Below are 230,686 nucleotides of genomic sequence, written 5' to 3'. Positions count from 1 at the left end.
ACCTAACTTAATATGAGCAATTCGTTCACAGAAAGTCTTTGCTCCATCAGGGAAATTTCCTCACCGGGCAGGTATCGTTGTATACTGGCATTGCTTCCTTTTTTCGGATTCGTATGAACTTCAATCCAATTGTTATCCAGATCGATAATCCAGTATTCCGGAATGCCGCCTAAAGCATAGAGGGGTGCCTTTACTTCTGTATCAAACCTAATAGAAGCATCGGACACTTCGATGATGGCCAGCACATCGGCAGGAACCGGATGTGCGGAAGCATAAAAAAAGTCAGGGCGGTATTTTAACAGGCAAATGTCCGGTTCATGTTCATTCCTATCATCGAATTGAACCGGATTTTGAACACCGGTAACTGCTTTACCTTTAAACAACTCATTCGACAAGCCGGCCAATTTATTGACTATACCTGCATGCATACTTCCAATGGGGTTCCTCTCATATAGCTCACCGTGTATCAGTTCCAAACGGTCATCCGGCTTTAGAATGCCCATCTCCGCCATTTTGTGGTATTCGGCTACATTGATCAACCCCTTTACTACTTCAGTTGCCATACTAATCCGCTTTTTCTGGTTTTAAAGATAGTCAATTTCGGTTTTAAATGCGAATAGGCAATTCTATTGGTGAGTCTCACTTTTCTGACTATTCCTTTAACTTTACCCATACGATGATGGGATTCAGTTCGAACCCTGTTTCATCAGTCTCCTTCCTGATATAAAAATAGTCACCGTCCCCAAAAGCATGTAACAGTTGCTTCGTTCCATCTGCTACCGTGAATCCTTTCTTTAAATCATAGCCAACATTCTTTTCCTTATTGTATACAAATTGGGAAATCGGATGCTTATCGCTACGATAGGTCATGAAAAAATAATCACCCTGCCCGGTGATTTCTAATATATTAAATTCTTCCCTCTTGTCAGTAAAAGCAAAATCTAACCTACTATGCGGCTTGAGGTGATTCCCTTCTATAGTATATAAAGTATCCCTTTGCAAATCCTCATTCATGATCACTGCGAGGAATATCCCAGGCTCACGATCAAAAGAACTGATATATTGTTGCAAAATATATCTTCCCATTGTTTCCTTTCCGGAGAGGGGTACATTTTTGACAAGGATGGAGTCCGTTACTACAAGATGCTTATCCAGGCGGTAACCCATGATCTTTAGCACATTACCATTATTTCCAGACTGAATGAACCCCCCATGGGAAAGCACCCATACTCCGTTATCAGTGGCGTTTACATAAAATGGAAAAGGGAAATGAGCAGAACCGATAATTCCCCTTCTTCAATGTACTTCAACAGGGCATGGTTAAAATGGGCGGCCACCAATAAACTTTTGCTTTCGGAATCATATCTGATTGCCTGAGCCCCCAGGTACTCCCCCGGTGCCTCTCCTTTTTTTGCGATTTCACCCACATAGGAGCCGTCCAACCGAAATTTAATGATCCTATCCAGATCCAAGATATATAAATGTTCATCGGATTTGGTAATGCTGGAAAGAGATTTAACCTATATCTCATCTCCTGTTTCCAATGGAATTTCTTTGATAGAAGAAGCGATATCGGAAAGCATTAATTCTTCACCCTCTACATTGGTTCCTTTAATAACAGGAATTCCCTCCGGGTCCTTAGAACAGGAAATATGGAAAACCAACACAGCAAGCAAAAGAAAATTGTATTGAAATAGCTTCATTCAAAATCTGTTTGTTGATTGATTGTCCTGCGTAAGATAAGTTCTGACCCTGGTAATTCCTAGTTAGTTTTTTTTCCTGAAAATTCCGAACCGTGAATGCGAGACTTCAAACCTGAACCTGAAAACAGCAAAAGAAAATACCAATCAGGAATCGAGCTCCGTCAACCAGGAGAATTTCAGTTTGTGCAAAGAACCACTCAATCCGCCAACGTCACCCTAAATGGCGCCAACGGCAAACCTTCCTGGTTAAAAACGCCTGCCTGCGGATAATCTCCCCAGGCGTATCGAATGGCAGTGGGTTGGGTGACTTCTCCGTAATGCACCCGAATGGTATTTCCCTGCAAGACGGCATTCGCTGGATGAAATACTCCATCAGCGTCGGCAAGCTCAAAACCGCAGGATTCACCGGTACAATCCAAAACCAATTGCTGCCCCGGATCCTTCATATGGACAATTACCGTATCCGCCTTGACTTGATGAGAGCCATAATAGGGGCCATCGGCCTCCACGCTCAGTCCATACACTTTCTCGAGTGCCTGTAATGCCAGTCGCCTGCCAAATTCCTGCTTGTTTTTGGGGTGGACATCAAAGGGATCCCCAATATCGATGGAAACTACCATCCCGGTATGAGGAAGTTCCAATGCGGTTTCCTGCGCTTCACGGAGCGGACTTCTTACGAACGTCCTTTTTCCAAATTCATGGCTGGAATAGGTTCCGGTGTTTTGTACAAAAAGAAAAGGCAGCTTTTCATTCTTCCAGTAGGCTCTCCAGTCCCGAATCAGTCGCTTAAATAGCTGCGCATACAATTCAGGCCTTCTGGCATCGGCACCACCCTGGTCCCAAATAAAGCCTTTGATTCCGTAGGGAATGAGCGGACTGATCATACCGTTAAATAAAAACGAAGGCTCGTTTACATAAAAGGGCCTTGCAGGAGGAATGGGTTCCTGATTTTCGATTCCTTTCCAGCCGGAAACAAGTGATAATTGAAAATTACCGGAAGTTTCGTTTAAGGCATATTTTTCCGGGGCACCATGAAAGCTAGCTCCTCCCCATGGGTTGGAGAGACGCACGGTGATTTCGTTGATGCCACCCGCTATCCAGGCTGCAGGCACCCTGATGCTTATCGGTGCTGGGTATTGGAAATATCCCAATTCCTGTCCATTCCAATACACATGACTTTGCCTGTCCAGGAATCCGAGCTGCAAGGTCAGGTCTGCGGTTGCCAACTCCTGCTCCAGGTTTACCTGCTGCTTTATCCACAGCACCTGGCCATGTGCCGCTGTATCATCAAAAAGATCCAAATCTTTCCAACCAGTTGCGGAATACCCGGGCTCAAGCATCTGGCGCTTAACTTCAGGGTCTGGATGACTCAACTTGTTTCTCCGGATACGGTGATGTTCATTTGCGGCCTGAACCTGATTACCCCAGGTTTGAGGAAAATACCGCAGATCGGTTTCCCGTTGTCGTGGCAGGGAGTCCACAAAATCCTGCAGCGTCTGTTCATTGGTCCAGGTCAATATACTGGTCCCACCCCAGGAACTGTGGATGATTCCAATCGGAATGTCCAATTCCCCGTGGAGCTTTTTCGAAAAGAACCAGGCAGGTGCAGAAAAATTAGCCAATGATTCCGGGCCAGCCATTTCCCAGCTACCAGCAGAAAGATCCTTCACCGGAACTGGTGAGGGGAATAGGGGCACATCGAAAAGCCGTATTTCCGGGTAATCGCTGTCCGCTAATTCTTCAGCAGCATTCCTGATTTCAGAATGGGGGATCCATTCCCAACCTCCAATGGGATGCTGCATATTGGATTGTCCTGAAGCCAGCCAGACATCTCCTATCAGAACGTTGTTGAATTCGACTTTTTTTTTGCCCCCTCGATGTTCATGGAATAGGGTCCGCCGGCTGGGAAGGCCGGTAGAGCTACCTCCCAGTTTCCGTTGGATGACACCCTTGCCCTGGCTGTTTTGTTTCCCATACGGACGGCCACTTCATCACCCGCTGTCCCGACACCCCAAACGGGGATCGGCTGATCCCTTTGGAGCACCATATTATCGGAGAATACCCTTGCGGTCTGTAGCGATTGGGGTAAACTGACCGGGACAACCGTACGGAGCATAACCGGTCCAAACAATCCCGAAGGTATCAATGGCACTTCCTCCCAGGGCACCCGGATATGGCTGATCCCTTTGATATTGGTTTCCTCGATATGCGTTTGGGTAAAGTTTCCTCCAGTAATGGCGTCTCCGGTAATCCGGTTGGACCAGGTATTGGCTACCTCGACGCGTAGCGTATTGATCCCCGGGCGAAGTAGATCGGTCACATCAAAACGATAAGGTTTGGCCCAGGTAATGCCCAAACGCTCATCATTCAGCCAGACCTCCGCCACATGTGAAAGATCTCCCAAATCCAGATAAGTCTTGGCACCGGCCTGGTCCGTAGGATGAAGGGCATGTACAAATTGCTTTTCATAACGGGCTGTTCCCGAAAAATATTTGATCCCCTCCACATCAGATGAAGTCCAGGATGTCAGCTCCGGAAACACAGCTTTTTCGGGAGCACCCCAGCCTTCCGGAAAAAACACCTCCCAGGCTCCATCAATATTACTTTCATGAATACTGCTATGTATTTCCTGAGAACCGGCTTCTTCACTCAATACAAAGATCCCCTCTTCCCATATCTCTATGCCGTCCGCCGAATAGGTTATTTTTGGCGGATGCAAACCAGCACCTGCAATTTGTGAATAATGCGCTTCAGCCTTTCCCGGCCCAAATACGACAAACTTGCTTTCGTAGGGAGCCAATGTAAGGGGAAGGCTGATTTGGGTTTCTTTTTGTTCATACACAGCCACCGGCACAATTTGGCCGCTAACCGGATCCCATATCTCCGGCACCTTATCCTGCTGCCGGAAATGCACATTTCTGGAAAGCCAATCCCCTGTGGTATTGACGATAAAATAGAAATCCATCTCCCCTTTTTGGTAATGGGTATAGTCCAGTGTATAGAATGACTTGTCGGCATAATCGAAATCAGGCACAATTCCCATTGCCTGCATCAGCCCTGTAGGGTCGCGATCCTGGTAGATCATTGATGCTCCCTCCGTAAATTCTTTTGGCCCATCCGCCTGCCAAAGTTCTTCCAGCCATCCATTCATATCAGGCATTCCTGGCTTCAATTTTCTGCGAGCAATCTCTTTTGGTCGGGGCCCGATGATTACCGCCCCCTTTTCTACCATATCTCTCAGCTTAAGCAAAACTTCCGGATGGATTTTATGCTCCTCCGTCAATGCCAGCACGCTGAATTTCGCTCCATTTATGGGATTAATGATCTTGCCTTCCTGCACTTCCAGCCCAAGGAGTATCTCCGTATTGACCAGTTCGTAGTCATAACCCGCCCCCGGGGAGAACCTGCCACGTTTATGCCCGCCATAATTGGGAATGGTATCCCCATAATAGTAAAGGAAATCAGCTTTAAAATCAGCCTCCTGAAGAATATAGGAAACCCTGGCCAGGTATTCGTTAAAAGGCCTGATCTTCGGCCACCATACCCTCTTGTCATTGTAATGGGTTCCTGCATGGTAGACGATACCGGGCACACCTGTTCCGTCCGGATTGTGGGTAGATCCATGCACCACCACTTTATTCATACCTTCAGCAAAAGCCCGGTCTCCGATCGGCTTCATCTCAAAAGGGCCTTCCTGCCAGTGTTGGAATGAAGTGAAGGCTTCCATTTCAACAATTCCCAGCCCATATATGTGAGAGGCCGAGGAGACTTCCTTCACCACCCGTAAAATATCCATCCCGTCTTCGTTGTACCGGCCGTGATTGATCCAGAATTCACCTCTGGGGATGTCGAGCCCTTTTCCCAAAGCTTTTAACGGTTCCACGGGAACATTGTGCAGGGGAAGACCGGGTCCTCCGGCCTCACTGTTGTTTTTGAGGCCATGGGCATTGCAGACTTCTTTGGATTTCATGTAAAAATTTTGGATCATCAGTTCGGACAAGGTCCGCTGAAAATCAGCCTGGAAATTGGCTGTTGTTTCGGCTGAAAATTCCGCTTCTTCAAATAAGATTGGCAGGAGTTTTTTGACATCATATCCATTGATCGACTTGAATTTCTCCGGTAGCGTGGGGGTCCAGGTAAAACCCCTGGCTTCATAACTGGCCATGTAAAGGCTTTTGAGGGCAGTTTGTCTCAGGTCCCCCAACACCGATTGCAATCTGTCGATGATATAATTAAAATGGAAGGCTGTGGCTTCGGCATCGTAATGGTCCACAATGGGGCCTGCGGAATATTTACTGGGCAGAATCAGGTTTTCACCGGAATTAGAACTCACATATCGTACAATTTTCCATTCTCCTTCCGGAGCCTCCCAGTCCAGAATCTCCGTTTTAGGATTGAAAAATTCTGAAATATCCCTGATTTGGCTGGTATCTGCCAGACTTTCTCCGGGAAATTCGGGAATCGCCAGCAGGGCGATTTCGGCTGCATAAACCGGTTTACCATCCGCTCCGAATTCTATCATCCGCTTTCTTCCTCTTGGATCCCTTTCCGGTATTTCGGGAAAGGGAATGGTAATTTTCTGTCTTTTGCCACCGGAAAGATTGACCTTAGATTGATAAATGGATTTGGCGGCATGCTCTGGGGTCAGCCAGTTCCCTCCCGCATTCCAACTACTGGCCGTATTTAAGCCTACTTCCAACTCCAACTTTCCGGCTTCCTCCACCGCAAATTGGATAGTTTTCAAGGATTCTTCTCCCAAAAATTCCGGACCTGTGCCGACCAGAATTGTATCTCTGGATCCGATTTCAAATATGGTAAACCCAGATACTCCGGCTTCCTTGAATGCACGTATTTCTTCCTTTAACCGCAGGCTATCTACATGCCCACCCAGCCACCAATGGTAAACGATGGGGTGGGCATCGGGAGGCGGGGTTTGAAACCCTCTGTGAAACTTTTCATATTCCGGGCTATTTTGTCCAAAACCAGGCAAAATAAGCCCGGCAAAAAAACCGGAAAGGAAAAGGATGTATTTGATTTTTGTATTCATGGTCTGGAGATTTTGGGATTTAAGATTCGTTACTATTGGGTAAGCGAGCTGTGTTCCGGCAAGGGATGCCATTCCAGAAACGGATCGCCGATTTCCCTGATCCATGCTGATAATGCTGCCTTCATGGTGTTTTTGACAGACAGATAATTTTCTTCATAGGCCAGATTGGTTGTTTCTCCCGGATCCTTCCACAAATCGAACAATTGCTCGTTTCTTTCTCCCTGATTATACAGGTTATATTTAAAGCGCTTATTCCGAATCATTCTTGCATGCCTGGTGGAATCCAGTTTATCATCGGCCAACTGCACGACCAAATAGTCCCTTAAATTCTCCCGGGGATCTTCCAACACCGGCCTCAGGCTTTTGCCGGTAAATTGGGCATTATTTCCGACACCGGCATAATCCAATAAGGTTGGCGCCAGGTCTACTCCCGAGACCAACTGATCCCGGTTTATACTTCGGGAGGGGACATGCCCCTTCCAGCGAATAATAAAGGGAACCGTAGCTGCCTCCTCATATAAACTCAATTTGGCTGCCCAGCGGTGCGCAGCGGCACCATCTCCATGTTCGCTGGTAAGGACTACAATTGTATTGTCATCCAGCCCTGCGGATTTAAGTGCCTCCATTATTTTTCCTATCTCTTTGTCTACCATCTCCGTAAACCGGTAATAATGGTACAGGTAGGCCCGCCAGTCTTCGGGGCTGTAGTCTTTGGTTAACAACAGCTCATCCCCATAATGGTCCATCAACCGTTTTTCGTCAAGGAATTCCGGCTCATCTTCGGCAATTCCAAAATTCGGAGGCAAAGGAGGGAGCGTATCCAACTCGTCAGCTTTGGCATACTCATCAGGCCTTCTCGGCACATGGCAAATGTCATGCGGATTGTGAAGGGAAACGGCCAGAAGAAAGGGATTTTCACTGTTATACTCCCGAATATAATTTACCGCTGCATCTGCAATAGGTCCGTCAGTGTCCTCACCCAGGTCCCAGGCCTCATCCAGAGACTGAAAGGGAATCACTTTAAACCCCGACACGGAATCCATATTGTCTTTGGCAGGGTAGGATTGCGGCAGGTGCCACTTTCCTGCCCAGGCTGTTTGATATCCTGCATCTTGAAAAAGATGGCCAATCGTGGGCACGGAGGAATCAATATGTGTGGAATTCCAGACCACACCTGTTTTATGAGGCATCATTCCTGTAATCAGGCTGCTCCTGGCAGGCCCGCACACCGGACTGGTACAATAAGACGCTGTAAAATAGGTACCTTCAGCTGCCAACTGATCCATTGCAGGCGTATGTAAATTTGGATTGCCCAAATAACTGATGGCATCATTGGTTTGCTGATCGGTAAGTATGATCAGGATATTTGGCTTTGCTTTCTCTTCGCCTTTTTCGGAACATCCAGGTAAGAATACCCCGATTATAAGGATTGAGAACAGATAGGATAAGTTATCGAAACGCATAGAAAATAGGATTTATTGGTAGTGCCTAAGCAGTATTAAGCATTGATTTGAGCGACATCGTTTTTTAGATTTTATTACCAGGCAAACACCACTGTTCCGGTAACATTACTTACTTCTACATAGGATCCTCTTTCGTCATTAATTACAGTAAACTGGACCTGTCCGCTTTTCCAGGGATAGCCGGAATTAAGAAAAACCTGCAAATCATCCTTCGTGACAGCGTCCTGGGGATAAAACCTTAGGGTGCCGTTCTTTAATCCGCTCACCTGGTACCGCTTTTCAATTCCTTTTTGACCTGAATGTAGCTCCTTAAAGGAGAGCATACCAGACTCCTGCTCCACAAAAGCCCGACACTCCCTGTGCCATGCGGTAGGCATGGTATATGTGGAATGGCCCTCTTCAAGTATCGTTTCCAGACCCAACAGCAATGGTGCCCCCTGTTCAAATTTAAAATATTGCTTAACGGTAGAATTCGGATTATACCCGGAGAAAATAAAGGCATTGTCCGATCGGTTGATGGTCAGCACCGGATCTTTAATCGAAATATTCTGTTTTTCAACCTTGAGGTTCATTCCAAATGCCGACAACATCTTTCGAAGTAATCCTGGAACAATTACATATTCTTCCGGATCATCCGGGGTCAATAGCCTGCCTCCCGTAAAATCACTGGAGTTGGTCCCTCTAAAATACAAAACTTTACCTCCCTTCCAATCCGGATGGGCCCGAACCCAGGCCATGTCTCTTAACTGGCCCGATTGCTCCACATGAAGCAGTTTTCTTGAATATTCATCTTCGGGATCACTCATTTTCGAACGGAACCCTCCGCCGGAAAATAAAGACCTATGGTTAATCAAACCAGGAGCATTCTTCTCCACCAGATCTTCATTTACCCTGGAAACCAATCGCATTTCACCTTTTAAAGGAGCTAAGTTAGTAAGATTGATAAAATCCATAAATTCGGGGCCCGAATGATCCATCGGCCCGAATACAATGAGTTTGCCTCCATTTTTCACAAACTCCATTAAGGCCTTCTCATAGCGCGAATCTTTTGCCGGGGCAATGGTAACCAGCACCGATTCTTTAAATATCCCGGACTTTTTTACGTTTACTTCCTGAAAAGATGTCGTAGAAATAACCGTATTCAATGGCAGACCGGAATTGATGGCCTGCCGGATAAACCAATCACCATAATATACCTCTGGTAACCTTCCGTCCTCATTTTTTGCCCAATCATGGTACTCGTCAAATGGGTACACCCAAACCAACGGACCTGGGGATGTAGGCAGGTCATACCTGGCCTTTAGAATATGAGGGATCACTTCATCAGGTACCTGCGTAGGCATATTCCCATAAGTATCATCAATGGTCAGGAAATTCAGATGGCTGGGAACACCCATTTCTCCATTTTCATCAATTCTTCCTACTGACATCGGCAGGTAAATGTCATGCGGTTCCCGCCCATACCTGTCGAGCCAAGGGCTATTGATCCACCATGGGTCATGCGTGTAGTACCTAAAAGGAAACCTGGAATCAGGCAATTCAGCCATTCTGGACATGTATCCGGCCAACTCTAACCCAAAATCGCCATCCAGAGCAGCCCATGGAGAATTAGGCGGAGGCAACATGTTAAATCCTCCCTCATAGATTCCTTTCAAATCGACCGCATCCCTGGCCAGGTCAGTGCCTACGGAAAGATTTGTTCCGCGGGTTTGAATGGGAAAATCCGGACATTCCTGACGAAAAAGCTTCCAGAATTCCAATACTTTTCCTGCGGCAGGGTTGAGCTTTTCTTCCTGAAAATCTTTCCCGGAAAAAATGGCCCCTGTGGCAGACCATCCTTCTGCTCCAAACCCAAACCCGTTGCTGAACCAGATATAATCAAAGCCTAAATCGGTAAGAAAATGTTGGCTCTGCCGGCCAAAGAAAGTACCAAACGGTGTCTCGTCGGGAATACCGTCAGGAAAGCCAGCATAGGTTTCGGAATCACCTTCCAATACAGCATAACTGCTCACAAAGGTTTTGTGCCCCATGGCATTGCCACCCAATATTTCCGGGTGTTTTTCATATTTAAAAGGGGATTTGGCGAATTCCGGCCCTGGATCAAAAGTGGCTCCTACCAGAATCGGTTTACCCGTAATTCTTCTACCTGCTTCTTTGAGGGATTTAACGATAAAAGCCAGGTCCCCATAATTGAATTCCGGAGGATTTTCCCGATACAAAAGGGCTCTTTCATGAAGGGAGAGGGATTCTGGCCCTGATCCCACTTCATGTTCCGTATTCGGGTTTCCCATGTACATCGCCCATTCCAAAGGTTGAAACTTATTGCCCTTATAATCCAGTATTTCTGACCCGTCGCCGGTCCATAACATGACGGAAACGGTATCAGCATGCCGGAGTAAGGATTGCCACTGGGTAAACATTTCATGGGCGACCGCCCGAATATACGCCTTCTCGTTAACCTTAAAAGGCTTTAGGGAAGCCTCCAACGTAATGTTGTTGAACGGCTTTCCCTTAAGATTATCCTGTGCGTTCGTGTGCCATGCAATAAGCAGGCACACGAAAAGTAACCCGTACCTCATGAATGTGGTCATCAGTACCCGGTGTTTTGTCCTAGGTCAGGATTGATGTCGATTTCCCTCAGGGGTATCGGCATCACCAAATTATGCTCCTCCACTGTAAAATTCATGTTATTCTGCTGAAAATACCCGTTCATAACCGGTAAAAGCCTGCCTGTTCTTACCAGATCAAACCAACGGTGTCCCTCCAGGAAAAATTCTACCCGCCTTTCCTGTTCCAATGCCAATGACAGCTCATCTGAAGACAAGCCTGATAAATCTTCCAAATCGGCACGATTTCGCACCCTATTCAGGTATTCCAATGATTCCCCGGTATTTCCTGTCTGGTTAATCGCCTCTGCGTACATCAATAATACGTCTGCATACCTAAGCGCAGTAAAATTCACTCCTCCATCTCCCTGGACACCTGTCGTAAAATCTACAAATTTAAGTCCATACAATTCATCTTCGTATTCTCCGGTAACCAAAAGCACCGAGTCACCAATCGAAGCCTCTCTCCTTAGATCGCCGGTTTCATAGGCATTTGCCATATCAGGAGTAGGAAGCACCCTTCCGGAACCTTGCATCTGATTCGGGAAAATATCCATATCAAACCGGGCAGGCGTAAAAATACTGGAGAAACCGTTGCCCACGCCCAGGTTACCAGACATGAATTTAATTTCAAATATAGATTCATCCAGATCATCATTTCCCGGACTAAATAAGCTTTTGTAATCCTCGTTGAGGGTGTAGGCGTTGCTATCTATCACTTCCTTCAGAATGCTGGCGGCCAGGTCATATTCCTGAGTAGTCAGGTAGACCTTCCCTAGCAAGGTTTTTGCCGCAGCGGTTGAAGCCCTGGATTTTCCCAAACCATTTACCCCTTCCAATAGCATGGCAGCCTGGGTGAGGTCCTGCTCAATCAGGGCATATACTTCCTCAATAGGTTTTCTTGACATGTCGTACGAATTTATCGCTGCGGGACTTCTGAAAGCAACATCCACTATAGGAACCTGTCCAAATGTCCTTACCAGGTGAAAGTAGCCGTATGCCCTTAAAAACAGTGCCTCTCCCCGGATCTGATCCTTTGCCGATGCACTCATTTCCACATCGTCCAACCGGTTGAGAATATTATTGGATCTGGACACGGTAGTAAAACACAGCGACCAAACGGTATTCAGAAAGCCGTTGGCAGGGGTAAAATTCACTTCGTCCAACTCCACTTCCGAAACAGTGGGCGATGTCCATTGAATTTCCGCATTATCAGTAGTGAGTTCACCCAAATATACCAACGCGGTGCTGTGAAGGTTTTGTAACCCGGAATAACTCCCAATTAAAGCAGTTTCGAAATCGTTGACATTTTGATAAAACGAGCCTTCACTGATCTGATGCTCAGGCTCCAATTCCAGAAAATCAGAGCAAGCCGACATTAATATGCAGCAAACTATATATATGTAATATCTTTTCATGACGTTCTTTCTAAGGTTATAGGGTTATTTTAAGACCAAGTGTATAGGTACGTGGAAGCGGGTAGTTCAAATAGTCCAATCCTGCATTGACCACATTATTTCCCGTAGTAGTAGATTCCGGGTCGTATCCCGGATAGTCGGTCCAGGTGTAAAGATTGGCAATATTGCCATACACATTTAATCTGGTTAGCTTGAACCTGCTCACCAGCTCCTGCGGCATTTCATATCCCAACATGACGTTTCTTAACCTCACAAATGAGGCATCAAATAGGAATTGGGAAGAAGTACCAAAACCGTTGGCATAGTTACTTCGGATGGCCCTGGGGATAATCCCATCCCCGGGATTTTCCTCTGATCGCCACCTCCGGTCCTGAATCGCCAACCCATTTTGCACACTATTAGAACCCATCAAGGAGCCACCAGACATCAAATAAGTTTGAGCACCTTGTGATCCCACAAGTGAAACATTGAGGCTAAATGCCCCCAACCTGAAATTATTATCCATTCCCCATACAAAATCTGGCCAGGGATCTCCTACTATTTTCCGGTCGTTTTGATTGATGACACCATTTCCGTCCACATCTTCAAACCTAAGATCGCCAGCCTGGGTCCTTGGGTGAAACAACGCCGCACCATCCAACTCCTCACTTGTCATGAATACGCCTAATTTGTTGATTAGGAAAAAACTGGAAACAGGATATCCTACCTGAGTGACCTGAAAGGAGGAGGTAGCTATTCTTCCACCCTCAGTGGCCAATTTCAATACTTTGTTTCTATTGGCCGTAAATGTAAAGTTACTGTTCCAACCAAAATTGGTTTGGTTGACATTAATGGTATTCAACCCCAACTCAAGCCCTTTGTTCTCAATATCGCCAATGTTTTGGGTGGAACTTGTAAATCCTGAAGCCGCTGGCAACTGAACGGCCAAGAGCAGGTCTGTTTTGAGGTCACGGTACACGTCTGCCGTGAGGTTTATCCTGTCCTGAAACAAGCCCAAATCCAAACCAAAATTGGTTTGTCTCGATATTTCCCATGTAAGGTCGTCATTGGCCAAACTGCTCGGCACCAAACCCGGAATCAATCCGCTATTATTAATATAGCGTGTGGTAGACAATAACCCAATATGGGTATAGTTACCGATTTGATTATTACCCGAAATACCATAACTGGCCCTCAGTTTTAAATTACTGAGAAAATCTGCATTGCTAAGAAACTCCTCTTCGGATATATTGTATCCTACTGAAAACGAAGGAAACGATCCCCATTTGTAATTGCTGCCAAACCGGGAACTGCCATCCCGTCTAATGGTGGCGGTAAACAAATATTTGCCGTCATGAGCATAATTAACCCTTGCCATCAGTGACATCAGTGACCATTCATTCAAGGTTTGGGTACCTGCATTCACAATTCCTCCCGACAGGTAAGTCACATAATTAGTAGGGAAATCAGAAGCTCCTGCAGATAGCCTGTCACTGCTATTTTTCTGAGCGGTAAAACCAACTACTGCATTGAGAGAATGCTTGTTATCAAAAATCCGATTATAGTTAAGTGTGTTTTCATTTAGCCAATTCAAACTCTCGATTTTGGTAGCACCTGCGGTCGCAGGGTAATTCAGAGAGGTATACAATGGAACAGCATTTGACCGCCATAAACGCGTATTATTGGAGGTGAAATTTACTCCGGCAGAAGTCCTGAACATCAGGTTTTCTGTTAAATCTACTTCCAGGTAGTTATTGGTAAAAACATCCATCACTTTCCTTCTGTCCTGTGTCCCTTCACTTACTGCCAGCACATTGGCCAGAAAGCCCAAGCCGTCAGTAACATCCGCCTGGTCAAAATAATAATTCCCTTCATCATCATAAACAGGAATAGTGGGTGATGCGGCCAGTGCATTTGAAAGAAGCCCTCCTTGTCCGTAATGAGATTCGGTATTGGCAAAACGCCCATAACCATAAGAACCGTACGTAGATGTTCCGACGCGGATATTATCGGTGATCTGGGCATCAAAATTCACCCGCAAGTTAAATCGGTTGTAATCAGAATTAACGACGATTCCTTCCTGAGAAAAATAGCCGGCTGAGATAAAAAAATTGGTATTGTCTGTCCCCCCTCTGGAAGAAAGCTGAATATTACTGACAGGAGCTGTCCTGAAAATGACATCCTGCCAGTCGGTGTCAGTAGTAATGGATGAAGGGTTTCTGAACTCCGGCCTTACCCGTGTTGCCACACTTCGCACCGAATTGGGGTCATCAATGTTTCCTCCTGCAAATACCCAGGCGTTGTCTCTGCCATCTGCTACAAATTCTGCGTACTGCTGCGCATTCATCATATCCAATTTGTTAGCCACTTCCTGGTAACCATGTGATATATCCAGGTTTATTTGTGCCTTTTCATAAGATCCTCTTTTGGTGGTAATAATGACCACTCCGTTGGAGCCCCTTGAACCATAAATTGCCGTAGCAGAAGCATCCTTTAATATTTCGATGGACTCAATATCCGATGGATTGATGGAAGTGAGAGGGTTGATCCTGTTGGATGTGTTGGAAGCCATGTTTTCCGAAGAAAAGCTGGATCCGCCATAACCACTCATATCCGTATTGCCTCCACCATCGACCGGGTACCCGTCAATTACATATAGTGGCTGGTTGCCTCCTGTAATGGAACTTACGCCCCTTACCAGAATATTCACATTCCCACCTGGAGCACCTGAAGTTTGGTTGATCTGTACTCCGGGAACCTTTCCCTGCAACATCTGGTCAAAACTAACTGAGGAGGGCTGTAAAAACTCCTCAGATGTGATCCGGGAAATGGACCCACTCAAATCCTTTCTTCGTTGGGTACCATAACCTACTACCACTACTTCATCCAGTTGTTTTTGATCAGTCCGCAATCGAATATTCACTACATTCTGGCTGCCAACCGGAACCTCCTCAGTAATGTACCCTACGTAAGAGAAGATCAAAACGGAGCTGGTACTGCTTACGTCGATCTGAAATTCTCCATCAATGTCCGTCACGGTGCCGTTGGAGGTGCCTTTCTCCAATACGGTTACTCCCGGAATAGTGCTACCGTCTTCTGCGGCCGTCACTGTTCCGCTGATGTTCAACCGATCAGCGACTTGCGCAAACAGGTTATAATGGCCGGGAAAGATCCCCAGGATCATTAGAACCACCGAAATTTTGAAAGCTGTTTTCATGGTATTTTGGTTTTGGTTATTAACTTGGTTTATGAGACAATCACCGATTCGATTTGCAGGTAATTGGCGATTTTTTGGATGCTGCCGGCATGATGACCAATACCCAGGGCAAAATGGTGGGTGGGTCCTTCCTTGACCCATTTGGTAAGAAAGGTCCGCACATCGGGTTTAAAGAAGCCCCTGGTATTGGTATTCCCAGTAGGAGGAATGGGGCCTTCCACCGATTCTCCTTCGGCCATTACAAATTTGAATTTTCCCTGGTAAGTTGAACTGATGCTCAGCATGGTAATGGGCCCCTCCTTGATCTTGAATTCTACCCCTGCACCAAAGCCAGGCTTACCGTGGTATTTCTTTAAACTCCGCAAGACTGGCTTCCCCTGAGCGATGGAGATATTGTGCGGACCATCATGCCCTACCAGTACAAAGTTTTCTTTAAAATCTACGGGATGAAACTCTGCAAAACTTCCACCGATCCCCAGGCGGTCCATGATAAACATGGCCAGGCAAGTTTTAAGGTCAGATTCCCCACACATCGGAAAACCAGAACTAGTCAGCAGGGAGTTGCCCACGATCAGGTTGGACATGACCAATTGGGTAGGGCTGTTGTCCTCTCCATTATAGTAGTAGGCCAAACCATCTAGCTCTTCACTCTCAATGAATTTCTTCAGGGCCAGAGATGCCTTTGCAGCCACACTTAAATCGGCTGGCTTTAATTTTTCGGAAATGGGGTCAGATACCGGGTCCGGCGTATCAAAGAATGAAAGTATGCGCTTTTCTTCCCGGGTTACTTCCGCATCGCTTACCTGGTTGACATACTGGTGAACGATTTGATTGGCCTCACACTGCACCACATGTACACCAAAATGAGCAGTAAGCATGGTCGCATCCGTATGCATGTCCAGCATGGCTTCTATGGGATGCCCTATATGGCCGATCCTGGCTGTTTTCAGCCCATGCAAAACTTTCGCAATCCGACAATATTCCCCAATCAAAGCCTCTGCCTCCGGATCATCATGAAGTGTACCTATGATGACCTCGGGCACCTGTTTCCCAAACCTTACTGCCACCCCGGCAAATTCCGGAAGGGAACAGATATCGTCATTATACAATTGCATGTAGGTTGAGGCACGGGAATAGTCCATGGCTTTGTCCGGCTGCAGGGCAACCAGAACAATGGGAACCTCCATATTTTTGATAATGGCCCCAAAAGTACTGGAAGTAGCATAGGTGAGCATGTCACAAAAAATCAAATCAAGATTAGCAGCTTTAAGTTTAGGCACCAAAGCATAGGCGGATTGGGCATCATCTACCAGTCCAAAATCAACGATTTCTACCTGGTGCTTTTTTAATTTCTCCAGGAATACCCCTTGCTTTTTCAAAAGATCTTCCAATAATCCGTCAAACTGAGACCAATATTTGAAATACCCAACGCCAAACACCCCTATTCTGGGTTTTGATTCCATGCGCCTTTCAAGCTGGTAGGTATCAGACCCGGACTTTACATCTTTTATCGGCTTTTTCATTTTTCTATGTTTAAAAATTTGAAATTTCAACGGCTATTCATTCAATACATGGCCCATTTTCCCATTTGCTGCAAATTCCATTGAGGTAATCTTCGGAACAAAAACCAGCAGTATTACAAACGCCAATGGGTACATGATCCCCGCCACCAGCCATAAAGGCCCGTAAGAGTGATTTTGGGCAACCCAGCCTATCACCGGATTCAGGATCATGCCGGAAACCGCTCCCGCCGTTCCCGAAAGTCCCACCACCGTGGAAGTGGCATATTTACCGAATATGTCTGTTATGGCTGTGATGTAGTTGGTAATCCAGAAACCATGGGCAAGCATCATCAGGGACATGAGCAAAATGGCCACTTCTACAGAGGATACAGTGGAGATAAATGGAGCCACCAGCGTGAGTGCCGCAGCAAAACCCATGACCCATTTCCTGGCAGCATTTATCGTCAGGTTTCGGGATACCAGCTTGTCCGAGAACCATCCACCCATGATATTTGACAGTCCGAGGGCCAGGAAAGGAATCCAAAAGAGTTCTCCTATCCTTTCAAAAGACAGGTCACGTTCCTGGTTGAGGTATTTGGGTACCCAAAACATCAAAAAATAAAATACCGGGTCCAATAAAAATCGGATCAGAATGAACGCTAGTACGGTTCGGTTCTTTAGTAATTGGAGCAAGGGAACTTGAAATGGGCTTGCTTCTCTTTTTGTTTCCCTTTGTGAAACCGCGTGCAGGCTTTTTTTCCAGGATGGGGCAAACCAGGCAATGACCCATACCACTCCTACAATTCCTGGAATGATAAAGGCCCAGCGCCATCCATATTGTCCGGATATCACTATGGTCAGGGGAGGAGCTACGACCGCTCCTATAGCCGCTCCTCCAATGGCAACTCCATTGGCCAGTGCCCGTTCTTTTTTATCAAACCATTCGTACACCGTCTTGGCAGCCCCTGGGAAACAGCCCCCCTCTCCCATGCCCAGAAGAAACCTAAATCCCAGCAAATGGTAAAAATTGCTCATGACACCGTGAAGCGCACTGGCGATTGACCAAATGCCTACCGACAAGCCCAGGCCCAACTTTCCGCCTACCTTGTCTATCAGACGACCTCCTACTGTAAACATTAGCGCATAACTGATCAAAAAACCAGTATTGACCCAGCCATATTCCACATCAGAAATTTGCAACTCCTCCTGAATTTTAATGATTGTCATAGACAACACCTGCCTGTCAAGAAAATTCAGGCCGGTGGCTATAAACACCAGGATCAATATGTACCAGCGGATTTTTGGGCTCATATACTTAACGCTCTAAGTTGCAAAAGCAATAATATAACCTTTGAAGCTAAAAAACAAGAGTTAAGCACCCATTTGCAATATTATTTTGTCAAAAAGATATTTTTCCTAATATAAATCTATTAATTTTTATAAATAAAAATCCAACCTAACGCACTATGTAAAAAATTGATAAGGTAAAGAAGGTACTGGAAATGATCAAAGCTATAATATAATCAATTGAAAGAGAGAGCTTTTAATCCTAAAATCCAAATATGATTCTGAAATAGGAAAAGAAAAAATTCAAGGTGGTCAGAAAAAATATTTGAGGAAAATCATACCTTTTTTGTTCCTGAATGGACAATCTCATTGTACTCCGGATGGGCAATAATGGCAAATTTGTATTTGTCACCGCGGTACAATGATTTTTCCAGCTCCAGCACGTCTCCGGGTTGGCACATTACCACACTATCCAATATGAAAACCGGCAGGGCTTCCGGGGCTTCAAAATAATTGGTACTGTCATCAGGAGGAAGGATGATGGTACTTAGATTTTGCTTGATATCAGAGATTTTGTGATTGTATTTGTCCTCATACACCTTAAAATAAGACAGATCGGTAGAAAGCATGTTTATCCTGGGACATAGCCTGATAGAAATGTATTTGGTTTCATCCTTGAGCAACAGGTCATCTGCATACCTCAACTGATGCACCTTGAGTACCGGTCCCTTCATGATGTAGTGTTTTCCGCTAATCTCAGTAGAGATTCCGTGGTCCAGAATGGTCTTTTCCAATACCACCGTCTTTGGCTGAAATCCTTCCACTTTGAGCCCTTCATCAAACCCTCGTCTCGTTGCGTCTATAGAACCCAATACCCGCAGCAGGTGGTGGTCTTCCGTTTTGTTCAATACAAAAGTACCCTTACCCTTGATGCGTTGGGCATAACCCTTGGATTCGATCTGCTGGAGACTTTTACGGGCGGTCGTATTGCTGACGCCAAAAGTTTGGATCAGTTCGTTTTCTGATGGAACTTTATCGCCGGGGAGGAGCTCCCCTGACCTGATTTTATCAATTATCCAATCGCTGATCTTGACGAATTTAGGTTTCATCTGTTGTGGTTTTAAAAAAGGTATTAATTTATAGTTTGTTAATGTGCTTGTTAGCAATAGGCCGCTGTTGCCCAATGTCCGTTAGTATTGCATGCAGTATGTGTTAGGTTTGCAAAAGTAAATTAAAAAGGTTCAAACACCACGTCAGGAATTAAAAACATGACTTTGTGCCCCACGACCCACCTTCAAATATTTCAATTGGGCTTGTTTACGATAAAACAATTTCAATTAACATGAAGATGATTATTTCTTCACCAATAGAAGTTTATAAAAGGTGATGTATTCTTGCTCCTCTCCGACAAAGTCATCATCCCTGAGGGCGTAGAAGGGCTTGTCTAGCCCTTCGATATTCATAATTCTCCCGATTCGGTATGGAACGATGATTTCATTGGAAAGAATGGTATCTGGCGAAATGATTTTCAGCACCTGGTTCTGAAAATCCTTGTATTTGGGGAAGTTTTTTGGAAGGTTCAATTCGTTTTGAACGAATATTTCTTCGTCAATTCCTTCTTCATAGTAAACTACTGTCCCTTTTTCTGTCACAAAAAGCTGTCTTATCGCCCCATCAAGCATTCTGCTTCCAGAGATGTATTGATATTTCTCTTGGTGTTCACCATTATCCAAAAACTTTGAAGGTTTAAAGTTTACCGTGTGTAGGAAAGAACCTCCATCATTAAGGTCGAAGACATGAATCATCGGCTCATTGCTTAATGCCAGGTGAAGTCTAGTACTCGAAATGCCAAATTGGATCCAAGGTCTTTCAAAGAATTTATCAGACGAATATCTCGAGGTACTCGGAATCTTAATTAGTGGCACCGAACCTCCTGTTTTCGGGTCAATTTTTTCTAACAAAAAATGGTCTCGGATGAAATGTGGATCGTAAGGGTTTGCCCCATCTCTGCCGGGATAGTAACTGACCAAGGAATCATTCCAAAAATCCAAACTTCGAAAAAAGCCCCCTCCGTCGTTTGCTTGGCTTGGAAATGGAAGGGTGATCTCTTGCTTCAACGTTAAATCCCTATTTAGCTCGTACAACCATCCCACGAAACTCGCTGCAAAAAGCCTTCCGTCATCCGTGTACCGTAGTTGGGTTGGGTATTGAACTTTTCCGGGGCCATCCGTTGGGTAAGACCTTTCATAATGAATCTTTCCAGTGGAGTCAAACTCAATCAATTTATTTTCCTGAAAATTAAAAAACACCCCTTTCCCATTTCTAAAATCTCCACCACCAACACTCCCCAGGTAATCTACCTGAATAGAGTCCAAAATCACAAGTTCCCATTCGTTTGACGCTGAACTTTTGCTTGAGAGGTTCGTCCGGTCGGTACACCCATAGACCGATACCATCATTGATAATAAAAAAATACGAAAATTGACCATTTGAAATTTAGTTTAGCATATAAACGCTTAAATCACCCACCTCCTGGACGCTATCTGGTAGTAGCAATATAATGGTTTTTAGGCTGTATACCTTGGCTTTGTTCGCATCTTTTTGGATAAACTGGTTATTACATTTCTTCGCCCTCGCTAAGCATTCCGCAATAGCTGAACCTTCTGTTAGTTTTCGGTATTCTTTTCTTTTAGAAGGCACGAATCCTCACCAATAGATCCGTATGCCGCCGAAATGTGCGAAATTAACTCCTAAAAGGGACCTTAAGCGTAGTAGCTTAACCCGTTTAAAAAAACATCAACTGTTTAGCTGGTTTCCCTTCGGCCCGGAATGCGCATGATTGTTACCGACCCAACAATAGCTTTTTACCATACTTTCCGCCATTTCGGTTGGCATGGATTGTGGGTCGGTGCCGGTTTGGATCGGAACCACCCACCAGGCATCTTCTCCATCAGTAGTGGAATTCCAATATACCAAAGTTGCGAAGGTGTAAATTCTTACCGGAGGGGAGAAGGATACCAGGTAATAACCGAAATCCCGGTAAAGGGTAAAAATTGACTCAGTCTTTTGAACTGACCATTGAATACTTTTCCAGGTATTCCTTCGGGGGAGTATGCCACTCGGAAAGCCGGCTTACATCGGTCCGAATACAGTGGTAAATAAAGCTATAAAGCAGTTCGCTTATTTCATCAGGCAACTTCCTTTTTGCCCCTGAATCCAAAATTTCCCACTGCTCAGCCTCATTTTCTTTTTCTATCTCCAGCATGGCATAGCTTACCGGCAATCGTGCAGTTCTGACACGTTCCAGCTGTTCCGGATTATCTTTTACCGCCCATTCGGCCTTATCAAAAATACCATTGTAGGCTACGATAAGGTCCGGTGTCAGGTAGGACTCTTGTTCCTGCGAAGGTCCCCCAAAAATAGAGAGTTTCCTTCCTGTGCCCCCCTGGTTGTGCTCATGCATCAGGTTGATATATGCCCTGATATGGCCAGCTGCCTGCCCATAATAAGCCAGTAGAAATTCGGTCATTTCTTTTTCCAGATCTATCTCCGGATCATTGACCAATTTGGTCAATAAGTAAGCCCTCAGAGCAGCAAATTCCCCTCCCGATTGGATATTTCCCTGAGCAAAAACAGCACTTACCCGATTCTCCTTTAAGAACCTGATATTGGGCTGAAGGGTGCGCAGGTTTGGAAAGGGGGAAAGCAGGTTTGAAAACTGAATGTTATAATCCCAGACCAAGATATTATCTGTCAACTTACCCCAGCCTTTCAGGTCTTCACTGAATGCGGGATCTCCCGACTCAAGGGGTTCATTTCTGGTGCTCTCTATGCTACAAAGCATGATATTCACATTATCTGCAGGAACCAGATCCTTGGGGGGTACACGGGTGTATTGGTAGGCCAGGGTAGAAATAATTTTATCCGGAAATCTTTCAGCCACTTTATTGACAAAGGTTAGCATGGAACCCATTCCCAGGGCAGGATATTCGCTACCATGGGTTTCGTAGAGCTTTTCCTCCGGGGAAAAAGCTGCATGCTGTGCGTCTAAGGCAGCACAGTGCTCACAACGGCAGTAATTGACATTATCGTTTTGACTCACCGACCAGTATTTCGCACCGGGATTCTGGTCAATTGCCTTTTGCAGGTTTTCGCAGACGATCTCCAATACCTCAGGATTGGTAAGACAAAGCTGTGCCTCGGGCTGTTCACTTTTTCCATCCCAGGATGGCACCAGCCCGGCATGTCGTTTTCCCTCATAATAACTGAAATATTCCGGATTGGATTCTCCGTATTCTTTTGGGTCCAAAAGTTGGTGAAAGGTATGCACCCAATATCCCCAGGCTGTGGGAGAAGAACCTTTGCCGGAAAAGGAATGAAGTCTGTGCCAATCCATGAATTCAGGATCATAAACATCCTGATAAAACACCTCCCTGAAAGAAAATACCGGAACCTCCAGCTCATCTATCTGTCCCAGGTGGATGGTAGATTGCCGCGGAATATGATCCACTTTGGAGGTATACTTCCTACAGCCCAGATAATTTCCCAGAAAGGCATAAACCCCATATATAACCCCTTTCTCCGGCCCGCCAAGGATAATCAGTTTCTTGCCCCGGGTCCCTATATAATGACCTTCCGGACCCAGGTCTTCAAGGGAAATACCTTTTACCTCTGGTCTGTTTACATTTCCAATGAGGATTTCTAAGTCGGAAATACCTTCATCATCGTGATTTACCGGAATAATAGCATCCGAAATGCGTTGCAAATAATCCTGCAAAACCATGGCCGCCTGAATCTCCTGGACAGCTGCATCCTCGGGAAGCACGATTTGGTATTCGCTATTTCCCTTCTCCACCAAATTCAAATCCTGAGCCAGGGACAAAGGTCCGGAATAAACAGCCACAAGCAGATAGCTGATTGCAAAATGAGTTACTTTGGCGTACATTACAAATTGGGTTTAATGTTTATTGAAAAGAAATCACGGACCTTGCCTCAAGGACTTAGACTGTCAAAAAAGGTTACCGCATGCCTTACATCCTTCAGGTTATCCTCCATATTATGTTCGCACTCCACATAGACTTCCCCATCAAATCCCTGCCTACCGAGTTCTGCAACCACCGCTTCGAAATCAACGATCCCTTCGCCCACCATCCTGTCTTTGGCAGATTGGCCGTAAGCATCCAGATCCTTGAGATGAAGACTCATCAGGTGACCGTCGAGCTTTTTTAAACTTTCCACGGGATCAAGTCCGCTTCTGACCCAGTGCCCCAAATCTCCACAAGCACCGAAATTGGGGTGGTTTTTGATCGCCGACAATACCGAATCGGGATGCCAGTAAATGCTTCCGGCCTCTCTGGAATGCTGGTGAAGCGCAACTTTAATTCTGAACTCTCCGGCAAGCTCATCCACCAGATCCCAATGTTCTCTTTTGGGTTCTGTGACCAGGTATTGGACCTTCAGGGATTTGGCAAGTTCAAAGGCTTTGCGCCAGTCGGCTTCAGTCTGAGCTGTTCCTACGTACATGGATTTCATTTTTAATTCCTTATCCCGCAATAGCATTTTTACTGTTTTTGCCTCTGAGGGGCTAAGATCGGTCATGGCTTTGTCGCCAAAATCGCTACCCATTTTATGAAAATCAAATCCTTCAACGTATTTTACCCCAGCAGCTTTCGCTTTTTCTAAGGAGATGGAAAAAGGAAAACGGTTAAAGGAGTACAAAGCTACGCCCATGCGCCAGGCGCTTTTTTTCAGCGACAGTTCGCGAACAGGGCTTTTTACCATGCTTCCCATAACCAACAAAAGTACCGGTACGGCTACAAATAGCCACATTTTCTTTTTCATAGTAAGTTTATTTTGTTAATGAAGTATTTTTTCCTTCGATTACCTGAATGGATTTGTACCCCATTCGTACCTTTTTACCGGGTCAAAATCTGGATTAGGAACCGGGTTTTGGGCATTGGTTTCCGTTTGCCATTTTTTTAATGCGGACTTCATTTCAGCCAACTTTTCGGGATAACTAAATTTAAGGTCAGTCATTTCGTTGACATCGTATCGCAGATTATACAGGTCAAAATCTCCGGAAACCAGGTTTTCTATGATTTTCCAGGAGCCTTTTCTCAAAGCCGACATTGGCTGTTCGTGATGATATACGGGATAATGGGTGAAAACTTCCCGCTCCGGGTCAAACCTGTTTTCTGTCAGAGACGGCACCATTGAATATCCGTCAAGCACCTGATCTGGCGGTCTTGCTCCCTTTCCCAGGTCCAAAAAAGTAGGGTAAAAGTCTACACTGGAAACAATTGCCTCAGAAGTACTCCCAGCTTCTACCTTTTCCGGCCAGCGAACAATCAACGGAACACGGACCCCTCCTTCATATAGCGTTCCTTTTCCTGCACGCAGCGGCGCATTGCTTGTGGCAATATAGCGGAGGGGATGACCTTCCGGATAAACGTCTTTGCTATCCCCTCCCAATAGTGGGACATTGTCAAACCGGTTATCCACTCCTCCGTTATCGGAATAGAAAATAAATACTGTATTCTCCGCCAGGCCCATTTCATCAATCGCTTTCATGACAGCACCTACACTTTGGTCCACATGGGAAATCATCGCCGCATACACGGCATTACTTGCATAATCCGGATCTTTCGGTTTGTTGAGGAATTTTTCAATCAGGTCTTTGTCTGCGTCCAGCTGCACGTGCACATCGTAATGAGAGATGAAGAGAAAAAATGGATTTTCTTTATTCTCAGCGATGAAATCAACCCCCATGCTGGTGAGGGTTTCACTCAGTCGGGCCCCTTCAGCAGACGTATATTCCGGAACAAATCGGGGCTGGTAGAAGCCTCCACCTGCATACATATGGGCTTTATCGTATCCCCTGTTGTGGGGCAGGTGCTCGGGGTTATTTCCCAAATGCCACTTGCCAAAATAACCGGTGGTATAGCCTGCCGATTGCATGGCATTGCCGATAGTAACAATCTTATCTGGCAGGTGCTGAACCTGGTGGTGAGGAACGGTAGCCTCTTCGTAAGGGCGCCAATGACCGGGAATAAAGTCGAATATGCCTACTCTGGCGGGATATTGACCAGCTTGTATACTGGCCCGGGTTGGCGAACAAACCGGAGCAGCATAAGCGTTGTGAAACAGCATTCCCTGACTGACCAATTTGTCAATATTGGGCGTCTCGTTGAATCGATTTCCATAGGCCGGCAAGTCTCTACCGCCGAGGTCATCAGCCATAATCAGCACGATATTTGGCCGTTTTTGTGCCATTGATGAAAAGGAAAGCAAAATAAAACAAATGGATAGAAAGGTTATTATCAGGTTTTTCATGGGAAATAGTATATAATTCTGGAAAATTATCATTATACAAAATAAATTCACTACATCGCTAGTTATATTGGTTTGCCAGGTTAAAGAGATATACATGAAGCTGTAAAAAGCAGGCATGGGGTAAAAGGTCGTGTCGATTACCCTAGTACAAAACCCGCCAGTAATTTCTGTACTTCATAGACATCCACGGATTTATTAAACTTCTTACTTACCGCAGGCTGCGGGTCACTGGAAATCCATATTTTTAATTCTGCATCCAAATCAAAAGTCCCGGACGTCTCTATACTAAAGCGGGAAATGCTCTTGTAAGGCAAGGAAAGGTATTCGGATTTTCTTCCCGTAAGTCCTTGCTTGTCCACAAGGACCAGTCGTTTATTGGTGAAAATGAACGTATCCCTGAAAAGCTTAAATCCCGTTTCTATTTGCTCTTCTGCAGTCAGTATTCTTCCGAAATCCCTTTGGAGGCTTTCTTTATTGACAGCACCTGCATTGCCTAATATTGAATTGAATATTCCCATAACCTTGGTTATCAGCGTATCTGTTTAGGTTTAATTTACAAGAATAAATCTACTCATTTTTATGTGGAAAACTGTTTTCTCAAGTTATAATACTGAGTTTACCCCTTGCTATTCTTTAGAAGTTGGAAATACCGGGAAAATCGTAAAGATTTGAGACAGGAAAAATCTCAAAAAATTTGGGGAATTCGGAGGGTAGTATCTGGTTAGCCCCTCTGAAAAGAATCAGCCATGGATGGAAAGGTAAAACTTATGCTCTTTTTCGTATGATTCCTTTCAACTTGCCCAGCTTACTTCCAAGAAAAATAGCCCAAAAGAACTAAATTATGGCTTAAATATTTTCCTATCGGGCCCTACATTAAACAAGGAGGAAAGTAAAAAGAGATCAATTACGATTAACCTCATTTGGTTAAATTTTTCTCTAATCGTCTGGTCATTTTATTAAAAAAGTCACGTACAAATTTTGGAGAAACCATAAATACAGAGGGAATGCAAATTAGAAATAATATAAAATGTTGGTGGAATTGAAATAGTTTGGGATAGTAGTCGGTGATAATCACGAATGCTAAAATAAAAAAGATCGGTAAAAATATTTTTTTATTCCGGCTAAAAAAAAGTTGGAAATTTTCTGACAATTGGTTTGTATTGTCGAAATAAAAATAAACGATATAAGGCAAAAATACCAGGACGTGTAGTGAAAAAGGTATATTTACTGTCAATAATACCCCTAGATGAAACATGGCTGCCATTCCAATGGCTCTCAAAAATAAGGCAGACCAAAATATTGTAATTATAAACCCCAATTCGAACAATAAAGTACCGTAGTCTAACACTTTGTAAATAAATAAATTGTTTATTTTCACAAACATTTCATTTAAGTACAAGGGGTCTGCACCTGAATAATACCTTCTTAACATAAAACCGGCTGTAGTTGAGTAGGAAAGATCCAACCATCCTCCGATTAGTTTTGGCAAACCTGCCGTAAAATAACCCCATCCCAACAAAAAAGAAAAAAAGGTTAATGGCCATCCCCTGGGTTCGATTTTTGTTGTCCTATTCATTATCGAATCGATCGAGAGTGCCCCTCCCCAATTGGTGAAGGCCATAATTATTGGAAAAATAACGGGAAAAATGTTATGATTAATTTTTCCATAACTGTAGACATAAGTAAAACCAAAAAGTAAGAGTAATCCAAAAATTATAGAGGATTCCTTCGTTCGAAACCCGACTAATAAAGAGGCAAAAACGATTCTTAACATCAAATCAAAAGTCCACCAAAAATCACTTGATGTAATTGGCCCAATCAATAAAGAGAGCCCTACAGGTGGGTCAAAAAACACCAATTCAAAACCTGATATTTCAATAAATTGCGGAAGGTCAAAAATAAAAAACCCAAGACAAAATAAAATCCTGGTTAGCCCTAGCTGAAAAAAAGTAGGCTTCCAGGTATTTTCAAGCCAACGGGTAATTTTCTCATTAATTTGTAATATCATCATCAAATGAAAATTCTTTTTGTCTAACAATCTCCCTATATTGAAACCCATCCACCAGGTGATAATATTCTTTGTACTCATTGACAATAAAACCAGTAACCTCGTTAGATTCAAAAGGTCTCCTTTTAAACATTAGTTTAGGTATTTCTTCCTCTGCTCCTCCAATCACATTATTTGTTGTCCATTTTTTTAAAGTTTCATGGATTTTAACTCCACCGGGAATTAACGATATAATTCTTCGCTTTTGTTTTTTAGATTCTTCCAGATTTGTACCTGCCTGATTAAAAAAAATAAAATGCATATTATTCCTATACCTTACCAAATTTTGTGAATTAAAAAGGTCCTGTAAATTTCCTTTCCAAACCTCTTCATCGTTGTTCAAATAAATAATTTCAAAATAACTGGCTGGTAAAAGGCCATCATTTATTCCACTTCTCGTAAAGGCAGGCATGTTTAAACTTGGATATGGCTCTCTTACCAACCTTGCAAATACCATCGATACTAAAAGAAAAATAACAGATCCATAGAAGACCAGAGTAATTTTATATTTCTTTAAGAAGCTTTTCATCTCGTTCGTCTTTTCCGAAAACTTAAAATAAATCTTTAATTGCTCTCTTTGCGGCATAATAACCACCCATTCCATGAACCCCACCTCCTGGTGGAGTGGATGCGGAGCAAATATAAAAGTTTTTGAAGGAGGTTCTATAAGGAGAAATCCTCAGGGCTGGTCTGGTAAATATTTGAGACCAGTCCTGAACCCCTGCATTGATATCTCCTCCTATATAATTGGGGTTATAATTTTCGATCTCCCTGCTGTTGAAAGTATGCTTCCCAATTATGGATTCTTTAAAGCCAGGTGCATATTTTTCAATTTGGCTCAAAATACTGCTTGACATGTCAACCTCAGATCCTGCAGGCACATGGCAATAGGCCCATGCCGTATGATACCCATCTGGTGAACGGGTTTTATCGAACAGGCTTTGTTGGGATAAAAGTACATAGGGATTCTGGCTATATTTACCCTCCCAGATCAGTTTCTCTGATTTTTTTATATCCTCCAACGTCCCTCCTAAATGAACTGTTCCTGCGTCCCTAAGCATTTCGGACTTCCAGGGTATGGGCTGGGAAAGCGCAAAATCCATTTTAAAAACACCCATTCCATACCTAAACCTATTCAGTTGCCAGCAATACAATTTAGAGAACTTTTCTCCGGCAATTTTTAGTAAGTTTTTTGGACTAAGGTCAAACATCACCAATTTTGAATCAGGAATTTGGCTTAGGTGAGATATCATATTCCCTGTTTCAATCTTGCCTCCGATAGCTTTAAAATAATTGGCTAAAGCATCGGCCAGGCTTTGAGATCCTCCCTTTATCATTGGCCAACCACCATAATGCCCAGCTGCCATCAACACCATTCCAATAGCCGATGTAGCGATATTGGTGAGTGGTTGTATTCCATGAGCTGCCATCCCTGCCCAAAGTGCCCGGGTTCTGGTTTCTTTGAATTTTTGGGCGAGATAGGTGGAAGGTTTAAGCGCATTAATCCCAAAAGAACCAAGTTTTATTGGATTATTTGGGATTTTTAACGGTGATAAAATATCGGTGGACAAAGCATCCCAATGATCTACAAGTGGTTTAAATAATTCGATATAGGATTTCCTGTCCCTGCCCAATTGATCAGCGGTTTCGAACAAGGAACGGTGTAAGGAAACTACTGTCCCATCCGGTAGCGGATGTCCTGCCAGCGTTTTGGGGTGGATAAATTCAAGTCCATATTGAGCGAGCGGTAAGGTCTTAAAAAATGGACCTGCCGCTGCCATGGGATGGATTGCTGAACAAACATCATGTTTAAATCCGGGAAGCGTAAGCTCCATTGTTCGCATTCCCCCACCAATTGTATCCTTTCCCTCAATTAAAAGAACATTTAATCCATGCTTTTGTAAAACAATCGCCGCTGAAAGTCCGTTTGGACCTGATCCAACAACTACGGCATCATATGTAGGGTTCATATTTAAGTATTTATTGTAAAGTTACTATGTTATTTTAGTTCAAAAAAAGAATATTAAATTCAATCCCATAGATACTTGATTTCTTTATTCAATAATTATTTTTGAAAGTGTGAAGCTTTGAATTTTTAACTAGGAATTGCAAATAGGTCATCATAAAAATTTGAATAAGTCTGGGCGCTATAACTAGACAGTACCGAATTGCAGTACCATTGAGAACTATTCAAGAGTGCGAAATCAAGCCTTCACCTCTGGCTAATGTGGTTCGTCTGTTGAGTTATCTTATCGTTACAAAAAGCCTCACAAAACCACTGCCATGATGTTATTTTGTGCATCGACCTATCTCAAAACCCAATCCCCCTCACTCAAGGTTTGACAAAGACACCAGGCAAAGAATAAAAAAAGCCAGACCCAAGGATCTGGCTTTCTATAAAGTTGATTTATAACCCAATTATTTAAGACTTACGAAGAAACACCTCATTGGTAGATCAGGTCAAATCGATCAAGCTTCATCACCTTGTCCCAGGCCGAAACGAAGTCTGTAATAAATTTTTCTTTGGATGTTTCGCTTGCATATACTTCTGCCAAAGCCCTCAATTCAGAATTGGAACCAAATATCAGATCCGCACGTGTAGCTGTCCACTTCATTTCACCTGTCTTTCTATCCCTTCCCTCAAAGGTTTCTTTGGTATCCGAATTGGCTTTCCATTCGGTACTCATGTCCAGCAGGTGCACAAAAAATTCGTTGGAAAGCGTCTCATTTTTATCTGAAAAAATCCCATGTCCGGACCCGTCAAAGTTGGCATTTAGCGCACGCATCCCACCCACCAGCACTGTCATTTCGGGAGCTGTAAGAGTCAGTAGCTGTGCCTTGTCCAACAGCAACTCTTCTGTAGAAATGGTGTATTGGGTTTTTAAATAATTCCGAAAACCATCCGCCATGGGCTCAAGTAGGGCAAAAGATTCCACATCGGTTTGTTCCTGTGTAGCATCCATGCGACCAGGAATAAAAGGTACATTCACGGAATAACCTGAATTCGCCGCTGCTTTTTCCACAGCTGCATTGCCTGCAAGGACAATCAAATCTGCCAGGGATACTTTTTTATTTGTCGATTTTTCATTGAAATCACCCTGAATTTCTTCAAGCACACCCAACACCTGCTGCAATTGTTTCGGATTGTTTACTTCCCAGTCTCTTTGAGGAGCCAGCCGAATACGGGCACCATTGGCTCCTCCCCTTCTGTCCGAACCCCGGTAGGTAGAGGCGGATGCCCAGGCCGTACTCACCATCTCACTTATCGACAAACCGGAATTCAAAAGGCTGGTTTTCAAAGCCACAATGTCCTGTTCATTGATAAGTGTATGGTTTACTGCCGGAATGGGATCCTGCCAGATTAAATCTTCTGAGGGTGCCTCAGGGCCTAAATAGGTGGTCTTTGGTCCCATATCTCTATGAGTAAGTTTAAACCATGCACGGGCAAAGGCATCGTTAAATTTTTCAGGATTTTCATAAAAGCTCCTGGAGATCTTTTCATATACCGGATCAAACCGCAGTGACAAATCGGTGGTCAACATGGTTGGTTTGTGTTCTTTTTCCGGATCAAAGGCATCCGGAACCATCATTTTTGGATCTTTGGCCACCCACTGATGTGCTCCCGCAGGACTTTTTGTCAACTCCCATTCGTTTTCAAACAAATTGAAAAAGAATAAATGACTCCATTTTGCAGGAGTGGAGGTCCAGATTACTTCCAAACCAGAGGTAATGGCATCAGGACCTTTGCCCGATTTATAGGTGCTTTTCCATCCCAAACCCTGTGCTTCAATACTTTCCGCTTCAGGCTCAGGTCCTACATTGGATGCATCCCCTGCCCCGTGGGTTTTTCCCAGGGTATGCCCTCCTGCGATCAAAGCGACTGTTTCTTCATCGTTCATGCCCATCCTTCCGAAAGTTTCACGAATGTCATGTGCAGCAAGTTCCGGATCCGGATTTCCATTGGGCCCTTCCGGATTGACATAGATCAAGCCCATTTGTACAGCAGCTAGTGGATTTTCCAACTCCCTGTCTCCTGAATAACGTTTTTCATCACCCAGCCATTTGTTCTCAGCCCCCCAATACACATCCAGTTCCGGTTCGTAAACGTCTTCCCTACCCCCGGCAAAGCCAAAGGTCTTAAATCCCATGGATTCCAGAGCGACATTACCCGTAAGGACCATTAAATCTGCCCAGGAAATTTTGTCCCCATATTTTTGTTTTATAGGCCACAGCAAGCGTCTTGCTTTATCCAGATTGGCATTATCAGGCCAGCTATTAAGGGGTGCAAAGCGCTGTTGCCCGGAACGGGAACCACCGCGACCATCACCGGTCCTGTATGTGCCGGCGCTATGCCAGGCCATTCGGATAAACAAACCCCCATAATGACCGTAATCTGCCGGCCACCAGTCCTGTGATTCAGTCATCACCCCTTCAATGTCCTTTTTCAGGGCTTCATAATCCAGACTGTTAAACGCTTCTACATAATTAAAATCCTCTCCCATTGGGTTGGATAGTGAAGAGTTATGTCGAAGAATACTCAGATTCAACTGATTGGGCCACCAATCACTGTTGCTGGTAGCAATTCGATTGGAATTGCTTTTCTGGGTAGCACCGGAATACCCATCCGCCTGATTATCTTGTTCTTTACTATTCTGGCATCCTGAAAATAGGGCTCCTATTAACAGAAGTAAACTAAATACCATTGGTTTCTTCATACTTATAGTCTGTTTGTCGCTTATTCATATTCAAAGCATAAAGATAATATCTATCATTTAATTATTATCATTGATTTTTTCAATGGGTGTTTGAAAAAAACAATAACACTTCAAAATAATTTTTTGAAATGAGGGGTTATACCAAATTTTTTATCCAGAATTAAATCATATTTACCAAATATTCAGACTACAATGAACCAATAAACTAAAGACGACCCTTTCCCATGAATCCCCCAAAAAGAATCAGATCCAAAATAATATTAAATACAACCCATCGCTTTATTCCATAACAAAATTTATTCTGTCTACCCAGAAAATGGAAACTTAGTTACCAGCAGTAACAAGACATAAAGAAAAAGTGATTTTGATCCGAAAGACGGCCTTCGAAAGGTCTAGGGCTTCCTGGCATCAGGAATAATAATTGGGGCACCGCTATCATTCAAACCCTCTTGAAACATTTCCGAAATCGGCGCTATCCCAGGTATTTTGATGGGCATTCTGGATGGGAAATCATCTGGAAACTTTTTAATGGGCAAATTGGAAGAAAATCCTTTAGAAAGGTCAATGATAGGCATATTGTCTTGTTCCGAAAAAGTTCTCGCCAATGCCTTGCCCTTACCAGACAGCTTAATTTTATTGACAAGTGCCAATGGATGGTGTTTTTCTAGGAATGACAAATCCCCCTCAATAATCCCCGAATAATTTGGGAACCAAGTAGAACCTGGCATACTCCGATCAGAAATAGATGGAAACGTCTTGAGCTTATTCAGTTTATGGGGAAAGGCCTTGAACCCCAACAAATTTTGCCCAAAAGCGAACCCTGAGCAAAAAAAGATTCCTGTTAAAAGCAAAAATATATTTTTCATGGCCGAATGTTCTAATCTGAAAATCAAAATCCTCTAAATTTAACGGAGTTCTAAACAAAAGGTTAAATAATAATCGAAAACAATAGACGGAATTTCTCCAATTATTATTTGTTTGATAAATTAAACCCTGCTGCAAAACGTGCATATGCCTATTTGGATCTTCTCCAGATTACCCACTTTAATCCCTCGTTTCTTTCTTCATTGAATATTGATGTTTGGCCGGATTATGAAGACGGCCTGCAATACTGCTGTGCACAAAGCGGGGCATGTGAGATTTTTCTAACCACTAATAACGCTGATTTCTTTGCCTTAGACATTCCTGTCATTGATCCTCTCAATTTCGTATTGCAGCATCAATAGTTTGCAGCAAACAAAACCATTTCTGCCATTATTCACGACCAATTTTCTAAGGCTACTCTAAAAAGAATTCACCTGTAACTCAATTTCATTCCGTCCCGGAGACAGCCGTATGGAGTCAAACTGGGTATTGACTTTTTCTCCATTGAGCGAAACCGCATCATTGGGTCCAAATTCCAAAAACAAATCGGCCGAGACATTTGCCGGTAGCTCAAAGACATAGCGCTGTAAGCGGTTGTTTACCTTTTGATAGGAGGCCAGCACCTTCCCTGGCAGAAAAGGCACGATAATATCCGATTCCGTCAGCCTGCTTAGCTGAGGCCGGATCTCCAGCAGGCTGCCCCCTGGTATTTTGGGCAGAATACCCCACATTTTCCGGGCCACGATATTCCCTGGCACGGCTCCCCAGGCGTGATTCCAATCTGCATTGGGCTTGTACTTCATGTCCCAGGCTTCCAGGGTCATGGTGGAGCCAATAGCGATCATGTTCCACCAGCTGCGGTCATGGGTGGCTGTCATCAATTCCAGGGCATAGTCGGCCTCCCCGGCATTGTACAATCCATCCATCAGGTATTGGGATCCATAGACGCTGCAGGCCATGCCTCTGGATTTAATAAATTCCACTACGGCCGGAATGTTTTCGTCGGGAACCATATTAAAGGCTAGCGGCATCATATTGGCGTGCAGGGAGGAATGACCGGCCCCTTCACCATCCAGGTAAATGCCTTTCTCAGGATCCATCAATTTTTCGGTCACTGCTTTCTTTACCTTTGCAGCCATCAGTTCGTATTCCATGGCTTCCCCGGTTTTGCCCAGGATCCGGGCAAATTCTCCCATGATTTCCAGGTTACGAAAATACAAAGCATTGATTACGGTATTGATAGGAGTGAAAACAAATCCGTCCCGTTCGCCTTCTTCCGTGGCCAACTCCCAACCGGTGTCCTTTTGGGCCGGTGGCCAGTCCACGATATCCCTCATTTTCACATCCGGATCTTTAAAACCCAGCTTTTTCATGAATTCGGGTGTAGCCCTCTCCGAACTGATCAGCCCATCTTCACGGGCCAGCTCCATCAGGGTTTTGTGCTTGAGTTCATCGTAATAGTATTCAATCAGCTCGGTATTGCCGGTGTACAGGTAATCCTCATAAAACATCAGCGCCACATGCAACTGCCATTCGGTGGGCCAGGTGGGATTTTCCATAAAGTATTCGATACTCCTGCGGGCAATGGGGTATTCCCAATCCACTGCATAATGACTGAGCTGGTTGATATAGGCATCGGCCTCGTAGGGAATTCGCTCTCTGTCCCCATCCACATATATTCCTGCAAAGGAAGTGCCTTTCATGGAATACTTACACAGGTCCCATACCTGATTCAGTATGGTATCCGAACTGCTGAACTGACTTTGATCTTCTTCAAAATAACCAAAATAAGCTTGCTGGGTAAGTGCTTCGGGCTGTTTTTGGGCTACAATTTCGGCATACCTGAAAGGCAGCAGTACCGGAAAAGAATCCGGAAGAGCCACTGCCGCCGGGCCTGTGTGCCGTTCATCTGGCGGCAACTGCAGCACATATAGGTCTTTTTCAGGATTGACCGCTACCTCCACTTCCTGAAAGCGGATATGCCCCTGCGGGTCCCGGTTGATCCTCCCCCCTTCCAATTGCTCTCCCAAACGTACGGTCAGGGTTTCCGGCTTATCCGTGGAATAAGAGAAGGCCAAATTGGCAAAAGCCGCCTTACCGAAATCAGCCAGCCAGGTATCTCCTCCTACTTTTTCAAGCGATTGAGGTAGGATGTCCTCCTGCATAAAACCATTGGCAGTGGTCAGGTAACCCCCATCTCCCCCTACACGGAATGCCTGATTTTGGGCGTAACGACCCGTGCGGTTGTCTCCATCCCACAGCCTCACCTTCCAGAAGTAGTCCGTATTCTCCTTCAGGTCCGGACCTTCATAGGCAATATTGAAGGATTTTGATCCCTGTACTTTACCGCTATCCCAGACATCACCAATATTCTGCTCGCTTTTTTCCACTGTGCTGCTGACCAAAACCTGGTAGGCCGACTGAAAAACCAGGCCTTCAGGCACTTGCCAGCCAAATTCAGGCGTTCTGTCTTTTAGGACCAGACCGGAAGGTTTCCTGATCATTTCTACATGAAGGCTTACCGGAGCAGCCGTGCTTTCATCGGATAAGGCCTCCCCCATGGCGTCCAGCTTTATGCGGAAGGCTTGCAAAGTCGCTGCATGGGCAGGATCAGCAGCCAGGTTGTTGATTTCTTTTGGATCTTCTCCCAGATGATACAATTCTTCAATGGATTTGTCATTGACATAGCGGAAATACTTCCATTCTGCCGTGCGAAGACCTTCACTTGGCGGGATATTTTCAAAATCCCAAAGGTGTTCGATCAGGACGGTATCCCTGTTGAGCCGCTCTCCCTTCACCACCGGCATCAGACTTTTGCCCTGGTAGGCATCGGGTATCTGAACACCGGCCAAATCCAAAATGGTGGCGGGTACATCCACATTGGCAGCTATCTCCTCTGAATCCACATGGCTGGAAAGTCTTGGATCGTAAACCATCAATGGCACCCGGATAGAATTGTCATACATCAGCCACTTGCCGGCCAGTTGCCTTTCTCCCAGGAAATAGCCATTGTCTCCCATAAGGATAATGACTGTGTTCTGGTCCAGACCTTTGGCTTTAAGTTGCTGTCTGATTTTGGCGATTTCCAGGTCTATGCCTGAGAGCATGCGGTAATAACCTTTGACGCTGTGCTGGTACTTCTCCGGCGTATCGTATCGCCAGGTCCAGCGCAGCCGGTTAAAGCCGGACTTGACGATCTCCGGTTGGGCTTCAAAATAGCGGTCTTCAGAGATGTCGGCATCGGGGATGGTAATGCCCTGCAAGAGGGGATCCGTCTCATCCTGCCAGAAATACTGATCCTCCGCCGGATCATGGGCATGGGGGGCACTGAAAGACAGGGAAAGGCAAAAGGGTTCATCGGGACTGGCCTTTTCGATAAAGTCCAGGGCCTGTTGTCCGGTATAGCGGGTCAGGTGGACGGTATCGCTGCCAATGGTTTTGTAAAAATAACCTCTTCGGTCCTTAAATTGTCCATTCCTGTCGTAGGATTCGTATTCGTCGAATTGCCCGGCAAGGTCCTTGTGATTGACGCCGTATTTTCCGTAAAACCCCAGCCGGTATCCTGCTTCTTTCAGCAGTTTGGGATAGGCCGTTTCCATGTATTCGGCTTTGATGGGGCCGGTCTGAAAGGTATAGGCATGGGTCCTTTCATACAAGCCTGTAAAAATGGTGGCCCTGCTGGCCGCACAAATAGGGGTGGTCACCAGGGCATTTTTAAAGTAGGCCCCTTCTTCGGCAAGTCGGTCCATTTCCGGGGTATGGATCAATTCGTTGCCGGCATGTCCGAGCGCATCCCAGCGCTGGTCATCGGTAAGGATAAAGATGATATTGGGTTTTTTGTCCGGATCATTTTGGGATTGGGCCTGGCAAAACAGTTGGTTTGTGGCCATCAATACCAAAAGGGTACAAATCGTTTTAAGCATGTAACAGGTTATTTTCTTTCAATAATAAGAAAAAGGAATACTAAAAGTACTCCTTTTTCCTAAAAATCCCATTATCATCTGGGATTATGAGAAATACTGATTTATTTAAGGGACTATTATTCCTCAGCATACCTTTCAATGGTATTCAGCTCCGGGCTTCCTCCCCTGTTGCCACTTCCGGCGGCAATGTAAATCGCCCCATTATACACGATGGCCTGGGAACCGTGCCTGCCTCTGACCAATGGATCCAGGCTTTCCCAGGTTTGGTTACCGGTATGATAGGCCTCCACTTCACTATGCGCCGCTTCCTGACTGGCACTCTCTCCTCCGATAATCAGCAGCTGCTGCCCCAAAAATGCACTTGAAGTACCTGCCCTTTCAGTAGGCAAATGCTGCCCTTCCGGCAGGGAAGTCCAGGAATTATCAGCAATATCATAAATATCCACCTCCGGAATGGTCAGCTCAAATGTATCACCGGTTTTGGCCGAGGAATTTCTTCCTCCAGCACAATAAATCTTTCCTTCATTCATGGCTGCATGGAAATGATCTCTTGGGCGAGGAGCATCAGCCAGCACTGTCCATTCTCCGGTACTAAAATCATATTGATCTGTCCAGGGTACATGCCCTTCCCAGTGCCCATCGATGATACCACTCAGGACGATGGCCTTGTCGCCTGTGACAATCACTCCTGCCGAACCCCTGCGCCTTTCTTCCGGAATGGTATCACCCATTTCCCATGCATCATTGGCCGGATCATAAATCATGATGCGTTCTACTGGAGTTTCACGGGGGTATTTGCCCGTCATGGCCCCAATGATATAAATCTTACCGGCATAAGCCACAGCCTGAAAATGGTGTACTTCCATTGGTGGCTCAGCCCCGGATGTCCAACTGTTGGATGCGGGATCAAAGATATCCACGGGTTTGATGCCCCGGCCCCCCAGCAGGTAAAATTTATCATTTACCTCCACAAAGCTGTTCTCATGTCTGGCGTTCGGGCTGCCCTCGCATTCCAGAATTTCCCAGCTTTTTTCCTTTGGAATTTCCTGATCCTGTTCACTTTCTTCAGGTTTGTTTTCCGCACAAAACTGCAGTGTGAAAACTCCTGAAATCAATGCGGCACGAATTAAGTATTGCTTCATTCTCATCGGTTATATTATTTAGGTTTGCTTCGAAAATCCTTTCCCATTTTTGAAAGCTCATACACGTTAAATTCGTCAATGATAAGGTGATTATTCACCGTTCGAACGGCAAAATAGCCGGAATCATACGGTGATGCATCATATACATTAAAAATAAGTTGTTCATTTCTCCAGTATTGGACCGTACCATTGTACACAATAATGCGTATCCGATTCGGTAAGTTCGGTACGATCAGGTAAGCTTCATCTGAAAGATCGTGTGCCGGGAGTAAGGGCTTTTGTCCGTTTCCTGTATATCTGCGAAACCTCGTCTTGGTGTTATTATGGCCGCCAAGCCCTACATAATAGAGTTTTAAGCTATCATACTGACTAAATTTACCGGCTCTACGAGGGATCGTATCCCCAAAAAAATCCATGTGCCAGGGATCGGTAGCCAACCAAAAACAGTTTAAGTCTGACACCCGGTCCTGCGGCCCTCCTTCATCAATCACAGTAGCGGTAAACTCGATCATAACAGGTTGATGCAACTGCTGATCGAACCATACAGTGCAACCTGCTTTGTCTTCAATTTCCATCCCACCCCTGTTTAAAACAACCTTTCCTCCGGGTTGCTGCTCTGCTATCCAATGGCTCAAGTCATTAAATGCTTCCGAATAAACCAAAGAAGGCTTCAAAACCAGGGAGTCATTCAATGTGACATAGCCAGAATCCTGAGCGACCAGACTGAATGTTAAGCTGATGAGCAGGGGTAATAAAAGTACAATCAGTTTCATTGCGTATTTTTGTTATAGCTGCTGTTCCTGTTTGGCAATGGCAATATCTGCTGCCACCCAGTCGGTGGTTTTCACAAAATCCACATAGCCCCCATAGGTCTAAAGGGAATGGAGGTTTAGGGCACAGGGGTTTTCTTTACACCGACTAAAATACCAAATATTTTGTCATCCACAGGATGAAGCACTGATAATTTTTCCGAAAGGAAGAAAAGCAAGAACTTCGAAGCCTCTTCAGTTCAATGGCAGGAATAGGGCACTAATTTTTTACGTTAACTTGGAAACTGCCATTAAAAAAAATTCCTACTACAAAACCTCCTTTTAAATGGTATCCCAGGGGCTATTTTCTCTTTTTCTTCATAAGGTCCTTTGCCCTGTCTATGGCCAGACAACAAATATTTCCGTAGGACTCTTCTCCCTTTTCAAACATTTGATAAGCATTAACGAAATTATAATAAGCAGTAATTGCCTTCGGATGATTTTTTGCTGCTACCAGAATACGGTACGATGAGGCTTGGAGGTCTTCCCGGATAATGTCATCCACATAACGTTTAAGTTCTTCATCAGAAACCAGGGTTTCTTTATCCATCTTTTCTCTATAAGCCTTTTTCCTGGCTTTTGCTCCCTTAGGGTCAATGAGATTTCTGACTATCCCATTTTTTAGTGCCAAATAATCCTCCTGAGACTTGGTCGGCATGGCCATCAAGGAATTTCCCCTCTCATCAGCCGGATACAACCAAAGGTTCCCTTTTAGTGATTTTTTGACTTTTCTTGGTAACCGAAAATGCTTCTTGTTTTTATTCATTCCCAATGGCTCGTCAAAGCTTATTTGGCTTTATATATACTCATTCCCAGTAGTTTTAATCAAAATTATACCTGATAAAAATAAACAAATTATTGGGTTTTTACACTGAATTTTAGGGTTTGGTAACTTTAAACCGACCTTTAAATTTATTTCTTACAACTTAAAAATAAATAATAGCTTGCCCAATCACTTATTTTTTAAAAAATGTTTATTATACACACTATAATTTTATTCATTTTTGTTTGTTGTAACCACCATTTTTAAGTATTATTGTTTACTATAACAAACAAAATGGAAACACTCGTTGAATTGCATATCAAATTAATTGCTACCCTAAAAAGCACTTTCACACGTAGTATCTATTATCAGATCGATTGGGGTAACCGATTGATCGGCATTATCGGTGCCAGGGGAACAGGTAAAACCACCCTATTGCTCCAGAGGATTAAAAAAAAATACCCCCGAAGTACTGAAATCCTTTATGTGAGTTTGGACCATATATGGTTTTCCAACCATTCGCTGGTTGATTTGGTGGATGGGTTTGCCAAGGCAGGAGGGAAAATCCTTTTTATAGACGAGGTGCACAAGTACTCCAATTGGTCTGTTGAGATCAAAAACATTTATGATTTTTACCCGGAATTAAAAGTGGTATTCACAGGGTCTTCCCTGTTGGAAATTCTCAATGCAAGGGCAGATTTAAGCAGAAGGGCATTGGTATATGAGATTCAGGGATTATCGTTTAGGGAATACCTGAATTTGGTCACAGGCAAAAATCTTCCCGTAATTACCCTGGAAACTATTTTACAGGAACACGTGGAATATGCCAGTGATATTTCTCAATCGGTAAGACCATTGAAATATTTCCCCGAATACCTCAAAACTGGGTATTATCCTTTTTTTAAGGACTTCAAAGATCTCTATGGGGTACAGGTTCTCGCCATCATTAATTTGATTATTGAAATAGAACTCCCCTTGATGCGCAAAGTGGACATCGCCTATGCCAGCAAAATAAAACAGTTGCTATCGATTATCGCAGATGCGGTTCCATTTGTTCCTAATGTCAGTAAACTGAGCCGAAAAATAGGTATCAACCGGCAAACCTTACTTGCCTATCTCCACTACCTGGAAGAAAGCCGGCTGACCAAAAGTATTTACAGGAAAACGGAAGGAGTCTCCCTGTTGCAAAAACCTGAAAAACTGTTCCTGGAAAACACCAATCTTTCTTTTGCCTTGGGGAAAAATGTGGATTTGGGTAACCTGAGAGAAACATTTTTTCTGAATCAGCTATCTTATATCCATACAGTCAATTACCCGGAAACATCAGATTTTCTAGTAAATCAAAGCAACCTTTTTGAAATTGGAGGGAAAGACAAAAAAATCAATCCATCTGAAAATAAGGCGAATTACGTCGCAGCTGATGGTTTAGAAGTTGGTTTTGGCAACAAAATTCCCTTATGGCTGTTTGGCTTTTTATACTGATAACCGTTGAGGTCTTCGGGCCTCGATGGTTTTTTCGTCAACACTTCGGTCAGACGGGGTTCGGGAAACCCCAAAGGTCTGAACGCACCCTAACCTTTGAGGTTAAAACCAGCAGGTCCAAGGACATTTCAAACCAGGAATGTAAACGTAAATCACCCCGTAAACAAAATCCCCCTTTTTAAGGGGGTTGGGGGATTTTTCCGATAATATTCAGTAACACTGCACTTTACATTTTTAAACTCACTTCTAAATCCCTACCGACTTTAGGAGGGAAAGTCTCTTCCCCATTAATATGGGGATTCGTTAAGCTTTTGAAATTGATGTCGGAAAAAAATTAGCACATCACCACATCATCAAATTATCACATAATCAGCACATGAATTTAACTGTGTATTTTTCCATGAATCACTTGCCTATCAACCTGTAATTCTGAAATATTATTTGTAAATTCCTGGTATGGATTCCAAGGAAAAACCAAACCAATCGGAAGAGCCATTCACTTCTTATGGTCATTATACCTATTTGGACTACCTCCATTGGCAGATGGATGAAATGGTGGAATTGATCAAGGGCAAAGTTTTCCGGGCAGCTGCTGCACCCCGAAGGATCCATCAGGAAATTTTGCTGGAAATGGCCAGGATATTTGCTGACCATCTGGATCAACATCCCTGCAAGGTGTTTATTGCCCCATTTGATGTTCGTCTTCCTAAGGACTCCAACTTGCCTGAAAAAATTGATACCGTGGTACAACCGGATATTTGCGTGGTTTGCGACCGCAGCAAATTGGACGACAGGGGTTGCTTGGGTGCACCCGATCTGGTGGTGGAAATCCTTTCTCCCGGCAATAACCAAAAGGAGCTCAAGCAAAAATACGACATTTATGAAGAGAGCGGGGTTAAAGAATACTGGATCATTCACCCGGATGAACAGACCTTATTGGTTTATCGGTTGATTAATGGTGCCTATCAGCCCACCCGCTTATTTACCCATGGAGATTTGGTCCATTCTCAGGTAATTACAGGTTTCAAATTAAATATTTCGGACTTATTTAAAAGTTCGGAGGACAAATAACCTTTGAGGTCTTCAGGACCTCGAGGTTTTTTTCGTCTATGCTCTGGGAAAAGACCTTCGGGGTTATCGGAAACCCCAAAGGTCATAACCTTTGAGGTCTTCGAGACCTCGAAGGTTTTTTTCGTGAACGCTCCGACTCAGACCTTCGGGGTTGGGAAAACCCCAAGGGTCTACGTACATCGGAAAGGATTTCTCCGGGTCCCGAAGGGCCAGCGCTTCGATTAAATGGCTATTTCGATCCTTCTTTGAGCAACTTCATTTGGTAAAAAGTCACCGTATCCTCCTCCACCCCTAAATAATCCTGGTCCTTCAGACCAAAAATAGCTCCCTTTTCATCCACCGCACTGCTGAGCGTGATACCCTGTGGAACTGGAATATCCTTTTGCAGTATCCGATTTTCCCGGTCCAGAACCGCCAGGTAATTTTTGATTTGGTATAAAAAAGCCCTGCTTTCTTCCATGGTATTCCTGGGAAGGGTTTTGGCTTTTTCCTCCTCCATACCCTTGGTGTAATGGATGAGGATCTGGCTGTCCAATACAAACAGGTTTTGGATCCTGCCAAAGACATTGTAAAGACTCGCTTCGTAGTAATTGTCTATGTTGGCCATGGGAACGCCTTTTATTGCAACGGCATCTTTCAGGTCCAGGTCGATGGTTTCTTGGTAATCCAATTCTCCCCCTGCCTGTGTGTACACGTGATAGGCCAATTCGCCCCTGAAATAGACCAACCACTCCTCTCCTGCAGGAATCACGGTAGGAAAGGTCCAGTGGTAAAAATTGCCGTCCTCGTATATCGTTCCGGGTGGAAAAGGCATGGTCTGCCTGTTTGCACCTGTTTCCGGATCAACCAGCTCCAGAATGGGACTGCGGTAAATGCTTTCGAACATTTCGGATGGCTCGTTCCAGTCCATCTCCCCCCTTTCCGGCCGGATATAGGCCAGTTCCTTTCCGAAGGCATGAACGGGACTTTTGAGCCCATTGATAAAGGTGTACGGTGGATTTAAATCCATGCGCTTGACGATTTCTCCCTCCCTGGAAAAAAACAGCAAGCCCTTTGCGGCATCCATTACCGTGAACTGCCCCTTAAAAAAGCCCCATCCCACGGCCCAGGAGATGGCATTGGGGCCGTCCTTTGCCAGGTGAAACCGGGAACTGACGGTTCCTTGCCTGTCAAACAGCAGTACTTCATCCGTCCTGTTGTCCATGCCCAGAAAAAGGTGGGTTGACGAGTCATAGTCATAAAGAAACAGATTCCCCTGATAATCCACTTGAATGGAATCCGTTACCATCAATTGATAAGCAAAATCATCCTCGCTTTTTTACCGTTATTGCTACACCCATAAAGGAACAAAGCCGAAAAGGAGAAACATAGCCATTTTTTCATGTGTCCAAGTTCCACAAAAGGAGAAAATATCCCTACCTAAAAAACGTTAAATTTTTCGGACCTGGCGCAGTTTTAAAATTGAATGCAGGTTTCTATTTCTGCAAATGATGAAAAAGTTTGATCCTTACCGGATGTTTATTCGATGTCAATAGATAAGACTTTTGATAACCCAATCCTGATTTGTTCCCTGATGCTTTCCGAAACAAGCCCTACCTTTTTTACAAATCTCTCCTTTGAAACTGAGCGGATTTGAAAAGTGTCGGCTGCGGACACTTTTGTTAATCCATTTTCGCTGTCTGGTATTAATTTTATCATCCAGGGGGCTATTTGGTACCTGTCTTTCCAGTCAGTAACCGAAACAATGATTTTCAATGGTAATTTTCCCAATGTATCGTCATTCACAATTATTGCCGGTCTTGTCTTTTTTATTTCAGCCCCAACAGTTGGGTCAAGGTTTAATAACCATATTTCACCTTGTTTCATAAAAATTCTCAAAATCAAGGTCAGTAAATGCAGTCAACTCTTCGTCTGCCACATAGTCTTCATACAATAAATCAACGGCTTTTTTCATCTGACTTTCGTTCTCCTGTTTTCGAATCAGTTGCATGGATCGCTCTATGATATAAAACCGCTCGCTGACAGGCAATTTCTGGATTTCTTTTATTAGGTCCCTGGTCTTCATTCTGGTAAGGTTTTACTTTATAAAGGTACAAATTTTGACGCAAACAATTTACTCTTGTCCAAAATCCAAGCTGTATTGAAACAAGGTATGAAAATCCTCTTCCACACCTGCCTGTTCCTGGTCTTTAAGTGCCACGATTTGGCCTTCTTTGTCCACCAGGGCTGTAAAAGGAACCATGTTTTTCGGAATGGACAGGTCCACTGCGCACAGGCCAAACTCCGAATCAAAAACGGCAAATTCCATGGGAAAGGAGTAGACCAATTCCCGCCGCTGCGCAGGATCCGACACATCATAGGCCGCTTTCGTTTCGGGAGAAACACCCTTGCTGTAAAAGGCGATAAAATGATCCTTCAGGGGTAAAAACCGGTGGATCTGTGGGATACGGTAAACCAGTCCGTTTTTTTCAAAGAAGGTATCCATTTGCTCCAATGGCACCGGCTGGTCCATGTAGGCGTTCTTCGCCGGAATTTTTACCGTCCGCTCAAAGAGCAATTGTTGTTCCCTTTCGCTGTAAACATGAAACTCCAGGGCATTGGTGACCGAAAGGAACCATTGGGAGCCGCTATTTTGAATAAGTGGCGTAGGATACCCGTAAAAGAACCCCTCTTCAAAGGCATCCGTCTCTGGAAAATTCATGGTCGGATCGTATTCACCACTGATCGTATCCAGCACCTCCATCATCGGTCCTCCGTCCAGCATGCGTTGGTAGGCTGCCTGCCGGTCCTGCCCTTCTTCTGCCGGTTCCGGTTTGTAGTACAGCAATTTATCCCCCAGCGAAGAGGCTGCTATATGCGCGCCCCCCACAATCCAGAAATAGGGATAGGGTATCTCCGTCCGGTTCAACACCTTCCCCTGCCGGCTCAGGGTGTAGATTTTATCCCCAAAGATGCAGATGTTTCCTGCCGAGAATCTGGGGTTCAGCCCATAGCCGCTGATGGCCTCCGGGCCGTCGTCTTGCAGGATAAAAGTATGTTGGATAGCTCCTGAGGTATCAAAAATCAAGACTTCCTTTTTTTGTTGGTTATAAGCCAGGAAGAGGTTGGTTTCCGGGTCGTAATCTTTTAGCTCCAGGCTGCCCATATAGTCAATGCGAACGGAGTCCACCAATTGAAGGGAATAGCTGGGGGAATCTGTAGTTTCCTTTTGGGAGCGGGAGCAGGACAGCAGGCAAGTTGCCAGTAGTGGTATTAGGGTTAGGCGAAGATTCGACATGTTTAAAAGTAAAACTAATGGTTTAAAAAAGCAAGCCTTTTTAATTGCTATTGTTGGGGGTAATTTGAGTGGTTGTTTACTTAGTTGTGAGTAAATAAATCCCCCGCCCCCTTGATAAGGGGGATTTGGACAGATGCCTATTTGCGGCCACGGTATTACCGCTGAAATTTTTCAGGCCGTTTCAATGATACCAATTCACCATAAATTGGGTAAACGTCAATTCAATTTACAAGCAATAATGAATCTCCAGACCTTTCGGGTATTTGTAACTACCCCCCCTTTGAGAAAGGGGGATTTTATTTTTTCAAAATTTGCAAGTACATTCCTGGATTTCGATATGCTCAGCACTTTTTAATGCCCCTTAGGTATCTTTTCCAGGTGGGATCACCTGGATGGCGGGGTTGATGGTGAGCAGGTCGGCAATCAGGGATTCGCTGTCTTCCGGGGCAATGTACACATCGTCATACCGCTTGTATTTTACGATCAAGCCTCCGGTAGCCAGTGCAGGCTTCACCCCCACCCAGCGGGTTTTGCCTTTAAGGATGGTCCGGATGCTACCTATGTCAATTTCTCCCTTGATATAGCCTGACTTGTAGTAAAAGGTATGACCCAGGACCCAATACCGGGTGTCAAGATAGGGCCAGATAATCAATAAGGCCGGAGCGGTCAGGGGGATGATCCTTCGCAACTTTTCCTTCCACGGTTTGGTACCCAAAAACCCGTATGCCAGTGGCAATACCAACATGGCGAGCAGTATACCCTGCATCAGGCGTCCTTTTTTGGCCTTGTATGTTTTCATTGTAAGTGGCTGCATCCCGTTATTTTTACTACTAAAAATAGGGAAGATTTGAGATTATTTAAAAATATCAAGGTAATTTTCAATGGAATCCAACAGGTTAAGAGTTAAGGGGCCTGGACCATTTAGGTTTGACCAGAACTAAATTTCTGTGATTGGACTTATTATCGGTAGCCAGGGAGATGGTTAAGGGTTTATAGGTTTAATTGGTTAATCGGTTAATTGTTTAATTGTAAGAAGTGGCTTTGAGCCTTAGAAAAAATCATCCCCAAATTTTTTATGTCGATTACTACTTAAAATTAGGATCAAAGCCGGAAATAAGAAAAAATGATTCAAATACCGATATGCTTCTCGATACGGCTGAGTCGCTGCTCATGATCTGTAACGTGACTTGCTACAAAATGCATCAACTCACCCATCTCTTCCTGGAATTCGCCAAAAGAATCTTTGAGTTGACCCGTAGAATCATGTAAAAAGGAAATTTTGGCATCCATATTATTCAAAGCCCGTTTTATACGTTGTTCAAATTCTTCAAACTTTTCCATACATGCTGAAAGATTAAGCCCCCATAAAGATAGTAATTTATTTTTATGATCGTTTAAACGAGCGTTTTAAACCAGCCTTACAAGCCAATCAGACCAACAAAACCATTTTTATTACCTACCACAATTCCTAAAAAGTAAATTCAACCACTATCTAAAAGTCGCTAATTTTTTAACACCCTACAGGTGATAAAAAGCCAAAGGAATGCACAGCATCAAACTATCACATCATGGAACCATCACACCATTCCGGACAATCATTTCCTTCACAGGATAAAACTGCCCGTTCACGGGAAAAACAGGTCAGTTCACGGGAAATACTATTATTCACTTATATTTTTTGATTTTATCCATTAGATTGGGAAGTAATAAGAGCAAAAACATATATAGATTCCTACATTCCTGTTAATCTACCTACGAATAAACTGTTTGAACCGCATGAATAATTGTTTCCACAGCTCCGGTAAAATCCTTGAATTGCTGAAGATTCGCTTTACCAAAGGAATACCGCATTGCAGACCTCAAGGAAATAAATGTCTATAAGTAGGTATATAGAGAAATTCTATCGCGATCAATGGGCATAATTCCCGGGTGTCCTTAGCTGGTCCGGGAAAACAATAAAATTCATTAATCAAAAGAAAAATGAAAAAATTAAATTTAGAAAAACTAAAGCTGGCAGCAGAGGATGTGCTGCAACGTAGCCAATTGGCGGGCATTTATGGGGGTTCTGGAGGTAGCGGAACTTGTGGATATACTTACAACGATGGAACTGGATGGTATGGCGAATGTAACGTCTCACGAAGTGAAGCCGAATTTCAGACACAAGGTTACCCCCCTGAAATGGCATATTGGTGTTGTGATAGTTGTAGCACCACCTTCTATTGTGGTTGAAAAAATTTGACTAACTTCAATTGGCTGCCTCTGTTGGGGTAGCTAATTTTCTATTTTAAATCTCAATTGACCTGATGAAATACATTATTCTGTTAACCTTTTTTTTGATTTCCTGTAATTTACGGAAGAAAAATAGGGAGTTTATTGAACCCACTCGGCTCAAGGAGAACATTATCTTTGAAAAACTAGATAGTGTTAAGATTAAATATTTAGGCGTCCCAACCGTCCATGATATTGATCCATCATCAAAAAAAATTATTTTTATGGAGCATAGCGAGACATCCCAAAAAATTACAATAGCTGATTTTGATGGGGCTATCCTGAACTCTTTTTCTAAATGGGGGGATGTACCCGATAGTTATGGAAATCTTCTAGCCGCTCTTAAATTTAATGGAAGCAATTCATTTCTTGCCTATGGAACAAAAGGTTTTTTGACTTACGATTTTGACGGAAGGCTGCAACAGTTGGTGAAACATAGTGAAAGCCCCAATCAAAGTTTCTCCCGAATCGGATTGGGTCGGGGAATGGAAGAATCCCAAGGTCAGTATTTGTACGTTAATCCATCACCTCGATCTGCTTCTAATAGCAAGGACCGTTTTTACGAAGAGCATTGTCCGCTAATATGGCTGGATCCGAAAACCGGAGAGAATGAACCGATTATTTATTTTCCTGAAACGAGCATTTTTCGGAGTGGAAAATATTTTTTCAGCAATGCCTGGGACCCCGTCTTTACTGTAACCGATAACTTGATCTATGTCGTGTTTGGATTGGAACCAACCATTTACGTTTTCGAAATCGATGCCTCCCATTCTTTAGTTTCCAGCATTCCACTTGATTTGCCTGATTTCAGGTTTTTTGAAGGTGCTGAAAATTTTTCCGACGATGTGAGATTTTTTGGCCAAGCAAGAACTTCAGGAAGGATACGTAACATAAAAAAGTTCTCTAAATACTTTATTGTCAACTATTTTCCTGGTTATGAAAGAATGGACATAGAGGAGGCTTTTGTCAATAAGTCACCATACGAAGCAAAGGTGTTTTGGGGGAGGATGCGAGAAAAATATCCAAATCGAATTGCCATTTTTGATTCGTCAGGAACCAGGTTAAATGATTTTGAATCAAAAGGATTAATAGCCAGTTCCATGGTTCTTCGCAATGGAGAACTATGGTTGATGGAAGAACCAGATGATGAAGTAGAAAAGGATTATTTCCGGTTATTTCGGGTGGGGCTGAAAATCGAAGATTGATAAATTGGTGAATTGGACAATCCCTCTTTAAAATAATTGAATTTAACCTATTATTTAAAAATTTTTGAAAACCACTTTCCCTTTCTTCAAACAACTCGATGCCAAAAACTGCGGCCCCACCTGCCTGCGCATCATTGCCAAACACTACGGCAAATTGATCTCCCTGCAGGAAATTCGGGAAAATTCGGAAACCACCCGCTCCGGAAGCAACCTGCTCAAACTTAGCGAGGCGGCAGAGGCCATTGGATTTAAGACCAAATGTGCCAGGCCTGGTATTAAATTTTTAATAAACAAATTTGTGCTATATTTGATACAGGTCGCACTGCAGGACCAAAAAATTAGGAAGCCCTGGATTCAAACCCGAAATTAATTTAATGGGCAGATTTTTATCACAAAAAGTTAATTTTCTATGATCCTGGCGTCAATCAGACTTGCACGCGGGAAATTTCTGTTAAAAACATGCATTCGCTAAGATGAAAATTTTATCTCTGTCCATTTTTTTTGCCTGCCTTTATGGAATCGTGTATTCCCAAACCAATTCACCAACCGGACAACTGAGTGGCAGCGTACTAGACGAAGGAAACAAGCCCTTGGACCATGTCTACTTTTTCTTAAAAAACTATCCGGAATTTAATGGACTTTCCAATTCTTCCGGGCACTTCTCCCGTCGATTTCCTGAGGTACTAAAGGAAGATACCCTGGTGGTGAACCACCCTGGATACCAACGGCTACAAGTTCCCCTGGCCCGGTTAAAATCAACCGGAAACAGCATCAGATTAGCGCAAGCAGTCATTGGCCTGGAAGAAGTCATCGTAAAGCCTGAAGATACCTCCCTGGAAGAAATGATTTCCAAAGCCATAGACAATATTCCCCAAAATTATCCCAATAAACGCCACCAACTGAGCGGTCTTTACCGCAAAGTTTCCACCAATTATGATGACTTTACCCATTTGGTGGAAGCCGTTGTAACGGTGGAAGACCTGGGATATGAAAAAGATGTACAGAGCACTAAAATAAAAATGGAATCTCTGAGACAGAGCGATGAACATGCCGAAGTTGACCCCTATATCTCAGCCATGAAAGCAAAGATTAGAAATCAGATCGAATCCATGGGTGAACCTGTAGGGGCTTTGAATCCAATTATCGGGACTTATCCCTCCAATTACATCAGAACTGCCTATGTTCCTGAAAGCCACTTTGGCAGGGACGGATACCGGTTTATGGGGATCCCTGAATTGCCCGTTTATCATCAATTTCTGGGCATGGAGTTTATCGGCACGGATACCATCTACCACATAGCCTTTGGCTCAGATGATCCCCCTGATGGCAGGAATTTCCTAAAAATAAATGGCCGAAACCATGCAATTGTCGAATACCAACTGGGCTATAGAAGTGGGGAGCACCAGGTCTATGTAAAGTTCAGGGAAGTGGATGACCGCTACTATCCGGAAATCATCCGGCTGAAGTCACTTAGGCTGATCAACCGGGATGTAGGTGTTCACCAGATGGATATCCATACCCTTTGGTTTGATAAGGTGAACACAGATCATTTAAAAAAAATCAGGCCCAGAGAGCTGCTCAAAAGAGAGCAGGAAATTGAACCAAACGAATTCCCCTTGGATGAAGGATTTTGGAAAGATAACGAATTCCTAAAGAACCACCCATTGGATAGCGCGATCATCAATAGCCTGGAAAGAAATGGAAAGCTGTTGGAACAATTTGAACAAAATGCGAAGGATTAATTCAATACTATGGGTACTCATTGTGCTGCTGGTCCTGTTTTTCTCCGCTTGTGGTAGAAACCAGGAAGTGAAGGATCAAGACGAGCAGGAAAATAGTGCAGAGATTGTCCTGGTACTTAAAGATAGCCTGGTTCGGGATTTTCTCAGGGAGCGAAAAGCCACTTTAAAATACCTGGATGACGCCAATATGCCTGTAACAATTGATTTCTCCGGAAATGAAAATAATTTGGTATTATCCATCGACACCGAAAGAAAAGCTGTAGACCTGATGTATACTGACAACAGCCAGACCCGATACAGCTACCTGCTGGCGAAAGGAGACAGTATATTTATTAGCCTGGACGAACGGAGGCCATGGCTAAAAACCTTAAACAGCGAACGATCTGTATACGATGACAATCTGGAACTGCTTCGCAATCGTGAATTGTACCATTCCACCTATACCCCACTTCAGGATTTCCATTTCCTGTGGCAGGCAAATTTTAACTCCCCAACACCGGTTGACCTCAGTGAAGAACGAATAAAAAGCAGAAAAAAGGCCCTAGAAAGTGGGGAAAAAGAATTATCCTGGCTGGACTCCCTGAAGAACACAGGCCTGATTGCTGAAAGAACCGCTTCTTTTTACAAAGCAAAGCTCCGGTTTGAATTGGACCACCTTCATTTTTTTTCCGGTGAGAAGGGGATTTTTGACCCAAGGGGAGCCTTAGATCACTTTACGGCATCTATCACCGACAGTTCCGAATACCTTCAGACGGTCTATTTTGATGAGTTTTCGGATTTTTTGCTGGCACAAATCAAAGCGAAAGATCCAAATGAGCTCCTTCTTCCGGACAGTTTGGTTTCAGGTCCAAGCCCATTCAGCAAGCGTATGCGTTTTAAACTCCTTGAGGAATCCCTCCCCCGCCTATCTTTTCAGGAAGCCGATAAATGGCTGAACAGCTATGGAAATCAGTTGGAAAATAAAGTTCAGGCTGATTTTTTAAAGGCCCGAATCAATACCTTGAAAAAAGAAAGGCCGGACATGGAATTGATGGGGCTCGGAAACCACCTGATGTCTTTTGAAGAATTGCTGCATCAGAAAAGGGGCAGTTACCTGTATGTCGACCTTTGGGCGGCCTGGTGCATCCCCTGCATCAAAGCATTCCCTGCTTTGCGGAACCTGCATGAACAAAACGAAGACCGGAGCCTCGAGGTCATTCACCTCTCTGTAGATAAAAACCATAAGTTTTGGGAGCAGGTGGTTCGGAAACATGGCATAGCCTTCCCAAACCGTTCATTTATCGTGCTGAATCTGGGTGAATCAAGCTTTTTGTATCAATTGGATGTCGCGTTTATCCCCCGGTACCTTCTCTTTGATCCTAAAGGCAAACTCATTCACCAAAATGCTCCGGGACCGGATCAGGATGACATCGAGCAAATTTTAGACGGATTTCTTAGATAGGGATTTGATTCGTTTTAAAATTCTTCTGCCTAGTCAACGAATAGGCAACCGAAATCCGCATATTTCATTTACTGGATACTATTGGGCAAAAATTAAAATCCAGATCTTCCATAATCTGCCTTACTAAGGTGGTCTTACCTACCTGTCGAGGTCCGTAGATGACCTGTATAAATCTCCTGGGTTCATCTTTCAGCCGTTTCAGCAATCCTGCTTTTTCTGTTCTTTGGTACGCCATAATATTTTACTTAATATATTGAGTAAATGCAAAATTCTAAATTATTTATTTTCAGCGGATTTAAAATTATAGTCTGGGACTGCGATCAGTGCCTTTACCGGGGATGAAGCCAATAAAAGTATATTATACTGGATCAACTGGGCCTGGCGTTTATCCCCGGATACTTGCTCTTTGAAAAGGATGGAAGAGCATTTGCCGGATGACTCCATCAGAATAAACCGGAACTGCCTTGCCAATGTTAATTTAATCCAATCTTTTTTACCTAAGGAAAGAGAGATGATGTTACAAAATGATCTTTGTCTGCGGGTATCCAAATCCAAATGGACCAGCATCAAAAAGGAACTCATTCAACGTACCTCACCCAAAAAGGCCATTCAGAAAACATCCTAATCCCATTTCCGGAAATTTAGAGAAATTTTTGGATGACAAAAGGCCGGGTAAAAAACGTGGAATGCTATCAGGGTAGGCTTCTTGACACCTTTGAGAAATGCATTTTGAAGGACAGCGAGGTGGTTGCGAAGTTGACAGCCATTATGAGAGAACGGTTAGGTTATTGGCTTTAACCAGGTAGTTATCGCCAAGTTTTTACCTGCAGGTAATTGCGGAAAATTGATTAGATTTGAATAAAAACAATAAAATGCACGCATTAATTGAGCAACGAAAAGAAGAGCTTAAGAATATCTGCGAAAGACTAAAAATCAAAAGACTTTATGCCTTTGGCTCTGCCGTGGCTTCAGATAAGTTGAGAGGGAATAGTGATATTGACTTCTTGATATCATTTGACGACAAAATATCACCTGAAGAATATTCTGAGAATTATTTCCAATTGCAATATGCATTGAGAAATCTTTTCAATCGGGAAATAGATATAATTACCGAACGTTCCTTATCAAATCCCTACTTTATTGAAAGTGTAAACAAGAATAAAGTCCTGATTTATGAAGCATGAAATAAAAAAAAATCTTTATGACGTGAATGTTTCCATAAACTCAATTTTTGACTATTTGGGCAATGACCTTGACTTTACAGAATATTTGAACAACAAGCTTTTACGTAGAGCTATAGAAAGAGAAATAGAAATTATTGGTGAAGCAATAAACAGAGCATTGAAGCAAGACCCAGACTTGCAAATTGAGAATGCAAAAAGAATAGTCGATACTAGGAATTGGGTAATACATGGATATGATTAAAGTTGACGATGTGATAATCTGGGGAATTGTGGTGAACCACCTACCAAAACTGCAAGAAGAAATTCAAAAATATTTACAGGATTGAGTTAATTGTAAATGAAATTTATTGATAGGCCAATTTGACCGGATTATTCCTGATACTAACCAACTTTTACCTTTTTCCCCCTGTTCTGACGGAAACCCTATCCGTGCCCCTGGACCACCGGGAGCCCCGCGGCAAGCAAATAACCATCAGCTACACCCTTTCCCAACCCTATCAGGACCAAAAGGAAACCATTCTGCTTCTGGATGATCCACTGGACAACTATTTTCAGCAAAGTATGGATCTCCGGGATCTGGCGGATGAATTTAACCTGGTGCAAATCAAAGGGCGCCATCAGTCCGAAGTCCTGCTGACAACCATCCATATCAGCGGGCAAACGGACTGGTCCAAAGCCTACCAGCTACCGAACGTGGACCAGCATGTCCGGGACCTGGAAAGGGTCCGGAAAGCCTTACCCGGAGATCAGCCGGTGCATTTGGTGGGCTTTTCCGGTGCTGCCGCCTACCTGCATTATTACCTGAGCCTGTATCCCGAAAAAGTCAGTTCCCTGATTTCCTTTAACCCCCTACTTCTTGACCTTCAAAAAAACCTGAACTTCCGGGACCCGGCCCCCTGCCCGGAAGCGCAGGCCAACCGGTTTTGGTTCGGCTATTTATGGCATGCATATGCCGAAAGGCTTTGTCCGGATACGGGTGATACCGATGATTTTCCTTTCTATGCCTTTTTACAATGGGGATTTTTGGTGCCGGGCCTATGGGAAAATAGGGAAGATGATGTGGCACTAAAAGTACGGCTGTTTGAGCACAGTTATAATTTGGTGGCAAACCGGCTGAACGATCAGCCTCCTTCCATTGCGGCAGCCTGGATGAAACAGGAAAGCCAGCCCATCTGGAAGGAATTGGAGCAAGCTTCTTTTTCGGTGCATGGAGTGGATTACGACAAAGGCAGGCTGTACGAAGGAAAGGTACTGATCGTGGGCGCTGTCCATGACAAACTGCTATCCAGGTATTGTTACGATGTATTGGCGGAGTTCTACCCCCAGTCCAGCCTTATGCTGCTACGGGATGGACATGCTTTGGGGAAATTGAGGGCTACCGGATTGCAGGGGGAGCTTATCCGCTCCTTTTTACTTGAGGATAATCAGGAAAAAATCGGCGTTTACCAATCCCTTCGGGAAGCCGGGCTGCTTTATGATAAAAGGGATAGGTATAACTTTTGAGGTCTTTAAGACCTCGATGGTTTCTTTCGTAAACGTTCCAGAAAAGACCTTCGGGGTTCGGAAAACCCCAAAGGTCAATGTAGTCAAACCTTTGAGGTCTTTGAGACCTCGAAGGTTTTAAACGTACACGTTCCAGGAAAGACCTTCGGGGTTCGGAAAACCCCAAAGGTCAATATCCATAACCTTTGAGGTCTTTGAGACCTCGAAGGTTTCTTTCGTACACGTTCCAGAAAAGACCTTCGGGGTTGGGGAAAACCCAAAGGTCAATATCTATAACCTTTGAGGTCTTTCGGACCTAGAAGGTTTTTTTAGTTTCCCTAACCTCACTTCTTCTTAAACAAGGAATCCACAAATTCCCTTCGGTCAAAGACCTGCAAATCGGTCATCTTCTCTCCCACTCCGATGTACTTTACCGGAATCTTGAATTGATCCGAAATGCCGATGACCACGCCTCCTTTGGCCGTCCCATCCAGCTTGGTGATGGCCAGGGCACTGATTTCGGTGGCTTTGGTAAATTCTTTGGCCTGTATAAAGGCATTCTGTCCGGTAGAGCCATCCAATACCAGCAAGATCTCATGGGGTGCCTCGGGGATAAATTTCTGCATCACCCGCTTGATCTTGGTCAGTTCGTTCATCAGGTTGACCTTGGTATGCAGCCGACCGGCCGTATCCACAATCACCACATCGGCCTTCATTTCCACGGCCTTTTTTACCGTATCAAAGGCTACCGAAGCAGGGTCGGTGTTCATGCCATGAGAGATAACCGGCACATCCACCCGCTCTCCCCAAAGGATGAGCTGGTCCACAGCAGCCGCCCGGAAGGTGTCGGCCGCCCCCAGCACCACTGACTTTCCGGCCTGCTTGAATTGGTGGGCGAGTTTTCCTATGGTGGTGGTCTTGCCCACCCCGTTTACGCCCACCACCATGATCACATAGGGCTTTTTTCCTTCTGGAAGATCAAAATCGTCCAGATCAAGGGTGTTGTTCTCCTCCAGCAATCCCGCCACTTCTTCCCGCAACAAAAGATCCAGCTCGGAAGTGTTGATGTATTTCTCCCGCTCCACCCGCGCTTCGATGCGCCGGATGATCTTGATCGTGGTATCCACACCTACATCTGAGGTGATCAGGATCTCTTCCAATTCATCCAGGATATCATCATCCACTTTGGACTTGCCTACTATGGCTTTCCCTAACTTGGAAAAGAGATTTTTGCTGGACTTCTCCAGTCCTTTATCTAAACTTTCTTTTTTCTCGCTGGAAAAAAAACCAAATACTCCCATAATTTTTACTCTAAGGCCCGAATATACGCAAAAATCCCTTTCGATAAGAACCGAAAGGGATGTATAAATGCTTTAAGATGGGGATACTCCTTTATTTTTTAAGGGTCTCCTGAACCAAAGGGCTGGGCACCATTTCTTCCTTGAAGGTATAGGCACCGGTCTTTTCTGAACGGACAGCTTTGATCACTTTGGCATACGATACGCCGCCTTCTTTTTTCAGTGTTGCAACTACTTTCTTAGCCATGATTGTATTGTTTTATCCCTGAGGGAAAATTTCTTATTTGATTTCCTTATGAACCGTCACTTTTTTCAATATGGGATTGAATTTTTTCAATTCCAAGCGCTCGGTGGTGTTTTTTCTGTTCTTGGTGGTGATGTAACGGGAAGTGCCGGCCATGCCGCTTTGTTTGTGCTCCGTGCATTCCAGAATCACCTGAACTCTGTTACCTTTCTTAGCCATTTCGTTTTGTAATTTATAGTGGTGTTGAGGTAAATCTTATTTGATAACGATGTCCCCTTTTTTCTGCGCATCTTTCAGTACGGCGCTGATTCCTTTTTTATTGATGGTCCTCAAAGCAGAGGAGGAAACTTTCAAAGTAATCCAGGCATCTTCTTCGGGAATATAAAAGCTCTTCTTGTGCAGGTTGGGGTAAAATCTACGCTTGGTTTTATTGTTGGCGTGAGATACGTTATTGCCTACCTGAGGCCTTTTTCCGGTAATGTCACAAATTTTTGCCATGATATATGTATACAGTAATGATTGACTTTTTTCAATTGGGTTTGCAAATATCGGAAGAATTCATTAAATAACAAAAGCAGGCCCTATAAATATTTAATAAATCCCTGCTTGCCAACTTTTTGGTTTTGGGCCATGATTACAGCAGCCTTTTCTTATATTTGCCCCTTGGAGCCAAAAGCTCCTAATTTACAATACTATTGATTATAATAAGGAGATCCATGATGCAGGAGATCAGTTCAAGCCAGGAAGCCATACAGCTGGAAAGCAAATACGGCGCTCACAATTATCACCCCCTACCCGTAGTCCTTAGCAAGGGTGAGGGCGTTTACCTTTGGGATGTGGAAGGGAAAAAATACTTTGATTTCCTTTCCGCCTATTCGGCCGTCAACCAGGGCCACTGCCATCCAAGAATAAAGGAGGCCCTGATCGAGCAGGCCGGTACCCTTACCCTCACATCCCGGGCATTTTATAATGATGTGCTGGGGCCTTATGAGAAATACATCACCGAATACTTTGGCTTCGATAAGGTACTGCCCATGAATACAGGTGTGGAAGCCGTAGAGACCGCCATTAAAATTGCCAGAAAATGGGGCTATGAGAAAAAAGGAGTTTCCGAGCAGCAGGCGAAAATCATCGTGGCAGAGGACAACTTTCACGGCCGTACCACTACAGTGATTTCCTTTTCCAATGACGAAAACGCCCGCAAAAACTTTGGCCCCTACACTCCGGGATTTATCCGGATACCCTACAATGACCTGACGGCACTGAAAGCGGCACTGGCCAATAATCCCGACACGGTGGGCTTTCTCATCGAGCCCATACAGGGAGAAGCCGGCGTCAATACCCCGGATGCGGACTATATGAAGGAGGCGAAAAAACTATGTCTGGAATACAACACCTTATTGCTGGCAGATGAAATACAAACCGGTATAGCCCGAACAGGTTCATTGCTGGCCGTTTGTGGTGACTGCAGCTGTGAGGGGCATTGTGAAAAGCAGGAGACCTATGTGGAACCGGATATCCTGATCCTGGGCAAGGCACTTTCCGGAGGCTTCTTTCCGGTATCAGCTGTTTTGGCCAACGAGACCATCATGGATGTCATTCACCCGGGCCAACATGGCTCCACTTTTGGTGGAAATCCTTTGGGAGCCAAAATAGCCATGACAGCACTGGAGGTGGTAAGGGATGAAAAACTGGCTCAAAATGCCAGAGCTCTCGGTAAAATTTTCAGGGAACGGATGCAACAGCTGGCTGAAAAATCTCCATTGGTGAAGCTGGTAAGGGGCCGCGGACTGTTGAACGCCGTAGTGATCAATGACAGCAGTGATGGTTCTACTGCCTGGGATATTTGCCTGGCATTAAAAGACAATGGACTGCTGGCCAAACCCACCCATGGCAATATCATCCGCTTTGCCCCCCCATTGGTCATGACCATGGAAGAGTTGCACAGCTGCTGCGATATCATAGAAAAAACCATTCTGGCCTTTGAAAAACCTGCTGTAAAAGCATGAAAAAACAAGCTGTTATCTTTGATATGGATGGGGTGATCTGCCATACCAATCCCTACCACTCGGAAGCCTTCCGGGTGTTTTTTGGCAAAAGAGGGTTAAGCCCTACAGAGGAAGAGTTTGCACAACACATGTATGGCAAAAGCAATAAATACATCTTCAGCCATTTCTTAGGCAGGGATTTTGAAGGTGAAGAATTTTCGGCGTTGGAAAACGAAAAAGAAGGGCTATTCAGGCAAATATATGCCTCGAAAGTAGAAACTATTCCTGGTTTCCTTCCTTTTTTGGATGATTTAAAAACAAGCGGCTTCCGCACCGGAGTAGCCACTTCTGCACCGGCTGCCAACCTGGAACTGATCATGGGAACGCTTGGCTTTGGGCCAAAAATGGAATCTATATTGGCCAGTGAACATGTAAAAAAGCACAAACCCGATCCGGAGGTTTACCTGACATCCGCCAGAAACATGGGAATGAAACCCGAAAACTGTCTGGTTTTTGAAGATTCCTTCAGTGGGGTTTCCGCTGCCCGCAACGCCGGCATGCAGGTTATCGGTGTGCTTTCTTCTCATAGCAAAGAAGAATTGCCCCCATGTAATCTGTATATCGAGGATTTCCATGAAGTGAATGCCCGGATAATTGCAGACCTGCTAACCTGAGTCATTTTATGCAGTGGGTATGCCCCAATAGGCGGGCAAATCCCTTACCTTTGTCAGCAAAGAAGTTATATCGATTATGAACAGAAGACCCAGAAGAAACAGGAAATCCGCAGCCATTCGTTCCCTTGTAGAAGAAACCAGGCTTTCAGTGAAAGACTTTATTTTTCCGCTTTTTCTGATCGATGGTGTCAATCAGAAGGTAGAAGTAAAATCCATGCCGGGTATCTACCGCTATTCTCTGGATCTGATGCTGGAAGAAATCGATGACTGCCTGAGTCTGGGCATAAACGCTTTTGATATTTTCCCGGCCTACCCGGAAGACAAGAAAGACCGATTTGCTACAGAAAGTTACCGGGAAGACACCTTTTATTTAAAGGCCCTGCGGAAAATCAAGCAAACCTTCCCCCAGGCCTGCATCATGACAGATGTGGCCATGGATCCCTATAACTCCGACGGGCATGATGGCCTGGTAGAAAACGGTAAAATATTGAATGACGAAACCCTGGAGATTCTGGGCAAAATGACTTTGGCTCAGGCCAGGGCCGGAGCGGATATCATCGGCCCCTCCGACATGATGGATGGCCGGGTGGGCTATCTGCGCAAACTGCTGGATGAAAATGGCTTCAAAGAGGTTTCCATCATGTCTTACACGGCCAAATACGCCAGTGCCTTCTACAATCCCTTTCGCGATGCCCTGGATTCTGCTCCCAAATCAGGAGATAAAAAAACTTATCAGATGGACCCGGCCAACAGCCGGGAAGCACTGATTGAGGGTCAGCTGGACATGGAGGAAGGGGCAGATTTTTTAATGGTCAAGCCTGCTTTGGCCTATCTGGACATCATTCAACTGCTGCACCAGCAATTTCCAATTCCTATTGCTGCCTATAATGTGAGTGGGGAATATGCCATGATTAAGGCTTCGGCCGCAAATGGCTGGCTGGACGGAGAGAGGGCCATGCTGGAATCCCTGCTCAGCATCAAAAGGGCGGGAGCCAAGATCATTTTGACCTACTTTGCCAAGGAAGTCGCGTTATACGAATCCTAACAATGGTTTGATTTTTTCGTAATTTAAAAACCTATTACCAGTAATATATCTATAAAAAACACCCATTCGTTACAGAAAGTAAATTTTTTATTAGTTTTTTTTGCCTTATTCATAAAATATATTTTTTGTTAAAAAAATCCTACTTTAAAAATTTGATAGGTCTAAGAATTAACCCACACTAAAAATTTTATTAATCTTATTTATAGTCTTTTTAAGATTTAATACACTATATTAAATCTTAAAACATATTTTTTATTCTATAAAATAGAATATTTTCCATAGTATCCATTGAATTTAATTTCGATTATTTTTTATTTTAAAATACCATATTATACAATTTTCATATAAAATTAAGCTATTATAAACCCTAAGTATATCTTTTAAACCGTTATATTTTTATTATAGGTTATTTTATTAACTCATTATTGATTAAATTTGATCTGTACGCTTGATTTAGAATGAAATTTCTTACCCTAACCCTAAAAAATAGGTTACTATGAAAAACATTGTCTCACCGATAACCCAGGTAAGTACGGATGGAGTGGATTTAGCGGATGCAATAGCACAAAATCTGCTTACAACAAACAACGTTTGGATGATGCTGGCAACAGCATTGGTATTTATCATGCACCTTGGCTTTGCCGGGGTAGAGGCTGGATTTGGCCAGGCCAAAAACACGGTTAATATACTTTTTAAAAACACAGTCACACCCATCCTGGGCATTGTCACCTACGGCTTAACGGGCTTTTTCCTGATGTATCCCGGATTTGAGGTACCCGGCTGGCTTGGCTTTGACAGTTCCGGATGGAGCATGTTCTGGTTTAGCCCTGCCGATGCGGATGTTACCGTTGCCTATGCGGGCGGAAATTACACTTACTGGACAGACTTCTTATTTCAGGCCATGTTTGCTGCTACAGCTGCCACCATTGTATCCGGCGCCATCGCAGAAAGGGTAAAACTATGGGCATATCTCATGTTTACCGTTGTTTTCGTAGGTTTGGTATACCCCATAATAGGAAGCTGGAAATGGGGCGGTGGTGCCCTGGATGCCATGGGCTTTTATGATTTTGCCGGATCCACTCTGGTACACTCAGTCGGAGGATGGGGTGCCCTGGCAGGGGTAATCATGGTCGGCCCGAGAATCGGCAAATATGTAAACGGAAAGACTATCGAAAAACCCGGGTCCAGTGTCCCTTTGGCAGTAATTGGCGTATTCCTACTATGGTTAGGCTGGTTTGGCTTTAATGGAGGCTCTGTGCTTTCCGCTGATCCTGGTTTGGTATCCTTTGTATTGGTTACCACATCATTGGCTGCCTGCGCAGGTGGTTTGGGAGGCTTTTTTGCTGCTTACATTGCCTTTAAAAGACTTGACCTGGGAATGGTTCTAAACGGAATTCTTGCTGGCCTGGTGGGAATAACAGCAGGAGCAGATGTCATTAACCCTATATTTGCCTTGCTAATTGGTTTTGTAGCCGGTATTCTGGTCGTGATCTCTGCCATATTTTTAGACAAAATGAAATTGGACGATGTGGTAGGCGCAGTTTCTGTTCACCTGACTTGTGGGGTGTGGGGCACCCTTGCCGTAGGCATCTTCTCCACCAATCCGGAACACTCCTTTATTACCCAATTAATTGGCGTCCTGATTTGCGGTGCTGTTGCCTTCCTTTCTGCCCTGACCTTATTTTTTGTCCTGAAGAAGACCGTAGGCATAAGGGTATCCGAAGAACATGAAAAATCAGGATTGGATAGCCATGAACATGGCATCAGAGGATACACGATTGTCTATGACGAATAAATCAAATGATTTGATATCTAGCTAGAAAAACAACTCTTGCCCATAGAAAGGTTTTATCTTTTAATGGGCAGGGGTTTTAATATTCCGCCAGGGTAATGAATAATATCAATTGCGGAGACTTACCCCTGCCCTTGCAGTGGGTTTCGGCCAGACAAAGAAAAGCACCTTAAAATCAATCCAAATCTCATTTCTGGCGAACTCCAATTTATGAGGAAAGGGTCTGCTCCGACTGACTCGTCCAAAAAAAAATTTATTTCCAGGTGTAATTTTTTTTATTGTTTGCCCCAGGCAGCGTTCGGGGGAATTTCTGAAAATAAATCCCTCGCAAGGCTACTGATAAATCATTTACTAAATAGTTGTAAATAAATGTATCGTAAAACCTTTGCATCATCCTGACCCCTGCGTTTAGAGAAAAGGTTAGTTTTCACCACAGCGGGTCCTATCGTCACTGCGAGACCTAACATTTAGAAACGTTGAAATCGTGATGACGATGTTGGTTTTTATTATGTAGATTTTCAGCAATTTAACAAATACGTCATCGGTAGACCTAAAATTTTAAAAAACGCAGAAATAGGGATGACGATGGGTTTTTTGCAATGATAGAGGTGTTCGTTGTATGAGGATTATGCCTTGAAATCAACTATTATTCCTTTAATTCTCTGTTCTTTTGCCTTGATGCTAAAGAACCAAAAAATCAAGACAAAAAAATCCTTCCCCCCGCAATCCTCCCGCACCCTCCCGAAAAAAATCGGGACAGGCCACTGACTACCGTCAGGACAGGCTCGTTTTTTGTCTGGCCAGCGCTCTTTTTGTTTTAAAACCTATTCCCTCTTTATTTTACAGATTTTTTAGGGTTTCTTCTTAATAAAAACAACTGATTCAATTACTTCGCAGGTAGGCTTAGCATTTAGAAATTACATAAATCAGGGTGATATTGTTTTTTTTCAATACATTGATTTACAGTGATTTAATAAACACGTCATCGGTAGGGTGCAGACGTATATTCAGTCAAATGGCAAAAATCGTATCGGAACCTGTGGCAGTATGTAGTAATACGCATTCACCAAGCCGACGTGTCTGTCCTTTATCTAAAAAAAATGTGGATTTTCCTGATCTGCTTGTTTTATTCCCATACCAAAACGGGAACTACTTAACCTAAAAAAAAACGAAGCCTCTCCTTCAGCGTTCAAAAAACAGGACTCCTAAAACGGAGACCTGCATTACATACAATCTTTTGAAAAGTAAGGTACTCGCTGGCCAAGGCAACCCAATCGCATAACAAAAAAAGGAGACTGCCAGACAGTCTCCTTCTATCATACAATATTTGTATAGGTCTTAGAAGCTAAGGCCTGTGGTAACTTTGAAAAAGGAATCATTCCCTTCCACCAGATCACCGCCAGCAGATAACCTTGCAAATGCTTTTCCATTGGGATCAGAAAACTGAATGTAAGGACCAAACCACTGGTATACATCAGTAGATTCGGACACATTTGATCCTCCCGAATTGATCAGATGTTCGTAATGCAGTCCAAGGGAAAAGAAGTCAGAAGCCTTCACACCGAAGTTAGCCCAATAGTGAATATAAGCCAGAGTAGTACCTCCTTCTGGTGCCAGATCCCTCAATGGAGAATACAAGCCAAAATAGATTTCTCCCTCAGTTTTGGCTTTATCCAATCCAATGGTAAGGTTGGGCACCAAACCATCACCAAAGACTCCGGGGCCTGCCGTTCCTGAAGAGAGTAGGTTTCCTCCGGTTACACCTATTTGCGGATTGATACTCAAACCATCTGCGGCATCGAAGCTATATCCCACACCAAATTCTGTCCAGTTGCCCCAGCCACCGCCAGAACCTTGGTTACCACCTGTACCGCCAGACCACAAAATACCATAAAAGGTAAAGGCAGATGTCTCACTTACCGCATATGATCCAGCGAAGAACGGATAAAAACCAAAAAACTGATCCGAGTTTACCGTGATCGTATAACTAAATTTCTCATCTGTTTCGTCTTGTGCTGATGCAGTCCCTACCGCAAATACAAAAAACAATGCAAGCGCAATAAAGCTTTTCATTAAAGTTGGAATGTTAAATTTTCTCATGATTTTGATAATTAAGGTTAATTTTTAAACTACAACTAATTCAAAATTTAATTTTAAAATAACTAGGGGTTATTTTCAGATTCAATATTACCCTATAATTATCAATTTTGCAAAAATTAATTTATTTTTGGTTAAATTTTTTACCGTTTATTGATTCTATTACACAATTTAAGAATTTTAAAGTCTTTTTATTATATGTGTTTAAATAATTAAAGAATTCATTAATTTAAAAATATATTATATTTAAGGAGTAATATTGATTTTAAACAAAATTAAAAACTGTAAATACTAGATTTTATAAAATTTTTATTATTTTATTACATTGTTTTTAATAAACCTTTAATAAAATCATTGAGGGCATAAAAACAAAAAGCCACAGCAGGAGCACCCACTGTGGCTAATAAATAAGAGAATTGTGATTAACTATTACAAATCCTCCTCCCGTTCCAACATTAAAATCGCATTTTGAGGAACAATGTAGTATTTCTCTCCTTCATAAATGACTTCAAAGGCCCCGTTCATCAGAAAAACAGCCAGATCGCCCTCTTTGGCCTGCAATGGAATGTACTTCACGTTTTCCCCATGATCCTTCCAGGGCTCTTCATCTTCCACGGGTAAAGGAATGGGATATCCGGGACCGGCCTTAATAATATAGCCCTGCTGCACTTTTTCTTTTTCCCGAACACCCGGGGGCAGGTAAAGCCCGCTGGAAGTTTTCTGGTCTTGTTTCTTTAGTTTGATCAGCAAGCGATCCCCAACGATGATCAATTTCTTTAATCTATTTTCAGATGTCAATTGCATACTTTTTGTCATTTCTTATTAAGGTGCCTTGTTTTTGCTGTCAAAAATAATGGCATCCCCACCAGGTGAAGACGCCATTATTTCAATTTAATTTAACAGGAATATTCTGAATATTACTTCTTATCTTCCTCATTCACTTCCTCATAATCTACATCAGAAACGCCATCTCCGGATGCTGCACCGCTGGCTCCATCAGCTGCTCCTCCGGTAGGATCGCCTTGTCCGGCAGCACCTTCAGCACCCTGGGTTGCATTGTACATTTCCTGAGAAGCTGCACTCCAGGCAGTATTCAGGGCTTCCATGCCTGCATCAATGGCAGCAAGGTCCTGGCTCTGGTGGGCTGCTTTCAATTTTTCCAACGCACCGTTAACGGCGGTTTTGTTTCCTTCAGAAAGCTTGTCCCCAAATTCTTTCAACTGTTTTTCAGTTTGGAAAATCAAGCTGTCTGCCTGATTGATCTTATCAATCTTTTCCTTTTCCACCTTATCAGTTGCCGCATTGGCTTCTGCTTCTTTCTTCATCCTGTCAATCTCTTCCTGAGAAAGTCCTGAAGAAGCTTCAATCTTAATTTTCTGCTCTTTTCCGGTACCCTTATCCTTGGCAGATACATTCAGGATACCATTGGCATCAATATCAAAGGTTACTTCGATTTGCGGTACACCTCTTGGAGCCGGAGGGATATCGGTCAACTGGAACCTGCCAATGGCCCTGTTGTCCTTGGCCATGGACCTTTCTCCCTGAAGCACATGGATATCCACTGCAGGCTGATTGTCCGCCGCTGTGGAAAACACCTCTGACTTTTTAGTTGGGATGGTAGTATTGGACTCTATGAGTTTGGTAAAAACCCCTCCCATGGTCTCGATACCCAGAGACAATGGCGTAACGTCCAAAAGCAATACATCCTTCACCTCACCAGTCAGTACTCCACCTTGAATGGCTGCACCTATCGCTACTACTTCATCCGGGTTGACACCTTTTGATGGTTTCTTGCCAAAGAACTTTTCTACCTCTTCCTGGATTTTTGGAATTCTGGTAGAGCCTCCTACCAGGATTACCTCATCAATTTCGGAAGGAGACAAACCCGAGTCAGCAATGGCTTTTCTAACAGGATCCATTGATCTTCTGACCAAATCATCCGAAAGTTGCTCAAACTTGGACCTGGAGAGGTTTCTTACCAGGTGTTTGGGACCGGATTGGGTTGCTGTAATGTAAGGCAGGTTGATTTCTGTATTGGAAGAACTTGAAAGCTCAATTTTGGCTTTTTCTGCTGCTTCTTTCAATCTTTGCAGCGCCATGGGATCTTTCCTTAAGTCAATATCCTCTTCTGCCTTAAACTCATCAGCCAACCAATTGATAATTACCTGGTCAAAATCATCTCCTCCCAGATGCACATCACCATTGGTAGATTTTACTTCAAACACGCCATCACCCAATTCCAAAACAGAAATGTCGAAAGTACCACCGCCAAGGTCATAGACGGCAATCTTCATGTCCTTGTTTTTCTTATCCAGCCCGTAGGCCAGCGCAGCGGCAGTAGGCTCATTGATAATTCTTTTCACATCCAATCCTGCGATCTGACCAGCTTCTTTAGTGGCCTGCCGCTCGGAATCATTAAAATAGGCCGGAACGGTGATTACCGCTTCCGTCACTTCCTGACCCAGAAAATCTTCAGCCGTAGACTTCATTTTTTGAAGAATCATGGCTGATAGCTCCTGAGGAGTATAAGACCTGTCACCTATTTTTATGGCTACTGTATCATTAGGTCCCTGATCTACCTTGTAAGAGGCATGCTTTCTTTCTTCAGAAATTTCAGAGAATTTCTTCCCCATAAATCTTTTTACAGAGGATATGGTATTTGCAGGATTGGTAATGGCCTGCCTTTTTGCAGGATCTCCTACTTTTCTCTCTCCATTTCCGTTGTCCAAAAATGCCACAATTGAAGGCGTTGTCCTTCTGCCTTCACTGTTTTGAATGACCACGGGCTCACTACCTTCCATTACCGCAACGCAAGAGTTGGTCGTACCCAAGTCTATACCAATAATTTTTCCCATAATTATATTTATTTTGTCGTTTTCGTTTTGATTACAAAACTTGAACAACAACCAATGTGCCAAGTGAATGAATGAATAATTTAATGCCACATTGTCATAATACATGACAGTTTTCCGATTAGATATGTCAGCATTTTTACTTAATTTCCAACCTTTGAAGCAAATATCCCATCTAAACATCCCAATAGGAAATCATGCAAGTCACATCAATTAACATTTACCCAATCAAATCCCTGCCTGCCATTTCGTTAACCGAAAGCCTGGTAGAGATTTGTGGCTTACAATATGACAGACAATGGATGCTGGTGGACAGGCAAGGGAAATTTTTAAGCCAGAGAACCCACCCGGAGATGTCTCTTTTTCAGGTCAAATTAAAAAAAGATCACCTGTTGCTGAGCCACAAGCTGCATAAAAACACTATGTTTCGCTTACCTTTTTCAGTGAATTCAGGAAAGAAGAAGAAAGTTACCATATGGGAGGACCAGATAGAAGCCTCCTTAGCAGGACAAAATGCGGATGAATGGTTTTCGGATCTCCTGCACATAGATTGTCAACTGGTAAAAATGGGAATGAATGAGAAGCGGTGGGTTAAGGAAAAGTATCAGGTTAACAGGGAGCATGTTAGTTTTGCTGACAGCATGCCATTCCTGATTATCGGCCAATCTTCCCTGGATGATCTCAATAGCAGGTTGGATAAGCCTGTACCTATGAATAGATTCCGTCCCAACATTGTTTTTTCCGGCGGGCCTGCATTCGCTGAAGATGGCTGGGATCGGTTTGAAATAGGGGGAGTAACATTCAAAAACACAAAACCCTGCGCCCGATGCATCATGACCACCATAGACCAGGACTCCGGCAAAAAAGGAAAAGAGCCCTTGTATACCCTGTCCCAATATAGAAAAAGTGGGAAAAAGATTCTTTTTGGGCAAAACCTCATCGCCCTGAACAGCGGGAAAATAGCCATAGGGGACAGCATATATTTATAAAACTCTTCAATAATTGTGTAACATTTATACACATTGGGGGTACTTTCCTTTTTTATTATGAATATTTTGCAATCAACGCTGCGAAAAAATATCAAAGTTTATTTTTTATTCACTCATTAATAGTATTTTAAATACATTTTTATTAATATTAGATGCTGAAAATTATATTCAAAATTTCTTAAACCTGTTTTTGTGTAATTTAAATACACAAGGACTTAATCCGGTGGGAAACGAAATGAAAACTTTGCTTACATTTGGCATGAAATTTAAATGTTTGGAACTAAAAGCAATCGACTTAATTACCCAATTAACTACCAAGTAGCTTAGTTTCAAAAGTAAATAATTACAATTAGCAGGGGAGATTTTTAACAGGGTTTGATGTAATATTTCAAACTGAAGTGAAGTAGTATGTCCATTTTATACGGGCAAAGGTCGGGATGATTTTGATTAAAAAAGAATCAGACATATACAGACACCAACCAAATTAAATATCAATGAATACAGTTTTATCAAAACTAATCCTGTGTTGCACTTTATTATTATTCGGCTTAAACTTACAGGCAGCCAATTATTACTTCTCAAGTGAAACCGGTGACGACTCCAGAAGTTCGTCACAGGCTCAAAGTGCAAACAGTCCCTGGAAATCTATTGACAAATTAAATGCCATAATCCCCAGTTTAAACCCGGGAGACAAGGTCCTCTTTCGCAGGGGAGACGTGTTTTACGGTTCCATATTGATCAATACTTCCGGAACAGCTGGTTCTCCGGTAACATTCGGGGCTTATGGTTCCGGGCCGGATCCTGTTATTACTTCCCTTGTCAGGCTGTCCAACTGGCAATCTGTAGGAAACGGCGTATATGAAGCTGGAGACAGCAGGTTGCCCAACCATAAGATAAATATGGTAGCGATAAATAATATCCCTCAGGAAATGGGGAGATATCCCAATTCCAACACAGCAGAAAAGGGGTACCTTACTTATGAATCACATTCAGGAAACCGCAGCATCTCTGATTACCAGTTATCTTCAAGTCCAAATTGGACCGGTGGTGAGGTAGTGATTCGAAAAGTATATTGGGTAACTGACAGGCACAGGATCACTTCTCATTCAGGAAAAACGGTGAATTATGCCCCCAATCCAGACACCTCTTATGAGCCCAGAGCTGGATATGGCTATTACATACAGGATCACCCCAGTACGCTGGACCGCTATGGCGAATGGTACTACAACCCATCGAATAAAAAATTGCGTGTGTATTTCGGAGGCGATCCGGGTAATACCCACCTTGAAGCAAGTACCTTTGATTTTATCGTTCACAAAACCGGTCAAGCCAAATATATCACATTTGAAAACCTGCATTTTAAAGGAGCTAATCAAAATGCTTTTCAATTTGTAGGAGGGAATGATATAAAAATAATAAACTGTAAAATGGATCTCTCCGGGGAAAATGGTTTATTTATTGAAGGAGTATCAAACTTACAGGTAGAAAATTCCCAGGTCGACCATTCCAATAATATGGGAATGAATATAAGAAACTCCCAAAGTGCGATTATTCGCGGAAACAGGATTAAAAGCACCTATTTATTTCCCGGGCATGGAAGAAGTGGTGACAATGTAGGTCTGGCAATTTTCACTGATGGAGATAACAACCTCATCGAATACAATGAAATCAAAAAAACTGGCTATATCGGCATTCGTTTCGGCGGAAATGATACCCAGGTGAGGTACAACCTTATTGACGGTTTTTGCTATACTAAAAACGATGGAGGTGGAATTTATACCTACCAACACAGAAATACCAGATTCAAAAACAGAAAGATTACCAACAATATTATTTTAAATGGTCTCGGCGTAAAAGAAGGCACCACCATTGAAAACTTTGTAAGCAAACCCCAGGCAGAGGGGATCTATCTGGATGACAATGTAACGGACGTAGAAGTATCAGGTAACACCGTGGGCCACATGGCTACAAAAGGTATTTACCTGCACAATACTGATAATATTCGAGTGATCAATAATACCGTTTACGATTCGGAAAACCTGATTTTCCTACGAAATGACCATATGGGAAACGCACTTTCGAATACGCTAATCGAAAACAATAAATTGTTGGCGAAGGATGCGTCTCAGAATTTCGTGTACGTACATTCCATTTATAATGATGTAGCAAAATTGGCCAGGTTTAACAACAATCAATATTCAGCTCCTTTTTCAGATAATTTTAGGTTCAGGGTGAGGTACAATGCAAATTCAAGCAACGAAGCCCGAAAGTTTTTTGATTTATCAGGATGGCAACGTGCCTTCAACAATGACTGGAACTCCAAAACAACCAAGCCAATGGAAAACCTGTACAAGGTGACCAAAAAGGTTGGTTCCAACCGCTATGCAAACGGAACGTTTGACAGGGATGTGAATTTGATTAGTTGTTCGGACTGTACCAACTCATGGGATAGCGGAAAATTAGATGGAGGCTCGTTAAAAATCAGCACCAAAGGAAAAAGTCAGTCAACATTAAGGACCGGACAGCTTAAAAAAGGAAAGTACTACTTGCTAAAATTCACTGGTGTGGCAGACAAAACCATACCTGTCTCTTTCTACCTTAGACAGGGAAGCTCACCATGGTTTCACCTGTCCCATAAGCACAAAGTTGGCATCAATTGGCAAAAGGGCGAAAAAGAGATTTTAATTCAAGCTCTGGCTGACATGGACGAATCCCGTCTGGTAATGGAAATCGAAACCAGTGAAAGCGGGGTTTTGTGGATGGATAATCTGGAATTTTACGAGGTAGAGGCCAATGTCACCAAACCAGAAGATAAAGTCCTTTTCGAAAAAAATCCAAGCAGACAAAAACAAAGCTTTTCTACTGTGGGTGGATTCGTGGGACTGCTCAACCAATATCTTTCACAAACCCTGAACATAGAACCTTATTCTTCAATCTTATTGCTGAAAACGGGTAGCGGAATCATCGAAAAAGTATTGGCAAGCCCCGAAGTCAAATTGACCAAACCTGAATCCAATTTCAGTGCCAAGCAAGGGGAGACCATAATGATCGAAGCGGATGCATCCATATCCGGTGGTGAAATTGCCCAGGTTGATTTTTACAACGGGTCAAATAAACTTGGCTCGATTTCATCCCCTCCTTATACCTTTGCCTGGAAAAACCCAACTTCCGGGTCTTATGAAATATCCGCAGTAGCCACCGCTGATAATGGTCAGAAGGCATCCTCTTCTCCGGTTGCATTAAAAATAAATGCAACTACTTCTTCTGCCCAACCTGTGACCAACTTTTTTATTAACGCAGGAAGTAATGAAGATGCAGAATTGAGTGGCCTTAGATTCTCTGGTGAAAACCAAAACAACCAATTTTATACCACCTCCAAAGAATATGAAGCAATAAATGCAAGTTCCTACGCCCTTTTTCAGTCTGAAAGGTATGGACCGACTCTTGGTTACAATATCCCGGTACCTAACGGCACCTATTATGTGTATACCTTTCACAATGAACTATGGTTTGGAAAAGAAGGCCCCTCCAGTAAGACTGGTCAACGGGTTTTTAATATTGCTATAGAAAACAATACCCTGAAGAGAGATTTTGATTTATATAAGGAAAACAACAACAATCCAATGGTTTTGACCTTTGAGGGGGTAAAAGTATCTGATGGAAATCTGAATTTGTATTTATCCGCATCAGTAGACAATGCTTCTATTTCCGGTATCGTGGTCAGTGAAAAACCAATCAACATTCCTTCGGACCTTTCCGATGTGGTGCCTCCAACGGAAAATAAAGAAATGATCACATATTCAGATTATCTGATAATCAATACAGGAAGCAGAGAAGATGTCTCCTATGATGGAAAAACTTTTGTGTCCGATTACAAAACAAGCTATTTCACCAGCCCATCAGCTAATACTAACCGAAGTGTAGTCGGTGAGCCCCTGTTTCAGACCGAAAGGTATGCCAAAAACATGAACATACGTATTCCTTTGGAAAATGGAACCTACCAGGTGAAAACCTATCACAAAGAATTGTGGTTCGGATCTTTTGGACCAAAGGCAGCTGCGGGAAACAGGGTATTTGATATTTCTATAGAAGGTGAACTGAAGAAAGACAATTTTGATATTTATGCAGAAAAAGGAAATTCTCCAGTTGTGCTTACATTTGACAATATTGAAGTTACCGATGGTGCGCTGAACCTGGACTTAAATGCCAGCAAAGATAATGCTACCATCTCCGGTTTATTAATTGCCAAAGCTTCTGGTGGCAGCACCAAACCAGGAGTAACAAAGCCAAATCAAGCAGCCATTTTCTTAAATGCAGGAACTTACGAGGCGGCCGAACACAATAATCAAACCTATGTAGGAGACAGAAATACAAGTTATCCGGGAACCTCAAAAGTCAATTTCAATTATTCAGTTGGCGGTTCTGAAATGTTCCTTACCGAAAGGTATTCAAGTAACCTTCATTACAGCATTCCTGTAGAAAACGGGACCTATACCGTTGTTACTTACCACAACGAACTTTGGTTTGGATCATTTGGGCCAGCAGCCAGATCCGGCAACAGGGTATTCAATATTTATATTGAAGACAAAAGGGTAAAATCCAATTTTGATATCTACAAGGAAAACAACAACAATCCAACCACGCTGACTTTCAGATCCATTGAAGTTACTGATGGTATCCTGGATATTTCCTTGGCCGCTGTCACGGATAATGCAACCTTGTCGGGTATAGCTGTGATCCCTGAAGGAGGAGCGTACGCCTCTAACCTGAGATTGGCAACCGAAGAACAAAATCAGATCCTTGACATCCAGTCAACCGAAGCGACAAAACTTACTGAAACCAAGGTTTATCCCAATCCAGCATCACACCAAACCTCGCTTACCCTGGGTAGAGATGTTGTAATCAGTGAAATTTACCTGCAAAGCACTTCAGGGGCCCTGGTCAAAAGCATCGACCCCAAAACTGCAAGTGATGGATTTGGCACCTATACCATCCCTCTTGAAGGAATACAATCTGGTGTTTATGTCCTGACCGTATCCAACGGAAGAGATTGGATCAAGAAAATCAAGCTGATTGTGGATTAGGCACAGGCTATTAAAACAAAGCAAAAAAAATCCGGGTTGATGATCAGCCCGGATTTTTTGTTTTAATTGGACACAAGTTTCTTTTTAATCTCCGATTTTTTTATAAAAAACAGCCAGGTGGCGAGCCGGGTTTTATTTAATAACCTATCATCTAACTAAACGCCTATCTGCATGATAATCTGCCATTTGTTATCAAAATTGATAATAGGAGTTCCGCTCATTGATAAACTGAGTTCGAATTAAGATCGTCGGTAAAAACCAATCGAATCGTCACTGCGAACCCATTCTCTTGGGTTTAGGAGCTGGGAAAGGGTGTGGCAGTCTCGTTTGGCTAGAGATTCCCACGGATTTTTAACGAAATTCAGTCGATCTCAGGTTAATAATGATTTCAAATGAAGATGCGGTCCTTATTTGAAAAATGCATACATCAATGGTTTGCAATACGAGTTTGGATAAAATTTACGGTCCGGCTTTCTGCACCTTTTGCAAACATGCCTATCCTAAATCCCATGCCCCAGGGTACCAGGTGGCTGGCGTCCGCCACATGGTCAAAAGATTCCCAGGTTCCGTTTTCGGTTTTATAGGCAAAACTCAAAAGATAGCCTTGAGCTACTTCCATCCTTACTGCAATTTTCCCCTTTAAAACCACTCGCTTCTGTTGCAGGATGGTTTCTTTTTGATCTCTCATCTCAAAAAGCTCCAACCCATTCTTGCTTGCGGCAATCCCAATTCCTGCGATTGGGGCACCAAAACCATTGTTGGCTGCACCCACCAGCAAAACACCCCCTTTTGCGTCTGACCGATCCATATTGATGGTACTTTCCAAATCATAATTTGTGGATTTGGTACTTTGAACCAATAGACTTCCCATATTTTCATTTTCCTCAGATGCCTTTAGCAATAGCCCATTGTCACCTGTCTCAAATTTGATATTCTGAGTTACCCTCCATTGCCATAGCGGATCCAATCCATCCTCAAATGTATCTTTGAAGTCAATCATTCCCTTTTCCCTGCTATAGGTAGCCTCATTTTCAAATACCGGCCATTGATCTTCCGTCCATGTAAGCTTTTCTAAAACGCCTTCCCTGCCAACATATACTGAGCCTTCCTCATTATACGCATGGTAAAGCATGAAATAATCAGCGCCGTTTTTTAAAACCGTCCCATGCCCGGCACAGTGCCAGTCATCATTGTCTGCCAATATGGGGTTGCCACCATATTTTTCCCAGGGACCCAATAAATTTTTCGATCTGGCTACCCCCGTCTGGTAATTGCATTCCTTGTCGCAGCAGGCACCCGCAGAATAGGTAGCATAGAAAAATCCATTTTCTTTAAATACACTCACCCCTTCCACCAGGTTTTTTTCCCAGGGCTGGTCGTTCCTGAAAAGCTCCACAGGCTTCCCCATCAAACGGGTCCGCTGTTCATTAATTTCCTGGGCCCAAATGGGAGTAGGCAGGCCTTTGCTGTTCCCGTCCTCCTTCCATAAAACATAGATTTTACCACTATCATCCCGGACCTCGTAGGCATCTATAGAGCCAAACTCCTGGGCTACCAATGGGCCATGATCTTCAAATAGGCCCGTAGGAGAACTGGAGCTGGCCACTGCCACACTCAGCCTGTTGCTGCTCTTGTCCCTTGCCGTATAGTAGGCATATATTTTTCCCTGCGCTTCATCGTAGGAAAGCTCAGGAGCCCAGAAGTTATTTTTTGCCCACTCCGGTGCACCATCAGGGAACACATAATTGACCAATTCCCATTCCTGCAGGTCCGAAGACTTATAAATGGGAAATAAAGGTGCCCATTCATTGGAGGTAGTGGAAGCATAAAATTCCTCTCCGACCTGAATGACAGTAGGATCCGGTCGGTCACCGGGTAAAACCGGGTTGGTGATGGAAATAGATGAGGGCTTTACATCGGTTTCATTATGCTCGTTTCCTGATTTTTGCTGACATGCTGATACAATTAGCAAAGACACAAAGGGATAAATAAGTTTTCTCATAAGGGTTATCTGCAATTTTTTAAATTTTTATTCTCCTGAGGGTACAGGCAAAGGAGTATCTGCGGGTACGGGAGCACCAAAATCCGGGCTGCCATCAGCATGCCAATGGAAAGGCTGCAAACGGATATCCCGATCCCATCCCGGATCCGTTCCCTTTTTGGAATGATAGAGTATCCAATCTTCGGATCCATCGGGAGATTTGGCGAAACTGCAATGCCCTACTCCATGAACTGTGTCGTTCCCCAAAAACACTGGTCCACTTTTTACCCAATTCCCTGCTATCATGGGGTCTGCATTTGCGGCTTTTAATTTCAACTGACCCAGCCGGTATTCTTTTAGCCAGGATTCCCTGGTTGAGTAAATGATAAATGTCTGATCTCCATGCTTCAAAACCTGAGGTCCCTCATTCAAGTCCAGAACACCGCCGGTTTCCCAGCTTTCTTCAGGAGAAGAAATTTTCACCCGGTTGCTGCTGATGGTGGCAGGATCACTCATTTTGGCCATATAAAGGTGTTGTGGGGTCCGGTCTGTGTCCCTGTTTTCTTCCCAGCCTGACCAGGTGGCATAAAGTTGCCCCCTGTGTTCAAAGGGAGTCAGGTCAATGGCCCATTTTACCGATCCTGGATCAGACATATCATCTCCAGTGTACAACATACCCATATCTTCATAGGGGCCAAAAGGATCATCCCCCTTGGATTTCAACACTCCTGATCTCTGGTGAATGAATGGTCCCCCTGATTTTTTCCCGGCAGCATAATAAATGTACCAATGGCCTGCAATAAAATGTAATTCAGGAGCCCAGATATTGGCAGAATTCCATCCTTTGTCAGGTGCATCCCATACTTTTTGTAAGGCACCATGGTCGGTAAGTTTTGAAGACCTGGAAACCGCAATTCCTCCACCTGAGGAGGCACAGTAATAATAATCTTCTCCTTTTTGGAAAACCCATGGATCTGCACCATTGCGAATGGGATTTGTAAATGTGGCCCCCTGAGAAAATCCGGTACAGCTAAATACGAAAGCCAAAATGGCCGTAGCAATCGCCCTAATCCATTTTGATGCATTTATTGGACTTGACTTGCCTAATAAAACTTTATTGGATACAATCATGGGGCACTATTTTTCAGTCTTTTTAAGAAAGTGAAAACTTCCCTTCACATAATTTAACGTTTCTGATTTTTGCCCTGCAGCAGGTAGCATCTCCAATTATTTGAAGTCTGGAATACGAATTCTTTTGCCATTGTTCATAGCTGATTCGTGCGCACATATCCCTGCACAGGTATAGTTGGCGGCGGTTACGGCATCTACAGCGGAATCCCTTCCTTCCACAATGGCTGCCACAAACTCCTGCACCAAATGGGGGTGTGAGCCTCCATGTCCTGCTCCCTGTAAAAAGGACACATGATTGGGGTCATCTATTTTTTCACGCTTGGTAAAATGCTTTATCGGTTCAATCAGCAGCTCATCGGTATCAGGAACGTCTATGCGCTCCGCATTTTCCCCACCATCAAAAATAACATGTTTTTCATCTTCCAATTGCTCCCATTCAAAAGACATTTTGGTACCATACACATCATAGGATTCCCTGTATTGCCTTACCACATCAAATAAGGACCGGGTAGCTTCTGCAATGACATCAGAGTTCTTCAATGTGAAAGTAGCGGTTTCCACCGCAAAAGGCGAGCCGTATCGGCTGGCAAGGTCTTCGGACAACCTGCCGGAGCCATGACAAACCACCGTTTCGGCAGTAGTGTTATTGATACGAAGCAGGGGTGAGATAGCATGGGTACCGTTGAGCATGGGCGGGAAACCCTTCCAATATGCTGCCCAGCCTTCCATACTCATGTCCTGAATATGGGAGCCTCTCACAAATTGTATGCGTCCCAACTGCCCCGTCTCTGCCAGGTTCAACCCATATAAAAACTCCCTGGTGTAAAGGGCTGTTTCCATCATCATATAAACCTTATTGGCTTTCCTTTTGGCCTCCACTATCGCCTTACAGTCTTCCACCGTCATTGCCATGGGAATGGTACAAGCGGTATGTTTATTGGCATTTAGAGATGCCAGGGTCATCCTGGCATGTTCGGGAACAGGGGTTACCACATGGATGGCATCCACGTCATCCCTTTTGGGTACCTCATTGAAATCTGTAAAACAAAGGTTCTTGTCCAAATGGAACTTTGCTGCCAATTCATCCAGGGTTTTTTGGTTTCGGGTACATATACCCACTGCCTTGATATTGGGATGACTTTGGTAAATCGGAATAAATTCCTTACCGAAACCCATGCCCACGATGACTACTGTAATTTGTTTTTGACTCATTATAATGGTGCTTTTTGGTTAAACAAAAAATCGCAATTTTAAAAAGAAAGGTATCAAGCGGCTGGAATAACAAATTCACCACAACGTAATAATTTTTTCCCTTCTACTTGTTTTCCCTTTTTGGGGCAATCCCATTTTAAAAAAGCGATATTGGTGAAATATTTACGCTTTTACTTTCCGGCAACCCAACTCACGGCATTTCTCAGCAACTTCTGATAGGTATCCAGATTATGGGATGCACCATCATGTCCTAAAGCAATGCCCACGATCCTGGTGTCTGGATGCTTGATCACAAATAGGGAAGGGAAGGGACCAGTTTCACTGGTACTTGCCTCTGCCAATACTTTGATTCCCGGTCCGTCCGGATCTACCTTAAAATAATACAGTTCGTCTTTTAAGTTAAAAGTTGGAGGAAGGCCTTCCGTTACCGGATGGTTTTTGTCTAAAACCGTTACATCAAAAGCTCCAAAGCGGTCATGACCCCGGGATCCTCCACTGGCCAAATGGATATTGTATTCCGGCCAATCCTCCCAATTGTACCAAAGTGCGGCATGACCAAGAATTAATCCTTTGCCGGAAGCCGCAAAATCGAAAATGGCTTTTCTTGTTGCTGGATCTGCAATAGGCTGATTATTGCTCAGGTACAACACATCCATATCGGCCAACAAATCCAAAATGGACTCCGGGTCATCGGTGTAGGTTACTTCTGCAAAGCCCCCCTTTTCCAGTGTTTCCACATCTGCATTTTTGTACCAGGTATCGAAATCGTGGGATGCACCACCTCCCAGCAGAAGTACCCGGATCGGATCAGCTGGCGGATTTGAGGATGCAGGTAAGCATCCATTTGCCCGGCCATTGCCAGGAAAAATGCAAAGCCATGTCAGCAATAGCAAGGGTATGGTTTTGGTAAATTTTGGGATTCTTTTCATTTTATCCTTCCTCTAGATATTAATAAATATTTTCCTTAGTTCCCTGTCACTACCCGCATGATCCCATTCATCATGCGCCAATGCCCGGGAAATGTGCACACAAAAGGATAATCACCAGGTGTATCCGGTACGGTAAAATTAAGGGTATACAATTCTCCGGGTCCCAACATCTCAGTAGCAAACAATACCTCGGGTATTTCGGGAACATAATGCTTTTCAGAAGCCCTGGGATCCCTTAGCATGGCATCTGCTGCTGCCCCAACTTTTTCAAGGCTACCCGGCTTTAGGATCAGCAGGTTATGTTGCATGCCATCCAGATTATCCAGCTCCAGCATTATTTTCTCCCCTGTTTTAACAGTAAAGGTATCCGTATCATATTTCATCATTTCCGGAACAATTTCTATCACTACTGTCCTTACCCTCTCCTGAGATGCTGACCTCACTTTTTTTGGTGAAATTTCCTCAGCCACCATCTTTTTCTTTGTACCTGCAAGTCCGTCTTTCAAAACTTCTTCCCTGGTAAAAAGCAGGAAACTTTGATCCAGGCCTGCTGGCTTTGCTTTACCATTCTCCAGGTTTTCTTCGGTCCTGATCGATTGATTTTTCTGCCCAAGTTCCGGCTTGATTTTAAATATTTCCCCCATCAGCAACAAACCAAGGCCTGACAATAACAACCACCGGTAATTCATTACGTTTATCATTTTAACTCAAGTACTACATCTCTAAGAGTCCCTTCAAAAGGATGTTCTCCTTCGTACGACCCTGCATTGTCTTCACCTCCAAAATCCCGGCCAGTACGCAGACTGGGACGCAATACCCCCATAAAATGGCCTTTTGATGCTACCCTGGCTGCAGTTTTTCCATCAACTGCAATCTCCATTTCGCCAGAAGCTTTGATTTGTGCCCTGGCTTCAAAACTTTCTGGCAATTCCATTTCAGTAGTGGCAAAATAAGTCTGGCCCTGCCGGTTCACCTGAAAAATCAACTGTCCCTTTTCCATGTAAAAGGAGTAGCCATTTTCCCGGTCTCCATGAGCAAGGATTACCCCATTGGGTCTTTCCCCTCCTCTGCCTGACACAGTGGCGGATATCAAAATTTCCTTGTTTTGAAGATCAGGGGAATACTGAAGGTAACTTCTTCTTCCCAATTCGTACCTTTCATTTTTTACGCCGGCTATCAGGCGGTCCAGAAGTCCCGAGGATGCGCTTCCTCCTAGCGCTGCAGCAGCAAGAAAACTTTCGGAATGATGACTGGCCGCAGCAAATAATGCTTTTGTCAACCAATCGTCTGTTTCATTCTCTCCAATAAGACTTGCTTCATGGATCAATTCCCCTATGATAGCATTTTCTGGCATTTCTACCAGTGACAAAAAGGCATGCATTCTGGTATTGAGGTTTTTATCCTGTAAAATTCCGGAAGCATGAATAGCCTTTAAACTTACTTCATTTTTGGGCAATACTTCCAGGACCGCTTTTCTAACCCCCGGTGCAGGATGGGTCAATGCCCCCAAAGCAACTTCCATAGCTTCCTTATTACTACCATCCAGCGCCCCAAGGCCATGAAGGGTCCACAAGGCGTGGACCGCAGCGCTATTCAACCCAATTTCATCCTGACTCCTGTCATTTACCAGGGTATACAGCGCATTCAGCTGTTCTTGGTTACCTGATTCGACCAAAAGCCGCTGGGCGGTCATCCTCCAGAACATGTTATCATCGGTCAGGGCATTGACCAATGCCACAGGATCCGCTTTTGATAAAGATTTTGGGGAATAGGCAGGGGCCTCTTTATAAATCACCCGGTAAATCCTGCCATGATTGGTATCCCTGAGTTCACTTTGAAAGGCATTACCTTGCCCATGGGGCTGCTCGGTGAAAGGCAATACCATTCTGGAAGGGGCCTGTCTTTCTACAAAAACGTTGTGCTGGATGATGAAATTATACCAATCGGCAATCCATACCGCCCCATCTGGTCCCACTTCTGCCTGCACCGGACCAAACCATTCATCAGAACTGGCCAAAAGGTTCCAGCCATCTTTCTCAGCAAAGCCCGCACCGCTTGGCTCCAGGATAGCATTATGGGTAAGCCGGATAGTGGGCTCATTGACAAAAGCCACCCGGTTCCAGTAAGATTTGGGAAAATCCCTGGCCGTATACAGGCGTATGCCTGCCGCTGAAGTAAATCCTCCAACCACATCTACCTGCCTGAGGTTTGGCGTCATGGCATGGGCAGCATAGTGCCCATCTATTTTCTGAATGGATTGAATGGTGAAAGGGGGCTTTTTCGCTCCTTCCTCTGCTTCGGGAAAAGCCCTTTGCAGGAATTTTGCAGGAATGGAATAATAAGCGGAATGGGTATTGTTAGCCGTGGAAATAAATACATGGTTATCCTCTGAGAATCCCAGTCCCCATGTATTGTTAGAAGAACTTGCCAGATAATTGAAGTCGCTTCCATCTGGTTTGAAATGATAAAGGCCCTGAGGAAACCTCCAGGGTTCCCCATTGATGGTGCCGTCAAATCCGGAATAGCCTGCCACTCCCCATATCTTATTGTCAAAGCCATACATCAGGTTGGAAGGGCCTGCATGGGTATCGCTTTTACCCCATCCTGTCATGATGGTTTCGAAAACATCAGCCTTATCGTCTCCATTGGTGTCCTTCATGAAAACAAAATCGGGTGCCATGGACACAATCACTCCTCCATTGGCAAAAACCAAAGAAGTCGGAATATTCAGTCCATCGGCGAAAACAGTAAATTTATCTGCTCTACCATCTCCATTGGTGTCTTCACAGATCTTGATGCGGTCATTGGCGGCTCCGTCTGTTTCTTTGAAGGTATTGGGATAATCCACCGATTCCACAATCCACAGCCTGCCCTTTTCGTCCCAGGCCATTGCTATTGGATTGACAATATCGGGTTCAGCGGCGAACAGGCTAATTTCAAATTCTGCCGGTTTCTGGATTAGCTTCAGGGATGCATCGGGACTGAGTGCTTCCTGAATTTTTGGGACCTCATACCTTTTGGTGAAATCCGAAATGGGCTCCTCGTATATGGATACCTGTGGAATTTCCAAGGCTGTCACCTGGGCCTTCACCTCTTCTCCCATGGCCCAGAAAATTCCGTTCTCTACCAATTTCAGAAATCCCGGATGCTGCCAGGTGCTGTCATTGTGGCCATAGGCTGTATAAAACACCCTTCCTTTTCCTTCCTCCCGGGTCCAGGTATAGGGCTCGCAATGTGCCCCTTCTACCCGCTCCATAAGTACATTGATATCACTGTTGATGTGCTGATGACGGTAAGTTTCATCCCAGGTGCTAAACTCCTCCAGTCCATCCAATACAGGATGAGCCCTGTCCTTTAGTTCAGTGGCAAAATTTCCCGTTCCATGTGAGGCAAACTGCCCACCTATGGTGCGGATATACCATTCAGAGTTTTTAAAGCAGCCTGTTGCGGAATGCAATGGAATCAACCCTTTACCCCCTTCAACAAAATCACGCATGGCCATTTCCTGACCGGGAGACAAATATTCATGATTGGCATAGATTACCAGCCCATCAAATTTGGCGAGATTATCTGAATTGATATCGTCCATGGATTCCGTATAGGTAAGGTTGATCCCACTATTGAAAATAGCGGTAGCCAGCCATGGAGCATACCTTCGGGAATCATGGTGCTGGCTGGAATGGCCCAAAAACAGGATCTCGGCCCTTCTGGGCTCCTGCCTGTCTGTGGAGAAATCTGTTGTCTCTGCAGTACTTCTTCCGGCAGTATAAAAAAATAATAGTATACCAAGAAATAAAAAAAAACAAATCCGGCTTAAAAAGTAAAAATGGTTATTGTTGGTATTCCGGGCCTTATCCATGGTAAATCAGGGAAACGTTTAAAGTTAATTTCAAGTAAATTAGAAAAAAATAATGAAAAATTTCCCCTATTCTTATGCGATAGGTCAATTTATGTTTCAAACAGGTATTCCTTACTTCCCGGAATAGCTGCATTCCATCTTTTTATCAAACCCAGAGCAGTAATTTTTTTTTGAGGTATGGGCTTTCCTGATATTTAGGTCCATTTTTTCTCATGGAGAAAAAAGAGCTGCCCAAAGAATCCCAGGACTATTCTGTCTACATTCCCTGGCTTGATAATCCAGTATCGGAATTCAGCAGAAAAAAATATCCTCAACCTAACTTCTCGTTATTCCTGTGCCGGTCTTTATCCCGGATGGTTTTCTTTTCAAAATTATTTTCCAAAGCCTTTGTCAGGTCCACCCCGGTCTGATTGGCCAGGCAAATCAATACCCACAATACATCGGCCATTTCATCCGCCAATTCCTTATCTTTGTCGCTTTCCTTGAATGATTGTTCCCCGTACTTCCTGGCCATGATACGGGCCACCTCCCCAACTTCTTCTGTCAAAATAGCCATATTGGTCAATTCATTGAAATACCTGACCCCATGGCTGCGAATCCATTGATCTACTTTTTCCTGTGCTTCTGCAATGCTCATATTTTTACGCTTTTTTGAATGCCTTTTCCATGGCTCAATTCCATCACCATTTCGATACAGTCTGGTACATCCTCCTGATAATGGCTTACAAACAATAGGGTCATCCCGCTTTCTTCACAAAAATGGTCTACCAGCCACCTGAACCTGATTCTTTGTTCCTCATCCATTCCCTGAGAAGCCTCATCCAAAACCAGCAGCCTGGGATTTTTAATCATGGCCCTGGCCAGCAGGCAGAACCTTTGTTCCTCCAGGCTAACCTGCTGCAAACGTAAACCAGCAATATGAGACAACTGAAGCGCCTTTAGCCATGCATCGGCTTTGGCTTCCTGCTCAGGACTGGTTTTTTTAAAGAGCCCCATGGTATCAAAAAATCCGGACAAAACCACTTTTTTACAGGTTTGGTTGGTAGGAAAAAACCTGGCCAGGTCAGACGAGACAAATCCCGTTGGTCTTTTCACGTCCCATATGCTTTCCCCTGTGCCCCTTTTTCTATCAAACAAGGTAATGTCATTGGCATAGGATTGGGGGTTCTCTCCTAAAATCAAACTGATCAAGGTGGATTTCCCTGCCCCATTGTGTCCCTGGATCAGCCATTTTTCACCAGGGAGTACCTGCCAGTTAATTGTATCAAGTAGCGTATTGTTGCCATATCTGATGGTTACATCCTTCATTTCAATGACCGAAGTCAGCCTTGCTCCATGATTCACATCTTTCAGCAGTTTCTTGAAGAGTGATACCGATAAATGTTGGGACTGCGTATGGACCGCTTCCAATTGCATCAATTTCTCCATGTCGTGGATTACCTGCAATTTACCCTCTCCGATCCAGGCACAATGCCGCATGGACGCAGGAATTTCCCGGGCGGTAGTGGACATGATCACCTGCACACCGGAGGCCATTATGGCTTGCAATACCTGGTCAAATTCATCCCTTGTTTGTACATCAAGGCCTGTTAAAGGCATGTCCATCAGGAAAAGTCGTGGATTTTTCAGCAGGGCAACTGCCATGGCCAATCTCCTCGTTTCTCCATTGGAAAGCTTGATCAGGGACTTATCTTTAAACTGATCCAAGTCAAAAAGCCGGATTACCTTTTCCATGTCCCATGGACCAACCCTCCTGCTTTCTACTCCGGACAAATAACCCTCAACGGTCTCCGTTTCTTCGGACTCCGCGCTATTGAACCGCTGCTGGTAATAGAAATGCTGTTGGTTGGATTTATTTTTGAAGGTGTATTTCTGGGAGATAAATGCTACCAGGTCCCTGAAACTGTTTACCTGGCCCATTCGGTTTTGTTCTTCCTGGTAATCACTGGCAAAAGGCCTTGAAATACTTCCGGCAACCAGGGAAGTCCGGCCTAACAGGGTTTCAATGAAGGCAGTCCTTTCTTTACCGGAAGCAGCCAAAATGGCCCAGGATTCTCCATTTTTTACCTTAAAATTCAATTCCTGAAACAAGGTCTTGCCAAAATAATTTACCCTTGCGTTTTCGATGGTCAAAAAATCTTCCTCCAGGTCTTTGTTCATCATTGGTTTTAATATCCGCCACAGAAAAACCGGGCTGTTTTTTAGTAAATTGCTATTTCTGATCCGGCCTCTTTTAGACTTTATTTTTAGAATCTATCACAATGGTCACCGGACCATCATTGATTAAAGAAACCTGCATGTCTGCACCAAATTCACCAGTTTTCACTGGTTTTCCCAATTGCCGGGACAATTCTTTGATGCAGCTTTCGTACAGGGGAATGGCAATATCGGGTTTTGCCGCTTTAATGTAGGATGGTCTGTTTCCTTTTTTGGTACTCGCATGCAAGGTAAATTGACTGATCAGCAGCATATCACCTTCAACATCCTGAAGGCATTTGTTCATTACCCCATCCTCATCAGGAAAAATGCGCATGTTGACCATTTTGCGGCAAATCCAGTCGATGTCCTCCCTTTCATCCGCCTCCTCTATTCCCAATAAAATCATCAAACCCGTGCCTATGGCTGATTTCTCCATCCCTCCTATGCTAACTGCAGCCTTTTTTACCCGTTGAATTACAGCAATCATTCGCTCATCTTATGCATTTCTGAGGAGGAAACGGTTTCATTTCCGGAATTTTCCCCTTCAAGTGATTTTTTTACCATGGCTTTGGCTACCTGATGGTCATAAATGGGCTTGTATTTCCTGAACAGACCCAGGAAAGTGACCCCTTTCATTACAATCTTGGCAACTTCCTCTCCCAACCTGTTCTCTTTTCGTTCTCCCAAAAGCAGTGAGGGCTGGAAAATCCCCACATAGTCAAAATCCATTCTTTTCAAATCATTTTCGACTTCACCTTTTACTTGATTGTAATAAATGGAAGATTGTGCATCTGCACCTAAGGCACTGACATACATAAACCGTTTTGCTCCCAATCCCATCACCATTCTGGCGAAATTGATCACATAATCATGGTCTACGCGATAAAAGTTTTCTTTCGACCCTGCCTGTTTGATGGTTGTCCCAAGAGAGCAAAAGGCAATTGGCCGGGCACTGCCAGATTCCAACGCCTTAAGCAGGGGTTGAAAATCTCCGCCCATATTCTGATTGCTGATGTTCTCCCTTAAATCTACCTGATCCAGTTTATCAAAATCCACTGCCACCTGCACCAATTTATGGTGCTTGATGGCCAAATTACGGCGCCCGAAAGAAATTACCCAATCAAATTCAGAATTTTGGAAAAGCTGGTGAAGCAGTTTCATCCCTACCAATCCGGAGGAACCGGATACGAATGCGATCCTTCTGCTCATGCCTGTTGGTCCCTTTCCCATTCCAAGAAACGTGCAATGTCCGACTGGAGACTTTTAAAAATGGCCAAAAGAACTGTAATGTCGTCCACATAACCCACAAAAGGAATAAAATCCGGAATTAAATCTGTGGGCAAAGCAAAATAAAACAGCCCCAAAGCCAACAAGCCCAGAGAGCGGTTGGAAAGCCCGGAATATTTTTTATTCAGGTGAGACCTGATCATCCGGATAAATACCTCCACTTGAAATTTGACCTGGGAAAAGGTGGGATTTTGAGAAAGTTCCTGCCATTTAAGGCTGGCTTTTTCCAGCAAAGCACGTAATTTTTTCTCTGTGGATGCGATATGCATTGCCCTATTCATGTATATCGCTTTGACTTTTTCAAAAAGGTTTTTCTCCTCTGTAGTTGCATCCATATTTTTTCGGTTTAATGAGCTTTAAAAATACATTCTTATTTCATCTTTTATATTTCTTAATGCCTGTCCTATAATGTCTTTTTCCTGAGCCAGCGCAGACTGGAATATTTTTTTGGCCAGTTCAAGGCTCTTTTCATCTCCTGCTACTTCCTGATAAGATCTATTCACGAGGGAAATGGTTTGCTCTACCGCCGTTCTGACAGACTCCCAGGTATCATCTGTAAAATATACCTGCTGCGATAAATTGTGATTGAATTCATTTCGGATTTCTTCAATCAACCTGCCGTGTAATTCCCCTGCCGTAAAGCCAGGTTCATTGACCCTCCGGATTAAATTGTTTGGGGAAATGCGCTCCAATAACAGACACAGTCTCTCTCCTGCCTGTAAACGAAGGGGCAACAGTAGTTCCGTATTTTTGGTTTTGATGTCCACCCACTTCATTTCTTTTTCTTTCTTCAAAAATGATACCGTAATGATAAACATGCCATAAATGACCAGCCCTGCCGGAAGTACGATTTTTAAAAGTTCTATGAGGTATTCCATTGTTTACTGTTTTAAATCACAATATCCAAAATAATGTCAAGTTATGCTATGCAACAACTGTTTTCTCTATTAAATTTGGAACCTTTCATACTTGTTTGACATTTTCTGAACATGTTGATACCAATAAAAATAAGTCCCCAGGCCTTAGTTGAAATCAAAAACATCATGAATTCCAAAAACATCCCCCAAGATTATGCCTTGAGGGTAGGCATCAAAGGCGGTGGCTGTGGAGGAGTATCCTTTGTCCTGGGGTTTGATCAGTGCAGGGAAGGAGATCAACAATTTTCCATTGAAGGCTTACCCGTACTCGTAGAAAAAAGACATGTCATGTTTTTGATGGGCATGCAGGTAGATTTTCATGATAGCAATGAGGCCAGAGGCTTTGTGTTTAGCAATCCTGATATTCCTGAAAGACATGACAAGTGATCATTCTCAAGCAGGAATGATCCTTGCCAGAAGTGAACAGGTTTTACAACAAGCCTTCAAAACCATACCTGGCATTGGACCAAAATGCATCGAGTCCTATTATTCTGGGTTTTAAAAATGAAATAATTTCCGGCCAGTATTTTTTATCCAGGACATTGACGCTATTCAGTTTTTTTTCAACCCTATAGCCGTTTTTTTCGGGAGCTATCTGGTCTTTCGGTATCCAGCTCCAGGCTTCTCCCAATTCCATTTCCAATAAATGCTTCAATTCCAACAATTGGGCATAAAGCAACTCCGCGATATCCTCATCTGGGTGTTGTATCGCAATGGATATGGAAGCAAAGTCCCTTTCCGCCTGCATCCGAAAGTAAAGGTGGCGAATGCCGGTTTTATAGTTTTTCCAATTCACCGGAGAACCATCAGCTGAGGGGACAGGTTTCATATACCAACCAAATGCTGTCCAAAATTCCTGCTTCATCTGGTTAACCTGATTTTTGGTATACATATCTGATCTTTTATCCGTAATCCTGTGGATAGTTCACTTCCACTACTGAATAATTGACCACTCCCCCAATCGCAGGATTGTGTTTTTTGATGATTACCCTGACCTTACGGATTTCGGGGTACACATTTAATATGTCCTGAATCATCAAATGTGCCAGGTGTTCCAGCAACTTGACCGGTACCTGCATGTGGGCTTTGGCTATCTGATACAGCTTAAAATAGTCTACTGTTTTCTTCAAGTCATCATGAAGCATTGCCTGTTGGAAATCCGTATATACGTGTAAATCCACTGTGAAGCGGTTGCCCAATTTTTTTTCTTCCGAGAACACCCCATGATAAGCGTGAAACTCAATGCCTTCCAAAGAAACTTTACCCATTATTCAAACTGGTCAAAAAACGATCCGGAAGGCTTGTTTTTGGGTTTTTCATCTTCCTGAGTATTTCCCTCTACCTCACTGGTTTCATCGGCTACTTCATTAACATCCAGGGGTTCAGGGTTTTCAGATTTATTTTGGCTTGCTGTATTTGGGGCTTCTTTATCTTCATCCTGATTTTTAAGGGCATTCGGTTTGTCCCATGTATACGTATTTGCGGCATCCTCCGCAGGGTTTTCCTGGCCGGATTTTGGGGAAGTTTTGCTCATGGAAGTATAATATTTATCTTTTCTCTGGATGTCCTTCACCAATCTGGTATGCGCGACGGCATCAATTTCATTGAAACCATCCTGAACGGTTTTTACATTTTCAAGGGTCTCAGCAGCGGTTTTTTTAAGATGCTTCAGCAAATAATCTCTTTGCACCTGCAATTTCTCATAATTATCTACCAGCAATTGCACATCTTCTTTCAGGTCCTCCATGATATTTTTGGCCTGGGATTCGGCCTGTTCCACAATACTTCGTGCATTTCCTTTGGATTCAGCATTCAGTGCATCTGCATTCATTTGTGCCTCTTTTAAAATCAGCTCGGCTGTTTTATTGGCTTGCTCAATGATACTGGCACCCGTGTCTTCAGCTGTCTTTAAGGTCTTGAATAGTGACTGTTCCACCTCCCGCAGCTTGGATGCCTCTTTTTCAGCCTGTTCATACTTGACTTTCAAGGCGTTTTTTTCCTCCACCAGCTTCTCCCATTCCTGGGACAGGTAACTTAAAAAACCAGCAACCTCATCTTTATCATATCCCCTGATCTTTTTTTCAAAGGTTTTTTGGCGAATATCCAATGGTGTTATTTTCATTTCTCAATTTTTAAATTCCAGATTATATTTCTCCGGATTCATTGGCCAATGCCTAAATCCCAAACGGAAACGGTATGGTCATCACTGATAGCCACTACCTGGTCTTTATAGGCAGACCAATACACTTTGTTTATTGAAGTTCCGTGTCCTGCATGTCTGGCCTTATCAATAACCTTCAGAAGTTTGCCTTCATCTGGATCCCAAAGCTTGATAGACTTATCCATGCTACAAGTTACAAAATACTTGCCATCATCCCGAAAAGAAAGGTAATTGATGGCGAACATATGTGCTGCAATGCTTTTCTTTTCTTTAAAATCCTTTGTATCCCAAAATTTCAGACGGGCATCTCTACCCCCGCTGATCAGCATTTTGCCATCGGGTGAATATTGCAGGGCAAAAACTGAATTGCTATGGCCCTCAAGTTTGGCCACAGGTTTCCAGTCTTTGAGGTCAAAAACTTTAACCTGATGGTCACTGGCCCCCACACTGAATTGCCCCCTTACAGGATCTATGGCCAGCACTCTCAGGTGTTGATCACTGATTTTCAGATGCTTTACGGGAGATTGTGCCTCAATATTCAACACTACCAGGACACCATCTCCGGTGGCCACCAGCAGGAGGTCACCCACCACCTTCATGTCATATATGGCATTGGCTGTAACTTTAAGGGACCATACCTCTTTTTTACTGGCTAGATCAATGGCATGAATGCCTTCAAAATTTTGACCAATGAAAAGCAAATTCCTTTTTTTGTCTACAGTAAGGGCATAAACGGAGCGTGGCAACTTTGCAAGCAACAAACCATCCTTAGGTGTCCTCAGGTCCCATTCCACCACCATGCCGTCGCCAGAACCGGTATAAAAGTGATGGGGGGTCAATCCTTCGGAAAGTGCGAAAACAGAATGGTTATGCCCGCTTAATGTATGGAGTTTATTTACTTGAATTTTTGGCATATATTGCATCGTATATTTATCACCCAGCTCATTTTGAGTAACCATGCAAACAAAAATAGAAAAAATTAGCCCTTTATCTGCTTTTGCCATCAACAATATTCATGAATCCGAAAACAGCCCTATGGACTTTCTGAGTTTTCGGGAAAAACTTTCTCTGGCCAATATAGGACATCCCCAAAAAAGAAAAGAATGGAAGGGGGCCCGATTGGCCATTAAATCTGCCCTGGACCATATACAACTTCCCTATCCGGGTTTTTACAAGGATGCACATGGTAAATCTCATACCATGGACGGTTACGGGTATGTATCACTTACCCATCACGGTGATTATTCCGGTGCCATTTTTCATAAAGAAATGCCGGTAGGTATTGATTTGGAAAAAGTCCGGGACAAAACCGTAACCCTGGCACCCAAATACCTGGATACAAAAGAGATGGATTTCCTGAATAAAGATCCGTATATGCACACCATGGCCTGGTCGGTTAAAGAAACAATCTTCAAATGCCAGGGTAGAAAAGGAATCAGTCTCCGGCAAAACATTCTGCTTCAGCCCTTTTCCTGTACGGACGAGGTAATTAAAGGAAAAATTCACGGTACAGACTTTGCTGATCACCACTACGCTGTTAAAGTAATAACCGAAAACGACATGATTCTTACCTATACCATTTGGTGAATTTTCCTATATTTGCTAATAAAACAGCGGATTCCATGAAATATTTAAGGTGTTTTATGCTACTTTTCCTTGGTTCATTGCTGGCCAATGGCCAACAGGTATCTAATGTGGAATTGGTAGATGCCTTTTCCGGCCAAACTTTTTCCACCGCCAGCCACCCACCTTCCAGTACCATGGTTTTTGTGTTCACCACTTTGGCTTGTCCTTATTCCAAACTGTATGAAGACCGTATCCAGTCCCTTCATCAAAAATACAGCGGGCAAAATATTATTTTCGCCCTGGTCAATCCCCACGCAGGCCCGGAAGATGAGAGCAGGGAGCAAATGAGGGGGCTGTCCTGGGCTAATAATTCAGGAATTCCCTTTCTGATGGACATTGATCAGGTATTTACCAGACAGACAGGGGCCAAAAAAATTCCGGAAGTAGTCATCATCTCCTCAGGGCCTACTGGCTACTCCATCACCTACCAGGGTGCCATCGACAATAATGCCCAGTCTGTTTCGAGTGCCTCCGTTCATTACCTGGACAATGCCCTGAGGGATATCCTGTCCAGAAAAAGACCCAGCCCTGCCATCACTCGTGCAGTGGGTTGTAATATCCGCTTGAAAAACTAGTCTTTGTCTATAATCTCCATTAGACTTTTTATTTCTTCAGCCTTGTCCACCTCTCCAATTTTTTCAAATGCAAAAACAAGGTTTCTGAGGGTCCGGCGAATGATATCAATGTTTTCACAAGGTTCAAAATAGGAGGACTTGGGTTCCAACTTGAGGTGCTCCAGGTAATTGTTGATATCCTGTCTGGTAAAAATCAGCCCTTTATTAAATGCATTGATGTAGAACTTAAATTTGCCAGCCTGGTAGGTTAATACAAAAAGGTTGGGAAGATTCACCCCATAAACAGGCAATCCCAGCTTTCGCGCGACCAAAAGATAAACCGAACATAAACTAATGGGGTTTCCTTTTTTTGTTTCCAATACTGTTCGGATCATGCTGTTTCCAGGGCTATGAAAGTTTTTGGTATTTGCAGAAAACTTAAGGTCATTGAACAGCACGTTATTGATCAATTTGATCTTGTCATAGACGGAGAATTCATTTTTAAAATTGGTCCAGACATTGAAGTAGATTTGCTGCATCACTGCATTCAACTGCTCAAATTCAAGCTCCGGATACAGGTAGGTATTGATTATCCACAGGCCCTCCAGCAATTCTTGCTCCTCAGAATTTTTCCAATTTAGGAGCCTTTTGCGGAGCAGATTGATTTGCAACTCATGCACCAACTCCTCTATTTCTTTCTGAACTTCAGGATTGAAGGAGCTTTCCCATTTATTTTCCAGAAAGGGTATGACATCATTGCCCAGGGAGATGATTTTTCCGCGTACATGTGCTTTGATTTCCTGGTCCGTATCATCCAGTAGGGATACCAAAGCATTTAATTCTTTATCTGTTAATTGATTATCCATTTGACGAAGTACTCACTTACAGCATCTTAAAGTTACCGAATTAAAATTTAAAAACATGTCCCTTTCCTTGTTCTGTGCAATGTCAACCGAGCATCGGTGATCCCACTTTAAATCCTCAGAGAGATTCTATTTCTTCTTTATAAGCTTTAATGGCCCTGAATATCCCGGAGGCCACATATGTTTGTCCGTTTTTGCTGTTCAAGTAGCGCTCTTCGCTGAGGTTGGAGAGAAATCCTGCCTCAATCAGCACACTGGGCATACTCGTTGTCCAAAGCACATAAAACGGTGCCTGTTTCACTCCTCTTGAATGCCTGTTAACCCTGGTAGAAAAATCCTTTTCAATTTTTTCTGCCAGCGAAAGGCTATTTGAAAAATAAGCCCTTTGCATCAGATTAAACATCATGTAAGACTCAGGAGATTGAGGATCAAACCCTTCGTAGTTTTCCTGGTAGTCATCTTCCAATAAAATTACCGCATTTTCTCGTTTCACGATCTCAAAATTGGCATCGAAATTCTTGTTTCCCATGACAAAGGTTTCCGTGCCATGTACCCGTGATGAGGAGGTGGCATTGCAATGAATAGAAATGAATAAATCTGCCCTGTTTCTGTTGGCAATGTTCGCCCTTTCCTTTAACTCAATGAATTTATCTGTTTTTCGGGTATAAATCACCTCCACTTCGGGCAGCAATTCCTGTACATAAGTCCCAACTTTCAATGCAAGATCCAGGGCGACATCCTTCTCCTGAGAAATCTTGCCTATGGTTCCCGGATCTTTACCTCCATGTCCCGCATCAATAACGATTCGCCTGAGTTTAAACTCTGCTTTTTTCTCCCCGGTAGGGATAAAACCCGCAAAAACAAAGGTTAAGGAAAGCAGCGAAATTATAAGAATATTTTTCAACCTGGTTCGTTTCATAAACGTTAATAACGTTAACTTTACGCAAAAATTAGAAATTTTTAAAGCAAACAGAAATTATCAGTGCATAATATCAAGCTCGCTTTTCTTTCCCTGGTCATGCTTACGCTTTTTGGGCAGGCATTGTTTGGACAGGAAACCGGCAAAACCCGCTCCTCTGAAATTGAACTGACAGCTCCGGATACTTTAACAAAGCCTGATGTAAAGGCAGATACCCTGCTTCCAGTACTTCCCGATAGTATACTCAACATTTCCTCTGCTGATCTTGACTCTGCAATTAACCAGGAAATCGGTGATATCACAACCACCATCAATTATTACGCCGAAGACAGTATCATTTCCGATTTTACCCAAAATAAGGTTTATTTATACAAAGGAGCCTGGTTTGAATATGGCAATATCCGGCTGGATGCAGATTATATCATCATCGATTGGGAAAAAAGTGAGCTTTATGCTTCAGGGCTGGAAGACAGTACGGGAGTGGCGCAGGGAACTCCCATATTCAAAGAGGGGGAAAGCATTTATGAAATAAGGGAAAAGATGCGCTACAATTTTGAAAGCCAAAAAGCCATTATTTCTGATGTGGTGACCCAACAGGATGAAGGCCTGCTCAGAGGGGAAACCGTCAAAAAAACCAAGGACGGATCGGTTTACCTGAAAAATGGCTTTTATACAACCTGTGATCTGGTAGAACCCCACTGGCACATTTCCTCTTCCAAAATTAAATCTGTGAGGGGAAAACACATCGTCTCCGGTCCTTTTAACCTGTATTTTAACAATATACCCACTCCCCTTGGCCTGCCTTTTGGTGTTATCCCCGACACACCAGAAGAGAAAACCTCAGGAATCATATTTCCTTCCTATGGAGAAGAACAGCGGCGAGGGTTTTTCCTAAGGGATTTTGGTTACTATTTCGCTTTTAATGACTACGTGCATACCCGTGTTACTGGAGAAATTTTCTCCAAAGGGGGCTATGGCGCCAAAACCGCCTCCGTTTATAACAAAAGATACCGTTTTAAGGGTGGCCTGAACATAGACTACCAGAAGTTTCAAAGTCCGGAAACGGCAGAACAACCCCTGGAATATGATGCTTTTTGGTTTCGCTGGAACCATACCCCTGAATCCAGGGGCAATTCGAGGTTTTCTGCCTCTGCCAATTTTGGAACCAAGTCCTATAATGACAATATCCTTAACCAGGGAAACTTTCAACAAAATCAGCAATCAGATTTTTCCTCAAATATATCCTACAGCAAAACTTTTACCGGCACGCCTTTCAGCATGTCTGCCAATTTGCGGCATTCTCAAAATCAGGTTACTGATGAGGTAAACCTGCTGCTTCCGGATGTGGCGGTCAATATGAACCGCCAAAACCCCTTCAGAAACATCCAATTTGAACCGCTAAAAACCCTGAACATTGCCTGGAACTTCAATGCCCAAAACTCTATCAATAACAGGATCACTCCGGAACTGGGAGTAGACCCCAACCTGCAGCAACAGATTGAGGAGTTGGGACAGCCCAATGCTCCGGATGTACTGCCTTTTACCTTTGCCAACCTGCCACAGCTCCTTAGGGATGCTGACAATGGCTTCCGACATACCCTGCCCATTTCTTCCAATTTCAGCCTTTTTCGGTTTTTCACCGGGACGGCATCTATGAATTTCACAGAGCTCTGGTACCTGGACCGGATCAACTATTATTACAATCCTGCCGAAGAAAGACTGGACCGGATTTTGGAAAGTGGCTTTAACCGCGTTAATTATTACAATTCCTCCTTTAACCTTTCCACCAATATTTACGGATTTTATACCTTTAGAGAAGGATCAAAAATAGAGGCCATCCGGCACCACATGCAACCTACTTTTGGATTTACCAGTACTCCGGATTTTTCAGATCCGAAATACGGGTATTACCAGGAGGTACAGACCAATGCCGGAGGCCGCATCCAAAGACTCTCCAGGTATCAGGGATTCATATATGGAGGCGCCCCCATGGGAGAATCCAAATCTCTGAGTATCAATATACGGAACGTACTGGAGGCCAAGGTGAGGACAGAGAGCGATACTGCCGAGGCGGAAACAAAAAAAGTACCCATATTGCAAACCTTAAATGTGTCTACCAGCTATAACTTTGCGGTGGACTCCTTTAATCTGGCCCCCCTGAACTTCAACACCCGTACATCCCTGTTTCAAAACAAACTTTCCGTTAACCTGAGCGCCAATTTCGACCCCTACGCCACGGGTACCTTCCAAAGTGGCGAACGGGAAGTAACCAGAAGAATCAACTCCTTTGCCTGGAAAAGGGGACAGGGACTGGGTACCATACGGAGAGCCTCGCTTAACATCAATGGGAGTATCAACCCCAGCAAAACTGAAAAATCCCCGGGAGAGGTACAAGATGAGCTTACCAATGAATTCCTGAATCAGGGAGGGCAGATGAATGATTTTGTGGAAAATGAAATCAACCGCATTGCCAATGATCCCAGCCAGTATATTGATTGGTCCATCCCCTGGAACCTGACTTATGGCTATAACCTGAGCTACAATAAAGCCGCATCAGGCAATACCAATATCACACAGGCCATCAATATCTCCGGAGATTTGAGCATTTCAGACAAATGGAAAATCAATTTCAACTCGGGTTATGATGTCGCTGCTGCAAGGATCACTCAAACCATGATAGGCATCGCCCGGGACCTGCACTGCTGGCAGATGAATGTAAACTGGGTTCCATTTGGCCGGTTTACCTCCTACAATATTGATATCCGGGTAAAATCCAATATCCTCAGAGACCTTAAGGTTTCCAGACGAAGATCCTTCTTTGATAGCTTTTAAGAATTCTCTCTACTGATTGGCATGCTCATGCACCTGGGTCCTCCAAGCCCCCTGGATAGCTCAGAGGAAGGAATTTCCAAGACCTCAATTCCAAACTCCCGTAGAGCCCGGTTGGTATGCTTGTTCCGGTTATAGGAAATTACTTTTCCGGGAGCTATTGTAAACACATTGGCCCCATCAAACCATTGCTCACGCATGGCATACTCCTGATTTACCCGGTCCGTTCCAATGATCTCCAGTCCCGGAATCTCCCGCTTCAGAATCTCTTTAAGCTGTTCTTTCAAATGCAACCGCTTCACATGTACTTCTGGTCCTTCATCATCTTTACGCTGGTACAATGAAATCCGCTGTACCGATTGAATGGCATCCGGATAGGTAAGCACTTTGTTTTCATCCAAAATGGTAAAAACCGTGTCCAGATGCATGAAATTTCTTTTCTTGGGCAGATGGACTTCATAGATTCGTTCCACTTTCCCTGAGGCGATCAAACTTTTGGCCACGTGATAAATGGCTTTTTCATCCGTTCTTTCGGAATAGCCTATAGCCACCGCTTTTTCATTCAGGATGATCACATCTCCTCCCTCCAATGAGGCAGGATTGTTGTGCGCATCCAGAGGATATTGTTTGCAAATCTTATCCTTAAACAGGTGGTGGTTTTCAAAAATCTGTCTGACCATATTGGCTTCCCTCTGCCGCTCAGGCAAACGCATGCTGGAAAAAATCATACCTCCCGGCACTACAGCAGCCGTATCCCTTTGGAAGTACAGATTGGGGCAAGGAGGTATCAAAAAGGCCACATCCAACAGGTCTGCCAAAGAATAAGAACTCAGCTTCCTTCTTACTTCATGAACCTTTATTCCGGCCATCAATGCTTTGGCGCAATCCGCTACGGAAAGCACCCCTAAGAGTTCATCCGTAAGGTGCCCCAGCCGTGATACCGATAAAGCTTCCTGCATCAATTCTCTCCGCAATGCTGGTTGGTCTAAAATATCCAACAACAAATCCTCGAAAAAATACACCTTAGCCCCGCAACTTTCTCTAATCATTCCGGTAAAGACATCATGCTCCCGCTGCATTTCTTCCAGATAGGGAACATCTTCAAATAACAGCAATTTCTTATTGTAGGGGGTCAACCTGTCAATTTCTCCCCCGGGCCGGTGCATCAACACCTCCCTAAGCGTCCTGAATTCTGAAGCTATCGATAATCGCATATTAATAAATCTACAAAATAATCAGGAATAATTACTAATACCGAAAATATTATTTCCGTTTACTCCTTAATATCTAAAATATCCCGTATTTTATTTGCCTCCAGCATTTCATGATTCAAGCCATCCACATTTCCCTCCGCAATCATGCTTCTAAATTGGGAGAGGTGTTCGATATAACTATCCATGGCTTCCAGGACATTTTCCTTATTTTCTAAAAATATAGGGGCCCACATGGCCGGAGAACTTTTGGCCAGGCGAACCGTAGAAGCAAAGCCGCTGCCTGCCATATCGAAAATGTTTTTTTCATCCTTCGTTTTGTCCAGCACTGTCTTTCCCAATACAAAGGAGGACACATGTGAAAGATGAGAAACAAAGGCAAGGTGAAGATCGTGATCACCGGGATCCATGAACCGTAGCTTCATGTTTACCGCCTCAAAGATATCATATGCAAGACCCTTCAGGTGAATATCCGTTTTTTCCATTTCACAGATAATCAAAACCTTACCATCAAATAGGTTTCCTGCTGCAGCACCTGGACCTGAATTTTCCGTGCCTGCGATCGGGTGAACTGCCAAATATTGATTCCTTTTGGGATGGGTGGCCATTTGACGGCAAAGCTGTCCTTTTGTAGAACCAAAATCCATGACCAAGGTGTTTGGTCCCACCTGCTCCAGGGTTTTTTCCAGCAGTCCAAGAAGCGTATCTACCGGTGTTGCCAAAATGACCGCATCAGTATCCTCCTGCGGCACCTCCAGTTTCCGGGAAATAAGCCCCATTTCCAGGGCCATGGCCATGTGTTCCGGATCATTGTCAAAACCGGTTATCTCCCAATCCGGGAAAACTTTTTTAAGTGCCAGGGCGAATGAACCTCCCAATAATCCCAAACCAATAATATGTATTTTTTTCATGATTGTTTTATTTAAAAAGCCTGCCAAGTGCCTCTTTGATCAATAATTCGTCAACGCAAAGGGAAAAACGGACATGGTCATTTCCCCTGCTGCCAAATATCATTCCGGGACTGATGAAAATATCCTTCTCATACAGCAACCTGTCAACCAATTCCAGTGCCTGAACAGATGCCGGCACCTTGGCCCAGACAAATAAACCTACAGCTCCTTCAGAAACCTCCAATTGCAACTGTTTTGTCATTTCCAACACCAAAGCTTTTCTCCTGGCGTAAATGGCATTCATAGAACTGATCCAGGAATTATCCAGGCCCAGTGCAGCCACTGCTCCTGCCTGAATTCCCAGAAACATCCCGGAATCCATATTACTTTTCACCCGCAATACCGCCTGAAGATAATCCTCCCTCCCTGCCAGCATTCCCACACGCCAACCCGGAATATTGAAGGTTTTGCTCAATGAATTCAACTCCAGAACATGATCCATCGCCCCCGGAAGAGCAAGTAAACTCAGCGGCTCCTCATTCAGAATAAAGCTGTAAGGATTGTCATGAATCAGTAAAATATCATTTCTGCGGGCAAAGTTTAACAGTTTGGAAAAGAGCGCTATGGATCCTTTAGCCCCTGTGGGCATGTGGGGATAATTGACCCACATGAGTTTTACCCTCGAAAGATCCAGGTTTTCCAGTGCCTCCCAATCAGGTTCCCAATCACCTTGCTCCAACAAGTCAAAATAAACGGGCCTGGCTTTCAGCAGCCTGGTTACCGAGGTGTAGGTAGGATATCCCGGATTGGGCACCAATACCTCATCTCCCTCATCCAGAAAAGCCATAGATATGTGCATGATACCTTCCTTTGACCCCATCAGGGGAAGCATCTCGGATTGGGGATCCAGTTTCACTCCATAATTCCTGGAATAAAAATCCGTCATTGCCTTCCTGAGTTCAGGGGTACCCTGGTAAGATTGGTAACCATGGGAATTGGGTAAAGCAGCCGTATCAATAAGTGCGCTAGTTACACTGGGATCAGGTGGCAAATCCGGACTCCCTATTCCCATATTGATGATGGGCCTACCGGCATTCCTGAGTTGCTGTACCTCTTTGAGTTTTTTGGAAAAGTAATATTCCTGAACCTCCGCCAATCTTTCTGAATACCCTTTCATCATTTTCTGTTTTGGTAAGCACCAAATATTTTCACATTTCCATATTTGGCTTCGATCAAGTCTATTGCAGTTTTAAATTGACCTTCATCTGCAATTAAGGTATCAATAAAAAAAGTATATTCCCAGGGTTTGCTCATTACCGGGATGGATTGAATTTTGGTCAGATCCAGGTCATGCTCACTCATTACTGTCAGCAATTTAGCCAATACTCCCTTCTCATTGCGAACGGTAATTTTCAGACTGGCCTTAGTGGGGGCAATGCCTGGGGCTGGCTTATCTTTTTGAAGGATGATAAAACGGGTGAAATTATCTTTTACCGTCTGTATGTCCCTGGCCAGGATTTCCAGTCCGTAATATTCAGCCGCCTTGGTGCTGGCCACTGCTGCCAATCCCTGTAGTTTTTGTTCTGCTATCACCTTTGCAACATAAGCAGTATCCACATCATCTACCGGAAGAATTCCAGGGTGACTGGCAAAAAAATGCTTGCATTGCAACAAAGCCATGGGATGGGACCTGGCTTCCCTGATCGCTGAAAGCTGCTGCCCGGGAAGGGCCATCAGGTTATGGGATATGGGCAGGTAATACTCATCGACTACAAACAGGTCATGCCTGTCGATAATGTCATAATTGGGCAAAATGGCTCCTGCAATGGAGTTTTCTATGGCCATCACGGCGAAATCTACTGTTCCGTTTTCTACGCTTTTAGCCACTTCCTCAAAGGTATTGAAGCCAAAAACTGCTATACTTTCCCCAAAATACTGCTGGGCTACCTGATGATGGAAGGAACCAAGTACGCCTTGAATGGCAATTTTCAATTGTTTTTCCAATTGCTTTTACTTTTTAAATATGAAATAAACCGACACTACCAAAAAGAAGAAACCCACCAAATGATTCCACCGAATGGTTTCGTTTTTGAAAAACAATAGCGTAAACCCCATGAACACTACCAAAGTGATCACTTCCTGTAATACTTTTAATTCTACCAGGCTAAATGGACCTCCATTTTCCTTATAGCCTATCCTGTTTGCCGGGACCTGAAAGAAATATTCGAAGAGCGCAATGCCCCAGCTGATCAGCACAATGGAAATCAGCCCCAGATTCTCAAACCACCTCAGCTCCTTAAACTTCAGATGCCCGTACCATGCCATGGTCATGAAGGCATTGGAAAGCAGTAGCAGGACAATGGTATACAGCCCTTTCATCTTTGATAATCAAAACGATTAATCCTGGTACTTTGCCTTTACTCCCAGAAGTTCACAATGATTCCAAAAACTAGGGTAGGATTTGTTTACCACCTCCGGATCCAGAACACGTAGCTTTGTTTTGCTAATCAAAGGCATAAAAGCCATGGCCATGCGGTGGTCATCATAGGTTTCAATTTCAACCATTTCCGGAATTTGCTCTGCCGGGACGAGGGTAAAGACACCCGGTCTTCTTTCCTCAAGTTTGGAACCGATTTTTGCCAGTTCCTTTTGCAAAGCATCAATCCTGTCAGTCTCTTTGATCCGTAAACTTTCCAGCCCTGTAAAATCAGTTTGCTGGCCTGTCAGGGCGCAGGTAACCGCCACTGTCTGGGCCAGGTCTGGGCAATGGGTAAAATCAAATTCAGGCAAACCCCGGATGGGTTGATGTTTTAGTAAAACTCCTCCATCCCGGAAGGTACTTTCCACACCCAGTCGGTCCATGATGGGGACGATCTGGGCATCACCCTGCAGGCTATCGGCCTTTAACCCATCCAAAAACAATTCTCCGGATCTGGAACAGGCCAGTAAACTGAACCAGTAACTTGCTCCAGACCAATCGCTCTCGACAGAAAATGAGGTAGCCTGATATTTCTGTGGGGCAATAGTGATGCGATTGCCTTCAAATTGGTAATCCACGCCAAAAGTACGCATCAATTCCAATGTCATGCTGATGTAGGTACGGGACCCCACCTTACCGGTAAGATTTAAGGCAAGGCCTTTGGGAAGTAAAGGTGCGTTCATTAGCAGAGCTGAAATATATTGGCTGCTTACATCTCCACGGATATTGATTTCACTGGCTTTTTGTCCGGCAAAGCCAAGGGTGCGCAGAGGAGGAAAACCATCATTTTTAAGGTATTCAATTTCAGCTCCGATCTCCCGCAAGGCATCTACCAGTATGCCTATGGGGCGTTCACACATTCTAGGGGTACCTGTCAGGATTTTGACCTTGTTGTTCAGGGCAGCATAAGCCGTTAAAAACCGCATGGTGGTACCGGCATCCAGTACATCAAGGATTTCAGGATCATCCTTAAGCAAGCGGATCATGGTCTGGGTGTCCCTGGCCTCAGCCAGATTGGATAACTTGTTTTCCCCTTCTGTGAGGGCATCAATGATCAAAACCCGATTGCTTTCACTCTTAGATGAAGGAAGTGGTATACGGACTTTACCAAAGGATTCAAGTAGGGGTAATTCAATGCTTTTCATGAATGTTTTTATTGCTTAATGGTAGAATAAAAGGTGATGCATAAAGTCATCCCCATTTGGCTACTCTTCCAGGTTGTTGTAATATTCCAATGCCTCCACAACAGCCTCCCGGTCCACCACTATATTAAAATCACAATCTCCGATTTTTCTCAGCAATGAGAAATTAAGTTTCTCTCCATCATTTTTCTTGTCCTGAAAACAAAGTTTGATGATAGCATCAAAATCCTTGTCGGAAATAGATATTTTACCAAAAACGGCCAGCAATTTTTGCTGAATGATGTCCAGGTGGACTTTGTGAAGGCGCAAAAACTTATGAGACAGAAAAGCTTCCGTTACCATGCCTATGGCGATAGCCTCCCCATGTAAAAGTTGGTAAGGGCTGTTGAGGTAGTGTGACTCAATGGCGTGCCCGATGGTATGTCCAAAATTGAGAATTTTTCTAAGGCCATTTTCTTTGGGGTCCTTGTCTACCACCTCCCGCTTGATTCCTACCGAAACTTCAATAATATCCTTCCAGGGTTGGCTCTGCCAGTTTTCCGTCTTCAAACTATTGAAATAATTTTCATTCCTGATGAGACCGTGTTTGATCACCTCAGCATAGCCTGAGCGCAATTCGGCCTCTGGTAGGGTTGTCAAAAATTCCTCACTGATTAAGACTCCTTCCGGCTGATTAAAAACGCCAATGTGATTTTTAAATCCATTAAAATCTATACCCAATTTACCTCCCACACTGGCATCTACTTGTGACAGCAAGGTGGTAGGGATATTGACAAAGCGGATTCCCCGCTTATAGGTACTGGCGCAAAAGCCTCCCATGTCTCCGGTTACTCCTCCCCCAATATTAAGAATCAGGGTTTGGCGGTCAAAATTATTGTCTGTCATCCATTGCCAGATACCCTGACAAGTATCCAGGTTTTTATGTATCTCGCCAGCATCAAAGGCATGCAGGCAATGTTCCGGTAGTCCTTCTGAAACAAGCGGGTAACAATGCTTGATGGTATGGCTGTCCATAATAATCCCTAACCTGGAATATTTTTTATTATGGAGATAACGCTGCAGATCCTCTGCGATATGGGAAGAAAATATGATTGTTTCCAAAACGGTTTTTTTTGGTAAAGGTAAAAAATTAAACCCGTTTTATTTCCTGAATATTTGCTGCCAGGGAGTATACCACATTCAGCATGCTTTTTGCGTAAATTTGATATTAAGGTCAAACCTGAAAACCAAAACTGCCAAAAGAATACTTCAATGAAATAAAACGGGCTTAACCGTCATACAGATTTGTTGGATGGTTGTTCCTGTCGTAATTTTTTCTCTTGACGCTTAACTGATTCTTCATGAATGCAATAAAGCAACTCCTTCATAAATTTCTCGCTTAGGTTTTTGGCCATGCCCTTCTGGGTTCTGGAATCCATGACCTGCTTCCAGCGATCGGCCTGAAAAACAGTAAGGTTGTGCTCACGCTTGTGAGAACCAATCTGATCAATGATGGAAAAACGCTCAGCCAGAAGATCCAATAACTGATCATCCAGATGATCAACCGCATTTCTAAGGTCCTGCAATTTTTCTGAAGGATGCTCAGTCTGAAGGGTATGCTTGAAATCAATCTGATTTAAAATATCCTTGAGCTGCTGGGGGGTAACCTGTTGTTTGGCATCACTCCATGCATTGTCCGGATCATGGTGGGTTTCAATCATCAGGCCGTCCAATCCAAAATTAATCGCTCGCTGGGCTGTTTCCAATAGCCCTGTCCTATTACCTACAATATGGCTGGGGTCATTGATTACCTGCATGCCTTTCCAAATCCTTTTCAGGTGAATCGGCATGGACCAGTTTGGTTTGTTACGGAATTTCTTGTCGTAAGCATCACTGAATCCCCGGTGAATGGCTGCCAATTTGTTTACCCCTACTGCCTGTAGTCTTTCCAGGGCACCTCTCCAGAGTTCCAGATCCGGGTTCATCGGATTTTTCACCATCACAGGAATGTCCACACCTTTGAGCGCTTCAGCTATCTCCTGAACGGCAAAGGGGTTTACCGTAGTCCGGGCACCAATCCACAAGATGTCTACCCCATGCTTCAAGGCAGATTCCACATGGGCGGTGTTTCCCACCTCAGTAGTGATGGGAATATTGAGCTGATGCCTGACGATTTCCATCCATTTCAAGCCATCTTCCCCGATTCCTTCGAAGCTACCTGGCCTGGTTCTTGGCTTCCATATACCTGCTCTGAACACATCAGGGACCACATTTGCAGCGATCATATCCTGACAAACCTTTTCGATTTGTTCGGGTGTTTCGGCACTACAGGGTCCAGCGATGATCAGGTGCTCCTTGTCCAGGCCCAGGCCCCAGTCTTTCGTTTGTAAGTGATTTTCCATTGTTTGATTTACGGTTAAATAAAAAAGCCCGACTCTCTCGAATCGGGCTCCTGTGTTTGTTTATCTTTAATTATATTTTTTCAAGACAGTACGCAGCTCCGATTCGGCCGTGGGGACGAAAATAAAAGTAAAAAAAGCTAAAATATGTAGCCGCGAATTTTTTCATGCTCCAAATGTAACCTTTCCCCAATTAAAAATCAAACAGTAATTCATTTTTTTTATCCCATTACATCCATTTAATCATTTCTATTTACCAGGTCCATACTTTATCCCGGTTTTTTCCAAGGACGACAAGTTATACGAGCCTTGGAATTGTATTTCATTTCTACAAGACTAAAAAATTCCGGTATAGGGTAAATAGAAAGTGCAAATACATCTCTCAAGCTGTTTTTTTTGGTATCTTTGCCCCTTGAAAATGGAAAAAAAACCTGCTTTTTCTTTTGACAATCTGGAGACAGCTTTTGCCCACCTTTCGGACGATGAATTGAAAAAAACCCGTGCATTGTTCCGATTATTGGGCTATCCTGCCTTGGTGAAAACCGGACTTTGGCTGACCAAAATGGCCTTTTCACTGGGATTTCCTATGGAAAAAGTAGTCAAAGAAACCGTATTCCGACAGTTTTGCGGCGGGGAAAATATCGATTCCTGTAAACCTACAATTAACCGGCTGGCCAGGTTTGGGGTCAAATCCATACTTGATTATTCTGTAGAGGGAAAAAGTGACGAAAACAGTTTTGTTGCAGCCAAAGAGGAAATTTTACGGACCATAGATGAAGCCTGCAAAAACGAAAACCTGCCTTTTGCTGTTTTTAAGGTTTCTGGAATAGTGGATACCAATCTTCTTGCCCAGGCCCAGGAAAATCAGCAGCTTTCTGATCAAGCGCAGGCGACCCTGTCTAAGGGTAAAGAAAGATTCATGGGTATTTGCCAGGAATCATTTCAAAGCAATGTTCGCATCATGGTTGATGGCGAGGAAAGCTGGTTTCAGGGAATAATCGACCAATGGGTACAGGAAGCCATGCGGCAATTCAACAAAGAACGTGCTTTGGTTTTCAACACCTATCAGTTGTACCGGAAGGACATGCTGCGGAATTTGAAAGATGCGCATCACGATGCCGTGGCCAGGGGATATTTCCTGGGAGCCAAATTGGTGAGAGGAGCCTACATGGAGAAAGAGCGGGAAAAGGCTGCTACAAAAGGCTATCCTGACCCCATTCATGCGACAAAGTCAGCTACCGACCAGGCTTATGACAAGGCCCTGCAATTCTGTATCAACAACAAGCAAAGGATCTCCCTGGTCAGCGGATCCCACAATGAAATGAGCAATAGGGTACTGGCTGAATTGATAGACCTGCATGGGCTTTCCCGTACGGATGAAAGGATTTATTTTTCTCAACTCTACGGGATGAGCGACCCCATTTCCTTTAATCTGGCCAAAGCTGGCTTTAATGTGGTCAAATACCTGCCCTATGGTCCGATAAAAGAAGTATTGCCCTATCTGGGCAGGAGAGCGGAAGAAAATTCCGGGATCTCCGGCCAAACAGGCAGGGAACTGAAACTAATCAAACAAGAGATACGCAGGCGTAAAAACCTGCCTGAATTTCCAACAATAGCATAACCACCTTAATACATGCAATTACTGAACGAACAGGAGATAGAAAGAAGAAAAGACAGGGAATCACTGATGCAGTTGGGCATTGACCCTTACCCTGCCTTGTCCTACCCCATCAATGCCTCTGCGGCAGATATCCATAAAAATTACGAAAATCGCAAAAACGACTATAAGAATATCAGCATAGCAGGAAGGCTAATGACCCGCAGAATAATGGGCTCAGCCAGTTTTGCGGAAATACAGGACAGTAGCGGCAGGCTGCAGATCTATGTGAGAAGAGATGACATTTGTCCGGAGGAAGACAAGACCCTTTACAATACCGTATTTAAAAAATTACTGGGCATCGGTGATTTCATTGGGCTTAAAGGCTTTATTTTCACCACCCAAACCGGAGAAATTTCACTTCATGTTCAGGAGTTGACGCTGCTTTCCAAATCCCTGAAACCGCTTCCTGTAGTAAAAAGGGATGAGGAAGGAAATGTTTATGATGGCTTTACCGACCCGGAATTGCGGTACAGGCAGCGGTATGTGGATCTGGTGGTCAATCCGGAGGTGAAAAACACCTTTGTGGCCAGGTCGCGGGTCATCTCTTCCATGAGAAGGTATTTTGATGATCATGGCTGGCTGGAAGTGGAAACCCCCATTCTTCAGCAGGTACATGGCGGAGCTGCCGCCAAACCTTTCGACACCCACCACAATGCCCTTGACATTCCCCTGTTTTTAAGAATTGCCAATGAGCTTTACCTGAAACGATTGATCGTTGGCGGGTTTGAAGGGGTGTATGAAATCGGAAAAATGTTTCGGAATGAAGGCATGGACCGCACCCATAATCCTGAATTCACCTCCATGGAAATCTATGTGGCCTACAAGGATTATAACTGGATGATGGAAATGGTGGAAGACCTATTGGGGCAAATTGCCAAGGCCGTATTGGGCGAAACGCAGGCAAAGGTAGGCCAAAACACCATTGAATTTGCCGGGCCCTACCGAAGGCTGACCATGTTTGAATCCATTCAGGAATATGCAGGGGTGGATGTAAGCCAGATGGATGAAAAAGCCCTGAGAGCCGTTTGTACCGATTTGGGAGTGGAAGTAGATGACTCCATGGGGAAAGGAAAACTCATTGATGAAATTTTTGGTGAAAAGGTGGAAGACCATCTTATTCAACCCACTTACATTACCGATTACCCCATAGAAATGACCCCTCTGGCCAAAAAACACCGGGACAAACCCGGGCTGGTGGAAAGGTTCGAGCTCTTTGTCAATGGAAAAGAAATCGCCAATGCGTACACAGAGCTGAATGACCCGGTTGATCAGCGGGAACGCTTCGAAGAACAGCTCAAACTGGCAGCCAGAGGAGATGATGAAGCCATGGCCATGGATGAGGATTTTCTGCGTGCATTGGAATATGGCATGCCTCCAACCTCAGGATTGGGCATAGGCATCGACAGGCTCTGCATGATGCTGACCAACAAAAGTACCATTCAGGAAGTCTTGTTCTTTCCACAAATGAAACCGGAGAAAAAAGTGCAGGTCGCTACAGACGATGATTTTATAGCAAGGGGTATTCATCCCGGACTGGTACCGGCCATTCGGGAATTGAATATCCATACATTGGAGCAACTCAGGGGACAAAACCCAAACAAGTTGTTCAATGATGTCTGCGGAAAACGAAAAAAACTCAAACTGGAAGCCCCCAACCCTACCAAAGATGAGGTAGAAAACTGGATAAACGGAGCATGAATGATTAAAGCCCGAAGCTATACAACTTCGGGCTTTATTTTTTGATTTTCTACCGGAAGAAATCTCACGTCTACAGGTTACCGCTCCCAAAAATCAGGCGGGGCGATGCCCAATGCCCGAAGATAAACATATGCCTGGCCCCTGTGATGAATTTCATTGTCGATAAAGTACAGCAGGGTGCAGTAAGATTTGTCTTCGTATTGACCAAAGGCAAGCACCGTTTCCTGGTATTTATCCAATGAGATTTTGGGAAACCAGTGGTCGATTTCCTGAGTGGTTTCATCCCACATTTTCAACAGTTTTTCCTTGCTGTCGCCCAGGTCCAGGTTTTCATCCAATTCTTTCCACTCTCCAATAGCCAGCCCCTTCACCCCCGGCCCGGCAATGGCGATCAACTCCTTGACCATCTCCCCGTAACTGCGCATGCCTCCTAAACCAAAAGTAAACAATTGGTCGGCCGGAAAGGCCTCAATGACCCGCCTGGTCAACTTCCGATGTCCCTGCCAATGGGCAAGCATCTGGGAGGGAGAAATGATTTGATGTTTGGTTTCGCTTTTTACTGCTTTGGTCTCCATAATGATCTTTATTTGGTTAGCATTTTATTGATATCCCAAATTAAACACCCGACTGTGACAGCCCTATGTCAGCAGGCTTACCTTTTCCTCAAAAAAATCATTGATTTTTTCAGACACTAAAAAATCCTTACATTGAATTGCATTTATAACAGATGAACAGACTAGACAGACTTACCGCTATTCTCACCCAGCTGCAATCCAAAAGGCTGATCCGGGCCAATGAGATTGCGGAAAGGTTTGGCGTAAGTCTCAGGACCGTTTACCGGGACATGCGGGCCCTGGAGGAGGCGGGTGTCCCCATCATCGGAGAGGCAGGACAGGGATATGCCCTGGTGGACGGCTACCGGCTTCCACCAGTCATGTTTACCCGGGAAGAGGCCTTGTCTTTCCTGGTGGCAGAAAAGGTCATTGAAAAAGTAGCGGATAGAGAAAGCAGTAAAAATTTTCAAGCTGCTGTTTACAAAATCAAATCAGTCCTTCGCCAACCGGAAAAAGATGTCATCGAGCACCTATCTTCCCACATACAGGTGAGAAGAAAAAACAGTCTGCAAGCAGCTGGCAAGGAACAGGTACTGCAAGGGGTATTGGATAGCCTTTCGGAAAACAAATTGATCGAAATCTGCTACACCAGTTTCGTAGAAGAGCAGACCACTACCCGTATCCTTGAACCAATCGGGGTTTATTTTGCTTTCGAGCAATGGTACATGATCGCTTATTGCAGGTTAAGAAAAGATTACCGCACCTTCCGGCTGGACAGAATCAATGGGTTAAAGGTCATGGGGGAAAAATTCGAAGGGGAGCACCCCTCTCTTCAGACTTATCTTGAAAAAATAGAGAAAGAGGAGAACCTGACCAAAGTGGTCATAGCAACAAAAAAATCAATGGTGAAATACCTCCATTCCCAACTGTATGACCAGGGATTTGTACTAAAAGAGGACTGCGGTGAAACTGTTCTACTGACCTTTATGACCTGTTCTATAGAAGGTTTTATGAGGTGGATCATCATGATGGCCGATGAGGTGACCATCATACAGCCACAGGAATTAAAAGACCGACTTAAGGAATTATTGGAAACCATGCTGCGCCGGCATTCAGACCTGGTGGCAGAATTCCCGAAAAGTGTCCCTAATATAAAATAAGCCCGCTATGAAAGTATTGTGTGTATACCTGCTTATCTTATTGTGCATGGCAAAGGTAACATTTGCCCAGGATGAGAAAACCTCCCTGTTGGTGATCACAGGGGGACATGGATTTGATCGCCTAGCTTTTTTCGAAATGATGGATGCTTTGGGTAACATTGAATATAAGGAACTGGCCCAGCCCGATGCCAATGCTTATTTTCTTAACCCTGAGGGATTTGATGTGATTCTCTTTTATGATATGGTCCAGGAAATCAGCGAAGCGGAAAAGGCAGGATTTGAACAAATGGTAAAGGAAGGCGTAGGACTGGTATTTCTCCATCATGCCATCGTTTCCTACCAGGATTGGGATTTCTACCGGGATGTATTAGGAGGCAGGTACATTGAAAATGGGGATGATACCCAAACACAATCTACCTACCAGCATGATGTACATTTTGATGTCAAAATCGCAGACAAAGATCATCCTATCGTCTGGGGAATGGAAGATTTTGAAATTTTTGATGAGATATATGGTCAGGTTTTTATTTCTCCGCAAGTAAATGTATTGATCAGCAGCTCCCATTCGGAAAGCATGGAGCACCTGATGTGGACCAGGGAAATCAACTCAAAAACCCGATCGGTATACCTGCAACCAGGCCACGGTCCCGGAATTTTTGCCGATCCACGGTACCGGAAATTGTTAAAAAACAGCATTGAATGGGCGGCATTTCGAAGGTGAAAGGGGAGCTGTTGAAATTTTGAATTCACGATTGATTCTAAACTGTACAATACGGCTAAGAGAGATAGGAAAATGAAACGGGCACAGAAAAAGAAACCGCAGGCAAATCCCACTTTAAAACAGGGAAAAAGAGCCTGTCCCAATTTTTTTCGGGAGGGATTTTGACGAGACCAACAGATTAAAATAAACTAATAATTAGGGGGTGCCTGAAATCAACTGCATTTTCACTCACTAGACAGCACCTCAGCAGGATTTTTCTGGGCTACCTGGTAGGCGTGCAGACCTACAATAACCAAAGTGGCAAGCAAGGCAAAAAACCCTGACAAAAAATACAAGCCATAGGGCATATCGATCCGGTATTGAAAATCTCCCAGCCAATGGCCTAGAAAGTACCAGGCTGGAGCAGCACCTAATATAAAAGCCAACAAGATCAGGATCACATATTCTTTGGAAAGTTTCATGATCAATTCCTCTATGCTTGCCCCCAAAACTTTTCGAATACTAAGTTCCTTCGTCTTTTGGGCGATGGTAAAGGAGGTCAGTGCAAACAGACCAAGAAAACTAATGAGAATTGCCATTATGGTGGCCATGCTCAAAATCTTCTGCAGTTTGATTTCAGATTGGTAAAAAGCATTGACCGATTCATCCAAAAAACGGAACTCCAGTTCATCATTGGGGAAAAATGATTTACTGATCCCATCCAGCGTGGATTTTGCCTGAGGCAGGTCAGCTTTTCCATTCAGCTTTACACTGACCACATTACTATTTACAGGCCGGTGGTACATGACCAAAGGAAGGATGCCTTCCCTTAATGTACGTGAATGAAAATCCGGGAGAACACCCACGATCAGATGCTCATCATCGTTTACTTTCAGGGCCACTCCAAGGGCATCAGAGGGATTTTCAAACCCCATTTCCTTAACCATCTCCTGGTTGATCAAAATTTCCCCAGGTACGTTTCTTAAATTCCTTCCCACCAGGAGATTGACATTGTAAACACCCAAAAAATCGGAATCGATGTGCTTCATTTGAACAGGTATTTCTACTTTACTGCTGTCTTTTTGCATTTCGGCATAGGTAGTCATGAGCCCACTTGAAGCCAGGGCATCATTTCCCATAGAGACCTGCTGAACGAATCCTTGCTGGTCCAGGGTTGTTTTAAAACTTTCCTTTTTGATCTGAGCTTGATTTTGGGGGATCCTCAAGTGCAAAACCTGCTCCTTATCGAATCCAAGGTCCTTCTTCATCAGGAAATCGATTTGGTTAGATACGACCAATACGGCGATTACAAAAGCGATAGAAAGGGCAAACTGGAACACCGTCAGGTTTTTGCGTAAAATTGGACCAATTGAAAAACGGGGACCGTTTTTAAAATCATTCTTGATGGCCTTCTGAGGCTGGTAACTGGATAAAACCAATGCCGGGAAGATTCCGGAGACTGAAGTTAAGATGATACCCAGGGCCAGAAGAAAGATCAAGGTGTGAAAAGCAGTATAATGAATACTCAGATCCTTAGGCAAAAAATCAGCAAAATACCTGCTGAGCATCTCAGTTAATACCAAACCCACCAACAAAGAAACCAAAACAATCAGCCCCGTTTCTGTCAGAAATTGTAAGACCAATTGAGGTCTATTGCTGCCTAGTGTTTTGCGAATGCCCACTTCTTTAGCCCTTATGACAGACCTGGCAGTTTCCAGGTTGATGAAATTCACACCTGCGAGGAATAGGATAAATGCAGCGATGATCATCAACCCATTTAGGACCATCTTACTGGTCCCCGGATTATCGAGACTTTGAAAATGCAATTCGCTCAGGGGCAATAAAGAAAATTCCATGGACCCATCTTCTTCTTCATTCAGGTAAGGGGAGGCCAAATTCAATAATTTGGCTGAAGCCTGGTCTTCCTGGCTTTTGTCATAAAGCTTGACAAATACCTGAAAGGAAGAGTTAACTGAATTCCAATTTTCGACCTGGTAAAATTCCTTCTGATCAGCCATATTACCAATGGAGAGAAAATCAGTTATTTTCAGATCGGTCTGTCCTTCAAAATCAGCTACCACCCCTACCACCTGCGCCTGAATGGTATCGTAAAAAAAATAAGTCAACTCCTTTCCCAAAATTTCATTGTACGGCATCGTTGAGAAATAGCTTTTAGCAGATGAAGCAGTCAAAACTACCTGGTTTACCTCACTAAGGGCCCGACTGGGATCTCCGGCCAGCCAGGCTCTGGGAAATACTTTAAAAAAGGAATTATCTGCCAGGGCCACCTTTTCTCCCGGATGATAAAGACGGCTAGCTCCGCCTTCACGAACTTTTACCTCCCAAAGCGTATAAGCCTGGCACATGGTTTCTATTTCAGGCACGTTTTCCTGAATCACCTCTGCCAGGGGTACAGGGACACCATTGTTTAACCATTCACCATCCTGAAATTTAGAAAGGGTATTGACTTGATAGATCCTTTCCCTATCCGGATGAAACCGGTCAAAACTGAATTCAAAGAAAACCAAATGGAAAACCATCAAACAAACCGCCACGCCGAGGGAAAGTCCCAGCACATGGACCATTGTCCTGAATTTATTCCTTTTGATATTTCTGTATGCGATGAGCAAATAGTTTTTCAGCATGATTATTCTTTTTTAAAAGTATCCACCGGGTTGACCAATGCCGCCCTAAAAGATTGTGAACTCACCGTGATGGCGGCTATCAATAAGGCAAGGAAACCTGCGATGGCCATTACAACCCAGGAAACAGAGATGCTGTAGGCAAAATTTCCCAGCCATTGGCTCATGCCAAACCATGCCATTGGTAAGGCGATAACAAACCCTATTAATACCAGCGTTAAAAAGTCCTTCCCCAAAAGTAAAACGATGTTCCAGCTGCTGGCCCCCAGCACCTTTCGGATGCCAATTTCTTTGATCCTTTGTTCTGTGGCATATGCCGTTAGCCCAAAAAGGCCCAATACGGAAATCAAAACGGCCAGACCGGCAAAAAAACCAAAAACTGTCCCTATTTTCTCTTCCTCCAGGTATTGTTCATCAAATTTATCGGCAACAAAGGTGATCTCCAGAGGATAGTCGGGACGCATGGCCAGCCACTCTTCCCGAAGGTAAGCCAGGGTTTCCTCCCTGTGGTCTTTGCTGAGTTTTACCGCAACCTGGTTAAAGCGGGAGTCAGGCACCATGAAAACCATAGGGCTGATGGGCTGATGCAGGGATTCAAAATGGAAATCCTTGACCACCCCGATGACCTGCCCCCTTCTGCTGCCATAATTGAACTGCTTGTCTATAGCCGCTGCCGGTGATGTCCATCCTATTGCCCTTACGGCCGATTCATTCAAAATAAAGGATTGGGTGGAGTCAGCTGCCATGTTGAAGTCGAAATCCCTGCCTTCCAGTATTTCCATACCGAAGACTTGCATAAAGGTATGGCTGATGTGTATATCGGAAATCCGGGTATTGATTGGTGTAAGGTTCCCATCCAATTCGGCCTGTGCTCCCTGGGAATCCAATAACCTGCCTGAGGGAATCCTGCTGGAAATGGCCACTTCCTCAATTCCCGGATGCTGCATCAGTCTGTCCCGCATAAGGGCATAGTTGCTGGAAAACTCCACAAATGCCGGGAGAATGGCAATTTCTTCTTTGTCAAATCCGAGATCCTTGTTTTTCATAAAATCCAACTGCCCGATCACCACCATCACAGCCACAATTAATACTATCGAAATTGCAAACTGCCCTATCACCAAAAAAGACCTTAACTTCTCATGAATGGACCCTATCTTATAAGTGCCTTTCAACACATTGGCCGGCTGAAATCCGGAAAGAAACAATGAGGGATAGCTTCCGGCGATCAATCCCACAAAAATCACAAGGACCACAAAACCTGCCAGGTATTCAGGGTGATCCACCAGGTTCAGACTTAACGCTTTACCTGTAAAGCTGCTGAACATCGGTAAAGTGAGCCAAACCAATAGCAGTGCAACCAATAGGGCAAAAATAGACATCAGCGTAGTTTCTCCCATAAACTGTTTGACCAACAATTGCCGGTCTGCTCCCATCACTTTTCTCAGGCCCACTTCCAGTGCTCTTTTGGCAGAGCGTGCCGTGGCCAAATTCATAAAATTGATACAGGCGATCAAAAGGATGAAAATGGCGATGGCACCATAAATGTATACATATTCTATATTGCTGTTGGGTTCGACTTCAGAGTCAAGATTGGAATGCAGGTGGATATCCGTCAAGGGCCATAAAAAGAGTTGCGTGCCCAGGGAGGCAGGTATTCCCTGCCCGTTTGCGGGGATGTGGCGGTCTACAAAATCCGGAAGTTGGTCAATTATCGCATTCGGATTCACCCCTTCTTTCAACAAAAGATAAGTTGCAAAATTATTGCTCCCAAAATTCGTCATCATTGCCTCATACCCTCCATAGAAATTTACAACAGGCTCCATGGAAGCCAAAAAATCAGCCTGAAAATGCGAATTATCGGGAATGTCTGCCATGACCCCCCGGACCAGCCCATTAAAAACATTCGATCCCACCCTAAGTTCCAATGTTCTACCCATTGGATCCTCCTCTCCAAAATATTTTTTCGCCATGCTTGCACTGATGACAAGGCCATCCGGAAAGGAAAGGGCATTTTGGGGGTTACCTTCCAGCATTTCCCATGAAAAAACATCAAATACCGATGGATCGGCAAAAAATAGCCGATCTTCCTTAAACACATTATCTTCTTCCCGGATGATTACCGAAGTATTCATCAGCCGCACCACTTCTTCCACCTGATCCTCAAAATCAGATTTCAACAATGGGCCAAAAGGTGGGGCGGCATGACCAAGGTGCAGGCTAACGGCCCCATCCTGGTTATACCAGGCCCTTGAGACCCTGAATATCCGGTCTGATTTCTCATGGTATTGGTCATAGCTGAGTTCATGTTGCACAAACATAAAGATCAAAATGCTGGAGGCCATTCCCACTGCCAAACCAAAAATATTGATCAGGGTGTAGCTTGGGTTTTTATTCAGGTTTCGGAGGAATATCTTAAAGTAACTTTTTATCATATCCTTTGAGGTTGAGCAGGAAGACTGAATTTTCCTGTCTTTTATAAAAACCCAATATGGTGCCAGTCCGAAAAACTGTTTTAAGGGCTGATAAAGGTTATTTTTACCTTCACAATTGAAAAAATACGGACACTTTTGTCCGCTCACGGGCGAGTTGAAATAGCAATTGAATTTCCAGAGACTTCAATTTGCGGTATGCTGAGCCACTCTTATCAATAGATGATTTGAATGACTTAGAATTTTGGAATCATAAAAACCGAAGGATAAAATGAAAAACTCATAATTGTATTATTTTACAATAGCCCCCACCACAAGGAGACAAACCTTTACATATCCAGGGGTTGGAAATATCCAAAACCCCAAAAAATAAAAAGGGGCTTTGGATGAAAAACATTAAACAAGCGCAGATTTGCAATATTCCAGACACTGCTGAACCTCCTTTATTGCATCCGAACCTTCAGGGATTTGGTGCTCCAACTCAATGGAAGCAGGAAATTTATATTTATTTTGACGCATCATTTGCAAGATTTCCACAATAGGGGTATCACCGGTTCCCCAGGGAAGATTGCCTTTGCCGTTGGCTGGAGTCTGCCGGTCTTTGGTATGCATGCTTAAAATCCTGCTGTGTTGTTTTTCCAGCAGTGCCATGATATCCGTATGCCCGGCGGCGATGTAATGTCCGGCATCAAAATTCAGGGCATTTCTTGGGCTTTGGGCCAGTGCAGTATCCCAAAAGGTAAAGGTCTGCTGTTCATGCCCATGGTAGGCTACCGCCATATTGTATCGCTCTCCCATTTTGCCCAATTTCAGCGTATGGGCATCATCTGAAGGATGCTCCAAAGTGACGTGGGAAGCACCCAATGCTTTGGCAGCTTTCATACCATAGGCAATTTCCGCATCTGAGTTGCTTTTACCGAAGGCACTGGGTTTAAAAGCATATATACTTACACCGGCATCTTTGTACATCTTTCGGAGCTGTTCAAATTTCTTAAAATCCACCTGATTCCTCCATTTCGCCACCTCTGTGCCATAGGCTGCGGCTTCCTCCTGAAGGGAACCGAATTCTTTGGCCTCTTCAGCTGTCAGGGTTTCTCCGCTACGCTGTTTTCCTCCCAACTGATACATACGTCTTCGGTCTAAATTCGATTCGGGCATGCCCGCAAAGGATTCAGCCGGTCCGCCCATCAACTCTATGGCATTGATTCCGCAATCAGTGACATATTTCAGCGTGGCTTCGGCACTTTGGTCCGGAAGGGAGCGGAATGAATAGGTAATGCATCCGATCTGCACACCATTGATTTTAGAATCAGGTTTGTTATACCTTTTAATAATGGCGGGTGCGCCATTTAACCAGGAAGGGACCAAAGCCATTCCGGCAGCACCAAAGGCCGATTTGATTAAAAATGCTCTTCTTTTATTCATCTTAGGATATTTAGCTTTTAAAAGCAATTTAGTTATCTTTTTAAAAAAAACACTAAATAACTTCCAGCATAGTGTCATGTCAAAGCTTGATTGGTGGGTATATTTTGAGTCAGGTCAAGACACAAAAAAGAGACAAGAAAATTATTTCCTTCATCATTCTTTAAACAGTTTTATGGCTCCCTATTAATATACAGTTTACCCCTTCCTTTTTCGCTTGATATCTTCAAAAATGGCTGTGAGGGTCTCCCTGTTATCTTCCAAATCCAAACCGACTTGCTTTGCGATGGCTTCCAAATCGGGTTCCTTTCCCTCATTGATAAAAGGAAGTGCCAGGGCCATCAGCTCATTTAACTTTTTCATTTCCACATCCGCATCTTCCTGATCTACATCCTCTTCGAATAGCAATTCATATGGCATGAGTTCGATTTCCTTTTTCAGAATTTCCTGAGCCGCAGACAACATGGAGGGGCGGACATAGATATCTGCAGGCACCTCAACCTGTACCCCCAGTTTTTGAAAGGTTTTGGCTAAAGCCATGTAACCCTTTTCCGTCATGGCTGTTACCTGAAGAAATTTCTCCGCCCTGTCATAATAAGCCGCAGCAAAGTGAGGCTTATTTTCCATACCAGGTAATTTCAGGCGGTAAACCATATCTATCCTGTCGACTTGAAATTCCTTTTCCAAATCTGCTTCTTTCAGGTCAATATCTTCCAATTCAGACAGGACAACTTCCAGCACCTCCCCTTCATGAATGGTCAGGGGGTAATTGGAACGGCCAAAGAGCATCATATAAGGTACCGGATTTTTGGCAACATCCTTCATCAATGCATACTCATCAGTAATGCCTGGGTTGATCTCGGTGGCAAAAAAGAAAACATCATCCGCTGAAAAACTCTTATAACCGCTCAATGGTCCATAAGTTTGCCAACAAGAACCATTGAAGCCGATGAGATTAAACCAAAGTTCTATGGGTCCACTTTTTAATATATCCGAAATTCCTGTGGAATATAGCAGGTAGGTATCGCCTGAAAACACATCTTCCATGGAATAAAAATCCGCTTCCGGACTGTCTAAAATCCTGGCAAAACTAAATTCCCAAGGTGAAGATGCCTGCTGCTCCAACCAGGATTTGTCTGTTGCTTCAAGTCGGTTTATGGCCGCATGCTTTAAATATTTATGAATCAATCCACTCTCTTTCATTACCCGGTGGATGATGTATTGGGATTTCAACATGTTATACCAGCTCTTGTCTATGCTTTGGGTAATGTGCCGGTAGGTTCCCAACCGTTGATCTGCTTCTTTAGCAAGTTTGTCCTTTTCTGCCGCATAGTAGAGTAAAAACTCATCCAGAATTCGGGAAGTGAATTTCGAGTTTGACTGACAGGCAGCTTTGATTGCAGTATAGTTTTTCATAGTCAGAAATATACGAGATTCGAAAAGTTTGACCAAGTGGTTTTACAAGAAGAACCTTTCGAATTGATTTAGGGTCTTGATTTTTACCTTTTATCCAAACACAGTCCCAAAAACCAATCTTTGTCTGTCGATCTGGTAAATTATGCGCTGCAGACCCGCCTTAAAACTTGCATTCATTGGCTTTTCCCTGCCAGTAATAAAACTCGAAATTTGACTGTAAATCTTCATCTGGATTCCGGACTTTCCCCAAAATCAAAACCGTAAACAAGATTGGGCTTGAAGTGCATGGCAACAGTTAACACCAGTAGAACAACAGGCATTACCTGATCCCTTGGCAGGAGCTTTTGTTCCACAAGCGATTCTACATAATCCTGGCTTAGACTAAAAAGAATGAGTAGAAGACCAAAAAGACAACAAATCCAGGTCAGCCATCTTTTTACTTTCCTTTGTTCGGAATAATGAATATTAATCGGTTGGGCAAAAAACAATAACCTCAGCCCTAAAAGGTAATAAATCAGAAGGGAACAAAGTAATAGTTCATGAGACCAGACAAAAGTAAGTGCCGAACCGCCGGGCATTGGAATTTCAACTGGTTGGTAGCCCTGAGAGCTAGAAAACAAAAAACCAGGCAACTCCTTCCTGGCCAGGATGAGTAACACCGGGATTGATAGCAGAATCAATGGAAGAAAATGGAGTAAATCCAGGTAGTTGTTTCTTTTATATCTAGTTAGTGAATTTCGAATAAAAAAGTAAAAAAAGGGACCTACACAAAGCATTAGGAAATACATCAGAACTGCTAGCCATCCTGTAACAAATTCATTATGCCGGGTAAAAAGGAATCCACTAAAAAACAGGAGTGCAAACCCCATATATTGCTGAGAGACTTTTGCTCTCTTACCAGCCAGAATCAAAATAATTGCATTTATGATGGCAAGGCTTAAAACAAAATAAGCTACTAATTCACCAAATTCCATAGGTTAATTTTGGGTACGAGTCCTGTGATAAATTGACTAAAAAGCATGCCAAACTCAAATAAAAATCAAGGAAAGCTTGAAATATTAAAAATCCGGGCTGACGTTTTTCAAATGGTACTGATTCCAGTATAGTATTGATAGATTTAACTCAATAGTACTTAAGCTCAGTACCAATAAGGGTGCGTCCATACTTTTGGTAAGTTCCCTTTTGACCTTCTTCAATATTCTTGGGGAACTTTAATAGCAGTTACATCCATCAATCGAAAATGGGAAACCCAACTGTGTTTAGCAGTTATTAGCAGCTGAGTAAAGTTGATTTAAAAAGTTTGTATGGCTTAGCCAAACAGATTGGAACTCAAATACCGGTCACCCCTATCGCAGGTAATGCACACGATCAAGCCTTCCTCAAGGGTTTTGGAGAGCTCAATAGCCGCATGCAAAGCTCCTCCGCTACTCATCCCAGCCAGAATACCTTCTTCCCTGGCCATTCTGCGCGTCATCGCGGTGGCCTGTTCTTCACTGACATCGATCACCTGATCAACCCTTTCCGGTTCGAAAATTTTAGGCAAAAATTCCGGGGACCACCTCCTGATCCCGGGAATACTGGACCCATCGGTAGGTTGGGTACCTACAATGCGGATGTCTTTGCTTTGCTCTTTCAGGTACCGTGACACCCCCATGATGGTACCGGTGGTACCCATAGCGGAGACAAAATGGGTGATCTTCCCTCCCGTATCCCGGTATATTTCGGGGCCCGTGGTCTGGTAATGGGCCCTGTAATTATCCGGGTTGGCAAATTGGTTCAGCATAAAGTATCCCTTGTCCCTAGCCATTTCCTCAGCCAGGGTTCGTGCATATTCTATGGTTTTTTCTGCAGGCGTAAGGACCACTTTGGCACCATAGGCCTCCATGGATAAAATCCGCTCCCTGGTGGAGTTATCCGGCATGATCAGGGTCATTTCTACCCCAAGCAAGTTGGCTACCATGGCCAGGGCAATTCCCGTATTTCCTGAGGTGGCCTCCACAAGTTTGGATCCTCTTCCAATTTCTCCCCTATCCAGGGCCTGCCGGATCATGTAATAGGCGGCCCTGTCTTTTACAGAACCTCCTGGGTTTTGCCCCTCCAGTTTACAGAAAATTTTGACTTTGGGATTTACGGGAATCTGCTCCAGTTCAATTAAAGGGGTTTTCCCTATTAATTCAAATAGCTTCATAGATGGGTATTTCAGGCATCACTTTTCAGTACATAAAAGTCTGTCAGGTTTGATGCCCCGTCATAAATTTTTGTCTGGTAATAAATTTTGCTTTTTGGGGGAATACTTTTGGTCAGCCAGACATTTCCACCCACTACGCTGCCCTTGCCTATAACGGTATCTCCACCCAATATAGTGGCACCGGCATAAATGACCACATCGTCCTCTATGGTGGGATGCCTTTTTTTATCCGCATCTTCTTTGTTGACACTCAAAGCACCTAAGGTTACCCCCTGATATATTTTTACCCGATCACCCACCCGGGTCGTTTCTCCAATCACAATTCCGGTGGCATGGTCAATGCAGAAAAAACGACCAATTTTGGCTCCGGGATGTATGTCAACTCCTGTTTTTCCATGGGCGTATTCGGTAATCATTCTTGGAATAAGCCCAATCCCCAGTACGTGCAATAAATGTGCTATGCGGTAGGCTGCAATGGCATAAAAACCTGGATAACAACGGATAATTTCAGTTTTGGACTTTGCGGCGGGATCCCCTTCAAACATGGCCTGCAAATCTTCGTGTAACTTTTCAAATACTTCTGCTTCCAGGCGATCAAAGAATGCTTCAGCCAGGGCTTGTCCATCGCCTTTGTGCAGGACCTCATTTTTCTTAAGCACACTCGTAAGTTGCTCCCTTAATTGAAAGAACTTCTTTGCCAGATTTTCACGGTCTCTAAGGATCTCATTGGCATGCTCCGGAAACAATATGCCCAGGATATCATCAAAAAAGCGACTGATCACTTTGGGAGAAGGGCATTCCGGACAGTGGTTGTGGGCTTCGTGCAATCGGTCTATAAATGAATCCATGCTTTGTTGTAACTTTAGAATACAAAACCCACTCTGATGACATATGGTTCATTATAAGGAGACCTTCTATTGTCATAGCTAAAGTTGTACAATAGCATGAAGTTCATTCCCCCTCTTTCTCCAAAGGGGGTAAAATAACCTGCACCTGCAAACAAGCCAGGAACCCAATCTCTGGTAAATATCACATCAGTGGTATTTGGGATAGGATTGGCCACCTCTACATTGAGCGCTTCGTATTCTGCATGTAAAAATATTTTCGGCAAAACATTAAACCTGTTGAATATCCTGGCCCCATATATATGGGCATCCCCATTTTGATAAAATCGGTTGTTTAAATATTGGTAGGTAGCTCCCAGACCTGCTGAATACCTTTCGGTGATCATTACCCCGGCCAGAGGAGATACTTCCACGAAAGTGATGGTTCCAAATTGAAGGCTTCCATTGCCACCAAAGTACAAACGTTCTTTTAAGGGAGGATTCTCTTCGGGATAGATCTGTCTTTGCCCATGGGCTTCAAAATCCAGAAAAATAAAAAATCCCAGCAGTATAGCGCCGGCACATTTTTGTATTAAATCATTCTTCCACAATAACATACAGGTCTTCCGTTTTCCTTTTCATCAAATAGCGTTCCCGCGCAAACTTTTCCAACAGCTCATAATTGCTCAGCAATTCTTCTCTTTCAGCCTGAATTTTCTCTTTGCGCTCCTGGTAAAATTCCTTTTGGTTTTCCAAATCATTTAACTTAGACCGGAGCTTGATATGGCTGATGATATCATTGCTGTCAATAAAAACCATCCATATGATGAATAAAACGGTAAATACGAAGTAGAAGTTTTTGGTGTACCTGATGTATTTGGCCATTTCTTTACTTAATGTTTTGTCAAATATAGGAAAACTAATGTCAACCATCCAAAAATGTCCTATCCCTTGTACGTATTATTCAGGCAATTTATAATCCATTGGTAAATCATCCCCCATTCTTAGCCAGCTCCAATACCCCTCCAGATACAGGGAAAGGGGATTGGCCTCCAATCCGGTTGGGTATATCGATACAGGGGCCGTTTGCCTTAAAAATGAAACAGGATAGGGGGATCTGGGAGCTTTACCTGGTACAAATGAATGGATAAACTCCCTGCTGACCTTCCCTCTGGTAAAAGTGATTTGCAAAAAATCATCAAACTTCAAAGTAAGTTCACCATCAGTGACAGAGCTATATTCCGATTCTTTTAGTGGATCGGGTTCTACTTTATCAATTATTTTTGGAAGAGACTCCTTGCTAACAATTGCCGATAAAGAGTCCCTGAAAATGCTATAGGGTAAATCCTTGGTATTTTTAAGTTGCTGTTTTGCCTCTAGAATGCTCCTATCTGATGGCCGTTCAGGGTTAGGAACTTGCTTCATTTTTCTGACTTCAAACCCTTCCATATCTGTAGTACTTTCCAGAAGACTTCGCTTAAAATGCAGCCAGGAACCCCTGTATGCCGATGACCGGTTTCTTTTCCACCTGCGTTGTTTTATTTTCCCTCCATCCATTTCGGTATACCTGGGATAGCCCAAATAGTGAAATATTTTTTTTTCGGTATCCAACTCAAAGGAGTTCAAAAGATAATCTATGCGGTATCCAAGTGCATGATTTTCTATAATTAAAAAGTCTGTACTGTAAACTTTCAGTAACGATTGATCAAAGTCAATGACCAAAACCTCCGGATTAATAATATTGCAGCTTGTAGCAAAACGGCTGTTACCCAAAAAATGGTATTCAAAGAGCTTCAGGTTTTCATACCATTCTGGGCTTCTTTCTCCATCCACTTGCAGTTCATTCAGGTCGATTGGCTTCTGCGCCATCTCAAAAACAAATCGGGGCAGGTCACCTGAGAAATCTGCCGAATAAACCAGGTTTTCATATCCAACCAAAGACAGAATCAGTTCATAGTGTCCTGCTTCCATTTCCAGGTCAAACTTTCCGTTTTCATCTGCCACGGTACCCTCAGCAGTATTGTTTACAAATACTGTAACAAAAGGCAAGGGCAAATTTGTTTCCTCGTCCACTACCCTTCCTTCTACCTTGATCTTCTGGGCCATCAAAGGAATGCTGAGGCTTGATCCAAGCAAAAGCAGCAGTAAGCCCAGTGAAATGGTTGCTGCCATTTTAATTGTTGCCATATTATAATAAACCTAAGAATTTGAGAAACAAAAACCTATTCTCATTCTTCTGTTTATAGTTTTTTCATGCTCAGATGCCTGTCCTGCCCTTGGAGTGTAATCTCAAATGCCTTAAAATCAACCCTCTGTGTGAGGTTCTCCTCGTGCTCAATTTCATCAGCTGGCTAGGTATGGACCATTCAAACTATAGGTAAATGATACAACAAATACCGCTTCCATAAAATAAAAAACCCTTTAAAGGCTAATGCCTAAAAAGGGTTTTGATTACAATTTGCTCTCAGGTTTTGACTTTACCAGAATCGATGCTGCATTAAAATTTCAAACCTGGGAAATAAGCGGAATCCCCAAGTTGCTCTTCAATTCTCAACAATTGATTGTATTTTGCCATCCTGTCGGAACGGGAGGCGGATCCGGTTTTGATTTGACCTGTATTGAGTGCCACGGCCAGGTCCGCAATAGTAGAATCCTCCGTTTCTCCTGATCTGTGGGACATCACTGATTTGTATTTGTTTCGGTGGCAGAGGTCCACGGCGTTGATGGTTTCTGTCAAAGATCCGATTTGGTTTACTTTTACCAATAGCGCATTGGCTATTTTCTCATCTATACCTTTCTGTAACCTTTCCACGTTGGTAACAAATAGGTCATCGCCAACGATTTGGATTTTATCGCCAACTGATTCCGTCATCATTTTCCAACCCTTCCAATCGTCTTCCTGCATGCCATCTTCAATGGATTTGATGGGGTATTTATTCACCCATTCAGTCCAGTAGTTGGCCATCTGCTCCGAGGTCAATTCATCACCTGTGGATTTTTTAAATACGTATAATCCCCTTTCCTCATCATAAAATTCAGAGGAGGCAGGATCCATGGCAATAAAAACGTCTTCACCAGGACGAAACCCTGCTTTTTCAATGGCTTGCAAAACCACCTCTATGGCTTCCACATTGTTTTTAAGATCCGGCGCAAAACCTCCCTCATCACCTACATTGGTGGAAAGTCCCTTGCTCTTCAACACGGCTTTCAATTCATGGAATATCTGGACTCCCATCCTAAGGGACTCGGAAAAAGAGGATGCCCCAGCTGGCATTACCATAAATTCTTGAAAATCAATACCATTGTCCGCATGTGAACCTCCATTCAAAATGTTCATCATGGGTACAGGCAGGGTATTGGCGTTTACACCTCCAATATACCGGTATAATGGCTGGCCTGATTCCATGGCCGCTGCTTTGGCCACGGCAAGAGAAACACCCAAGACGGCATTTGCACCCAATTTGGATTTGTTTTTGGTCCCATCCAGATCAAGCATCAGCTGATCAATTTGATTTTGTTCAAAAACGTCAAAACCAATTAATTCCGGAGCGATTACATCGTTTACATTGGCAACGGCTTTGAGGACTCCTTTACCCATATATACACTTTTGTCTCCATCTCTCAGTTCTACTGCTTCGTGTACACCAGTAGAGGCTCCACTGGGAACAGCAGCCCTTCCAAAAGCACCATTATCGGTAAATACATCTACTTCTACCGTAGGGTTGCCCCTGGAATCTAAAATTTGTCTTGCGTGTATGGATTGTATCAATGTCATAACAAAATATAAAGTTTAAGATTTAATTCTTTAATAATGAAATAAATTGTTCAAATAAATACCTGGAATCATGAGGTCCGGGAGAACTTTCAGGATGGAATTGAACAGAAAAAGCCGGCTTGTCTTTCACTTTTATCCCAGCCACTGTTTCATCATTGAGATGTAAATGAGTAATTTCCAATTTATCTGAAAGATCAATATCCTCCCGGCTAACAACAAAACCATGGTTTTGGGAAGTTATTTCACTTTTTCCGGTAATCAGGTTTTTAATGGGGTGATTAAGTCCGCGGTGGCCATGATGCATTTTATAGGTGGAAATACCACAGGCTCTGGCCAGAAGCTGATGCCCAAGACATATACCAAACAATGGCTTATTATTGTCTAATATTTCTTTGGTGGTATTCACCGCATATTCCATGACAGCAGGATCTCCGGGACCATTGGAAAGAAAATAAGCGTCGGGCTTCCATTCCTCCATTTCAGCAAAGGTAGTCCTGGCTGGAAAAACTTTACAATAAACCTCTCGTTCTGCAAAACACCTGAGAATATTTTTTTTGATGCCATAATCGACGCAGGCCACTCTCAATTTTGCCTTTTCATCACCATGGTAATAAGGTGTTTTGGTAGAAACCTGGGATGACAGTTCTAGCCCATTCATGTCCGGAACCTTATCCAATTCTTTTTTCAAGGCATCCAGATCCTCTATTTCTGAACTGATAATGGCATTCATCGCTCCTTTGGACCGGATATGCCTGACCAGCTTCCGGGTATCCACATCGGCAATCCCCGTGATACCATGACGTTCAAGGTATCCTTGCAGGGATTCCTTTGCATCAAGGCGGCTGTAGATTTCAGAAAAGTCGTTGACTACAATACCCGCAATTAGAGGATGATCTGATTCTTCATCTTCTTCAACTACTCCGTAATTGCCGATATGAGGCGTAGTATTAACGATGATTTGACCTGTATAGGAAGGGTCAGTATAGATTTCCTGATAGCCGGTCATGCCGGTATTGAAGCAAATTTCTCCGCCATTGGTACCATGACTACCTACTAAACTACCAGTAAAGACGGTTCCATCTGCTAAAAGGAGGGTGGCTTTTTTCTTGTTCATATTAATTTTTGATAGGCAAATTTAATAATTTTATCATAAGTAGTAGAAAGCATTCAAAGAAAAGGACACAAAAAAGGGATTGAACAAAAGCCCAATCCCCAATTCATTTCATCCGATAAAACATATATCACTCTGATTTTTTATCGTCATCCTTTTTATCTGCATCGTCTCCTGCTTTATCAGCATTGTCCTCAGCAGAAGCCTCGGGTGATTCAGCAGCACTGTCTGCAGCGGCTTCGCCCTTTTCTTCCGGAGCCGTATCCTTGGCTTTTTTCTTGGCCTTAGGCTTTTCTTTCTCCTCTTTAACTTCTTCTGCCACAGGTACATCCGCAGCATCACTGCTCTTACCAGATCCTCTTCGGCTTCTTCTACGGCCAGATTTTTTGGCAGGCTGATCATCTTTCAATAACAGCTCATTGTAATCGACCAGTTCAATGATACACATCTCTGCATTATCACCAAGTCTGAAACCGGTTTTTATGATTCTGGTATAGCCTCCAGGACGGGTACCTATTTTTTCCACAACTTCCCCAAAAAGAAGTTTGATAGCTTCCTTGTTTTTTAGGTACCCAAATGCAATCCTTCTGTTGTGTGTAGTATCCTCTTTTGCCTTTGTAATCAAAGGTTCAATATATTTCCTCAGCTCTTTGGCTTTGGCAAGGGTAGTACTGATCCGCTTGTGTTCCAAGAGAGACTTGGCCATATTTGAAAGCATGGCCTTTCTATGTGAGGCGGTTCTACCTAAATGGTTAAATTTCTTACCGTGTCTCATTTTAATTATTCTTCATCAAGTTTATACTTAGAAAGATCCATGCCGAAAGTCAGGCCTTTTTCCTGGATCAACTGCTCCAATTCTGCCAGGGATTTTTTACCAAAATTCCTGAATTTCATCATGTCGGAAATCTCCAACTTGGCCAGGTCACCCAATGTTTTTACATCAGCTGCCTTCAAACAATTATAGGCCCTTACGGAAAGATCCAGATCACTCAGAGAAGTTTTCAACAATTTCCTCATGTGCAGGTACTCTTCATCAATAGGCTCAATGGCACCACTTCCAGGCGCATCAATGACCATTGTTTGATCCGAAAACAACATGAAATGCTGAATAAGAATTTTAGCGGACTCCTGTAATGCTTTCTCAGGGTGAATGGAACCGTCAGTGCTAACCTCCATGATCAGTTGCTCATAATCGGTCTTTTGCTCTACCCGGGTATTTTCAATCCTGTACTTCACATTTTTAATGGGCGTAAAAATAGCATCAACAGAAATGGTTCCGTATAGCTGTTCTTTAGGCTTGGATTCTTCTGCAGGAAGATATCCCCTTCCCTTATCCACGCTGAGCTCTATTTCGAGGGTTTTGGAATCATCCAGATGACATATGACCAATTCAGGATTCAATATTTCAAATGAGGTGGTAAATTTAGCAATATCACCAGCAGTAAAAACATCTTTATTCTTAACCTCGACGGTAATTTTATTGTCGATGGCATCATGGATCTTCTTAAACCTAACCTGTTTTAGGTTAAGAATAATGTCAGTCACGTCTTCAACCACTCCCTCTATACTGGAAAATTCATGCACTACACCAGGTAATTTTACCGCAGTAATGGCATATCCCTCCAGCGAAGACAAAAGAATCCTTCTTAGGGCGTTACCAATGGTTACCCCGTATCCTTTTTCAAGTGGTTTGAAGGTAAACAGACCATGAAAATCATCTGCTTTTTCCATTACCACCTTCTCTGGCATTTGAAATGCTAATATGGACATATCTTAATTCTTTTTTTAGGAATGTAAATGATTACTTAGAGTACAATTCAACGATCAGTTGTTCTTTGATGTTCTCCGGAATATCTTCCCTCAAAGGAACACTAACAAACTTGCCGCTTAGGGAACCATTGTCCCATTCCAACCAACTATATCTGGTAGTCCCTCTGCCTCTAAGGCTTTCGGTAATTGCTTCTAATGATTTGGACTTTTCCCTTACTCCAACCACATCTCCGGGTTTTAAAAGATAAGAAGGGATGTTTACCAATTCACCATTAACAAGGATATGTTTGTGGGAAACCAATTGTCTGGCACCTCTCCTGGTCGGAGCGATACCCAAACGATAAACGGTATTATCCAAACGGGCTTCCAGCAATTGCAACAGGTTTTCACCGGTTACGCCTTTTTTTCTGGAAGCAATATTGAACATTTTAGCAAATTGTCTCTCCAATACACCATAGATGTATTTTGCTTTTTGTTTTTCCATCAATTGGATGGCAAATTCAGACTGCTTTTTCCTTCTGCCTCTACCATGCATCCCCGGAGGATAATTTTTCTTCTGAAGCACTTTGCTTTGCCCTTCAATGGGCTCGCCAAATTTTCTGGCAATTTTTGCTTTTGGACCTCTATATCTAGCCATGCTTATTTTTCTTTAAATTAAACTCTTCTGCGTTTTGGAGGACGACATCCATTGTGTGGTAATGGAGTAACATCAGTGATGGTGGTTACATCCAAACCAACATTCTGGAGGGTTCTTATAGCAGATTCTCTGCCCGCTCCCGGACCCTTAACAAAAACCTCGATTTTCCGCAAACCAAGATCGTATGCTACTTGTCCACAGTTTTGGGCAGCCATCTGAGCAGCATAAGGCGTATTCTTTTTAGAACCCCTGAATCCCATCTTACCGGCAGAGGCCCAGGAAATAACCTGACCTGAATTGTTGGTAATAGAGATAATGATATTATTAAAGGAAGCTTTGATATGGGCTTGTCCAACCGCTTCAACTTTAACAACCCGCTTCTTAGCTTTTGTCTTTTCGTTTCTTTTCTGAGCCATAATCTATGTCAGGATTTATTTAGTCGCTTTCTTCTTATTGGCAACAGTTTTTCTCTTACCTTTTCTGGTTCTGGCGTTATTTTTTGTTTTCTGACCACGGACAGGCAAACCTTTCCTATGCCTCAAACCCCTGTAACAACCAATATCCATCAACCTTTTAATACTCAACTGTACCTCGGATTTTAGAACACCCTCTGTTTTGTGCTCTTCAGCAATGATGTTCCTGATAGCGGTAGATTCATCATCATCCCATTCTCCTGCTTTCTTGTCTAAAGAAATGCCTGCCTTAGTAAGAATGGCCCTGGCTGTACTCCTGCCAATACCAAAAATATAAGTAAGGCCTACTTCACCACGTTTATTGTCTGGTATATCGACACCTGCAATTCTAGCCATAGTATTTAACCTTGTCTTTGTTTAAACTTTGGATTCTTCTTGTTGATCACGTAAAGTTTTCCTTTCCTCCGGATTACTTTACAGTCAACACTTCTTTTTTTAATAGATGCTTTAACTTTCATATCAATACTAATTTTCTAATATCCGATTCCGTCATTTGCTCTTTCCGCTTTTTACTTGTAGCGGTACACTATCCTCCCCTTAGAGAGATCATAGGGAGACATTTCCAGTTTTACCTTGTCTCCGGGTAAAATTTTGATATAATTCATCCGCATTTTACCGGAAATATGAGCAATAAGTTGATGACCATTCTCCAGTTCCACTTTAAACATTGCATTGGACAATGCCTCCACAATGGTGCCGTCCTGCTCTATAGATGCCTGTTTAGCCATAATTAAGATTTAAAATTCTCTTCTATATAACGATGGGTTGTCAATATTTCTGTTCTGTCCTCAAATATGGCCACAGTGTGTTCATAATGAGCAGAGGGCTTCCGATCTGCTGTTCTAATGGTCCAGCCATCTCTTTCCTGAACGATATTCCTGGTACCCAAATTAACCATGGGCTCAATGGCAAGGACCATTCCTTGTTTTAACTTGGCTCCGCTACCTCTTTTGCCCCAATTCGGAACTTCAGGGGCTTCGTGAAGCTGTTTGCCAAGACCATGACCTACCAACTCCCTCACTATCGTATACCCTTTCGCCTCAATAAATTTTTGAATACTGTTTCCTATATCGCCAACACGATTACCAAAAACAGCTTTTTCTATCCCTACATAAAGGGATTCCTTGGTAGCATTAAGCAGCTCAATAACTTTGGGGGAAACTTCACCAACAGGGTAAGTATAAGCGGAATCGCTATGAAAACCTTGGTGAAAGACTCCACAATCTATTGAGATTATATCGCCATCTTTCAAAACATACTGACTGGGAAATCCATGAACTACTACTTCATTCACGGAAATACACAATGAAGCTGGAAAACCATTGTATCCTTTAAATGAAGGAACTCCATGGTGGTCCCGAATAAATTCCTCAGCAATTTTATCTAAAGAAGCAGTCTTTACTCCTTCTTTCACATGTTTGGCTACCTCGCCATGCGCTTTTCCTAAAATCTGCGCACTTTCTTTTATAATTTCAATTTCCTCTTCAGTCTTAAACTGTATCATATTTAAGCTACAGCGTAACTTGAAGGATCATTTTTCATGTTACCACTTTTCATCATTCCTTCATAATGTCTCATCAACAGATAACTTTCAATCTGCCTCAAAGTATCCAAAATAACTCCGACCATAATAAGCAGTGAAGTTCCTCCATAGAATTGGGCAAACTCCCCACTCACTCCGGCGATAATGGCAAAGGCGGGCATGATGGCCACCAGGGCTAGTAAAATGGAACCTGGCAGCGTAATTCTGGAAATAATATTGTCAATGAACTCGGAAGTTGGAGCACCAGGTTTGATACCTGGGACAAAACCGCCATTTCTTTTCATATCCTCCGCTATCTGTTCCGGATTCACCGTGATAGCGGTGTAGAAGAATGTAAAAAGAATAATCATCAGCGCAAATACCAGGTTGTACTGCCATGAGGTGAAATCAGAAAATGTAGTCCCGATATAAGCGGCAATATCACTTGATTCAGCCCAAATTTGAGCAATAAGTGCAGGTAGAAACATCAGGGATTGTGCAAATATAATGGGCATTACTCCTGAAGCATTCACTTTGATAGGGATGTACTGGCGTTGACCACCATATACTTTCCCACCAACTACTTGCTTGGCATATTGAACCGGTATCCTTCTGACAGCCTCTGTCAAAGCCACGACCCCAACTACAACAAAAAACAGAATCACGGCTTCAAGAATCAATAAGAGTATTCCACCTCCACCTTTTGATAAACTTTCTGAAATAATAGCACCTGGCAGGGCTGAAATAATCCCTATCATAATCAACATGGATATACCATTACCAATACCCTTTTCAGTAATCTTTTCGCCTATCCACATACAAAACATGGTTCCGGAAGTAAGCAAAATGAGTGCTGATACCATGAAGAGGGTCTTATCAATCATAATGGCCTCATCTGGAATAGTGGCTGTTATGTATCCAATCCCCTGGGCAAAAGTAATCAGTATGGTCAGGATCCGTGTAATCTGATTGATTCTCTTTCTCCCAGATTCCCCTTCCTTTTGCAATTTCTGAAAATACGGTACCCCAACAGTCAACAATTGCAGGACAATTGAAGCAGAAATGTAGGGCATAATACCCAAACCAAATATGGAAGCCCTACTGAAAGAACCACCCAGAAAGGTATCAATCAACCCGAAGATACCTGAGGCAGCTTCTCCAAGACGACTGGGATCCACCCCCGGAAGGACTACAAAAGAGCCGATCCTGAAAACAATAAGTAATCCTATTGTATTCAAAATCCGGATTCTCAAATCCTCAATCGAAAAGATGTTCTTTACTGTTGTGATAAACTTTTTCATGAATTAAATCTTATTAGCAGATCCTCCAACTTTTTCAATAGCAGCAATAGCTGAAGCGGAGAAGCTGTGGGCACTTACATTTACTTTCGAGGTAAGTTCGCCCCTTCCAAGCACTTTTACAAGATCTTTTTTGGAAACTAAACCATTTTCACGTAAAACGTCAAAATCGATCGTATCAATACTCAAATCAGTAACCAGTTCCTGTATCTTGTCCAAATTGATTGCCTGGTATGCCACTCTGTTATGACTGGTAAAACCAAACTTTGGAACCCTACGTTGCAAGGGCATCTGCCCACCTTCGAAGCCAAGTTTTGTTTTATAACCAGATCTGGATTTAGCACCTTTATGACCTCTGGTGGAAGTACCTCCCCTTCCGGAACCCTGGCCCCTACCAATTCTTTTTCTGGTTTTGATGGAACCTTCGGCTGGTTTTAATGTATGTAATTTCATTTTATATCTATTTTCTACTGGTCAAAACTCGGTAAGCATTTAAGCTTCCGGTTTAAACATCCTGAACCTTAACTAAATGGCTGATTTTCTTGATCAATCCCTGCATCTGTGGGGTATTTTCCACCTCTACAGTTCTATTGATCTTACCTAATCCCAGAGCTGTTATCGTTGCTTTCTGATTTTTAGGTCGTTTTATAATGCTTCTGATCTGTGTAACTTTAACCTTAGCCATAAATTTAACCGTTAAATACTTTAGATAATTTAACTCTCCTTTGCTGAGATACAGCAATGGCATCCCTAAGATTGACCAGGGCATCAATGGTTGCTTTTACCACATTGTGCGGATTGGAAGAGCCCTTTGACTTGGCCAGGATATCGGTATAACCGGCGCTTTCAAGTACTGCACGCATGGCTCCACCGGCCAAAACACCTGTACCAGGAGCTGCTGGTTTGATCAATACCAAACCTCCTCCATACTTACCCAGCTGATCATGAGGAATGGTACCTTTCAGTAAGGGAACCTGAATAAGATTTTTCTTGGCGTCTTCAACTCCTTTGGTAATGGCATCGGTAACCTCATTGGCCTTACCCAGACCAAATCCGACAACTCCTTTTCCATCACCAACAACTACTATAGCAGAAAAAGAGAACCTACGTCCACCTTTTACCACTTTAGCCACCCGGTTAATGGCAACTACCTTTTCACTTAATTCTGTATCTGTAGCCCGAATGGGTTTTTTACTTGTTTGGGACATAATGATTAAAATTTAAGGCCTCCTTCTCTGGCACCATCGGCCAAAGCTTTTACATTTCCATGATAAAGATACCCGCTTCTGTCGAAAACTACTTCATTTAAACCATTGGCTACCGCTTTTTCAGCAAGCTTTTTACCAACTTCCTTCGAAACGGTTATATTTATATTTTTACTGGAACCTAATTCCTTAGAGGACGCAGCTGCTAGCGTTTGCCCCTTTAAATCGTCAACCAATTGTGCGTAAATCCCTGTATTACTTTTGAACACAGAAAGTCTTGGCCTGGCATCGGTACCGGAAATCTTTCTTCGGATACCTCTTTTTATTCTCAGTCTTCTTGTTTTTTTCTTGAAAGCCATCTTCTAATTATTTTTTAGCAGCAGTTTTACCAGCTTTACGTCTAATGTGCTCACCAACAAATCTTACACCCTTACCTTTGAAAGGCTCAACTTTACGCAGGGATTTGATTTTAGCGGCAACCTGTCCGATTAATTCTTTGTCAATTCCCTCAAGAGAAATCAATGGATTCTTTCCTTTGGGAGTTTCCGTTTTGATAGCTATTTCCTGGGGAACCAACAAAAATATATTGTGTGAGTAACCCAGTGAAAGTTCAAGAATCTGACCCTGATTGGTAGCCTTATAGCCTACACCTACAAGTTCCAGGTCTTTTTTATATCCTTCATGAACCCCGACAACCATATTGTTTACCAGAGAACGAAAAAGTCCATGCAGGGATTTATGACGCTTTGAATCAGTTGGTCTTTCGAATACAACTTGATTGTCCGCAACTTTTACTGATATATCAGGATTTACCTCCTGTACCAGTGTACCTTTGGGACCTTTAACAGTTACCTGATTGTGATCAGAAACGTCTACAGTCACACCCGCAGGTATATTTATCGGTTTTTTACCTATTCTAGACATATCAATTTTTTAATAAACGTAACAAAGGACTTCTCCACCCACGCCTTCAACACGGGCTTCCTTGTCAGTCATCACCCCCTTGGAGGTGGAAATAATTGCAATTCCCAAACCATTGATTACTCTTGGAAGGGAATCCTTACTCACATATTTTCTTAAACCTGGCTTACTGATACGAGAAAGGCTAACAATGGAATTTTCCTTTGTCTGTGGATTGTACTTCAAGGCTATTTTTATAGTACCCTGAGGACCCTCCTCAACAAATTTATAATTTTGTATGTAACCTTTTTCAAAAAGAACTTTAGTAAGTTCTTTTTTCATGTTCGAAGCAGGTATTTCTACTATCCGGTGAGAAGCCTTGATGGCATTCCTCAATCTGGTTAGATAATCAGCTATTGGATCAGTCATATTTGTATTAGTCTAACTGCAAAACCCTAATGGGCCTGCAAAGTTACACAATGAAATTTAGAATAAAAACTATTATATAATTTTTACCAGCTAGACTTGGTTACACCCGGAATTTTCCCTGCTGAAGCCATCTCTCTGAAAGTCACTCTATTGATACCGAATTTTCTCATGTATCCTTTGGGTCTGCCGGTAAGCTTGCATCGGTTATGAAGCCTTACTGGAGAAGCATTCTTGGGAAGCTTATCCAAGGCTTCGTAGTCACCAGCAGCTTTTAGTTCAGCACGTTTTTTAGCATATTTTGCTACCAAACGTTCTCTTTTTCTTTCGCGGGCCTTTATCGATTCTCTTGCCATTATTCTTCTTCTTTATTTTTATTAACAAAAGGCATTCCCAGAGATTTTAATAAGGCATATGCTTCCTCATCATTATTGGTATTGGTAACCAAGGTAATGTCCATGCCGGAAATCCTGTTTACTTTATCAATACTGATCTCAGGAAATATGATTTGTTCAGTCACTCCGAGTGTGTAATTGCCACGACCGTCAAATCCTTTATCAGAAATACCCTTAAAATCCCTAACCCTGGGCAAGGCAATGCTTACCAGCCTATCAAGAAATTCGTACATCCGGTCACCCCTTAAAGTAACTTTTGCACCGATAGGCATTCCGTCTCTCAACTTAAAGTTGGATATGGAGACCTTAGCTTTGGTAGCTACGGCTCTTTGCCCGGTGATCAGTGTAAGTTCCTCAACACCCTGATCTACCAATTTTTTGTCAGCGACCGCAGCTCCAATACCTTTGTTCAAAACTATCTTGGTAAGTCTGGGAACCTGCATCACACTTGTAAACTGAAATTTATCCTTCAGCTCCGAAGTGATTTCCTTGTCGAACTTTTCTTTTAATCTAGGTTTAGCCATTGATCACCTCCCCGGTTTTCTTAGAGTACCTTACTAATTTTCCGTCTTCATTTTTCTTTCTTCCAATTCTGGTAGCTTCACCGGTTTTGGGATCTACCAATTTTAGATTGCTGATATGAATCGGCGCTTCCTTCTTTTCAATACCTCCCTGAGGGGAATTTGCCGTTGGTTTGATATGTTTGGTTACCATATTCAAACCCTCAACAATTGCCCTTCTCTTGGTTTGGTCAACTGAAAGGATTTTTCCTTTTTTGCCTTTGTCATCACCTGAAATTACCAAAACGGTATCTCCGGATTTGATGTGCAATTTAGGTTGTTTGTTAAATTTTCTTTCCATTTTTACAATACTTCAGGGGCCAGTGATACAATTTTCATAAACTGTCGCTCCCTCAGTTCCCTGGCCACAGGGCCAAAAATACGGGTACCTCTGGGTTCGTCATTGTTATTCAAAAGTACGGCCGCATTATCTTCAAACCGGATATATGAGCCGTCTTTTCTACGGACTTCCTTTCTGGTCCTTACTATTACTGCTTTGGAAACAGTGCCTTTTTTCATGTTACTGGACGAAATGGCCGATTTAACAGACACGACAACCTTGTCTCCAATAGAAGCATACCTTCTCTTGGTTCCTCCCAAAACTCGGATTACAAGCACTTCTTTTGCGCCTGAATTGTCCGCTACGCTTAATCTGGATTCTTGCTGTATCATGATTTATAAAGCCCTTTCTATTATTTCGACCAATCTCCAACGTTTACTCTTACTCAGCGGACGCGTTTCACTGATTTTAACCAGGTCTCCCGGATTACAATCATTGTTTTCGTCATGAGCCATGAATTTGGTAGTCTTACCAACAAATTTACCGTACATGGGGTGTTTTACTCTTCTCTCCACAGCTACGGTAATGGATTTATCCATTTTGTTGCTCACTACTTTACCTATTCTTTCTTTACGAAGGTTTCTTTCTGTAGTAGCCATTTTGTTATTTATTTAGCTAGTTGTTTGGCTCGTAAAAAAGTATTCAACCTTGCGACCAAACGCCTTGATTCTTTGATTCTATTAGGATTCTCAATAGGAGAAATGGCATGAGCAAAACGAAGTTTTGTCAGGTTCTCCTTCTCCGCAGCTATGCGTGATATAATTTCGCTCTCCGTAAGAGCATTGATTTCTGAATTTTTCATTGCTTTATGATCCAACGTAATCTCTACGTACGACAAATTTGGTACTTACAGGAAGCTTTTGTTGTGCTAATCTCAAGGCTTCCTGGGCTACTTCTACAGGTACCCCTGTAGCTTCAAAGAGGATTGTCCCCGGCTTGATCACTGCAACCCAATACTCGGGAGCTCCTTTACCTTTACCCATCCTTACTTCTGCAGGTTTTTTGGTAATGGGTTTATCTGGAAAAATCCTTATCCAAACCTGACCTTCCCTTTTCATTGCTCTTGTCATCGCAATACGGGCAGCTTCTATTTGTCTAGAGGTGATCCATCCAGGCTCAAGGGATTTGATTCCAAAATTGCCAAAGGCCAGGGTATGACCTCTCTGGGCAATTCCCTTGATCCTCCCCTTGTGCATTTTTCTAAATTTCGTTCTTCTTGGCTGTAACATGATTGCTCAGTTAAAGATGTTTAGTTGTTTCTTTTTCTTCTCTTGGGTCCACCTTCTCTCCTTCTCCTGTTTCCAGCCGGAGCATTGCCTTTGGCATCGCTTCCAGAACTCAGATTAGGCGAAAGATCTCTCTTCCCATAAACTTCTCCCTTGAAGATCCAGACTTTAATACCAATCTTGCCATATACCGTTTGTGCTTCCGATAAAGCATAATCCACATCGGCACGAATGGTATGCAATGGTATCCTTCCTTCCTTGTACATCTCGGACCTGGCCATTTCAGCTCCACCAAGCCTTCCGGAAAGCTTTACCTTTATTCCTTCTGCACCTACCCTCATGGTAGCCGCAATGGATTGCTTCATTGCCCTTCTAAAAGAAATCCTGGCTTCCAATTGCTGTGCAATGGATTCTCCTACTAATTTCGCATCCAGTTCAGGGCGCTTGATCTCGAAAATATTGATCTGAACATCCTTATTGGTAAGCTTTTTTAATTCTTCCCTCAGTTTATCTACTTCCGAACCGCCTTTACCGATTACCACTCCGGGTCGCGCAGTTTGAATGGTTAGGGTAATCCTTTTAAGCGTTCGCTCGATGATTACTTTGGAAATGCCACCTTTTGGAATCCTGGCAAATACATACTTTCTGATATTCTGGTCTTCATAAAGCTTCTCAGCAAAATCACGACCACCATACCAGTTAGAGTCCCAACCCTTGATGATACCAAGCCTTAAACCAATTGGGTTAACTTTCTGTCCCATATTTTAGTCTTCATTTTCATTTGATTCAACAATATCAGCGGTAACGTCTCCACTCAGGGAGTCTACAATTAGCGTTACATGATTTGATCTTTTGCGGATCCTATGGGCCCTGCCCTGTGGTGCAGGTCTAAGCCTTTTCAGCATCCTGCCCCCGTCTACTGCGATGGTTTTGACGTAAAGCTCAGCATCTTCCAGCTTTTCTTCAGGATTTTTTGCCTGCCAGTTGGCAATGGCTGATAACAATAATTTTTCAAGCCTGATGGCTCCGTGATTGGGTGTGAATTTCAGGATACTTAATGCCTGACCCACTTTTTTTCCCCTTACCAGATCCGCAACCAGACGCATTTTCCTGGGAGAGGTAGGAACGTTATTTAATTTTGCTATTGCTTCCATGATTATCTCTTTCCTTTATCTTTTTTGGCAATGTGTCCACGGAAATTTCTGGTAGGAGCAAATTCACCCAACTTGTGCCCAACCATATTGTCTGTCACAAATACAGGAATAAATTTGTTTCCATTATGCACTGCAAAGGTATGTCCCACGAAGTCCGGAGAGATCATTGACCTCCTTGACCAGGTCTTGATTACGGACTTTTTGCCGGAATCGTTCATGACATCCACTTTCTTTGCCAAATGATGTTCTATATAAGGGCCTTTTTTTAATGAACGTGCCATGTTTATTTAGATCTTCTGCTAATGATAAATTTATTGGAATATTTTTTGACCGAGCGGGTTTTCTTCCCTTTAGCCAATAAACCGGTTCTGGAACGTGGATGACCACCTGATGAGCGCCCTTCACCACCACCCATTGGGTGATCTACCGGGTTCATGGCTACCCCTCTGGTCCTGGGTCTTCTACCAAGCCACCTTTTTCTGCCTGCTTTTCCAAGAACAACGTTCATGTGCTCACCATTCGAAACAGTCCCAATGGTAGCCTTACAAGCTGCCAATACCATTCTCATTTCCCCGGAAGGTAATTTGATGGTCACATATTTCCCTTCCCTGGCAAGCAATTGTGCGTAACCGCCTGCGCTACGAACAATGGCTCCACCCTTTCCGGGCTTTAATTCAATATTGTGAATGATGGTACCCAAAGGGATGTCCTTCAAGAATAGGGTGTTTCCTACTTCGGGACTGGCTTGCTCGCCACACAAAACGGTCTGCCCAACCTGAAGTCCTTCAGGAGCAAGCATATAGGTTTTGGTGCCATCCTTGTAAAACAACAAGGCTATTCTGGCCGTCCTGTTTGGGTCGTATTCGATGCTTTTCACCACTGCAGGAACGCCCTCTTTTACTCTTTTGAAGTCAACAATCCTGAGTCTTTTCTTATGTCCGCCTCCTATGTATCGGGAGGTCATTTTTCCAGTATGGTTCCTGCCTCCGGATTTTTTTAAAGGAGCCAACAAGCTCTTCTCCGGTTTGGACGTGGTGATCTCATCAAAGGATGGGGCCACTCTAAATCGGGTTCCGGGGGTTACAGGTTTTAATTTCTTAACTGCCATTGGTTTGATTCAATTAAATTTCACCGTAAAAATCAATAATTTCACCTTCTGCCACCTGTACTATTGCCTTCTTGAATGTATTGGTATAGCCGGAAACAATTTTAGCTTTCGTGTACCTGGTCTTTTTCTTTGCGGCATAGCGCATGGTACGCACCCCAACCACTTTGACACCGTACATTTTCTCTACAGCGCTTTTGATCTGAGGCTTCTTTGCGGTTTTTTCTACCACAAATCCATAGACCCCACGTTCGTTCATGGCTGAGATCTTTTCTGTAATCAAAGGTCTTTTTAATATCTCCATGATTTTATTTCGATAAAAGGGTTTCTAATTTACTCAATGCACCTTCACAAAAAACAAGGCTATCCGCATCCAAAACCTCATACGTGTTCAAATCATCCACGATCCGAACCTTTGCTTTTTGAAGATTTCTGGATGACAGATAAACGTTCTGATTGTTTTCAGCCACTACAAGTAGGGTCTTTTTATCCGAAAGCGATAAATTGGAAAGCAGTTTGATGTAATCTTTCGTCCGGGGTGCATCGAAAACCAGATCTTCCAATATTACGAGGCCATTATCTTTTGCCTTGTAAGACAAGGCAGATTTCCTGGCAACCTGCTTTAACTTTTTATTCAATTTAAAAGAATAATCCCTTGGTTTAGGTCCAAAAACCCTGCCACCACCCCTGAAAATCGGGGATTTGATAGAGCCTGCACGAGCGCCTCCGGTACCTTTTTGCTTTTTGATCTTCTTGGTAGATCCGGAAATCTCGGCCCTTTCTTTAGACTTGTGGGTGCCCTGCCTCCTGTTGGCCAAATACTGCTTGACATCAAGGTAAATGGCATGATCGTTGGGCTCAACCGCGAAAATATCCTCGGAAAGCGAAACTTTTCTTCCGGTATCTTCACCGGTCTGTTTTAATATTGCTAATTCCATCTTCTTACTTCTCTAGAATCACAAAAGAATTTTTGGCTCCCGGTATAGAACCACTTACTAAAAGCAGGTTCTTTTCAGGATAAATTTTAAGTACTTTTAAGTTAAGCACTTTGACCCTGTTACCTCCGGTCCTTCCAGCCATTCTCATGCCTTTAAAGACCCTGGATGGCCAGGAGCAAGCACCGATGGAACCAGGGTGACGTTGCCTGTTGTGCTGTCCGTGGGTAGCGCCTCCGACACCACCAAAGCCATGTCGTTTTACCACACCCTGAAAACCTTTACCCTTGGAAGTACCAATGGCATCAACAAAGTCACCTTCTACAAAAATCTGGTCAGATATAACGGTTTTGCCCATGTCTACCTGACCTTCGAATTCCACTCTGAAATCCCTGAATTCAACAACTTTCTGCTTTGGCGTTGTACCGGCCTTTTTAAAATGACCGATCAAGGGCTTGGGCGTATTTTTCTCTTTACGCTCACCATAAGCCAATTGTACAGCGTTGTACCCGTCTGTTTCTACATTTTTTACTTGCGTCACTACGCAAGGACCAGCTTCTACTAACGTGCATGCGACATTACGTCCATCGGCACTAAAAATACTAGTCATTCCGATTTTCTTACCTATTATTCCAGACATCTATGGATATATAATATTCTATGATTCACAAGGCTTTACACACCTGTGCCCTTTTAAAGGATTGCAAAGTTAGTAATTTAATTTCAGCTTGCAAATCGCAACCTGAATATTTTCAAACAATTAGCTACATAACAAGCCTTTTGCAGGAGAAAATTTCAAAATTGAAATAAGGATCCCATTAAACTAACCGAAAAAGCCCGTGCCAAAACTGGCACGGGCTTTTAATAAGACCAACGGCGCGGATCAGACTTTGATCTCTACATCCACACCACTGGGAAGTTCGATTTTCATCAAAGCATCTACAGTCTTGGAGCTACCGGAATAAATATCCACCAGCCTTTTGTAGGTACAAAGCTGGAATTGCTCCCTGGCTTTTTTGTTGACATGTGGAGATTTCAAAACGGTGAATTTTTCCTTTTTTGTAGGCAAGGGTATGGGCCCTACTACAATGGCACCGGTAGATTTTACAGCTTTAACGATTTTTTCTGACGACTTATCCACCAGGCTGTAATCGTATGACTTTAATTTTATTCTGATTTTCTGATTCATTTTCGATTGATTTAAGCCTTCTCTCCTTTTACTTTGGCAATGATACCTTCAGCAATATTGTTAGGAACTGGATCATAATGTGAAAAGGTAAGCGAGGCAGAAGCCCTACCAGAGGAGATTGTTCTCAGGTCAGTTACATAACCAAACAGTTCGGATAAAGGAACTGAAGCTTTTATAACCGTGGCTGCTCCTTTGGTGTCCATTCCTTTCATCAGACCCCTTCTACGGTTCAGGTCTCCGGTTACCGGTCCTGTATATTCATCCGGGGAAACCACTTCAACCGCCATAATAGGCTCCAACAATTGTGGCTTACACTTTTTAGCTGCTTCCTTGAAGCCAATCCTGGCCGCCATTTCAAATGAAAGGGAATCAGAATCCACATCGTGGAATGATCCATGAAACAACCTTACTTTCATCGCCTCAATGGGATAGCCTGCCAATGGTCCGTTTTTCATGGCATCAGCAAAACCTTTTTGAATAGCCGGGATAAATTCTTTAGGAATGACTCCACCAACTATACCATTCACGAAATCCAAACCAGGTTTGATTTCCTTGGTTTCCGGATCTGGTTCTCTTGGACCCATTTCAAAAACGATATCGGCAAACTTACCTTTACCACCGGTTTGTTTCTTATATACCTCCTTGTGCTCTACACTGCTAAACAAAGCTTCTTTGTAAGCAACTTGTGGAGCACCCTGATTGATTTCTACTTTAAACTCACGTTTTAAGCGATCGATGATGATTTCCAGGTGAAGTTCTCCCATACCTCTTAGTATCACCTGACCAGTTTCGTGGTCGGTATTTACATGCAAGGTAGGATCTTCCTCAACCAATTTAGATATCGCCATGCCCAGCTTATCCACATCAGCCTGTGTTTTGGCTTCAATCGCATATCCGATTACAGGCTCCGGAAAAGTCATCTCTTCAAGAACAACTTTGTGCTTCTCGTCACAAAGGGTATCCCCTGTTTTGATATCCTTAAATCCAACACCTGCACAAATGTCACCAGCTTCAACCCTATCTATTGGGTTTTGCTTGTTGGAGTGCATTTGAAGCAGTCTGGAAATCCTTTCTTTTTTATCTGTCCTGGTATTAAAAACATATGAACCAGCTTCAAGTTTTCCAGAATAAACCCTCATAAAGGCCAATCGACCTACAAAAGGATCAGTAGCGATTTTGAATGCCAATGCAGCAAAATGATCGTCACTGTCAGGATGTCTCAGTACAGCCTCCTCCGTATCCGGATCGGTGCCTTTCACAGCTGGCAAATCCAAAGGACAGGGAAGGTAGGCAATAACAGCATCCAATAATGCCTGCACTCCTTTGTTTTTAAAAGCAGAACCACAAAGTACAGGTGAGAAATCCATATTGATAACCGCCTTACGGATAGCTGCCATCATTTCTTCTTTGGTAATGGAATTTTCATCCTCAAAGAATTTTTCCATCAATGCCTCATCATAAGAAGCTACCTGCTCAACCAGGCTTTGCCTGTATTCTGCAACCGTCTCCTTGAGGTCTTCAGGAATATCAATAACCTTATAGGTCATTCCCTGGTCTTCTTCATTCCAAACCACTGCCTGATTGGTGATCAGATCTACCACCCCTTTAAAAGTGTCTTCTGCTCCGATTGGAATCTGAAGCGGAACTGGATTGGCACCGAGTTTATCTTTTATTTCAGCCACGGCATTGAAGAAATCAGCACCGGCTCTGTCCATTTTATTGACGAAACAAATCCTTGGGACATGGTATTTATCTGCCTGTCTCCAAACGGTCTCTGACTGTGGCTCTACACCGGAAACTGCACAAAACAAGGCTACAGCACCATCCAAAACCCTCAATGATCTTTCCACTTCCACGGTAAAGTCCACGTGACCAGGTGTATCAATAAGGTTGATTTGATAGTCCTTGGTATCATCATTGGCAACACCCTGAATAGTAGGATACTTCCATTTGGTAGTGGTGGCAGCAGAGGTAATGGTAATACCCCTTTCCTGCTCCTGCTCCATCCAGTCCATGGTAGCTGCACCATCATGAACTTCTCCGATTTTATGGGAAAGTCCGGTGTAGTACAGAATACGTTCTGAAGTAGTGGTTTTTCCGGCGTCAATATGCGCCATGATACCTATATTTCTGAGATATTTTAAGTCTTTCTTAGCCATTATTCATTAAAATCTAAAATGCGAGAATGCTTTATTGGCCTCTGCCATTCTATGCGTGTCGTCTTTCTTCTTCACAGCAGCGCCTTCTCCTTTAGATGCAGAGATAATCTCACCTGCCAGCCTGTCCATCATGGTTTTCTCGCCTCTTTTTCTGGCAAAAGTAATCATCCACTTGATTCCCAGGGAAATTTTACGCTCTGGTCTTACCTCCAAAGGTACCTGGAAAGTGGCTCCCCCAACCCTACGACTCTTAACCTCTACAGCAGGAGTGATGTTGTTCAGTGCCTTTTTCCAAACCTCAAGACCATTCTCACCTACTTTATCTTCTACTTTTTCTATAGCATCGTAGAAAATCCTGTAAGCAATACTTTTCTTACCATCCACCATCAAACAATTGACAAACCTGGTGACCAAAGTGTCATTGAATTTGGGGTCAGGAAGAATATACCTCTTTTTTGGTTTTGCTTTTCTCATTTTATTCTAAGTTATTGACATTACTTTTTTGCTGCCTTGGGCCGCTTGGCTCCATACTTGGAACGCGCCTGCTTACGGTCTTTTACTCCGGCAGTATCCAGGGCTCCCCGGATAATATGATACCTTACACCTGGCAAATCTTTTACCCTTCCTCCTCGGATCAACACAATAGAGTGCTCCTGAAGGTTATGACCTTCTCCCGGAATGTAGGCATTCACTTCCTTTCCGTTGGTCAATCTTACCCTGGCCACCTTTCTCATGGCAGAGTTAGGTTTTTTTGGTGTAGTGGTGTACACCCTGGTACACACACCTCTTCTTTGGGGACAGGCATCCAGAGCCCTTGACTTGGATTTGCTCTCAAGAGTGGTTCTACCTTTTCTAACTAACTGTTGTATAGTAGGCATTAATAGATAAATTAAATATTCTGCTTTTAAACTTATAAAATTCGGATTGCAAAGGTAAACAAATCAATAAAACAAACAAAATTAAGGAGTTATATTTTATCGCCTGTGCCAGACCACATTTTCAATGGAAGCGTTATGATAAAGTATGCTTTTAATCCACTGTCAGGCCTCTCCCGGCGTTCCCCCAAAATTCAAGGGAAATTGCGGCACTTCCATGCCTCCTTCTATCTTCCCAAATGCTTTTTCGTACTTTTCGATATTGTCCTTCAACGCAAGCAGCAGTCGTTTGGCATGATCGGGAGTCATGATGATTCTGGATTTGACCTTAGCTTTCGGAATACCTGGCATCAGCCTGATAAAATCGATCACAAACTCTGAATTGGAGTGCGCAATCATGGCCAAATTGGAATAAATCCCCTCAGCTATTTCATCCGAAAGCTCAACATTGATTTGTTGTTTTTGATCCTTTTCTGCTTTATTGTCTTCATCCATATTGTAGTTGTTAAGAAAAAAAGGCCTGCAACAATCGGCAGGCCCTTTTCCATAAAGAGCAATTCTTTATTTAATGGTTTCCCGAACTTTTCTGCTACTACTTTCTTTTTCCGCAGTAAGCAATTCATATTCTTCCTGGGAACCGACAATGAGTTGGCCAAATTTTCTCTGACCAGTGCCGGCAGGAATCAGGTGACCCACGATTACATTCTCTTTAAGTCCCAGCAACTCATCTCGCTTACCCCTGATGGCTGCCTCACTCAGTACCTTGGTGGTTTCCTGGAAGGAAGCGGCAGAAATAAAGCTTTCTGTTCCCAAAGAAGATGCGGTAATACCCTGAAGGGTGGGCTGAGAAACTGCCGTTTGGGCATCCCTTACCTGAACGAGTTTCATGTCTTTTCGCTTCAGGCTGGAATTTTCATCCCTCAACCTTCTTGCCGAAATGATCATGCCTGGTTTCAATGTAGCGGAATCTCCGGCGTCCATTACTACCTTTTTATCCAATATCATATCATTCTCCTCACGGAAAGCCCATTTGTCAACGATCTGATTTTGTAGAAATCCGGTATCACCTGCATCAAGGATTTCCACCTTTTGCATCATCTGACTTACGATTACCTCAATGTGCTTATCGTTAATTTTCACACCTTGCAAACGGTAAACTTCCTGAATCTCATTTACCAGGTACTCCTGAACTGCAGTTGGTCCTTTTATGGAAAGGATATCATTCGGTGTAATGGCCCCATCTGAAAGAGGTTCTCCCGCTCGGATAAAATCATTTTCCTGAACCAGAATGTGCTTGGACAGTGATACCATATAGCGCTTCCGAACTCCATCTTTGGATTCGATGAATATCTCACGATTACCACGCTTGATACCACCGTAAATCACCACGCCATCAATTTCTGATACCACAGCCGGATTAGACGGGTTTCTGGCTTCAAATAACTCTGTTACCCTTGGCAAACCACCGGTAATATCCCTCGTTTTTCCAACAGATCGGGGAATTTTTACCAAAATTTGTCCAGCTTTGACCTCTTCTCCTTTTTCTACCGAAAGGTGAGCACCAACAGGAATATTATAAGATTTGGACTCATCGCCATGCTCTACTATTACGGCAGGGTTTTTCGTTTTATCCTTGGTATCAATGATAACCTTTTCCCTGTACCCAGTCTGATCATCGGCAACCTCCTTATAGGTAACTCCCTCGATAATTGCCTCAAAATCAACCTTCCCGTCAAATTCGGATAATATAACGGCATTGTAAGGGTCCCAGGTACACAATGATTCACCCTTAGCAATTTTTTGTCCATCCGTAACGTTCAATACTGCACCATAAGGCACGTGATTGGAAACCAGCGTTTTGCCTGATTTGACATCGTTGACCTTAATCTCTCCGGATCTACCCATTACGATGGCAACCTCTTCACCATCCTTGTTGGTCGTCTTGATCCAACGCAATTCCTCCTCAAACTCTACAATTCCATCAAACTTAGAATTGATACTTGCTTCCACAGAAATATTGGAAGCTGTACCACCTACGTGGAAAGTCCTCAAAGTCAGCTGTGTACCAGGTTCTCCAATGGATTGGGCAGCTATGACACCAACAGACTCACCTACCTGTACTTGTTTGCCAGAGGCCAGGTTCCTACCATAGCACTTGGAACAAACCCCTCTGCGGGTTTCACAGGTAAGTACAGATCTGATCTCAATTTCTTCTACTGCCGAATCATCAATGGCCTTGGCCACTACATCGGTGATTTCTTCACCAGAGGAGATAATCAGCTCATCTGAAATGGGATCAATTACATCATGTACTGCAATTCGGCCTACCACCCTTTCGGATAAAGGCTCCACAATCTCATCATTATCCTTCAATGCCTGAACCACCAATCCTCTCAGGGTTCCACAATCTTCCTCAGAAATGATCATGTCCTGCGCCACATCCACCAACCTTCTGGTAAGATATCCCGCATCGGCTGTTTTCAGTGCCGTATCCGCAAGGCCTTTTCTTGCTCCGTGAGTGGAAATAAAGTACTCCAATACATCCAATCCTTCTTTAAAGTTGGACAGGATTGGGTTTTCAATGATTTCCCCTACAGAGCCCTGCAGGTTCTTTTGGGGTTTGGCCATCAGGCCTCTCATTCCACCCAACTGACGGATCTGCTCTCTGGAACCCCTGGCTCCGGAGTGCATCATCATATAGATAGCGTTGAATCCATGGTGATCCTCCTCCATTTGACGCATCAGTATATTGGTCAGGTTGGAATTGGTCCGGGTCCAAATGTCAATGACCTGATTGTACCGCTCATTATCGGTGATCAAACCCATCAGGTAGTTGTTCCATACCTGGTCAACTTCCGTTTTGGCTTTCTCTATAAGCGGGTCTTTTTCTTCGGGAATGATCACATCGTCCAAGCCCATGGACAAACCACCCAAATAGGCCATTTGAAATCCAAGGTGCTTGATATCATCCAGAAATTGTGCTGAACGAGCAATACCGCATATCTTAACCACCTCAGCAATGATCTGTTGAAGCTTTTTCTTGGTTAGCAGTTCGTTTACAAAGCCTACCTGAGAAGGTACAAATTGATTAAATATCAACCGGCCAGCCACAGTTTCTACAATTTCATCTGACAGTGAGCCGTCATCTTTTCTTACTTTTACTTTACACTTTATATGTGCATGTTTGGATATGGCCTCTTCATTCAAGGCAATCAATACTTCCTCCTGTCCATAAAAGGTCATTCCTTCTCCTTCTACAGGCCTTTCTTCCGTAGATCGCATGCCTTTGGTCACATAGTAAAGACCCAAAACCATATCCTGCGAGGGTACGGTAATCGGTGCGCCATTGGCAGGGTTCAGAATATTGTGCGAAGCAAGCATCAATGTTGAAGCTTCCAATATGGCTTCATGTCCCAGAGGAACGTGGACAGCCATTTGGTCACCATCAAAGTCAGCATTAAAGGCTGTACAAGCCAAGGGATGCAACTGAATGGCTTTGCCTTCAATCAATTTGGGCTGGAAGGCCTGAATACCCAGTCTGTGCAGGGTCGGTGCCCTGTTGAGCAGTACCGGATGTCCTTTAAGCACATTTTCCAATATATCCCAAACCACCGGATCTTTGCGGTCTACGATCTTCTTGGCCGATTTTACTGTCTTTACAATGCCTCTTTCAATCAATTTCCTGATGATAAAGGGCTTGAAAAGTTCTGCGGCCATGTTCTTGGGCAAACCGCATTCATGCAGTTTTAATTCAGGACCTACCACGATCACAGAACGGCCGGAATAATCCACCCTTTTTCCCAAAAGGTTTTGTCTGAAACGGCCTTGCTTTCCCTTCAACATATCTGAAAGGGATTTTAAAGCCCGGTTTCCATCCGATCTTACGGCGTTTACCTTACGGGAATTATCGAACAAAGAATCAACCGCTTCCTGAAGCATCCTTTTTTCATTCCTCAGGATGACTTCCGGTGCCTTGATATCGATAAGTCTTTTTAACCTGTTGTTACGTATGATTACCCTTCTGTAAAGATCATTTAAATCCGAAGTGGCAAATCTACCTCCGTCCAATGGCACCAATGGGCGAAGCTCTGGTGGGATAACGGGAACCATGCGAACGACCATCCATTCAGGGCGGTTTTCAATCCTGGTTCTGGCATCTCTGAATGCTTCAACTACCTTTAGGCGTTTTAAGGCTTCACCCTTTCTTTGTTGAGAGGTATCCGTGGCGGCCTGATGCCTCAGACTATAGGAAAGATCATCCAGGTCAAGCCTGGCAAGAAGCATTTCCAAGGCTTCAGCACCCATTTTGGCTATAAATTTATTGGGATCATCATCGTCAAGCATCTGGTTTTCTTTCGGAAGCTTGTCCATGATGTCCAGGTATTCGTCTTCTGTCAGGAAGTCCAGGTATTGCAAACCATCGTCTGCTTTTGCCCCTGCCTGAATGACCACGTACCTTTCATAGTAAACAATCTGATCAAGTTTTTTAGTGGGCAATCCCAAAAGATAACCAATCTTGTTGGGAAGGGATTTGAAGTACCAAATATGAGCTACGGGTACTACCAACTCGATATGCCCCATTCTTTCCCTTCTCACCTTCTTCTCGGTAACTTCCACCCCGCAGCGGTCACATATGATCCCCTTATACCTGATGCGTTTGTATTTTCCACAATGACATTCCCAGTCCTTTACCGGCCCGAAAATTCGCTCGCAGAACAAACCGCCCATTTCAGGCTTATAGGTCCTGTAGTTGATCGTTTCAGGTTGTGTAACCTCCCCATGTGAACTGTCCAATATGGACTCCGGTGAGGCCAAACTAATGGTGACTCTGGAAAAGTCGTTGTTTAGTTTTTTATTTTTTCTGAACGCCATAGTTGTTTTTGTATTTGAAGGCCCCAAAAGGCCTAATGGTTTCTAAGTTAGTCAAGCGTAATTTCCAAGGCAAGTCCCCTGAGCTCATGTACCAAAACGTTAAACGATTCTGGTATGTTTGCTTTGGGAAGGTTTTCGCCTTTGACAATGGATTCATAGGCTTTGGCCCGGCCGATAACATCATCAGATTTTACCGTAAGGATTTCCCTCAAGACATGAGATGCTCCGAAGGCCTCCAATGCCCAAACTTCCATTTCTCCAAAGCGCTGACCACCAAACTGTGCTTTACCACCCAAAGGTTGCTGGGTGATCAATGAGTAAGGTCCGATAGACCTGGCATGCATCTTATCATCTACCAGATGGCCCAGTTTCAGCATGTAGGAAATACCTACAGTCACCGGTTGATCAAACTTTTTCCCGGTCAACCCATCAAACAGATAAGTCCGGCCAAAGGAAGGAAGTCCGGCCTTGGTCAATTCCGCCGCTACTTCATCCGTACTTGCTCCGTCAAATATAGGCGTGGCATAAGTCTTGCCTAGCTCTCTGCCCGCCCAGGCAAGTACCGTTTCGAATATTTGCCCGATGTTCATCCTGGATGGTACACCAAGAGGGTTCAACACGATATCCATAGGGGATCCGTCTTCCAGGAAAGGCATGTCTTCTTCCCTTACGATTCGGGCAACTATACCTTTGTTACCATGCCTACCGGCCATTTTATCCCCAACTTTAAGTTTGCGCTTTTTGGCAACATAAACTTTAGCCAGTTGTACTATACCTGCAGGCAATTCATCACCTACTTCAAGCGTGAATTTATCCCGCTTAAAGATCCCGGAAATTTCGTTCCTGGTATTGGTATAGTTTTTAACCAGTTTTTGAACCAGCAAATTGGCATGTTCATCATCCGTCCAATCATCCAAAATGATATCGGATATCAGGTTTACTTCTTCCGCTACATTGTAATTGCTTTCGTCCCTGTAGGGATTTTTTGCTGGGAAAAGATTGTTTTCAATGTTCTGAGCATTGAATTTCATTCCCTTACTGATGATTTCATCACCAAACTTGTGTCTAACCCCGTTAGAAACTTTTCCCTCAAGAATCTGAACAAGCTTTCGAATCATTTTTGCCCTTACACCAAGCAGGTCTTTACTGTATTTCTGCTTTAGTTGCTCTACCTCGGCCTTGGCCTTGGCACGGAGATCCTTGTCCTTCTTGGGTCTGGAGAACAATTTGGTTTCTATTACCACCCCATTCAATGAAGGAGAAGCTTTCAGAGAGGCATCTTTTACATCTCCAGCCTTGTCTCCAAATATGGCACGCAGCAATTTCTCCTCCGGAGTTGGGTCAGTTTCACCTTTTGGGGTGATTTTTCCGATGATAATGTCTCCCTCTTTCAGTTCCGAGCCCACCCGGATGATTCCATTTTCATCCAGATTTTTAACGGCATCCTCGGAAACATTCGGGATTTCTGAAGTAAGTTCCTCTTCACCACGTTTGGTATCTCTGACCTCCAACTGGAATTCTTCGATGTGAATAGAAGTAAAGACATCTTCTCTCACAACCCTTTCGGATATCACAATGGCATCCTCAAAGTTATATCCCTGCCAGGGCATATAGGCAACCAAAAGGTTCTTACCAAGGGCCAATTCACCCTTATTGGTAGAATAACCTTCCACCAGTACCTGCCCTTTTTTAACCTTTTGTCCTTTCAGAACAATGGGGGTCAGGTTAATGGTAGTATCCTGGTTGGTCCTCCTGAATTTAATCAGGTCATATGATTTATATTCATCGCTAAAATTAACCAGCAATTCATCACTGGATAGTTCATATTTGATGACAATTTTTTCGGCATCCACATAATCAATGACACCGTCCGCTTCAGCCAAAATCAAGGATCTTGAATCAATAGCTGCTTTTCCTTCCAGACCAGTACCCACAATAGGTGCTTCGGCCTTCAGCAGGGGAACAGCCTGACGCTGCATGTTGGATCCCATCAGGGCCCTGTTCGCATCATCATGTTCCAGGAAGGGAATTAATGAGGCTGCAACGGATACAATTTGATTTGGAGCTACGTCCATATAGGAGATTTCCTTGGGTTCTAATACCGGGAAATCACCCTCAAACCGGGCCTTAACCTTATCATTAATAAAACTACCCTTATCATCCAGAGGTGCATTGGCCTGTGCGATGTTGTTATCATCTTCTTCTTCTGCAGTCAGGAAAACAATGTCCTCCACATTCATGCTCACTTTACCGGCACTTACTTTTCTGTAAGGTGTCTCCAGAAAACCCATGCTGTTGACTTTCGCATGTACACATAAAGAGGAAATCAATCCAATATTCGGGCCTTCAGGGGTTTCTATGGTACATAACCTACCGTAATGGGTGTAGTGTACATCCCGAACCTCGAAACCGGCTCTTTCTCTGGAAAGACCACCAGGCCCCAGAGCAGAAAGTCTCCTTTTATGGGTCAACTCTGCCAGTGGATTGGTTTGATCCATAAACTGGCTCAGCTGGTTGGTCCCAAAGAAGGAATTGATTACTGATGACAAAGTTCTGGCATTGATCAGGTCTACGGGTTTGAAATCCTCATTGTCCCTGACGTTCATCCTTTCGCGGATTGTCCTGGCCATTCTCGCCAGACCAACACCAAACTGACTGTAAAGTTGTTCGCCTACAGTTCTCACCCTTCTGTTGCTCAGGTGGTCAATATCATCCACTACCGCCTTCGAATTGATCAAGCCGATCAGGTATTTCACGATAGAAATAATATCTTCTGTAGTCAGAACTATTTTGTCAGCATCGATATTCAATCCTAACTTCTTATTGATCCTGTATCTGCCGACTTCTCCAAGGTCATAGCGCTTGTCAGAAAAGAACAAGCCATGTATAACCTCCCTTGCTGTAGCTTCATCAGGAGCTTCGGTATTCCTTAATTGCCTGTAAATTACTTCTACGGCTTCTTTTTCAGAATTGGAGTTATCTTTTTGAAGGGTATTGTAAATAATGGAGTAATCGGCAATATTTACGTCCTCCCTGTGCAGGATTACGCTTTTGGTGCCTGACTCCAATATGAGATCAATATCCTCATCTGTCAGGATACTGTCCCTTTCCAATAAAACCTCGTTTCTGTCTATGGATACCACCTCACCGGTATCCTCGTCCACAAAATCTTCCACCCAGGTTCTCAAAACCCTGGCTGCCAGTTTTCTGCCAATAATTTTTTTCAGGGTTGATTTATTGGATTCTACCTCTTCAGAAAGACCAAATAAATCAAGGATTTGCTTATCTGAACCATATCCTATCGCCCTTAATAAAGTGGTAACAGGAAATTTTTTCTTCCTGTCGATATAAGCGTACATGACATTGTTGATGTCGGTAGCAAATTCTATCCAGGAACCCTTGAAAGGAATAATCCTTGCCGAATAGAGTTTGGTGCCATTGGTATGCTTGCTTTGGGCAAAGAAGACACCAGGGGAACGGTGAAGCTGAGAAACGATTACCCGCTCAGCACCATTGATCACAAATGATCCTTTTTCTGTCATATAAGGAAGGTTTCCAAGAAACACTTCCTGCTCTATGGTCTCAAAGTCTTCATTGTCCTCATCGGAGCAAAGCAATCTCAATTTTGCTTTAAGCGGAACAGAATAAGTCAGACCACGGTCTATACTTTCTGAGACATTGTACTTAGGGGGATCTACGGTATAGTCGATAAATTCAAGGGTGAAATTTTCCCTGGAGTCACTAATAGGGAAATTTTCTGAGAAAACCTTGAAAAGACCATCCTGCCTTCTTTTCTCTGCAGGGGTATCCAACTGGAAGAAATCTTTAAAAGATTGCAGTTGAATATCTAAGAAATCCGGATAGTCTTTGACTACCTTAATGGATGAGAAACTTTTCCTTTCGGTTTGATTCTGGATAGCCAAGGCAGTATATAATTTAAGTGAAAGTTATTATTAATTTAGGACAATTTACACTTCAAAAAGTGCAATTATTTTCATGTCCATAAACAGGAAAAGACCTGACTGATAAGTCAGGTCTGATGCTGATAAACCAAATCCAATCGGAGTTGGTTATTCAATGTTATTTAAGCTCAACTTCGGCTCCGGCTTCTTCAAGTTGCTTTTTAAGCGCTTCGGCCTCTTCTTTACTTACTCCTTCCTTAACGGCTTTAGGAGCACTGTCAACTACCTCTTTGGCTTCTTTTAGTCCCAAACCTGTCAATTCTTTAACAAGTTTGACAACTGCCAATTTTTGTCCACCTGCAGCTTTTAAGACAACATCAAAAGAAGATTTTTCTTCTTCAGCAGCACCTTCGCCAGCGGCTCCACCTCCAGCTACTACAGTAGCGGCAGCAGCGGCAGGTTCGATACCATATTCATCTTTTAAAATTGCGGCCAACTCATTTACCTCTTTTACAGTCAAGTTAACTAACTGCTCAGCGAATGCTTTAAGATCTGCCATTGTATTACTATTTAAATTGATTGTTATTTACTAATTTGAATGATTTTATTAAGCTTCTTCCCTCTCGGACAAGGTTTTTACCAGGCCGGCAAGAATTGATTTTCCACTTTGAAGTGCGGACACCACATTTTTCGCAGGAGATTGAAGCAAAGAAATAACTTCTCCCACCAATTCTTCCTTGGATTTCAATTCAGACAAGACTTTCAGATTGTCTTCTCCTATAAATTGGTCGCCATCTACAGAAGCTCCTTTAAAAAGCGGACGCTTCTCTTTGCTACCCAATTTTTTTCTGTAATCCAATATCACTTTAGCGGGAAGATTCGCAACTTCCTGTGAAAACAGGATTCCCGAAAAACCTTTTAAAGTACTATCTGCAAAATCAGCGTAATCGGCTTCAAGATTTTCAAGTGCTTTTTTGATCAAGGTATTTTTGTAAACCTTGTATTCAAGCCCTTTATCGAAACACAATTTCCTGAAACCATTTACCTGAGCCACACTAAATCCAGAGGCGTCAGCAATGTAGAAATGCGGAGTAGTCTTCAGTTTATCGGTAAGTTCTTCAATTATGGTTTTTTTATCTTCTCTAGTCATAATTATATACCTTGAATACTACTTTTATCTATCACAATGCCCGGAGACATGGTACTGGATAAATGTATACTTTGGAAATAAGTACCCTTCGCAGCAGACGGTTTCAGTTTAGATATGGTCAGGATTAACTCCCTTGCGTTTTCCTGAATTTTTTCAGCAGTAAAGGAAGCTTTCCCTACACTTGCATGAATAATGCCGAATTTATCTACTTTGAAATCGATTTTACCAGCTTTAACTTCTTTAACTGCTTTCCCTACATCAAGGGTCACAGTACCAGACTTGGGGTTAGGCATCAAGCCTCTGGGTCCAAGGACCCTACCCAGTCTACCTACTTTGGCCATTACATTTGGTGTGGTAATGATGACATCAATGTCAGTCCATCCACCTTCAATCTTTGCAATGTACTCATCCAGTCCAACAAAATCAGCCCCTGCTTCTTTGGCTTCCTCTTCCTTGTCAGGGCTGCAAAGCACCAATACCTTCAATTCCTTTCCTGTACCGTGAGGCAAGGCCACTACTCCCCTGACCATTTGGTCGGCTTTTCGCGGATCCACGCCCAGACGAATATCCAGGTCGATGGAAGAATCAAATTTGGTGTTTGAAATTTCCTTAACTATAGAAGAAGCCTCAGCCAGGGAATAATGTTGGCCAGGGTCGTATTTAGAAAGAGCTTCTTTTTTCTTTTTTGTTAACTTAGCCATTTTTTGCTTGTTATTCCTCCCAAGGAGCTTTTCCTGAAACTGTGATGCCCATGCTTCTGGCAGTACCTGCGACCATTCTCATGGCTGAGGCCATTTCAAAAGCATTTAAATCAGGCATTTTTACCTCTGCAATTTCTTTAACCTGATCCCAGGATACAGCACCAACTTTTTTCCTGTTCGGTTCAGCTGAACCACTCTTTAACTTTGCAGCTTCAAGCAACATGACTGCTGCGGGAGGCGTTTTTACGACAAAATCAAAGGACTTGTCCGAATAAATCGTTACAAGAACAGGAAGAACCTGGCCCATTTTTTCCTGAGTCCTGGCATTAAATTGCTTACAGAACTCCATGATGTTCAACCCTTTTGAACCAAGGGCCGGACCAACCGGAGGAGATGGGTTAGCCTGGCCACCCTTCACCTGTAGTTTCAGATAACCAGAGATTTCTTTAGCCATTTCCTAATCTAGTTTTTCTACTTGTATAAAGTTTAACTCAACAGGAGTGTTCCGACCGAATATCTTAACCATAACATTAAGTTTCTTCTTGTCTTCAAACACTTCCTCAATCACACCCGAGAACCCACTGAAAGGACCGTCCATTACTTTAACGCTCTCTCCAACTATATATGGGGTATCTAGTTTTTCCGCAAACTCATCAATCTCCTCAACCCGACCTAAAATCCTGTTGATTTCCGATTGACGTAATGGCTCAGGGGTTTTGGAAGCCCCCCCTTGGTTTGACCCTAAAAAACCGATTACTCCCGGTATGCTTGTAATCACGTGATTGGCTTCACCATGACTGAGATCTGCATGGATTAAAACGTATCCGGGAAAAAAATTCCTTTCCCTTACCCGCTTTTTACCATTTCGCATCTCGTATACTTTCTCAGAAGGTATCAAGACTTCCGGAATAAATTCCAGGAGATCCTGACGGGCAATTTCATTGTCTAAATAAGTCTTTGCTTTTTTTTCCTGACCTGCCACTACCCTGAGCACGTACCATTTGTGATCTGCCATCCCGTTTTTTAATATTCTTTAGAATAAATCATAAAACCATGTCATGATATTTTCGAAGGTCAAATCGATCAAGCCGATCACCAAAGCGAAAATCAATGAAGCCACCAGTACCAGAACGGCACTGTTCTGAAGAGATGCATACTTAGGCCAGGTGACCTTGTTTTTCATCTCATCAATGGACTCAATTACAAAATTCTTAACATTCATCCTTGTAAAATTGGTTTATCAAGAACAAGCACTCCTCAAGAGCGCTGTTCTTATTCAAAACATGACCGGAGAAGTCTTTGCGCATTTACTTCTCCCATGATTTTTCTTCCTTAATTTGCACGGGCGGAGAGATTCGAACTCCCATCAACGGTTTTGGAGACCGCTATTCTGCCATTGAACTACGCCCGTTTTTTTCCGCCCCTCAAATAAGGAACGCAAAATTAGTGAATTGAGGCCAAAGAAACAAATGCGATCCCGAATAATTTCAGGATCGCATTCCTTAATTTGATACTTAAATCAATTTTAGTCCAGGATTTCAGTAACCTGTCCGGCACCTACTGTTCTACCACCTTCTCTGATGGCAAATCGTAATCCTTTTTCAAGGGCTACCGGGTTAATCAGGCTCACCTCAATGGTGATGTTATCACCTGGCATTACCATTTCTACATTTTCCGGAAGTTTGATCTCTCCGGTAACATCTGTTGTCCTTAAGTAAAACTGAGGACGGTATTTGTTAAAGAACGGAGTATGTCTACCACCCTCTTCTTTTGAAAGTACGTATACCTCTGCTTTAAAATGAGCGTGAGGAGTAACTGAACCAGGCTTACAGATAATCATACCTCTTTTGATCTGGCTCTTTTCAATACCTCTCAGCAACAAACCAACGTTGTCACCTGCTTCTCCTCTGTCCAATATCTTACGGAACATCTCTACTCCAGTAACAGTAGACTTCAAGCCTTCTGCTCCCATTCCGATGATGTCAACAGCTTCACCTGAATTGACTACACCTCGTTCAATCCTTCCGGTAGCTACTGTTCCCCTACCAGTAATAGAGAATACATCCTCTACCGGCATTAGGAAGTCTTTGTCAATTGCTCTTTCAGGAAGCGGAATATGGTCATCAACGGCTTTCATCAATTCCATCACAGTGTCTTCCCATTTGGCTTCACCGTTAAGTGCGCCAAGAGCCGAGCCTGCAATTACAGGAATGTTGTCTCCATCAAATTCATAAAAAGAAAGTAATTCTCTTACTTCCATTTCCACCAACTCAAGTAATTCGGGGTCGTCCACCAAATCTACTTTGTTCATGAATACTACCAAAGCCGGTACACCTACCTGACGCGCAAGAAGAATGTGCTCTCTGGTTTGTGGCATTGGACCATCAGTGGCCGCAACTACAAGAATTGCACCGTCCATCTGAGCAGCACCAGTAACCATGTTTTTTACGTAGTCAGCGTGACCTGGACAGTCAACGTGGGCATAGTGCCTTGACTCCGTTTGATACTCTACGTGTGAGGTATTGATCGTGATACCTCTTTCCTTTTCTTCCGGTGCGTTGTCAATGGAAGCAAAGTCTCTTAATTCAGAAAGACCCTTTCTGGCCAGTACAGTGGTAATGGCAGCAGTCAAAGTAGTCTTACCATGATCGACGTGACCAATCGTACCTATGTTTACGTGCGGTTTGGAACGGTCAAAGGTTGCTTTTGCCATGCGTGAAAATCCTCTGTTTAGTTAAAGATTAAATTTCAGTAAATATTTGAAATGTTCAGAGCCAACGACGGGATTTGAACCCGTGACCTCTTCCTTACCAAGGAAGCACTCTACCCCTGAGCTACGTCGGCTTTTTACATTCAGTTTATGCCCTATAAAAGCATAGAGCGGGAGACGAGGCTCGAACCCGCGACCTGCAGCTTGGAAGGCTGCCGCTCTACCAACTGAGCTACTCCCGCTTGTTTATTCTTTCGAAAACTGGTAAAAACCAATTTTCAAATTCATTATTTTATTTCAAGAATCCAAAATTAGCCGGATATTATAAGAAAACAATATAAATAGTACCGGAATATTCAGATTATTATTAAGCAATTAAAATAATCCGTGATTCAGTGGGGGAAACAGGATTCGAACCTGTGAAGACATAAGTCAACGGATTTACAGTCCGTCCCAGTTGGCCGCTTTGGTATTCCCCCAAATATTACAGCAATGTCTGACGTTTTAATTTCTTTGCTGTCTTAACGGATGGCAAAATTATACCCTTTTACCAAACATTCAAAATATTATAAAAAAAATTCTGCTGTTTTTTCAAAAATCAAAATTATGCCATTCATGCTCAGTATTTTACTCCTCCTCAAGATAGGGCTCCAGGTAGTATTTCTGGTACTGCCTAACCATTTCATCTTTTTCAGATAACAGCAGCGCTTTGGCCAAATCCAACACGCCCTCATCATCAATAAAACCAAAAAGAGATTGAAATGCCGCTAACCTGACATAAGGAAGCGCATGTTCCCCTCCTAATTTACCTAGATTGGAGATGGCTTTTTCTACAGGCACCGATTCCACACTGGCAAAGTAATCTCCGTAATAACCAATGAAATAATACAAGGACTCACCCTCTAAAACAGCTAATTTTTCATGCATCCAGTCCATATGTTCAGATTGCCCGGATTGGGTAAGGTAATCTGCCAGTGGAGCGAGAATACGAATGTTTTCTTCCGATTCCAGCCGTTCGAATACTGCTTTCTTTTTGGGTAAATTGCCTTCCATATCCATGAATATCATGAGGGCGCTACCAGACACCTGATAGGAAGGATCGTTGATCAAACGGTATATCAGTTGTTCATATTTACCCGGGTTTATTCCTGCCAATACCTCGATGGCAGCTGCCTTAACGGTATTACTGGAATCAAACTCTGCCATTTGAAGTACTTTAGACTCGATTTGATAAAGCTCCGACTGCCCGGTGGTTATTCCCGCCAACCGTTGCAGGGCCAGCTCCCTGACCACCCAAAAAGGATCATCCAGGGCCTCCCCGATCATTTCCTCCACGCCTTCCGGCAGTTTAACTGTACTGGTAAGGCTGTCCAATGCCTCAACTCTTGCCAGGCCGGAATGTGCATAATGGAACTGCTTTTCCAAAAACTCAGGCCCCCTTAGTGTCTTCTTTTCCGCCAGAATTGTATGGTATTCATCAAACAGGGCAAGCTCCGTACCCGGCCCGTTATTCAATACAAACTCCTGATAGGCCTGATCCAGTACAAATTTCTTTTCTATTGCCTGCCCCTGCTTATAAATATGTACCGAAAAAGGAATTTTGAAAAGTGGCGTGTCCGCCAGATCCTGTAGCTGTTTGATTTTAAGAATGATATTGTCTGGATCTGAATAGTCCCAATCAATGGATAATTCAGGGTGCCCGGAAGAAAGAAACCATTGGTTAAAAAACCAGTTCAAATCCATTCCCGAGACCTTTTCCATAGCCAGCCGGAGGTGATGAATTTCAACCGCCTGGGATGCATTGTCTAGTAGATATCGTTTTAGCCCTTGAAAAAAAGCCCTGTCACCAAGAAAATTTCTCAACATATGAAGCACTCTTCCTCCTTTGGCATAGGTATGGCTGTCAAACATTTCGTCGCTGTGAGAGTAATAATACCTGATCAGATCTTCCTGTTTCTCCTCTGCCTCATCCAGGTATTCTTCCATGGCATTAAAATGATGCATGTCTGCCTGATCCCTGCCTTCTTTGTATTCAAACCACAGGTATTCCGAATAGTCGGCAAATGCTTCATTCAAGGTTAAATTGGCCCAGGATTCAGTGGTCACGTAATTTCCAAACCATTGATGAAACAGTTCATGAGCGATGATATAGTCCCATTCACTATCCAGGGCTTCGCGTTCATTAAGATTCAGGGCTTCCATGAATATGGACAGGGTGGTGTTTTCCATGGCTCCGGAAACAAAGTCCCTGACCACTACCTGATCGTATTTTTGCCAGGGAAAAGGGACTTGCAGCAAATCGGAAAAAAAGGTCACCATTTCCGGTGTATGTTCAAATACCTTCCTGGCACCAGCTTCATATTTGGGTTCCACGAAATACCGAAGTGGGATTCCTGAATCGCTTTCACCTTCTATGGAAGCAAATTCCCCCACCACAATTGCTGATAAATAGGGTGCATGCGCTTGATTCATTTTCCAATGATCAGTCCTTGTTCCATCTTTATGGGATTTACTCTCCACAAGCAGACCATTACTGATGCTGATGTATTTGTCTGGAACCCGGAGGTAAAAATCATGGGTTTGCCGCTCATTAGGGCTATCAATGGTGGGGTACCATTTAGAAGTGTACTCCGTTTCACCCTGGGTCCAGATCTGAACAGGTTTGCCTGACTCGCTGGAGTCCGGATTGATAAAATACAATCCTTTGGTATCTGAAATGGCTGCAGTTCCAATATCATTGCCCCTTTCCGGAAAAGCAGTGTAAGCAATATGCAGCGCAAGCGTATCTTCCGCTCCTGTTTTATGAGGAAGATCAATTTCAATTTGTTTGTTATTATAAGAATAGCTCAGATCCTGCCTGTTGCCTTGCCCCATCAGGTAAACTTCATGAATGTCAAATTCTTTCGCATCTAATACCAGAATCTCCTTTTCATAAAAATAGGGTTTAAGACTTAATTCAGCTTCCCCATTGACTGTTTTGAGATCATAATCAAATGATAAAAAGAGTTTGGTATGCAGCAAGTCGAAATTTCGGGTGTTGCTCCCTTTATAATTTTTGATTTTGCTTTCTTTTTGCCTGATCCGGAGCATTCTTTCATTCTCCTTTTCCAAATTGGCCTTATCTGCCGGTGAGCTTGTCTCCGCTTTGCTTTCAACTGCAACTTTGGCCGTTGGTTTACATGACATTGAAACCATAAAAATTAACAGCAAACCTATGAAAGCTTGATTTCCCTTGTAACGCATGGATATAATTTATTTTCGGTAAACAAAAAAAGTAAATAACTGCAATATTTATTACCTTGACCGGGCAAGAATTCTCATAATATTGCTTTCAAGTCATTGGTAAGCGCTTAAAATTAAGAAAATGACCCTAATAAAACTAAACGATCAATCTTTTACTATTAACAGGGTGGGTGAACACTACCAGATTGGAGAAAAAAAAATAAGGGCAATCGTGCATCAAAAAGGGGAAAATGAGTTTTTGATCGCATATAATCACCGCATGCATCACTTAATTCTTGTAGAAAAATCTAGTCAGGACGAATATCATTTATCCCTTAATGGATTACCCTGTAAAGCTTCCCTGAAAAATGCGAAAGCCCTATTACTTGAAAAATTGGGCATGCAGGAAAATACAGCATTAAAAATTTCCTCGGTTAATGCTCCAATGCCGGGAATGGTGCTGGAAATAAAAGTAAAAGCAGGGGACCGGGTAGAAAAAAACGATGTTCTGATGGTTTTAGAAGCTATGAAAATGGAAAATACCATAAAATCCCCTGCCTCTGGAACCATAAATTCCATAGATGTCAAAGAGGGGGAAGGGGTAGAAAAAAACCAGGTATTGCTTCAATTTTAAGCGCAAGATTTAGTATTCTTAAAACAAGGATTTATATTTGTCGGGCTTTTAATTCCAATATTGTCCGGTTTTATCTTTATATGCCTGTTTAAACATCAACCGAAAAGAACTCTAAATGAAATACAAACGAATTCTCCTTAAACTTAGCGGGGAAGCCTTAATGGGTGAGAACAGCTATGGTATTGACTCAAAAAAACTGCAGGAATATGCCACCGAAATCAAAAATGTGCATGATTTGGGAGTTGAAATAGCCATAGTAATTGGAGGTGGAAATATTTTCAGGGGTGTACAGGCTGGAAACGTAGGAATAGACCGCGTCCAGGGAGATTATATGGGCATGCTCGCTACCTTGATCAACGCGATGGCGCTGCAAAGTTCACTGGAACAAAATGGCATGTTTACCCGGCTTATGTCTGGCATCAAAGTTGAAAGTGTATGTGAACCTTTTATACGCAGAAGGGCGATCAGGCATTTAGAGAAAGGTAGAATCGTGATTTTTGGAGCTGGAATTGGGAATCCTTACTTTACTACTGACTCCACAGCCAGTCTCAGGGCTATAGAAATTGAGGCAGAAGTGGTCTTGAAAGGCACCCGGGTAGACGGGGTTTACACCGCAGATCCTGAGAAAGACAAAAGTGCTACCCGCTATACCAGCATCACATTCCAGGAAGTCTACGAAAAAAACCTGAACGTCATGGACATGACTGCCTTTACCCTTTGCCAGGAAAACAACCTTCCGATTATCGTATTCGACATGAACAAAACCGATAATCTGTTAGATTTGGTACAAGGCAATGAAATAGGCACATTGATTACGTCAAAACAATAAAATCCCATGGAAGAGATCCAATTGTATTTAGAGGAAGCAAAATCATTAATGGAAAAGGCCGTACAGCATACTACGGCAGAACTGGTGAAGATAAGGGCGGGCAAAGCCATGCCAAATTTTTTGGATGGTGTCATGGTGACCTACTATGGCAACCCTACACCGATCCAACAGGTAGCCTCAATAACCACTCCCGATGCAAGAACCCTTGCCATTAAACCCTGGGAAAAAAACATGATCCCGGAAATAGAAAAAGCCATCATCAATTCCGATCTGGGTTTAAATCCACAGAATAACGGAGAAATGGTGATGCTCACTATTCCGCCATTAACTGAAGAGCGAAGGAAAAACCTGGTCAAGCAGGTCAAAAATGAATGCGAAAATGGAAAGATCAGCATTAGAACGGTCAGAAAAGACACCAATGATGCGTTAAAGAAGCTTCAAAAAGAAGGGGCTTCGGAGGATGAAGTTAAAAGAGCAGAAGACACCGTGCAAAAGTATACGGACAGCTATTCAGGTAAAATCGACGGATTATTTGATAAGAAAGAAGCTGAAATCATGAAAGTCTGAAAAGAGGATTTGAAAAGAAAGCACCTTTTAAAAAAACAAAGAACAGACAGCCAAAAGCTGACTATTCTTTTCTGTATTAAACCTTACTTTCCAAAAGTAAGTAATTCTCTTGAAAAATAATATGCTTATTTTTTAAATTGACCTTATTATAACTCATCGTGATGGCAATTAGTGTTACCGCGACACTTCGGGAATATTGGGTTTTGTGCTCCCGAAAAAATTGTATATCTTTTTATTAATGCTCCTGGTCTTAGGGTGCATGACTTTCTTGTAATTGAAATAATTCAACACGATTTGAGGTGATATTTCGGGAACGATGAATTTTTTTATAAAATACCCAAGAATTCTTGACTTAAGTATCTGTTAAAGAACCCTCTCCTTAATTGCCGATTATTCAGCTTTAATGCTTTAATTTTGTGATTTTATTGGTAAAGGATTCATTTTTTAATAAAAGGATTCCACACAGTTTTAACACTTTTTAAGACCCTATTGCATATGATAAAAAATACCTTCAAATTTAAAGTGTTATTTTAACAATAACATAAATGAGTATTAACCTAATTCACAAAAAGAATGCAAAACTATTTACCCAAAACAAAATTGTTTTTGTTGGGATTGGCCTTGCTTTTGGCAAGCAGCCTGACATTACATGCGCAGTCCAGGGATGTGACGGGAACAGTCATTTCCGCTGAGGACGATTTGCCACTACCGGGTGTTTCCGTATTGGTAAAGGGCACCACACGTGGTGCCGTTACCGATATTGACGGTAACTACCGGATTACCCTTCAATCAGGTGATGAGACTTTGGTCTATTCCTTTGTGGGCTTTGTCAAGCAGGAAGTTGTGGTAGGCAACCAAAGTAATATTGACATTATTTTAGCTCCAGACATGCAGGCCCTGAGTGAGGTAGTGGTTGTAGGTTATGGTGAACAGAAAAAGGAAACCATTACCGGCTCCGTAGCTACTGTAAAAGGAGGAGACCTGGTTAAATCTCCTGCCATGAACCTGACCAATTCCATTGCCGGAAGGATGTCTGGTGTCATCGCTGTTAACAGAAGCGGTGAGCCTGGTTATGATGGTGCAGGCATTCGAATCCGGGGCTCAAACACCCTGGGTAACAATGATGCACTCATTGTAATTGATGGTATCCCTGCAAGGGCTGGTGGTATTGACCGGCTTAACCCGAATGATATAGAAACCATCTCTGTACTAAAGGATGCATCTGCTGCCATTTATGGAGCAAGGGCCGCCAATGGAGTAATCCTTGTGACCACCAAAAGAGGTAAAGAAGGAAAACCCGAATTGACCTACCAGTTCAATCAGGGATTTGCGCAACCTACCGTTATTCCGGAATTGGCGGATGCCGCTCAGTATGGAGAAATGCTGAATGACCTCAGTGTGTACGAACTTCCCGTTGGGGAGTGGAGAGCCGCTACGGATGCTTATCGGGCTACAGGCACCTATACCACTCCTGACGGCCAGGAAAGAACGGCGCCTTTCAGCCCTGAAGCCCTGGCTCTACACAGAGCCGGTACGGATCCCTGGAATTACCCCAATACAGATTGGTATGGAGAAACCCTGAAGACCTGGTCGCCTCAGGTAAGGCATAACCTTCAGCTGAATGGTGGATCAGAGAATGTACAATATATGGCTTCTTTGGGTTACCAAAACCAGGATGCTTATTATAAAAACTCCGCTACAGGTTTCAAGCAGTATGATATGCGGATCAACCTGGATGCAAAAATCAATGAATATGTAGACCTGCAGTTGGGCGTGTTGGCCCGTCAGGAGTACCGCTTTTTCCCAACCAGAGGTGCAGGAGCCATCTTCAGGATGCAAATGAGGGGTAAGCCTCATGAGCCTGCATTCTGGCCTGATGGAAGACCTGGACCAGACATTGAGAACGGGGAAAACCCTGTAGTCATTACTACCAATGCTACCGGCTATGACAGGGACACCAGAAATTATTTCCAAACCAATGGTGCCTTAAATGTTAAAATACCCGGAGTAGAAGGTTTGAAATTTCAAGGAACTGCAGCAGTCGATAACCTGAGCAGGTTCATGAAAAGGTGGGAAACCCCCTGGACTCTTTACCAAAGAGGCAGTGGTTTTGAAGCAGACGGGGTCACTCCTGTCCTGGTACCCAGCTTAAGAGGACCTGCCGAGCCTAGGCTGAGGCAAGAAAACATCAACCAGTTAAACATCCTTTTGGGTGGTGTATTTACCTATGAAAAGCAATTCGGTGAGCATCAGTTTACCGCGTTGGCCGGGGTGAACCAGGAAACAGTAGAAGGGGATGATTTCTTTGCTTACAGAAGGTTCTTTATCTCTCCTGCGATCGACCAGATGTTTGCCGGTGGTGATGCCGAAAAAGACAATGGCGGTGGAGCTTTTGAGAGAGCCCGTCTAAACTATTTCGGTAGGGTGGCTTATAACTTCCAGGAAAAGTATCTTTTCGAATTTCTGTGGAGATATGATGGGTCTTATATTTTCCCCGAGGCCACAAGATTTGGTTTCTTTCCTGGTGTAATGGCAGGATGGGTAGTTTCTGAGGAGGATTTCTGGAAAAACAACATACCTGCTTTGGATTTCTTCAAAATAAGGGGATCCTGGGGACAAATGGGTAATGACCAGATTTTCTATGATGATGAACTTCAGGAATACCAGTTCCTATCTACTTATGGGTTCAGAAGCCATATACTTGAAGGTACAGAAGCCAAAACACTGTTTGAAACCCGGGTACCCAATACAGGAATTACCTGGGAGGTGGCCAACAATACCAATATTGGTATAGAAGGTCAATTGCTGCAGGGACAGGTATTTTTCGAACTGGATTATTTCTATAACCTCAGGACCAACATTCTTTGGAGAAAAAACGCCTCTGTTCCCCAGTCCAGTGGCCTGGCCGACCTGCTTCCGGCTGAAAATATTGGGGAAGTAGAAAACAAAGGATTTGATTTTAATATTGGCTACAGGGGGCAAAAGGGAGACCTTTCCTACAGCATCAGTGCCAATGGTGGCTATGCCAAAAACAAAATACTTTTCTGGGATGAGCCTCCGGGAGCACCAGACTGGCAATTGGCTACCGGCAAGCCTATGAATACCCCGGATCCTGTATACCTTTACGATGGTGTTTTCCCTAACCAGGCGGCCATCGATGCAGAGGAATTGGATTACACCGACATTACTAACCAGCTGCGTCCTGGTGATATGAGATTCAAGGACTATGACGGTGATGGTGCCATCACACCTTTGGATAGGGTACGATTGGACAGAAACAACATCCCCAGGTTTCAAGGAGGCGTGAATATGAATGCCACCTTCAGAAATTGGGACATGTCTGTATTGTTCCAGGGTGCTGCCGGCGCCATTGCTTTGGTGAGTTTGGGTGAATCCGGAAACATTGGTAACTACCTGTTGGAATTCTATGAAAACCGATGGACTATCGATAATGAAAGCACTGAGTATCCAAGAATTGCAAACAGGAGTGATCAGTATTATTCCGGAGGAAATGATTTCTGGTACAGGAGTTCTGATTACATCCGTCTGAAAAACCTGGAGATAGGTTATACTGTTCCTCAGCAGTTTGGAGAAAGATTTGGCATCAGCAACCTGAGGTTCTATGCCAATGGGCTAAACCTTCTCACCTGGGACAAGTTAAAAGTGTATGACCCGGAATCTGACAATGCCACCGGACAATATTATCCGCAGGCGAGAGTCATCAATGCTGGTTTGTCCGTAACATTCTAAATCCAAAAAACATTGAATATGATGAAAAATATAAAATATCTAGGGTTGGGCCTGGCGATCTCTTTGTTACATTTTTCCTGTAATGATGAGTTTTTGAATACCCAACCTCTTGGAGAAGTATCTGAATCTGCCGTTTGGGCAGATGCAGGACTTGCAGAAGCTTTTGTCACAGACCTGTATACCGGTTTGGGACAGGGAGGGTTCAGCGAGCAGGCTTTGGCCTCTTTGACTGACGAAGCCATCTTTACCCATCCGGGTAGAAATATTACCACAGTAACTGAGGCAAGGTCTAACCCACAAAACCCGGGATGGCTGGATGGCACACGGAACTGGCCGAATATGTACAATAGCCTTAGGGCTACCAATATTGCCATCAGCAACCTGAGTGATCCTCAATTCCCCAATGATGGCGGCATTGTAGACAGGTTATTGGGCGAAGCCTTGTTCATGAGAGCCTATTTTCACCACCAGTTACTGAGAAACTTTGGCGGTGTGCCTTTGGCCGACCGGGTATTTGAACTGGGAGAAGAAACCTACGCGCTTCCCAGAAATTCCTTTGAAGAGGTGGTAGATTTTATCATTGAAGATTTGGACCGTTCTGCCCAATTGCTGGAAGGCCTTAGCCTTACCCGTGGTCGGGCCAATGAAATCGCTGCTCTGGCTTTAAAATCAAGGGTGTTGATCTATGCGGCATCCGATCTCCACGATATGCCTACTGCATCAGCAAATTCCGATGTAATCTCAGGTTATCAAAACAAAGAATTGATCGGATATACTTCAGGAAGCCAGGCTGACCGCTATCAGCGGGCAGAAGCAGCTGCCAAAGCTGTATTGGACAAAACAGGCGGCAACATGCTTGATCTTACCGAGCCATTGCCTCAAGAAGAAGCTGTTCAAACTTATATCAACAATTCCCTTTCCAGAAATGGTGGGGAAAATGAAATGATCTTTGGCAGGTATTTCCTTTCTCAAAAGCCTGAAACAGGTGGCCGTCACGGACTACACAATGGTCCTAACGGATACAACAACTGGGCTGGTAATACCCCGGTTCAATTATTGATCGATGACTACCAAATGATGGATGGGTCGGATTTTGACTGGGACAATGAAGATCATGCCAGCGCGCCATATGAGGGCCGGGAGCCCAGATTCTATGCGACTTTCCTCTTTGAAGGTGCGCAATGGAAACCCCGCTCTTCAGCAAATCAGGCAAGAGATCCAAGAGGACAAATCCAGACCGGAACTTATGAAGTCGTGAATGCACAAGGACAAAAAGTTACCCATTTTGGACTGGATACCAGAAACAGCCCTATTGAAGACTGGAACGGTAGTTATACAGGTTATTATCTGCGTAAATTCATTGAGCCAGATCCTGGTTTTGTAGACCAGAACACCTGGCAGGAAATTCCCTGGCCACATTTACGTTATACAGAGGTTGTTTTCAACTATGTAGAAGCCAATATTGCCTTGGGAGATTATGAGGAGGCCAGAAATTGGCTGAACAAAATCAGGTTCAGGGCAGGTTTGCCGGCCGTTACCGCATCAGGAGAAGAGTTGTGGAACATCTTCATCAATGAAAAACGTAAGGAGATGGTTCACGAAGAGCAAAGGTATTACGATGCCAGAAGATGGATGATTGCTCCTGAAACTTTGGGCAGGCAGCCAAATGGCATCAGTATAGTAGGCACTTTAAAACCAGGTGAGGAGGTTCAGATTTACCGCTACGATCCAGACCTTTATGATTATTCCTACGAGGTGATAGAAATCGACCCTGGTAAGGAAAACAGACTCTGGCTGGACAAAATGTATTGGATGCCAATCAGTTTCGATGAAACACAGCGAAACGAAAACCTCATTCAGAATCCTGGATATACTGATTGATAAGACGCATTTTAATGAATTGAAGAAGGGACGGCCAGCTGGTCGTCCTTTCTTTTTTTGTCCATATTCTTGGTTCATATCCGGGTTCCCTGAATTGTCATAGATAAGGAGTGTCTTTCTAGTCCCCTGTGAAAATACTGCTAAGCTTGTCAATTCTTCTTATATTTGTAGGAATATTCAATCATCTCTATGTTCAATTATCTCCGCCTCAAAGTACCTTTAATCAGTTTGTTCCTTTTAGGCTTTTATTGCCAATCGTGTCAGAAGAAAAGTCAAAAAGAACCTGAGATAAAGCAATTTACCTTATTAAGTCCGGAAAAGACCGGTATTGACTTCGAAAACACCCTTACGGAAGGATTGAACACCAACATTCTGGTATATGAATATTTTTATAATGGAGGAGGGGTAGCCACAGGCGACCTGAATGGGGATGGCCTGGATGATCTCTACTTTTCCGGAAACATGGTGGCCAACAAACTTTATCTCAACAAAGGAAACATGGAATTTGAGGATATCACCCAAATTTCCGGGGTAGCCACCCGATCCAGTCCATGGAAGACAGGGGTAAGCATGGCCGATGTCAATGGGGACGGGCTGTTGGATTTGTATGTTTGCTATTCCGGAAGTCTCCCCCCTGAAAAAAGAAAAAACGAACTTTACATCAACCAGGGCAATAACGATAAGGGTGTTCCCCTATTTAAGGAAATGGCTGCTCAATATGGTATTGACAGCGAAGCTACCAGTACTCAGGCCAGCTTTTTTGATTTTGACAATGATGGGGATCTGGACCTTTTTCTGCTCAACCATAACCCAAAATCCCTCCCTGTATTGGATGAAGCCAGTACAGCAGCCATCATGAAAAATTCGGATCAGGCGGGACCGCAACTTTTCCGGAATGACGGAGAGACCTTTACAGAAATAACGGAAGCATCCGGTATTCTCCGCGTCGCCCTTTCCTATGGTCTGGGGGCAGGTATTGCTGATATCAATGGCGACGGTTGGATGGACATTTACATTTGCAATGATTACACCGTGCCGGATTACCTTTACCTCAACAATGGTGATGGGACTTTTACAGATGTGATCGCCGAGGCCATGGGGCATACTTCCCATTTTTCTATGGGTAATGATATTGCAGATATCAACAATGATGGCTATCCCGACATCTTCACGCTGGACATGTTGCCGGAAGGAAACAAAAGGCAAAAGCTGCTGATGGCCCCGGATAACTACGAAAAATTTGAGTTTAACCTGAACGTGGGTTTTCATCACCAGTACATGAGGAACATGCTTCACATCAACCATGGCAATGGCACTTTCAGTGAAATGGGCCAATTGGCGGGTATTTCGAATACCGACTGGAGCTGGGCCGCTCTTTTTGCAGATTTTGACAATGATGGTTTGAAAGATTTGTATGTTACAAATGGTTATTTCAGGGATTATACCAATCAGGATTTCCTGAAATACATGGCCGACTACCTGAAAAACAACGAAAATGGTCTGAGAAGGAAAAACATTCTCGATCTGGTCTATCAGATGCCCTCATCAAATCTTGTAAATTATATATATAAAAATATAGATGGCTTGAATTTTGAAAAAAAGGTAACAGGTTGGGGGATGGAACAGCAGGCCAATAGCAACGGCGCAGCTTATGCAGACCTGGACAATGATGGTGACCTTGACCTTATCGTTAATAACATCAACCTGCCCGCATTTATCTATCAAAACAATGCGGATTCCCTTTCAGACCACCACTTTTTAAAAATAAAACTCAAAGGTAATCCCGGTAATACCTATGGGATTGGAACAAAAGTAAAGCTTTACCAGGATAGCAACATGCAATCCATGCAGCAAATGCCAGCAAGGGGGTACCAGTCCAGTGTTTCTCCGGTGCTTCATTTTGGCCTTGGAGCCAATAGTCAGATTGATTCCCTTCACATAATCTGGCCTGATGGTTCCATTGAAAAGATTCAAAATATAAAAGGCAACCAAACAATAGAGGTGTTAAAAGGAAATGCGGGAATCAACTCCCTACCACCAAGGAAAATCAACCCCCTGTTGGTCGAAACCACGTCCCCCATTGCCCATCAATCCCCCGAAAACACAACCAATGACTTCAAGAGGCAACCTTTGATGGTGAACCCCATATCCTTTACCGGTCCTGTGATGATTAAAGGAGATGCAAACGGTGATGGTTTGCCTGATCTTTTTATTGGCGGAGAACCTGGGCAGTCCGGAAGTTTATACCTGCAGCAAGCCGATGGGAGGTTTACCAAAAAGGCAGTGGCTGATTTTGAAAAAGACCGGGATTACCAGGATACAGATGCTGTATTTGAAGATTTCAACGGTGATGGATATATTGATTTGTTCGTAGCCAGTGGAGGTTATGGAGATTTTCTCCCTGAAGACCCCCTTTTACAAGACAGGCTGTACCTCAATGATGGCACAGGCAACCTCGTCCGAAAGGTAGATTTACTACCTCAAATGCTTACCAGCACAGGAGCCATTGCTGCGCAAGACATCAATAATGATGGTTTTCCAGACCTGTTCATTGGAGGGAGGGTCATTCCCGGAAGGTATCCCGAAACACCCAAAAGCTACCTCCTGATCAATGATGGCAATGGAAAATTTGAAGACCAAACGGCAACATGGAACCCGGATTTGGCTTCCCTGGGTCTGGTGACTGACGCAGCCTGGGCAGATCTCAATGGCAATGGGCTTTCGGAATTGGTAGTCACAGGAGAATGGATGCCAATTGCCGTATTTGAATTATCCGATAATAAACTGGTAAACAACACTTCCAATTACTTTGATGATTCCTACCTGGGCTGGTGGAACACCCTCCACATTACAGATGTCAATGGGGACAAGCTCCCCGATTTGGTAGTGGGAAATCACGGATTAAACAGCCAGGTAAAAGCAAGCGAGGACAGCCCTGCTGAAATGCATTTTAAAGACTTTGACAACAATGGTGCCGTGGACCCCATTTTAAGTTTCTATATAGAGGGCGTCTCCTATCCTTACCTGACAAGGGATGAGCTTCTGGATCAAATATCCATGATGCGAACACGTTTCAATGATTACGCAAGCTTTGCTGAGGCCAAATTGGAAAATATTTTTTCCAAAAACGAACTTGAGGGGGCAGGTTATCTGAAGGCAAACTTCCTGGAAACAAGCCTATTTATCAACCGCAAAGACCAGCCATTTAAACGGGTGCCTTTACCTTTAGAGGTTCAGGCCTCGCCTGTTTTTGCGATTGAAAGCATGGATCTCAATGCAGACGGACACGAAGATTTAATTTTGGGAGGGAACATTGAACGGGCCAGATTACGTTTTGGTAAATATGATGCCAATTTTGGAACGGTGCTTACGGGAGATGGAGAAGGAAACTTCAGCTACCTGCCTCAGAAGTATTCTGGTTTGAAGGTTAAAGGTGATGTAAGAAGTATCCTTGATTTGGAAGGTAATGTCCTGTTTGGTGTCAATCAGGGAGCAGTAATAGCTTATGGCTTACAATAAATTGAATCCTTTTTTAATGAAATGGAAAGTAATGTTTATTCGACATATATTGCCGGCCAGGCCGCTTCATTTGGCTTTGGTCCTTGCCCTTGCGGTGTCCTGCAATACTTCTTTGGAAAAAAAACCAATTGAGGCTGAAACCATCGGTTGGATTACGGAAAAGATGACTGACCTCATGGTGCACGACATCACTAACCCCCCTTTGGCAGCCAGATTTTATGCTTATGCCTGCCTATCCGGGTATGAGGTAATCGCTCTTGAGAATGAGAATTATCCTTCCTTCTCTGGGTTTATTAACGGCCTTCCCCCCATCGAAGCCCCTGGTGAGAAAAGCCCTTCCCCATCCCTGAGTGCTGCCTTTGCCATGATACATACTTCTGCCAGCATGCAACCTTCTGGTATGGAAATGAAAGCTTTTAAAATGGCCCTGACAGACTCTGCTGCTGCCAGGGGATATACCGAAGAGGAAATCAGTAAAGCAGCAACTTACGGTGAAAATATCAGCCAACAAATTCTGACTTATGCACAGGCGGATAAATACAAGGAAATAAGTAACTATCCCCGGTACCAGGCTTCTACAGAAGAGGGCAAATGGTACCCCACACCTCCCGGTTACTTTGCACCGGTAGAGCCTTATTTCAACACCGTAAGGCCATTTGTGCTTCATTCCTCTGACCAGTTTAAACCCCTGCCTCCTGAAGCCTTTTCCACAGATTCCAATTCCAGATTTTTTCATTTAATGGAAGAGGTTTATCAGCTGGAGATGAATAAAGAACAAAGAGAAATAGCAGCCTTTTGGGACTGTAATCCATTTGCTTTACAGGAAACGGGGCACCTGATGGTGGGTATCAAACAAATTTCACCCGGAGGACATTGGATGGGAATTACTGATATTGCCTGCCAAAAAGCAAAGCTTGGGTTTGAAGAATCCATGAAAATCAATACTTTGGTGGCTTTAGGATTAATGGACGGATTTATCAGTTGTTGGGATGAAAAATACAGGAGTGATCGTATCAGGCCTGAAACGGCTATCCGAAAGTACCTGGATCCAAACTACCAACCCATGTTACAAACCCCACCCTTCCCTGAATACCTGAGTGGACACTCCACCATATCCACAACTTCCGCCGTGATCCTCAGTCATTTTTTTGGTGATGATTTTGCCTACACGGATACGGTGGAAGAAAAATATGGTCTGGGCACCAGGGATTTCGATTCCTTTATGCAAGCTTCCGAGGAAGCGAGTATTTCCAGACTTTATGGCGGTATTCACTTTATGGATGCCATTACCAGGGGACAGGATCAGGGCAAGAAGGTGGCTAATTGGATAATTGGGCAATATGAACAGCATCTTTTAAATTCGGGAAAAAACCTGACTGAAAAACAGGCCGATTAAGACAATATAGTTTTACAATTAATATGATGAATTCTTCACCAAAAAATATTCCGGTCAGGCATCTTCTGATTCCCCTGTTCCTGATGCTTTTCACGGCTTCGTGCAAAGAAAATGAAGCGTACAAAAGTTTACTGGAAGAACATTATTTTTTAGTAGATGCCAATGGAGCGTTAACGGATGTCATTGTGCACGATATTTTTTCCCCTCCGGTTGCGAGCAGGATTTATGCCTATCCTTCCATTGCTGCCTATGAGGTAGCTGCATTGGCTGACCCGGAACAATATACTTCCCTAATGGGGCAGTTAAATGATTCCAAACCCCTTGCCATAACTATTGAAAATAGGGAGAAAATCAACTTTCATTTGTCTGCACTGGCGGCATACTGTAAAGTAGCCACTAATTTGATTTTTTCTGAACAGGACATGGAGGCATATAAGGAGGCCGCCTATGAAAAGATTCTAATGGCAGGGATGCCAAGAGCCGAATTTGATGCTTCTGTTCATCTGGGGGAAGTAGTGGCAGATGAAATTATGGTCTATGCTTCAAGGGACAATTACCATCAGAGCAGGTCCTTTGAAAAATACACCATCAACAATGACCCGGGTTCCTGGAAGCCCACCCCTCCCGCCTATATTGAGGGGATCGAACCTCATTGGAATAAGATCCGGACTTTTTTTCTGGATTCAGCCGACCAGTTTATCCCGCCTCCTCCACCACCATTCGACACTCTTCCGGAAAGCCGGTTTTTTCTGGATGCCAAGGCGGTAATGGATGCTGGCAACCAAATGAATGAGAATCAGGAAGAAATAGCCTACTTCTGGGATTGCAACCCCTATAAGATGAATGTAAAGGGGCATGTGATGTATGCGGAAAAGAAAATTACTCCGGGCGGACATTGGATGGGCATTACGGGTATTGCCTCCAAAGCCGGAAACCTGGACTGGAAACAAACCGCTGAAGCCATGGCTGTAACATCAATATATCTTTTTGATGCCTTCATCTCCTGTTGGGACGAAAAATACAGAAGTGTTTTGATAAGGCCTGAAACGTACATCAACCAATACATGGATCAGGATTGGCTGCCCCTTCTCCAAACACCTCCTTTTCCTGAATACACCAGTGGGCATAGTGTAATCTCCACGGCAGCATCTATCGCCCTGACAAGGCTACTGGGAGAACCTTTCCATTTTATGGATTCCACCGAGGTAAAATATGGTTTAGGTATTCGTGAATTTGATTCGTTTAGGGAAGCTGCGGAGGAGGCTGCCATCAGCAGGTTTTACGGTGGAATACATTACCTTCCGGCCATTGATCATGGTGTTGACCAGGGAAAAGCCATCGCGAAACAAATTAACGAAAAAATCAGCACCCGGAAGGGAAATACAACCAACACTGCACTAAAGGACTGATCAGAGAAAAAATTTCTTGTCCCGGATATAATCCAAAACATGAGGATGCAGCAGGTACCTTACCGACCCCCCTCTCTGTATCGTTTTCCGGATAAAAGTGGCCGAAATATCCAGTAAAGGAGCTTCTACGTAACGGATGTGCTCATGGTCAATACTTTTGTTCCTGCCAGGCCTGGGGTATACATACATTCCATATTGCTTCAAAATTTCCTGGCTGTTTTTCCACTTGTGAAAATGGTTGAGGTTATCACCTCCCAGTATCAGGTGGAATTCATTCCCAGGATGTTTCTCAGAGAGATAAGTCAAGGTATCTATCGTATAACTGGGCCTGGGCATATGAAACTCCACGTCTTTCACCCTGAAATTAAAATTGTCCGCAGTGGCCAATTCTACCATTTTTAACCGGTCAAATTCATGTAGGAGGGATTTGCTGGACTTAAGGGGATTTTGTGGAGATACCACAAACCAAACTTCTTCCAAGTCGGTCTGATCCTGCATGGAATCGGCAATGATCAGGTGGCCAATATGAATCGGGTTAAAGGAGCCGAAAAACAAACCTACTTTCAAACCTTATTGGATTCAATAAAATTCCTGACAAGTGTTTCCGCTTCTTTGAAGGAAGCATCAAGATCCTGATTCACCAATGTCACATCAAACTTACTTTCAAATCCCATCTCAAATTTGGCCTTGTAAATCCTTCGCGAAAGACTTTCCTCAGAATCGGTACCCCTGTCCCGGAGTCGTTGGGCAAGATCCTCCATGGAGGGTACTTTTACGAATATTGCCAGCGCTTTTTCTCCAAAATATTGCTTCAGGTTTAAACCACCTTTGACATCTACATCAAAAATCACATGTTTACCCTCATCCCATATCCTTTGGATTTCTTCTTTCAAGGTACCGTAAAAATTACCTTCATAGACCTCTTCCCATTCGATAAAAGCATTTTGGTTTATTTTATTTTGAAACTCTTCCGGACTTAAAAAATAATAATCCTTTCCGTTTTCTTCTTCCCTTCCTCTTTTATCCCTGGTACAGGCAGATATAGAAAATCCAAGTTGAGGCATTTCCTGAAGCAAGTGTTTGACGATAGTTGTTTTACCCGAACCCGACGGGGCCGAAAAAATGATGGCTTTGCCCTGAGACATGAAATTTTATTTGATTTCCTGAATTTTTTGCCGAATACTGTCTTTTAATTCTGCAGGCACCATGTGTTTGGTGCATTTGCTTTTTAAGACCTCCCGAATTACTTTTTCAAGATGATAGTGTTCAAAACAAGGTTGGCACTTGGCCAGTTTCTCATCCAAGATTTCCTTTGAACCTGAGGATTCTTCCCCATCCAGAATGCTTTCCAACAGTTCGAAGCATTTACTTTCATCGTTACAGTTCAATTTTCTCTTGCTGGATGTGTTTAGATCTTTGTCCATTTCACGTTTTTCTATTCAAATATTATTCTTCCTCTGTATCATAGCCCATATTTTCGGCGTAAGAACGAAGTTTGTCCTTCAAAAGGTTCCTTGCCCTGTGTAGCCTGGAACGAACTGTCCCAATTGGAATATCCAGGATCTTGGCCATTTCTTCATAGGTAAAACCCTCCAGGTCGCAAAGAATGATAACAGTCCTGAAATCAACTGCCAAACTGTTAAGGGCATTGGAAATCTCATCGCCCAACATGTCTTTGACGGCATCTACCCTCAAATCCGAGGTCATATTATAATCAACATTATCCGAGTTATAATAAGTTTCAACTTCCTGATAATCTACCTTGGAGGGTTGCTTGCTTTTCTTTCTGTACTCGTTGATAAAGCTGTTTTTCAGGATCCTGAAAAGCCAGGCTTTCGCATTTGTCCCTTTCTCAAAAGAATTGATAAAACGGTATGCTTTCAGGTAGGTGTCCTGCACCAGATCCTTCGCATCATCTTCATCAAAGGTCAATCTGAAGGCAAAATTGTACATAGAGTCAATATGAGGCATGAACTCATGATCAAAAATGCTGTTTTTCTCTTTATCTGAATATTTTTTTCGCTGTACTTCGGACATAGGCCTTAAAATTACAAATTGGCTTTATTTATAACTAATTTTAGCCAAGAAAGTCATCATAATTTCATTATTTTGATTTTCCTTTTTGACATCCAATTAATGCGGTTGAAAAACAAATGATCTTAATCCGTCTGATTTCCATGCTTCCTCTGGGCGTATTATACGTTTTTTCAGATTTGCTTTACCTGGTTGCCTATTACCTGATAGGGTACCGGAAAAAAGTCGTACAGGAAAATTTGGCCAATGCGTTTCCAAATAAAAGTTGTGCAGAGAGAAAACAAATTGAAAAGGATTTTTACAGAAACTTTACGGACTCCCTGGCAGAAACCATCAAGTTACTTACCATGGGCAAAAAGGAGCTGAATAAAAGATTCCTCTCTAAAAACGCTTACCTGATTTTTGACCGGGTGAACAAAGGAGAGATTGTAATCGGTATGTGCGGCCATTTTTTCAACTGGGAGGGGCACCTTTTGACCGTTTCCTCAGAGGTGCAGGAAAAATGTGAAACCATTTATACAAAAATAAACCATCCCTTTTTTGAAAAATTGATGTTCAGCATCAGAAGCAGATTAGGGGCCAAAATCAGTGAACGCAAATCGTTTCAACGGAATTTTCTGAAAAACAGACATCTGCCAAGATTGATTGTCTTGGCCGCCGACCAAAGGCCCAATCAAATGGACATCAGGTACCGGACCAGTTTCATGAACCGTCAAACCGTGTTTTTTGAGGGAGGGGAAAAACTTGCCAAAAAATTTGGCCTAACTGTAATTTATGCCTACACCAGCAAACCCAAAAGAGGCCATTATATTTTTGAATATCACATTTTATCCGGCCCCCCTTACACTGACCATTCCCCTCATTCCATTACCGAAAAATTCATAAGTCTGGTAGAAAGAAATATAGAAGATCAACCAGCTTTGTATCTATGGTCCCATAACCGGTGGAAAAACCAGGCGAAAACCAGTAAGCCTGAGAATCCCACTACCTCCCGCAAACCGCAATCCAAATAGTCATCCCGTAATGTCACCGGGAGACAATATCCAATGGTTTAATAAGCCCATTTGCAATATATTGGATTGAAAACCTATTCTATTCCATGACTTTTCCTTTCTGGGTTTTTCTTCAACTCTTGCGGGTTAAGGTTTCTTTTAAATCTTTGGTTTTTTGCCGCCTGACCTGCGAAAACATTATCCGCATGGAAAAACTCAAACTTCTTTTTGGTCTTGTTTTTTTTCATTCTGATCGGATTTGTTATTGGCTTGGAAACACCCTGAGTAAGTTGGTTTCTTACTACCTACAAGAAATATCAGACCAGGAAATCCATTTCCCTATTAAAAATTCCTGTGTTTTTTTAATATTTTTTTACATGAAATATAATTCTATTTATCCGAATATCGAAGTCATAATATTTTATTAAATTAATTTATTTAGTTTTTTTATTTTTAAAAAAAAAGTAAACTCAGAAACAAAAAAAATGAATAATAATTCTATCCGGGGTGTTTTTTTCCCATCACGGGTAAAATTGCACGATTTATGGTTTATAAAGATTAAAAACAATACTTCATTGATATGTTAAAACCTGAATCATACAGGGATGCATTTCAAAAATCCCATCAGATTTTATTGTTGCTTGATTGTGAATACAGGATTTTGGATGCCAATAAAACCGCCCTCCGCCAACTGGGTTATTCTGCTGAGGTTCTCTTCAGCATGAATGTTCCTGATTTGTTCTACCATATAGCACAAGGTGAAAATTTCACCAAAGAAATTTGCAAAAAGGATAATGTCATCAATTGGGAATACCTGTTAAAAAATAAAGAGGGCCAGGCAATTCCTGTCCTTTTAAATGGGGATAAGATCCATGAAAAAGAAGACATTTATTTGCTGAGTGCCCAAAACATTGGTGAAATCAGGAAAGAGACAACAGCCGCCATTCGAAAGAATGAACTTACTGCTGCCAAGTCACTCAACCACCTTATCGTACATGAAATAAAAAATTTATCCTACGGAATGGGGCTGGCAGTAGCCGAGCTTAGAGAAAGTATGGATAAAATACCAAAATATTTATCCGGTAGTATCGACTTTATTGAGGAAAACAACAAGCGTTTGGGGCAGACCATCAAGTCCTTACTGGAGTTTGACAAAAGTTTTGATTTTAATTTCAGGTCATTGAATATCAATGAATTGATCAAAGATGCCATAGAAAATAATCGCAATAAATTCAAGCTGATGGGAATTCAGCTAAATGTAAATCTGAACGAAAATGATTTTTTCTACCCAATAGACAGGGACAAGTTGCTGATGGCTCTAAATAATATCATCAATAATGCGATTGAATCCATTCAAAATACAGAAGGAGTCATCAGCATCAGTTCCAGGTTGGCCAATCAGAAATCCATCGTACGCATTGCGGATAACGGGATTGGAATGAGTGATGAAGAGCGCACCAATCTATTCAAACCCTTTTATACCACCAAACCCAAAGGAAACGGGATGGGCCTTTATACGGCAAGGGAAATTCTCATGGGTCATCAAATTGGTTTCCACCTTGATAGTGAAAAAGAAACCGGAAGTACTTTTTCACTTTATTTTGATAGAAAAAACGTGGACCCTACCACCTGAAGTCAAGGTGAGTAGCTAGGCCTTTACTTCAAACCTTTTTAGTTTTTGGTACAGGGTCTTTCGGTCTATGTTTAATAACTCAGCAGCTTTGGTTTTGTTAAATCCAACTTCAAGAAGTACCTTCCTGATATGTCTAGCCTCAGCCAAATGAGCCTGAGATTTAAGATCTAACACTGGTAGTTCCTCATCAACTAATGGACCGATCTGCGGGATTTTATCAGCTAAAATCTCATTATCCCGGGCCAGTAGGGAAGCAGGTAGTGCAGCCCTGTGAATACTAGCCCCATCTTCTGTTAACAGGCAAGCCCTGCGTAGGGTGTTTTTTAGCTCTCTGATATTTCCTGGCCAGGAATAATTATTGAATAGAACCTCTACTTCTTCATCTAAGCCACAAAAGGATTTGTCCAGTTCTTTACCTGTTTTTTCTATATAATGATTTACCAAAAGCGCCAAATCTCGGGGTCTCTCCCTTAGTGGCGGCACTTTGAGGTTAAATTCATTGATCCTGTAATAAAGATCTTCCCTAAAAAGACCCTCTTTTACTTTGCCTAAAAGGTTTTCGTTGCTGGCTACGATAATTCTGACATCTACCTCTTTCAATTTAACACTTCCCAATTTGCGAACCTTTCTTTCCTGAAGGGCCCTTAGCAGCATCACCTGAATGTCCAGGGAAAGATTAGCGATTTCATCTAAAAAAATGGTACCACCTTCCGCCAATTCGAATGCCCCTGTCTTGTCAGAAAAAGCCCCAGTGAATGCACCCTTTTCATGACCAAAAAGTTCGCTGGCCCCAATCTCTTTGGAAAGGCTTCCACAATCGATTGGAATAAAAGGACCATTGCACCGTTTGCTGCATTGGTGTAGCAATCTGGCTATGGATTCCTTACCGGTACCCGTTTCTCCCTCTATTACTACCGAGTAGTTGGTAGGACCGACAAGGGAAAGTGACTTCATCAATTTCTTCGTTGATTCATCCCGCCCCATTACCAATTCTTGCTCAGGGGAAACCTCATTATGCTCTTCAGGATAATGTTTCCCCTTTGCTTTGGAGCTCAATGCCATCTTTATGGTATCCAGCAAATCATCCGGCCTCAGTGGTTTTTCAAGGTATTGATAGACCCCTTTTTTTACCAGTCCTATTGCCACCTGAAGGTTAACATAGCCGGTAATAAAAATGACCACCGCATCAGGGTTCACTTTCCGGATTTCAGGATAGATGGTACTCCCATCATAATCTCCGAGGCGATAATCACAAAGGACAACGTCAAAATGCTCCTTTTGAAGTTTTTTTAGTCCCTGTCTGCCGCTAATGGTGGTTTCAGTTTCAAAACCCTTCTTTTGTAAATATCCTGAAAGCAGTTTGCAAACAGAAATTTCATCATCAATAATGAGGATCTTATTCATATAGAAATTGGTGTCGGTTTGAATACAAATAGCTAAAAAGTGAATAAAACGACCTGAAATTAAAAATTTCCAAATTTCTGCAAGCAGGTACCTTTATGTAATTACTGCCAGGGTGAACTGGACACATTCTAACTATGATATTGACAAAATTAAAGATTAACTTATACTTTTCACAATATTTTTTCTACCAAATGAGCAAAACATGATTTAAAAGGAAATAAACACTATTTTTCAAACAGCAAAACCCCAATACCATTAATTTTGCACTTAAATATGAGATGCTGACATTTCAAAGGCAGAGCAGGATTAGGTAAAAAAGAAATGGTACCTTTGCAGTCTCTAATTATCCATCCCCGGGAAACAGAAACTTGAACAACGTTTTATGGATTATCTAGCAAGCCTCAATCCCCCGCAAAAAGCCGCCGTAGAAAGGACGGAAGGACCTGTTATGATCATTGCCGGTGCCGGATCAGGTAAAACAAGGGTATTGACCATTCGGATTGCCCACCTGATCCATGCCAGACAAGTGGATCCCTTTCAGATTCTTTCCCTGACCTTTACCAATAAGGCTGCGAATGAAATGAAACAGCGCATTGAAAAACTCATTGGGCTGGAGGCCAGAAACACCTGGATGGGAACTTTTCACTCTGTTTTTGCCAAAATATTGCGGGTGGAGGCTCATAAATTAGGCTATCCGGGAAATTTTACGATTTATGACACCGATGACAGCAAATCCCTTATCCGCTCCATTGTCAAAGAGATGCGCCTTGATGACAAGGTTTACAAGGCCAATACGGTATTGTCCAGGATTTCCGGAGCCAAGAATCGGTTGATTTCCTGGGAAACTTATATCAACGATCCTTTCATTCTCGCAGATGATGAGGCTGCCATGAAGCCCAAGGTGGGAGAAATCTATAAAAATTACCAAAAAAGACTTTTCAGGTCCTCTGCCATGGATTTTGACGATCTGTTGTTCAATACCAATGTGCTGTTCAGAGATCATCCCGATGTCCTTAATAAATACCAGCAGCGCTTCAGGTATGTAATGGTTGATGAGTTTCAGGATACCAATCTTTCCCAATACCTGATCACTAAAAAACTGGCAGCCGTACACCAAAACATTTGCGTGGTGGGGGATGATGCACAAAGCATTTATGCTTTCAGGGGTGCGGATATTCAAAATATATTGAATTTCGAAAAGGATTATCCCGATCTTTTCATCGTCAAACTGGAACAAAACTACAGGTCCACCAAAAACATCGTGGATACTGCCAACTCCATTATAGCAAAAAATAAATCCCAACTGAAAAAAAACGTCTGGACACAAAACGAGCATGGAGACCTGATCGAACTGATGAAGGCTTCATCAGACAATGAAGAGGGCAGGATGGTAGCTACCACGATATTTGAAGAAAAAAACAACAAAAAACTCAACAACAGTGATTTCGCCATCCTTTACAGGACCAACTCCCAATCCAGGTCAATGGAGGAGGCACTCCGGAAGCTGGGTATTGCCTACAGGATTGTGGGAGGGCTCTCCTTTTACCAGAGAAGGGAAATCAAAGATTTGATGGGATACTTCAGGTTTGTGGTCAATCAAGAGGATGAAGAGGCTTTTAAACGCATCATCAATTACCCGAAAAGAGGAATCGGCAATACCAGCGTGGAAAAAATGATGGTGGCCGCCTATGAGCACGACATACCTTTATGGGAAGTCATCACCAATAGCAAAAGCTTCCTTCCCGGCCGGGCTGCCAATGCTGTGGAAGATTTCAGTACCACGATCAGAAGTTTTAAAATAGAAGTAGAAAGAAAAGATGCCTTTGAGGCCGCCACAAGTATTGCCAAACAATCCGGGCTGCTGAGAGAATTGTATGAAGACAAAACCATAGAAGGCCTGAACCGGTATGAAAACGTACAAGAGCTGCTGAATGCCATAAAGGAATACGTTGACAATCCGGAGAATGAAGACAAATCGCTGGGGGCTTTTTTACAGGAAATTGCCTTGCTTACCGATGAAGACCAAAATAAGGACAATCAGGACACCGTGACATTGATGACCATCCATTCTTCCAAAGGTCTGGAATTCAAATATGTCTTTGTAGTAGGCATGGAGGAAGATCTCTTCCCCTCTCAGATGATGATGCAGAGCCGTGAAGATCTGGAAGAGGAAAGGAGGCTCTTCTATGTGGCCTCCACCCGGGCCATGGACAAACTCTACCTGAGCTATGCGCTGACCAGGTACAGATATGGCAGGCTGCTGAATTGCGAGCCCAGTAGGTTTTTGGAGGAAATTGATCCTGCTTTTATTAAAGTAAACAAAAAACTGAATTCACAACTCTCCAGCAGCTTCAGGGAAAGCGAGGGAAGTAGTGGATTTGTGGGCTTGAAAAGACCTGCCGTCAGAAACAGCACAGCCAGGGTACATAGCCCCAGCCCGGACTTCAAACCTTCCAACACCAATAACCTGGCAGCCGGTGATAAAATAGAGCATCCCAAGTTTGGCTTTGGAAAAGTCATGTCCATAGAAACCGAGGGCGTCAACAGAAAAGCACATATTCACTTCGACCATTTTGGAGATAAAACATTATTACTTAGCTTTGCAAAGCTTCGCATAGTAGAATAAATATTTTGATTGCGGATACCAAAAACATTTGAGACTGGCTAATGCATATTTTTTAGTATATTGACAAAAGTTCAGGAAACTTAAATGCAGGTATCATGAGAGACAATGAAAAGCCTATAAACAAAGTTATTTTGAAAGAATACGGAAAAAACATCCAGAAATTAGTGGATTACATTAAAACTGTCCCTGATCAGGAAAAAAGGACGGAATATGCCTTTGCTCTGGTGGAATTGATGAAACAACTCAACCCACAGCTAAAAAGCGAAAGTGACCAGAAATTATGGGACGATATGTATATCATGTCTGATTTTGAATTGGAGGTCGATGGTCCTTTTCCCATGCCTCTCAAAGAACTTCTGGGGAAGAAACCTAAAACTGTGGGCTATCCTGAAGGTGAAGTTAAATTCAAGCACTACGGCAGAAACATAGAAAAGCTCATTGAAAAAGCCATAGAGATCGAAGATGACGAGGAACAGGAAATAGCCCTGATTTATATCGGACAGTTAATGCGCAGTTTCCATTCTACCTGGAACAGGGAAAATTTTGATGACGCCATCATATTGGAGGATATCAAAACCCTCTCAAAGGGCAAATTACACATTGACCTGGACAAGGTTAAGGAAAACGGACTTTTTGAAACCAGCATGAGAAGGGATTTCAAGAGCAATGTCAATGCCAGCACATCCAATTCCAACAACAACGGAGGAAGGAGAAATTTTAGCGGGGGAAAAAGAAGAAACAACAACCAAAACAGTAAAAAAAGAAGGAATTAATGGCATCATTTCGGGTAAAAGGAGGCACCCAACTCAAAGGTGAGATAACTCCTCAGGGCGCAAAAAATGAAGCCCTTCAGATACTTTGTGCGGTGCTGCTTACTTCTGAGGAGGTCACCATCCACAAGATCCCCAATATTAGGGATGTCAATAAATTGATTGAACTGCTCTCAGATATGGGTGTGGTGGTTGAAAAAAAAGGACCCGAAAGTTATTCCTTTAAGGCCAAAAATATCAAACTCTCCTATCTGGAAACCGGGGAATATTTGGAAAAAGCCTCGGGTCTGAGGGGATCCGTGATGCTTTTAGGCCCGCTTCTCGCCAGGTTTGGTAAAGGAAAAATCTCAAAACCCGGAGGAGATAAAATCGGTAGGCGGAGAATGGATACCCATTTCACCGGCTTTCAAAAACTAGGTGCCAGGTTCCATTATGATTCCAAAAAAGGCGTTTATAAAATTGATGGAAGCCAACTCACAGGGGCTTACATGCTTCTGGATGAAGCCTCTGTCACTGGCACGGCCAATATTATCATGGCAGCCAGCATGGCCCGGGGCAAGACCACCATTTACAATGCCGCCTGCGAACCCTACATTCAGCAACTTTGCCTGATGATCAACAGCATGGGAGGAAAAATCAAAGGCATCGGTTCAAATCTTCTGGAAATAGAAGGAGTGGAAAGTTTAAGAGGCACCTCCCATACCCTGCTTCCCGATATGATTGAAATTGGCTCCTTTATCGGACTGGCTGCCATGACCCAATCCGAAATCACCATCAAAAATGCAAGGGTAGATAAACTTGGCCTGATTCCGGAAACCTTTCAGCGCCTGGGAATAAAGCTAGAAATCAAAGGAGATGATATTTTTATTCCAGCCCAGAAACATTACGAAATAGAGACCTTTATAGACGGGTCCATACTGACTGTTTCTGATGCCATCTGGCCGGGATTTACTCCCGATTTGCTTAGCATAGTACTTGTCGTAGCCACTCAGGCGAAGGGGACTGTTTTGGTACACCAAAAAATGTTTGAGAGCAGGCTATTCTTTGTCGACAAATTGATTGATATGGGTGCTCAGATTATCTTGTGTGATCCCCATAGGGCGACAGTAATTGGATTGGACAGAAAATATCCCCTAAAAGGTATCAGAATGACCTCTCCGGATATCAGGGCCGGGGTGGCCCTGCTGATCGCCGCCCTTTCGGCTGATGGCATTTCGATAATTGACAATGTGGAACAAATAGACCGGGGCTACCAGTATATTGACCAACGACTCAATCATCTGGGGGCGGATATTGTCCGGTTTGATTAATACCTTAAAACCGGAAACAAGGAATTATGGTGCTCCTTTTATTTCTTTCCTTGGGATCTCCATACAAAAATGAATACCTAATGGATATTTCATGAGCCCCTGCCGAACTTCCCAGTGTGAGTTTGGAGGAAGTGAAATCATAGCTGTACCCTATATCTATGCCACTGTTGAGTGCTACACCCAGCAAACCGACGATAGACTCATTGTTGGGGAGTTGGTATTTGACCGGAAATCCCCGGTACCAAACACCCAATATTAAAGGTTCTATGAAAATCTGGGCACCGAGATCAAGTTGATTAAATGGGTCTTGCCTTTTATAATTAAAAGCAAAGAAAGCTGATCTTTCCTGCCTCGTATTGCTGTAATAATTATTGATCATCCCTTCCCCCAGGTTAAATTTAATCCCGCCGTGAGCTGAAAGCTTCATGGGGAGCTTGCTGATATTTCCATCAATAAAAGAGGTATTGGGTTCGGATAAGTGATGTCCCGAAATTCCCAACCAAAACATTTGGGTATGGAAGAGCATGCCAAAATTATAATCCAGAAAACTATGTTTGAAATCATGCCCAAATAACTCCCCACTGAAGTCATCAATATATCCCCGCTCAATGTCCAGTTGGGAACCGAAAATCAAATCTCCAAAATAGGCGTCTCGGGAAATAAAACTCGCCTGTCCTCCAAACCTAAGGTAAGTGTCTACTCCCAAATGAAGTTTGTAAGCATAGGCAAGGCCAACTTCATTGGTACTTAACCTCGATTGACTTTCACGGGTGGAGTTTACGATTAGTCCAATTCCGGAATTGATGTCAAACATGTAATGATCAATGTAGGCCGAATAGGAAACAAATGAATGGTCCAAACCCGGCCATTGGTTTCGGAAATTTGCCCCTATCCGGGTGAGTTCGGTTGAGCCGGTAAAAGCTGGATTCAAATATAATGGAGCAGCATAGAACTGAGAATATTGAATGTCCTGACCCCAGGAAAATCCCCAGGCCAAAAGAAAAACAAATGATACACAAAACTTTTTCATCTCTCCATTAATTTAAATTGCTTCAAAAAATTTATTTCCTCCTCAATAAATGAGCGTAAACACACCTGTTTGGGTACCTGGTTCTCCATCCACAGTAACATAGTTGATTTTGTACACATAATTCCCGTTCGGACTCAACTGACCTTTCAATCTGCCATCCCAGCCCGCATCCTCCTGACTAAAGGCGGAATACACCAATTCTCCCCACTTGTTGAAAATGTGCATTTCAAAATCTGTTATGCCTCTTAATTTAGGTTTAAAGTAGTCATTCAACCCATCATCATTGGGCGAAAAAGCATTCGGAATCAGGATCCTGTATGAGGCTACCACTTCCACTGTTCTGCTGGTTTCTGAGACACAGCCCAATACATCAAAAGTAGTCAGGCTGATCGTATAGGTACCAGGTTTGGTATAACTGTGGATGGGATGTTGCTCGTTGCTTTTATTCCCATCACCAAAATCCCATTCCCAGGTAAATACATTCCCCAGGGTTTGGTCCCTGAATTGTACAGGATCATTGACAAGGATTTCTCCCTCCACACCGGTGGATAAAACGGTATATAGGAACTCTGCTTCAGAAAAAGCCAGCGGCATGGTCACCACTTCCGCAACTTCAATGCTGCATCCGCTCTCATCGGTCACCCTAACTTCCACTACTCCATCCTCAAAAAACTGTGTTTCCAAAACATTTTGATCTCCTGTATTCCAGGATATTTCATAGGTTTCGCCAGTCCCGCCCTGAATTTCGATCCAGGCCTCTCCCGTCAACACCTTGAGCTCACAATCCACATCAAAGCGGGTAAACAGCTCCACTCGCAGCGGAGCCGGCTCCTCGATTACTATGGTGTTTACCTGAGTACAATTGTTATCATCTGTGACCAGCACCGTATAACTTCCGGCTTCAAGGCCATTCCTGTTTTGGGTTCCCAGATCAGGTGCATCACTCCAAGTAATCCGGTAGGGCTGAACTCCTCCTGATATATCCAGATTGATAAAGCCATTGGCATCACCGTGGCAGGCCAGCATATCTGTTTGAGATATGTTTACTTCGAGAGGCGCGGGTTCGGCAACGGTATAAGTACCTCCGGTGGAGCAACCCATCCTATCGGTCACCACCACGGAATACGTTCCCGGCTCCAGATTGCGAAGATCCTTGCTGTTGGCACCATTGGACCAGGCAAAGTTATAGGGGGCCGTTCCTCCCCTTACTTCAAGAAATATACTTCCATTACCGTTGCCATGACAGTCTACATCGGCTATGGTTTCATATACATTTAGGATTTCCGGCTCACGTACCTGGTAAGCGGCAGAAGTCACACAACCAGCCTCATCGGTGATGGTTGCGGTGTAGACTCCAGGCCCAAGATCCGATATGGTCAATTGATCAGCTACACCGTTGCTCCATAAAATTTGAAAAGCCCCCCCTTCCGGCTGAACGCGGATGCTGATGCTTCCATCGTTTGCACCAAAACACGAAACTCCCTGTATATCCTCCAGACTGATCTGCAGGTTCCTTGAGCGGATAATTTCCACTTCTCTTCTCACCACACAACCCTTTGCATCAGTCACATCTACACTATAAACACCGGGAGTAAGGTTATCGGTGGAAGAGGTGGTCGCTCCATTGGACCACAGGAAGGAATAAGGGGCCAATCCGCCACTCACTGTAACATTGGCTTCTCCCCTCTCATTGACACTACAAACACCCAGTTTTCCAGAAATGGTCACATCCATGGGAGAAGTAGGTGGAGGCACTTCAAAAGTCCGAATTACAGTACAACCTTTGGCATCCGTAACAGTTACTTCGTAGTTTCCAGGCGCGATGTCAAATAGGTCTTTTTCAGTAGCGCCATTTGACCAGGCATACTGGTAGGGAGCAGTACCTCCACTAACCTCTAAATCCAGGGTAACCACATCTTCCACAAAACAAAGTTCAAAGCTTCCATTTCCACTTACTGTCAATTCCTCTTCTGGTTCATTGACAATAAAGGTATAACTGTCAAAACAAGATTGCTCATCCAGCACAAAAGCTGTGTAAACTCCTGCCCTTAACCCCGAAATGGAGGTGCCGGTCATGCCATTGCTCCATTGAACGCGCGGTTCACCTGTTCCCCCGGTGATGGTCAGATCAATGGCTCCATCAGCGCCCATTTTACAGGAAACATCCGTAATGGCAGCCGTCACCCCAACAGGGTCGGGCTCATCTATGGCAATACTATCGGTCCAGATACAACCATTGGCATCCATTACCTGAACCTGATATATCCCACCGTTTTTATTGGAAATGGAACTGGTAACCTCTCCAGATGACCAATTGAAGCTATAAGGAGCAGTTCCGCCTGAAACCACCAGATTAATCCCCCCGCTTCCTTCTCCGGCACAACGCACATCGGTTACCAAAGGCACCACAGACAAGGGAGAAGAAGGTTCTGAAACCAGGTATTCTCTTTGTATGACACAACCATTATCATCCTGGATCAAAGCCAGGTACCTGCCCGACGCCAATCCTTCAATCAAGGCCCCGCTTCCGATTTCAAGACCTGTAGAAAGGGCTTCCCAGACGACTGTATAGGATCCGTTACCACCACTGATATCCAGGCGAATTTGGCCATCACTGCCGCCAAAACAACTAACCGGTTGAATATCTGCCTGCACCAGCAAAGCTTCGGGCTGTAAGATCAGTACCTGATCCCGTACAGTACAGCCGTTGCTGTCTGTGATGATCACTTCATAATTTCCCGGAGCCATCCCGGATCTTTCGGAAAGGGTATTGCCGTCTGACCAGCGGTATTGATAAGGAGCTGTGCCGCCTTCCACCTGCAAAGTAACCCTACCGTCATTGGCCGCATAGCAACTTACATCCTGAATTTCCGCATCAAGTTGCAAAGGCAATGGCTCCTCTACCCTGACTTCCCGGGTAGGAGAAATACAACCATTGGCATCCATTACCTGTACCTGATAGGTATTGGATGCCAGGCCATTGGCCAACAAACCCGGGTAATGAATACCATTGATAATCAAATGATAATCTGGTCTTCCTCCGGAACCAATTGCTGAAATCTGTCCGTTTTGGGAACCGGCACAGGTGACATTTTGTACCGAAAAAGTAAAATCCACCGGCTCAGGTGCTTCAACTTCATAGTCCTGAGCAATCAGGCAGCCATTTTCGTCCATTACCTCTACCCGGTAATTTCCTGCGCTTAGCCCTGAAATATGCCTGCCAGTACCAATTTCTGCAGCAGCATCATCAAACCAACGGTAGGTATAACTTCCCGAACCACCGGAAGCCATAAGGCTAATAGATCCATCTGCCCCTCCAAAACAACTTACATCAATTACATCTTCAGTAAAAATACTCAAGGGGTCCGGCTCAGCAATGGTAAAGTTCTCTTCCCAGCTACAACCAGCCTCATCCACTACTTCTACAAGGTAAGATCCGGCTGCCATTCCGGCAAAGAAAAGATCTCCTGCAATTGCCAGGGTACTCTCCTCCCCGTTGAGGGAGACGGTGTAGGGTGAAGTACCACCACTGAGACTCAGGGTAACTGTACCTTCATCTCCATGACAAGCCAATTCCTCCGGATAATCCACCAGCCCGAGCAATGGTGCGGAAGGCTGAGACACTGTTATGGAAATATCCTCCGACCGGCAGGTTCCATTCATAACAAATGCAGTATAGGTTCCTGCCGTTAAACCGCTAATTTCACTTCCGGGTACCTCCACCCCATTAAAAAATATCCTGAACCCGGATCCTGTACCTCCGAATGGCATCAATGTCACCCTACCATCATTTCCTCCAAAACATGATACGTCAAAACTCTCTGCGTCCAGCTCCACCGCTGCCGGTGCCTGGACATGTATTGTATCGGTCAGGAAACCGCAGGCTCCATCCCCAATGGAATACAGGTAATGGCCCGGGTCCCTGTCCGGAAGTAACGTTTCATTTTCAAGCGATGGCAAAGGCACAAAATCAATTCCGTCGGTAGAATAGGCCCAGGAAATACTGTACGGCTTTAGCCCTCCTGTGACCTGCAGGTTTATTGAGGTCGCCCCTCCAAAACAGCTTATGGCGGGCGCAGTAGCCAATGCCTGCAGCGGCAAGGGTTGTTGAAGGGTTTTAGACGGTATATCGAGGATACATCCTTTGGCATCGGTCACATCAAAATCGTAGCTCACATCGGCAGACAGGCCATCAATCAGAAGGACTTCATTTTCACTGGCCGTATAGGTATTTCCATTTACCACTATGGTATATGGCGCTGTGCCTCCTTCCAGGACCAGGGAAATACTTCCATCAGCAGCTTCAAAGCAACTCAGGTCCTGCCAGGAAAAATCCTTAACTTCCAAAGGAGCAGCCGGTTGATCCATGGTAATGAATATTTCATCCGACAAACAACCATTGATGTTATCTTGTGCATAAACTGCATAAGTCCCCGCTTGTGCCTGAAACGTTTCTCCAAATATCTGACTGCCATTGACAAAAAAGGTGAAGCTATCCTTTCCGGGTGAACTGGCAGATAGACTAACCTGTGCTGATCCGCCGTAACAAGAAATCTCTTCGGCAGCAAATGCAATTTCAATTTCGTGGGCATCGGCAATGGTAACCTCCTCGCTCAATAACAGGCAGGTAGATGCATCAGTAACCGTATACCGGTAATCTCCGGCTTGAATACCAATAAGGCCATTTCCGGTTTCCGGCAGGGTTTGCCAGGAACCAGCCACAACATCAAACCTTTCCCAGGTAAATACATAAGGAAGCGTACCCCCTTCCACCGTGAGTTCAAGAAAAGTCGTTCCCCCTTCGCACAGAATCAGCCCTGCTGCAAGATCTGCTGTCAAAAGTTCAGGTTGTGTAATGGTAATGGATGCTGAAATGGTGCAGTTGTCATTGTCATCCCAAACCTCCAAAGTATACTCCCCAGCTGTAAGCCCGGAAAATTCGTAGGTTTCCCCCTCATTTAATCCGGATAAAGAAACTCCGGACCCACCATCTGGAATAAGTAATGCCCGGTAATTTGGCCTTCCCCCAACTATTTCAAAGCTCAGAGAACCTGAGTTATCCCCATGACAAATGACCGGGGAAACCACGACTTGTTCAACAGCCAAAGGGCTTTCCGGCTCAGTGATTTCAATCACTTGTGGCTCAGATTGGCATCCTCTGTTGTCCTGTAACCAAACCTGGTAAATACCAGGGTTCATATTGAAAAATGAAGTTTGATTTCCCTGACTCACACCATTGATCCATACGGAAAAGGTCCTGCCGGAATGTATCGATGGCGCATTGATTTCCAGAGAGCCATCCGCAGCTCCGAAACAGGAGATGTCCTGATGGCTACTGGAAAAAGTTGGTTGAAGAATATCCTCAATGGTAAAGTTCCCTTCCACCACCGTACAGGAAACATCCTCCAGTAGCCAGGAATAATTACCAGGTTCCAGGTCTTCAAAAGTATATGTTCCTGAAACCTCATCATTATGGCTCATCGAGTAGCCATTGTCAGCAGTAAGGATCAGGCTTTTTCCCGGATTTCCTCCGGAAAAAGTGATGGAAAAAAGCCCGCTATCATCATAGCAAACAGGTTGATCAAGGTCAGTGGAATGAATAATCGGATCCGGTGAAGTGATTTCATAGTCGGGAGAAGTCACCGTACAACCGCCCGCATAGACTATTTCCATAAAATAGGTTCCGGTTATCAGGCTGGAAAGACTGCTATCGGCTATGGGACTTTTCCCTCCCAAAGCAGTTTTTCTATACCACTGAACTGTATAAGTTCCGGTACCTCCCGAAATACTGAAGGTAATAGTCCCATCATCCCCACCAAAGCAAGAAACCTGTGATGTTACTTCTGCGTCAAATACAGGAGGGTTGGGCTCATTGATGGTAATGACATCAAAATCCTGACATCCTGAGGCATCATCTACCCGGACATCATAATCTCCTGCAGGCAAACCTGCTAAAATCGAACCAGTAGCTACTTCCCAAATACCGCCATCCAATATATAATAGGTATAGCCTGGCACTCCCCCCGAAGCGGAAAGAAATATTATCCCGCTTTCTCCGGGACAAACTGCATCCTGGGAGTTGGTCACCAATTGCAGTGGACTACTGGGACCTGGCACGTTTACTGTTCTGGTGACGGTACAATTCCCTCCAGTACTGTATTCTATTCTGTAAAAACCAGGACTCAGGCCGGAAACGACATTCTGGTCCTCTGCTATCACAGTCTCAGTAGACAATTCTACCCACCTGCTGCTTGCCGTCAGGGGATCGCCACCAATAAATGATACGGACACACTCCCATCATCCAAGCCGCAGCTAGGTGCAATCACCTCATCCAATTCAATTTGAAGGGCGTCTGGTTGGTCAATTTGTATATTGTCCAACCTGAAGCTGCAACCATTGGCATCACTTACCGTCACCGCATATGTCCCCTCACCCAGGTTGGTAGGGTTTTGATTGATAAACCCATGGTCCCAGTCAAAGAAATAAACCCCTGAACCTCCTGTCACTTCCAGCGCAATCTGACCATCATTTCTTCCGAAACAAGAAACATCCTGTTTGTCGATCAGATTTACCTGCAGGGGTTCCGGACCATCCAAATCCACTTCCAGGGCGGCAATACAGGTATTGGCATCCTGGACCAGTGCACGGTATGTCCCTGAGCCTATGCCTGAAAGGGTAAGAGATGAACCCGGAATAGCCACAAAAACGCCGGGAGAAACGGCCCTTTCCCAATTTATCTGATAGCCTGGTCTGCCACCTCCTACCTGTATTTCTATGCGCCCATCTTCCGAATCATGACATTTTGGACTTACTTTGTTCAACAAACTGATAGAAACTGCAGAAGAAGGTTCAGAGATCAGGATATCACTTAATTGTTCCCAGCAACCGTTTTCATCGGTAACCCTTACCTGATAAAGTCCTGCGGCAAGGGATGATGGGTTTTGCTGGTCTGAAGAATAGCCATCCGGACCCTCCCAGTCAAAGATATAGTTTCCTGTTCCACCTTCCACAGCAATGGAAATGGCCCCGGTGCTTTCTCCATAACATAGTACATCCACTGGTTCTCCATCCAGGCTTAACTCCAGTTCCGGAGTAATGGGAATAACAAATGTTTCCTGAAGTGTACAGGTAGTGTGATTCAGATCACTCACTTCTAAAATATATTGCCCTGGAGGTCTGTTGGTCAAATCCTTATCGGTTGCAATCACTGTGGAAGGGTCTGAAGCCCTAAACCATTCGTAAGAAAAACTGCCCGATCCTCCACTGACATTCAACTGGATGCTGCCATTTCCTTGTCCAAAACAAGTCTCTGCCTGAATGTCCACATCCGAAATCACAATGGCGGGAGGTGCGAGTATATCAAAGTTAATATTCGGAACCGTACAGCCATTGGCATCTGTTACTACAATAAAATTATCCGTGGCAGCAGTAAGCCCTGAAAGAAGGATCGGACTGTTGGAAGTGGATTGCGACACCCCACCATTCAATGTATAGGTGTAGGGTGCAGTGCCTCCGGAAATGGTAAAACTTACCGACCCATCCGCAGCGCCAAAACAACTTACATCGGTGACCAGCGGATTACCAGCCTGTAATGGATCTGGTTCGTAAACCACAAAATCACGGGAGACAGAACAATCATTCTCATCCCATACCCGCAGCCGGTAGGTACCTCCGGAAAGGTTGTCCAATGAAAGCCCGGACTCTCCCACCAATTCCTGAAAAGTTCCACTGATCTCTTTTTCCCATTGGTAAGTCAGGGTGCCGGTTCCACCACTGGCTGTGATTCCGGAAATGGCACCATCTTCCGCTCCGGTACAGCTGATGGGGGAAATATTTAAGTTGTCTTCATTGATCAGAAGTTCATCGGGAGCATCTATGGTAATGAATGAAGTAATATTACATACCGAAGAATAGGATATCCTCACTTCTTGCTGACCTGCCGGAAGTCCTTCAAATAGCAGGTCATTGCCGGTTTGCACCTCCCCGTCAACTGTAACGGTATAGGTGGTGGAAGCCTCATGAATTTGCACCCTGATACTGCCATCAGCAGCGCCAAAACAGCTTGGCTCAGTAGCTGTATAACTGATATCCGGGGCATCAGGAACGGATACATCAACGCTAAATGTATGCTCACAGCCTTCTTCATCTCGTACAGTAACCGTATTGATACCCGCTGGAAGCTGGCTGGCTTCCGGGCCAGTCTCTCCATTGCTCCATTCAATACTGTAGTTTCCCCAGCCTCCCTGAATATCAAATACCCTTGCCGAGCCATCATTGGAGCCCACGCAGGTCAATCCGGACAACAGGGTAATATCGCCGGATATGGCTTCTGCCGGCCCTTCCACAGTGACATCCAAATCAAGGTAGCAGCCTCCGCTATCACTTATCCTGACCGAATAATCCCCGGGAGAAAGCCCGGAAGCTGTCCTGGTGGTCTGCCCATCACTCCACAAATAGCTGTACCCACCCCAGCCTCCGGACCTGCTAACAGTGGCGGTCCCGTCGGCTGCACCAAAACAAATTTCAGGTGTGCTGCTCACTGAAGCAGTTAATGCAGAGGGCGGAGCCTCAATATTTACGGTATAGGTAAGGGTACACTCTGGGTAATCAACTCCTCCATGCCGGACGATAACAGTATGTTCTCCGGCAGAAAGACCGGGAAAATCTGCTTCCCCGGATAAAGCCCCGATTGAAATCACCTGTCCATTGACAACCAAATTGTTTGCCGGATCAAGTATATCTACTATGATTTCATCTGGAGGAAAGGAAAAGCCCATAAAAAGACGTTCCGCTTCCAGATAAATGACCCCATCAGCGTCGCCAAAACAACTGACGGGAGAAGTATTAAAAGACACTTCCAGAAGCTGTTCGTTTGCGATATTGAAAACCAACTCTTCGGGGCAATCCTCCAGCCTGTAGTCGTCTGTTACTTCAAGGACATAATCTCCTGCCTCAAGCTGATCATACCTGATCTGCCCTCCCGGAGCCGGTAGCCAACCTGTAGCATAGCTCCCATTGGCCCTTCTTATCCTAAAAGCCACATCTCCAAAAAAATCCGTTGCATCAAAAGTCACCCCCCCGTTGGCTTCACAGGTTTCAGGAAAGGTTCCGGCTCCAGCACCGGGAGCCAGAACCAGGGGTTCCACTTCCTCAATTTCAACACTTGTCAATTCCTTACAGCCAGTGGCATCTATTACTTCTACCAGATAGCTTCCTGCCGGAACACCATTCAAATCCAGGTTTCTACCATTTAAAACCGTGGTCAAAACCAGTGCATCACTTTCATCAAAAAAATTAATGGTAAATGGAGCAATCCCATTTTCTATGGTCCCATAAACCTGGCCAAAAGTTTCACCTTCACATTCCTGGTTTTCCTCGTAAAGTATATTTAAGATAAAATTCGTGCTACCTGAAAAGTTGATGGTTTCCGTGTAGGTGTTTCCATCACTGTCAGTCACAGTCAGGTTGTAATCCCCACCTTGTGCCTGTTCGATGGTACTCATGTCACTTTCACCCAGTCCCGCATCCGTTTGGACAATATTTCCTTCATAGCTCCAAACATAGGTATAGGGTGCCACACCATTTCTTACGCGGATCGAGGCCATCTTTTCACATTCAGAGAAAACAAATACATCCCGGATTATCGGTGCCGACCACGCTTCTTTTGCACCCGATAACCATAATAGGGCAATCAACATGAAAAGTGAGCTATTTGGATAGCGGTTTAACATAGGGATTTATTATGTCTTTATTGCAATAGCCCTCAGGCAGTTATTCTACTCTCTGTCGGAAACAGGTAAATCTTCCTTTCAGATAAGCACTTATATTTTGATCCTTATTTTTTGTATTATAGCCCAAATTAAAGGCATTTTATTTTTTGATATATAGTAATGTACACTTTACATATATTAAATTATATATCGTAAAATATAATTACTTTAAGTAATAAATATAATTATCTGATATTTACAAAGGACTTGTAGAAAAAATAAAAACCCTGGAGGTCAGGGTTTTCAATACTATATAAATTGCAGGAAGAGAATTGAAATGACTTTTATAGATAAATACAAAAACCTTTATAAGAAATTCAAAAAGAAGCACTTGAATAAAACCTAATTTGTTAATATGAATTATTTTGTGCATTCAATTTCTTTTAAAAAATCTTGGTACCAGGCCAAGCCATACTTCCTTACCAAAGCATCCTTTAAAAATTTATACAAAGGAACCCCCAAAGCTTTGCCTAAGTGACAAGCAGGGTCACAAATTTGCCACCTGTCGTAATTCAAGGCATCGTATTCATCGTATTTGGTAATTCTGATCGGATATAAGTGACAACTGATGGGCTTTTTAAATGATGTTTTCCCTTTATTATAAGCTTGTTCTATACCACACTTCAAAATTCCCCTTTCATCAGTAACAGCGTAGGCACATGCACCGTTTTTGCCAATAGTCGTTGTCCCTTTTTCGTTTTCCTGATCTATTTCCCATGTCCCCTTTTTCCTTATTGCTGCCCGTCCTTCAGCGGAAATAAAAGGGGCTATGGAGGCATATTCCTTTTCAAGTATTCCGGTCTCCTCCTCGGTCAAAGGAGCACCAGCATCGCCTTCCACACAACATGCTCCTTTACACTTTTCCAGATCGCAAACAAAAAAATGATCTTTGATATCATCACTGATTACCGCATTACCGACTACTATCATTTCTTTTTTTTTGCAAAGGTATTATTTTATTCAAATAGTCCCTAAAAATCCACATCCCTTTCAGGTTTTGCTAAAATACAAAAATGCCGCCTCTGCGAAGAGGCGGCATAACCCAGCACTATGAAGAAAAGCTTGTAAAAGCCTTACATATTAAGAACCAAAGGAACTTAGAATTGTTTGAATTTTTCTTTAAAATTTAAACTCATATCCTAATGTAATCAACCGAGGCAGACCTACCCTTATTCCCTGAGGCCTTCTACTTGCTATGTATCTTTCATTGGTCAAATTCTTGACTGAAAGATTAAATCGACTGTTCCATTCTTTAATCTGGTAGGCTAAGGTACCATCCAAAACAAAATAAGATGAGATTTTCCCCGATCTTCCATCGACTGAGGGTTGGATGGAATTGATCTCATCAGTAAATTGACTACCGATATAATTAGCCCCTAACCTGAATAATAATCCTTCGTTGGTTTCAAAAGTAAAGGCGGTATTGAGAAGCCACTCGGGAGCATAGGGAGTCCTGTTCCCATTGATATTCCTTTCCCCTTTAAACCTGTCTTCTGAAAATTCGGCATTGATATAGGTGGCATTGATATCATAATTCAGTTTGGATCTTTTCAAACCCAGAAGCCTGCTTAAATCAGCTACCAGGGCAGACTCTATACCTTGATGAAGGGTAGCACCTCCATTGACCACACCAAAACCGACCCCACCGGATGATTCAGATACGGGTATGATCTGGTTACTGAAATCCATCCTGAACCCAGTCAATTCTAAAAACATCCAACTGTTGGGTTCAGTGCGGAATCCGAGTTCAAGGTTCCAGCTTTTTTCTGCCTCAAGATCCAACACATCTCCGGTAGAAGTAATGGCATCTTTGGTTCGGGGAGGCGCGTAACCTTTATGAACCCCACCAAAAATATTCATCGCAGAAGTTGGCTTGAAGTTAAATCCCAAACCTGGTATCAGCTCCATGATGTTATTCCGGGCAAGTAAGGAAGTATCCCTTAAACCAACATCCGGGAAATTCCTTCTGAAAATATCCCTTTCGTAATTGAACCTTTCCATTCTTAAACCGGCATTCATTTCAAATTTTTCTGTCAGTTTAATCTTATTTTGGGCATAGGCACTTATGGCACGACCTGTCCTGACCTCATCTTCGACCAAAGCTCCACTTTTTACCCCCGCTTTAGTACCGTTGATCCTTTGCTCAAAGGCTCTTTCATATAAAAACCTGGTGCCGACCGTCAAAAAATTATTGAGATTAAAAAGCTGATGGGCAATTTCCAGTCTTGGTTCAAATCCCGCAACCTCAAACTCCCTGTTCCTGTTGCCTGTGCCATCCCTCATGAAAATAGCTCCTCCGGGGATATCCAAATCTCCCCAGACTACTCCTGTCCAGTTGGATGGAGCCTGGTTGTCATTGTTAATGGAAAAATCCTGACGGTTCCAGTTTCTTGTGGTGGTATAACCGTAAGCGATGGTCCTGATATTTATGTTTTTATTGATCTTGTACTTATGACTAAAACTAAGAGAATACCTTTTCACATCCAGGTTATCATCAGGGGCCAACCTGGTATAATCCATCCCTCCCTGTTCATACATGACCTGATTCAGTCCAATATAAGTAGAATTGGATGATTCGTCATAAATGCCCATTTTAACGCCCAGTTCCGAATCCTTGCCAGTATTAAAAAGAAATTTGGTGTTGAAATCAGTGATATCAAATGATGTAGGACCAATATTATCGCCTCTTTTTCGCATTAGATTTGCCTGAAAGCCTGTATTGCCAAAAGTATTGCCATAATTCAGCAATCCACTGAAAAATCCCCCCTGACCCCCCTGAATACGTATTGAGCCTTCCTGTTCCCGGGGCGGATTGGGTGTAATATAATTGATTACTCCGCCGATGGTTTGGGGGCCATAAAGGATCTGACCTGATCCCTTCAAAATTTCAATACCTGCCATTCGGTCTATTGAGGGAGAATAATACATTTCCGGTTCTCCATAAGGTGCGAGTGCCACAGGTACACCATCTTCCATGACCAATACTGATCTGCTGCGATCAGGATCCAGACCACGAATACCAACATTCACCCGCATTCCCAATCCCTCTTCATCAACGACGTGTACCCCGGGCGACCTTCTTAACACCTCGTTTCCGCTGATAGGCTGAATGGTTCTGATTTCCTTTTCGTCAATGTAAGACACAGATCCAGGCACCCTGCTGAAAATCCTGTCTCTATTGGAAATCACTGTGATTTGAGGCATTTCAACCCCTATTTCTTCGAAAAAAAAGTTTAATTCCTTTGCTTCTCCTCCAGGTAGAACGACTTCCCTATATATTGGTTTGAACCCTATTGCAGAGATTTTAAGGGTATAATCGCCATCTTCCAAATCATAGATTGTAAAGCTACCATCAACACCTGTTAAAACCCCCTTAACTGTTCCAATCACCTGTACATTGGCATATGGAACGGGCTCCCCTTCATCTGATTTTACCTTACCTTGAATCACAATTTGACCCTCTTTTTCAGTATCGGTAGCCGAAAATCCAGTAAAAGTAGTGGCCATCAAAAAAATAACTCCCAACAATACTCCAGCAAATCCGGACCTCTCTTTTTTTGTAAATGAATAGTATATCTTCATCAAATGATATTTTTCGTATGAAAGTATGACTGATTTTATTTAGACTGTTTTTTAATAAGGCAAAAGTAAAGCCTATTTAAATTTGATCCAAATAAGAAAGGACCTATTCTTATTGGAAAATCGAAAAGAAAAAAAAAATTGATAGATAATGTCAATCAAATAATAAAAGCACCAAAGCTTGGGATAAATGGGCATATTTCATTTATTTTTGCATGGTGCAGGCTGGTTTGTCGCTATTCCTTACTCTACTAAGGAAGAGAGGAAAGTCCGGGCAACATAGAGCGCCATACTTCCTAACGGGAAGGGGTCCTGGGGGAGACGCCAGGGCTACAGATAGTGCCACAGAAAAAATACCGTCCCGATACTGGCAAATGCCCGTATGGGGATAAGGGTGAAATGGTGGGGTAAGAGCCCACCGCATGTCAGGTGACTGGCATGGCAAGGCAAACCTTATGGGTTGAAAGACCAAATAGGCTTCGGTCCAAGGGCTGCTCGTCCAATCCCGGTATCCGGGAAACCGAAGTGGGTAGGTCGTTAGATCTTTCCTGTGAAGGAAAGAGCAGATAAATGGCAAACGCTTCGAGAGAAGACACAGAACCCGGCTTACAGGCCTGCACATTTTTAACAGTAAAAAAAGCTAAAGGAAAATGCCGAAAATATTGATAATAGACGATGAGAAGGTTATCAGGTCCACCCTGAAAGAAATTCTTGAATATGAAAAATACGAGATTTTCGAAGCCCCGGATGGTGAGAAAGGGTTTGACATGATCAAAAATGAAGAATTTGATCTTGTTCTTTGTGATATCAAAATGCCAAAAATGGACGGGATCGAGGTCCTGACAAAATCGGCAGAGCTAGCCAAACAACCTCAATTCATCATGATTTCGGCCCATGGCAGTATAGAAACCGCTGTGGAAGCCACCAAAAAGGGGGCTTTTGATTTTATCCCAAAACCACCAGACCTTAACCGTCTGCTCCTGACGGTAAGGAATGCACTGGACAAGAAAACCCTGGTAAACGAAACCAAGGTTTTAAAAAAGAAATTGTCCAAAAAGCTGGATATGGTAGGTGAATCTCAGGCCATAAATATTGTTAAAGAAACCATTGAAAAGGTTGCCCCCACAGATGCCCGGGTTTTGATCACCGGACCAAATGGTACCGGAAAGGAACTTGTCGCTCACTGGGTGCACGAAAAAAGCAGTCGTGTGGCGGCCCCGTTCATCGCGGTAAATTGTGCGGCTATTCCCTCCGAACTGATAGAAAGTGAACTTTTTGGACATGAAAAAGGTGCTTTCACTTCTGCCATGAAGCAACGTCAGGGCAAGTTTGAGCAAGCCAATGGAGGAACCATCTTTTTGGATGAAATTGGAGACATGAGCCTTTCTGCCCAGGCCAAGGTTTTGAGGGCCCTGCAGGAGCATAAAGTCAGCCGGGTAGGTGGGGACAAAGACATCAAAATAGATGTGCGCGTACTGGCTGCCACCAACAAAGACTTAAAAAAGGAAATAGCCGAAGGTAATTTCCGGGAAGACCTTTACCACCGAATCAGCGTCATATTGATTCAGGTTCCACCCCTCAGGGACAGAAAAGAAGACATCCCCCTTTTGGTTGATAAATTCTTGGGGGACATCGCCGCAGAGTATGGAACAGCCAAAAAAGAGATTGACGCCAAAGCCATCCTTAAACTACAGGAATTTCCCTGGACAGGAAACATCCGGGAACTGAGAAATGTGATCGAGAGGTTGGTGATCCTTGGTGGAAAAAACATCTCCGCCGATGACATCAAAAAATACGCAAATTATTAGATCCCTTTACTACTAGCCTCTAACTTCCACATCCGTTGTCTTGGCATAAGCCGGACAAGGCTTGCTGGAAGCACAAGAAGACAATATCAAAATCGCACCTACCACCAAAATTGTCATTATTGTTTTCATAGTCATGTTATATTACGCCCAAATATGTGTATTTAGTATTTAAATACAAAATTAATTAATCATTAAATTACATCCCCTTATTTCGCTGTTGTCCATTCTTCCCAACACTGAAAAACTCCCGTCCTTATTTTTTTTGCCCAAATCCTGGGTTTCCAAAAAAGCACAGGAATGAACATTTGCCAGGTCGATGATATTGATAGCACCGGATCTGTCTTTCACCATATGAAAAGGGTCATAGGCATCACGAATCAATACCCGTAAGCTGGGTGTTTCCCAAAACCTGCCATCACCCGGAGAATAGGCCTGGGACATTAATTCCGTCATTCCGTACTCTGAATGAATATGATCAAGCCCAAAACTTTTTTTAAGATGATCATGAACTTCCTCCCTGACCATTTCCTTTCGGCGGCCCTTCATACCTCCAGTTTCCATAACGATCAGATTGCCAAAATCAGTATGATCCGCAACTTTTTCGGCAAGATCTAAAAGGGCAAAGGTAACACCCATCAGCAATACTTTTCTTTTCCCGGCCCTAAGCACCCTGATTTTTTCCAAAAGGGCCTCATGTTCGTACAAATAAAACCCGGAATGTTCGGATCGGCTTTTTTCTATAAAACACGCAGCCATGTCGACCAGAGAACTCCCCTCTCTTTCCATATAGGAAGGTAAAAGGGCAAGGATGTGGAAATCTTTCAAAGAACCATAGACCCCTTCAAATAAGTTTACAGCATGAGAAAGATAAAAAGCTTTGGACCATATATAATGCCTGCTGTGCTGCATTCCGGTGGTTCCACTACTGGAATAATATTGGTCAAACTGCTCCTCGGGACCGGAAACCACTTTTTCTGATTTGAAAAATGAGATGGGCAGGTAGGGAATATCGGTCAACCTACTGATCTTTTCTGGCTGAATATTCCTGGCTGTGATATAATCCCGATAAACCTTGTTGTTTCTGGACTGAAAATGAAACAGCTCAAGCGCCGCCGCTGTAAAATCCCCGATTTTACCTGAATTTATTTTTTCGCTAAAACTTTTAAAATAATTCATCGTTATTTTATGGTAAAACCTAAAATTTAATCATTTTTACACCCAACCGATCCAAATGTAAAATTACGGATTACCCATGAAGTTAAAAAATCATTATATCATCGTCCTGATCATATTGTCCGTTTGGGGAGGCTGTATCTCACCTCCAGATGATTTCCCAACCATACCGGATATCAGTTTCAACAATATGGAGTTTGTTCAGGCTTCCGGAGCTGATTCTTTGATCATCACCCTAAATTTCAGGGATGCTGAGGGGGATCTGGGATTGAATGCCAGGGATTTATTCCCGCCCTTCAATGAACTCAATTATCTCACTGATGATGAGGGCAACTTTATCACATACAGCAACAGGCCGGATGATGCCCCCTCATTTAACAACCGGGATTGGGTTATCTTCCCTTTGATCAACAATGTGGAGATCGAGGATACCCTTTGGGTTTCAGAAAATGAAGATTACTATAATATTTTTGTGAAATTTTTTATCAAAAGAGGAGGTAATTATACAGAATTTAAATGGTCAGACCCTCCTTATTTCACCACTTTCAATGGTAGATTTCCAAGAATGCTTGAGGAAGAAAGGGGAAGGGCCATAGAAGGGAATATCCGTTACTCCATGCTTTCCCTGGGATGGAACAGCATTTTTCGTACGGATACACTCCGGTTGGAACTTCAGGTTCAGGACAGGGCACTAAACCGCAGCAACGTAGTAACTACACCCGATTTCACCCTCGCCCAGATAGAAAGGTAAAAAAGCAGACAGTTCCTGGCACCTTTTTACTTAATAGATGGCCGGAAATTTACCCGGATTGGCTTCGTGCATGATTTCATAAACCTTTTCTATCACATCATCACTGCTGGGTTTGGAGAAATAATCCCCATCTGATGAATAGGCAGGCCGGTGTTCTTTGGCGGAAAGGGTTACAGGCTTCGCATCCAGGTGAAAATAAGCATTCTGCCCTTCTATTACCTGCTGCATCATAAATGCCGATGCCCCGCCAGGAACATCTTCATCGGCAAAAATGACCCGATTGGTCTTCTTGACAGAAGCAGAAATGACCTGATTGACATCAAATGGAACAAGGGTTTGCACATCTATCACCTCTACGGAAATCCCTATTGCAGCCAACTCCTCGGCAGCATTCAACACTATTCGGCACATGGCACCGTAGGTCACCACGGTAATGTCCTCACCTTCTCTTAGAATCTCAGGATGACCTAAAGTCAATTTAAAATCCCCAATATTCGAAGGCATTTTTTCTTTTAGCCGGTACCCATTGAGAACTTCTATCATGATGGCAGGCTCATCTGCCTCTAAAAGCGTATTGTACATTCCCGCGGCCTGGGTCATGTTCCTGGGTACACATAACAATATACCTCTCAGACTGCTCAAAATCATTCCTATGGGTGATCCTGAATGCCAAACACCTTCCAGTCGATGCCCTCTGGTCCTGATGATCAAAGGTGCTTTTTGTCCACCTTTGGTCCTGTAATGCAAACAAGCAAGGTCATCTGACAGTGTCATCAAGGCATAGATCAGGTAGTCCAGGTATTGAATCTCTGTGATAGGCCTCAAGCCTCTGAGGGCAGCACCAATGCCCTGGCCTATGATACTTACCTCCCTTATTCCCGTATCCGTTACCCTCAGTTCACCATGTTTGGCCTGCAGACCTGCGAAGGCCTGATTCACATCTCCAATTTTGCCCACGTCCTCTCCTATCGCAAAAACCCTGGGGTCTCTGGCAAGCATCTCATCAAAACAAGCTTTCAATATTTCGCGGCCGTCTACCATAGGTGATGGATCGGTATACTCTACCGGCACCGGAACTATTTCAGACGAGCGGGCTTTGGATTCACTGTACTGATGACTGGAGTAACGCTCCACATTCAATTGCTTCTGTAGGCGGTACCATTCCTGAATTTTGGCTTTTATCTCGGTTGGCTCATTTCTAGACAGGAACAATGCTTTTCTGACAGAACTGATGACATCCATGCGGACAGGGTTGAGCATTTGTCTTAAATCCTGGGCCAACTGGTTCAATTCACTTTTGCAGGCACTGTTACCTGCCAACTCCCTGATCAGCAGGACCGCTTCGTCCAATTCTTCCTTTATCGTAGTAGTAAACGCCTTCCAGGCTTTGTCCTTACTGTCCTTAACCAGTTGTTTGGTGGCTTCATCTATCTTGTCGAGCTCCTCTTTGGTGGCAAAATTATTATCCAGGATATATTCCCTAAATTTTACCACACAATCATTTTCCGCTTCCCAGGCCAACCGTGCTTTGCTTTTATACCTTTCATGGGATCCCGATGTGGAATGGCCTTGTGGTTGGGTCATTTCTGTAACATGAACCAAAACAGGAACATGTTTTTCCCTGGCCAAAGTTGCAGCTTTCCTGTAGGCAGTCACCAAACCTTCATAATCCCAGCCTTTTACAACCAGGATCTCATATCCCTTCTCCTTGTGATTTCTTCTAAATCCTTCCAAAGCAGCAGAAATACTGGCCTTGGTAACCTGAAATTCATTGGTAACTGAAATACCATAGTCATCATCCCAAACCGAAATCACCATGGGCACCTGTAAAACTCCTCCCGCATTGAAAGTTTCAAAAAACATTCCCTCTGCCGTGGAGGCATTACCGATGGTCCCCCAGGCCACCTCGCTGCCTTTATTGGAAAAAGTCTTCATGTTGTGGAGTGCGGGATTTTCCCTGTACAGCTTGGAAGCATATGCCAATCCCAAAAGCTTTGGCATTTGGGCTGCGGTGGGAGAAATATCTGCGGTAGAATTCTTGATCTCCATCAAATTCTTCCAGGAGCCATCATCATTCAGGGATCTGGTGGCAAAATGCCCATTCATCAACCGACCTCCACTGGCAGGTTCTGCTTTGATATCCGTATGTGCATAAAGCTGTGCAAAGTACTCCTGCAATCCCAATTCCTCCATGGCAAACATCAAGGTCTGATCCCGGTAATATCCTGACCTGAAATCCCCTGGTTCAAAATACCTGGCCATCGCCACCTGAGCCAATTCCTTTCCATCTCCGTAGATGCCGAATTTGGCCTTACCCATGAAAACTTCTTTCCTCACCGTCAAAGAGGCATGCCTGCTGATCATGACCATCTTGTAATCGGCTAAAATCCGCCTTTTATCTGAAATTACTGCTTTTTCTTCAGTCAATGTGGATAAGGATTCCGTATTCATCAATTAAACTGTTTTCTTCTCATGGGGAGTACCAAGGTTTTCAAAAATACACATTTTTTGGAGTTATCCCAATTTTCAAAAGTATAAAAAATCAATTAGAAACAATATTATTCTAAATTATCGGAAATAAACATTAAAAAAAGTATTAAATTCTTTAATATTTAAATTTACGAAACAAACAATCAATCAGCGCCTGCCAATATTATTTATACTTCTATCTCAGGCCTGAAAAAACAAAAAAACCCAGCTATTTTTATTATCTCCCAACTTTTTATGGAATCTGAAAACTTTTCTCCTGTGAAAGTTCCCTGCACTGGGCAGGCTGCTTATATTTGCTGAAGACTTTAACCAAACCATTTCAACCATGCGCATAGCCGTTCCCAAGGAAATCAAAAACAATGAAAACAGAGTAGCCCTAACTCCCGCAGGAGCGAAAGAGTTCGTCAAAAACGGCCATGAGGTTTTTGTTCAAAAGTCGGCCGGAGAAGGCAGTGGATTCAAGGATGAGGCTTACGAAACAGCCGGAGCAACGATCCTGCCCAGCATTGAAGCTACCTATGAAACAGGCGAAATGGTTATGAAGGTCAAAGAACCCATCGCCTCGGAGTATGAATTGATCCGGGAAGACCAGTTGCTATTTACCTATTTTCATTTTGCTTCTTATGAACCGCTTACCAGAGCCATGGTGAAAAGCAAAGCGGTCTGCCTTGCTTATGAAACCGTTGAAAAACCAGACAGCAGCTTACCCCTCCTGGTGCCAATGTCTGAGGTAGCAGGCCGCATGGCCGTTCAGAAAGGGGCAAACTATCTGGAGAAACCTCTGGGTGGAAGGGGAATTTTGTTGGGGGGTGTACCGGGAACTCTACCTGCAAAAGTCTTGATCCTGGGCGGGGGTATTGTTGGCACCCAGGCGGCATGGATGGCCTCAGGGCTGGGGGCGGATGTAATCATTCTGGATGTGTCCTTGCCACGCATGCGTTACCTTTCTGATGTCATGCCCAAGAATGTCAAAACCATGATGTCCAATGAATACAATATCAGAAACCTAATTCCAACGGCTGACTTGATCATAGGAGCTGTACTTATCCCCGGAGCCAAAGCACCTCACCTGATCACCAAAGATATGCTCAAGGAAATGGTGCCCGGCACCGTATTGGTTGATGTAGCGGTTGATCAGGGAGGTTGCATAGAAACCTGCAAACCTACCACTCACGAAAAACCCACCTATACCATAGAAGGCGTACTTCATTATTGTGTAGCCAATATGCCGGGAGCGGTTCCCTATACTTCCACACTCGCGCTGACCAATGCTACCTTGCCTTATGCATTGGAATTGGCCAAAAGTGGCTGGAGAGATGCATGTATCAGGTACCCTGAACTGAAAGCCGGGCTAAACATCATCAAAGGAGATGTGGTGTATCAGGCAGTCGCCAATACTTTTAACCTTCCCTACGTACCCGTAAGTTACTACCTGAACCACAACTAGGTTTTATGGTTAAAAATCAAATTGCAGTAAAACCCTGATTTTTATCAGGCTTTCAAACTTCTCTTGTCATAGTTTCCGGAGGCAGGGATGGGGTAATTTGTACCTTCAAACAATTATTCTATCCCTATGTCGGCATCAGACCTCATTAAAAAATACAATGTCCCGGTCCCAAGATATACCTCCTACCCGGCCTTACCACACTGGAACAATAGCTTAAGCGCAGAAAATTGGAAGAACCATTTCATTCAGGCATATGAAGAATTTGGCAAGTCAGATGGAATTTCCCTCTACATCCACTTACCTTATTGTGAAAGCCTGTGTACTTATTGCGGGTGTAACAAAAGGATCACCAAAAATCACCGGGTAGAATTACCGTATATTTCCGCCATAATGAAAGAGTGGAACCTTTACCTTGAACTACTGGACGAGAAGCCCAAACTTGCAGGAATCCACCTGGGTGGTGGCACGCCTACCTTCTTTTCTCCAATAAGCCTCGGAATCCTGCTCAAGCACATCAGCAGAACCTCCACCCGCTCAGAGAAATTTGAATTTAGCTTTGAAGGTCATCCCAACAATACCAGCAAAGACCACTTGCAAACGCTGGCCCAATTCGGGTTTTCCAGAGTGAGTTATGGTATTCAGGATTTTGACCAGCAAGTACAAGTCGCCATCCACCGCATACAGCCCTTTGAAAAAGTTAAAGAAGTAACAGAACAAAGCCGACAACTGGGCTATCGCTCCATAAATTTCGACCTGATTTACGGCTTGCCCCATCAGACCCTGGAGACCATGAAAGCCACCTTCCAAAAAGTGAAGGAGTTGATGCCCGAAAGGATTGCCTTTTACAGTTATGCCCACCTGCCAGCTGCTTTTCCTGCACAAAAATCATTTGAGGCTTATTTGCCAGATGAAAATCAAAAGAGGGATTTGTACGAGCAGGGTAAAAACTGGCTCCTCGAAATGGGCTACGAGGAAATTGGGATGGATCATTTTGCGCTACCCGGGGATCCATTGTTAAAGGCCAAATACAATAATAAACTCCACAGGAACTTTATGGGCTACACCACCTCTCCATCAAAAATACTCTTAGGACTGGGCTGCAGTGCCATCAGTGACATTTATTACGCCTATGGACAAAATGAAAAGTCCGTCGATCTTTACAAAGAGAAAATAATAGGGGGAACAATTCCTTTGGTAAAGGGCCACGTACAAAACGAAGCAAACCTTAAAATCAAAAACCTGATCATGGAGCTGATTTGCAACCACAAAGCTTCCTGGAAAGATCTGGAATCCTTATCAGAAGAGCTGTTGGATCAACTATTGGTTTTTGAGAAGGAGAAAATGGTTGCTTTTGATGCAAATGGGGTAAGGATCACGAGGGAAGGCAAACCTTTCGTGCGAAACATATGTGCGGCTTTTGATCCCTACATGCAAAACAACAAAAAATCAAAGCCCCTTTTTAGCAAAGCCATTTGATTGCTTATCTTTGCGAAAACCATTCGTAAATAATGCGCATCAAAGCAATTTGTACAGATATAGACGGGACTTTACTGGATCAAAACCGGGAAATCTCCAAACGCACCCGGGAAGCTTTCGCAGCTCTGCCTGCAAATTTCCCTGTCATTCTGGCCTCATCCAGAATGCCTGCCGCCATGACGCATTTACAGAAAGACCTTCAAAGAGAAAACAATCCTATAATCTGTTACAATGGAGGCTTTGTAATCCATCCTCCCAAAAAGCAGCACTCAGCCCTGAGCTCTACCTGGATTGAAGCAGAAATATGCGGAAAAATCGTCGAACTGGCCAGAAATAAGGATATCCATATCAGTCTTTATTCCGCAAATGAATGGTATGCGCCACAAGTGGATAAATGGACCGAAAAAGAAGAAAAAGCCACCAAAGTAAAAGCAGGCATCCTCAAAAATGCTGTCGTTATCGATTCCTGGCAAAGAGAGCAGCGGGGTGCACACAAGGTCATGTGCATGGGAGAGGCTGATGACATTCAATGGCTTTACCGTCAATTGGAGCAAAATTTTTCAACCATGCTTCATCTTTACCGCTCCAAAGACACCTATATAGAAATTGCGCCCCGGTCCATTTCCAAAGCGACAGGTTTGGAACTGATTCTTAAAAGCTACAACATTGCCATGGAAGAGGTCATGGCTTTTGGGGACAATTTCAATGATATCGAACTATTGAAAAGCGTTGGACTGGGCATAGCCGTGGGAAATGCCCGGGAAGAGGTAAAGGCAGTAGCCAGAAAACTCACGGCCAAAAGCAAAGCAGATGGGGTAGCCATGGCCATAGAAGAACACCTGCTTTAAAGTAAAAAGGCCTCGTCTTCCGTTGTACCAATGGCCCTTTCCAAAAATCGATAGAAAGGATGCATCATTTCAAAGGCCGATATTGACAGTTTTACATAATTTCCAGATTGAATTTCCTGATCGCTTACAGGTCTTGAAACAATAAAACTTTTGTACTTCAAATACTTGAGGTAGGGGTGGTCCTTATCATAATCCCGGGGGGAAGACTTCAGCTGCTCACCTTCCATATCCCCAAAAAAGGAGTGGAATTCGGGTCGGTGTAGGATGTTGTCCAGTTCTTCTCCTGAATAATCAATCTCCTGCCTAATTTTTTTCAAGGTGTCTGCAGCAGGCATATAAATCCCTCCTCCTACGAAGCTTCCACCAGGCTGCATATGAAGGTAATATCCCGGTCCTAGTGACTTTTTCCCGCCTATTGCAAAATAGGCCGCCATGTTGGTCTTGTAGGGCTGCTTATTGGCACTGAACCTGACATCCCTGTTTTGCCGGAAAATACAATCCTTTGGACGCAGCTCGGAAAAAAGTGGCTGCCTCTCACTCAAAGCCGATAGGATTTCTGCCACATCCTCCAAAAGACGCTCCTTTACCTGTAGGTACCAATCCCTGTTGGCATCCATCCAATCCTTGGAATTATTTTGGGTCAATGCTTCAAGAAAATGTAAAATAGGGGTATTTCTCATGGTTTTAAAACTCAACTCATCCGGAAAATGTTATTCTCTCTGTTCAACTGCGTTCTTCGCGCAATTAAATATAAAAAATTGTTTCAACATTCCAGGCTACTTAACCCGATCTTCCTAACCGTTATCACTTAAAGTTACTTGCCGGAAAAGTAAAACCATAACCTCTTTTTTATATATCGAGCGGATCTAGGCCATGGCTACCATCAAGGCTTCGTCCGGAATCCTTTACCTCCAAAAATGTCCGGAAAAGAACCGTTAAAGAAATGATCTGAAGCCTTCCAAATGCCCTTCCGGACACCATATTAACTCCCTCACATTTCAAAAGTAAAAACCATATTGATCTGATCTGTAAGCGTTTGCTCGTCGGGACTAAGTGTTGGAGGAGTATACTGGTCGCTGGCTTTCATCCTCATGGATTCTGCTCTGTAAACCACAGGCTCAATGGAGGATCCGGACTGGTAATTGATTTTATGCACCGAAACCCTGGATAAATTCAGGGATGCAGCAATGATGTCGGCCTTTCTTTTTGCATCGGCTATGGCAAGCTGCAATAATTTTTCCCGGTACGTCTTCTTGACTTCATCAGACAACCTGTATTCCATTTGGAAGCCCAAATCGGTGGCCTCATGAAGGGCCTGAATTATTTTGACCAAATCTTCACCAGTATCCTTTACCAGTATGCTTAGGTTTTGACTGGCCACGTACCCACTGTCTTTCGTCGTCCCTTTAATGTAAATCCTGTTTACATTTACGAAGTAATTATCCGCTGTCATTTCGTAACCTTTCACACCACTTTTCTCTAATGCTTTGGTTACCTGTTTGGCCTTTTTATTTAATGCAGCTGTCACCTCGGCCGTTTTCATCGCTTTTTTTGAAAGGGAAACGGTCAGCATAACCTGGTCCGGCATTACCTTGATTTCACTTGTGCCCTGTACAGCTATTTGATTTGATTCCTGGGCAAAAACCCCAAAGGTATTAACAAGGAGAATAAAGAGGAACAGAATGATTTGTTTCATAAGTGTATAATTTGTATTTAAATGGCCACATGCCCGCCGGGATGATGCCAGTCGAGCGGGGAATCTTTGCCGATTAAAATAATCATTGCCCTGTGTGTTTAACGATGATTTCAATCGTATCGATTTCATGACTTTCTGAATTTCATGTATGGATACAGCCTTTACGGTATCTCTTGCCATAAAGTTATGACAAATCATGGGCCAGAATAAAAACCAACTGGAATCCCTGCCTCAAAAATAAACAGGGTAAGATTGAAATGGCTAATTGACAATAAGTTATATCAAAAATTCAGCACAAATTGATTTGCCGCAAGAATTTCTTCCTCTCGTATGCTGTGGAACCGATCTGGAAAACCGACTGCTTTCACCCTGGCCCCCAAAGTTGTCAACATGCGTTCGGTTTCCTTAATCCTGGAAAAGGGAACATGAAAATCTTCCAGGCTGGCCCCAATGAATACCGGAGTACCTTTAAGGTCTCCTTCGTAGGGTGAAAGTGATTCCCCTATCAAGCCTCCGGTAAAAGCAATCACTCCACCATATCTGGCAGGATGTCGTGCTACAAACTCCAGTGAAAGGCAGGCCCCCTGTGAAAAACCAATAAAATACAGTTGATCAAGGTCCTTTTTCTGATCCAATACATGTCGCACCAGATTATTGATTATTTCCAGGGATTGGCTCAGATGGGGCTCGTTCTCCTTTTCCGGAGCCATGAAGCCATAGGGATACCAGGTGTTGCCCGGTGCCTGAGGTGCCAAAATCGCAAAATCATCCAGCGCCAAAGCATCTGCCAAGCCTAATAGGCTGCCTGCAGTTGCCCCCCTGCCATGAACCAGAATGGCTATCTTGTCAGCTGTTGTTAAATCCTTTCCTGTTTTAATTATTCCTTCCATCGTACATCATAATTAACCTGTATCGGCCCAAGTTGCTTTTCAATTTGCGCTCTTTGTGGCTCGGCCCAGTCTGGCAGTTTTAACGCATTACCCAGGCCCTCACTGGACTCGTCAATCAAAAATCCTGGCTCATCAGTGGCCACTTCAAACAATATCCCTCCGGGTTCCCTGAAATAGATTGATTTAAAATAATTCCTGTCTTTTACTTCAGTAACCGGTAAACCAAAGTCATGCAATATTCCCTGAACGCGTAATTGCTGCGTTTCATCCTTTGTCCGGAAAGCCAAATGGTGCACCGAACCGGCACTTTGGATGGATCGTGAGTCAGGATCGGCCACGACCAGGTCTATGGTCTCTCCTGGCTTTCCAGCAATCCCATAACGGAAACGATTGTCCTGTACCTTATCGATCAAGCTGTAGTTCAATACTTCTGTCAATACTGCAGCAGTTGGCTTGCTATCCCTGACATTCAGGGTAGCACCAAAAAAACCCTTGATGGCCATATCTTCTGGAATACTTCCACCTGACCATCCCTTCCTGTCGTCTGCCTTTGCAGCCACCAACTCGAGGCCCATTCCATCATGGTCGGTAAACCTGATCAATTGCTCCCCAAACCTGCTTATCGTATCAGAATGTACAATATTCAGGGAACTTAACCTGTCTTTCCAAAAATCAAGAGATCCGGCAGGAATCGAAAAGGAGGTGAAAGTCATTTCCCCCAATCCTCTCCTTCCCCTGGCGGCAGCCTTAAATGGGAAAAACGTGAGGATAGTCCCGGGACTTCCCTTTTCTGTACCAAAATAGAAATGATACACATCCGGAGCATCAAAATTGATGGTTTTTTTTACCAGTCTCAAGCCCAGAACCTGGGTGTAAAAATTAACATTTCGCTGTGGATCTGAAGCAATAGCTGTTACGTGATGGATACCTGAAATTAAATTTTCCATGGGTCAAGGATTAATTTCCGGGCCCTGAAAAATTCCAGAACCCGGAATGAATGTACAGATTTATTGTTTTACCAGCTGTATACTGGCCAGAATTTTTACTTCGTCACCGACGACAACACTTCCCGCCTCGGTCACGGCAGACCAGGTCAAACCAAAGGCTTTCCTTGAAATTTTTCCCTCCAGTTCAAAACCAGCCTTAGTTTGTCCATAACCATCCACGGCCACTCCTCCATGGTCTACCCTGAAAGAAACCGGCTTGGTTGTCTCTTTGATAGTCAGTTCACCATTCAGAAAAAACTCACCCTCCTTTTCTTCCAGCTTGCCATTGGCAAAAGTCAGTTTTGGATGGTTGGCGGCATCAAAAAAGTCGGCCGATTTCAGATGTGTGTCCCTGTCCTTCTGGTTGGTATCAATGCTGTCAATATTTGCGGTAAAGCCAACGCTTGCTCCGGAAAAATCGTCGTCTTCTGTTGCTGCCTGCCCATCAAATTCCCTGAAATAACCGGTTACGGTAGAAATTACCAGGTGCTTTACCTTAAAGGATACTTCTGAATGTGTTGGATCAATGGTCCATTTTGTAGTGCTCATAATGTTGAATTTTAATTGTTTAGAGATTTATTTTATAAGTTAGTACATTTTATGTATATACATGTTTTTGAGTAAAAATTTTTATCCTCTTAGTTTATCCAAAAGCCCATTCAATTGAATGGCTTCTTCCTCCGAGAGTTGTATGGAATCCTTATTGAACAGCTTTACTTCATTTTCCAATCGACTGAGCGTCTCTAAACCCTTATCCGTAATGGTGATATCCACTTGTCTGCGATCTTCTGCACATTCTTTCCTTTCTACCATCCCCTTTTGTTTCAGCTTTTCCACCAAACGGGATGCGTTGCTCATTTTATTGAGCATCCTGTCCTGAATGGAGGAAACCGTTGTGGGATCCGGATGCTTGCCCCGGAGAATCCTTAACACATTGTATTGTTCCGGAGATAAGCCGTAAGGCTTGAAAAGTCTGCTTTGGCGGGAAACCAGGTAACTATGGGTATACAGCAAGTTTACCATCGCCTTGGTATAAACATCCTTAAAGGGCTTTTGCCTGATTTCCTCTTCGATTTTCATTTATTTCAATTTGTATTTAATGTATATACATTTATTACAGGTAAAAGGTTTCAAAAAATGGAAAATTATTTTTAAAAACCCCATAAAAACCTGATTTACAGGAAAATTTGGTTTACTTAAGTTCTCAATATGTCCATGGTTTTTGCTTTCAGTATATTCAGGCTGTTGATCCAACCCAAAAAGACAGTGAGCGCAGTGATCAGTCCGAAGACCAACAATAAGGGCAGCCATTCCATTCGAAAGCTAATTTCAAAAACATAATAGCTCAATAAGAAAGCGGCTATTACAGATAGCACCACCCCTCCTCCCGCGGCAAGACTTCCCAGAAAAAAGTATTCCAGTGCATTGATTTTCAACAAAACCCTTTTCTCTGCTCCAATGGTCCTCAATAAGATATTTTCCCTGATGCGTTGAAACTTACTGATCAGCAGGGAACTGATCAACACCAATACGCCTGTAAGAATGCTAAACAAAGCCATGAACTGAATGACAAAGCTGATCTTGCTCAAGATATCTTCCAGGGTCTCGACGATCATGCTCAGGTTGATGACGGACACGTTGGGAAACTGCCTCACCATCAGGTTTTGTATGTCTGCAGATTCCTGATCATTTTTGGTTTTGGTGATCAGCACATGGAATTTTGGGGCATTTTCTAAAACCTTATCCGGAAAAACCACCAGGAAATTGGTAGACACTTGTCTGAAGTTAACTTTTCTGAAACTCCCCACATAGGTGGTTAGTGGCCTCCCCTGCACGTTAAAGACCACTTCATCTCCCAATTCCACATGATTTCTTTCCGCATAGCCCTCTTCCATGGATACGAAAATGCTGTCATTCTCGCTCTCATAAGGAATCAGTTTACCAGCGATCAGTTCCTCTGTTTTGATCAGGGTATCCCTGTAGGTCACCCTGAATTCGCGGTCATACATGGAGTTGGACCTCCTTTCCTCATCGGGCAATTCCTCATTGTCCGTTTTGGTGAGTCCATTGACTTCCGACACCCCCATCGTAACTATAGGCACGTGCTGCAGAAGAGGCAAGCCCTTTTCTTCCAGCACCGATTTCATGCTGTCTACCTGATGCGTTTGGATATCAAAAAACAACATGTTGGGCTGGTCCTCCTTATCAGCAAACCGAACTTCATCCAAAAGTTGGTTTTGGATAAAAAACAGGGTGCCGATCATGGCCGTTCCCAAACCAATGGTAGCCAGTAACGACACGGTTTGGTTGTTGGGCCGGTATAGGTTGGCCAGGGCCTGCCTGGCGGGATAATTGAGGGAAATCGGAAGAAATTTCCGGATGGCCTTCATGGTGCCCAAAGCCAGCAGCCATAAAGCCCCGAATGCAAAAATCACGTATCCCGTAAACCATAAAGCTTCATCCCATTCCTCAAGCAGAAAAAAGCTAAATCCCAGAATAAACAACAAAATGGCTATCAACACCATCCAGCGCAAAGGATCCTTTCCCAGCCCTGTGGTCTGATCATCGGGCCTCAATGTCATCATGGGAGAAACCTTCCTGATTTTGAGTAAGGGAATCAAAGCAAAAAGAATGGATATCAGTACACCAGTGATGGTTCCCATGGCGATGGCTTTCCAGGAAATCTGTACGCTCACCTCCACGGGCAGAAAGTCACTGAAAACGAATGGCAATAAAAATTGCAAAAATGCACCCAAAGCAGCACCCAGAAGGGAGCCGATAAGCCCCATGATGAAAATTTGCACCAAATATACGATCACGATTTCTTTTGACCTTACCCCCAGACATCTTAAAACCGCAACAGATGGCAATTTCTCTTTTACAAAAACATTGATGGCACTGCCCACTCCTACACAGCCCAGCAAAACGGCAATGAAAGCCACCAGGCTCAGGAAATTGGTGAGGTTTTGAAAGGACCTGCCTGTAGAATTCTTTTGGGATTGCACGGTCTCATGATCTACCTTGTCCTCATCCCATTGCTCTTCATATTCGGAAACCAGGGCCTCTATCTCCAGTTCTTCCGGGAATTTAAAATAATGGACGTACTCTACCCGGCTGCCATATTGGACCAGGCCTGAGGCCTCCAATTGGTCCATCGGAATGTAAACCGCCGGTGCCACTGTGGCCGTAATGCCATTTTGGCCGGGCACCTTCTGCAATGACCCGACTATTTCAAGCGTTACATTGCCTACTTTAATGCTATCACCTACTGCAGCTCCAAATTGGGCCATTAGCGTTTTTTCCACCAAAGCCCTTTTGTTGCCTTTCCTGAAATCAGCCTCACCGGCTTCAGGGATTGTTTCCAGCTCTCCATAGAAAGGGAAATCTCCCTCCAATGCCCTTACCTGGGTGAGCCTGCTCTGGCCAACTTTCGGAAAATATACCATGGAAGCAAAATTCACCTCAAAGGCCTGTGCACTGGCCTGGCTTTCTATTTCAGGAAAATCTATGGGTTGCCTCTTTTCCAGGGACAAATCGGCTCCCAAAAGCTCTTTTGCCTGATCATCAATGTCTTTGCTCAGGTTATCGCCAAAGGAAGTAACGGCCACCAAAGCAGCGATTCCGATGACGATGGCAGAAACAAACAAAACAAGCTTAAGCCCCGTTTTCCTCAGCTCCCTTTTCGCCATTAAAAATGACCAGTTCCAATCAACCATTGACGGCCTCCTGTAATTTTCCCCCTTTAATATGAATAGAATGGTTGGTTTTAGCGGCCAATTCCAGATCATGGGTGACCAGGATCAGGGTAGTGCCCTCTTCTTCATTGAGCTGAAAAATAAGGTTCTCCACCATTTCCCCGGTTTCAGTATCCAGGTTGCCCGTGGGCTCGTCGGCAAATAAAATTTTCGGTTCGTTGGCAAAGGCCCTGGCGATGGATACCCGCTGTTGTTCTCCTCCTGACAGCTGGTTGGGGTAATGCGTCATCCGGTCTCCCAAACCTACTTTTTCCAAGAGTGCAGTTGCCTTTGTCCTGGCATCCTTCCTTTTTTTGAGTTCCAGGGGTACCATCACATTTTCCAGTGCAGTAAGGGTTTGTAAAAGTTGAAAATTCTGAAAAATAAAGCCTACCATCTGATTTCGGATAGCTGCCCTCTGGTCTTCATTCATCTTTTCCAAGGCCTTGTCACCCAATATTACGCTGCCGGAACTGGCCACATCCAATCCGGCACAAAGCCCTAAAAGTGTGGTTTTTCCGCTTCCGGATGGCCCGACTATGGACAAGGTATCACCAAGGCCCACTTCAAAACTAACCTGGTCCAAAACGGTGAGTTCCCGGTTTGCACTCCGGTAAGTTTTGGTCAGGTTTTCAACTTTCAATATATTCATAGCTTTCAAATAAAACATAAAAACCTTGGCAACAAAAACAATAGTGAATTAAGTTTAGTAATTTTAACACTTGCCCTTAAAATTAAATTCAATACCAATGAAAAACGCAATTTACCTGTTTCAGTTTTACCTGTTTTTGCTTATCCTGGGATTTTCCTGTAGCCAAAAGGAAAATAAACAAGCAGAAAGTTTCCCGGAAAGCACAGAAGTTCAGGAGAAGAGCGAAAGAAAAACCATTTTATTTTTCGGCAACAGCCTGACTGCCGGCTATGGAATAGAGGACTATGAAGCCTTTCCGGCACTGATCCAGGAAAAACTCGACAGTATAGAATCAGATTATCAGGTGATCAACGGTGGATTAAGTGGGGAAACCACTGCCAGTGGTTTGAGCCGACTGGACTGGTTTCTGGAAGAAAAACCGGCCATTTTTATTTTGGAATTGGGAGGTAATGATGGTTTGAGGGGGATTTCATTGGAAGAAACAGAAAAAAACCTTCGGGGAATCATCCGTTCGGTTCAGGAGGAGTACCCTGATACAAAAATTCTGTTGGCGGGAATGCAAATCCCTCCCAATATGGGACAGGCTTATACGGACAATTTCAGAAAAATGTATGCCGAGATTGCGGAAGATGAGGAAGTCGCACTTATTCCATTTCTTTTGGAAGGCGTGGCCGGTGATCCGGAATATAATTTACCGGATGGCATTCACCCTACGGCAGCCGGCCATCAAATTGTGGCTCAGACTGTATGGAAATATTTAAAACCCCTACTGTAAATATCAGTTTACCCTTAAAAATGACTGGAAGGTTTAAAAAAGCCTTGTAGATCCAGATAAATTCGTTTTTTATTTTACGAAAATTGTCTTACTTTTTGAAAAATTTTAATCAAATAAAAAAATATGAGTATTCATATACAGTCCGCTGAGGATTCCTATGACGTCATCATCGTAGGATCTGGTGCCGGTGGAGGGATGGCGTCCAAAATTTTGTCAGAAGCCGGTTTAAAGGTTGCCGTTGTAGAAGCAGGTGCTGATTTTGACCCTGCAAAAGAGGAGCATCGCACCCAATTGCGTCCTCCCTGGGAGTCTCCAAGGAGAGGGGCCGGAACAGTCAGGCCATTTGGTGATTTTGATGCAGCAATTGGTGGCTGGGATATTGAGGGCGAACCATATACGCGTGGCCAGGACAGTGAATTCGATTGGTTCAGGTCCAGGATGCTGGGAGGCAGAACGAATCATTGGGGAAGGATATCGCTAAGATTTGGTCCACTGGATTTCAAAAGAAAAAACCTGGACGGACTGGGCGACAATTGGCCTATAGGCTATGAAGATGTAGCCCCTTACTATGATAAGGTGGACAAATTGATCGGTGTTTTTGGGTCTAAGGAAGGTATCAACAACGAGCCGGACGGATTTTTTCTTCCGCCCCCCAAGCCCAGGCTGCATGAATTGCACATCAAAAAAGGTGCGGACAAAATCAATCTCCCTGTAATTCCTTCGAGATTATCCATATTGACCCGGCCGGTCAACAATGAACGGGGTACTTGCTTTTTTTGCAACCAATGCAACAGGGCCTGCCAGATATATGCGGATTTTTCCTCAGGGACCTGCCTGGTCAAGCCGGCCATGAAAAAGGGAAAAGTGGATCTTTTCACCATGTCCATGGTCAGAAAAGTAACCACCAATGAGCAGGGGGAAGCCACAGGCGTAACCTACATCAGCAAACTGGACATGCAGGAGTACAAACTCAATGCCAGGGTGGTGGTGTTGGGCGCATCAGCCTGTGAGTCTGCACGGATCATGTTGAATTCAAAGTCCAAGACACACCCGGATGGGCTTGGAAACAGTTCCGGGCATGTGGGCCGCTATCTGCATGATTCTACAGGTGCTGACCGGATGGGTATCTTGCCTGATATGATGGACAGGCAGCGGTACAATGAAGATGGTGTAGGCGGCATGCATATTTACACACCATGGTGGCTGAACGAAAAAAACCTGGACTTTGCCAGGGGCTATCATATTGAATACTGGGGAGGCATGGGCATGCCCTCCTATGGATTTGGCGGTGGTATGGATACCATGAGGCAATATGTAAAAGATGAGTTTGGCAAACCCAGTCCAAACGGGGGGTATGGCCAGGGCTTGAAAAAGGATATCAGAAGATTTTTTGGCAGTACTGTAGGTATGTCGGGCAGAGGGGAAAGCATCCCCCAATACAGCAATTACTGTGAGATCGACAATCAGGTAGTGGATAAATTCGGTATTCCTGTCCTGAAATTTCACTACAAATGGACGGATCAGGAATTGAAACAGGCCAGGCACATGCACGAAACATTTGAGGAAGTACTAGGAAGTATGGGTGCCATCATTCTGGGCAATAAACCCGGGGCCGAACAACAATATGGCTTGCACAAACCCGGCCGGATTATTCATGAGGTAGGTACTACCCGCATGGGAGACGATGCCAGCACGTCGGTGTTGAACAAGTTTTCCCAGGCCCATGACTGCAAAAATCTTTTTGTGGTAGACGGCGGGTCCTTTGTTTCTCAGGCAGACAAAAATCCCACCTGGACCATTTTGGCCCTTTCCTGGAGGACTTCCGAATACATCATTGATCAATTAAACAAGAAAAACATTTAAGGCCATGAACAGAAGAGAAAATTTAAAGCTTTTATTCACCGGTTCGCTTGCTTCAGGCTTCCTGTTTACAGGATGTGGTCCCGAAGCTCCTGAGACCACCGAAATCCCACACAATCCCACCATAGGGGAATTTGGCAGTTACGGCAGGACTCCTGAGGAAATCATTTACAATGAAAAGCTCAAATCCGCTACATTTTTCACCGAAGATGAGCGTAAAAAACTGGATGTACTGGTAGATATCATCATCCCTGCTGACGAGACCTCCGGAAGTGCCACGGAAGCCGGAGTACCTGATTTCATTGAATTCATGATGAAAGATATTCCAGCTTACCAAACTCCCATGCGGGGCGGACTGCTTTGGCTGGACCATAAATCAGATGAGCTGTTTGGCAGTAAATTTCTGGAAATAAGCGAAGAGCAAAGGATTCAGATCATTGATGAAATCGCCTACCCCGATAAGGCAAAAGCGGAGAATGAAGGAGGGGTACGTTTCTTTAACATGCTCCGGAATCTTACTGCAACCGGCTTTTTTACCAGCGAAGAAGGATTCAAAGACCTGGGCTATGTAGGCAACAGACCCAACGCCTGGGACGGTGTACCCGATGAGGTGCTTGCCAAGCACGGCCTTCAGAATGATCCCAAATACAAAGATGTTTACCTGGACATTACCACCAGAGGCACCATTGCCCAATGGGACGATGAGGGTAACCTGATCGGATAATCCCAAAATCTGTTCTATAGTTCTTTACACCTGCGGTGGTTGGTTTAATTTCGGCACCGCAGGTTTGCCCTTACCTTCAAAACCCAAATTTGCCATGAAATTTTTCCCAGCCTTTTGTTTATTGAATTTCATGCTGGTTTCGGGTGCCATTCAGGCCCAGAAATTGCCCATTTTCAATGGAAAAGACCTTTCCGGATGGCATGCCGATGTACCCGAGAAAGATGAAAATCCCGGAATAGGTCCTTCATTCGTCGTAAGAGATGGCATGCTGGTGAGCCTGGGCAGGCCGCTTGGACACCTGATTACCGATGATGTTTACGAAAACTACCGCATTACCGCTGAATACAGGTTTCCCGGTGAAACCGGCAACTGCGGGATTCTGGTCCATGCCTCCACCCCCAGGGCATTGTATGATATGTTTCCCAAATCCATAGAAGTCCAGATGATGCATGAAAATGCAGGGGATTTTTGGTGTATTGTGGAAGATATTGCCGTAGAAAACATGGTAGAAAGAAGGGGTAAAAAAGAAGATTGGGGCATCGTGGAAGGTAAAAACAGAAGGATACTAAACCTTACTGACGGATCAGAAAACCCGCCCGGTGAATGGAATCAGATGATTATTGAATGCTTTCAGGACCGGATCAAAGTCTGGGTTAATGGAGATTTGGTCAATGAAGGCTTCCATGCAACCGCCAGAAAAGGTCAGGTGGCTATTCAGGCGGAAGGCGCCGAAGTGGAATTTAAAAAACTAATCCTGGAACCCATTGATGGTCTTACTAAATAAAACTGGGCTACCCGTAAAAATCGGAAAGCCTTACCAAAGCCTTTCTGTCCAGTAACATTATCTTTTTCCCCTGAAGGTCTATCAGGCCATCCTTCTTGAATTCCGATAAAAGCCGGATCACCGTCTCTGTAGCAGTACCCACTATACCCGCAATTTCTTCTCTGGTAAGATTGATATCCAACCTTTGTTTGTCTCCTCCATCTACTCCATAGCTATCTCCCAACTTTAAAAGGGTTAAGGCCAGCCTTTCCCGGATGGATTTTTGGGTGGCATCCGTCAGTTGGCTTTCCATCATACCCACATCATGACAGAGGGAGCGGGTAAGCCTTCGGTGAAAATTATTGTCTTCCGACAATAGTTTTAAAAATACTTCCTTAGGAACAAAACAAATCCTGGCATCCTCTACGATGGTTGCGGTAGTGGTATAAGCCTCCTCTGCTATCATGGAGGTATACCCTACAAAATCTCCCTTCTGGGCCAACCTGATGATTTGCTCTTTCCCATTGGATGCAGTTTTATAAATTTTTACAATCCCGCTGTTGATACAAAAAACACCTAAAGGTTTGGTGTTCTCGTAATAAAGAATCTGCCCCTTTTTATGGGAGATGAAATTTTTACTGTCTGTGATATTGCATAGGTGCTCCTGACCCACTTCAGAAAACATGGAAAACTTTCTGCTCAGACACAATTCGCAAGGGGTGCTCTTTTCAGGCTTATTCATGTTCAGGGAAGAAATTTAATTCTCTCTAAAATTATTGGGTAAATTTAACAAATTACATGACTAAAGTCACTGAAAAATGCATATTAATAATTAAACTCAAGCTCAATCAGTAGAGAATACCGGAAAATGATTGATTTGCCGGTAACTACCCGATTTATTATCCATCCTAAGGCAAATATGTTTGCGTCCGTTGCTGATGCCTAAAAAAGTCGCCTTGATTTTTTGGTTGTAAACCCCAACCTGCTCAATGGTTTTTTGGGTCAATGGTACCTCCGGGGCTTTACATTCCATTAGAAAAAAAGCTCCACCTTCCCGATTCAATACCAGGATGTCAAATCTTTTTTGAAGGGCATTGTACGTCAATCCCCTTTCCAGAGCAATTAAACTTTTCGGATAGTTGAGTTGGCCTACCATGTACTGCACAAGATGCTGCCGGACCCACTCCTCTGGAGTCAAAAGTAAATTTTTCTTTCTCAGGGGATCAAATATATACCACTTCCCATTGCCTGCCTCTTCTATTCGAAAATCATGGGCAGGAAGGTTAAGCTTTTCCATCTGCGGCTTTCTTAGCCCTTCTTCCATAAAACAAAATTGAATGAATTTTACCGGTACAAAAAATGATCCATAAAATTTTTCTCAAAAATTCAAATATGGGGCAACTCTATCTACCCATTCTTCAGAAAAAATCCGGATATGGAGCAGGTCTGAAGCCATTTTATAAGCCCCATGCTGCTTTCGGTAAGCTACAATTACCTTGGCCTCACCAAAGGTTATGTAAGGATGCTGTGAAAGCTCCTGAACTGTGGCCTCATTGATATCGATCTTGCTTGTTATGTTGGAGCTGAAGGGGAATGTTGCATAGATTTTCTCCGCAAGTGCCGCATCCACCCCATACACCTCCAATAGCTGCTCCGCCCTGTTGAATCCCCCGAGTTTGCTTCGAAATGCCACGATTCTTTCGGACAACACAGGCCCTACCCCATTCACCAGTTGAAGCTCCACCGCAGTGGTCTCAGAAAAAGCAATGGTATTCAGTCCTGGTTTCACGGGTGCCCTCAGGGTGCTTCGCTGTTTCTTTGCTTCCCTGTTTTCTTTTTCCTGAGGAATCGTAGTCCCGGCATTTGTTTCAAGCGGATTTTTTGAAGAGAAAGTGGAATCTTCCTCAAGCATCCGGAACTTTTCCAGGTAGCTGGAATAACTTTCTTCGCTGCTGGCCCTGTAGTAGGCACTGACCCAATAGGCAAATGCATAAAGGAGGACCAAAACAGGGACTACAAATACAAAACCCCTGGCCTCCCGACGGGAAAAGCCAAAGTAGGATTTCAAAAAATAAAACAACTTATCTACCATTGGTTTCATCTATTGACAGCATAAATTAATATTATTGGAATTATATTCCAAAAATTCGCATTATTGCAAGTAGGTAAATGATGAAAAAATTTATTTAGAAGGATTATAAATTAAACTCGCTTCAGTGATTTAATTCCATTCGTCCCTTTTCTATGATAAATTTGTCATTGGAAGTAGTTCATTATGCAATCAAAGTTTAAAGCTTTAAGTCTCTCATACAAAAATGCACCTGTAGAAATCAGAGAATTGGTGTCGTTGGATGATACTGCCATACGGTCCCTCTTAACCAAATTAAAGGATTTTTTCAGTCTCACAGATACACTAATTTTATCTACCTGCAACAGAACAGAGGTTTATTACAGCCATGAATTGGACCTTTCCACCGAAATTATCAAGCTGGTAGGGCTGGAAAAAGGATTGCCCAATACCATTGCCTACCTGGAGTACTTTGACATATTTCAGGATGACAGATCCGCCATCAACCATCTTTTCCGGGTGGCCATGGGCCTAGAGGCACAGGTTGTAGGTGACATGCAGATTTCCAACCAGGTCAAAAGGGCTTACCAGGCATCGGCAGACATGGAAATGGCCGGTCCTTTCCTGCACCGGCTCATGCATACCATCTTTTTTACCAACAAAAAAGTGGTTCAGGAGACCCAGTTTCGGGATGGAGCAGCCTCAGTTTCTTACGCTGCGGTAGAATTGATCGAAGAGTTGACTTCCAATACACATCAACCAAGGGTCTTGCTGGTGGGACTGGGTGAAATCGGTGAAGATGTGGCCAAAAACCTGGTTTACCTGACCGGTGCCAAGATAAAGATATCCAACAGGACCTATACCAAATCCCAGACACTTGCGCTGGAATATGGTTTTGAGGCCATCCCATTCGAAGATAGTTTTGAGGCGATGAAAGAGGCGGATGTCATCATTTCATCCGTTATGAAATCCGAACCTTTTATTACCAAAGGTTTGGTCAGTACCTTTGATATCAAAAGCTACAAGCTTCTGGTAGATCTTTCTGTCCCAAGAAGTATTGATACCGCAGTGGAAGACATTCCCGGAGTACTTCTGTACAATGTGGACAATATCCGGAGTAAGGCCAGCGAGACCCTTAGCCAAAGGACAGCTGCCATACCACAGGTGGAACAGATCATTGAAGAAAACATCAATGAGTTTTACGATTGGAAAAAAGAAATGATGGTATCCCCAACCATCAATAAACTAAAAAACAGTCTGGAGCAGATCCGGAAAGAAGAATTGGAAAGGTACCTGAAAAATGCAGATACCCAGCAATTTGATATTATTGATAAGATCACAAAGAGTATGATGCAGAAAATTTTAAAAGTGCCGGTGGTACAATTAAGAGCAGCATGTAAACGTGATCAGGCGGAAGAGATGATAGACATTATCAACGATTTATTTGACCTGGAAAAACAGCAAGATTCCAAAAAGGCTTAAGGCTTATTGGATTTTCTTTTCCAGTCCTTATTTTTTAAAAAAACGGTTTACCTGGAATAGGGTTATATTGAGAAAACTGCAAATTATTTTTACTTTCACCCAAAAGAAATCCTTATGCGAAAATTTCATCCATGGCCATTTTTAGTAGTGGTGTTTTTATTGATCGGAAACATTGAAAAAGCAAAATGTCAGGTATGGGAGGTTTTTGACAAGCAACTGAACCTGGAAAAGAAAATCTCCAATGGAGACATTCAACTTTTAGGCAATTCCATCAGAATCAATAATTGGGAAAACGACTTGTTGTTTCTGGGACCGGACTACGAGTCTTTTGCCACAGTGGACAGTTCCAGCCTTTACCAGTACCTTGAGCCCTGGATCATCATCAAAAACGAAAATAAATTTGGTGCCTTTCACGAATATGGTGAACAGGTAATGCCAACGGTCTATGATGAGATAGCTACCTATTACAATCTGCTGCTTGCCAGAAAAGGTAATGCCTATTTTGTTTACGACAGGGGCAAAAGAACCACCCAACCCATTGGAACCTTTGCAATGGCCAGATTTGCTAAAAACGGACAGGTGATCGCCAAAAGAGAGGACGGCTCATTTGCCTTGCCCTTATCCGAAAATCCGGATCACAGGTATATTTCCCTGAGCGACCCTTGCCTGGACGTGATTATTGCGGAAGAAAATTCCGGTCTTGGTTTGATCAACCGGGAAGGGGATTATATTCTCAAACCAATTATTGATGAAATCAGGCACCTGGAAGAGAATTATTTCTTTGCCCGCAATGAAGCAGAATACTTGCTGATCAATGCCCTGTCCACGGATGCGGATATCCGGTACAACAGTTTTCATAAAATCAGCCTGGAGCATGATGTGTTGGTGGAATATATTCATGGCAGGTTGCGGAGAATCATGAAAAATGATGGTATCCTGTTGGATATTGTGGGGATGGATTCCGTGAGAAAGGTGGGCCAACATTATAATGTCCATTTTAAAAACCAGAAAACAGGGCTTCTCAACCCCCAGGGAAAGTGGGAAGTTCGGCCTACCCTATCCGCTCAAAGGATCTTCCCCGGGAGTGAGGGGCTTTTTGGGGCCCTTATGGGTGAAAAGTTCGGATATATCAATACAAGCGGCGATACCATTATTGACCCGGTATTCGACCAGGTAAAACCTTTCTCAGAGGGTTTTGCTGAAGTGAAGAAAGGTCAGCAATGGGGATATGTCAATCCAAACAATGAAATGCGCATCCCCTTTTCATTTGAAAAAGCTGGGCCATTTTCGAATGGTGTGGCCATTGTGGTAAAGGATGGCAGGTTTAACCTGATCAATCAACAAGGAGAAATGTTGTTGGAAAACTCCTGCGAACAAATCAGCAAGACTGGTACAGGGTATTTTCTGTTGGAAAATGAGGGACTCATGGGAATGGCCAAACCAGATGGGCAGTTGATCAGCCCGGCGGTCTACGAAGAAATCAGAAGAGAAGGTCCGGACCAGGTGTTGGTCCGAAAAGGAGACGCCTACGGGATAATAAAGGAAAACGGGGATTTTATACTTCCATTACACTACAGCAAAATCCTTTTTGACAAGGAAAATGACAGGATTTTGGCAAAAAGTAAAGGCAGCGTAAAGGCTGCATCAGAAGAAATAGCTGCTGAGCATTCGCAGGGGCAGAAAAAGAAAAAAAATAAAGGGGCCTGAAGCCCCCTTTATTTTATTTGTTTTTATCATTACCCTTTGACCGGTCGCTTGATTTGCTTTCATCGGAATTGGCGATGGAATCCCGCATACTGGTATCGGATTTCACATTTTCCATTTTATAATAATCCATGATTCCCAGATTTCCGGATCTGAAAGCTTCGGAAATGGCTTTGGGAACTTCTGCCTCGGCTTCTGTAACCTTTGCCTTCATTTCAACATTCTTGGCTTTCATTTCCTGCTCCAGGGCGACGGCCATTGCTCTTCTTTCCTCTGCCCTGGCTTCTGCTACTTTCAGGTCTGCCGTTGCCTGATCTATCTGCAATTTGGCACCGATATTCGATCCCACATCAATATCGGCAATATCAATGGAAAGAATTTCAAAGGCTGTTCCGGCATCCAGGCCTCTTTCCAAAACAAGCTTGGATATTTTATCCGGGTTTTCGAGGACACTTTTGTGATTTTTGGCCGAACCAATAGAGGTAACAATGCCCTCTCCTACCCGTGCCAGAATTGTTTCTTCTCCGGCACCACCCACCAGTTGGGCAATGTTTGCCCTTACGGTGACCCTGGCCTTGGCAATGAGCTGAATGCCATCTGCTGCAACCGCCGCCACGCTGGGCGTATTGATCACTTTTGGATTAACAGAAATCTGTACAGCCTCAAAAACATCCCTGCCGGCCAGGTCAATGGCGGTTGCTTGTTTAAAGGATAGGGAGATATTCGCCTTGTCCGCTGAAATAAGCGCCCGGATCACATTGGGCACATTACCCCCGGCCAGGTAATGGGTTTCCAGGTCATTGGTGGTCAGGTTGAGACCGGCTTTGGTTGCCGTGATCAGGGAATTGACGATAACCCCGGGTGGCACTTTCCTGATCCGCATACCCACCAGTTCCAACAGGCCAACCTTGACATTGGAAAAAATGGCGGTAATCCAAAGATTTACCGGAACAAAATAAAGGAATATAAAGAGTAAGATCAGCCCGGCAAAAGCTGCAACTAAAATAAACGCCGAATTTGAAATTTCCATGTCTTAAGGTTTAATGATAATTTTATTGTTTGCTATTTTTGATATGGTCACCAGGGTACCTGAAGAGATAAATCCTCCTTCAGATTTGGCCTCATAAATTTTATCTTCAATTTCTATTTTCCCAAAAGGTTTGAAATCCGAAATCGTCTTGCCCTTTTGCCCAATTTCCAATCCTACCAGCCTGTCATCAAAAGTACGGTTGATGATGGTTTGCTTCAATGCGAAACGATCCCAAACTCCAGACTTGAACCCATACACCAAGAAACCAATGTTCAGCAAAATGGTAAGGGTGGTTACGGTGTAAGCTACATTTGCCGAAAAATTCAGAAAGGCATAATAGATACCCATACCGGTAAAGATCAGTCCCAATGCCCCGACTACCGTGGTACCGGGAACGAAAATCACTTCCATCAATACCAGCAAGGCACCAAATACAATCAGACTAAACAAAATTAACCAATCCATAGGATCAAATTTCAGGCTTTAGACAACATCCAAACCTTTTTGTAAATTTACAAGAAATCCTCAAAATAGAAAGCCAAACGAGCGAATCGTCTGGCTTTTCTAATCATACCCTTGCCGGGAATCATTTTCCGGAAATACTTATGTCTTCTTTCAATATGCCCTGGCAAACAACACCCTGCCTTTTGAGGGCTTACCTGAAAGGACACATTCACCATCTTCCTTTACCTGGTCCAATGGAATACAGCGAATGGTAGCTTTGGTCTTTTCCTTGATCTGGTTTTCGGTGGCTTCGGTTCCGTCCCAATGTGCCGATACAAATCCCCCTTTGTTTTCCAATACCTCCACGAATTCCTCCCAGGTATCCACAGCGGTTGTTTTTTCCTGGGTAAATATCCTGGCTTTCTCGTAGATACTTTTTTGGATATCGTCAAGGGTTTCCTTGATTTTGGCAGCAAGGTCTTCCTCTTCCAGGTTCACGACCGATTTGGTAAGGTTGTCCCGGCGGGCCATTTCCACGGTTTTGTTTTGAAGATCTCTGGGACCAATGCCCAGCCTGAGGGGAACACCTTTGAGTTCGTATTCGGCAAATTTCCAACCTGGTTTAAAGGTATCCCTGTCATCAAACTTCACAGTGATGCCCAAGGCATCCAATGCATCCATAATTTCATGGGCTTTTTCACGGATGGCGGCCAGTTCTTCCTCACTTTTAAATATGGGGACGATCACCACCTGAATGGGGGCCAATTTGGGAGGAAGTACCAAACCGTTGTCATCCGAATGAGCCATAATCAGCGCACCCATCAACCGGGTACTCACTCCCCAGGAAGTGCCCCAGACATGGTCCAATTCTCCATTTCTGCCGGCAAATTTTACATCAAATGCCCTGGCGAAATTCTGACCCAGAAAATGGGAGGTTCCCGCTTGTAAGGCCTTGCCATCCTGCATCATGGCCTCTATACAATAGGTGTCCACAGCTCCGGCAAATTTTTCACTTTCGGATTTTACCCCCCGAATTACGGGTAAAGCCATAAAATTCTCTGCAAATTCCGCATACACGTTCATCATGCGTACGGTTTCTTCTATGGCTTCTTTCTTGGTTTCATGGGCAGTGTGGCCTTCCTGCCAAAGAAATTCAGATGTCCTTAAAAACAACCTGGTACGCATTTCCCAACGTACCACATTTGCCCATTGGTTGATCAGTAAAGGCAGGTCGCGGTAGGACTGTATCCAGTTTTTGTAGGTGCTCCAAATGACCGTTTCAGAAGTAGGCCTTACGATAAGTTCCTCCTCCAGTGCTGCTTCAGGGTCCACAATCACACCTTTTCCTGAAGGGTCGGCCTTTAGCCGGTAATGGGTCACTACCGCACACTCTTTTGCAAAGCCTTCTACATGGCTGGCTTCTTTGGAAAGGTAAGATTTGGGAATAAATAAAGGAAAATAGGCATTGGAATGGCCGGTTTTTTTAAACATTCTATCCAGCTCAGCCTGCATTTTTTCCCAAATACTGAACCCATAGGGTTTGATAACCATGCAGCCTCTTACGGCACTGTTTTCGGCCAAATCAGCCCTTTTTACCAATTCATTGTACCACAGGGAATAATCCTCACTTCGTTTTGGTAATCCTTTGCTCATTAGTATTTCTTTGTTGTATTGAAAAAACTCTTTATATTCGGTTCTCGATTGCAACAAAGATAATTTAAAAAATGATAACCCTCTTGCTATGTTCACGTATATAGTAGGGAGAGTAATAAACTAAAATTCCTATGATTAATTTCAATCCCATACGGACCTTAGGTGCAGTAGCGATTTTAGGCTTAGCTGCCTGCAATACCAGCTACAATGCGAGCAGGAGCGGAGAAGAAATCGACAACCTGTACTTCATGGCATCAGATGCCAGGATAGCTACTGAATTTGCGGTAAAAAACAACAATCCTGAAAACTTTAAGGACATAGAACAGATTCAATCCCTTGATACTGATTCTGACAACTTCAGTTCCAAGAATGTTAACCCCGAGTACATAGCAAAGTATCAAAGATCAACTGCTCCGGTAGAAGATGAAGGTACTGTGTATTTTGATGATGCTGAGACAGGAGAAGGCCTGGCTCAGGGAGATCCCAATATCAATGCCTATGATAATTTCAGGGGTGCTAATGGCAACAATCCCGTTGTCAACAATTATTTTATGAACCCCATGATGGGTATGGGATTCAATCCAATGATGATGGGCATGGGAGGATTTTATGATCCTTTCTGGGGTCCTGGTTTCGGAGGAATGGGATTTTACGATCCTTTCTGGGGTCCTGGATTTGGTTTCAGACCTGGATTTAACATGTCTATTGGTATGGGATTCGGTTTTGGAAGCAGATTTGGATGGGGAAGTCCATTCATGAGACCTGGCATGGGTTTTTATGATCCATTCTGGGGACCCGGATTTGGATTCAGACCTGGTTTTGGAGGTCTCTATGGTGGAGGCATGTGGGGTAGGAATATATACTCACCCGTTATTGTACTGCCAGGAGGCAATGAAGGTAACAGAAGACAATTGGTGCAAAGCGCCAGGCCTAGCAGGGCTTCTTCTTTGGCAAGCAGTACCAGCAGGTCAAGGAATATTGCTCAGCCAAGTTCGTCCAGAGCTGCGGCAAGGAGAGATGCAATGAACAGTAGCAGGTCAGTAAATAACAATAACCGATCTGCTTCAACCAGAAACTCTTTCAGCAGGTCACAAAATGATTATTATAACGCTGCTTCTGCAGCGCCTTCAAGAAGGAACATTAATTCTCCTGCAATGAATCGTTCAGGAAACACCTCCTCCAGGAGCAGTTATA

The 230,686-nt window shown here is 43.6% G+C and carries 199 protein-coding genes, 4 tRNA genes, 1 other RNA gene and 1 pseudogene (1 of these 205 running past the window's edge); 51 read left to right on the top strand and 154 right to left on the bottom strand.

All coding sequences use genetic code 11. The annotated features are described in order from the left end of the window. Positions 1 to 2: 2 nt before the first annotated feature. The 27 genes and pseudogenes from G9Q97_RS13590 to G9Q97_RS13455 all read right to left on the bottom strand — a co-directional run bounded on the left by G9Q97_RS13590 (position 3) and on the right by G9Q97_RS13455 (position 39,820). Positions 3 to 563 (bottom strand): Uma2 family endonuclease, encoded by a 561-nt coding sequence (locus G9Q97_RS13590; RefSeq protein ID WP_166147699.1) that lies wholly within the window; start codon positions 561 to 563, stop codon positions 3 to 5. A gap of 88 nt (positions 564 to 651) precedes the next feature. After that, the gene (locus G9Q97_RS13585; protein WP_166147697.1) at positions 652 to 1,179 is read right to left on the bottom strand and encodes a hypothetical protein; all 528 of its coding nucleotides are present in this window, start codon (positions 1,177 to 1,179) and stop codon (positions 652 to 654) included. 68 nt (positions 1,180 to 1,247) lie between these two features. Continuing rightward, positions 1,248 to 1,505 (bottom strand): annotated as a pseudogene (locus G9Q97_RS13580) (hypothetical protein); the annotation flags it as partial. Positions 1,506 to 1,520: 15 nt separating this feature from the next. Continuing rightward, a complete protein-coding gene (locus tag G9Q97_RS13575; RefSeq protein WP_166147693.1) occupies positions 1,521 to 1,703 on the bottom strand; it encodes a hypothetical protein in 183 nt (60 codons plus the stop codon). Between the two features lie 197 nt (positions 1,704 to 1,900). Then, positions 1,901 to 3,505: a sialate O-acetylesterase gene (locus tag G9Q97_RS13570; protein ID WP_166147691.1), complete on the bottom strand. Its 1,605-nt coding sequence runs from the start codon at positions 3,503 to 3,505 to the stop codon at positions 1,901 to 1,903. Between the two features lie 35 nt (positions 3,506 to 3,540). After that, positions 3,541 to 6,750, bottom strand: coding sequence for a glycosyl hydrolase (locus G9Q97_RS13565; protein WP_166147689.1), 3,210 nt, complete (start codon positions 6,748 to 6,750; stop codon positions 3,541 to 3,543). A 32-nt stretch (positions 6,751 to 6,782) separates the two neighbouring features. After that, complete coding sequence (locus G9Q97_RS13560) at positions 6,783 to 8,213, bottom strand: sulfatase family protein (protein ID WP_166147687.1); 1,431 nt, start codon at positions 8,211 to 8,213, stop codon at positions 6,783 to 6,785. A gap of 74 nt (positions 8,214 to 8,287) precedes the next feature. Continuing rightward, complete coding sequence (locus G9Q97_RS13555; protein WP_246255663.1) at positions 8,288 to 10,804, bottom strand: hypothetical protein; 2,517 nt, start codon at positions 10,802 to 10,804, stop codon at positions 8,288 to 8,290. After that, complete coding sequence (locus G9Q97_RS13550; RefSeq protein WP_166147686.1) at positions 10,804 to 12,237, bottom strand: RagB/SusD family nutrient uptake outer membrane protein; 1,434 nt, start codon at positions 12,235 to 12,237, stop codon at positions 10,804 to 10,806. Before G9Q97_RS13550 ends, G9Q97_RS13555 begins: the two co-directional genes overlap by 1 nt. 16 nt (positions 12,238 to 12,253) lie before the next feature. Continuing rightward, complete coding sequence (locus G9Q97_RS13545; protein WP_166147684.1) at positions 12,254 to 15,433, bottom strand: SusC/RagA family TonB-linked outer membrane protein; 3,180 nt, start codon at positions 15,431 to 15,433, stop codon at positions 12,254 to 12,256. A gap of 29 nt (positions 15,434 to 15,462) precedes the next feature. Then, entirely contained in the window at positions 15,463 to 16,956 is a 1,494-nt protein-coding gene (locus G9Q97_RS13540) for an L-fucose/L-arabinose isomerase family protein (RefSeq protein WP_166147682.1), read from the bottom strand. 33 nt (positions 16,957 to 16,989) lie between these two features. After that, entirely contained in the window at positions 16,990 to 18,246 is a 1,257-nt protein-coding gene (locus G9Q97_RS13535; RefSeq protein WP_166147680.1) for an MFS transporter, read from the bottom strand. 311 nt (positions 18,247 to 18,557) lie between these two features. Beyond that, positions 18,558 to 19,331 (bottom strand): GntR family transcriptional regulator, encoded by a 774-nt coding sequence (locus G9Q97_RS13530; RefSeq protein ID WP_166147678.1) that lies wholly within the window; start codon positions 19,329 to 19,331, stop codon positions 18,558 to 18,560. Between the two features lie 243 nt (positions 19,332 to 19,574). Then, positions 19,575 to 20,711: a hypothetical protein gene (locus G9Q97_RS13525; RefSeq protein ID WP_166147676.1), complete on the bottom strand. Its 1,137-nt coding sequence runs from the start codon at positions 20,709 to 20,711 to the stop codon at positions 19,575 to 19,577. 569 nt (positions 20,712 to 21,280) lie between these two features. Beyond that, on the bottom strand, positions 21,281 to 23,167 hold the full coding sequence (locus tag G9Q97_RS13520; protein ID WP_166147674.1) for a DUF4838 domain-containing protein: 1,887 nt from the start codon (positions 23,165 to 23,167) through the stop codon (positions 21,281 to 21,283). 47 nt (positions 23,168 to 23,214) lie between these two features. After that, positions 23,215 to 24,063 carry a sugar phosphate isomerase/epimerase family protein gene (locus tag G9Q97_RS13515; RefSeq protein ID WP_166147672.1) on the bottom strand — a complete coding sequence of 283 codons (849 nt, stop codon included), beginning with the start codon at positions 24,061 to 24,063 and terminating at the stop codon, positions 23,215 to 23,217. A 39-nt stretch (positions 24,064 to 24,102) separates the two neighbouring features. After that, positions 24,103 to 25,554 carry a sulfatase gene (locus tag G9Q97_RS13510; protein WP_166147671.1) on the bottom strand — a complete coding sequence of 484 codons (1,452 nt, stop codon included), beginning with the start codon at positions 25,552 to 25,554 and terminating at the stop codon, positions 24,103 to 24,105. A gap of 137 nt (positions 25,555 to 25,691) precedes the next feature. Further along, on the bottom strand, positions 25,692 to 26,072 hold the full coding sequence (locus G9Q97_RS13505) for a PH domain-containing protein (protein WP_166147669.1): 381 nt from the start codon (positions 26,070 to 26,072) through the stop codon (positions 25,692 to 25,694). Between the two features lie 398 nt (positions 26,073 to 26,470). Continuing rightward, positions 26,471 to 27,409 carry a restriction endonuclease subunit S gene (locus G9Q97_RS13500; RefSeq protein WP_317168765.1) on the bottom strand — a complete coding sequence of 313 codons (939 nt, stop codon included), beginning with the start codon at positions 27,407 to 27,409 and terminating at the stop codon, positions 26,471 to 26,473. A 136-nt stretch (positions 27,410 to 27,545) separates the two neighbouring features. Then, a complete protein-coding gene (locus tag G9Q97_RS13495; protein WP_166147668.1) occupies positions 27,546 to 28,130 on the bottom strand; it encodes a hypothetical protein in 585 nt (194 codons plus the stop codon). A gap of 22 nt (positions 28,131 to 28,152) precedes the next feature. Next, on the bottom strand, positions 28,153 to 29,571 hold the full coding sequence (locus G9Q97_RS13490) for a phytoene desaturase family protein (RefSeq protein ID WP_166147666.1): 1,419 nt from the start codon (positions 29,569 to 29,571) through the stop codon (positions 28,153 to 28,155). Positions 29,572 to 30,045: 474 nt separating this feature from the next. Further along, positions 30,046 to 32,316 carry a catalase/peroxidase HPI gene (gene katG, locus G9Q97_RS13485; RefSeq protein WP_166147664.1) on the bottom strand — a complete coding sequence of 757 codons (2,271 nt, stop codon included), beginning with the start codon at positions 32,314 to 32,316 and terminating at the stop codon, positions 30,046 to 30,048. A gap of 392 nt (positions 32,317 to 32,708) precedes the next feature. Then, the gene (locus G9Q97_RS13480) at positions 32,709 to 32,993 is read right to left on the bottom strand and encodes a hypothetical protein (protein WP_166147662.1); all 285 of its coding nucleotides are present in this window, start codon (positions 32,991 to 32,993) and stop codon (positions 32,709 to 32,711) included. A gap of 606 nt (positions 32,994 to 33,599) precedes the next feature. Continuing rightward, positions 33,600 to 37,103: a sulfatase-like hydrolase/transferase gene (locus tag G9Q97_RS13470; protein WP_166147659.1), complete on the bottom strand. Its 3,504-nt coding sequence runs from the start codon at positions 37,101 to 37,103 to the stop codon at positions 33,600 to 33,602. Positions 37,104 to 37,219: 116 nt separating this feature from the next. Then, positions 37,220 to 38,245, bottom strand: coding sequence for a Kelch repeat-containing protein (locus G9Q97_RS13465; protein WP_166147657.1), 1,026 nt, complete (start codon positions 38,243 to 38,245; stop codon positions 37,220 to 37,222). Positions 38,246 to 38,259: 14 nt separating this feature from the next. After that, a complete protein-coding gene (locus tag G9Q97_RS13460) occupies positions 38,260 to 39,018 on the bottom strand; it encodes a DUF6250 domain-containing protein (protein ID WP_166147655.1) in 759 nt (252 codons plus the stop codon). A 337-nt stretch (positions 39,019 to 39,355) separates the two neighbouring features. Beyond that, complete coding sequence (locus G9Q97_RS13455) at positions 39,356 to 39,820, bottom strand: hypothetical protein (protein WP_166147653.1); 465 nt, start codon at positions 39,818 to 39,820, stop codon at positions 39,356 to 39,358. Positions 39,821 to 40,111: 291 nt separating this feature from the next. On the opposite strand from G9Q97_RS13455, the gene G9Q97_RS13450 reads away from it, so the two are divergent. Together G9Q97_RS13450 and G9Q97_RS13445 are read left to right on the top strand one after the other, a co-directional pair. After that, positions 40,112 to 41,299, top strand: a complete 1,188-nt coding sequence (locus G9Q97_RS13450) for an ATP-binding protein (RefSeq protein WP_166147651.1) — start codon at positions 40,112 to 40,114, stop codon at positions 41,297 to 41,299. A 456-nt stretch (positions 41,300 to 41,755) separates the two neighbouring features. Next, the gene (locus G9Q97_RS13445) at positions 41,756 to 42,370 is read left to right on the top strand and encodes a Uma2 family endonuclease (protein ID WP_166147649.1); all 615 of its coding nucleotides are present in this window, start codon (positions 41,756 to 41,758) and stop codon (positions 42,368 to 42,370) included. A gap of 229 nt (positions 42,371 to 42,599) precedes the next feature. Here the strand turns inward: G9Q97_RS13445 and G9Q97_RS13440 are convergent, their stop codons facing one another. The 6 genes from G9Q97_RS13440 to G9Q97_RS13415 form a co-directional block, all read right to left on the bottom strand. After that, a complete protein-coding gene (locus G9Q97_RS13440; protein WP_166147648.1) occupies positions 42,600 to 43,658 on the bottom strand; it encodes a hypothetical protein in 1,059 nt (352 codons plus the stop codon). A gap of 230 nt (positions 43,659 to 43,888) precedes the next feature. Beyond that, complete coding sequence (locus G9Q97_RS13435) at positions 43,889 to 44,236, bottom strand: type II toxin-antitoxin system PemK/MazF family toxin (protein ID WP_166147646.1); 348 nt, start codon at positions 44,234 to 44,236, stop codon at positions 43,889 to 43,891. Next, positions 44,223 to 44,435, bottom strand: coding sequence for a hypothetical protein (locus tag G9Q97_RS13430; RefSeq protein ID WP_166147644.1), 213 nt, complete (start codon positions 44,433 to 44,435; stop codon positions 44,223 to 44,225). Before G9Q97_RS13430 ends, G9Q97_RS13435 begins: the two co-directional genes overlap by 14 nt. 48 nt (positions 44,436 to 44,483) lie before the next feature. Beyond that, entirely contained in the window at positions 44,484 to 45,647 is a 1,164-nt protein-coding gene (locus G9Q97_RS13425; protein WP_166147642.1) for a hypothetical protein, read from the bottom strand. Positions 45,648 to 46,008: 361 nt separating this feature from the next. Continuing rightward, positions 46,009 to 46,446, bottom strand: coding sequence for a PH domain-containing protein (locus G9Q97_RS13420; protein WP_166147640.1), 438 nt, complete (start codon positions 46,444 to 46,446; stop codon positions 46,009 to 46,011). Between the two features lie 329 nt (positions 46,447 to 46,775). Then, positions 46,776 to 46,988 (bottom strand): hypothetical protein, encoded by a 213-nt coding sequence (locus G9Q97_RS13415; RefSeq protein ID WP_166147638.1) that lies wholly within the window; start codon positions 46,986 to 46,988, stop codon positions 46,776 to 46,778. 682 nt (positions 46,989 to 47,670) lie between these two features. On the opposite strand from G9Q97_RS13415, the gene G9Q97_RS13410 reads away from it, so the two are divergent. From G9Q97_RS13410 to G9Q97_RS13390, 5 genes are all read left to right on the top strand, one after another. Continuing rightward, complete coding sequence (locus tag G9Q97_RS13410) at positions 47,671 to 47,886, top strand: hypothetical protein (protein WP_166147637.1); 216 nt, start codon at positions 47,671 to 47,673, stop codon at positions 47,884 to 47,886. Between the two features lie 253 nt (positions 47,887 to 48,139). Next, complete coding sequence (locus G9Q97_RS13405) at positions 48,140 to 49,120, top strand: hypothetical protein (RefSeq protein WP_166147635.1); 981 nt, start codon at positions 48,140 to 48,142, stop codon at positions 49,118 to 49,120. A gap of 64 nt (positions 49,121 to 49,184) precedes the next feature. Beyond that, positions 49,185 to 49,490 carry a cysteine peptidase family C39 domain-containing protein gene (locus G9Q97_RS13400; RefSeq protein ID WP_166147633.1) on the top strand — a complete coding sequence of 102 codons (306 nt, stop codon included), beginning with the start codon at positions 49,185 to 49,187 and terminating at the stop codon, positions 49,488 to 49,490. Between the two features lie 103 nt (positions 49,491 to 49,593). Next, entirely contained in the window at positions 49,594 to 50,862 is a 1,269-nt protein-coding gene (locus G9Q97_RS13395; protein WP_166147631.1) for a carboxypeptidase-like regulatory domain-containing protein, read from the top strand. Beyond that, entirely contained in the window at positions 50,849 to 52,303 is a 1,455-nt protein-coding gene (locus tag G9Q97_RS13390) for a TlpA family protein disulfide reductase (protein WP_166147629.1), read from the top strand. The genes G9Q97_RS13395 and G9Q97_RS13390 overlap by 14 nt, the downstream gene beginning before the upstream one ends. Before the next feature lie 64 nt (positions 52,304 to 52,367). Here G9Q97_RS13390 and G9Q97_RS13385 read toward each other — a convergent pair whose 3' ends face one another. Continuing rightward, on the bottom strand, positions 52,368 to 52,538 hold the full coding sequence (locus tag G9Q97_RS13385) for an ATP-binding protein (protein ID WP_246255659.1): 171 nt from the start codon (positions 52,536 to 52,538) through the stop codon (positions 52,368 to 52,370). Positions 52,539 to 52,718: 180 nt separating this feature from the next. Here G9Q97_RS13385 and G9Q97_RS13380 point away from each other — a divergent pair, with 180 nt between their 5' ends. The 4 genes from G9Q97_RS13380 (at position 52,719) to G9Q97_RS13365 (ending at position 54,990) form a co-directional block, all read left to right on the top strand. After that, a complete protein-coding gene (locus G9Q97_RS13380; RefSeq protein ID WP_166147628.1) occupies positions 52,719 to 52,928 on the top strand; it encodes a LytTR family transcriptional regulator DNA-binding domain-containing protein in 210 nt (69 codons plus the stop codon). A gap of 229 nt (positions 52,929 to 53,157) precedes the next feature. Next, entirely contained in the window at positions 53,158 to 53,487 is a 330-nt protein-coding gene (locus G9Q97_RS13375) for a nucleotidyltransferase family protein (RefSeq protein WP_222851990.1), read from the top strand. Continuing rightward, the gene (locus G9Q97_RS13370) at positions 53,477 to 53,728 is read left to right on the top strand and encodes a HepT-like ribonuclease domain-containing protein (RefSeq protein WP_222851989.1); all 252 of its coding nucleotides are present in this window, start codon (positions 53,477 to 53,479) and stop codon (positions 53,726 to 53,728) included. Before G9Q97_RS13375 ends, G9Q97_RS13370 begins: the two co-directional genes overlap by 11 nt. Positions 53,729 to 53,847: 119 nt before the next feature. Beyond that, positions 53,848 to 54,990: an alpha/beta hydrolase gene (locus tag G9Q97_RS13365; protein WP_166147626.1), complete on the top strand. Its 1,143-nt coding sequence runs from the start codon at positions 53,848 to 53,850 to the stop codon at positions 54,988 to 54,990. 323 nt (positions 54,991 to 55,313) lie between these two features. Here G9Q97_RS13365 and ftsY read toward each other — a convergent pair whose 3' ends face one another. The 4 genes from ftsY to rpmB all read right to left on the bottom strand — a co-directional run bounded on the left by ftsY (position 55,314) and on the right by rpmB (position 57,009). Continuing rightward, positions 55,314 to 56,270, bottom strand: a complete 957-nt coding sequence (ftsY, locus tag G9Q97_RS13360; RefSeq protein WP_166147624.1) for a signal recognition particle-docking protein FtsY — start codon at positions 56,268 to 56,270, stop codon at positions 55,314 to 55,316. A gap of 91 nt (positions 56,271 to 56,361) precedes the next feature. Then, complete coding sequence (locus G9Q97_RS13355; RefSeq protein WP_162341906.1) at positions 56,362 to 56,514, bottom strand: DUF4295 domain-containing protein; 153 nt, start codon at positions 56,512 to 56,514, stop codon at positions 56,362 to 56,364. Positions 56,515 to 56,547: 33 nt separating this feature from the next. Further along, positions 56,548 to 56,730: a 50S ribosomal protein L33 gene (gene rpmG, locus G9Q97_RS13350; RefSeq protein ID WP_163380267.1), complete on the bottom strand. Its 183-nt coding sequence runs from the start codon at positions 56,728 to 56,730 to the stop codon at positions 56,548 to 56,550. 36 nt (positions 56,731 to 56,766) lie between these two features. Next, positions 56,767 to 57,009, bottom strand: coding sequence for a 50S ribosomal protein L28 (gene rpmB, locus G9Q97_RS13345; protein ID WP_073095464.1), 243 nt, complete (start codon positions 57,007 to 57,009; stop codon positions 56,767 to 56,769). A 218-nt stretch (positions 57,010 to 57,227) separates the two neighbouring features. Here rpmB and rocD point away from each other — a divergent pair, with 218 nt between their 5' ends. From rocD to G9Q97_RS13325, 4 genes are all read left to right on the top strand, one after another. Continuing rightward, the gene (rocD, locus tag G9Q97_RS13340) at positions 57,228 to 58,520 is read left to right on the top strand and encodes an ornithine--oxo-acid transaminase (protein WP_317168760.1); all 1,293 of its coding nucleotides are present in this window, start codon (positions 57,228 to 57,230) and stop codon (positions 58,518 to 58,520) included. Further along, positions 58,517 to 59,173, top strand: coding sequence for an HAD family hydrolase (locus G9Q97_RS13335; RefSeq protein ID WP_166147623.1), 657 nt, complete (start codon positions 58,517 to 58,519; stop codon positions 59,171 to 59,173). The genes rocD and G9Q97_RS13335 overlap by 4 nt, the downstream gene beginning before the upstream one ends. A gap of 76 nt (positions 59,174 to 59,249) precedes the next feature. Beyond that, positions 59,250 to 60,218, top strand: a complete 969-nt coding sequence (gene hemB, locus G9Q97_RS13330; protein ID WP_166147621.1) for a porphobilinogen synthase — start codon at positions 59,250 to 59,252, stop codon at positions 60,216 to 60,218. Positions 60,219 to 60,714: 496 nt separating this feature from the next. After that, positions 60,715 to 62,013 carry an ammonium transporter gene (locus G9Q97_RS13325; RefSeq protein ID WP_166147619.1) on the top strand — a complete coding sequence of 433 codons (1,299 nt, stop codon included), beginning with the start codon at positions 60,715 to 60,717 and terminating at the stop codon, positions 62,011 to 62,013. A 1,335-nt stretch (positions 62,014 to 63,348) separates the two neighbouring features. Here G9Q97_RS13325 and G9Q97_RS13320 read toward each other — a convergent pair. The 3 genes from G9Q97_RS13320 to dnaK form a co-directional block, all read right to left on the bottom strand. Beyond that, on the bottom strand, positions 63,349 to 64,110 hold the full coding sequence (locus G9Q97_RS13320) for a DUF6733 family protein (RefSeq protein WP_166147617.1): 762 nt from the start codon (positions 64,108 to 64,110) through the stop codon (positions 63,349 to 63,351). A gap of 426 nt (positions 64,111 to 64,536) precedes the next feature. Further along, positions 64,537 to 64,911, bottom strand: a complete 375-nt coding sequence (locus G9Q97_RS13315; protein ID WP_166147615.1) for a co-chaperone GroES — start codon at positions 64,909 to 64,911, stop codon at positions 64,537 to 64,539. Between the two features lie 113 nt (positions 64,912 to 65,024). Continuing rightward, positions 65,025 to 66,962 carry a molecular chaperone DnaK gene (gene dnaK / locus G9Q97_RS13310; RefSeq protein ID WP_166147613.1) on the bottom strand — a complete coding sequence of 646 codons (1,938 nt, stop codon included), beginning with the start codon at positions 66,960 to 66,962 and terminating at the stop codon, positions 65,025 to 65,027. Between the two features lie 194 nt (positions 66,963 to 67,156). Between dnaK and G9Q97_RS13305 the strand changes: the two genes are divergently transcribed. Next, positions 67,157 to 67,948, top strand: coding sequence for an MOSC domain-containing protein (locus G9Q97_RS13305; RefSeq protein ID WP_166147611.1), 792 nt, complete (start codon positions 67,157 to 67,159; stop codon positions 67,946 to 67,948). Positions 67,949 to 68,442: 494 nt separating this feature from the next. Then, positions 68,443 to 73,032: a malectin domain-containing carbohydrate-binding protein gene (locus G9Q97_RS13300; RefSeq protein ID WP_166147609.1), complete on the top strand. Its 4,590-nt coding sequence runs from the start codon at positions 68,443 to 68,445 to the stop codon at positions 73,030 to 73,032. 427 nt (positions 73,033 to 73,459) lie between these two features. Here G9Q97_RS13300 and G9Q97_RS13295 read toward each other — a convergent pair whose 3' ends face one another. The 12 genes from G9Q97_RS13295 to G9Q97_RS13240 all read right to left on the bottom strand — a co-directional run bounded on the left by G9Q97_RS13295 (position 73,460) and on the right by G9Q97_RS13240 (position 86,508). After that, the gene (locus G9Q97_RS13295; RefSeq protein WP_166147608.1) at positions 73,460 to 75,034 is read right to left on the bottom strand and encodes a glycoside hydrolase family 43 protein; all 1,575 of its coding nucleotides are present in this window, start codon (positions 75,032 to 75,034) and stop codon (positions 73,460 to 73,462) included. 27 nt (positions 75,035 to 75,061) lie between these two features. After that, on the bottom strand, positions 75,062 to 76,144 hold the full coding sequence (locus tag G9Q97_RS13290; RefSeq protein WP_222851988.1) for a glycoside hydrolase family 43 protein: 1,083 nt from the start codon (positions 76,142 to 76,144) through the stop codon (positions 75,062 to 75,064). Positions 76,145 to 76,240: 96 nt separating this feature from the next. After that, on the bottom strand, positions 76,241 to 77,356 hold the full coding sequence (locus G9Q97_RS13285) for a Gfo/Idh/MocA family protein (RefSeq protein WP_166147606.1): 1,116 nt from the start codon (positions 77,354 to 77,356) through the stop codon (positions 76,241 to 76,243). 170 nt (positions 77,357 to 77,526) lie between these two features. Then, a complete protein-coding gene (locus G9Q97_RS13280; RefSeq protein WP_166147604.1) occupies positions 77,527 to 78,285 on the bottom strand; it encodes a ThuA domain-containing protein in 759 nt (252 codons plus the stop codon). Positions 78,286 to 78,320: 35 nt separating this feature from the next. Then, positions 78,321 to 78,974, bottom strand: coding sequence for a plastocyanin/azurin family copper-binding protein (locus tag G9Q97_RS13275; RefSeq protein WP_246255657.1), 654 nt, complete (start codon positions 78,972 to 78,974; stop codon positions 78,321 to 78,323). An 8-nt stretch (positions 78,975 to 78,982) separates the two neighbouring features. After that, positions 78,983 to 82,144 (bottom strand): PVC-type heme-binding CxxCH protein, encoded by a 3,162-nt coding sequence (locus tag G9Q97_RS13270; RefSeq protein ID WP_166147600.1) that lies wholly within the window; start codon positions 82,142 to 82,144, stop codon positions 78,983 to 78,985. Positions 82,145 to 82,454: 310 nt separating this feature from the next. Beyond that, complete coding sequence (locus G9Q97_RS13265; RefSeq protein ID WP_166147598.1) at positions 82,455 to 82,781, bottom strand: nucleotide pyrophosphohydrolase; 327 nt, start codon at positions 82,779 to 82,781, stop codon at positions 82,455 to 82,457. Continuing rightward, positions 82,778 to 84,307, bottom strand: coding sequence for an ATP-binding cassette domain-containing protein (locus G9Q97_RS13260; RefSeq protein ID WP_317168759.1), 1,530 nt, complete (start codon positions 84,305 to 84,307; stop codon positions 82,778 to 82,780). The genes G9Q97_RS13265 and G9Q97_RS13260 overlap by 4 nt, the downstream gene beginning before the upstream one ends. Positions 84,308 to 84,377: 70 nt before the next feature. Beyond that, entirely contained in the window at positions 84,378 to 84,830 is a 453-nt protein-coding gene (gene dtd, locus G9Q97_RS13255) for a D-aminoacyl-tRNA deacylase (protein WP_166147596.1), read from the bottom strand. Further along, positions 84,827 to 85,552, bottom strand: coding sequence for a Rossmann-fold NAD(P)-binding domain-containing protein (locus G9Q97_RS13250; RefSeq protein WP_166147594.1), 726 nt, complete (start codon positions 85,550 to 85,552; stop codon positions 84,827 to 84,829). The genes dtd and G9Q97_RS13250 overlap by 4 nt, the downstream gene beginning before the upstream one ends. After that, positions 85,549 to 85,965: a YkvA family protein gene (locus G9Q97_RS13245; RefSeq protein WP_166147592.1), complete on the bottom strand. Its 417-nt coding sequence runs from the start codon at positions 85,963 to 85,965 to the stop codon at positions 85,549 to 85,551. The genes G9Q97_RS13250 and G9Q97_RS13245 overlap by 4 nt, the downstream gene beginning before the upstream one ends. 21 nt (positions 85,966 to 85,986) lie before the next feature. Further along, positions 85,987 to 86,508, bottom strand: a complete 522-nt coding sequence (locus G9Q97_RS13240) for a DUF7935 family protein (protein ID WP_166147591.1) — start codon at positions 86,506 to 86,508, stop codon at positions 85,987 to 85,989. Between the two features lie 111 nt (positions 86,509 to 86,619). Here G9Q97_RS13240 and G9Q97_RS13235 point away from each other — a divergent pair, with 111 nt between their 5' ends. Further along, positions 86,620 to 86,934, top strand: coding sequence for a HesB/IscA family protein (locus G9Q97_RS13235; RefSeq protein ID WP_166147589.1), 315 nt, complete (start codon positions 86,620 to 86,622; stop codon positions 86,932 to 86,934). Positions 86,935 to 86,977: 43 nt separating this feature from the next. Here G9Q97_RS13235 and G9Q97_RS13230 read toward each other — a convergent pair whose 3' ends face one another. Genes G9Q97_RS13230 through G9Q97_RS13215 form a run of 4 tightly spaced genes read right to left on the bottom strand, consistent with a single transcriptional unit; the run spans position 86,978 to position 89,622 of the window. Next, entirely contained in the window at positions 86,978 to 87,412 is a 435-nt protein-coding gene (locus tag G9Q97_RS13230; protein WP_246255655.1) for a DUF4268 domain-containing protein, read from the bottom strand. A 37-nt stretch (positions 87,413 to 87,449) separates the two neighbouring features. Continuing rightward, positions 87,450 to 87,815 (bottom strand): dihydroneopterin aldolase, encoded by a 366-nt coding sequence (gene folB / locus G9Q97_RS13225; RefSeq protein WP_166147586.1) that lies wholly within the window; start codon positions 87,813 to 87,815, stop codon positions 87,450 to 87,452. Then, positions 87,815 to 88,669 (bottom strand): DivIVA domain-containing protein, encoded by an 855-nt coding sequence (locus G9Q97_RS13220; protein ID WP_166147584.1) that lies wholly within the window; start codon positions 88,667 to 88,669, stop codon positions 87,815 to 87,817. The genes folB and G9Q97_RS13220 overlap by 1 nt, the downstream gene beginning before the upstream one ends. A 38-nt stretch (positions 88,670 to 88,707) precedes the next feature. Next, positions 88,708 to 89,622: a WD40 repeat domain-containing protein gene (locus tag G9Q97_RS13215; RefSeq protein WP_166147582.1), complete on the bottom strand. Its 915-nt coding sequence runs from the start codon at positions 89,620 to 89,622 to the stop codon at positions 88,708 to 88,710. A 43-nt stretch (positions 89,623 to 89,665) separates the two neighbouring features. Between G9Q97_RS13215 and G9Q97_RS13210 the strand changes: the two genes are divergently transcribed. Continuing rightward, positions 89,666 to 90,295, top strand: a complete 630-nt coding sequence (locus tag G9Q97_RS13210) for a 4'-phosphopantetheinyl transferase family protein (protein WP_166147580.1) — start codon at positions 89,666 to 89,668, stop codon at positions 90,293 to 90,295. Positions 90,296 to 90,330: 35 nt separating this feature from the next. Further along, a complete protein-coding gene (locus G9Q97_RS13205; RefSeq protein WP_166147578.1) occupies positions 90,331 to 90,909 on the top strand; it encodes a thioredoxin domain-containing protein in 579 nt (192 codons plus the stop codon). On the opposite strand, the gene G9Q97_RS13200 is transcribed toward G9Q97_RS13205, so the two are convergent. Next, entirely contained in the window at positions 90,906 to 91,754 is an 849-nt protein-coding gene (locus G9Q97_RS13200) for a transglutaminase-like domain-containing protein (RefSeq protein WP_166147576.1), read from the bottom strand. The genes G9Q97_RS13205 and G9Q97_RS13200 overlap by 4 nt on opposite strands. A 115-nt stretch (positions 91,755 to 91,869) precedes the next feature. Next, positions 91,870 to 92,670, bottom strand: coding sequence for an N-acetylmuramoyl-L-alanine amidase family protein (locus G9Q97_RS13195; protein ID WP_166147575.1), 801 nt, complete (start codon positions 92,668 to 92,670; stop codon positions 91,870 to 91,872). Between the two features lie 99 nt (positions 92,671 to 92,769). On the opposite strand from G9Q97_RS13195, the gene G9Q97_RS13190 reads away from it, so the two are divergent. Beyond that, complete coding sequence (locus tag G9Q97_RS13190; protein ID WP_166148079.1) at positions 92,770 to 95,502, top strand: putative LPS assembly protein LptD; 2,733 nt, start codon at positions 92,770 to 92,772, stop codon at positions 95,500 to 95,502. Here G9Q97_RS13190 and G9Q97_RS13185 read toward each other — a convergent pair. The 8 genes from G9Q97_RS13185 to G9Q97_RS13150 all read right to left on the bottom strand — a co-directional run bounded on the left by G9Q97_RS13185 (position 95,499) and on the right by G9Q97_RS13150 (position 103,602). Continuing rightward, positions 95,499 to 96,713 (bottom strand): arginine deiminase, encoded by a 1,215-nt coding sequence (locus G9Q97_RS13185; protein ID WP_166147573.1) that lies wholly within the window; start codon positions 96,711 to 96,713, stop codon positions 95,499 to 95,501. The two genes, G9Q97_RS13190 and G9Q97_RS13185, sit on opposite strands and share 4 nt — an antisense overlap. A 59-nt stretch (positions 96,714 to 96,772) precedes the next feature. After that, positions 96,773 to 97,621: a prephenate dehydrogenase gene (locus G9Q97_RS13180; protein WP_166147571.1), complete on the bottom strand. Its 849-nt coding sequence runs from the start codon at positions 97,619 to 97,621 to the stop codon at positions 96,773 to 96,775. Between the two features lie 7 nt (positions 97,622 to 97,628). Continuing rightward, the gene (locus G9Q97_RS13175) at positions 97,629 to 98,777 is read right to left on the bottom strand and encodes a pyridoxal phosphate-dependent aminotransferase (protein ID WP_166148077.1); all 1,149 of its coding nucleotides are present in this window, start codon (positions 98,775 to 98,777) and stop codon (positions 97,629 to 97,631) included. Continuing rightward, positions 98,777 to 99,604: a prephenate dehydratase gene (locus G9Q97_RS13170; protein ID WP_246255653.1), complete on the bottom strand. Its 828-nt coding sequence runs from the start codon at positions 99,602 to 99,604 to the stop codon at positions 98,777 to 98,779. Before G9Q97_RS13170 ends, G9Q97_RS13175 begins: the two co-directional genes overlap by 1 nt. A gap of 6 nt (positions 99,605 to 99,610) precedes the next feature. Next, positions 99,611 to 99,979, bottom strand: a complete 369-nt coding sequence (locus G9Q97_RS13165; protein WP_166147569.1) for a DMT family protein — start codon at positions 99,977 to 99,979, stop codon at positions 99,611 to 99,613. Between the two features lie 18 nt (positions 99,980 to 99,997). Further along, complete coding sequence (locus G9Q97_RS13160) at positions 99,998 to 101,224, bottom strand: 3-phosphoshikimate 1-carboxyvinyltransferase (protein WP_166147567.1); 1,227 nt, start codon at positions 101,222 to 101,224, stop codon at positions 99,998 to 100,000. A 60-nt stretch (positions 101,225 to 101,284) separates the two neighbouring features. Continuing rightward, on the bottom strand, positions 101,285 to 102,322 hold the full coding sequence (gene aroB / locus G9Q97_RS13155; RefSeq protein ID WP_166147565.1) for a 3-dehydroquinate synthase: 1,038 nt from the start codon (positions 102,320 to 102,322) through the stop codon (positions 101,285 to 101,287). A gap of 173 nt (positions 102,323 to 102,495) precedes the next feature. Then, positions 102,496 to 103,602, bottom strand: a complete 1,107-nt coding sequence (locus tag G9Q97_RS13150; protein ID WP_166147563.1) for a chorismate mutase — start codon at positions 103,600 to 103,602, stop codon at positions 102,496 to 102,498. Between the two features lie 415 nt (positions 103,603 to 104,017). On the opposite strand from G9Q97_RS13150, the gene G9Q97_RS13145 reads away from it, so the two are divergent. Both G9Q97_RS13145 and lysS read left to right on the top strand, forming a co-directional pair. After that, on the top strand, positions 104,018 to 105,220 hold the full coding sequence (locus tag G9Q97_RS13145) for a proline dehydrogenase family protein (RefSeq protein ID WP_166147561.1): 1,203 nt from the start codon (positions 104,018 to 104,020) through the stop codon (positions 105,218 to 105,220). 12 nt (positions 105,221 to 105,232) lie between these two features. Further along, positions 105,233 to 106,957, top strand: coding sequence for a lysine--tRNA ligase (lysS, locus tag G9Q97_RS13140; RefSeq protein ID WP_166147559.1), 1,725 nt, complete (start codon positions 105,233 to 105,235; stop codon positions 106,955 to 106,957). Positions 106,958 to 107,034: 77 nt separating this feature from the next. On the opposite strand, the gene G9Q97_RS13135 is transcribed toward lysS, so the two are convergent. Further along, a complete protein-coding gene (locus G9Q97_RS13135; RefSeq protein ID WP_166147557.1) occupies positions 107,035 to 107,532 on the bottom strand; it encodes a DinB family protein in 498 nt (165 codons plus the stop codon). Between the two features lie 152 nt (positions 107,533 to 107,684). Between G9Q97_RS13135 and G9Q97_RS13130 the strand changes: the two genes are divergently transcribed. Together G9Q97_RS13130 and G9Q97_RS13125 are read left to right on the top strand one after the other, a co-directional pair. Continuing rightward, positions 107,685 to 108,671: a helix-turn-helix transcriptional regulator gene (locus G9Q97_RS13130; RefSeq protein WP_166147555.1), complete on the top strand. Its 987-nt coding sequence runs from the start codon at positions 107,685 to 107,687 to the stop codon at positions 108,669 to 108,671. Between the two features lie 7 nt (positions 108,672 to 108,678). Continuing rightward, positions 108,679 to 109,392 (top strand): ThuA domain-containing protein, encoded by a 714-nt coding sequence (locus G9Q97_RS13125; RefSeq protein ID WP_166147553.1) that lies wholly within the window; start codon positions 108,679 to 108,681, stop codon positions 109,390 to 109,392. A 224-nt stretch (positions 109,393 to 109,616) separates the two neighbouring features. On the opposite strand, the gene G9Q97_RS13120 is transcribed toward G9Q97_RS13125, so the two are convergent. From G9Q97_RS13120 to G9Q97_RS12825, 60 genes are all read right to left on the bottom strand, one after another. Then, complete coding sequence (locus tag G9Q97_RS13120) at positions 109,617 to 112,016, bottom strand: ABC transporter permease (protein ID WP_166147552.1); 2,400 nt, start codon at positions 112,014 to 112,016, stop codon at positions 109,617 to 109,619. Between the two features lie 2 nt (positions 112,017 to 112,018). After that, a complete protein-coding gene (locus G9Q97_RS13115; RefSeq protein WP_166147550.1) occupies positions 112,019 to 114,445 on the bottom strand; it encodes an ABC transporter permease in 2,427 nt (808 codons plus the stop codon). 393 nt (positions 114,446 to 114,838) lie between these two features. Continuing rightward, positions 114,839 to 115,867 (bottom strand): sugar phosphate isomerase/epimerase family protein, encoded by a 1,029-nt coding sequence (locus G9Q97_RS13110; RefSeq protein WP_166147548.1) that lies wholly within the window; start codon positions 115,865 to 115,867, stop codon positions 114,839 to 114,841. Between the two features lie 195 nt (positions 115,868 to 116,062). Further along, the gene (locus G9Q97_RS13105) at positions 116,063 to 117,280 is read right to left on the bottom strand and encodes a hypothetical protein (protein WP_166147546.1); all 1,218 of its coding nucleotides are present in this window, start codon (positions 117,278 to 117,280) and stop codon (positions 116,063 to 116,065) included. A 224-nt stretch (positions 117,281 to 117,504) separates the two neighbouring features. Further along, positions 117,505 to 118,254 (bottom strand): hypothetical protein, encoded by a 750-nt coding sequence (locus tag G9Q97_RS13100; RefSeq protein ID WP_166147544.1) that lies wholly within the window; start codon positions 118,252 to 118,254, stop codon positions 117,505 to 117,507. A 335-nt stretch (positions 118,255 to 118,589) separates the two neighbouring features. Next, entirely contained in the window at positions 118,590 to 119,468 is an 879-nt protein-coding gene (gene cysM / locus G9Q97_RS13095) for a cysteine synthase CysM (protein ID WP_166147543.1), read from the bottom strand. Positions 119,469 to 119,479: 11 nt separating this feature from the next. Next, positions 119,480 to 120,316, bottom strand: coding sequence for a serine O-acetyltransferase (locus tag G9Q97_RS13090; RefSeq protein WP_166147541.1), 837 nt, complete (start codon positions 120,314 to 120,316; stop codon positions 119,480 to 119,482). Between the two features lie 14 nt (positions 120,317 to 120,330). Further along, positions 120,331 to 120,909 carry a hypothetical protein gene (locus G9Q97_RS13085; RefSeq protein WP_166147539.1) on the bottom strand — a complete coding sequence of 193 codons (579 nt, stop codon included), beginning with the start codon at positions 120,907 to 120,909 and terminating at the stop codon, positions 120,331 to 120,333. Then, the gene (locus tag G9Q97_RS13080; protein ID WP_166147538.1) at positions 120,890 to 121,177 is read right to left on the bottom strand and encodes an FtsB family cell division protein; all 288 of its coding nucleotides are present in this window, start codon (positions 121,175 to 121,177) and stop codon (positions 120,890 to 120,892) included. Before G9Q97_RS13080 ends, G9Q97_RS13085 begins: the two co-directional genes overlap by 20 nt. A 75-nt stretch (positions 121,178 to 121,252) precedes the next feature. Beyond that, the gene (locus G9Q97_RS13075; RefSeq protein WP_166147536.1) at positions 121,253 to 122,479 is read right to left on the bottom strand and encodes a carboxypeptidase-like regulatory domain-containing protein; all 1,227 of its coding nucleotides are present in this window, start codon (positions 122,477 to 122,479) and stop codon (positions 121,253 to 121,255) included. Positions 122,480 to 122,789: 310 nt separating this feature from the next. Next, positions 122,790 to 124,067: a phosphopyruvate hydratase gene (eno, locus tag G9Q97_RS13070; RefSeq protein WP_166147534.1), complete on the bottom strand. Its 1,278-nt coding sequence runs from the start codon at positions 124,065 to 124,067 to the stop codon at positions 122,790 to 122,792. A 22-nt stretch (positions 124,068 to 124,089) separates the two neighbouring features. Then, on the bottom strand, positions 124,090 to 125,181 hold the full coding sequence (carA, locus tag G9Q97_RS13065; protein WP_166147532.1) for a glutamine-hydrolyzing carbamoyl-phosphate synthase small subunit: 1,092 nt from the start codon (positions 125,179 to 125,181) through the stop codon (positions 124,090 to 124,092). Between the two features lie 127 nt (positions 125,182 to 125,308). Beyond that, positions 125,309 to 125,953, bottom strand: a complete 645-nt coding sequence (gene rplQ, locus G9Q97_RS13060; protein WP_166147524.1) for a 50S ribosomal protein L17 — start codon at positions 125,951 to 125,953, stop codon at positions 125,309 to 125,311. A gap of 5 nt (positions 125,954 to 125,958) precedes the next feature. Further along, positions 125,959 to 126,948, bottom strand: coding sequence for a DNA-directed RNA polymerase subunit alpha (locus G9Q97_RS13055; protein ID WP_166147523.1), 990 nt, complete (start codon positions 126,946 to 126,948; stop codon positions 125,959 to 125,961). 31 nt (positions 126,949 to 126,979) lie between these two features. Further along, complete coding sequence (gene rpsD, locus G9Q97_RS13050) at positions 126,980 to 127,585, bottom strand: 30S ribosomal protein S4 (RefSeq protein ID WP_166147521.1); 606 nt, start codon at positions 127,583 to 127,585, stop codon at positions 126,980 to 126,982. Positions 127,586 to 127,602: 17 nt separating this feature from the next. After that, positions 127,603 to 128,001, bottom strand: a complete 399-nt coding sequence (gene rpsK, locus G9Q97_RS13045) for a 30S ribosomal protein S11 (protein WP_014020645.1) — start codon at positions 127,999 to 128,001, stop codon at positions 127,603 to 127,605. Positions 128,002 to 128,016: 15 nt separating this feature from the next. Continuing rightward, entirely contained in the window at positions 128,017 to 128,394 is a 378-nt protein-coding gene (rpsM, locus tag G9Q97_RS13040) for a 30S ribosomal protein S13 (RefSeq protein WP_166147512.1), read from the bottom strand. A 5-nt stretch (positions 128,395 to 128,399) separates the two neighbouring features. Then, entirely contained in the window at positions 128,400 to 128,516 is a 117-nt protein-coding gene (rpmJ, locus tag G9Q97_RS13035) for a 50S ribosomal protein L36 (RefSeq protein WP_009034194.1), read from the bottom strand. Between the two features lie 51 nt (positions 128,517 to 128,567). Continuing rightward, positions 128,568 to 128,786 carry a translation initiation factor IF-1 gene (infA, locus tag G9Q97_RS13030; protein WP_073095415.1) on the bottom strand — a complete coding sequence of 73 codons (219 nt, stop codon included), beginning with the start codon at positions 128,784 to 128,786 and terminating at the stop codon, positions 128,568 to 128,570. 2 nt (positions 128,787 to 128,788) lie between these two features. After that, complete coding sequence (map, locus tag G9Q97_RS13025) at positions 128,789 to 129,562, bottom strand: type I methionyl aminopeptidase (RefSeq protein ID WP_166147510.1); 774 nt, start codon at positions 129,560 to 129,562, stop codon at positions 128,789 to 128,791. A gap of 2 nt (positions 129,563 to 129,564) precedes the next feature. Beyond that, entirely contained in the window at positions 129,565 to 130,881 is a 1,317-nt protein-coding gene (secY, locus tag G9Q97_RS13020) for a preprotein translocase subunit SecY (protein WP_166147508.1), read from the bottom strand. A 3-nt stretch (positions 130,882 to 130,884) separates the two neighbouring features. After that, positions 130,885 to 131,331, bottom strand: coding sequence for a 50S ribosomal protein L15 (rplO, locus tag G9Q97_RS13015; protein WP_166147506.1), 447 nt, complete (start codon positions 131,329 to 131,331; stop codon positions 130,885 to 130,887). A 52-nt stretch (positions 131,332 to 131,383) separates the two neighbouring features. After that, a complete protein-coding gene (rpmD, locus tag G9Q97_RS13010; RefSeq protein WP_222851987.1) occupies positions 131,384 to 131,563 on the bottom strand; it encodes a 50S ribosomal protein L30 in 180 nt (59 codons plus the stop codon). 4 nt (positions 131,564 to 131,567) lie between these two features. Further along, complete coding sequence (gene rpsE / locus G9Q97_RS13005; RefSeq protein ID WP_166147502.1) at positions 131,568 to 132,086, bottom strand: 30S ribosomal protein S5; 519 nt, start codon at positions 132,084 to 132,086, stop codon at positions 131,568 to 131,570. A 5-nt stretch (positions 132,087 to 132,091) separates the two neighbouring features. Next, the gene (rplR, locus tag G9Q97_RS13000; protein ID WP_166147500.1) at positions 132,092 to 132,442 is read right to left on the bottom strand and encodes a 50S ribosomal protein L18; all 351 of its coding nucleotides are present in this window, start codon (positions 132,440 to 132,442) and stop codon (positions 132,092 to 132,094) included. A gap of 7 nt (positions 132,443 to 132,449) precedes the next feature. After that, the gene (gene rplF, locus G9Q97_RS12995) at positions 132,450 to 133,007 is read right to left on the bottom strand and encodes a 50S ribosomal protein L6 (protein WP_166147498.1); all 558 of its coding nucleotides are present in this window, start codon (positions 133,005 to 133,007) and stop codon (positions 132,450 to 132,452) included. A gap of 9 nt (positions 133,008 to 133,016) precedes the next feature. Beyond that, a complete protein-coding gene (rpsH, locus tag G9Q97_RS12990) occupies positions 133,017 to 133,412 on the bottom strand; it encodes a 30S ribosomal protein S8 (RefSeq protein WP_166147496.1) in 396 nt (131 codons plus the stop codon). Between the two features lie 83 nt (positions 133,413 to 133,495). Continuing rightward, positions 133,496 to 133,765, bottom strand: a complete 270-nt coding sequence (gene rpsN, locus G9Q97_RS12985) for a 30S ribosomal protein S14 (protein WP_026956459.1) — start codon at positions 133,763 to 133,765, stop codon at positions 133,496 to 133,498. Continuing rightward, positions 133,765 to 134,328 carry a 50S ribosomal protein L5 gene (gene rplE, locus G9Q97_RS12980; RefSeq protein WP_166147494.1) on the bottom strand — a complete coding sequence of 188 codons (564 nt, stop codon included), beginning with the start codon at positions 134,326 to 134,328 and terminating at the stop codon, positions 133,765 to 133,767. Before rplE ends, rpsN begins: the two co-directional genes overlap by 1 nt. Continuing rightward, a complete protein-coding gene (gene rplX / locus G9Q97_RS12975) occupies positions 134,321 to 134,665 on the bottom strand; it encodes a 50S ribosomal protein L24 (protein ID WP_166147492.1) in 345 nt (114 codons plus the stop codon). Before rplX ends, rplE begins: the two co-directional genes overlap by 8 nt. A gap of 2 nt (positions 134,666 to 134,667) precedes the next feature. After that, positions 134,668 to 135,036 (bottom strand): 50S ribosomal protein L14, encoded by a 369-nt coding sequence (gene rplN, locus G9Q97_RS12970; RefSeq protein WP_166147491.1) that lies wholly within the window; start codon positions 135,034 to 135,036, stop codon positions 134,668 to 134,670. Positions 135,037 to 135,039: 3 nt separating this feature from the next. Then, positions 135,040 to 135,303: a 30S ribosomal protein S17 gene (gene rpsQ, locus G9Q97_RS12965; RefSeq protein ID WP_166147489.1), complete on the bottom strand. Its 264-nt coding sequence runs from the start codon at positions 135,301 to 135,303 to the stop codon at positions 135,040 to 135,042. Positions 135,304 to 135,311: 8 nt separating this feature from the next. After that, positions 135,312 to 135,506, bottom strand: coding sequence for a 50S ribosomal protein L29 (gene rpmC / locus G9Q97_RS12960; RefSeq protein ID WP_163380330.1), 195 nt, complete (start codon positions 135,504 to 135,506; stop codon positions 135,312 to 135,314). A 4-nt stretch (positions 135,507 to 135,510) separates the two neighbouring features. Then, positions 135,511 to 135,933, bottom strand: a complete 423-nt coding sequence (rplP, locus tag G9Q97_RS12955; protein WP_073095403.1) for a 50S ribosomal protein L16 — start codon at positions 135,931 to 135,933, stop codon at positions 135,511 to 135,513. Between the two features lie 20 nt (positions 135,934 to 135,953). After that, positions 135,954 to 136,691, bottom strand: a complete 738-nt coding sequence (gene rpsC, locus G9Q97_RS12950) for a 30S ribosomal protein S3 (protein ID WP_166147487.1) — start codon at positions 136,689 to 136,691, stop codon at positions 135,954 to 135,956. Positions 136,692 to 136,694: 3 nt separating this feature from the next. Then, on the bottom strand, positions 136,695 to 137,084 hold the full coding sequence (gene rplV, locus G9Q97_RS12945; protein ID WP_166147485.1) for a 50S ribosomal protein L22: 390 nt from the start codon (positions 137,082 to 137,084) through the stop codon (positions 136,695 to 136,697). 2 nt (positions 137,085 to 137,086) lie between these two features. After that, positions 137,087 to 137,365 (bottom strand): 30S ribosomal protein S19, encoded by a 279-nt coding sequence (gene rpsS, locus G9Q97_RS12940; protein ID WP_073095400.1) that lies wholly within the window; start codon positions 137,363 to 137,365, stop codon positions 137,087 to 137,089. Positions 137,366 to 137,367: 2 nt separating this feature from the next. Then, positions 137,368 to 138,192, bottom strand: a complete 825-nt coding sequence (gene rplB, locus G9Q97_RS12935) for a 50S ribosomal protein L2 (RefSeq protein WP_166147483.1) — start codon at positions 138,190 to 138,192, stop codon at positions 137,368 to 137,370. A gap of 13 nt (positions 138,193 to 138,205) precedes the next feature. Next, positions 138,206 to 138,493: a 50S ribosomal protein L23 gene (rplW, locus tag G9Q97_RS12930; RefSeq protein WP_166147482.1), complete on the bottom strand. Its 288-nt coding sequence runs from the start codon at positions 138,491 to 138,493 to the stop codon at positions 138,206 to 138,208. Between the two features lie 4 nt (positions 138,494 to 138,497). Then, the gene (gene rplD, locus G9Q97_RS12925) at positions 138,498 to 139,127 is read right to left on the bottom strand and encodes a 50S ribosomal protein L4 (RefSeq protein ID WP_166147480.1); all 630 of its coding nucleotides are present in this window, start codon (positions 139,125 to 139,127) and stop codon (positions 138,498 to 138,500) included. 4 nt (positions 139,128 to 139,131) lie between these two features. Further along, positions 139,132 to 139,764, bottom strand: a complete 633-nt coding sequence (gene rplC, locus G9Q97_RS12920; protein WP_163380336.1) for a 50S ribosomal protein L3 — start codon at positions 139,762 to 139,764, stop codon at positions 139,132 to 139,134. 243 nt (positions 139,765 to 140,007) lie between these two features. Next, complete coding sequence (rpsJ, locus tag G9Q97_RS12915; RefSeq protein WP_073095396.1) at positions 140,008 to 140,313, bottom strand: 30S ribosomal protein S10; 306 nt, start codon at positions 140,311 to 140,313, stop codon at positions 140,008 to 140,010. A gap of 11 nt (positions 140,314 to 140,324) precedes the next feature. Then, positions 140,325 to 142,472, bottom strand: coding sequence for an elongation factor G (gene fusA, locus G9Q97_RS12910; RefSeq protein ID WP_166147478.1), 2,148 nt, complete (start codon positions 142,470 to 142,472; stop codon positions 140,325 to 140,327). Between the two features lie 6 nt (positions 142,473 to 142,478). Next, positions 142,479 to 142,946, bottom strand: coding sequence for a 30S ribosomal protein S7 (rpsG, locus tag G9Q97_RS12905; RefSeq protein ID WP_163380338.1), 468 nt, complete (start codon positions 142,944 to 142,946; stop codon positions 142,479 to 142,481). A 20-nt stretch (positions 142,947 to 142,966) separates the two neighbouring features. Next, positions 142,967 to 143,350, bottom strand: a complete 384-nt coding sequence (gene rpsL, locus G9Q97_RS12900; protein ID WP_166147476.1) for a 30S ribosomal protein S12 — start codon at positions 143,348 to 143,350, stop codon at positions 142,967 to 142,969. A gap of 162 nt (positions 143,351 to 143,512) precedes the next feature. After that, positions 143,513 to 143,842: a DUF3467 domain-containing protein gene (locus G9Q97_RS12895; RefSeq protein ID WP_166147474.1), complete on the bottom strand. Its 330-nt coding sequence runs from the start codon at positions 143,840 to 143,842 to the stop codon at positions 143,513 to 143,515. Positions 143,843 to 143,908: 66 nt separating this feature from the next. After that, positions 143,909 to 148,219: a DNA-directed RNA polymerase subunit beta' gene (rpoC, locus tag G9Q97_RS12890; RefSeq protein ID WP_166147473.1), complete on the bottom strand. Its 4,311-nt coding sequence runs from the start codon at positions 148,217 to 148,219 to the stop codon at positions 143,909 to 143,911. Positions 148,220 to 148,266: 47 nt separating this feature from the next. After that, positions 148,267 to 152,142, bottom strand: a complete 3,876-nt coding sequence (rpoB, locus tag G9Q97_RS12885; RefSeq protein ID WP_166147471.1) for a DNA-directed RNA polymerase subunit beta — start codon at positions 152,140 to 152,142, stop codon at positions 148,267 to 148,269. 157 nt (positions 152,143 to 152,299) lie between these two features. Next, a complete protein-coding gene (gene rplL / locus G9Q97_RS12880; RefSeq protein WP_162341762.1) occupies positions 152,300 to 152,680 on the bottom strand; it encodes a 50S ribosomal protein L7/L12 in 381 nt (126 codons plus the stop codon). Between the two features lie 48 nt (positions 152,681 to 152,728). Next, positions 152,729 to 153,271, bottom strand: coding sequence for a 50S ribosomal protein L10 (rplJ, locus tag G9Q97_RS12875; protein ID WP_166147469.1), 543 nt, complete (start codon positions 153,269 to 153,271; stop codon positions 152,729 to 152,731). 2 nt (positions 153,272 to 153,273) lie between these two features. Then, on the bottom strand, positions 153,274 to 153,972 hold the full coding sequence (rplA, locus tag G9Q97_RS12870) for a 50S ribosomal protein L1 (RefSeq protein ID WP_166147467.1): 699 nt from the start codon (positions 153,970 to 153,972) through the stop codon (positions 153,274 to 153,276). Between the two features lie 10 nt (positions 153,973 to 153,982). Then, positions 153,983 to 154,426: a 50S ribosomal protein L11 gene (rplK, locus tag G9Q97_RS12865; protein ID WP_166147465.1), complete on the bottom strand. Its 444-nt coding sequence runs from the start codon at positions 154,424 to 154,426 to the stop codon at positions 153,983 to 153,985. 3 nt (positions 154,427 to 154,429) lie between these two features. After that, complete coding sequence (nusG, locus tag G9Q97_RS12860; protein ID WP_166147463.1) at positions 154,430 to 154,987, bottom strand: transcription termination/antitermination protein NusG; 558 nt, start codon at positions 154,985 to 154,987, stop codon at positions 154,430 to 154,432. An 18-nt stretch (positions 154,988 to 155,005) separates the two neighbouring features. Continuing rightward, on the bottom strand, positions 155,006 to 155,194 hold the full coding sequence (gene secE, locus G9Q97_RS12855) for a preprotein translocase subunit SecE (RefSeq protein WP_163380346.1): 189 nt from the start codon (positions 155,192 to 155,194) through the stop codon (positions 155,006 to 155,008). 118 nt (positions 155,195 to 155,312) lie between these two features. After that, positions 155,313 to 155,383, bottom strand: a tRNA-Trp gene (locus G9Q97_RS12850). Between the two features lie 114 nt (positions 155,384 to 155,497). Then, complete coding sequence (gene tuf, locus G9Q97_RS12845) at positions 155,498 to 156,685, bottom strand: elongation factor Tu (protein ID WP_166147462.1); 1,188 nt, start codon at positions 156,683 to 156,685, stop codon at positions 155,498 to 155,500. A gap of 59 nt (positions 156,686 to 156,744) precedes the next feature. Then, positions 156,745 to 156,816: transfer RNA gene (locus tag G9Q97_RS12840), tRNA-Thr, on the bottom strand. Between the two features lie 35 nt (positions 156,817 to 156,851). Beyond that, positions 156,852 to 156,924: transfer RNA gene (locus tag G9Q97_RS12835), tRNA-Gly, on the bottom strand. A 154-nt stretch (positions 156,925 to 157,078) separates the two neighbouring features. Further along, positions 157,079 to 157,161 (bottom strand) — tRNA-Tyr (locus G9Q97_RS12830). Positions 157,162 to 157,309: 148 nt separating this feature from the next. Next, the gene (locus tag G9Q97_RS12825) at positions 157,310 to 159,868 is read right to left on the bottom strand and encodes a M1 family metallopeptidase (RefSeq protein ID WP_246255651.1); all 2,559 of its coding nucleotides are present in this window, start codon (positions 159,866 to 159,868) and stop codon (positions 157,310 to 157,312) included. A gap of 178 nt (positions 159,869 to 160,046) precedes the next feature. Between G9Q97_RS12825 and G9Q97_RS12820 the strand changes: the two genes are divergently transcribed. The 8 genes from G9Q97_RS12820 to G9Q97_RS12785 all read left to right on the top strand — a co-directional run bounded on the left by G9Q97_RS12820 (position 160,047) and on the right by G9Q97_RS12785 (position 173,889). Then, complete coding sequence (locus tag G9Q97_RS12820) at positions 160,047 to 160,538, top strand: acetyl-CoA carboxylase biotin carboxyl carrier protein subunit (protein ID WP_166147458.1); 492 nt, start codon at positions 160,047 to 160,049, stop codon at positions 160,536 to 160,538. A 115-nt stretch (positions 160,539 to 160,653) separates the two neighbouring features. After that, positions 160,654 to 161,367 carry a UMP kinase gene (gene pyrH, locus G9Q97_RS12815; RefSeq protein WP_166147456.1) on the top strand — a complete coding sequence of 238 codons (714 nt, stop codon included), beginning with the start codon at positions 160,654 to 160,656 and terminating at the stop codon, positions 161,365 to 161,367. Between the two features lie 6 nt (positions 161,368 to 161,373). Continuing rightward, a complete protein-coding gene (frr, locus tag G9Q97_RS12810; RefSeq protein ID WP_166147455.1) occupies positions 161,374 to 161,934 on the top strand; it encodes a ribosome recycling factor in 561 nt (186 codons plus the stop codon). Positions 161,935 to 162,507: 573 nt separating this feature from the next. After that, positions 162,508 to 165,684 (top strand): SusC/RagA family TonB-linked outer membrane protein, encoded by a 3,177-nt coding sequence (locus G9Q97_RS12805; protein WP_166147453.1) that lies wholly within the window; start codon positions 162,508 to 162,510, stop codon positions 165,682 to 165,684. 21 nt (positions 165,685 to 165,705) lie between these two features. Then, a complete protein-coding gene (locus G9Q97_RS12800) occupies positions 165,706 to 167,565 on the top strand; it encodes a RagB/SusD family nutrient uptake outer membrane protein (RefSeq protein WP_166148073.1) in 1,860 nt (619 codons plus the stop codon). 189 nt (positions 167,566 to 167,754) lie between these two features. Beyond that, positions 167,755 to 171,084 carry a VCBS repeat-containing protein gene (locus G9Q97_RS12795; protein WP_166147451.1) on the top strand — a complete coding sequence of 1,110 codons (3,330 nt, stop codon included), beginning with the start codon at positions 167,755 to 167,757 and terminating at the stop codon, positions 171,082 to 171,084. 16 nt (positions 171,085 to 171,100) lie between these two features. Further along, positions 171,101 to 172,480: a vanadium-dependent haloperoxidase gene (locus tag G9Q97_RS12790; RefSeq protein ID WP_246255647.1), complete on the top strand. Its 1,380-nt coding sequence runs from the start codon at positions 171,101 to 171,103 to the stop codon at positions 172,478 to 172,480. Between the two features lie 23 nt (positions 172,481 to 172,503). Further along, the gene (locus tag G9Q97_RS12785; protein ID WP_246255645.1) at positions 172,504 to 173,889 is read left to right on the top strand and encodes a vanadium-dependent haloperoxidase; all 1,386 of its coding nucleotides are present in this window, start codon (positions 172,504 to 172,506) and stop codon (positions 173,887 to 173,889) included. Here the strand turns inward: G9Q97_RS12785 and nadD are convergent, their stop codons facing one another. From nadD to G9Q97_RS12765, 4 genes are read right to left on the bottom strand one after another with little or no spacing between them, the layout of a single operon-like run. Then, positions 173,890 to 174,456 carry a nicotinate (nicotinamide) nucleotide adenylyltransferase gene (gene nadD, locus G9Q97_RS12780; protein ID WP_166147449.1) on the bottom strand — a complete coding sequence of 189 codons (567 nt, stop codon included), beginning with the start codon at positions 174,454 to 174,456 and terminating at the stop codon, positions 173,890 to 173,892. It lies immediately after the preceding gene. Next, positions 174,453 to 175,034: a guanylate kinase gene (gene gmk / locus G9Q97_RS12775; protein ID WP_166147448.1), complete on the bottom strand. Its 582-nt coding sequence runs from the start codon at positions 175,032 to 175,034 to the stop codon at positions 174,453 to 174,455. The genes nadD and gmk overlap by 4 nt, the downstream gene beginning before the upstream one ends. A gap of 6 nt (positions 175,035 to 175,040) precedes the next feature. Then, on the bottom strand, positions 175,041 to 175,313 hold the full coding sequence (locus tag G9Q97_RS12770; protein WP_166147446.1) for an anti-sigma factor: 273 nt from the start codon (positions 175,311 to 175,313) through the stop codon (positions 175,041 to 175,043). A gap of 22 nt (positions 175,314 to 175,335) precedes the next feature. Then, positions 175,336 to 175,926: a sigma-70 family RNA polymerase sigma factor gene (locus G9Q97_RS12765; RefSeq protein WP_073095374.1), complete on the bottom strand. Its 591-nt coding sequence runs from the start codon at positions 175,924 to 175,926 to the stop codon at positions 175,336 to 175,338. A gap of 116 nt (positions 175,927 to 176,042) precedes the next feature. Between G9Q97_RS12765 and G9Q97_RS12760 the strand changes: the two genes are divergently transcribed. Further along, on the top strand, positions 176,043 to 176,936 hold the full coding sequence (locus G9Q97_RS12760; RefSeq protein ID WP_166147444.1) for a lysophospholipid acyltransferase family protein: 894 nt from the start codon (positions 176,043 to 176,045) through the stop codon (positions 176,934 to 176,936). Positions 176,937 to 177,010: 74 nt separating this feature from the next. Here G9Q97_RS12760 and G9Q97_RS12755 read toward each other — a convergent pair whose 3' ends face one another. Then, the gene (locus G9Q97_RS12755) at positions 177,011 to 177,163 is read right to left on the bottom strand and encodes a hypothetical protein (protein WP_166147442.1); all 153 of its coding nucleotides are present in this window, start codon (positions 177,161 to 177,163) and stop codon (positions 177,011 to 177,013) included. 332 nt (positions 177,164 to 177,495) lie between these two features. Here G9Q97_RS12755 and G9Q97_RS12750 point away from each other — a divergent pair, with 332 nt between their 5' ends. Further along, positions 177,496 to 178,548: an ATP-binding protein gene (locus G9Q97_RS12750; RefSeq protein WP_166147440.1), complete on the top strand. Its 1,053-nt coding sequence runs from the start codon at positions 177,496 to 177,498 to the stop codon at positions 178,546 to 178,548. Between the two features lie 15 nt (positions 178,549 to 178,563). Here G9Q97_RS12750 and G9Q97_RS12745 read toward each other — a convergent pair whose 3' ends face one another. Next, a complete protein-coding gene (locus G9Q97_RS12745) occupies positions 178,564 to 179,952 on the bottom strand; it encodes a sigma-54-dependent transcriptional regulator (RefSeq protein WP_166147438.1) in 1,389 nt (462 codons plus the stop codon). A 382-nt stretch (positions 179,953 to 180,334) separates the two neighbouring features. Here G9Q97_RS12745 and G9Q97_RS12740 point away from each other — a divergent pair, with 382 nt between their 5' ends. The 3 genes from G9Q97_RS12740 to murA all read left to right on the top strand — a co-directional run bounded on the left by G9Q97_RS12740 (position 180,335) and on the right by murA (position 184,658). Continuing rightward, the gene (locus G9Q97_RS12740) at positions 180,335 to 182,578 is read left to right on the top strand and encodes an ATP-dependent helicase (RefSeq protein WP_166147437.1); all 2,244 of its coding nucleotides are present in this window, start codon (positions 180,335 to 180,337) and stop codon (positions 182,576 to 182,578) included. Between the two features lie 95 nt (positions 182,579 to 182,673). Continuing rightward, positions 182,674 to 183,351, top strand: a complete 678-nt coding sequence (locus G9Q97_RS12735) for a DUF4290 domain-containing protein (protein ID WP_166147435.1) — start codon at positions 182,674 to 182,676, stop codon at positions 183,349 to 183,351. Further along, on the top strand, positions 183,351 to 184,658 hold the full coding sequence (gene murA, locus G9Q97_RS12730; protein WP_166147433.1) for a UDP-N-acetylglucosamine 1-carboxyvinyltransferase: 1,308 nt from the start codon (positions 183,351 to 183,353) through the stop codon (positions 184,656 to 184,658). Before G9Q97_RS12735 ends, murA begins: the two co-directional genes overlap by 1 nt. A 4-nt stretch (positions 184,659 to 184,662) precedes the next feature. Here murA and G9Q97_RS12725 read toward each other — a convergent pair whose 3' ends face one another. The 4 genes from G9Q97_RS12725 to G9Q97_RS12710 form a co-directional block, all read right to left on the bottom strand. Next, positions 184,663 to 185,688, bottom strand: a complete 1,026-nt coding sequence (locus tag G9Q97_RS12725) for a PorP/SprF family type IX secretion system membrane protein (protein WP_166147431.1) — start codon at positions 185,686 to 185,688, stop codon at positions 184,663 to 184,665. Positions 185,689 to 185,730: 42 nt separating this feature from the next. After that, positions 185,731 to 195,420, bottom strand: coding sequence for a T9SS type B sorting domain-containing protein (locus G9Q97_RS12720; RefSeq protein ID WP_166147430.1), 9,690 nt, complete (start codon positions 195,418 to 195,420; stop codon positions 185,731 to 185,733). A 399-nt stretch (positions 195,421 to 195,819) separates the two neighbouring features. After that, positions 195,820 to 196,389 (bottom strand): DUF3109 family protein, encoded by a 570-nt coding sequence (locus G9Q97_RS12715; protein ID WP_166147421.1) that lies wholly within the window; start codon positions 196,387 to 196,389, stop codon positions 195,820 to 195,822. A gap of 189 nt (positions 196,390 to 196,578) precedes the next feature. Continuing rightward, positions 196,579 to 199,041: a TonB-dependent receptor gene (locus G9Q97_RS12710; protein ID WP_246255643.1), complete on the bottom strand. Its 2,463-nt coding sequence runs from the start codon at positions 199,039 to 199,041 to the stop codon at positions 196,579 to 196,581. Positions 199,042 to 199,255: 214 nt separating this feature from the next. On the opposite strand from G9Q97_RS12710, the gene rnpB reads away from it, so the two are divergent. Beyond that, an RNA gene (gene rnpB / locus G9Q97_RS12705) (RNase P RNA component class A) lies at positions 199,256 to 199,663 on the top strand. A gap of 25 nt (positions 199,664 to 199,688) precedes the next feature. Continuing rightward, positions 199,689 to 200,846 (top strand): sigma-54-dependent transcriptional regulator, encoded by a 1,158-nt coding sequence (locus G9Q97_RS12700; protein WP_166147419.1) that lies wholly within the window; start codon positions 199,689 to 199,691, stop codon positions 200,844 to 200,846. Between the two features lie 180 nt (positions 200,847 to 201,026). Here the strand turns inward: G9Q97_RS12700 and G9Q97_RS12695 are convergent, their stop codons facing one another. Next, complete coding sequence (locus G9Q97_RS12695; protein ID WP_166147417.1) at positions 201,027 to 202,022, bottom strand: LuxE/PaaK family acyltransferase; 996 nt, start codon at positions 202,020 to 202,022, stop codon at positions 201,027 to 201,029. A 76-nt stretch (positions 202,023 to 202,098) separates the two neighbouring features. Here G9Q97_RS12695 and G9Q97_RS12690 point away from each other — a divergent pair, with 76 nt between their 5' ends. Further along, a complete protein-coding gene (locus G9Q97_RS12690) occupies positions 202,099 to 202,770 on the top strand; it encodes a hypothetical protein (protein ID WP_166147415.1) in 672 nt (223 codons plus the stop codon). Between the two features lie 30 nt (positions 202,771 to 202,800). Here G9Q97_RS12690 and G9Q97_RS12685 read toward each other — a convergent pair whose 3' ends face one another. Further along, positions 202,801 to 205,221 (bottom strand): alpha-ketoacid dehydrogenase subunit alpha/beta, encoded by a 2,421-nt coding sequence (locus G9Q97_RS12685; RefSeq protein WP_166147413.1) that lies wholly within the window; start codon positions 205,219 to 205,221, stop codon positions 202,801 to 202,803. A 364-nt stretch (positions 205,222 to 205,585) separates the two neighbouring features. Between G9Q97_RS12685 and ald the strand changes: the two genes are divergently transcribed. The 3 genes from ald to G9Q97_RS12670 all read left to right on the top strand — a co-directional run bounded on the left by ald (position 205,586) and on the right by G9Q97_RS12670 (position 209,031). Beyond that, positions 205,586 to 206,707, top strand: coding sequence for an alanine dehydrogenase (ald, locus tag G9Q97_RS12680; RefSeq protein ID WP_166147411.1), 1,122 nt, complete (start codon positions 205,586 to 205,588; stop codon positions 206,705 to 206,707). Between the two features lie 126 nt (positions 206,708 to 206,833). Continuing rightward, the gene (gene hemN, locus G9Q97_RS12675; RefSeq protein WP_166147409.1) at positions 206,834 to 208,183 is read left to right on the top strand and encodes an oxygen-independent coproporphyrinogen III oxidase; all 1,350 of its coding nucleotides are present in this window, start codon (positions 206,834 to 206,836) and stop codon (positions 208,181 to 208,183) included. 32 nt (positions 208,184 to 208,215) lie between these two features. Further along, positions 208,216 to 209,031, top strand: a complete 816-nt coding sequence (locus G9Q97_RS12670) for a Cof-type HAD-IIB family hydrolase (RefSeq protein WP_166147407.1) — start codon at positions 208,216 to 208,218, stop codon at positions 209,029 to 209,031. Here G9Q97_RS12670 and G9Q97_RS12665 read toward each other — a convergent pair. From G9Q97_RS12665 to G9Q97_RS12630, 8 genes are all read right to left on the bottom strand, one after another. Further along, on the bottom strand, positions 209,028 to 209,711 hold the full coding sequence (locus tag G9Q97_RS12665; RefSeq protein ID WP_166147405.1) for a DUF2461 domain-containing protein: 684 nt from the start codon (positions 209,709 to 209,711) through the stop codon (positions 209,028 to 209,030). The two genes, G9Q97_RS12670 and G9Q97_RS12665, sit on opposite strands and share 4 nt — an antisense overlap. 311 nt (positions 209,712 to 210,022) lie before the next feature. Next, on the bottom strand, positions 210,023 to 210,727 hold the full coding sequence (locus G9Q97_RS12660; RefSeq protein WP_166147403.1) for an SIMPL domain-containing protein: 705 nt from the start codon (positions 210,725 to 210,727) through the stop codon (positions 210,023 to 210,025). Positions 210,728 to 211,008: 281 nt separating this feature from the next. After that, positions 211,009 to 211,617, bottom strand: coding sequence for an alpha/beta hydrolase (locus G9Q97_RS12655; protein WP_166147402.1), 609 nt, complete (start codon positions 211,615 to 211,617; stop codon positions 211,009 to 211,011). Further along, entirely contained in the window at positions 211,605 to 212,564 is a 960-nt protein-coding gene (locus G9Q97_RS12650; protein WP_166147400.1) for a ring-cleaving dioxygenase, read from the bottom strand. Before G9Q97_RS12650 ends, G9Q97_RS12655 begins: the two co-directional genes overlap by 13 nt. A 60-nt stretch (positions 212,565 to 212,624) precedes the next feature. Further along, positions 212,625 to 213,152, bottom strand: a complete 528-nt coding sequence (locus G9Q97_RS12645) for a YceI family protein (RefSeq protein WP_166147398.1) — start codon at positions 213,150 to 213,152, stop codon at positions 212,625 to 212,627. 81 nt (positions 213,153 to 213,233) lie between these two features. Continuing rightward, positions 213,234 to 213,683 carry a MarR family winged helix-turn-helix transcriptional regulator gene (locus G9Q97_RS12640; protein ID WP_166147397.1) on the bottom strand — a complete coding sequence of 150 codons (450 nt, stop codon included), beginning with the start codon at positions 213,681 to 213,683 and terminating at the stop codon, positions 213,234 to 213,236. Between the two features lie 116 nt (positions 213,684 to 213,799). Then, complete coding sequence (locus tag G9Q97_RS12635; RefSeq protein ID WP_166147395.1) at positions 213,800 to 216,319, bottom strand: ABC transporter permease; 2,520 nt, start codon at positions 216,317 to 216,319, stop codon at positions 213,800 to 213,802. After that, positions 216,312 to 216,989, bottom strand: a complete 678-nt coding sequence (locus tag G9Q97_RS12630; RefSeq protein WP_166147393.1) for an ABC transporter ATP-binding protein — start codon at positions 216,987 to 216,989, stop codon at positions 216,312 to 216,314. The genes G9Q97_RS12635 and G9Q97_RS12630 overlap by 8 nt, the downstream gene beginning before the upstream one ends. Positions 216,990 to 217,086: 97 nt before the next feature. On the opposite strand from G9Q97_RS12630, the gene G9Q97_RS12625 reads away from it, so the two are divergent. The 4 genes from G9Q97_RS12625 (at position 217,087) to G9Q97_RS12610 (ending at position 221,132) form a co-directional block, all read left to right on the top strand. Then, positions 217,087 to 217,764: an arylesterase gene (locus tag G9Q97_RS12625; protein ID WP_166147391.1), complete on the top strand. Its 678-nt coding sequence runs from the start codon at positions 217,087 to 217,089 to the stop codon at positions 217,762 to 217,764. A 123-nt stretch (positions 217,765 to 217,887) separates the two neighbouring features. Continuing rightward, positions 217,888 to 219,627 carry a GMC oxidoreductase gene (locus tag G9Q97_RS12620; protein ID WP_166147390.1) on the top strand — a complete coding sequence of 580 codons (1,740 nt, stop codon included), beginning with the start codon at positions 217,888 to 217,890 and terminating at the stop codon, positions 219,625 to 219,627. Positions 219,628 to 219,631: 4 nt separating this feature from the next. Beyond that, on the top strand, positions 219,632 to 220,348 hold the full coding sequence (locus G9Q97_RS12615) for a gluconate 2-dehydrogenase subunit 3 family protein (RefSeq protein ID WP_166147388.1): 717 nt from the start codon (positions 219,632 to 219,634) through the stop codon (positions 220,346 to 220,348). A gap of 130 nt (positions 220,349 to 220,478) precedes the next feature. After that, the gene (locus G9Q97_RS12610; RefSeq protein WP_394352993.1) at positions 220,479 to 221,132 is read left to right on the top strand and encodes a 3-keto-disaccharide hydrolase; all 654 of its coding nucleotides are present in this window, start codon (positions 220,479 to 220,481) and stop codon (positions 221,130 to 221,132) included. A gap of 7 nt (positions 221,133 to 221,139) precedes the next feature. Here G9Q97_RS12610 and G9Q97_RS12605 read toward each other — a convergent pair whose 3' ends face one another. From G9Q97_RS12605 to G9Q97_RS12595, 3 genes are all read right to left on the bottom strand, one after another. Continuing rightward, positions 221,140 to 221,853 (bottom strand): Crp/Fnr family transcriptional regulator, encoded by a 714-nt coding sequence (locus G9Q97_RS12605; protein WP_166147384.1) that lies wholly within the window; start codon positions 221,851 to 221,853, stop codon positions 221,140 to 221,142. Positions 221,854 to 221,955: 102 nt separating this feature from the next. Continuing rightward, the gene (locus G9Q97_RS12600) at positions 221,956 to 222,435 is read right to left on the bottom strand and encodes a type I restriction enzyme HsdR N-terminal domain-containing protein (protein WP_166147382.1); all 480 of its coding nucleotides are present in this window, start codon (positions 222,433 to 222,435) and stop codon (positions 221,956 to 221,958) included. A gap of 54 nt (positions 222,436 to 222,489) precedes the next feature. Then, positions 222,490 to 223,212 carry a ComEA family DNA-binding protein gene (locus G9Q97_RS12595; protein ID WP_166147380.1) on the bottom strand — a complete coding sequence of 241 codons (723 nt, stop codon included), beginning with the start codon at positions 223,210 to 223,212 and terminating at the stop codon, positions 222,490 to 222,492. 174 nt (positions 223,213 to 223,386) lie between these two features. Between G9Q97_RS12595 and hemA the strand changes: the two genes are divergently transcribed. Both hemA and G9Q97_RS12585 read left to right on the top strand, forming a co-directional pair. Then, a complete protein-coding gene (gene hemA, locus G9Q97_RS12590; RefSeq protein ID WP_166147379.1) occupies positions 223,387 to 224,661 on the top strand; it encodes a glutamyl-tRNA reductase in 1,275 nt (424 codons plus the stop codon). Between the two features lie 114 nt (positions 224,662 to 224,775). Then, positions 224,776 to 226,368 (top strand): WG repeat-containing protein, encoded by a 1,593-nt coding sequence (locus G9Q97_RS12585; protein ID WP_166147378.1) that lies wholly within the window; start codon positions 224,776 to 224,778, stop codon positions 226,366 to 226,368. Between the two features lie 13 nt (positions 226,369 to 226,381). Here G9Q97_RS12585 and floA read toward each other — a convergent pair whose 3' ends face one another. The 3 genes from floA to proS form a co-directional block, all read right to left on the bottom strand. Then, positions 226,382 to 227,395 (bottom strand): flotillin-like protein FloA, encoded by a 1,014-nt coding sequence (gene floA / locus G9Q97_RS12580; RefSeq protein WP_166147377.1) that lies wholly within the window; start codon positions 227,393 to 227,395, stop codon positions 226,382 to 226,384. Between the two features lie 3 nt (positions 227,396 to 227,398). Further along, positions 227,399 to 227,860: an NfeD family protein gene (locus G9Q97_RS12575; protein ID WP_166147376.1), complete on the bottom strand. Its 462-nt coding sequence runs from the start codon at positions 227,858 to 227,860 to the stop codon at positions 227,399 to 227,401. Between the two features lie 150 nt (positions 227,861 to 228,010). After that, positions 228,011 to 229,492, bottom strand: coding sequence for a proline--tRNA ligase (gene proS / locus G9Q97_RS12570; protein WP_166147375.1), 1,482 nt, complete (start codon positions 229,490 to 229,492; stop codon positions 228,011 to 228,013). Between the two features lie 131 nt (positions 229,493 to 229,623). Between proS and G9Q97_RS12565 the strand changes: the two genes are divergently transcribed. After that, a protein-coding gene (locus tag G9Q97_RS12565; protein ID WP_166147374.1) for a DUF5320 domain-containing protein crosses the window boundary here: on the top strand, positions 229,624 to 230,686 show its 5' portion. Its footprint extends 329 nt past the window's final position; only the first 1,063 of its 1,392 coding nucleotides appear in the window; it begins with the start codon at positions 229,624 to 229,626; its stop codon lies beyond the right edge, outside the window.

The organism is Cyclobacterium plantarum, assembly GCF_011290685.1.
Lineage (GTDB): Bacteria > Bacteroidota > Bacteroidia > Cytophagales > Cyclobacteriaceae > Cyclobacterium > Cyclobacterium plantarum.
Note: the sequence above shows the minus strand (reverse complement) of the source record. Positions and strands in the feature narration are given on the sequence as shown.

What these genes read in the sequence shown, in the direction of transcription:
- G9Q97_RS13590 (WP_166147699.1), bottom strand. Translation starts at nt 563, where the DNA reads ATGGCAACTGAAGTAGTAAAGGGGTTGATCAATGTAGCCGAATACCAC.
- G9Q97_RS13575 (WP_166147693.1), bottom strand. Translation starts at nt 1,703, where the DNA reads ATGAAGCTATTTCAATACAATTTTCTTTTGCTTGCTGTGTTGGTTTTC.
- G9Q97_RS13570 (WP_166147691.1), bottom strand. Translation starts at nt 3,505, where the DNA reads ATGCAGCATCCCATTGGAGGTTGGGAATGGATCCCCCATTCTGAAATC.
- G9Q97_RS13565 (WP_166147689.1), bottom strand. Translation starts at nt 6,750, where the DNA reads ATGAATACAAAAATCAAATACATCCTTTTCCTTTCCGGTTTTTTTGCC.
- G9Q97_RS13560 (WP_166147687.1), bottom strand. Translation starts at nt 8,213, where the DNA reads ATGCGTTTCGATAACTTATCCTATCTGTTCTCAATCCTTATAATCGGG.
- G9Q97_RS13555 (WP_246255663.1), bottom strand. Translation starts at nt 10,804, where the DNA reads ATGACCACATTCATGAGGTACGGGTTACTTTTCGTGTGCCTGCTTATT.
- G9Q97_RS13550 (WP_166147686.1), bottom strand. Translation starts at nt 12,237, where the DNA reads ATGAAAAGATATTACATATATATAGTTTGCTGCATATTAATGTCGGCT.
- G9Q97_RS13545 (WP_166147684.1), bottom strand. Translation starts at nt 15,433, where the DNA reads ATGAAAACAGCTTTCAAAATTTCGGTGGTTCTAATGATCCTGGGGATC.
- G9Q97_RS13540 (WP_166147682.1), bottom strand. Translation starts at nt 16,956, where the DNA reads ATGAAAAAGCCGATAAAAGATGTAAAGTCCGGGTCTGATACCTACCAG.
- G9Q97_RS13535 (WP_166147680.1), bottom strand. Translation starts at nt 18,246, where the DNA reads ATGAGCCCAAAAATCCGCTGGTACATATTGATCCTGGTGTTTATAGCC.
- G9Q97_RS13530 (WP_166147678.1), bottom strand. Translation starts at nt 19,331, where the DNA reads ATGAAACCTAAATTCGTCAAGATCAGCGATTGGATAATTGATAAAATC.
- G9Q97_RS13525 (WP_166147676.1), bottom strand. Translation starts at nt 20,711, where the DNA reads ATGGTCAATTTTCGTATTTTTTTATTATCAATGATGGTATCGGTCTAT.
- G9Q97_RS13520 (WP_166147674.1), bottom strand. Translation starts at nt 23,167, where the DNA reads ATGTACGCCAAAGTAACTCATTTTGCAATCAGCTATCTGCTTGTGGCT.
- G9Q97_RS13515 (WP_166147672.1), bottom strand. Translation starts at nt 24,063, where the DNA reads ATGAAAAAGAAAATGTGGCTATTTGTAGCCGTACCGGTACTTTTGTTG.
- G9Q97_RS13510 (WP_166147671.1), bottom strand. Translation starts at nt 25,554, where the DNA reads ATGAAAAACCTGATAATAACCTTTCTATCCATTTGTTTTATTTTGCTT.
- G9Q97_RS13505 (WP_166147669.1), bottom strand. Translation starts at nt 26,072, where the DNA reads ATGGGAATATTCAATTCAATATTAGGCAATGCAGGTGCTGTCAATAAA.
- G9Q97_RS13495 (WP_166147668.1), bottom strand. Translation starts at nt 28,130, where the DNA reads ATGAAAAGCTTCTTAAAGAAATATAAAATTACTCTGGTCTTCTATGGA.
- G9Q97_RS13490 (WP_166147666.1), bottom strand. Translation starts at nt 29,571, where the DNA reads ATGAACCCTACATATGATGCCGTAGTTGTTGGATCAGGTCCAAACGGA.
- katG (WP_166147664.1), bottom strand. Translation starts at nt 32,316, where the DNA reads ATGAAGAAACCAATGGTATTTAGTTTACTTCTGTTAATAGGAGCCCTA.
- G9Q97_RS13470 (WP_166147659.1), bottom strand. Translation starts at nt 37,103, where the DNA reads ATGCTTAAAACGATTTGTACCCTTTTGGTATTGATGGCCACAAACCAA.
- G9Q97_RS13465 (WP_166147657.1), bottom strand. Translation starts at nt 38,245, where the DNA reads ATGAAGCAATACTTAATTCGTGCCGCATTGATTTCAGGAGTTTTCACA.
- G9Q97_RS13460 (WP_166147655.1), bottom strand. Translation starts at nt 39,018, where the DNA reads ATGAAACTGATTGTACTTTTATTACCCCTGCTCATCAGCTTAACATTC.
- G9Q97_RS13455 (WP_166147653.1), bottom strand. Translation starts at nt 39,820, where the DNA reads ATGAATAAAAACAAGAAGCATTTTCGGTTACCAAGAAAAGTCAAAAAA.
- G9Q97_RS13450 (WP_166147651.1), top strand. Translation starts at nt 40,112, where the DNA reads ATGGAAACACTCGTTGAATTGCATATCAAATTAATTGCTACCCTAAAA.
- G9Q97_RS13445 (WP_166147649.1), top strand. Translation starts at nt 41,756, where the DNA reads ATGGATTCCAAGGAAAAACCAAACCAATCGGAAGAGCCATTCACTTCT.
- G9Q97_RS13440 (WP_166147648.1), bottom strand. Translation starts at nt 43,658, where the DNA reads ATGGTAACGGATTCCATTCAAGTGGATTATCAGGGGAATCTGTTTCTT.
- G9Q97_RS13435 (WP_166147646.1), bottom strand. Translation starts at nt 44,236, where the DNA reads ATGAAACAAGGTGAAATATGGTTATTAAACCTTGACCCAACTGTTGGG.
- G9Q97_RS13430 (WP_166147644.1), bottom strand. Translation starts at nt 44,435, where the DNA reads ATGAAGACCAGGGACCTAATAAAAGAAATCCAGAAATTGCCTGTCAGC.
- G9Q97_RS13425 (WP_166147642.1), bottom strand. Translation starts at nt 45,647, where the DNA reads ATGTCGAATCTTCGCCTAACCCTAATACCACTACTGGCAACTTGCCTG.
- G9Q97_RS13420 (WP_166147640.1), bottom strand. Translation starts at nt 46,446, where the DNA reads ATGAAAACATACAAGGCCAAAAAAGGACGCCTGATGCAGGGTATACTG.
- G9Q97_RS13415 (WP_166147638.1), bottom strand. Translation starts at nt 46,988, where the DNA reads ATGGAAAAGTTTGAAGAATTTGAACAACGTATAAAACGGGCTTTGAAT.
- G9Q97_RS13410 (WP_166147637.1), top strand. Translation starts at nt 47,671, where the DNA reads ATGTGCTGCAACGTAGCCAATTGGCGGGCATTTATGGGGGTTCTGGAG.
- G9Q97_RS13405 (WP_166147635.1), top strand. Translation starts at nt 48,140, where the DNA reads ATGGAGCATAGCGAGACATCCCAAAAAATTACAATAGCTGATTTTGAT.
- G9Q97_RS13395 (WP_166147631.1), top strand. Translation starts at nt 49,594, where the DNA reads ATGAAAATTTTATCTCTGTCCATTTTTTTTGCCTGCCTTTATGGAATC.
- G9Q97_RS13390 (WP_166147629.1), top strand. Translation starts at nt 50,849, where the DNA reads ATGCGAAGGATTAATTCAATACTATGGGTACTCATTGTGCTGCTGGTC.
- G9Q97_RS13385 (WP_246255659.1), bottom strand. Translation starts at nt 52,538, where the DNA reads ATGGCGTACCAAAGAACAGAAAAAGCAGGATTGCTGAAACGGCTGAAA.
- G9Q97_RS13380 (WP_166147628.1), top strand. Translation starts at nt 52,719, where the DNA reads ATGGAAGAGCATTTGCCGGATGACTCCATCAGAATAAACCGGAACTGC.
- G9Q97_RS13370 (WP_222851989.1), top strand. Translation starts at nt 53,477, where the DNA reads ATGAAGCATGAAATAAAAAAAAATCTTTATGACGTGAATGTTTCCATA.
- ftsY (WP_166147624.1), bottom strand. Translation starts at nt 56,270, where the DNA reads ATGGGAGTATTTGGTTTTTTTTCCAGCGAGAAAAAAGAAAGTTTAGAT.
- G9Q97_RS13355 (WP_162341906.1), bottom strand. Translation starts at nt 56,514, where the DNA reads ATGGCTAAGAAAGTAGTTGCAACACTGAAAAAAGAAGGCGGCGTATCG.
- rpmG (WP_163380267.1), bottom strand. Translation starts at nt 56,730, where the DNA reads ATGGCTAAGAAAGGTAACAGAGTTCAGGTGATTCTGGAATGCACGGAG.
- rpmB (WP_073095464.1), bottom strand. Translation starts at nt 57,009, where the DNA reads ATGGCAAAAATTTGTGACATTACCGGAAAAAGGCCTCAGGTAGGCAAT.
- rocD (WP_317168760.1), top strand. Translation starts at nt 57,228, where the DNA reads ATGATGCAGGAGATCAGTTCAAGCCAGGAAGCCATACAGCTGGAAAGC.
- G9Q97_RS13335 (WP_166147623.1), top strand. Translation starts at nt 58,517, where the DNA reads ATGAAAAAACAAGCTGTTATCTTTGATATGGATGGGGTGATCTGCCAT.
- hemB (WP_166147621.1), top strand. Translation starts at nt 59,250, where the DNA reads ATGAACAGAAGACCCAGAAGAAACAGGAAATCCGCAGCCATTCGTTCC.
- G9Q97_RS13325 (WP_166147619.1), top strand. Translation starts at nt 60,715, where the DNA reads ATGAAAAACATTGTCTCACCGATAACCCAGGTAAGTACGGATGGAGTG.
- G9Q97_RS13320 (WP_166147617.1), bottom strand. Translation starts at nt 64,110, where the DNA reads ATGAGAAAATTTAACATTCCAACTTTAATGAAAAGCTTTATTGCGCTT.
- G9Q97_RS13315 (WP_166147615.1), bottom strand. Translation starts at nt 64,911, where the DNA reads ATGCAATTGACATCTGAAAATAGATTAAAGAAATTGATCATCGTTGGG.
- dnaK (WP_166147613.1), bottom strand. Translation starts at nt 66,962, where the DNA reads ATGGGAAAAATTATTGGTATAGACTTGGGTACGACCAACTCTTGCGTT.
- G9Q97_RS13305 (WP_166147611.1), top strand. Translation starts at nt 67,157, where the DNA reads ATGCAAGTCACATCAATTAACATTTACCCAATCAAATCCCTGCCTGCC.
- G9Q97_RS13300 (WP_166147609.1), top strand. Translation starts at nt 68,443, where the DNA reads ATGAATACAGTTTTATCAAAACTAATCCTGTGTTGCACTTTATTATTA.
- G9Q97_RS13295 (WP_166147608.1), bottom strand. Translation starts at nt 75,034, where the DNA reads ATGAGAAAACTTATTTATCCCTTTGTGTCTTTGCTAATTGTATCAGCA.
- G9Q97_RS13290 (WP_222851988.1), bottom strand. Translation starts at nt 76,144, where the DNA reads ATGATTGTATCCAATAAAGTTTTATTAGGCAAGTCAAGTCCAATAAAT.
- G9Q97_RS13285 (WP_166147606.1), bottom strand. Translation starts at nt 77,356, where the DNA reads ATGAGTCAAAAACAAATTACAGTAGTCATCGTGGGCATGGGTTTCGGT.
- G9Q97_RS13280 (WP_166147604.1), bottom strand. Translation starts at nt 78,285, where the DNA reads ATGAAAAGAATCCCAAAATTTACCAAAACCATACCCTTGCTATTGCTG.
- G9Q97_RS13275 (WP_246255657.1), bottom strand. Translation starts at nt 78,974, where the DNA reads ATGAATTACCGGTGGTTGTTATTGTCAGGCCTTGGTTTGTTGCTGATG.
- G9Q97_RS13270 (WP_166147600.1), bottom strand. Translation starts at nt 82,144, where the DNA reads ATGGATAAGGCCCGGAATACCAACAATAACCATTTTTACTTTTTAAGC.
- G9Q97_RS13265 (WP_166147598.1), bottom strand. Translation starts at nt 82,781, where the DNA reads ATGAGCATTGCAGAAGCACAGGAAAAAGTAGATCAATGGATTCGCAGC.
- G9Q97_RS13260 (WP_317168759.1), bottom strand. Translation starts at nt 84,307, where the DNA reads ATGATGAACAAAGACCTGGAGGAAGATTTTTTGACCATCGAAAACGCA.
- dtd (WP_166147596.1), bottom strand. Translation starts at nt 84,830, where the DNA reads ATGATTGCTGTAATTCAACGGGTAAAAAAGGCTGCAGTTAGCATAGGA.
- G9Q97_RS13250 (WP_166147594.1), bottom strand. Translation starts at nt 85,552, where the DNA reads ATGAGCAGAAGGATCGCATTCGTATCCGGTTCCTCCGGATTGGTAGGG.
- G9Q97_RS13245 (WP_166147592.1), bottom strand. Translation starts at nt 85,965, where the DNA reads ATGGATGCAACTACAGAGGAGAAAAACCTTTTTGAAAAAGTCAAAGCG.
- G9Q97_RS13240 (WP_166147591.1), bottom strand. Translation starts at nt 86,508, where the DNA reads ATGGAATACCTCATAGAACTTTTAAAAATCGTACTTCCGGCAGGGCTG.
- G9Q97_RS13235 (WP_166147589.1), top strand. Translation starts at nt 86,620, where the DNA reads ATGTTGATACCAATAAAAATAAGTCCCCAGGCCTTAGTTGAAATCAAA.
- G9Q97_RS13230 (WP_246255655.1), bottom strand. Translation starts at nt 87,412, where the DNA reads ATGAAGCAGGAATTTTGGACAGCATTTGGTTGGTATATGAAACCTGTC.
- folB (WP_166147586.1), bottom strand. Translation starts at nt 87,815, where the DNA reads ATGGGTAAAGTTTCTTTGGAAGGCATTGAGTTTCACGCTTATCATGGG.
- G9Q97_RS13220 (WP_166147584.1), bottom strand. Translation starts at nt 88,669, where the DNA reads ATGAAAATAACACCATTGGATATTCGCCAAAAAACCTTTGAAAAAAAG.
- G9Q97_RS13215 (WP_166147582.1), bottom strand. Translation starts at nt 89,622, where the DNA reads ATGCCAAAAATTCAAGTAAATAAACTCCATACATTAAGCGGGCATAAC.
- G9Q97_RS13210 (WP_166147580.1), top strand. Translation starts at nt 89,666, where the DNA reads ATGCAAACAAAAATAGAAAAAATTAGCCCTTTATCTGCTTTTGCCATC.
- G9Q97_RS13205 (WP_166147578.1), top strand. Translation starts at nt 90,331, where the DNA reads ATGAAATATTTAAGGTGTTTTATGCTACTTTTCCTTGGTTCATTGCTG.
- G9Q97_RS13200 (WP_166147576.1), bottom strand. Translation starts at nt 91,754, where the DNA reads ATGGATAATCAATTAACAGATAAAGAATTAAATGCTTTGGTATCCCTA.
- G9Q97_RS13195 (WP_166147575.1), bottom strand. Translation starts at nt 92,670, where the DNA reads ATGAAACGAACCAGGTTGAAAAATATTCTTATAATTTCGCTGCTTTCC.
- G9Q97_RS13190 (WP_166148079.1), top strand. Translation starts at nt 92,770, where the DNA reads ATGCTTACGCTTTTTGGGCAGGCATTGTTTGGACAGGAAACCGGCAAA.
- G9Q97_RS13185 (WP_166147573.1), bottom strand. Translation starts at nt 96,713, where the DNA reads ATGCGATTATCGATAGCTTCAGAATTCAGGACGCTTAGGGAGGTGTTG.
- G9Q97_RS13180 (WP_166147571.1), bottom strand. Translation starts at nt 97,621, where the DNA reads ATGAAAAAAATACATATTATTGGTTTGGGATTATTGGGAGGTTCATTC.
- G9Q97_RS13175 (WP_166148077.1), bottom strand. Translation starts at nt 98,777, where the DNA reads ATGAAAGGGTATTCAGAAAGATTGGCGGAGGTTCAGGAATATTACTTT.
- G9Q97_RS13165 (WP_166147569.1), bottom strand. Translation starts at nt 99,979, where the DNA reads ATGAAAGGGCTGTATACCATTGTCCTGCTACTGCTTTCCAATGCCTTC.
- G9Q97_RS13160 (WP_166147567.1), bottom strand. Translation starts at nt 101,224, where the DNA reads ATGAAAAGCATTGAATTACCCCTACTTGAATCCTTTGGTAAAGTCCGT.
- G9Q97_RS13150 (WP_166147563.1), bottom strand. Translation starts at nt 103,602, where the DNA reads ATGGAAAATCACTTACAAACGAAAGACTGGGGCCTGGGCCTGGACAAG.
- G9Q97_RS13145 (WP_166147561.1), top strand. Translation starts at nt 104,018, where the DNA reads ATGGAAAAAAAACCTGCTTTTTCTTTTGACAATCTGGAGACAGCTTTT.
- lysS (WP_166147559.1), top strand. Translation starts at nt 105,233, where the DNA reads ATGCAATTACTGAACGAACAGGAGATAGAAAGAAGAAAAGACAGGGAA.
- G9Q97_RS13135 (WP_166147557.1), bottom strand. Translation starts at nt 107,532, where the DNA reads ATGGAGACCAAAGCAGTAAAAAGCGAAACCAAACATCAAATCATTTCT.
- G9Q97_RS13130 (WP_166147555.1), top strand. Translation starts at nt 107,685, where the DNA reads ATGAACAGACTAGACAGACTTACCGCTATTCTCACCCAGCTGCAATCC.
- G9Q97_RS13125 (WP_166147553.1), top strand. Translation starts at nt 108,679, where the DNA reads ATGAAAGTATTGTGTGTATACCTGCTTATCTTATTGTGCATGGCAAAG.
- G9Q97_RS13120 (WP_166147552.1), bottom strand. Translation starts at nt 112,016, where the DNA reads ATGCTGAAAAACTATTTGCTCATCGCATACAGAAATATCAAAAGGAAT.
- G9Q97_RS13115 (WP_166147550.1), bottom strand. Translation starts at nt 114,445, where the DNA reads ATGATAAAAAGTTACTTTAAGATATTCCTCCGAAACCTGAATAAAAAC.
- G9Q97_RS13110 (WP_166147548.1), bottom strand. Translation starts at nt 115,867, where the DNA reads ATGAATAAAAGAAGAGCATTTTTAATCAAATCGGCCTTTGGTGCTGCC.
- G9Q97_RS13105 (WP_166147546.1), bottom strand. Translation starts at nt 117,280, where the DNA reads ATGAAAAACTATACTGCAATCAAAGCTGCCTGTCAGTCAAACTCGAAA.
- G9Q97_RS13100 (WP_166147544.1), bottom strand. Translation starts at nt 118,254, where the DNA reads ATGGAATTTGGTGAATTAGTAGCTTATTTTGTTTTAAGCCTTGCCATC.
- cysM (WP_166147543.1), bottom strand. Translation starts at nt 119,468, where the DNA reads ATGAAGCTATTTGAATTAATAGGGAAAACCCCTTTAATTGAACTGGAG.
- G9Q97_RS13090 (WP_166147541.1), bottom strand. Translation starts at nt 120,316, where the DNA reads ATGGATTCATTTATAGACCGATTGCACGAAGCCCACAACCACTGTCCG.
- G9Q97_RS13085 (WP_166147539.1), bottom strand. Translation starts at nt 120,909, where the DNA reads ATGTTATTGTGGAAGAATGATTTAATACAAAAATGTGCCGGCGCTATA.
- G9Q97_RS13080 (WP_166147538.1), bottom strand. Translation starts at nt 121,177, where the DNA reads ATGGCCAAATACATCAGGTACACCAAAAACTTCTACTTCGTATTTACC.
- G9Q97_RS13075 (WP_166147536.1), bottom strand. Translation starts at nt 122,479, where the DNA reads ATGGCAACAATTAAAATGGCAGCAACCATTTCACTGGGCTTACTGCTG.
- eno (WP_166147534.1), bottom strand. Translation starts at nt 124,067, where the DNA reads ATGACATTGATACAATCCATACACGCAAGACAAATTTTAGATTCCAGG.
- carA (WP_166147532.1), bottom strand. Translation starts at nt 125,181, where the DNA reads ATGAACAAGAAAAAAGCCACCCTCCTTTTAGCAGATGGAACCGTCTTT.
- rplQ (WP_166147524.1), bottom strand. Translation starts at nt 125,953, where the DNA reads ATGAGACACGGTAAGAAATTTAACCATTTAGGTAGAACCGCCTCACAT.
- G9Q97_RS13055 (WP_166147523.1), bottom strand. Translation starts at nt 126,948, where the DNA reads ATGTCCATATTAGCATTTCAAATGCCAGAGAAGGTGGTAATGGAAAAA.
- rpsD (WP_166147521.1), bottom strand. Translation starts at nt 127,585, where the DNA reads ATGGCTAGATATAGAGGTCCAAAAGCAAAAATTGCCAGAAAATTTGGC.
- rpsK (WP_014020645.1), bottom strand. Translation starts at nt 128,001, where the DNA reads ATGGCTCAGAAAAGAAACGAAAAGACAAAAGCTAAGAAGCGGGTTGTT.
- rpsM (WP_166147512.1), bottom strand. Translation starts at nt 128,394, where the DNA reads ATGGCTAGAATTGCAGGTGTCGATATACCAGACAATAAACGTGGTGAA.
- rpmJ (WP_009034194.1), bottom strand. Translation starts at nt 128,516, where the DNA reads ATGAAAGTTAAAGCATCTATTAAAAAAAGAAGTGTTGACTGTAAAGTA.
- infA (WP_073095415.1), bottom strand. Translation starts at nt 128,786, where the DNA reads ATGGCTAAACAGGCATCTATAGAGCAGGACGGCACCATTGTGGAGGCA.
- map (WP_166147510.1), bottom strand. Translation starts at nt 129,562, where the DNA reads ATGATACAGTTTAAGACTGAAGAGGAAATTGAAATTATAAAAGAAAGT.
- secY (WP_166147508.1), bottom strand. Translation starts at nt 130,881, where the DNA reads ATGAAAAAGTTTATCACAACAGTAAAGAACATCTTTTCGATTGAGGAT.
- rplO (WP_166147506.1), bottom strand. Translation starts at nt 131,331, where the DNA reads ATGAAATTACATACATTAAAACCAGCCGAAGGTTCCATCAAAACCAGA.
- rpmD (WP_222851987.1), bottom strand. Translation starts at nt 131,563, where the DNA reads ATGGCTAAGGTTAAAGTTACACAGATCAGAAGCATTATAAAACGACCT.
- rpsE (WP_166147502.1), bottom strand. Translation starts at nt 132,086, where the DNA reads ATGTCCCAAACAAGTAAAAAACCCATTCGGGCTACAGATACAGAATTA.
- rplR (WP_166147500.1), bottom strand. Translation starts at nt 132,442, where the DNA reads ATGGCTTTCAAGAAAAAAACAAGAAGACTGAGAATAAAAAGAGGTATC.
- rplF (WP_166147498.1), bottom strand. Translation starts at nt 133,007, where the DNA reads ATGTCTAGAATAGGTAAAAAACCGATAAATATACCTGCGGGTGTGACT.
- rpsH (WP_166147496.1), bottom strand. Translation starts at nt 133,412, where the DNA reads ATGACTGATCCAATAGCTGATTATCTAACCAGATTGAGGAATGCCATC.
- rpsN (WP_026956459.1), bottom strand. Translation starts at nt 133,765, where the DNA reads ATGGCAAGAGAATCGATAAAGGCCCGCGAAAGAAAAAGAGAACGTTTG.
- rplE (WP_166147494.1), bottom strand. Translation starts at nt 134,328, where the DNA reads ATGGCTAAACCTAGATTAAAAGAAAAGTTCGACAAGGAAATCACTTCG.
- rplX (WP_166147492.1), bottom strand. Translation starts at nt 134,665, where the DNA reads ATGGAAAGAAAATTTAACAAACAACCTAAATTGCACATCAAATCCGGA.
- rplN (WP_166147491.1), bottom strand. Translation starts at nt 135,036, where the DNA reads ATGATACAGCAAGAATCCAGATTAAGCGTAGCGGACAATTCAGGCGCA.
- rpsQ (WP_166147489.1), bottom strand. Translation starts at nt 135,303, where the DNA reads ATGGCTACTACAGAAAGAAACCTTCGTAAAGAAAGAATAGGTAAAGTA.
- rpmC (WP_163380330.1), bottom strand. Translation starts at nt 135,506, where the DNA reads ATGAAAAATTCAGAAATCAATGCTCTTACGGAGAGCGAAATTATATCA.
- rplP (WP_073095403.1), bottom strand. Translation starts at nt 135,933, where the DNA reads ATGTTACAGCCAAGAAGAACGAAATTTAGAAAAATGCACAAGGGGAGG.
- rpsC (WP_166147487.1), bottom strand. Translation starts at nt 136,691, where the DNA reads ATGGGACAGAAAGTTAACCCAATTGGTTTAAGGCTTGGTATCATCAAG.
- rplV (WP_166147485.1), bottom strand. Translation starts at nt 137,084, where the DNA reads ATGGAAGCAATAGCAAAATTAAATAACGTTCCTACCTCTCCCAGGAAA.
- rpsS (WP_073095400.1), bottom strand. Translation starts at nt 137,365, where the DNA reads ATGGCACGTTCATTAAAAAAAGGCCCTTATATAGAACATCATTTGGCA.
- rplB (WP_166147483.1), bottom strand. Translation starts at nt 138,192, where the DNA reads ATGGCAGTTAAGAAATTAAAACCTGTAACCCCCGGAACCCGATTTAGA.
- rplW (WP_166147482.1), bottom strand. Translation starts at nt 138,493, where the DNA reads ATGGAGATATTAAAAAGACCTTTGATTACAGAAAAGATCTCAGCCATG.
- rplD (WP_166147480.1), bottom strand. Translation starts at nt 139,127, where the DNA reads ATGGAATTAGCAATATTAAAACAGACCGGTGAAGATACCGGAAGAAAA.
- rplC (WP_163380336.1), bottom strand. Translation starts at nt 139,764, where the DNA reads ATGTCTGGAATAATAGGTAAGAAAATCGGAATGACTAGTATTTTTAGT.
- rpsJ (WP_073095396.1), bottom strand. Translation starts at nt 140,313, where the DNA reads ATGAATCAGAAAATCAGAATAAAATTAAAGTCATACGATTACAGCCTG.
- fusA (WP_166147478.1), bottom strand. Translation starts at nt 142,472, where the DNA reads ATGGCTAAGAAAGACTTAAAATATCTCAGAAATATAGGTATCATGGCG.
- rpsG (WP_163380338.1), bottom strand. Translation starts at nt 142,946, where the DNA reads ATGAGAAAAGCAAAACCAAAAAAGAGGTATATTCTTCCTGACCCCAAA.
- rpsL (WP_166147476.1), bottom strand. Translation starts at nt 143,350, where the DNA reads ATGCCTACTATACAACAGTTAGTTAGAAAAGGTAGAACCACTCTTGAG.
- G9Q97_RS12895 (WP_166147474.1), bottom strand. Translation starts at nt 143,842, where the DNA reads ATGGATGAAGACAATAAAGCAGAAAAGGATCAAAAACAACAAATCAAT.
- rpoC (WP_166147473.1), bottom strand. Translation starts at nt 148,219, where the DNA reads ATGGCGTTCAGAAAAAATAAAAAACTAAACAACGACTTTTCCAGAGTC.
- rplL (WP_162341762.1), bottom strand. Translation starts at nt 152,680, where the DNA reads ATGGCAGATCTTAAAGCATTCGCTGAGCAGTTAGTTAACTTGACTGTA.
- rplJ (WP_166147469.1), bottom strand. Translation starts at nt 153,271, where the DNA reads ATGACTAGAGAAGATAAAAAAACCATAATTGAAGAACTTACCGATAAA.
- rplA (WP_166147467.1), bottom strand. Translation starts at nt 153,972, where the DNA reads ATGGCTAAGTTAACAAAAAAGAAAAAAGAAGCTCTTTCTAAATACGAC.
- rplK (WP_166147465.1), bottom strand. Translation starts at nt 154,426, where the DNA reads ATGGCTAAAGAAATCTCTGGTTATCTGAAACTACAGGTGAAGGGTGGC.
- nusG (WP_166147463.1), bottom strand. Translation starts at nt 154,987, where the DNA reads ATGGCAGATCACAAATGGTACGTGCTCAGGGTAGTGGCAGGTCAGGAA.
- secE (WP_163380346.1), bottom strand. Translation starts at nt 155,194, where the DNA reads ATGAATGTTAAGAATTTTGTAATTGAGTCCATTGATGAGATGAAAAAC.
- tuf (WP_166147462.1), bottom strand. Translation starts at nt 156,685, where the DNA reads ATGGCAAAAGCAACCTTTGACCGTTCCAAACCGCACGTAAACATAGGT.
- G9Q97_RS12825 (WP_246255651.1), bottom strand. Translation starts at nt 159,868, where the DNA reads ATGTCATGTAAACCAACGGCCAAAGTTGCAGTTGAAAGCAAAGCGGAG.
- G9Q97_RS12820 (WP_166147458.1), top strand. Translation starts at nt 160,047, where the DNA reads ATGACCCTAATAAAACTAAACGATCAATCTTTTACTATTAACAGGGTG.
- pyrH (WP_166147456.1), top strand. Translation starts at nt 160,654, where the DNA reads ATGAAATACAAACGAATTCTCCTTAAACTTAGCGGGGAAGCCTTAATG.
- frr (WP_166147455.1), top strand. Translation starts at nt 161,374, where the DNA reads ATGGAAGAGATCCAATTGTATTTAGAGGAAGCAAAATCATTAATGGAA.
- G9Q97_RS12805 (WP_166147453.1), top strand. Translation starts at nt 162,508, where the DNA reads ATGCAAAACTATTTACCCAAAACAAAATTGTTTTTGTTGGGATTGGCC.
- G9Q97_RS12800 (WP_166148073.1), top strand. Translation starts at nt 165,706, where the DNA reads ATGAAAAATATAAAATATCTAGGGTTGGGCCTGGCGATCTCTTTGTTA.
- G9Q97_RS12795 (WP_166147451.1), top strand. Translation starts at nt 167,755, where the DNA reads ATGTTCAATTATCTCCGCCTCAAAGTACCTTTAATCAGTTTGTTCCTT.
- G9Q97_RS12790 (WP_246255647.1), top strand. Translation starts at nt 171,101, where the DNA reads ATGAAATGGAAAGTAATGTTTATTCGACATATATTGCCGGCCAGGCCG.
- G9Q97_RS12785 (WP_246255645.1), top strand. Translation starts at nt 172,504, where the DNA reads ATGATGAATTCTTCACCAAAAAATATTCCGGTCAGGCATCTTCTGATT.
- gmk (WP_166147448.1), bottom strand. Translation starts at nt 175,034, where the DNA reads ATGTCTCAGGGCAAAGCCATCATTTTTTCGGCCCCGTCGGGTTCGGGT.
- G9Q97_RS12770 (WP_166147446.1), bottom strand. Translation starts at nt 175,313, where the DNA reads ATGGACAAAGATCTAAACACATCCAGCAAGAGAAAATTGAACTGTAAC.
- G9Q97_RS12765 (WP_073095374.1), bottom strand. Translation starts at nt 175,926, where the DNA reads ATGTCCGAAGTACAGCGAAAAAAATATTCAGATAAAGAGAAAAACAGC.
- G9Q97_RS12760 (WP_166147444.1), top strand. Translation starts at nt 176,043, where the DNA reads ATGATCTTAATCCGTCTGATTTCCATGCTTCCTCTGGGCGTATTATAC.
- G9Q97_RS12755 (WP_166147442.1), bottom strand. Translation starts at nt 177,163, where the DNA reads ATGAAAAAAAACAAGACCAAAAAGAAGTTTGAGTTTTTCCATGCGGAT.
- G9Q97_RS12750 (WP_166147440.1), top strand. Translation starts at nt 177,496, where the DNA reads ATGTTAAAACCTGAATCATACAGGGATGCATTTCAAAAATCCCATCAG.
- G9Q97_RS12745 (WP_166147438.1), bottom strand. Translation starts at nt 179,952, where the DNA reads ATGAATAAGATCCTCATTATTGATGATGAAATTTCTGTTTGCAAACTG.
- G9Q97_RS12740 (WP_166147437.1), top strand. Translation starts at nt 180,335, where the DNA reads ATGGATTATCTAGCAAGCCTCAATCCCCCGCAAAAAGCCGCCGTAGAA.
- G9Q97_RS12735 (WP_166147435.1), top strand. Translation starts at nt 182,674, where the DNA reads ATGAGAGACAATGAAAAGCCTATAAACAAAGTTATTTTGAAAGAATAC.
- murA (WP_166147433.1), top strand. Translation starts at nt 183,351, where the DNA reads ATGGCATCATTTCGGGTAAAAGGAGGCACCCAACTCAAAGGTGAGATA.
- G9Q97_RS12725 (WP_166147431.1), bottom strand. Translation starts at nt 185,688, where the DNA reads ATGAAAAAGTTTTGTGTATCATTTGTTTTTCTTTTGGCCTGGGGATTT.
- G9Q97_RS12720 (WP_166147430.1), bottom strand. Translation starts at nt 195,420, where the DNA reads ATGTTAAACCGCTATCCAAATAGCTCACTTTTCATGTTGATTGCCCTA.
- G9Q97_RS12715 (WP_166147421.1), bottom strand. Translation starts at nt 196,389, where the DNA reads ATGATAGTAGTCGGTAATGCGGTAATCAGTGATGATATCAAAGATCAT.
- G9Q97_RS12710 (WP_246255643.1), bottom strand. Translation starts at nt 199,041, where the DNA reads ATGAAGATATACTATTCATTTACAAAAAAAGAGAGGTCCGGATTTGCT.
- G9Q97_RS12700 (WP_166147419.1), top strand. Translation starts at nt 199,689, where the DNA reads ATGCCGAAAATATTGATAATAGACGATGAGAAGGTTATCAGGTCCACC.
- G9Q97_RS12695 (WP_166147417.1), bottom strand. Translation starts at nt 202,022, where the DNA reads ATGAATTATTTTAAAAGTTTTAGCGAAAAAATAAATTCAGGTAAAATC.
- G9Q97_RS12690 (WP_166147415.1), top strand. Translation starts at nt 202,099, where the DNA reads ATGAAGTTAAAAAATCATTATATCATCGTCCTGATCATATTGTCCGTT.
- G9Q97_RS12685 (WP_166147413.1), bottom strand. Translation starts at nt 205,221, where the DNA reads ATGAATACGGAATCCTTATCCACATTGACTGAAGAAAAAGCAGTAATT.
- ald (WP_166147411.1), top strand. Translation starts at nt 205,586, where the DNA reads ATGCGCATAGCCGTTCCCAAGGAAATCAAAAACAATGAAAACAGAGTA.
- hemN (WP_166147409.1), top strand. Translation starts at nt 206,834, where the DNA reads ATGTCGGCATCAGACCTCATTAAAAAATACAATGTCCCGGTCCCAAGA.
- G9Q97_RS12670 (WP_166147407.1), top strand. Translation starts at nt 208,216, where the DNA reads ATGCGCATCAAAGCAATTTGTACAGATATAGACGGGACTTTACTGGAT.
- G9Q97_RS12665 (WP_166147405.1), bottom strand. Translation starts at nt 209,711, where the DNA reads ATGAGAAATACCCCTATTTTACATTTTCTTGAAGCATTGACCCAAAAT.
- G9Q97_RS12660 (WP_166147403.1), bottom strand. Translation starts at nt 210,727, where the DNA reads ATGAAACAAATCATTCTGTTCCTCTTTATTCTCCTTGTTAATACCTTT.
- G9Q97_RS12655 (WP_166147402.1), bottom strand. Translation starts at nt 211,617, where the DNA reads ATGGAAGGAATAATTAAAACAGGAAAGGATTTAACAACAGCTGACAAG.
- G9Q97_RS12650 (WP_166147400.1), bottom strand. Translation starts at nt 212,564, where the DNA reads ATGGAAAATTTAATTTCAGGTATCCATCACGTAACAGCTATTGCTTCA.
- G9Q97_RS12645 (WP_166147398.1), bottom strand. Translation starts at nt 213,152, where the DNA reads ATGAGCACTACAAAATGGACCATTGATCCAACACATTCAGAAGTATCC.
- G9Q97_RS12640 (WP_166147397.1), bottom strand. Translation starts at nt 213,683, where the DNA reads ATGAAAATCGAAGAGGAAATCAGGCAAAAGCCCTTTAAGGATGTTTAT.
- G9Q97_RS12635 (WP_166147395.1), bottom strand. Translation starts at nt 216,319, where the DNA reads ATGGTTGATTGGAACTGGTCATTTTTAATGGCGAAAAGGGAGCTGAGG.
- G9Q97_RS12630 (WP_166147393.1), bottom strand. Translation starts at nt 216,989, where the DNA reads ATGAATATATTGAAAGTTGAAAACCTGACCAAAACTTACCGGAGTGCA.
- G9Q97_RS12625 (WP_166147391.1), top strand. Translation starts at nt 217,087, where the DNA reads ATGAAAAACGCAATTTACCTGTTTCAGTTTTACCTGTTTTTGCTTATC.
- G9Q97_RS12620 (WP_166147390.1), top strand. Translation starts at nt 217,888, where the DNA reads ATGAGTATTCATATACAGTCCGCTGAGGATTCCTATGACGTCATCATC.
- G9Q97_RS12615 (WP_166147388.1), top strand. Translation starts at nt 219,632, where the DNA reads ATGAACAGAAGAGAAAATTTAAAGCTTTTATTCACCGGTTCGCTTGCT.
- G9Q97_RS12610 (WP_394352993.1), top strand. Translation starts at nt 220,479, where the DNA reads ATGCTGGTTTCGGGTGCCATTCAGGCCCAGAAATTGCCCATTTTCAAT.
- G9Q97_RS12605 (WP_166147384.1), bottom strand. Translation starts at nt 221,853, where the DNA reads ATGAATAAGCCTGAAAAGAGCACCCCTTGCGAATTGTGTCTGAGCAGA.
- G9Q97_RS12600 (WP_166147382.1), bottom strand. Translation starts at nt 222,435, where the DNA reads ATGGAAGAAGGGCTAAGAAAGCCGCAGATGGAAAAGCTTAACCTTCCT.
- G9Q97_RS12595 (WP_166147380.1), bottom strand. Translation starts at nt 223,212, where the DNA reads ATGAAACCAATGGTAGATAAGTTGTTTTATTTTTTGAAATCCTACTTT.
- hemA (WP_166147379.1), top strand. Translation starts at nt 223,387, where the DNA reads ATGCAATCAAAGTTTAAAGCTTTAAGTCTCTCATACAAAAATGCACCT.
- G9Q97_RS12585 (WP_166147378.1), top strand. Translation starts at nt 224,776, where the DNA reads ATGCGAAAATTTCATCCATGGCCATTTTTAGTAGTGGTGTTTTTATTG.
- floA (WP_166147377.1), bottom strand. Translation starts at nt 227,395, where the DNA reads ATGGAAATTTCAAATTCGGCGTTTATTTTAGTTGCAGCTTTTGCCGGG.
- G9Q97_RS12575 (WP_166147376.1), bottom strand. Translation starts at nt 227,860, where the DNA reads ATGGATTGGTTAATTTTGTTTAGTCTGATTGTATTTGGTGCCTTGCTG.
- proS (WP_166147375.1), bottom strand. Translation starts at nt 229,492, where the DNA reads ATGAGCAAAGGATTACCAAAACGAAGTGAGGATTATTCCCTGTGGTAC.